We start from the raw sequence: 230,686 nt of genomic DNA on the forward strand, positions 1-230,686 counted from the left end.
TAAGAAGTTTTTCAGATTTATGTGCGCTAAAAATCAATGCTTTATTAAATTGAAAACATCACATCTGTAAGCGAATCTTCGGGTTCAAGCCTGAGCTTTTTCCGTAGTTTATAACGATGGTTTTCAACACCGCGAATCGAAATCCCCAGCAAAGGTGCAATTTCCTTCGACGATAAATTCATTCTTAAATAAGCACAAAGCTGCAGGTCGCTCGACGTAAGGTCCGGGTATTTGTTTTTCATTTTCTGGAAAAACTGTTCGTGCGCCCGCTCAAAATTACTTTCAAAAATCTGGCGGTCGTCGCGGCTCGATATATTTTCGTCTATTTTATTGTTCAGGTAGTTGTAATATTTGTCCGGGTAACGCGATCCGAGTTCCTCTTTTTGTTTTCGGACTATGTTTTTCAGGTCGATCAGAAACTCATTTTTCCGAATGATGGCCATCGTAGAGTTTGCCAGCTCTTTACTTTTAAATCGCACTTCCCCGCGCAGTTTATCGTTTCGCAGGCGAATAAGTTCGCGTTCGCGTTTTTCGTGTTGCAGTTGCTCTTTCTTTTGGGTTTGTTTTACTCCCCATCTTCGGAACAGCAAAAGCGCCCCAATTAGGATAAACATGTACAGAAATATGGCCACTTTGGTAGCAAGCAGCGGTGGTAAAATCTTAAAATCGAAGGTGTAAACCTGACTTTCGTTGCCCCAAATATCGATTGCTTTTACCTGTAATTGATAGTCGCCGCGAGGTAAGCGTTCAAATTGAAATTCCGGGTCGGCAATATTTCCCGACCACTGCTGATTTAACCCGGCAAGAAAATATTTGTACGAGACCGGAAACTCGTTCAGCAAAGGAAATGAGAATCGGAATTTTAAGTTGTTTAGTGTGTTCTTAATTTCTGTTTTACTTGTTGAAAGTGGTAAAAATACCGATCGGCCGTTGTTGGTTTGAAGCTCGATACTTCGTGCAGACGGAGAATACCTGCTCATTAAATTGGTAGTGGAATCGCTTACCGCAGCATCAAGAAATGCCAGGCCGTTTTGTAAACACAATATTCCCGTATATTCGTTTATTGGAAGTATGTTTTCAAATCCGTCAACAAGCAGCGGATCGTTAAACAGCGAAGTAGGAAACTCCTTAACCAGCTTTACTTCGCTTTGTACAATGTAGAATAATCCGATTGACGATGTCCCGATAAACCAGTAATAATTATTAGGTGCCTTAATAATGCGGTTGGCTGCTGCGTATTCCCCTAAATTTGCGTTTAACGTATCATAAGGAATTATAGAATTGGTAAGATCATCGAAGGTGTATAATTTTTCACCGGTAGTGAATACGATTCGTTTTTCGATCTTAAAAACATGAATTGAATGGTCTTTACCAAAAGTATCTTCTCCGTAATACTCGGTGTCTTCTATTTTTTCTGTACGTTCATCATTCACATGAATTTTAAAAATTCCACGGTGCATGTGGCTCGCCCAGATATTTCCGAGGTGATCGAATTCAATATATCGTATCAGGTTACTAAAATCGGCTATGTAATTCCTGAACTGTATGCCTTCGCTAGTTTTGTTGTAAACAAGAATACGATTGTAGGTTGATTGTAAGAGCAATTCGGGATGAAAAGGATCCTGTACAAAATTAAATGCGCCACCTTCGGCCGATATTACTCTTTTCTCCCCGTTCTTTAGTGCAAAACTCCCCGAGTTATGGCCGATTAATAGTTCGTCATCGATTACTTTTAAGTCCCATATTTGATCCTGTGTGCCCGGAACAAGTTTTATTTCGTTATTGTTTAAATCAAGCGACGACTCGAATAATCCCTGGTTAGTTCCCAGGTACAGTTTATTCTCGAAAACGGCGGTGGAGTATATTGCACCCGCACCGGGTAGCTTTTTAACCACAAAACTTTTATTGAGGCGACCGGAAACAAAACCAAGTCCAATGTCGAGTGCCAGCCAGGTATTTTGTCGTTCGTCGGAAGCAATACCCAGTACGGTGTTGTTCGGAAGTCCGTTTCGCGAATTTACTTTGCTTATTAATTGCCCAAAACGGTCGAATATAACAATCCCGTCAACCAGCGACCCGATTATATATTGCCCGTTTTTATTGCGGCATGCCCGGTTAACTTCGTTGTCAATAAAATAGGAGGTATAGTCGTCGTTCCATTGTTTCAGCTCACTGCCATCCCAAATAAAGATTCCTCTGTCGGCAGTGCCAATAAGCAGGTTGTTATAGTCGGCAGGAATAATAAATTTCACTGTTGTTCCAATCAGTACATCATCGAAAATAATTCGTTTTACATCATCGTTTTCAACTTCCCAAATTCCGTTATTTCGTACCGAAACCAAAATCCGGTCGCCGATCTGGTTCATTACCGAAATACCACCATCCAGATGCAAACGATAGATGCTGTCGTTGTGGTAGGTAAGAATATTGCTAAACGATTGAAAATAGACATAATCATCCTTTACCGCGATGTTCCAAAACTCCATATTGGGATCTGCTTCAAGAAAAGCTTCTGCTTTTTGGTTAAGCGATGTGTAAACCAGTTCTCCGGTTGGTGTTGGTTTCCAAAAACCCAGCTCCCGGTATCCACCGGCGTAAACTACCGAGTCGGCAACAGCATTTACCGAACGTACAATGGTATTGTTCGGCATTTTATTCATCGTCCAGTTGGTCCCGTCGAAAGAAAGTAATCCTTTATGATTGGCAAAATAAACGACACCATTTCCGGCAATACTAACACTCCAGTTTTGCCGGGCACCTTTATATATGTTTTGGTCGAATTTTAGCACCCCGGTTTCTTCTTCCAAAGCAAAAGAAGTGATGGCTAAAACGACCAAAAAGATGCTGCCAATTATAGTTTTTGTTACGTTCATACGCATCGGATGTTAATGTTTTAACAGATGATAAATGGATAAAATTCCTCTGTTTTCTACTCTAAACCCCATTTTTTGCGAAATAAATAAAATTAAATGTATAAAAAAATAAAAAGAATTCATAAATAAAAAGTGCTTCATTGAGCTGTAAAACAGATAATTACAATAATTGTCTTTTCTACAGGATGAGGTAATGATGAGGTAATTGAAGTGCTTCACTTTGGCCGAAAGTATCAATAGTGTGTCTATTTGATTGCTTTCCGCCCTACGGTCAACATAACTTTGACCCAAACTAATTCAAATATTAAAGTTATGCGAAAAACATTCTTTATTCTATTTCTCCTTTTTTCGTTTTCAACTCTTTATGCGCAGGATAGAATTTCTATCTCTGGGTCGGTAGTTGATGCAAGCGGAATAACCCTGCCGGGGGTTTCTGTTTTGGAAAAAGGAACAACCAATGGAGTTGTGACGGACATAGACGGCAATTATACATTGTCGGTAAAACAGGGCGCCACGGTAATATTTAGTTACATTGGTTTTCTATCGCAGGAAATTAATCCGCGACAGGGCGGAACAATCAACATTCAATTACAGGAAGATGTTGTGGGGCTGGAAGAAGTGGTTGTGGTTGGTTACGGATCGATGAAAAAGGCCGATCTTACCTCCTCTATTTCCACATTAAAATCGGATGAACTGGTAAAAACACCTGCCGGACAGGCAATGGAGTCGTTACAGGGAAAGGTTGCCGGAGTACAAATTGTAAACTCTGGTTCGCCGGGTAGTTCTCCAACCGTTCGTATTCGTGGTATCGGATCATTTCCAAGCAGTAGTAACTCATCTCCACTTTATGTTGTCGACGGGATGTATTTCGACAACATCGATTTTCTAAATCCGTCGGACATCGAAACACTGTCGATTTTAAAAGATGCTTCGGCATCGGCAATTTATGGGGTTCGGGCGGCAAACGGTGTGGTGCTGATTACCACTAAAAAAGGTTCGTTAAACACCGAAACCAGCATTACTTACGAAGGATATTACGGTATTCAGGTTCCGCAAAATGTAATGCAAATGGCAAACGCTGAACAGTTTGTTGATTACATTTATCAAACCGGGTCGGAGGCTGACATCAGTTTTATTGAAAACGCGATGCAGCGTTATGGTCGCAGCCGCGTGAATCCTAATGTACCGGATGTGAATACCGACTGGTATGCCGAGATTATGAAATCGCATGCCCGTCAGCAAAACCATTCAGTATCAGTTTTGGGTGGTAACGATAAAACTTCCTACTCGATGGGCGTAAGTTATTACGATCAGGAAGGTTTGCTGGAAGCTGAAGACAGGTACAAAAGAATGAATATTAGAACCTCTATCGACCATCAGGCAAACAGCTGGTTAAAAGCAGGGGTGAATTTTAATGTAAGTAACGGAACCCGCGACATTGCAGATGATGGCGCCTGGTTTAGTGCTTATCATGCAGTGCCGATTTTGCCGGTTTACGACCAGGAAAATTATGAAGATCTGCTGGCACAGGGAATTGATAATCCAAGTAACTACTCCAGTGGACAATTACTAGACTACCGTGGTTCTCAAAACCCGTTCCTGAACCTGGCTTATAATCAAAAAAGACAAAACATTCGGAAAGTACTTGCGGGTGTTTATGCCGAAGTTGATTTGTTGCCAAACATGCTGAAATTTAAAACTACTTACAATTCGTCGATGATGTTTTTGAAGCAGCGTAATGTTGGAATACCTTATTACATAACTACTTCAACCCGACGAATTTTGTCTACAGTTGAATCGATAAGAACAACAGATGTTAATCATTTCTTCGATAACACTTTAACGTACACAAACAGTTTTGGCGATCATAACGTTTCTGCAATGGGTGGTATGTCGTACCGCGATGAGTGGTATGATTACCTGCGTGGTTATGCCGAAGATATTCCGCTGAACGAAAGTGCGTGGTACATCAGTCAGTCGCAGTCGGAGTCGTCGAAACAAGTAAGCGACGATGGCGAGCGTTTGCACGGTATTTCGTATTTCGGACGTGTTTCGTACAACTACGATAATAAATACATTGCCTACTTCACCATCCGCCAGGAAGGAACACAAAAGTACCAGGAAAAATGGGGTACTTTCCCTGCCTTTGGTTTAGGTTGGGTAGTAACCGAAGAAGGTTTTATGGAAAATGTTGGTTTTCTTGATTACCTGAAACTAAGAGGTGGTTGGGGAAAACTCGGAAACGATAAAATTGCCCGTCAGGATGGAGCAAATACTACCAATCCGGTTTACCTGGCAATCGACGATATGCAGATTGACGGTACAACAACAACCAGTACCTTTGGTTATTTAGGTTGGGAAACCGTTACCGGAACAAACGTTGGTTTTAATGCCGAATTGTTCGATAACCGTTTAACCATCGATGCCGACTACTTTGTTCGCGATACTGAAGATGCTGCAATTCCGGTAAGTTTGAAATTACAATCGGGAAGCGTTTTGCGTAACGTAGGAACAATCCGCAACTCGGGTCTTGAGTTGGCTGTAAACTGGAGAAACGAAATTACCAGAGACTTTAGCTACACCGTTGGAGCAAACATATCAACTCTTAAAAACGAAGTACGCGACCTTTACGGACAGTCGTACATTAATGGTGGTTCTGCTGAATTCAGACAACGTTCGCAAGTTGGCGAACCGCTGCTTTCGTTCTATGGTTACGAAGTGGCCGGAGTTTACCAAAACCAGGCAGAAATTGATGCCGATCCGGTTGCAGTTGACAACTCGCTGGTTCCCGGCGATTTCAAATATGTTGATCAGAACAACGACGATGTGATCAACGACGACGACAAAGTATTCCTTGGTTCATATATTCCAACTTTCTCATACGGTGGATTTATCGGTTTGAACTATAAAGACTTCGAGTTCTCGATGAACATTATGGGGCAAACCGGAAACAAAATTCTGAACCGTAAACGTGGTGAGATCATCTGGACAAACGATACCAATATCGATGCTGACTTGGCAAACGGGTTATGGAACGGTGAAGGAACATCGAACAAATATCCATCGGCATCGGGACTACGTCGTGGATGGAACCAGAACTTTAGTGATTACCTGGTGGAAGACGGAAACTTCTTCCGTATTCAGAATATTCAGGTGGCATACAACCTTGATGGCGAAAAGCTGTTTGGTGCGGGAATGCCCGATGCGAGAATTTTTGTGACAGCAGAAAAACCGCTTACCGTATTTAAATACAACGGATTTAATCCTGAAGTAAATAACGGTATTGATCGTCAGTTTTACCCGGTTCCTGCCGTTTATACAATTGGTGTAAATCTCAAATTCTAAACACTTAAAGAGATGAAAATGAAACTTTTAATATCATATTTTAAACCCGTGTTTTTAAGCGGGATGCTGTTGGTCGCGATAATCGGATGTACCGACAAATTAGACCAACCTTTTGAGAACGAATCGTTTACCAGCGATGTGGATTACACCATTGCCGAAGATATGGATCTTCCATTGTTGGGAGCTTATTACGGATTTTATACCCGTGCATGGGAAGAACCGCTGACACTTGGACTTCGTGGCGATGATGTAAACGCTGCAGGCGACCAGGTTCCTATGCAGGAACAAGATAATTTTACGTACATGGCAAGTCACTGGAATACCAATTCAGTGTGGCAAAACCATTACAACGACATTGTAAATATTTTCACAGCAATCGACGAGATCAACAAGTACCGTGAGGCAACAGGCAACGACGCACTGGCTGATCAGTACATTGCCGAATGTCGTGTTATGCGTGGCTACCTGTACCTGAATATTGCCCGCACTTTTGGTGGTTGTATCGTAATCGATGCACTCGATAATATTCAGAATACGCCGCTTAGTAAAAAGGCCGAGGTGATGCAATACATCGTTGATGAAATGACCGATGCCATTCCAAATCTTCCGGATATGCATCCGAATAAACGTTCGGATATTCGGGGTGGGATGACAACTTACACGGCATATGCAATTCAGGCTTTAGCTTACCAGGAAATGAAAGATTACCAGGGAGTGGTAAATGCAACTTCGCAAATTATCAACTCGGGCGAATTTCAGTTGGCCGGCGATTACTACCACTTGTTTAAAACAGCGGGTAAACTGGATGATGAAAATATTATGGAATTCCAGTACTCTGATTTTAACCAGGGAGAAGGCGACCGTTTTGCGTTCTTGTGGGCACCGTTTGGAATTGGTGGATGGACACCGGTTGTTACAGGTGCCGGAGCTGGCTGGGGATTTTACGAGCCTACGCTGAAGTACATCGAATTTATGCTCGACAGAGGTGAGGTTGTTCGTTTGGAAACCAGTGTGATTTTCACACCTGATGGAATTACAGAACTTCGTAATGACTACGGCGAACTTCCTGAATGGATTACCAATACCAACCGCGAAGGCGATATTTTTAATAACAATGCGCGTTTAAATTTTGCCAGCGGAAAACACATTCAGCCGTCTACCGAACTGATTCCGGGAAGAACCTCGCTGGGTAGCAACAAAAACTTTATCGTTATCCGTTATTCGGAAATGTTGCTGATGTATGCCGAAGCGATTACCCGCGGAGCATCAAGCAGTATTTCGATGAGTGCCGACGACGCAGTTAACATGGTGCGTTCTCGTGCCGGATTAGGAAGCCTGTCGGGCGTTACTACACAAAATGTACTGGACGAAAAATTTGCCGAGCTGGCAATGGAGTGGGGAACGCGCTATTACGATATGATTCGTACCGAAAATACGAGTGAGCTCTCGCATGAAGGTAAAACTTTCACTATGGACAAAGCCTATCTGCCATTTCCGGCCGATCAGGTAGCTGAATTACCACAATTGGAAGTAGGAATTGACTAAAACGATAAAACATGAAGACTTATAATAAATTATTTATACTTGCATTGATACTGTTTGCGTTCAATGCTTGCGACCAAAACTACATCGACGGAATATCGAAAGTAGATCCGGGAGCAGATGCATCTGCTCCACAGGTTACGATTAACTTTCCGCCCGAAGGTTACGAAATTCAGACCAATGCAGCTATAGCATCTGTTGACATTGATTTTGAAGTACGCGACGATATTGAAATCGGATCAATTTCGGTGAATATCGACGGTGCTGAAATTACCAGCTACTCGGAGTTTATGGATTACCGCGTGGCAATGGAAACATATACTTACGACAATGTTACAACTGGCTCGCACGTATTAAGCGTAACAGCCACCGACCTCGACGGAAAAACAACAACCGTAAGTGTGAATTTTGCCAAATCGCCACCATACGTATCGCAATACGATGGCGAAGTTTTCTATATGCCGTTTAACAACGAATTCCGCGAAATGAATAGCCTGAGTTTGGCAACCGTGGTAGGATCTCCGGCTTTTGCCGATGGTATTCAGGGAGGAACAGCATACAGTGGAGCTGCTGATGCCTACCTGACATTCCCAACAACTATTCTGCAGGGATCTACTGAAGTGAGTGCCAGTTTCTGGTTGAAAGTTGATAACACCATGGATAGAGCCGGAATTTTGGTGGTATCTCCACCGGCTTCTGATAATAACGACCGTACAAAAGGTTTCCGTTTCTTCCGCGAGGATGCCAGTGGCATGCAGCGTTTTAAACTGAACGCAGGTAACGGTAGTGCTGATAGCTGGTTTGATGGTGGTTCCGCTGCCGATGTTGAGCCAAATACCGGCGAGTGGACACACTTTGCATTTAGTATTTCAGAAACAAGTGCCGAAGTTTATATCAATGGTGAATTGGTAAAAGAAGGTGATTTTGGTGGAATCGACTGGACCGATTGTGATGTGATCTCGATAATGTCTGGAGCTCCAAACTGGACCGGATGGAGTCACTTCTCCGATGGAAGTTTAATGGATGAGTTGCGTATTTTCAACACAGCACTTACCCAGGGCGAAATTCAAACGATTATGTTGAAAGAACAGGCTTCTTTCTACATGGATTTTAATGGCGATTATAAAGAAGCAATTAGCAGTACAGAGGCAACTGTTGTTGGCAGTCCGTCGTTGGATTATGGCGGTGGTGTTGATGGAGATGCGTACCAGGGAGCAACTGATGCTTACCTGACTTTCTCAACTGCCGATGTTGATATTCAGGGAGAAGAGTTTAGCGCCAGTTTCTGGGTAAATATAAATGCAACTCCGGATCGTGCAGGTATTTTGGTTATGGGACCTGAAGATACTGCCAATCCTGATGCACAAAACGTTAGAACAAGCGGTTTCCGTTTCTTCCGCGAAAATGCAAGCGGCATGCAGCGTTTTAAATTAAACGCCGGTAACGGAACTGCAGACTCGTGGTTTGATGGAGGTTCGGCTGCCGATGTTGATCCTACAACAGGTAATTGGGTGCACATGGCCTTTGCCATTTCTGGAACCGAAGCACGCGTTTATATCGATGGTGTAGAGGTAAAACAAGGTGACTTCACCGGAATCGATTGGACAGGTTGCGACTTGCTTTCGATTATGTCGGGTTCACCACGTTTTAACGGCTGGAGTCACTTCTCCGACGCAAGTTTAATGGACGAATTGTACTTGTTCAAAAAGGCACTTTCTGCTGAAGAGGTAGCTTTAATGATGCAAGACGGTTTATAGAGTAATACTAGGTAGTTTATCGAATTGGCCCGCCGTTTATTCGGTGGGTCAATTCAAACTTTTTTCTGTATTTTCATCACACTTATCTGCGTATTTTGATGCGAATTTTTCACAAATCATTGTGCTTTTTATTCCTCGCAGGAATGATTGTTTCCTGCGGTAAAGATGATTCTGAGGTGGAAAAACCTACCGAAGATCTGTCGATTACCTATGCTTATATTGGCGAAACTGCACTTACAGCAAGCGGTGAAAATACAAATGTTGCCATCAACGAAACCATCGAAATCCGCTTTAATACAGCTGTGAATACCGTTTCCGCCGAGTCAAGCATTAATTTATTCGACGCAGATAATAATCCCTTAGTTTTAACTTTTTCCTATTTCAATAATAATCAGTTGGTAAAAGTAGATCATCAGGATTTGGATGAAAATGCAAGTTATACCTTGTCTATTTCATCGGATTTGAAAGGTGCCAACGAAGAAACTTTTAAGGGGCAATCGTATACCTTTTCAACGCTCACAACACCATTGATTTTGGAAAGTGTGCAGATTGATGAAGTAGATTATAATCCGCTAACACGAATTTTAGATATCAACCGCAAGCCGGTTATCCGACTGCAATTTAATTCAGCTGTTTCAAAAGACGATATTTCGCTTTATTCATCGTATTCCAGCAATGGAGCTTCGGTTGCTTCAACATTTGCTCAGGTTGATGAGCAAACAATTTCTGTTGAGATTTTGCAGGAACTCGAAGGTTTTAGTAAGACCGTTTTTGCCATTTCATCAGAAATTGAAAATCGTATTGACCGGCCGTTCGAAGGGCTGGAACTCAATTTTTACACACAAGCCGATACAACTCCAAAATTCCCTGAAATTTCAGATGAAGAATTATTGACGCTGGTTCAGCAGCAGACATTTAAGTATTTCTGGGATTTTGCACATCCGGTTAGTGGAATGGCACGCGAACGAAATACTTCTGCAAATACAGTAACTATCGGCGGATCTGGTTTTGGCGTGATGTCGTTACTGGTGGGGATCGAACGCGGATTTATTACCCGTCAGCAAGGAATCGACCGACTGGAAACGATTGTCGACTTTTTAACTGAAGCAGACCGTTTTCACGGCGTATGGCCGCATTGGATGAACGGCGAAACCGGAAAAACTATTCCGTTTAGCACAAACGACGATGGTGGCGATCTGGTTGAAACTGCCTTTATGATGCAGGGATTATTGACAGTGAGACAGTACCTGAATTCTGGTAATTCGCAGGAATCATCTTTGAAAGATAAGATTAACACGCTTTGGGAAACCATTGAATGGGACTGGTACACGCAAGGTGGACAAGATGTGTTGTACTGGCACTGGTCGGCAAATAACGACTGGGCAATGAATATGAAAATAAGAGGTTGGAATGAAGCGCTTATCATTTACGTTCTGGCTGCTTCGTCGCCAACACATACTATTGGCAAAGATGTTTATTCCAAAGGCTGGGCACAGGATGGCGACATGATGAATACGGGTAACAATTCGTATTACGGTTACACTTTGCCGTTGCGCAGCGACATGGGCGGTCCGTTGTTCTTTTCGCATTATTCGTTCCTTGGACTCGACCCGCGAAATCTTTCCGATCAGTATGCGAACTATTGGGAACAGAATGTTACTCACTCAAAAATAAATCAGGCCTACTGCGCTGATAATCCGCAAAATTATGTGGCCTATTCAGATGAATGTTGGGGACTAACGGCCAGCGATGGTTATTCCGGTTATTCGGCGCACTCGCCAAATAACGACCGGGGCGTTCTTACACCTACCGCAGCGCTGTCGTCAATGCCGTACACACCTGAGGAATCGATGGAAGCTTTACGCTATTTCTACTACACACTTGGAGATAAATTGTGGGGAGAGTATGGATTCTACGACGCTTTTGATTTTACCAACGGCTGGGTGGCTGATTCGTACCTGGCAATCGATCAGGGGCCGATTGTAGTGATGATTGAAAATTACCGGACGAACCTGCTTTGGGACCTGTTTATGTCGTGTCCTGAGGTACAAACCGGATTAACAAAACTTGAATTTACATATTAGAAAATGAAGAAAATTATATTTCCAATACTATTAATTGCACTGATTGGCAGCACGATTTTTTCAGGTTGTAAATCCAACAGCAAAAAGTCGGTTGAAGCGGTGCAGAAAGCAGAAACTTCGCTTGAAGATTCTTTGCTGAATTTGATTCAATACCAAACTTTTCAGTATTTCTGGGACGGTGCAGAACCGGTTTCAGGAATGGCACGCGAACGCATTCACATGGATAATGTGTATCCGCAAAATGATCAGGATGTGGTAACACTTGGTGGATCCGGATTTGGCGTGATGGCCATTTTAGTGGGTATTGAACGCGGTTTTATCACACGCGAGCAGGCACTTGAACGTTTTCAGCAAATTGTTGCTTACCTCGGAAAAGCCGATCGTTTTCATGGTGCATGGCCACATTGGCTTGTTGGACCAACCGGTAAAGTAAAACCTTTCAGCAAAAAAGATGATGGCGGTGACTTGGTGGAAACTGCTTTTATGATCCAGGGATTATTGGCTGTTGCCGAATATTATAAAGGCGGAAACGAAGCAGAGCAGCAGTTGGTAGCCGATATTCAACAATTGTGGGAAGAAGTGGAATGGGACTGGTACACGCAAGGCGAAGATGTGTTGTACTGGCACTGGTCGCCCAATTTCGGTTGGGACATGAACTTTCCGGTGGGTGGTTACAATGAATGCCTGATCATGTATGTTCTGGCTGCTTCATCGCCAACGCATCCGATTTCTGCCGCTGCTTACGATAAAGGCTGGGCCCTTAACGGGGACATTGCAAAAGACACCGTATATTACGGACTGAGTACCGTTCTTAATTTCTACGAACACAATGACGATCCGATCGGTCCACTTTTTTGGGCACATTATTCCTATCTTGGATTGAATCCAAAAGGGCTAAAAGATAAATATGCCGACTACTGGAAACTGAATGTAAATCATGCCACAATACATTATCGTTATGCGCTGGATAATCCAAAAAATTATAAAGGTTATGGCGAAAATCAGTGGGGATTTACTTCAAGCTATTCCATGCGTGGTTATGCAGGTCATCGTCCTGGCGACGGCGATTTGGGAGTGATCTCGCCAACAGCCGCACTTTCATCGTTTCCTTATACACCAAAAGAGTCGATGCAATTTCTGAAATACCTTTATTTGGATGCTGATTCGCTGGTAGGAGAATATGGACCTTACGATGCATACAACCAGACTGAAAACTGGTATTTGCCACGTTATCTGGCCATTGATCAGGGACCGATTCCGGTGATGATTGAAAATTACCGAACTGGACTTTTATGGAACTTATTTATGAAAAACAAAGATGTGCAGGCCGGGCTTGCTAAACTTGGATTTGAAACACCGTAACTGATAGAATAAGAAGCAATGCAAACCTTAAGAAAACTTTTAGGAACTACTTTAATCGCCCTGTTTATATTTAACAGTGGCCGGGCGCAGACTATTGTTCCAAAAACCTATTGCAATCCGATAGACATTGATTACACCTACATGGTTTATAATTCAAGCCGGAATATTTCCTATCGTTCCGGGGCTGATCCGGCGGTAATTGAGTTTCGTGGCGAATACTACATGTTCGTTACCCGCTCGTTTGGTTACTGGCATTCAACCGATTTGGTGAACTGGAATTTTATCAAGCCGCAGCAATGGTTTTTCGAGGGATGTAACGCACCAACTGCTTTCAATTACAAGGATTCGTTGGTCTATTTTGCCGGCGATCCGGCAGGTTACGGAAGTATTCTTTATACCGATGATCCGAAAAGTGGGATGTGGACACCAACGCCGTCCATTTCGAATAACATTCAGGACTCGGAACTTTTTATCGACGACGATGGAAAAACCTATTTGTACTGGGGATCATCAAACGTTTATCCGATTCGTGTTAAAGAATTAAATAAAGATGATCGTTTCCTGGAAACTGGTGTAAAACAAGAGTTGATAAATCTGGTAGAAGAAGAGCACGGCTGGGAACGTTTTGGTGAAAACAACTTCCATCCAACTTTAAAAGAAGGTTACATGGAAGGTGCCTCGATGACCAAACACGACGGCAAATATTACCTGCAATATGCAGCGCCGGGAACACAATTTAATGTTTATGCCGATGGCGTTTACATTGGTGAATCTCCGCTGGGGCCTTTCACGTACATGAAAAACAACCCGATGAGTTTTAAACCGGGCGGTTTTACCAATGGTGCCGGCCACGGAATTACGGTGAAACAAACAAACGGGCAATACTGGCATTTTGGAACCATGGCACTGGCGTCGAATGCTCAGTGGGAACGCCGTCTGTGTATGTTTCCAACCTATTTTGACGACGAGGGATTAATGCATTCGAACACAGCCTATGGCGATTATCCGCGTTTTGGCCCCGATCATCCAACAAAAGCAGGCGAGCACTGTGGCTGGATGTTGTTGTCGTACAAAGGAGAAGTAACTGTGTCGTCGTCCTTACAACAGATAATGAAATTTACCTCAAATACCGATGAGGTTGAGGTACACAAATTACCACTTGAAAAAAACGATAAAGGAGAAATTACGGCCAATGTGCTGACGGATGAAAATCCGAAAACATTTTGGGTGGCCGAAGCCAACAACGATAAACAATGGATAACTATTGAGATGCAGAATCCCGGAAATATTTATGCTTTTCAGCTGAATTTCCATGATTATGAATCGGGAATTTATACACGCACCGAAGGATTACGTCATCGTTTTATCATCGAAGTTTCAAAGGATGGAAATAACTGGCAAACCGTGGTTGACCGAAGAAACAGCTACAAAGATTCTCCTAACGCATACATCACATTGAGCCAGCCGGTTGAAGCAAAATTTGTTCGCTATAAAAACATAGAAGTTCCCGGAAACAACTTTGCCATGAGCGAGATTCGGGTATTTGGTTTGGGACTGGGGAAAAAGCCGGCCGAAGTAAAAGATTTTGAGATAAAACGCGAAGATGACCGTCGCGATATTTCCTTCTCGTGGAAACCGGTGAAAGGTGCACAAGGTTACAATATCCGCTGGGGAATTGCACCCGATAAACTCTACCAGTCGTGGCAACTTTACGATACCAACGAGCATTTTATGCGCTGTCTCGACCGCGACACGCCTTATTATTTTTCAATAGAGGCATTTAACGAAAACGGAATTTCAGTACAAACGGAGCCCGTAAAAATTGATTAGTAACTATAAAACACTTTAGATATGTCACGCTTTTTAACTTTTGTTGCAGTACTATTTTTATTTGCCGCTTGTGGAACACCATCGAGCAACTCGGGTGATTCCGAAATGGATGTTTTTGTTTCAGATCTGATGGCAAAAATGACCATCCAGGAAAAAATCGGACAGTTGAACCTGATTACGCCCGGAGGTGGAATTCCCACCGGATCGGTTGTAAGTACAGGTGTTGAAGAGAAAATAAAAACCGGAAAAGTCGGTGGTATTTTTGGTGTTTACGGACCGGAGAAAACACGTCAGGCGCAGCAATTGGCTGTTGAAGAAAGCCGCCTAGGAATTCCGATGATCTTTGGTTCGGATGTAATCCATGGTTACAAAACCACCTTCCCGCTGCCATTGGGATTGGCCAGTACCTGGGACATGGAACTGATTGAAAAAACAGCTCAGATTGCTGCCAAAGAAGCAACTGCTGATGGTATTTTCTGGAACTTTTCGCCAATGGTTGACGTTTCGCGCGATCCGCGTTGGGGACGTATTTCCGAAGGAGCCGGCGAAGATCCGTATTTAGGGTCTGAAATTGCAAAAGCAATGGTAAACGGTTACCAACAGGATGACCTTACAGCGACAACAACTATGATGGCAACCGTAAAACATTTTGCGTTATACGGAGCAGCTGAAGCCGGTCGCGATTATAACTCTGTAGACATGAGTCACCTGAGAATGTTCAACGAATATTTCCCCCCTTACAAAGCAGCTATCGATGCCGGAGTTGGTTGTGTAATGTCGTCGTTTAACGATGTTGACGGCATCCCGGCAACCGGAAACAAGTGGTTGCTTACTACTGTTTTGCGCGACATGTGGGGATTTGATGGTTTTGTAGTATCCGATTACACTTCGGTAAACGAAATGATCGCACACGGTTTGGGCGATTTGCAAGCGGTTTCAGCACTGTCATTAAAAGCCGGATTGGATATGGATATGGTGGGAGAAGGATTTCTGACCACCCTTGAAAAATCGCTGGAAGAAGGCAAAGTGACAGAGGAAGACATTAATATCGCTTGTCGCCGGATTCTGGAAGCCAAATACAAACTGGGTCTTTTTGAGGATCCGTATCGCTATTTCGATAATGCTCGTCCGGAAAATGATATTTTAACCGCAGAACACCGTAAGGTAGCCAGAGAAGCAGCAGCAAGATCGATGGTACTATTGAAAAACGAAAATCAATTATTGCCATTGAAAAAATCCGGAACTGTGGCTTTGGTAGGTCCGCTGGTTGACAGCCGGAGCAATATGCTCGGAACATGGGCACCAACAGGAGACTTTAATTATGCGGTTACCGTTTTGGAAGGATTCGAAAATGTAGTTGGCAACGATGTAAATATCCTTCACGCCAAAGGCGCTAACATTTGCGATGATCCTGAATTTGCAGCAAAGGTAAATGTGTTTGGTCCGAAGATTTTTATCGACGAACGTTCGCCTGAGACAATGATTCGCGAAGCTGTGTCTGTGTCGCGAAAAGCTGATGTGATTGTAGCGGTTGTTGGAGAAGCTACAGAAATGACAGGCGAATCATCCAGCCGCACAGATATAACAATGCCGCCAAGTCAAAAGAAATTATTGCGCGAACTGGCAAAAACCGGAAAACCGCTGGTTGTGGTAAACATGAGTGGTCGTCCAATGGTAATTGGCGAAGAAGTGGAACTTGCTGATGCTTTCGTGCAAATGTGGCACGCCGGTGTTGAAGGCGGAAATGCACTGCCCGACGTACTGTTTGGCGACTACAATCCATCAGGTAAACTAACGGCAACTTTCCCTGTAAATGTTGGTCAGGTACCTATTTATTACAGCGTTCGGAATACAGGTCGCCCGCAGGATGGCGATACCTTTCAAAAATTTAAGTCGAACTATCTGGATGCGCCAAACTCACCGCTTTTTCCGTTCGGTTATGGGTTGAGTTATACCACTTTTGAATACAAAGATTTGGTACTGGATAAGTCAACATTTAGCAGTATGGAAGAAATAAAAGTATCGGTTTCAGTAACAAATACAGGCGATTTTGATGGGGAAGAAGTGGTGCAGTTGTATGTACATGATAAGGTTGCGTCAATCACTCCACCATTGCGATTGCTTAAAGGATTCCGAAAGGTATTTATTCCAAAGGGCGACACGAAAGAGGTCGTATTTACCCTTCAAGCGGCTGATCTTGCATTTTATCATGCCGACCTTTCGTATTATGCTGAAGCCGGAGAATTTGAAGTTTATGTAGGAGGTGATTCAAACGCCTCGATGGCAACAAAATTTACACTGCAATAAAATACCTAAACCAACTAAAATGAAAAGTTTTTTTGTCATTATTCTTTTTGCATCTGCTTTACTTTTGGGAGCATGCTCGCAAAAGGAGAGTACACCTCAGCGTCCGAATATTATTTTTATCATGAGCGACGATCATGCCTACCAGGCAATTAGCGCCTACGACGATAAATTGATTCAGACGCCAAATATCGACCGGATTGCCGACGATGGAATGTTGTTCACCAACGCCTGTGTTTCCAACTCGATCTGTGCTCCGTCGCGGGCAACAATTCTTACCGGAAAACACACGCACATTCACGGAAAGATCGACAATAACTTTCCTTTCGATACAACGAATGTTACGTTTCCGCAGTTGTTGCACAATGCCGGTTATCAAACGGCCATGTTTGGCAAGTTGCATTTCGGGAACAATCCAAAAGGTTTTGATGAGTTTAAAATCCTTCCAGATCAGGGCGATTATTACAATCCCGATTTTATTACCAACACCGGCGATACAACCATTCATGGGTATGTTACCGATGTGATTACCGATCTTACTCTCGACTGGATGGATAACCGCCGGGATGATGACAAGCCTTTTTTACTGATGTATCTGCACAAGGCACCTCACCGTGAGTGGTTTCCGGCCGAACGTCATTATAAGGAGTTTACCCAAAAGACTTTCCCGGAGCCGGAAACTTTGTTTGATGATTACAAAGGCAGAGGATCGGCAGCGAAAGAAGCCGAAATGAACCTGTTAAAACACATGACGGTTTCGGCCGATAACAAAATTTATCCCGATGTGGCAAAAGAGCTGGGTGTTGAGGAAATGTCGGAATGGGGGTTTAACGTTTTTAAAAGTAAATATGCCCGTTTTACCGATGAGCAAAAAGCCAGCTGGGATGCAGTATACGGTCCGATAAACGAGGAGTTTGCGAAGCTATACCCAACAATGAACGACTCGGCCTTTATGCGCTGGAAATACCAGCGTTATATGCAGGATTACCTCGGTTGTATTGCATCTGTCGACGAGAACGTTGGTCGTTTGCTCGATCATTTAAAAGAACAAGGTCTGGATGAGAATACAATTGTGGTTTATACCTCCGATCAGGGTTTTTACCTGGGCGAACACGGCTGGTTTGATAAACGTTTTATTTACAACGAATCATTCAAAACACCGCTTTTGGTAAAGTGGCCGCATAAGATTGCTCCGGGATCAGTTTCGGATGAAATGGTGCAGAACCTTGATTTTGCCCAAACTTTTCTGGAAGCTGCCGGTATTGAAGCTCCGTCGGATATGCAGGGTGAAAGCCTGATACCACTTTTGGTTGGCGATACTGCTTCCTGGACCCGCGATGCGGTTTATTATCATTACTACGAATATCCGGGTTTCCACATGGTGAAACGCCACTATGGAATTGTAACCACCGATTTTAAACTGGCACATTTCTACTACGATATTGACGAGTGGGAATTGTACGATCGCAAAAATGATCCACTGGAGTTGAATAATGTTTATGATGATCCTGCATACGCTGATGTAGTTGCCACATTGAAAAAACAATTACAGGATATACGTGCACAGTATAAAGATTCTGACGAGTTAGATGAGGCTTTTATTCAAAAGTACAAAGATCGGGGATTGATTAAATAGTAGTCCCATGCAATAGCGCATAAAAAATATACAAAACCAATTTTTGGTTGTGAATATTTTTATTGTGCCATCAATCTTCTTTAGCACTGTTAAGTAGCTTTTGATTTTAGAATGTACGTGAGAGGACTGGCTGTATTTCAATTTAACCAAACAGGCTCATAATATTGATTTTGCTGAAACATTTTAGATTATGCTGGAGGAATGAAATACGTCAAAGATATAAGCTGATTCATTTCTATGATAATATAGATGTTTGGGAGATTTACGATTTAGAAATCGCCCTCCAAGAAAAACATGACAGGTATTGTGATCCGGGTCATACTGAAACAATTGCTAAGTTACAAAAGCGATTAAGAGAGCATAAAAAAAGTATGAGGTTACACAAAAGGAGTTTAAAAGAGCTCTAGAGAATGGAGTTGAACAAAACTAGGAAAACTTTAAACGGATGCGAAAAATAGGTGGAGAGCCTTTGTAATAATAAATATATATAATAAAGTGATGAAAAAATTTTTGATCTCAATTTTGGTTTGTTGCTCGTTTGTTTCGATGGCACAACAGCGAACATATTGTAACCCTATTAATATAGATTATGGTTACACACCTATTCCTAATCTATACGCTCATGGAAAACACAGGGCAACAGCAGATCCTGTAATCGTAAATTTTAAAGGTAAGTACTTTTTATTTTCAACGAATCAATGGGGGTATTGGTGGAGTGAGGATATGTATAACTGGAATTTCGTTCCTCGCAAATTTTTAAAGCCAGACGCCAATGTTTATGATGAATTATGTGCTCCGGCAGCCTTTGTAATGAAAGATGAGATGTATCTTATTGGTTCCACACACGGACCTCATTTTTCATTATTTAAAACCAAGGATGGAACTACAGATGATTGGGAAGTGGCAGTAGAGGATTTTAAGGTTGGAGCCTGGGATCCAGGCTTTTTGTATGACGAAGAAAGGGATAAGTTATATCTATATTGGGGGTCAAGTAATGAATTTCCTCTTTTGGGAACAGAAATTAATATTGAAACGATGCAGTCAGAAGGATTTGTCAAACCTATGATATCCTTGCACCCCGAAGACCATGGTTGGGAACGTTTTGGTGAATATAATGATAATACTTTCTTGCAACCTTTTATGGAAGGTGCTTGGATGACTAAATACAATGGGAAGTATTATTTACAGTATGGAGCTCCAGCTACAGAGTTTAGCGGTTATGCCGATGGCGTTTATGTTAGTGAAGATCCGTTGGATTTAATGAAATATCAAAAACATAATCCATTTGCATATAAACCAGGTGGATTTGCTCGTGGTGCAGGTCATGGTGCTACCTACCAAGATCATTTCGGTAATTGGTGGCATGTATCTACAGTCGTTTTGGGCCAAAAGGATAACTTTGAGCGTCGCATCGGTATTTGGCCTTCAGGTTTTGATAAGGATGATGTCATGTATTGTAATACGGCATATGGTGATTATCCAACTTATTTGCCACAGAATGATGCCGATCACCTTAAAGGACTCTTTACGGGGTGGATGTTGTTGAATTATAACAAACCTGTACAAGTATCATCTACATTAGGGGGTTATACCCCGAACAACGTTGTTGATGAGGATTTAAAAACCTATTGGAGTGCCCAAACAGGAAACAAAGGGGAGTGGTTTCAAACCGATTTGGGTGAGGTGTCATCGATTCATGCCATTCAAATTAATTATGCCGATCAAGATGCTGAATTTGAGGGGAAATCTGTAGGTGTCTCTCATCAGTACAAGATTTATAGTTCAAATGATGGCAAAAAATGGTCTGTTTTAATAGATAAAAGTAAAAACAAAACTGATGTGCCTCATGATTATATTGAATTGGACAAAGCTGCAAAAGCACGTTATTTAAAGATCGAAAATATTCATATGCCAACAGGTAAATTTGCTTTAAGTGGATTTAGGGTTTTTGGAAAAGGTTCAAGTGAAAAACCAAATAAAGTAGAAGATTTCATGGTACTTCGTGCTGATCCCAATAAATATGGAGAACGAAGAAGTTCATGGATTCGTTGGAAACAAAATAATTTGGCTGATGGGTATGTTATTTATTTTGGGAAGGATCCAGATAAACTCTATGGCAGTATAATGGTTTATAACCAAAACGATTATTTTTTTACCGGAATGGATCGGACAGACGCTTATTATTTTCAGATTGAAGCATTCAATAATAACGGAATCAGCAGTAGAACTGAAATTATTAAAGTGGATTAGCCATATAGCCTTGTGATCACATAGTTGCAAAAAAAATAGCCCAATATGCAGTAGCTGTTGTAATAATATTGTGTATGGTTTTTGTAAGAGATGTTAAATAAAGTCGGTTGATAATTCATCCGGCTTTTCTATTTCAAGTGAGCAATTACAAAAATGATCCGCTGGAGTTGAATAATATTTATGATGATCCGGCATACGATGATGTTGTTACGACTTTGACTAAACAATTTTAGGATTTACGCAAACAATACAAAGATTCGGATGAATTGGATGGGCTTTTATTCAAAAGTACAAAGATCGTGGCCTTATAAAATAGAAGGTTGAATAATCTCTGAAAAAGATAATAGGACTTGATTTATTATTTGTCCGGCCAAATACAAAAGGAGTTAAATGAAAGTTTAGCTCCTTTTGTATTGGTTAGCTTACCGGGTTTAGTTTTGCTGATTACTTACTTCTGTTTGTTCGTGTATTGACTCCTCCTGGATTTTATTTTTAGATCGATATTGGTAAGTATTTTATTTGTTGAATTTTCTTCTTCTTAGCCATTTAATTGGCAGGTGGATTCTCTTATTAACACTTTGGTTTGAGTATTGAAGCTGGGCTATTCTGTTTTTTTGATTATCATTGCAATTGAATTTTCATTAACAGATGAAATCACTAACTAACGACATACTACAACTTTTGAATAACCATCAAGAAGCTGCTTTTGAAGTGGTTTTTAAATTGTACTATCCTCGGTTGGTGTATTTTGCAAAAGAATTTGTTCCCGATAGTGAATCGAAAAATCTGGTTCAGGATGCTTTTATTTCCATGTGGGACAAAAAGCCTGAATTCATCAACGAATCGCAGCTGCAAAGCTATTTGTACACCAACGTAAAAAACAACTGTCTAATGTTTTTGCGTCACGAAAAGGTGAAGAAAAAGTACAAATCAGAGGCAGCTTTTCAGAAACAAAATAGTATTTACACCGAAGCTTTATCTGGGCTCGATACTTCTACTGTTACTTTTCAGGAAATAGAATCGATTATTGATAAAACGCTTTCGGAGCTGCCGGATCGTTGTCGCGAGATTTTTGTTTTAAGCCGCATGGAAGGCAAGAAAAACAAAGAGGTGGCCGAAGCTTTGAATATTTCAGTAAAAACTGTTGAGGCACAAATCACCAAAGCCCTGAAAACACTTCGGGTTTCGCTCAAAGATTATCTCCCTTTAGTCGCCTGGCTGCTTTTTAATATAAATCAGTAAAAAAATACCTGCGTAATGTTCAGGTAATTAGTTGTTTGTGTTGGTTGTGGTCAGGAGAATTCAAAAAAATCAAATTTTATTATAGGGTATTTACCTTGTTTGTCATTATAAGGATAACAATAGCAAAATGGATTCGGAAAAACTAATACACAAAATCACAGAGAGTAAGTCGTTAAAAGATTCAGAAGAGCTTTTAGATTACATAAATGAATCGGGGGAGAATACCAAAGAGTATATCCGCTACAAATCGCTTTGGGCGATGCTGCAAACCGGAAGTGAAATGGACGAAGAGACCATTAACAAAGGATATAATGCAGTAAAACGTGGGGTTAAAGGTCGAAGAAATTCAATTCTCCTGAATATTGCAAAATATGCGGCAATCATAATTCTTGCTGTTTCAGCAGGTTATTTGGTTCAGTATGCCGATTTCAATAATAAAATTGCCATGAATGAGATTTTTGTTCCAAAAGGAAACCGTACTTCGGTTGTGTTACCCGATGGTACAAAAGTGTGGCTGAGCAATGGCACAAAGCTGGTTTATCCCGAAAGTTTTGTTGGCGATTTTAGAGATGTGCAACTGGAAGGTGAAGGATTTTTTGAAGTAACACACGATAAAGATCACCCCTTTATTGTAAATGTGGGACAACACCGCATTAAAGTTTTAGGGACAAAATTTGCCGTGGTGGCATACCCCGAAGACGAAGAGGTAAAAGCTGAACTGGTTTCAGGAAAAATTCAATTTGATATTCATTCTGGTGCTACCGAAGAGAGTTACAAGTCTTTTATGGTAAAACCTATGCATAGTTTAGTTTATGACAAAACCTCCGGGAAGGTTTACGAATCAATCATCCCGGATGGTTTTCATGATTACTGGCAAAAAGGAACTTATCGTTTCCGGAATGAAACTTTTGATTCGCTGGCAACAAAGATTGCACGTATCTACAACGTGGAAATCATCTTTAATGACGAAGAACTTAAAACGCGAACTTTTACCGGAACCTTAAGTGTTGACGACAATATTTACACGCTGATGGAGGTATTTAAAAGTGCTTCGGGTAAACCCTTTGAATACTATTTTGACAATGGAAAAATATATATAGACAAATAACTAAAACCAAAGCGTATGTAGTGAACCAAATTTATGAACTAAAAACGGGAAATGCCTGGCCGCACTTCCCGTCTGTCAGGAAACACGCCTAATGTTTCCTTCTGAGAATCAATAAATAAGCCAATCGGCTCTATTATCGAACTTTAACACGTTAAATGTATGAAAAAAACTAACATTTGCAATGGGGGAAGTTGTGTCTCTCATTTCAAAAAACTATTAAGAATTATGAAAATCACATGTTTGCTTGTAGTGATTGCATTTGTGCAAGTTTCGGCCTCCACCTATGCACAATCAACTAAGTTAACATTGGACATGAAAAATGCCAGACTAGCTGAACTATTTGAAGAAATCGAAAAAACCAGTGAATTCCGCTTTTTTTATGACAGTGATGAAATTGATCTGTCGAAAAGAGTATCAATCACTCAAACGAATTCCAATATCGTAGATATTCTGTCGGAAGTTTTTGCTGAAACAGAATATACCTACGAATTAATGGACCGACATATAATTGTCAAACATTCAGAATTATATAATCCTGCCTCCGGAATAGCAATTGCATCACAGCAGAATGAAGTTACGGGTACAGTTACTAGCCGAAGTGGTGAGCCATTGCCGGGTGTAACCGTTGTGGTTAAAGGAACTACAAAAGGTACGGTTACACAGATTGATGGCACATACTCGTTGTCGAATGTAAAACCCGGTGCTATTCTTGTTTTTTCTTTCATCGGTATGGAGACTCAGGAAATCGAGTTAGGCAACCAAACTACTGTTGATGTTGCATTGAGCGAATCAACTATTGGTTTGCAGGAAGTAATTGCTATTGGTTACGGTACACAAAAGAAAGAGTCGTTAACAGGTGCAATTTCTGGTGTTTCGGCAAGCGATATCGAGCAGGTTCCTGCAGCAACAGTTGGATCTGCACTGGCCGGTAAAATCGCCGGTGTTTCTTTCCGTATGCCCGACGGACGTCCCGGTGCACATGCTACCATTCAAATCCGTAACATGGGTGATCCGTTATATGTTATCGATGGAATTCAGAAAGATGCAGGGCACTTTAACAACCTTTCGCCAAACGATATTGAAAGTATTAGCGTACTGAAAGATGCATCGGCTGCAATTTATGGTGTACGTGCAGCAAACGGTGTAGTTGTGGTAACTACCAAACGTGGTAAAAAAGGAACAAAAAATACAATTAATGTAAACGCTTATACCGGATGGCAAAATTGGTCGCGTTTCCCCGAAACTGTTGGTGCTTACGAGTGGATGCTTGGAAAAGCATATTCAGAAATGAACCTTGACGGACATACTAACATTACTCGTGAAGAATTAGACAAATGGCAGGCCGGTACAGAAACCGGTTACCAAAGTTTCGACTGGTACGATTTCATCATTCAGCCAAATGCTCCACAATCATCAGTAAATGTTAGTACTTCAGGTGGATCGGATAAGATTAATTACTATTTGTCGTTAACTCGTCTAGATCAATCTTCTGTTTTAGGTCGCGAGTTTACATTCGGACGTACCAATTTCCAATCGAACCTTGATGCTCAAATCACCGATCGTTTTAAAGTTGGTGTTTCAATAAACGGAAATATCGAGACACGCGATAATCCTGGTGTTCCTGGAGGCGATGATTACTGGGCACCACGTTTTGCTTTGTTCCGCAACCGTCCTACCGAAAGACCTTATGCCAACGACAATCCGGAATATATAAACAACATCGGTCACATGGCCGAAAACTGGGGATTGTTAACTAAAGAAAATTCTGGTTACTGGACCGAAGACTGGCGTGCGCTTCAAATGAACTTTGTGGCAGAGTACGACATTCCAATCGACGGATTGACTTTTAAAGGAACATATTCATATTTCATCAAAGACCGCATTATGAACGGTCACGAATACACTTACGAGGCTTATTCGTATTTCCCTGAAACCGATGAGTACAAAGTAACTTTCTCGATGATGAATCCATGGCGCGAGCGTGGTACACACAAACAATTTGAGAATGTACTGATCGGTCAGTTGGATTACGTGAAATCATTTGGCGATCATAACATTGCAGCTACTGTTGCAAACGAGCGTATCGAGCGTCGCGATCTGGATGTTTGGGTACATGCCGTTCCTAAAACCAACGCACTTCCGCTGATCCAGTTTCCTGACATGGATACTTACGATGACAGAGATTATGAAAGTGCACGTATTGGTTACATTGGCCGTTTTAATTACAACTATGCTAATAAATACTATTTCGAATTCGCAAGTAGGTATGATGCCTCATGGAAATTTGTATCAAGCAATCGTTGGGGATTCTTCCCATCGGTTTCGGGAGGTTGGAGAATTACAGAAGAAAATTTTGCTAAAGCGCTATTAGGCGAAAGCTCATTTAACCTGAAAATACGTGGATCGTATGGTGAGTTGGGTGATGATAATGTAGGCATTGGCGATTTCGATTATCTGACCGGTTACAATTATGCATCTCAGGCAGTTGTAATGGATGGCGAAATTATTACCGGAGCCCGCGACCGTGGTGTGCCAATTACATCAATTTCGTGGTATACCAGTAGAATATTGGATATTGGTGCCGACTGGTCGTTATACAACGGAAAGCTGAGTGGTACGGTTGATTATTTCCACCGTAAACGCGATGGTTTGCGTGGTAGAAAATATGATATCCTGGTGCCAAACGAGTTGGGATACAGCCTTCCAGATGAGAACGTAAACAGCGATGCTACAATGGGGGGTGAAATGTCGATCGCTTACGATGGTAATGTTGGCGATTTCCATTACTCAGTAGGAGGTAATGTGTCGTACGCAAGAAATAAATTCCTTGAGTCGTATAAACCCCGTTTTGGTAACTCGTGGGACCACTACCGTAATTCACAGGAAGATCGCTGGACAGGAACTTTCTGGGGTTATGAAGTTATTGGCCAGTTCGAGTCGTTCGAACAAATTAACAGCTGGCCGGTAAACAACGACGGAGTTGGAAATCGCGATATGCTTCCTGGTGATTTGATTTACAAAGACGTTAATGAAGACGGCGTTATCAACGGGCTGGACGAACGTCCAATCGGTTTCCCAAGAGATCGTAACCCGATTGTAAACTTTGGTATTAATCTGGCAGCTCAGTACAAAGGATTTGATATGCGGGCTGATTTTTCAGGTGGTTCGGTTTATTCGTACAACCAAAACTGGGAAATGCGCTGGCCATACCAAAATACCGGTAACTTGTTAAAACAATTTTACGACGACCGCTGGCATCGCGAAGATCCTTACGATCTTAACAGTGCCTGGGTACCCGGACGTTATCCTGCTCTACGTTTTAATACAGGATGGCATAATAACTACAATAAACAATCAACTTTCTGGCTTACTAATGCAAGGTACATAAGACTACGTACGTTTGAAATTGGTTATACATTACCTGAAAAACTGATTGCAAAAGTTGGAATGCAACGTTGCCGACTATATGTGAATACATACAACCTGTTTTCGCTTGACAACGTGAAAAGCTTAGGTGTTGAACCGGAGATTATGGATCAGAACGGATTACAGTATCCGCAAAACAGTATGGTAAATGTGGGTGTAAATCTTTCATTCTAAACTTTAAAACTGAATTGACATGAAAAATAAGATATTATATATACTGATAATTCTACTGGCCTTCAATTGGGGCTGTAATGATGAAAACTTCCTTGACAGGGAGCCAACTGACATTCTTTTGGATGATCAGGTGTGGGGAGATCAAGCACTGATTTTATCGGTAGTAAGTGACCTTTATTTTAGAATTCCGGAGTATCAATCTGCTCAGGGATGGTGGAATTTTGCCGATTTCGACGAAGCTTTTGCTTCAAACTTTGGCGATTACTGGCGTCATAAAAACAACGACTGGGGATATGGCGAATGGAGCCTTTGGAATTACGATTATATCCGCGAGATCAACCTGTTTATTCAAAAGGCCGAATCAGATTTAACTGATGAACTTGATCCTGCAGTAAAAGCACGTTTTATTGCTGAAGGTCGTTTCCTTAGAGCCAATGCTTATTTCGAATTAGTAAAACGTATGGGTGGTGTTCCGCTAATTCTGGAACCAATGGAATACGATTTTAGCGGCGATGCTTCTTATCTGCAACATCCACGTGCAAAAGAGGCTGAAGTTTATGATTTTGTGCTTAGCGAACTGGATGCTATTAAAGGCGATCTTCCAAACGATGTAAATATAAAAAGTCGCGCTACCCAAGGTCTTGCATTGGCAATGAAAGCACGTGTGGCAATTTATGCTGCATCAATTGCAAAATATGGTGCAACTACACCAAACGTTAGTTTGCCTGGTGGAGAAGTGGGTATCGATGCAGGCCTTGCCAATGGTTATTACAATCAGGCTTTAACTGCTGCCAAAGAGTTGATCAATAGCGGAACCTATTCGCTTTACAACAAAAAAGAAGACTTGTCGGAAAACTTCGCCAATATTTTTATTGATAAAGCAAATAATCCGGAAGTAATTTTTGTTCGCGACTATGTACAGAGCGAGCGTAACGATGGTAGAGCAAATAACTGGACACTTTGGAATCAACCATGGTCGGGTGCCGAAGATTTGGAAGGTGGACGTACCAATCCTTCATTAAACCTGGTTCAATCATTCGAAATGTTGGATAATAGTTTTGCTACTTTCCAAACAACTACTGAAGAAGGTGATTATATTTTCTTCGACGATCCGATTGATATGTTTGCAGGCCGCGATGCTCGTTTAGCAGGAACGGTAATTCTTCCCGGATCGAAATTCAAAGGTAAAGACCTTGATATCTGGGCTGGTTATCAATTGGCTGACGGAAGTATTGTTACAGGCGATGAGTTTGGTCAGCGCAAAGTATTGCCGGGTTCTGAAACACCGGTGCAGGTAGTTGGTTTCGACGGACCAATCGACGGACGCGAATTCAGCGCACAAAGTGGTTTTTATGTACGCAAGCACATGGATGTGAATACAGGTTCTGGTCAGCGTGGATTAAAATCCGACAGATGGTGGGTGCGTTACCGTTTGGCTGAAACTTACCTGATTGCTGCCGAGGCTGCATTTGAGTTGGGTAACGCAGGCGACGCTGCCGGTTACATGAACACCGTTCGAAGTCGCGCAGGTTTTACAACTGATTTAACTGCCGACGATATTACTTTCGACCGTATTGTACACGAGCGCAGAGTGGAGCTGGCTTTTGAAGGTCACCAACTTTGGGATATGAAACGCTGGCGTTTGGCACACATCGTTTTCAATGGCGAGCAAGCTGATTTAACTGATCAGCCGTGGAAAGCCGATGAGGTTAGCACACGCGTATTTGGTTTGTGGCCATACAAATACCACGAACCGGGAAGTGCGAACGATGGTAAATGGATTTATAAACAAGTGTTGCCGGGACAGGTAACCGGAGCCGATCGTTTCCGCTTAGGTAACTACTATTCGTTTATTAACGACGATATCAGAAATAACAATCCGCAAATTGTTAAGAACCCTAATCAATAACCTTTAAAGGAGAATACAATGAAGAAGTTAAAATTTATATTCACACTGCTTGTTGCTACTGCGATTTTCGCATCGTGCGACTGGGATAACTACGACGAACCGGAATCATTCCTGAAAGGAACTATTGTATACAACGGCGAGCCGATTAATGTAAGTTACAACGATGTAAACTTCCAGCTTTGGGAGCCGGGATGGGAATTGTCGTATCCTATAAATGTTGTTATTGATCAGGACGGAACTTACTCAGCGCTGTTGTTCAACGGCAGCTACAAACTGGTTTTCCCTGACGGACAAGGCCCGTTTCGTACTGTTGGAGCAGATACGCTTGATGTTAATTTGAACGGAGATCAGAATATGGACATCGAAGTGGAGCCATATTACATGATTCGTAATGCACAGTTTTCGACTTCAGGCGGAAATGTAACAGCTACTTTCCAGGCCGAAAAAATCATTACTGATGCTGATGCCCGAGATATTGAGCGCGTAAATCTATACATAAATAAAAGTCAGTTTGTTGATTTCAGAACAAATATTGCCAGCACCGAAATTGGTGGTGGCGACATTGCCGATGCAAACTCTATCAGCATGTCGGTTGCAGTTCCTGAAATTACACCAACACAAAATTATGTGTATGCCCGTGTGGGATTAAAAGTTGCCGGACGTGAAGATATGATCTTCTCGTCGGTACAAAGAATAGATCTATAACCAACTATTTGTTGAGGTTGTCCCGGTGATTGTGCCGGGATAACTTCATTGACAGCCTTTTTTATTTAAACCAACTATTTTTCATTTTAATCTGAAATCAATGTTTAGAATACAATTTTGCGGTATTGTTTCAATACTAGCCTTACTATTTATTGCCTGTTCGCCAACCGAAAAAGTGAACGAAAAAGTTAACAAAGAATCGTTCAGGGCACCGTCTTATCCCCTAATTACAATCGATCCATACACCAGTGCTTGGTCAAATGCCGATCAGCTTTTCGATGCTCCGGTAACTCACTGGACCGGAAAAACTCACTCATTAATCGGGGCATTAAAAGTAGATGGCGAAGTTTATCGTTTCCTTGGAAAAGAAGTTATTCCACCAAAAGTTGTTTTGCCCATGGCAAATTACGAACAATGGGAAGGCAGTTATACGGAAAAACAACCAGCGGAAGGCTGGGAATTGGCGGGTTTTAACGATTCAACATGGAAAATTGGAAAAGGTGCTTTTGGTACTTCAGGAATGCCGGCTCTGGCAACACAGTGGGAAAGTAAGGACATTTGGGTGCGACGCTCGTTTCAATTGCCTGATGAATTGGGTGTTGAAGATATCTACCTGATTTACTCGCACGATGATATTTTTGAATTGTACCTGAATGGAGAGCAGCTGGTAAAAACCGAATATGAATGGCATAATAATGTGCTTCTAAAATTAGATCGGGCGAAATTAAAGCTCGGAGAAGAAAACGTAATAGCAGCACATTGTCATAACCGCACCGGTGGAGGTTATGTCGATTTTGGAATTATTCAGGAACGGAAAGAAAAAGAAATTTTTGCAACAGCTGCAATTCAAACTAGTGTTGACATTACGGCAACAGCTACAAAATATAATTTCACTTGCGGACCGATCGATCTTCAACTTTCATTCGTATCGCCTTTATTACCCAATGATCTTGATTTGTTATCGCGTCCGGTAAATTACATTAATTACGAAATTGAGGCCAACGACAACAAAAAACACGATGTTCAGATTTATATCGAGACTACTCCCGAATGGGCGGTAAACGATTTAAGCCAGGAAGTAATTTTAACCACTGGAGCTCAGCAAAATATTAGCTGGGTAAAAGCCGGAACTGTAGAGCAGCCGGTTTTAGAAAAGAAGGGTGACAATGTGAGAATCGACTGGGGTTATCATTATCTGGCAACTGCCGATAAACCTGAAACTGCGGTTCGTATTGGCGACTATTTACTTTCGAAAAAACAATTTACAAACAACGAATTACCGGAAGGTGGCGTTGATGAATTTACCACAAAAATGAGCCAGTCGATGCCGGCCCTTATTTATACTGAAAACCTGCAGGAGGTAAGCGACCAGTCAAAAAGTGGTTATGTAATGCTGGCATACGACGATATTGAATCCATCCAGTATTTTGGCGACAACTTAAAAGCCTGGTGGACAAAAAACGGAGCAGTAAGTATTGAGGATGCTTTAAAAGCTGCTGTTGTTGAACGCGACAATGTTCTTTCGCGCTGTGCTAAGCTCGATCAGGAAATCTATTCTGAAGCATTTAAAGCTGGCGGCGAAAATTACGCGAAACTTTGCGAGCTGGCATTCCGTCAATCGATCGCTGCACATAAACTGGTAAAAGATACAAAAGGAAACATCCTTTTCCTTTCTAAAGAAAATTTCAGCAACGGTTCTATCGGAACGGTTGATGTTACCTATCCTTCAGCACCGTTATTCCTGAAATATAATCCTGATTTGCTAAAAGGAATGTTGAATCCGATCTTCTACTATTCTGAAAGCGGCAAGTGGAAAAAGCCTTTTGCCGCTCACGATGTAGGTACTTATCCGTTGGCAAACGGACAAACCTATGGTGGCGATATGCCCGTTGAGGAATGTGGTAACATGATCATTTTAGCCACTGCGATTGCTGATGCAGAAGGAAATGCCGACTATGCGGCCGAATATTGGGATGTTTTAACAGTTTGGGCAAATTACCTGCTCGAAAATGGTCTCGATCCTGAGAATCAATTGTGTACCGACGACTTTGCCGGTCACTTTGCACACAACGTAAACTTGTCGGCAAAAGCAATAATGGGAATTGCCGGATACGGAAAATTGGCAGCCAAGTTAGGGAAAAACGATATTGCAGAGAAATATACTTCTGAAGCAAAAAGTATGGCGCAGGAATGGATAAAAATGGCCGACGATGGCGACCATTATCGTTTGACATTCGACAAGCCCGGAACCTGGAGCCAGAAATATAATTTGGTTTGGGATAAACTGCTGAATTTGGGGATCTTCCCGGAAGAAGTGGCTCAAACAGAAATTGCTTATTACCTTACCAAACAAAACAAATACGGCTTGCCGCTTGATAATCGCAGAACTTATACAAAATCAGACTGGATTATTTGGACAGCTACGTTGGCTGATGACAAGGCAACTTTCGAAAAGTTTATCGATCCGTTGTATGGGTTAGTAACCGAAACACCTGATCGTGTTCCAATGTCCGACTGGTATGAAACACCCGATGCTAAACAGGTTGGTTTTCAGGCACGCTCGGTAGTTGGCGGATATTTTATAAAAATGTTGGAAAAATAGGCGAATGAAGAATACGCTTTTCATATTTATACTCGTGATTTGGGCATTGCAATCCAATGCCCAATCACAGGTTCCGCTTGGCGATCCATTCATTTTATATCACGAAGGTGCTTACTATGCATACGGAACGCATTCGCCTTATGGAATTACAGTTTACGTTTCTGATGATTTGAAAAACTGGAAAATACCTGCAGAGGCAAAAAATGGTCTGGCGTTACATAAAGATGATGTGTACGCCGAACAGCGTTTTTGGGCTCCTGAAGTATATTTTGTAAACGATCAGTTCTACATGTACTTTTCGGCTGATGAACACATTTGTGTGGCAACGGCTGACAGTCCGCTTGGCCCGTTTAAACAGGATGTGAAAAAGTCGATGATTGAAGATGAGAAGTGTATCGATAACTCACTTTTTATCGACGACGACGGAAAAGCATATCTTTCTTTCGTAAGGTTTACTGATGGAAATGCCATCTGGATTGCAGAACTGGAAGAGGATTTAAAGACATTGAAAATGGAAACCATAACGCCATGTTTACATGTTTCGCAGGATTGGGAAAAGGAGATGGCACGTGTTAACGAAGGTTCATTCATTGTAAAGCACAATGGAATTTATTACATGAGTTACTCTGCGAATCATTTCGAGAGTCCAAATTACGGTGTTGGATTTGCCACTGTGAAGAATATTATGGGGCCGTGGGAAAAGTATGATCAAAATCCAATCTTACAAAAACCTGACGGATTGATAGGAGTGGGGCACAGTGCCATGTTCAGAGACAAGGACGGGGAGTTGCGAATTGTTTTTCATTCGCATCACGACGATCATAAAATTCATCCACGCCTGATGCACATCGGCAGCGTCTACTTTGAGAATGTAAATGGAGAAGAAGTAATGAAAATTGGCGATGATATTCTTACACCAACCCTGGAAACAAAATAAAATGAATTTGAAGATTTACATAACACTTTTTTTACTGGTAATTTTTACCGCTTGTGCGAAAAGCGAGAACCCGCCCGCTGAAACGGATTCGGTAGAGACAACCTTCGCCAACCCGGTTTGGGATGGTGCCGATCCGTGGATGGTAAAACAGGGAGACGATTACATTTATTGTTTTTCCATTAACAACGGTATTGCGGTTTCGAGTTCCAAATTCATGACCAAAAGAAATAAGGCGGAATACATTTGGAAAGCACCTGCATCGGGTTGGAACAGCAACTGTGTTTGGGCGCCCGAGATTCATTTTATCGATGGACACTGGTATGTTTATTATGCTGCCGGCGTTTCTGGACCACCTTTTATTCATCAGCGAACAGGGGTTTTGCGCTCGGTAAACGATAATGTTTATAGCGAGTATGAAGATATGGGGATGTTAAATACAGGCGACGATCCGGATGATATTTCGAAAAACATCTGGGCTATTGACATGACAGTGCTTGAACATAAAGGGAAACTGTATGCGATATGGTCGGGTTGGCTGGAGCAAATGGAAACTGATGCTACATCTCAGCACCTTTATATTCAGGAAATGGAAAATCCGTACACCTTGAAAGGTAAACGCGTTTTATTATCATCGCCACAAGAAACTTGGGAAACCGGTGGTCCACTCGATTTAAATGAAGGTCCTCAGGTTTTGAAACATGATGAAAAGGTATTTATCGTTTACAGCTGTCGCGAGTCGTGGCTGAAAGAATATCGACAGGGAATGTTGCAGCTAATAAATCCGGATGCCGATCCGCTCGATCCTGAAAGTTGGATTAAAACAGGTCCCGTTTTCGAAGGAAATAATTCGGTATACGGTGTTGGGCATGTTTCATTTGTAAAATCACCCGACGAAACAGAGGACTGGATTATTTATCACTCGAAAAAAACGACGGAACCCGGTTGGGATCGCGATGTGCGAATGCAACCTTTTAACTGGAATGCCGATGGAACTCCTGATTTTGGAGAAGTGGTAAGAGCCGGCGAAGCGATACAACGTCCATCGGGAGAAGTAGAAATAGAACAAAATCAAATAAACGAATAAAATGAAACGAACAGGAATTTATCTTTTGGCAATAATGCTGGTTTTGGGCGTTGCCTGCCAGTCGAAAAAAGAAACACAGGAAGCTACCGAAGCAAAAACAGCTGAAACGGTTTCGAAAAAATGGACACAGGAACAAGCTGATGCCTGGGCCGAAGAAAATGGTTGGTTACGGGGAAGTAACTTTAATCCGAGTACTTCAATTAACCAGTTGGAAGTTTGGCAGGCTGAAACTTTTGATCCTGAAACCATTGATCGCGAACTGGGGTGGGCCGAAGAAATTGGCTTGAATTGCATGCGCGTTTACTTGCACCACGTAGCCTGGGAAGTTGATAAAGACGGATTTAAAGATCGCATGGATCAGTACCTCGACATTGCGGATAGCCACGGTATAAAAACCATTTTTGTGTTTTTCGACGATTGCTGGAATGCCACTTATCAGGCCGGCAAACAACCCGATCCTAAACCGGGCGTTCATAACTCTGGTTGGGTGCGCGATCCGGGAGATTTGATTTACGAAGATGAGACTCTGGTAAATGTTTTGGAAGCGTACGTAAAAGATGTTCTAACTACGTTTAAAGATGATAAGCGAATTGCCATTTGGGATTTATACAACGAACCCGGAAACTCAGGATACGGAAATCGTTCAATGCCTCTGTTGAAAAACGTATTCAACTGGGCCTGGGAAATTCGTCCGTCGCAACCGGTTTCGGCAGGTGTTTGGAATGCTTCGTTAACTGACTTGAATAAATTTCAGCTGGAAAATTCCGATATCATCACGTATCACAATTACGAAGGTCCGGAGCAACATCAGGCAGCTATCGACACCTTAAAAACCAGAGGCCTGCCAATGGTTTGTACTGAGTATATGGCACGAAGAAACAATAGCTATTTCCAGAATATTATGCCAATTCTACACAAAGAAAATATTGGCGCAATTAACTGGGGATTGGTTGCCGGAAAATCAAATACAAAATATGCATGGGACGAACCAATTCCAGATGGATCGGAGCCGCCACTTTGGTTTCACGAGATTTTCCATCCCGATGGAACTCCTTACAGCCAGGAAGAGGTTGATGTAATAAAAAGTTTAACCGGCGTAAATTAGTTTTACTAATATTTAAACCAGCAGTAATGACCAGACGATTTTATTTGTTCCTCATCGTAATTGTTTCTTTTCTTCAAGGATGTCAGCCTCAAACTTCAGCATTGAAAATTGAGAATCCGCTACCTGTAGAGTTTGGCGATCCATATATTCTGAAGGCATCGGATGGAACGTATTACATGATTGGAACCGGCGGTGTAAAAGACGGCTTTAAAATGTATTCGTCTACCGATTTACAAAACTGGAAAGACGAAGGGCGCATTTACCAGGGGAACACGAACGACTCGTGGAATATTGCCAATTTTTGGGCTCCGGAGTTGTACGAAAAAGATGGTAAGTTTTACCTGCTGTTTAGTGCCGATTGGCGTGAGAATCCAACCAATGAACTCGAAAATTTCCGAATTGGAGTCGCCGTCGCCGATAATCCTACAGGGCCATATACCGATTTAATGGGTCGCCCGATTTTTGACCCGGGATACCCGGTAATCGATGGAAACCTATTGTTTGAAGATGGAAAGACTTACCTGTATTATTCACGTTGTTGCTACAAAAATCCTGTTGAAAGTGAAGTGGCCGATTGGGCTCGCGAACAAGGACTTTTCGACGAAATTGAAGAGAGCTGGGTATATGGCGTAGAAATTGAAAACGATTTTTCGGGAATAATCGGCGAGCCGAAATTATTGCTGCGTCCTCCGGTAAAAATGGATGATCAGCAAGCAGAATGGGAGAGCCGATCGGTAACTTCGGGCGAGGTAAACCGCCGCTGGACGGAAGGTTCGTACATTATTAAAAATGAAGATACCTATTACATGATGTACTCTGCTAACTATTTTGGCGGAAAGAATTACGCTGTTGGTTATGCAACCTCACAATCTCCACTAGGGCCTTTTAAAAAGGCCGATAATAATCCTGTTTTACAGAAAAATGTAGAACAGGGTGGGGTGGTAACCGGTACCGGTCATAATTCAATAACGATGGCTCCTGATGGGAAAACCATGCTTTGTGTTTATCACGGAAGAACTTCAGAAACAGGTGATGAACGTGTAGTTTTTATCGATCCGATGGAAATAACCGCAGATGGGAAGCTTGTAGTTCACGGACCTACTACCAAATACGATTAATCATCTGAATAGAACTAAATCAAAACATACAAAATGAACCAATTAAAACTATTTATAACTGTGCTGCTGTTGGGCTGTTTCTTTATGGCTTGCACTACGAAAAAAAATACAGAACACTTAATATGTGGAGTGTTAAAAGAAGCCGATTTTAAAACAACCATTAACGGAAAAGAAACCGGTTTGTACGAGTTGAAAAACGGAGATCTTACAATGGCCGTAACCAATTATGGAGGCCGCATCGTAAGTCTGTTGATACCCGGAAAAAATGGAGAGACAGCTGATGTTGTGCTGGGGTTTCCATCAATAGATGCTTACTTAAATGCAAACGAAGTGTTCCACGGAGCATTGATCGGTCGTGTCGGGAACCGAATTGCAAAAGGCAGGTTCACCTTAAATAATATTGAATATTCGTTGCCTATTAATAACGATCCTAATCATTTACACGGCGGCCCCGGAGGATTTCATAATGTGGTTTGGGATGTAAAATCGGTAAACGAGACTTCCATTGTTCTTACCTATTTGTCGAAAGACGGAGAAATGGGCTACCCCGGAAATTTAAGTGTGGAAGTTACCTACATGCTTACACCCGAAAATGAAGTGCAGATCGATTACAAAGCAACTACTGATCAGAGTACTCCTGTGAATCTTACTAATCATGCTTTCTTTAACTTAAAAGGAGAAGCTAACGGAACGATAAATGATCACCTGCTAACGATTAATGCCGATAAGTTTACAGCTGTTGATTCAACCTTGATTCCTTTGGGAGAAAATGTATCGGTTGAAGGAACACCATTTGATTTCAGAAAAGCTAAAGCCATTGGAGCAGATCTGCCGTTGCAAAGCGAAAACGAGCAGTTGCAAAATGGTTTGGGTTACGATCATAATTTTGCTCTCAATAAAGAAGAGGTTGGCAAAATGTCGCTGGCTGCAACGGTTGTAGAACCGGCAAGCGGAAGGAAAATGGAGGTCCTCACAAAAGAGCCGGGGATACAGTTTTATGGCGGAAACTTTATGGATGGCGCAGATACCGGTAAATATGGGAAATCGTTTGATTTTCGTGAATCATTTGCATTGGAAACACAACATTTTCCGGATTCGCCAAATCAGTCTGCTTTTCCTTCAATTATTTTAAATCCGGGAGAGACTTATTCAACAACGAGTATTTATAAGTTTAGTGTAATAACGGATTAACTAAAAATTATAGATGCGCAGTTATTTATTGTAAATTGCGTATAAATCATTAACCGATTTTAGCATGCTTAAACCAACTGAAATATGCCGCTTTTTAATGGCTGTATTTTTTATTGCAGTACTTGTAAAAACCGGCGAAGCACAAAACTACCAGGTAAAACCTGTTCCTTTTAATCAGGTAACAATTAACGATAGTTTTTGGGCTCCGCGATTAGGTTCTCATGCAAATACTACCCTCGAAACCTGTATTGCCCAAATGCAGGACTCAACCGAGCGCATTAACAACTTTGCCCGCGCTGCCGGAGTTATGGAAGGACATCATGAGGGGATTTATTTCGACGATTCGGATGTTTACAAAGCGATGGAAGGTATTGCCTATTCGTTGATTAATAATCCAAATCCGGAAAGAGAAGCTTTACTGGATAAGTGGATTAAACTGATTGCCGGTGCGCAGCAAGAAGATGGTTACCTGAATACTTTCTATACCCTGAATCATCCTGATGATCGGTGGACAGATATGGAAAAGCACGAAATGTATTGCGGCGGACACATGATTGAAGCAGCCGTTGCTCATCATAAAGCAACAGGAAAAGAGACATTTTTGAATGTTGCCATAAATTTTGCTGATTATCTGGACGAAAATTTTGGCCCCGGCAAAAAACATTGGGTGGCCGGGCATCAGGAGATCGAACTGGCACTGGTAAAACTGTATCACGAAACAAACGATAAAAAATACCTGGATCTGGCCTACTGGTTATTGGAAGAAAGAGGCCATGGGCACGGGCACGGCGAAATTTGGGATAAGGAACACTGGGGGGCAGCGTACTGCCAGGATGATGTGCCGGTTTCAGAGATTAGCGAAATAAAAGGACACGCCGTTCGCGCTATGTATTTATTTACCGGAATGGCCGATGTTGCTGCAGAAAAAGAACTGCCGGAATATGTTGCTGCATTGGAGCGGATTTGGCACGATGTGGTTGACCGAAATATGTACATTACCGGTGGTATTGGCAGCTCCGGATCTAACGAGGGCTTTTCGAAAGATTATGATCTGCCCAACAAAACGGCCTATTGCGAAACCTGCGCTTCCATAGGAATGGTATTGTGGAATAACCGCATGAACCTGTTCTCGAAAGATGCCGGATACATTGATGTGATGGAACGGTCGATGTATAACGGAGTCCTTTCAGGAGTGTCGCTTGACGGAGATTTGTTTTACTACGTTAATCCGTTGGAATCGGATGGCGATCATCACCGTCAACGTTGGTTTGGATGTGCCTGCTGCCCGAGCAATATTTCGCGTTTTATTCCTTCGGTGGGAAGTTATATCTACCTGACATCTGAAGAAGAGGTATTTGTAAATCTGTATATTGGAAGTCAGGCCCAATTTGAAGTGGGAGGACAGAAGCTTACCCTTGTTCAAGCTACAAATTACCCATGGGAGGGTGAAGTGGAATTTACGGTAAACCCGGAGTCTTCGGCTTCATTCGCTATAAATTTGAGGATTCCCGGATGGTGTAAACAATACGAACTTTGGGTTAACAATAAGCCAATAATTGGTCAACAGGAAAAAAACGGGTATGCGCAACTGGTTCGTACCTGGAATAAAGGCGATAAAATTAAACTGAAAATGGCGATGCCGGTTGAATTGGTAGCTTCCCATCCTAAAGTAGAAGAAAATATTGGGAAAAGAGCCATTCAGCGTGGACCGCTGGTATACTGTTTGGAGCAAACCGATAATAAACAGTTTAACCTCGACGAAGTTTCAATTGCTGAAACTACAGCCTTTTCAATAACTGATGCAGAAGGAAAACTAAAAAGAATGAAGGAAGTAAAAGCAGTAACGAATGGTCAAACATTAACTTTTGTGCCTTATTTCTCGTGGAATAATCGCGAACCGGGGAAAATGAAGGTGTGGATTGATTATAACGAATAAATGTTAAGCCGATGAAGAACACGATACTCGTAATAACAGTAATGTTCCTTTTTACTTTTTGTGCTCAGCCTGAAAAGAAGAAGGAAACAGCTTACTATCAAAATCCTGTTATCGGCGGCGATTTTCCCGATCCATCTGTTATTCGGGTAGGAGACACATATTATGCCGCGGGTACCAGTTGCGATTTTGCACCAAACTACCCCATTTTTGAATCAAAAGATCTGATAAACTGGAAACGAATTGGTTCGGTTTTTAATGAACCACCCGCCTGGACTGCCGACGATTTTTGGGCGCCGGAGTTGTTTTATCACAACGGAACTTTCTTTGTTTATTACACCACAAAACGAAAAGACAACCGGATCGCTTGTATTGGAGTAGCTACCACAAAAGATATCAGCAAGGGATTTACCGATCATGGAATTCTAATTGAGTGGGGTGAAGAAGCCATTGATGCATTTGTTTTTCAGGATGATGATGAAAAGCTTTACATTACCTGGAAAGCTTACGGGCTAACTCCGGGGCGCGATATTGAAATACTTTGTTCGGAGTTAAGCGATGACGGGATGCAGCTTGTGGGCGATCACTTCACGCTCACCGATTTCTCGAAAGGTTGGCAGGGAGCCGGCGATGAAGGACAATGTATTGTAAAACGTAACGGTTGGTATTACATGTTTTATTCGGTAGGAGGCTGTTGTGATAACCGTTGCGATTACCGGGTGCGGGTGGCTCGCTCGAAAAATCTTAAGGATGGATGGGAACAATTTCCTGAGCCAATTTTGCAGGGTGGCGATGAGTGGCGCTGTACCGGCCACGGAACCTTGGTAACCACTCCCGATAACCGGTATTTTTATATGTACCATTCGTACAATGCTACCGATTTTGAATACATTGGTAGGCAAGGCATGCTGGGCGAAGTGCTTTGGAATGATGAAACCGGATGGCCATATTTCAAAAACAGTACCCCGGCACTGAAAGCTGAAGTGCCTTTTGAAAATACCCACCAGGTAATCGATAGTGTTTTTATTGATGATTTTTCCGACGAAAAGAATCTCAAATTATGGTCATGGGAAGTTAATCATAAAAAGCCCGGAATAGAAGTTAAAGATGGACAGCTAAAGCTGACGGCTTCCGAAGCAGGTGTTAGTTTTGTAGGATTACGTCCTAAATCAGGTAACTACCAATTGAGTTCAGAAGTTATTCAAAACGAACAGAAAAGTGGTATTGGAATTTACAGTAATCGCCAAAACATGATTGCGCTGGTTGTGAACCGTGAACAGCTGGAATTATATCAGATTAATAATGGAGAGAAAGAAGTAATGGCAACAACAGATCTTGAAAATTCGGGGTCGGTGTACCTAAAGTATGAAGCTACGAATGCCAGATATTTTCAGTTTTTTTGGTCGTTTGATGGTAAGGAATGGATACCGGTTGAAACAGCATCGGGTCTTCAGGTTGATGGAACGTTTATTGCCCAGTGGGGTTATGCTCCGCGCGCTGGTTTTATATTTGGAGAGAATTCAGGAAGTTCTTTTGCTTACAACGAAATAAGGGTGAAATACAACTAATTTGATATAAAATGAAGTTAATAGGTTTTGCATTTTTCATGTTGGTTATTGGCCTAAGCATTTCTACGGTGGATGCGTTTGCCCAAACAGCTGCGAGGCGGATGTTTTTCTCCCATTTCACCAATGGCACGGTCCATTTTAAAGATGGCACAAAAACAGCAGCCTTGCTCAATTACGATACTTTCGAGGAGCAAATGATCTTTAAAAACGGAAATGAAATTATGGCTCTCGCATCACCTGAATTAATTTCCTCGATTGAAATAAATGATCACACTTTCCAGTGGCTTGAAGGCGATGTTTTCCTTGAAAAAATAGATACTGCAACAGTATTAATCTACAAAAGAAACCGTAATCAGCTAATGTCGAAAGGAAAAGGCACTGCCTTTGGCGGAGTTTCAAACACTTCCTCGGTACAGCCGGTTAATAATTTGCCACGCGGATACGATAAGCAGGGAACAGAATTGAGTGTAAATGAGGATTTCGATCTGATGCCGGATAAGCTGTTTTACACCAAAGAAAAGACAGGCTTCAGAAGTTTAGCTTCTCCAAAGCAATTCTGTAAAACTTTTGGCGGCGACAAAAAGGAATTGACAAAATTTATTCAGACCGAAAAATTGAATATGCAGAACGTGAACGATGTTATAAAAGTTATTGAATATTGTAAGAGTAATCAGTAATTGAAATAGGAATAAATTAAAGAAAACAAAATAGCATGAATACAAGACTAAGATTTTCGCTCGTGTTTTTGGGGCTCACACTTTTATGCCTGACAACATTTGCTCAAAAAAGAACCGGCAACAATCACAATCCCGTTTTTGAAGGCTGGTATGCCGATCCGGAAGGAATTGTGTTTGGTGATGAATACTGGATTTTTCCAACGTATTCGGCGCCTTACGATGAGCAGGTATTTTTAGATGCTTTCTCATCGAAGGATTTGGTGACCTGGGAAAAGCACGAACGCATCATTGATACCGATGAGGTAAAGTGGGCAAAGAGAGCAATGTGGGCACCGGCAATCGTAGAAAATGACGGAAAGTACTTCCTGTTTTTTGCTGCCAACGATATCCAAAGCGATGAGGAAGCTGGCGGAATTGGAGTGGGAATTGCAGATACTCCCGGAGGTCCGTATAAAGATTACCTCGGAAAACCGCTAATTGACAAATTTTACAACGGAGCGCAGCCCATCGACCAGTTTGTATTTCACGATAAAGATGGTCAGTATTACATGTTTTATGGTGGCTGGCGTCATTGTAATATTGCTAAGCTAAAGGACGATTTTACCGGTTTTGTACCTTTTGAAGATGGTGTAACTTTCAAAGAAGTTACGCCTGAAGGTTATGTAGAAGGTCCGTTTATGTTTATCCGCAACGGAAAGTATTATTTTATGTGGAGCGAAGGTGGCTGGACAGGCCCCGATTACAGTGTGGCTTATGCCATTGCCGACTCTCCGTTTGGACCTTTCAAACGTATTGGAAAAATCCTAAAACAGGATCCTAATGTGGCTACTGGTGCAGGTCACCACTCGGTAATTCACGTTCCCGGAACCGACGAATATTACATTGTTTATCATCGCAGGCCGCTGGGGGAAACCGATGGAAACCACCGCGAAACTTGTATCGACCGAATGTATTTTGATGAAAACGGTCTGATAAAACCAGTAAAAATAACTTTCGAAGGCGTGCAAGCCCGGCCTTTAAATTAAACCTAAAACAATCAGAACTTAAACCAATGAGACAAATTGTATTACTATGCCTTGGCATCATTTTAATTTCTTTTTCATCTGTTGGAAAAGACAAAAGAAACAGCCATTATATTACCAATCAGGCACCTCTGGTGAATCAACCTTATGCCGCACTTCCTTTGGGAGCTGTAAAAGCAGAAGGTTTTTTACACGAAATGTTAAAACTTCAGCGTGACGGATTAACAGGTCATCTCGACAGTATTTACGAAGTAGTCTGTGGCGATAACAATGGTTGGCTGGGTGGAACCGGTGATGGCTGGGAGCGCGGGCCGTACTGGATTGATGGACTTGTGCCACTGGCTTATATTTTGGATGACGAAGAACTAAAAGCAAAAGCTCAGAAATGGATTGATTGGAGTATCGATAATCAACGGGAAGATGGTTATTTCGGACCACGACCACTACCCGAAGGCTATGGACATATTCCCGGCACGCAGCAAGATATGCGTAACGATTGGTGGCCAAAGATGGTGATGCTGAAAGTATTGCAGCAATATTATACGGCAACCGGAGATGAGCGTGTAATTACTTTAATGACCAACTACTTTAAGTACCAGTTAAAAATGCTTCCCGAAAATGAGTTGGGGTATGTAACTTATTGGGCCAATCGAAGAGGAGGCGACAATCTTGCGGTGGTTTACTGGCTGTATAATATCACAGGCGATAAATTTCTGCTCGATTTGGCAGAAGTTATTCATGAACAAACTTTTGATTGGACGAATGTGTTTGCCGGTGACGTAATTAGAAAATTGAATCCGTTGCCCGATTTACACTGTGTAAATGTGGCACAGGGATTAAAGGAACCTATCATTTATTATCAGCAGCATCCTGAAAAGAAATATCTTGAGTCTGTTAAAAAGGGATTGGCGTCGTTAAAGGATGTGCATGGTTTTGTAAACGGCATGTATGGTGGCGATGAACGTCTGCATGGAAACGATCCTACACAAGGTTCGGAGCTCTGTTCGGCAGTTGAAATGATGTTTTGTTTCGAAAATATTATTCCAATAACCGGTGATGTATATTATGCCGATTACCTCGAGAAAATTGCATACAACGTGCTGCCAACCCAAAGTACCGATGATTACATGCGCAAACAATATTTCCAGCAGGCGAACCAGATTAAGGTTTCTGATGATGAACGAAATTTTTTTAACGACCGCGAAGGACGAAATGTATTTGGAACCACAACCGGTTACCCGTGTTGTTTAACGAATATGCATCAGGGATGGCCAAAATTTGTGCAAAGTACCTGGTTTGCAACTGCCGATAATGGCTTGGCCGCACTGGTTTATGGCCCAACATCAGTAACAGCAAAGGTTGGTAATGGCGAAGAAGTGACCATTACAGAAGAAACCGGTTATCCGTTTAAAGAGCAAATTCAGTTTACTATCGAGTGCGAAAATGCAGTGCAGTTTCCATTTCATCTGCGAATTCCGGAGTGGTGCAAATCATTCACATTAAAAGTAAACAACACGATTCAGCAGGTTGAAGCACAAAATGGAATCGTAATTCTTGATCGTGAGTGGAACACAGGCGACAAAGTTGAGTTGAACCTGGGAATGGATTTCAGATACAGTTACTGGCACGAAATGTCGATGGGAGTTGAACGCGGCCCACTTGTTTATGCGTTGAAAATCGATGAAGAGTGGCGCGAAGTAACAAACGATAAATACGATGATACTTTTTGGGAAGTGTTGCCAAAATCGCCGTGGAATTATGCTTTGCTTAAAAGTGAGATCGATGCAAATAAGTTAAATGTTGAAGTGAGTGACGAAATAGCTAAAAATCCATGGAATCTTGAAAATGCTCCGATCATCGTGAAAACAAAAGGCAAGCGTATGCCAATCTGGACTGAAGACCGGAACATGGCTGGCAAAACACCTTCGCCATCATGGCCATACAGGATTGTTGAGGAAAATGAAGAAGAAATTACCTTAATTCCTTATGGCTGCACAACATTGAGAATTTCGGAATTCCCTGTGAGTGAGTAAAGCGAAAATTTCCCAATCACTTGAAGTGAGGCATTGATATGAATTTAAACAGGTGGAATCTCGCTAAGAAGTAGTTATGACAATAGATAAATCAAGAATGGTAAATCAAATTCTGTTTTCAGTAATATTTCTGATGACGACGTTCGTCGTTGCAGCCCAGCCTGAAATGTATTACGGAGACACTTCACGTATAGGAAGACCTTTTTCGAAGGATCCCCATGTTATTCGATTTGATGGAAGATACTTAATGTACACGAGTGCTCCACCTGCTGAAACCGGAGACAATGATATGCAAGGGTGGGGAATAGGTGTAGCCGAAAGCACCGATCTTATCAATTGGCAAAAAATTGCCGATGTGCCGCCTGAAGGAGAACTGGAAGCAAAAGGAATATGTGCTCCATGTGCGCTGGTGGTTAACGACACCGTTCATCTCTTCTACCAAACCTACGGTAACTGGAGAAACGATGCAATTTGCCACGCGTGGTCTACTGACGGTATTCATTTTACACGGAACACAACTAATCCAATTTTTCATCCCAATGGAGAATGGACCAGTGGCCGTGCAATCGATGCTGAAGTTTATTTATTCAATAACCAATATTATCTCTATTTCGCTACGCGCGATCCCGATATGCGAACACAGATGATGGGCGTTGCAGTTTCTCCGCTTGATGGGGATTTTAAACGTGAAAGTTGGACGCAGAAGTGCGACAAGCCAATACTTGCCCCGCAATTTCCGTGGGAAGGACTGTGTACCGAAGGAGCTTCAATTATCCAAAAAGATGACTGGCTATATCTGTTTTATGCCGGAGCATACAACAACAAACCTCAGCAGGTTGGAGTTGCCAGAAGCCGTGACGGACTGACGTGGGAAAAATTATCGAATAAACCTTTTCTAACGAATGGCGATCCCGGGACATGGAATTCAAGCGAGTCGGGGCATCCGCATATTTTTGAAGACCAGGATGGAAAGACTTATTTGTTTTTTCAGGGAAATAATGATAACGGAAATACCTGGTATATCTCAAAAGTAGAAATAGGCTGGAATAACAGCGGACCATATTTAAAATAAATTTTTAAACCAACTAATATTTTTAAAATGAAACAAAGTTTTATTGTTCTGATTTTAGCGCTGAGCACATTAACGAGTGTTGCGCAGTGGAAGCCGGCGGGCGAAAAAATTAAAACCGCATGGGCTGAAAAAATTGATGTAAATAATGTATTGCCGGAATATCCGCGCCCGATTATGGAGCGCGCTGACTGGCAAAATTTGAATGGTTTGTGGAATTACGCCATTACCGATGCCGGACAAACACAGCCTGCAGAATTTGATGGTGAAATCCTTGTTCCGTTTGCGATAGAATCTAGTTTGTCGGGTGTTCAGAAAACAGTGGGCGAAACAAAAGAATTGTGGTACCAACGCACGTTTACTGTGCCTTCGTCGTGGAAAGGGAAGAAGGTATTGCTGCATTTTGGTGCCGTTGATTGGAAAGCTGACGTTTGGATTAACGACATCAAAATCGGATCGCACAAAGGTGGCTACGATGCCTTTTCGTTTGATGTAACTCCATTTATAACCAAGTCGGGCGAGCAAAACATGGTGGTAAAAGTTTGGGATCCATCAGACAGAGGATATCAGCCTCGTGGAAAACAGGTGAGTCGCCCTGAAGGAATCTGGTACACTCCGGTTACCGGGATCTGGCAAACGGTTTGGCTCGAGCCGGTTAACGAAAAACATATTACCGATGTTGTTGCTATTCCAAATATCGATAATGCAAGTTTAAAAGTTGATGCCTCGGTTTGCGGTGCAACTTTTGGCGATGTTTACGAAGTAGTTCTGAAAGACGGAAATAGTGTCGTTTCAAGTGGAAAAGCTGTTGCCGGACAATCAGTGGAACTGGCTGTTCCAAATGCAAAATTGTGGAGTACGGAATCACCATTTCTGTATGATCTGGAAGTAAAACTTATCAGCGGAGGAAAAACTGTTGATGCAGTTGACAGCTACACTGCCATGCGTAAAGTTTCAAGCAAACGCGATGAAAACGGAATTGTAAGATTACAACTGAATAACGAAGATTATTTCCAGTTTGGCCCGCTCGACCAGGGCTGGTGGCCCGATGGTTTGTACACTGCACCAACGGATGAAGCTTTAAAATATGACATTCAAAAAACCAAGGATTTTGGTTTTAATATGATCCGTAAACACGTAAAAGTAGAACCTGCACGTTGGTACACACACTGCGATGAGTTGGGGATTTTAGTGTGGCAGGACATGCCAAATGGAGACCGTTCGCCACGCTGGCAAAACCACCAGTATTTCGATGGAACAGAGAACAAACGATCTCCTGAGTCGGAAGCCAATTATCGTACTGAGTGGAAAGAGATCATGAACGAGCATATGTCGTATCCGTCGGTGGTTTGCTGGGTGCCGTTTAACGAGGCCTGGGGGCAATTTAAAACCGAGGAGATTGTGGAGTGGACAAAAGAGCACGATCCAAGTCGTTTGGTTAATCCGGCAAGTGGTGGAAATCATTACCGTGTTGGCGATATGTTAGACCTGCACAATTATCCCGGTCCGGAAATGTATTTGTACGACGGAAGCCGGGCTACTGTTTTGGGTGAATATGGCGGAATCGGTTTAGCGCTTGAAGATCATCTGTGGATGACCGACAGAAACTGGGGCTACGTTCAATTTAAAAATTCAAAAGAAACTACAGACAAATACATTGAATATGCCGAGGAACTTTACAAAATGGCAAAAACCGGTTTCTCTGCTGCAGTTTACACACAAACCACTGATGTGGAGGGTGAAGTAAACGGATTAATGACCTACGACCGAAAGGTGATTAAACTGGATGAAAAACGGATTCATGAGATGAATCAAAAGATTTGTAAAGTATTAAAAGAAAAATAGTTTTTTATAGGTTCAGATTTCGAATTGAATGGAATAGTCGATTCGTTTTTGTTAGAAATCAATTTGATTTGATTAGAATCTTCGGGATTTATTTCCGAAGATTCTTTTGGTATTATTTATCTCTAAAATTACACTTATGAAATGGTATTTTTTGTTTTTGATAATCGGATTATTTGGATGTGCAGGTAACAATACTTCTGACAATTTAGTGCGTGCAGAAAAAAGTCTGACTCAAATCCTTGATCACTACCCGGCAGGACGAAATAATCTATTCAACGAGTATTATCCCTACAAACACGAAGATCAGGCTACTTATCTGGCTGACACCGATAGCGTAAAAGAAAATCGTGTGGCATATTTATGGCCAACCTCAGGTGTGTTATCTGCGGTAAACGCTTTGTTACACGCAACAGAAAAAGAGGAGTGTCTTAGCTTGTTGGAACAGAAAATTCTTCCCGGCCTCAAAAATTATTTTGATACTACCCGTTCACCGGCTTGTTATCAATCGTATATCAGCAGCGATGGTCACAGCGATCGGTTTTACGATGATAATATCTGGCTGGCCATTGATTTTTGCGATTTGTATCGAATGACTGGTGATGAGGATTATTTGAAAAGTTCCGAACAACTCTGGGATTTCGTAATGAGTGGCTGGGATGAGAAGTTGGGTGGTGGCATTTATTGGTGCGAACAAAAAAAACAATCAAAAAATTCTTGCTCCAATGCACCAGCTTCGGTATTGGCGCTAAAACTTTTCGAAGTAACAAATGATAGCAGCTATTTAAAGCAGGGAGTTGAAATGTACGAATGGACGCAAAATAATTTGCAGGACAAAAATGATTTGCTGTATTTCGATAATATTGGGCTCGATGGAAAGGTAGACCATAGGAAATTCACCTACAACAGTGGTCAGATGTTGCAGGCCTCGGCTTTGCTTTATAAGCACACAAATGACAAAAAATATTTAATTGAAGCCCAAAATATTGCAGCTTCGGCAATCAGTTATTTTACAAAGGATTTTACCACAGAAAGTGGCCAAATAATTCGATTGTTTAAAAACACAGATAACTGGTTTAATGCCGTGTTGTTTCGTGGCTACATCGAACTTTATTTACTGGATAAAAATCCGAAATATCTTAACATTTTTCAACAAAATATGAATCAGATCTGGACTGCGGCAAGAGATGAGAACGGATTATTCAGTAAAGACTGGAGTGGTAAAAATGAAGATGAATACAAATGGTTGCTCGATCAGGCCAGCTTAGTAGAAATTTGGGCTAATTTAGCGGCTACATTATAATTTAAATCAACATGAACAATAGAAGAGAATTTATTAAAACAGGAGTTCTTGCAACCGGAGGTTTAGCATTGGTTGGAGGAAAAACTGCCTGGGCGATGTCAGGATCGGCAGCTTATGTAACCAATCGCCCGGCAGCAGGCGAACGTAATTTTGTATCGAAGGCGGTGGAAGAAACGATTGCGGCAGCAAAGACGAAAATCAAAGATCCGAAACTGGCCTGGATGTTCGAAAACTGTTTTCCGAACACTTTGGATACAACTGTTGAACACGGAACGCTGAACGGCAAACCCGATACCTTTGTAATTACCGGCGATATTCATGCCATGTGGTTACGCGATTCTACGGCACAGGTTTGGCCGTACATGCCACTTGCCAATCAGGATGAGAAATTAAAAACTTTGCTTGCGGGAGTTGTGCACCGTCAAACGCAATGTGTATTGCTCGATTCTTATGCCAACGCATTCAACAAAACCAAGGAAGAAGAAGTGCACTGGATGAGCGATTTAACGGATATGAAACCCGGTTTGCACGAACGCAAATGGGAAATTGACTCGTTGTGTTATACCGTTCGTTTGGCCTACAATTACTGGAAAACTACAGGCGATGCATCAGTTTTTGATGCCGACTGGCAGAAAGCGGCAGCTTTAATTGTAAAAACATTTAAAGAACAACAGCGCAAAGACGACCTGGGACCTTATAAATTTCAGCGCGAAACACCTCAGCAATTAGATACAGTTGCCAATCACGGTTATGGTCGCCCATTAAAACCTGTAGGATTAATCAACTCGACATTCCGTCCGTCGGATGATGCCACAACTTATGGCTTTTTAATTCCATCGAATATTTTTGCCGTGGTTTCGTTGTCGCAACTTGCCGAGATAAGCAATGAAGTTACAGGTGATAAGGCGTTTGCAAAAGAATGTTTGGCCTTATCAAAAGAAGTGGATGCGGCAATTAAAGAATATGCAATTGTGGAGCATAAAAAATACGGAAAAGTCTATGCATTTGAGGCTGATGGTTTTGGCAACCATACTTTTATGGACGATGCTAATGTTCCAAGTTTACTGGCTTTGCCCTATCTTGGATTGCTTGACAAGGAAGATAAAATTTACCAAAATACACGCAAGCTGGTTTGGAGCGAAGACAATCCGTATTTCTTTAAAGGAAAAGCTGCTGAAGGAATTGGCGGCCCGCACGTAGGATACGATATGGTTTGGCCAATGAGTATTATTATGCGTGCTATGACCAGTTCGGATGACAAAGAAATTAGCTGGTGTATTAAAACGCTGCGCGATACCGATGCCGACACCGGTTTTATGCACGAAACTTTCCATAAAGATGATCCTGCAAATTTCACCCGATCGTGGTTTGCATGGGCAAATACCTTGTTTGGAGAGTTGGTTTTAAAATTGATTAACGAAGGAAAAGAGAACATGTTAGAAGTTTAATTATCCTAACAAAATAGAGCAGTTAGAGGATGAATATTCTCTAACTGCTGAAATAAAACCATGAATAAAATTATCTGTCTTTTCTTGCTGGCTTTGGCATTATTCTCCGGATGTCAATCTGACGACAAGCCGGGCAAGCCAAATATCGTAATCATAATGGCCGATGATCTGGGCTACTCCGATATTGGTTGTTACGGTGGCGAAATTCAAACACCCAATTTGGATGGTTTGGCCGCAAACGGTGTGCGATTTACGCAGTTTCATAATGCGGCACGTTGTTGTCCAACACGCGCTTCGTTGCTAACCGGAAAATATCCACACCAGGTGGGGCTTAATCTTAACGGGCAAACACTTTCGAGAAATGCGGCAACCATTGCCGAGGTGCTGAAAGAAAATGGCTATCACACCGGAATGGCCGGGAAGTGGCACCTTTCTGAAACCAAAGGATTACCCAATCACGAAGAGCAACTGTTGTGGCTTTCTCACCGCTTAGATAGTAGTGTTTTCGCACCATTGGAATCATATCCGAGCAACCGTGGATTCGAGCAGCACTGGGGTGTAATTTGGGGTGTAGTCGATTATTTCGATCCATTCAGTTTGGTGCACAACGAGGAAGCCATTAATGAAGTGCCGGATGATTTTTATATGACTGACTTTGTTACCGACAAGTCGATCGACATGGTTGATGAATTCAGCAACGACGATAAACCGTTCTTTTTATATGTTGCACACACTGCACCGCACTGGCCATTGCACGCTTTGCCCGAAGACATTGCCAAATACAAAGGAGTTTACGATGAAGGCTGGGATGTTTTGCGCGAAAAACGCTACCAGGGGCTGATCGAAAAAGGCATTGTAGATCCGGCAAATGCTCCATTGGCTAGAAACGAATCGGGAAAATTATGGGCCGATTGCGAGCGAAAAGAATGGGAAGCCAAACACATGGAAGCGCATGCAGCGATGGTGGATCGTTTGGATCAGGGGGTTGGTCGCTTAATTCAGAAACTAAAGGAGACTGGCGAGTACGACAATACCGTTATTCTTTTTCTTGCCGATAATGGTGCATCTCCCGAACGTGGTTATCCACCCGGTTTCGATCGTCCCGGACATAATCGTGAAGGTGAAGAAATTGTCTATGGAGATTTTGAGCGTCCCGGAGCTGAACTAACCTGGGGATATCTGGGAAATGCCTGGGCGGGCGCTATCAACGCACCTTTTCGTTACTGGAAAAAGGAATCGTATGAGGGCGGAAACTGTACGCCATTTATTGTCCACTGGCCGGCTGGTTTAAAAGGTAAAGAAAATACAATTAACCAGGGAGTGGGACATGTAATCGATATTTTACCTACCTGTCTTGAGTTTGCAGAAGCTGATTACCCCTTAATTGTGAATGGTTTGGAAACAACGCCAATTGAAGGTAATTCCATTTTGCCGATGCTATCGGGAGAAATAACAACAACACACGATACCCTTTTCTGGGAACACGAAGGTGGTAAAGCATTGCGGATTGGCGATTGGAAAATTTCGTCGTTGAGTAATGGCGATTGGGAATTATTTAACATGGCGACCGGTCGCACCGAAACCAATAATCTTGCTGGCGAAATGCCCGAAAAAGTTGAAGAAATGGTTGATGTTTGGCAGCAGGAATATAAATGGATATTTCCGTCGGAAGAATAATGTTCACTATGCTTTTTATACATGAATAGTTAAAGGCCTTAAGAAATTGTTCTTAAGTTTGTGATCAACTTAAAATTAACTAATCCATTATGAAATCGTATCGAACTATTCTGTCATTTCTGATTCTTTCGGTTTTATTCACTTCATGTAATTCTAAAGAAGAGAAGTCATCTGTCGATTCTGCACGACCAAATATTGTAATCATTTATCTCGATGATTTGGGTTATGGCGATGTTAGTGCCTACGGAGCAACTGAAATTAATACACCAAATATCGATCGATTAGCAAACGAAGGTGTAATGTTTACCGATGGGCACGCATCGTCGGCAACTTGTACGCCGAGTCGTTATGCACTGTTAACAGGTGTTTATCCGTGGCGAAATAAGGATGCAAAAATTTTACCCGGTACCGCACCACTGATAATTGACACGGCTCAGATAACCATGCCCAAAATGTTGAAAGAACAAGGGTATTACACCGGTGTTGTTGGAAAGTGGCACCTCGGTTTGGGCAGCGGTCATGTTAATTGGAACGAACATGTTTCTCCGGGACCTAATGAAATTGGTTTCGATTATTCGTACATCATGGCAGCCACGCAAGATCGCGTTCCTACAGTTTATCTTGAAAATGGTTTGGTTGAAGGGCTCGATCCAAATGATCCGATTGAGATCGATTACCAAAAGAACTTTGAAGGGGAACCAACAGGTCTTGATAATCCCGAGTTGACGACTATGAAATGGGAGCACGGGCACAATAATTCAATAGTTAATGGTATTCCGCGAATTGGTTTTATGAAAGGTGGCGAAAAAGCAAAATGGAGTGATGTGGATATGGCAGACCACTTTCTTGCAAAAGCGCAGAGTTACGTTAAGCAGCACAAAAAGGAACCATTCTTTTTGTACTACGCTTTGCAACAACCACATGTTCCGCGTACTCCAAATCCCCGGTTTGTTGGAAAAACAGATTTGGGCCCGCGTGGCGATGTAATTGTGGAAGCCGACTGGTGTATTGGTGAATTTATAAAAACACTGGAGGAAGAGGGAATTCTCGAAAATACCATGATTATCCTCTCCAGCGACAATGGCCCGGTTCTGAATGATGGTTATTATGATGCTGCTGTTGAGCGAATTGGGAATCACGATCAGAATGGAGGATTGCGAGGTGGCAAATACAGTTTGTTTGAAGCGGGGACACGCGTTCCTTTCATTTCTTATTGGAAAGGAAAGATCGAACCTAAAAAATCGGATGCGTTGGTTTGTCAGCTGGATATTCTTACATCAGTTGCGAAGCTTACAGGTGCAGCAGCCGGTACTTCGGATAGTGAAGAGCTGTTAGATGTTTTGATGGGAAAATCGGATTCCGGACGTGACGAATTGGTTTTAGAGGCTTCATCGCGCACCGCATACCGAAAAGGAAGCTGGTTGATGATTCCACCTTATCAAGGTCCGGCAATTATTGCTTCGGTAAATATCGAAATTGGAAATGCTTCTGAATATCAGCTTTACAATTTGAATGATGATATCGGTCAACAGAAGAACCTGGCCAGCAGCAATACTGACAAACTTGACGAAATGATCACTGATTATAAGGAAATTATAGGAAGTCAAAGTTCGAAAGTGGAGGCGTTGGAGTTGAAATAGGAGGGTAATTCGAGGTACTGCTGAGTTTTCTGTACAGACACGATGTGCGGTTGTCGGAAGTATTTGAGAAGATATGGTAAATCTATTTGCATAAGCAGATTACCAAAATATAATCCGATTTGTATGCAAACCTTTTGCAAACAAAAAAGAGTTACAAGAAAAATCTTGTAACTCTTTGATTTTTATTTGGGATACCAGGGGCCGAACCTGAGATCCCCTGCTCCCCAATTATAATATTTGTAATTAATTTTTCAATCCTTCTTTTCAATTAATTTGGCTTATTGATATCCAGAGATCATGGCAATGTGAATATTATACAACAAAAGCTAAATCTGATCTTACCCTGAAATGAAATTACTTGAGTTATAGGATTCTCTCATATCAAAAATCTCTTTCATCAAAAGGTCCCCCGGTTCAACATTACCCATTGCAATAATTATGACTAAAGTTAGATGTGCTATAGTGAATATCTGACTTTTATCTGACCAAAGTGGATTGATTTATAGGGTCTTATGTCTGTAATTTTACTCCTGAAATTTTCGATGAAACAAAATTTGCTATGAAACACATCGGTTTTGATTTGCCAGTTGAATATACAATCTCGATTCAAGGCTTGATTGATTCCGGCCTTAAAGAGGTGATTGGAAGAGCCAATATTCTGAGAGTTGAGGAAGATGGTGGAAACAGAACTGAATTACAAATTTTAGTCAAAGACCAGTCGCATTTGAATGGCATTCTGAATACTTTTTTCGATGCCCGATATGTGATTCTAAATATGAAAGTAAAGCAAGAATAGATGAGAAATTATATGAACAGATTAAAAAAAACGGAGAAATGCATGAACGGATATATTGGCTTTTTAAAAGTACAGACTATCCTCATTTGCTTATTATTTATAGGATTCTTATCAACCAGTAATAAGGTAAATGCTCAACAGTTCTATACCGACAGCTATGTTACAATGCCTAAAGGAACCGGAACTTTTATTTTAACGAGTGGTGAGCATAATGCCAATATATATTCTGTTTTTGCCTTGTTCAAGGGGTTTGAATTAAACTTTCAGGCAACACTTTTTTATGAAGATAAACCCACAAATGCGACCAACTATTTTACAACTAACATTTACGCGAAATATACTTTCTGGGTAAGCAATGACCGTAGTGCCGGAGCAGCCGTTTTTCTCGGTATTGGAAAGGCTCCCGGCTACTTTACAAATTCAGGATATTCAGCAATGCATAAGAACTACTGGACTGCTGTTCCGGTTACAATACCACTTTTCGGAAATACTATCTCATGGGATATTATGCCGGGAGGATTAGTCGATTTTGATTATGGTGATAATGATAAAACTGCCTGGGGCTTTACCTACAGTAGCAGGATCGCCATATATAAGGTTATCCCCAAAACTGCAATTGTTGGTGAAATTTTCGGAACTGAGGGACAAGTGCATTCGAAACCTGAATTTAAGGCAGGTTTGCGTTGGGAACCCAATCCATGGATTGTAGTTGCAGGCACTTACGGAGCAATGTTGGATGGAGGCCAGGGATCTGGTTTTGAGTTGGGAGTAATGATATTCACCCCAAAATTTCTGAGTAAGGATTTTATGAGAAACAACGAAATACAATATTAAGCGACTTGATTGCAATGCTGTGAGGTGCTTCAGGAAAACGAATTCGAATAATAGATCTTTTCAAATTAAAAACTTAAAAAAATAAAATTATGTGTTCAAGAAGTTTTACATAACGGAAGCCGGTACTCGCATTACCGGGGGGAGTATGAAGTAATGATCAATCAGATGTTAAAGCTTAGATTATTTATGTTAAATCAATAAAATCAATACAAAATGACGGATTATAACAAAATTGAAAAAGAAGTAGATGCTGTATCGGATATGATATGGGATGTGGCATCGAATGTATGGGAGTATGCAGAACTGGGATACAAAGAATTTGAAAGTTCATCTCACGTTTCGGAGACCCTGGAAAAAAATGGTTTTGCAATTAGTGATCGTGGAATTGGAGGGTTGGATACCTCATGGATTGCAAGCTGGGGCAGTGGTTCACCTGTTCTGGGAATTTTGGTGGAGTTTGACGCATTACCCGGACTTGGAAACGATACAGTTCCGACGCACAAACCGGCAAAAAGCGGGAATACCAATGGCCACGGTTGCGGACATAATCTTATAGGTTCCAGTTCAGTGGGAGCTGCAGTTGCACTTAAAAACCACATGGAAAAGGAGAAAATTGCCGGAACAATAAAGGTAGTAGGTTGCCCTGCCGAAGAGTTGCTGAATGGCAAAAACTACATGGCAGCTAATGGTGCCTTTAAAGGGCTTGATGTTTGTCTGCATAATCACCCCGGTCCGGTGAACACCGTATGGAACTTTCATTCAACAGCTTCGCTTGATTTATGGGTTGAGTGGCAGGGAAGAACAGCTCACGCGGGAGCAGCTCCATGGGAAGGACGCAGTGCTTTACACGCCGCAGAGATTTTCCTGGTGGCAGCTAATATGATGCGGGAACAAATGTTACCAACTGCTCGTCTGCACTACCAGATACTGGAAGGTGGAATGGCTGTGAATGTTGTTCCGGATTATGCTAAGGTTCTGATTCGTTACCGCGGTCCAAGCGCCGAAAATGTTCTGCAGTATAAAGCTTGGTTGGAAGATATGGCTAAAGGTGCGGGACTGGCAACACAAACCACCGCAAAAGTAACTAACCTTGGAGGTATCTATGATTGCCTGCCAAACGATGTACTGGCTAAACGTATGACAGAGCATATGAACCAGTTCTTCCCAATTCCGTGGACGGATGAGGAGCAAGCCTATGCCAAGTCTATTCAAAAGGAAATGGGAAAACCGGAGGATGGTTTGTCAACAAATGTATTACCTGTTCCTACAGGAGTTGAAGTAGGAGGATCTTCGGATGTAGGAGATGTTAGCTGGCAAATACCTACGATGGGGGCAGTCTATGCTTCCTGGCCACAACATATTCCTCCTCATCAATGGGGGTGCACAGCCTGTCATGGTATGAGTATTGGGCAAAAAGCTACAGTTCATGCAGCAAAAGTTCTTGCATCTACCGGCCTCGATCTGGTTACGCAGCCTGAATTCCTGAAAGAAGTAAAGGATGATTTTACGAAACAGCTCAATGGAAGAAAGTACAAAACGTTGAATGATTTTGAAAAAAATCCGTGGGGTAAACTAGGTACCGAAGATGTTAAACATTACGAATGTTGCATTCACTCGGCCATGGAGCACTTTGGAATTAAAGAACATCAATAATCAAATAATTACTATGTGTGGATGGATTTTCTCCCCGGTCTAAATCAGGAACTTCCTGACGGCCGGGGGTAAGATTAAGTTCATCGAGTGAAGCACTTATAAGAGCCTTCTTACTGATTCTCATCAGAAATCCATTACATAATATCAAACTGATAAAATAAAATAACGAAATGAATTCAGCTGATTTATCATATGCTTTGGCTATAGCCGGTACAGTAGCCTTTGCCGTAACCGCTGTTTTGGCTGTGATTCCAAAAGGAATCGATCTTTTTGGGGCCTGTGTAATGGGAATTATTACAGCCATTGGAGGTGGTACAATAAGGGATATTGTACTTGATGTGCCTGTATTTTGGGCAACCGATTTGAATTATATCTGGGTGGCCCTGGCTTCAAGTATTGCAGCGTTTTACGGTAATCGCTTTATGGAACGGAAAAACGTTTATAACCTAATGCTTTATTTAGATGGAGCAGGAGCTTCTATGTTTGCCGTACAAGGGGCTGAAAAGGTAATAGGTTTGGATTTTGCCATGCCTTTAGGCCCAGTAATACTTGGAGTCATTACTGCAATTGGGGGGGGACTCACCCGTGATGTATTGGCAGGCCGTACCACCTTATTGATGAAAAAAGAATTATACGCTCTTCCAATGACAGTTGGTGCATCAGGATATTTGATTTTTATGCATTGGTTTCCCGAAAGTGGATTTCTGATCGGTACTACTTGTGCTCTTGTTGCATTTGCTATAAGGGCAGCAGCTATATATTGGGGATTAACTACACCAAAATGGATGATATTAGGAGACAAAGGGATCGCTTCAAAGAAATAACAGTAAATGCAATAATTAAAAAATAGACGATATGAAGAATTTAAAACATTACAAAATAGCATTTTATGCCCTGGTAGGAATTTTATTCTTGGGTTTTTGCGCATCAGCTCAATCGGAAACTCATCCTGATTCCATTCCTCAGGGACACCAGGGTTCAGTAAATCCACTTAATGAGAATACTGTAGTTCTTAGCGGTGAAGAATTACTGGATCAATCATTCCCGGGATCATGGGCCCTTTTTGGTACAGGTGTTCGAATGACGATAGGGGGTTATGTGAAAGCCGATTATATTCAAGATTTCGATTATGTTGGCGACCGCTACGAATTTGAACTGGGTTCCATCGCAGTTGATGGTACTCCCGAAAGAGCAGTAGGTGGAGGAAGTAGTTTTCACAGTAAAGAATCGAGATTTAATTTAGATTTTCGCTCAAAGGCAAAATGGAAAAACGGTAAAGAATTTCCGATGCGGGTTTTTGTGGAGGTTGATTGGTTTTTTGATTCCCCATCAATGGCCTTAAATACCCGTCTGCGTCAGGCTTATGGTGTTATTGGCAGATTCGTGTTCGGAAGAACCTGGACAACCTCCGGCGATTTAACTGCAATCCCGGGATGTATCGATTTTTCTGGAGGAGATGCACTTTACGGGGGAAGAGTAACCCAGATAAAATGGATGGATAATCTAAGTAAAAATTTCAAATACGCGCTGGCACTTGAAGAACTTTCTCCTCAGGTTGCCAATCCAAACGGATACAGTGGTGCAAGCAGACTGATGTGGCCAAATGTGGCAGGAATGATTAAATACCATGGAGACAAGGGCTCAACTGTACAACTTGGTGTTGATGTTTTTCCGGTTAGCTGGAAAGGCTCAACGGAGGTTAAAAACTCACAGGAAGTGGGTTATGCTTTAACCTTAATGAGCAGGATTGTGTTCCCACAGGCACACTATTACGATGCCATAACATGGGGTGGAGGATACGGTCAGGGACAGGCTAATAAGATTATCGCCTTATCATGGGATGGTAAAGGTTCAGGTGTAGTTGGCCCGGATGGAGTTGATCTTGCTCCTTCTTGGTTCGCCTATATCGGGTATAATCATTATTGGACTAAAACATTGAATTCAACTTTTGCCACGCACTGGGCTGGTACCGATCTGTCACCACTTCAAACCGATAACACAATTAAAGGTGCAGGTTCTGCTCATGTTAACCTGATTTATTTCCCATACGAAAGAATCTCAGTTGGTGTTGAATACATGTGGGGGCAACGTGAAAACTTCGATGGAGTGAAAGGAACAGCATCAAGACTACAATTCATGGCTAAATTTAAGTTCCATTAATCTGAAACAATCGCAATTGAATGAAATTTGGCATTCAAGGGAAATTAGTTCAGCTTAATTTCTTGCTTGTCAAATTTCTTTATTCAGCCATTGGGCAATAAGATTTCGATGAAACTGATTTGGTCGATGTTGTTTGGAGCGTTTTAATCCTTGATGATGAAATGATGTATAGGATTACATAATTTATTGATCCTTGTAAACCATAACGGATGAAAAGTTTTTTGTTCTGCATATTGCTAATCTTCTGTAGTATCTTGATAGTTGCACAAGATGCTCATTTTTGGACCGAACAATATGGAACAGAATCTATGCTTTTAAGTAATTCGGTAATTGGAAGTGTTGATGATTTAGGTGCAGTTTATTACAACCCGGGAAGATTGGGCTTGATCGAAAATCCCGCATTTGTTATTACCGGCAAAATTTACCAGCTGAGTAAAACTTCATTTCAGAAACTTACAGGCGATACTCCAGATGCAACCATAAGGAGATCGCGATTCGGGGGAGCTCCCAGCTTAATGGCAGGAAGCTACAAAATTGATAAATGGAAAAAACATCATTTTGCGTATGCATTCTTAACTCGTAGGAATATCGATCTTTCGGTGAAGAGTTCAGTCGATTCCTTTGGCGATGAAATTGATGAATTGCCCGGCAATGAGTATTTAAGCGGAGGGATCGAATTAAATAAGCGATTAAAAGAAGAATGGTTTGGCGGAACGTGGTCTTATGTTCCAGTTCCTGATATTGGCTTGGGAGTTACCGGTTTTGCTACCGTGCACGACCAGGAAGCTTTTCAGCGTATGCAGCTTCAAACCTATACCGCTGAGGGAAATACAGAAATGTATTACAATTTTAAACGGTATGATTTCTCGCAGCTTGGATTACTCTTGAAATTTGGATTTGCCTGGGAGACGGATAAACTGTCGGTGGGATTAACCTTAACCACGCCAACCATGCATATTTTAGGAAAAGGGGCATTGGAGTATGAAAGATTTGGAACTTATTCTTCGAGTGGCGATCAAATTTATGAAAAGAACCAAAAAGAAAAACTAAAAGTCAGGTATCGTACGCCCCTGGCAATAGGAGGAGGACTTGGATATGATATTTTAGGCGGGAAATTGCATATCTCAGGCGAATATTACCATAAAATTAACCATTATACGATTATGGAAGGTGAGACCTTTTGGGGGCAAAGCAGTAATCGGGAAATTACACCTCTATTAAGCGATCATCTAAAAAGTATTTTTAATTATGGTTTTGGTTATAGTAGGGAGATAAACAAAACAATTAACTTTTATCTTAGCTACTCTTCAGATTACTCATCTGCTATTCAAAAATCCGATAATACTTATGATACAAATAATGGTTTAATGCTTTCTACACACACTTCAAAGGTAAATCATTGGGCCGGAGGAATTGTACTGGAACTTAACCGGTCGGATGTTACCTTTGGAGTAGCACATGCCATGTCGAAATTTCCAATAAGCAGACCTGTTGATTTTCCCGAGAACGTGGACCACGGACTGACGATAAATCCTGATGAGACCGCATTTATAAAATGGGAGCGGTGGCGTTTTATAGTTGGAATTTCAGTCTCTTTACTCGAAGATGTTGCAACAAGGCTGGAGAAGAAAGTTTTATCACCCGGAAAGGACAAATAGTTGAGTCTATTAGTTATTTTGAAAAAAAGATACTGACTTCTTCAGAAGTATTTATTTCCAATTGTTTTAACTCTCGAATAACTCACTTTCTCTATTGAATATTCTTTCAAAATTTCCTATTTTTAGTACTTATGTTTTCTTTTATTAGGCTAAATTATGTTGCGCACTAAACTACATCGTCCAAGCTTTGACTCCGATCTTATAACCAGGGAGGATTTGATTCAACAATTAAATCAAAACCGGCATAAACCACTTTTACCTGATATGTTAAATGAATTATAGGATGCCTTTGAGTTGCAGGAAACTAAAATATCGACTTGATTTATATCTGGATATCATAAGACTTTCTCTTGTGCAGGTCATTTTATTTTGGGGATTATCGGCATCGGTTTATGCACAGGATACCATTCCGTTTTCAGTGGCTCCTTCTGTCACGGCAATAGAACGTTTCACCTTGAATGATGGCCTTGCTTCCAATAACCTAAACGAAACATTCATCGATAGCAAGGGAAGAATGTGGGTAAATCCTGATGTTAATGTTGCAATACGATTCGGGTTACCCTTTTTTCAATTTGACGGCAGACAAAGCATTTTCTATGATCTTAAACCGGAACTGGATTCGGTGGGTAACAAAACCCCGGCCTGGTACATACTGGGTGAGACTAATGATGGATTTCTATTTGGCTCAGATCGTCGAAGCAAGGTCATGTTTTATTGGAATCCTGATACCCGGGAGCAGTACTTTTTTACTCTTGAAGGCAACAATGAAGTACTTCTTAACATGGTATCAGATCCGAATGGTGGTGTGTTGGTCCTAACGAAACAGTTCACAAATGAGCAGGATCTTTCAACGGGAACTTACCACGTTTACCGATTATTTGAAGGTCAAAAAAAACAGCTTGGTTTTATTCAACTCGATTTTAAGGATGACTTCATCCCGGGCAGGCCCTGGCGATTTACATACCCATTTGAGGTAGCTGGCGACCACGCATGGTTTTTTCATCAGCGCAAAGGATTGGTGAAGGTTGACCTAAAAGGTAATTCGTTAGAATACATGCCCTGGAGTGACTTTGAAGGTATTTCTGCCATTAAAAAACATCGCAACGACAAATCTGATATTAGTACTGAATGGAAGATGATTGGTATTGAAAAGGATAAATTATTGCTTTTTCTTGGACACCAAAATGGATTTTACACATTATTTAGCCAAAATAACAGCATTGAACCTAGTCTCAAACTGAACAATTTATTGTTACGTGAAAACGATGCAGAAGATATGTTAAAGGTATTCTTTGCAAAGGATAAGAAAAAGAACCTCTTCATCACATCAGGATATTTAAACCCTGGTGTTTTTCCTTTCACGGTTAAACACTATCAAGCGATTTTGAGGGATTTTGCCGGCAATTGGTATGATTATACAGAACTGATGCTTGAAATGAAAAATGGTGCAGGATTGGATTTTCATGCCATGGGAAGTTACTTCAGTTCCGACTTCCGCTACGAATTGGGATCAACAGTTTTAGATGAAGGCATGGCCATAATGGATTTGCAACCAGATCTGAAAATCGGCACCTTCTATCCTGCTCTGGGTTATGAATTGCGGTCCATTACAATTTTGGATTCTTCGACGCTCCTGGTAAATGAGGAAGGTTTGTTCAGGACGCTCAATCTTATTGATGGATCCTGGAAACGTCTGGAAGGAAGTAATACTAATACAAGGGCTTTGAATGGATTTGTACGGCATGAGGGCAAGGTATGGGCAGCCAAATATGTGTCATCTGATTCTCTCGGGTTACTTTCCATCAATCCCATCAACAATCAAATTGAATTTCTTCCCGTTGATGTGAAGACCAACAGGTTTTTTTTCCTTAATCACGAGGAAATAGCGTTGTTTTTTTATGAAGGTGTAGTAAATGAGGAAACAGCGTATTTTTTTGATGAAGGTCAATTAGTTACCTCCGGACAACTCTATCTATACAATATTGAAACGAAGACGAAAAGATTCTTCATGTACAACAATAAGCCATTCAGTGTTGGAGATAAGGTACGTGATATCTTTTTTGCAAGTGATAGCACCCTATGGTTGGGTGCTGCTAATGGTCTGTGGCAGATTGAAATCTCTGAGGACAAAATCAAGAATGTTAAGCATTTTGAAGAGTTAATCGATGTCAATATTATTTGTATTCATCAGGTAGAGGATGGGAAACTTTGGTTAGGAACCGTTAAATCCGGAGTCATCATTTTTAATCCTGAAACCAAAGACATTAAGCAGATTTCAGAAGCATCCGGGTTAGCAAATAATCGGGTAGTGAGCATTTTGAATGATGATGAAATGAATAGGTGGGTGGCTACCCAAAATGGTATTAGCGTTATTGATTGTGAGGGAAATGTATTGTTTTCTTTGAAAGAGTCTGATGGGCTGGCTAATGATCATTTCCGTCACTCATCTTTTCACAAACTTTCAGATGGCCGGTTAGTCTTTGGGGGAATTTCAGGTATTAGCATTTTAGATCCTAAATTCATACTGAGCAGACTGGAACAAAGTAGAGAATATTCTATATATATCACGGAAATTAAACATTTTAGTTCTGATGAAAATAAGGATGTTGTTTATCCATGTTCCGATGTTCAAAAATGCCCCGTTCCTATTCCGGCGGAAAAACGGTATTTATATTTGGATTTTGCTATTTCAAAATATACCGATCTACAAGATTGCTCCTACAACTACCGTATTTTGCCTTCAGAATACACCAGTAAGCAAGACTCTTTAATTCCCTGGATAAATTTGGGGGCAGAATCTCAGGTAACCATCACTAACCTGCCGGCGGGCGACCATATTGTTCAAATTCGTGGTGGTCATCGACATTTAAGTCAACTGGCAGCTCCTTTGGAAATACCAATTCATGTTCATGAATTTTTCTATCGCACCTGGTGGTTCTACTTGCTGGTAGCTCTTGCTGTTATCTCAATTATGTTGATTTGGATACGGCGAATACAGACAGAAAAATTACGGCTGGAAATTGAAGTGGATCACAGAACAGATCAAATTCAAAAAGATAAAGCGACCATTGAGCAACAGGCCTTGCAATTAAAAGAACTGGATCAGGCCAAGACTCGTTTCTTCACCAACATCTCGCATGAGTTTCGAACACCGCTCACCGTGATTCTCGGATTAATAGAGCAAAATGTTGATCAGGCACGTATGAGAAAACTGATCAAGAGAAATGCCGGACTTTTGATGAATTTGGTCAATCAGATACTTGATCTAAGAAAGTTGGAATCCGGCAGTATGAATACCCGGTTTATCCAGGGTAATGTGACGGGCCATCTTCAGTATATTCTGGAATCATTTCATTCGTTGGCTGAAGATAAAGGGGTATTGCTGAGTTTTGAAGGACCACAACAACAAGTTGTGCTCGACTATGATCCGGAGAAATTGCTACATATCTTCTCCAATTTGCTGGTGAATGCCATAAAATTCACTCCCGAAGGTGGGGCTGTAAGAATGGTATTGGAAGTACATAAGGATTCCAACATCCCATTTTACCAGGTTACTGTCGCTGATACCGGATCTGGAATTCCGGAGGAAAAACTTTCCCACATCTTTGATCGTTTCTACCAGGTGGATGATGAAGTAAGCAGAACGGGAAGTGGAACTGGGATTGGCTTGACTTTGGTGAAGGAGCTTGTAAAACTGTTGAATGGAGAAATTGATGTTGAAAGCCGGCCCGGAAAAGGGACCACCTTTAACGTGAAACTGCCAATCACGAACCAGGCAGATTTTGAAAAGGAAGAACACCAATTCCCTGTAAATGAGGTTCAGCTTCCTGAAACATGGTCTTCCGACTCGTATCATATAAGCAGATCTGAAGATTCAACACTTCCACACTTGCTGGTAGTGGAGGACAATGCTGACGTCGCAGAGTATCTTGCCACATGTCTTAAGGATGCATACCAATTATCATTTGCTGCCGATGGGCAGGCGGGTATTGATATTGCGCTTCAGAACGTACCGGATATTATCATTAGCGATGTTATGATGCCCAAAGTTGATGGTTTTGAATTATGCAATACCCTTAAAACTGATGTTATCACCAGTCACATACCTATTGTGATGTTGACGGCAAAGGCTGACATAGAATCACGGATAACAGGGTTAGAGCACGGGGCAGATGCATACCTGGCTAAACCGTTTGATAAAAGAGAATTGGAGGTACAGCTTAAAAACCTGCTCATTATTCGTCAAAAGATGCGGCAGCGATATGCCAGCCTGCAGGATCTGGAACCAACAGAAGATGCAGCCCTATTAAAGGAAGACGAATTTATCATTCGTGTTCGGCAGAAGATTCTGGCCAATATGACTGAGGAAAGTTTTGGCATACCGGAATTGTGTAAACAGGTGGGTTTGAGTCGCTCGCAATTACACAACAAGATCAAATCACTTACCGGCCGGTCTACCTCCCATTTCATTCGCCTTGTACGGGTAGAAAAAGCATGTCAGCTCTTGCTTGAATCAGAATTAAATGTAAGCCTGATTGCCTATGAAGTAGGCATTGAAAGCGTTTCCTATTTTTCGAGAATTTTTAAGGAAGAAACCGGATCTTCTCCAAGTGAATACCAGGCAAAATATCAATCATAAGAGAGAACGATATACCTCCAAAAGAAATAAAATCCATTAGTCTACTTTTTGCATCCCTCTTAATTCAAATTAAGACAATAGGTACAACATTCGGACAATAGGATAACCCCTATTTGAGCTCTCATTCGGATCTTTGCATTACCGATAAAAGTATGAGATCGGATAGGTTCAATGTAGTTGAGTAAATATATTGAACATATCAAGATAAACCATCTCACAATTCGGTTGCAAAAAATAACATCATTTAAAACAGGACCATGGATTTTCTAAGAGCACGATTGACCAGACCTATTTTAAACTCAAATTTTCTTAAAAGAGAAAGAATTACGTCTGTTCTGAACCGGAACAAATCAAAAGCACTCAGCCTTATCATTGCAGCAGCAGGGTATGGTAAAAGTATTACGGTAAGCCAATGGTTAGACCAACTTGATGAGAAATATTGCTGGATAGATTTGGGTGAAAACTGTAATGAATTCAAAGTATTTGTGGAATATATTATTGAAGCAGTAAAAACAGTGTTTCCTGACTTACTTGTGGAGAGCTTGAAAATGATAAATTCTCAGGAGGTTGATTCTCACAAAATAATAACAGAGAGTGTAATTTCTGAATTACTCGATGTAAAAGAAGATTTTTATATCGTGCTTGATGATTATCATTTAGTTCACAACTCAAACATCCATTATTTAGTTGAGATGATCCTGAAGTATCTCTCACCAAAAATCCATATGGTTATAATCAGCCGAAATGATCCGTCGCTTAAAGTTAGTCACCTTTTTGCTTACGATAATGCCTGCGAAATTCGAGGGAAAGACCTTCGTTTCACTGAAGAAGAGATTGCTGAGTTATCGGAACAGGTTTATAACAATAAATTGAATGCAGAACAGATAAGTTCGGTGTTGTTTACCACCGAAGGGTGGATTATTGCTGTGCGGCTACATTTAAAAATTCTTTCAGAAGGTTTAGATTTATCGGCAAGTCTTGCAGAACTACAGAACAAGCAGGAAAGCTTAATGGAACACATGCTTCATGAGGTGATAACTACCGAGCAAGATGATATTTTTAAAGGTTTATTGCTGGCATCTGTGTCAGAGAGATTTACTGTAGATCTTATTGTTCGCTTAATGGAGAGCGATACGACAAATAATACTTTTGATGCTAATTTGTTCCGAAATAGATTTAAAGAGACATTGAAAAATTCAATGTTTATTTATGCAATTGACCATGAGAAAAAATGGTATCGTTTTCATCGTCTGGTGCACGATTTGATGTGCAAGAAGATAAAACAAAGGTATTGCGGAAGCCAAATTAAAAAGTTTTATATCGAGGCAAGCAGATATTTTGAAGCGATACATTCGTATGAAGAAGGATTGCAGACTGCGTTGTTCGGAGAAGATGTGGACTTTGCTATATCGATTATCATCTCGAATTACAATATTTTATTAGATTCTGAACAGTTTCAGCGACTAGGATCATGGTTAAATATGTTGCCTGTGGGTACGGTAGAAACACACCCCGAGTTGCTTGTGATAAGGGCTGCATTACGAGAGGCTAAATATGATCTTCATGGGCTGGCCAGCGACCTTGAAATCTTAGGAAAGATCATAAACCCACTTGATAAAGATACTGAGGAAGGAAGGCGTATATTAGGCGGCTATTACGCATTTTCTGCCGGTAGTTTCTTTTTTTCAAGAGACTATGAACGAGCTCTTGAAATGGCAGATGAAGCACTCCCTTTATTGAAAGAAAACTATACCTATCTGCTTAGTTATACTATCATTATGAGGTCTATGACACTGCAGATTTTAGGCAGTGGCGATGAAGCGAATAAACTTACTGATAGTTACCTTGAAGCGTTGCCCGAAGGAAACCGTATTGCCATTTTACGAGCACATCTGTGTAATACCTTCGTCAAATCCATGCAAGGCAAAATTGATAAAATATCGGTTTCTGCCAACCTTATCATAGAACTTAGCCGGGAGAATAAGAAATGGGTGACCTATGCCATGGCAAACTATTATCTGGCTGCATCGAATTACTACAGAAACAAGAAGGAAGGAGTGCTTTCAATTTACCAGGATTCGCGAAAGAACGGATTTGCCGGTCGTCCGAATTTTATACTTCAAACCGGTTTTTTTGCTGCACTTCAAATGCATTCTGAAAATGATAGTGACGGCTTTAAACAGATCATAGCTGAGTTGTATAGTTATATCCGAAAGTTTAATAAGAGTGATTTCCGGAATATAATTACTGCCTTTGAGCTGGAACATGAATTGATGCATGGTGATTTGGAGAAGGCACGCGAACTTGCAACACATGTCGATTTTAGCGATTATCCCTCTATATTTTACTTTTATGTACCGTCGCTTACAAAAATAAAGTTAATGCTTGCTGATCCCGACAACTGGGATGTTGAAGAAACCAGGGTTGAACTCGAGGAACTGATTCAGCGAAAAGAAAAACTGCATTTGAATCATTTACTGGTGCAGGCTTATCCTTTATTGGCAATATGGCATAACCGGTATGGAGATAAGGAAGAGGCATTGTTTAACCTTCGAAAAACTATAAGCCTTGCAGAAGAAGGCGGTTTTGTACGAATCTTCCTTGATTTGGGAGAGGAGATGCATAGTCTCTTTGATGCACTCGAATCAAGAGAAAAGAGAACACCTTTTATTGATAAAATACTTAACGGTTTCCACTACAATTATGGACGAGATGTTCAGCCGGCAATTGTTAAACCAAATAAAAAGCAAAAAGAAGTTAGTAAGAACTCAATAGTAACACCGAGGGAGACAGAAATTTTACAACTAATTGTAAAGGGACACTCCAATAAAGAAATTGCAGATTTATTATTTCTGTCTTTAGGAACGATCAAAACATATGCCTACAGTATTTATCAGAAAATAGAAGTGAAGAATAGGGTTGAAGCTATTAATAAAGCTTATGAGATGGGTATTGTCACAAGTATGGTATAAGTTTCATCTTGAATATTAGATAATTAGCCTAGTAAGTCATTTGTTATACAAAGTTTGGAGACTACATGGGGAGGGACAGTTTCCTTTGTTTTATATCCCTGCACCACAATAGATGTGTGCAGGGATTTTTCTTTATTCTGCCACTCAACTCAATCTTTGATTATTACCTGATAGATATGCATTGATTGTTATTTGCTGGTATAAGTTTTCTGTGCCCTTAATTGCGATAATATTTTTGACTAAAGTCAGATGTTTTCAAGTGATTCGTACTTCAAAATCTGACTTTTATCTGACCAAAGTGGATTGATTCATAGGGGATTATGGTTGTACTTTTACTCTTGGTAATTCAATTAGATATTTTGGGATGGACAAGTTCAATTTCGATATTCAGATTATTGATTCAGTTTTTATTCAGGGACTGATTGATGATCATGTGTATTTGCAGATTGTCATATCTATTTTCAGAATCACTAATGAACCTCAAGATTAATATAAAGAGTTGAAAAAGTTAAAGATTAAATCTTGCTAAAAATGTATATGAAACAAAGTGTGTTAAAGCTAAAATCAATCCAATATTTAGTCGTTGGATTATTGCTATTGGTAACAACGATTGCAACAGCACAACAGCCGGCAAATAGTTCTTTACCAGAAACATTAGTAAGCGAAGTTGAGTCGCTGGTTGATAAGGATAAAGACAGACTAATAGAAACCTTCAAAGACATTCATCAAAATCCTGAACTGGGCTTTATGGAAGTACGCACAGCCGGAATCGTTGCAAAAGAACTTCAGAAACTTGGTTATGAAGTGAAAACCGGAATCGCAAAAACCGGGGTGGTAGGCATTTTAAAGAATGGCAACGGTCCTGTTGTTATGTTTCGTGCCGATATGGATGCCATTGCAGCAGAAGAACATACCGGATTGCCTTATGCCAGTACTACAAGAGTAACCAATAATGAAGGAGAAGAAGTGCCGGTTGCTCATTTGTGCGGACATGATGCGCATACCACCTGGATGCTGGGGCTGGCTAAAGTCATGGCAGAACTAAAAGACAAGTGGAGTGGAACATTGGTTGTAGTTGGTCAGCCCGCAGAAGAATTGATAGAAGGTGCTTCCGCGATGGTAAGTGATGGCCTTTATACCACACATGGTGTACCTGAACCGGATTATCTTATTGGAACGCATACCCTTCCTGTTCCAACGGGTTTGGTTGTTTGTTCTGGTGGTGTTTTAATGGCCGGTACAGAGCAGCTCGATGTTACGTTTTACGGACAAAGTTCCCATGGTTCTTCACCACAATTCTCTAAAGACGCAGGGTTAATGGCTGCTTATGCTATCGTACAATACCAGGCTATTATCGCGCGGGTGTTGGATCCAAGAGACCCGGGAGTAATAACCGTGGGTGCTATTCATGCTGGAGTAGAAAATAATACCATACCCGGGTTGGCAGAATTGAAACTCAATTTCAGGTTCTTTAAGGAAGAGGTTCGCGATCAGCTTTTCAGGGGGGTGGATGCCATTAATAAAGGGATTGCACGCACCTACGGGATGCCTGAAGATAAACTGCCAACGATAGTACGAAAAGGGTATTCTGCTCCTTTGGTGAATGACAAAGATTTTGTAGATGAGTTATCAACCAGTTTAAAGGGATCGAGCCTTGTTGAGACTCAAAATGTGATCACTGATTTTCCTGCAGTTACGGGTTCTGAAGACTGTCATATGCTCGTGCATGGAATAGAAGGCGTTAAAGTGGCCTATGTTCCAATAGGTACTGCACCTCCTGATGTTTACGCCAAAGCTAAAGAAGAAGGAAAAGCAATTCCTTTTGCCCAGCATCAGGCAGAATATATGGTGGATTTAAATGCCATCCCATTTGGCACTAAAGTAGCCGCATTGATGGCTCTGACTCCATTGATTAAATAACCATAACAATAAAAATAGTATCATGAAAAATTTAAGAATTAATCGTAGAACATTTGTAAGCATTGTTGCGCTTTTGTTGACTTTGACAATACAAGCGCAGGATTCTGAATTGAACTTATTAAAAGAATCCGGAGCCGGTAAATTATATGAAACGAACGGCTTTCTGGTGCCGGTATTAACCGGTTCCTCAAAAGAAATGGGCGAGCAATATGGCACCCTGATGGGTGACTATCTGCAAAAAGCATGGGATATTGTTGTTCAACCAGGTGTTAAGGCTGGCGCCATAACGGATGAAGTAATGGAACAAGTGACTCAAAGGGCTTACTCTACAGCATCGACTCGGAACAAGCTGTTTTATGAGGGGGTGGCTGAAGGCAGCGGATGGTCCCTCAATAAAGTTTGTATGCTGGATCAGGTGATGGAATTTGGAATTTACCAATCAAAGATTCATTCATTCGCCGGATGCACTTCCATTATGTCATGGGGTGGGCATTCAACTGATGGTGGTATGTACACAGGCCGTAATATGGATTGGAGTGAAGAGTTTTGTAAATTCCCAACAGTGCTGACTGTTCGCTGCCCTAACGACGGGTCCTACAAATTTGCCACTACCGGTTGGCCCGGAATGTACTGTGCTTTTACCGCTATAAACGAGCATGGCGTATATCTTGATGTGCATGACGGAACTAGCATGGGAGGTTCACTGGTTTATTTCAATAGACCGTCCATACTGAACAGCCTTACTGATCTGATGAGCGAATCTGCTTCATTTTCTGCCCTTGTATCCAAATTGAACGGTATGCAAAACAGTACTTCAATGATTCTTTCAGTAGCTGATGAAAACGGGGCTGGTTCAATGGAATGCTCTTCTTTGGGAGGGAATCGTCTTCGTTCTCCTGAAGGAGAATCAATGGCAGTTGTAAATACTTTCCTGGGAGATAATTGGGGTTTGGGAAAACGCGAGACCGTAAGTAACTCATTGCGACGTTATGCAAACATGACAGATCGCCTGGCTGAAAACAAAGGCAAAGTGGATGCACAAGTTGTTCGTGACATAATGGACCTTCGAATATTTAATCCCGATGGATCTTTTGCAGAAAATGGTGGTGCAACAAAACCTGCTAAACAGGATGCTGATTTAACCAATTACCAAATGGTTTGTGATGTGAAAAATCGTCAGGTTTGGCTAAAAATACCGGTACCAGATTATTTCGCTGATTGGACTAAGATTGATTTGAATAAGCTTTGGGGAGATAATGAATAAAAAATCCATTCAAAGGAGTGGCAACATTAACAATAATTAAATTTTAAAAAAATGGAAAAAATTGATAAGAATCTTATCGTAAAAGATGTAAAACATGTAAAAGATTCAAATGGTGGCAGCTTATACAAAATTGGGCCACTTGATCTTATAGTATTGAATGGGACCTATAAAGAAATGGGCCGTCAGTATGGCGAACTGGCAAAAGAAAAAATGGTTGCAACACGCGACTACTGGAAAAAGGTATTCATGGATTCCGGTAAACTTACTTTTGAGAGTATAATGGAGGTGATTGGAACCCCCTTTTATACATCTGCACCAAAAACTCTGAAAGATCTCTATTCCGGCGTCGCCGAAACATCCGGGCTCAGCCTTAATGAAGTGGTAATTATGGACAATTGGATTATGCTGATTCTTCTCGGCAGACGAGCAGGCTGTTCTTCACTCGTTGCTTGGGGTAGTAAAACTGTTGATGGTACTGCTTATATGGGACGTAATCTCGACTTCCCGAATTTTGCACGGGAATTAATTGTTAAAACAGGTATTATTACTGTGCTTAATCCTGTGGGTGGTGATTTTGGTGTTGCCGGAATGGGCATCGCCGGAACACTCGCTGGATACAATGATCAGATGAACAGTGAAGGATTGTACACTGAATTCAATAACGGAATTGGATCAATTGAACCAGTAACTTATTCCAACCGTTTTGATCTGCCTATTTACGTAAACCAAACTCTTCAGAAGTTTAGTAAAATTGAAGAATTGAAGGTGGTATTCAATACCGTAAAAGCTAATTACCCCTGTATTTTAGGTGTATGTCAGCCTGACCAGGGTGCGCACTTTGAATTATCACCGGAAACTTATGCAGTACATGTTTCTGATGAGTATTCTTTACGCGCTAATCAATTTATGTCTCCATCATGGGGCATCCCTAATCTTCCAGGTGCCACGGGATGGTATACGAAACCACGTATAGAAGCATGGCACGAGGCATTTAAGGCAACTGGGAAGTCAAAATTTGATGAAACCGTATTTATGGAAGTGATGAACGCTCCCATGTGGAACGATGATGGTTCATTGACAGGAACTGGATTTTCCGTGTTTGAAGCTGGACAAGAACGTTCAGCAGGAGGTGGCGAAAGTGGTGATGTAACGATGTATCAGATTATCACACATTCTGCTGAGCTGAAATGGTGGGTTAGAATTCCAACATTTACAGGTTGGCTGGAGATAGACTTTAAAAAGTATTTCAAATAGTGATAATCATGACACAATTTAAATCATTTGTATTTGACGGAAAAAATTCGGCTCGTAAAGCGCTGGATAAATTAGAAGAAACTGACAATTCTTTTCTTTGGTTGGAAGAAGGAGATGTGGCAGAAATCTCAGTAAATAAAAAAGGCAATTACCGTGTGCACAGCACCTGGGCTCAGGATAGTACAAATGTCCCGGGAGGGATCGGTTTTGGTGCGCTTCTGGGAGGCATGCTGGGAGTCCTTTTTGGACCGGTAGGATTAATTGCCGGAGCTGCATATGGAGGCACAATTGGTGGATTGATCGGAGCAGCAGATAACATCGATTTCGATGATCCGGTGTTGGATGATTTTGCTGCCTCTTTACTACCCGATACATCAGCACTGATTATTTTGGGTGAAGATGTAACTATCGCCGAATTTACAGGAGAACTGGAGGAATATGAAGCAAAAGTATTCGAAACGGAACTCGACAAGGAAGTAATAGCGGCATTAAAAAATGAGCTTAAAAAAGCCAATAAATAAGTATCAGAAAGTGTTGCTTATCAGGCATCATTTCGGATATCAAAATCATCTTAAAAATAAGGAAATGAGTACAAAAAAACAGATTGAAAAGTCGGAATGGCAAGAACGACTGGATGCATTCTCATCTGGTAATAAAGAGCGTTTATGTACGATTGAGGCAAGTGGTTCAACATTAGGAGAAAGCATACCTATTGAAAGCGTTAATTATGATCCAGTCGGTAAAGGTGATGATCTGATTATTACTCTCCAAGGTTCAACACACACCGTATTTTCTCCGTCAAAACTTTTTATTACAAAACAAGAAAACGGAGTGGTGTCTGAGTTAGAAATTGTGGATAAGCATCGGAAATCGACGATTGTTAGGTTCGTATAAGTTTAACTAAACAAAATAAAATATCATGGAAAAATTGAAGACATACAGATGGTTGATCTTGTTAAAAGGGATAATATTCATTTTACTTTCATTTTTCATATTTCGTTACCCGGTTGAGAGCCTGGTTGGCCTGGCGTTTTATATCGGAATCAGCCTATTGGTTACAGGGGTATTCCTGATAATTGCCGCTCTCGCAATTCGTAAAGTAGACGATAGCTGGGGATGGAAGCTGGCAGAAGGTATTATTGATTTATTACTGGCACTGATGTTTCTGTCAAATCCGGCTGTTACGGCTGCAGTACTGCCATTTGTTTTAGGTTTCTGGATGATGGTTTATGGTGTAATTATTTTCATAGGAGCTTTTAAAATAAAGAAGAGTGGTGATTCGTATTGGTGGGTATCGTTACTGTCAGGAATGCTCACGGTCGTTATAGGATATTTTATCACAGCTAACTTGTTGGTTGGAGCAATTGCAATTACAGTTTGGATTGGCTTAGGCATATTGTTATGTGGAATTTTTAATGTTACCCTCTTTTTTATATCCCGCAAATAGCGACCAATCGAATTTTCAATAATTGATTAAACTATAAAACTATGAAAGTAAAAATTATGACTTTAAAAAGCGCCTGTATCCTATTTGCTGCGTTAATATTTGTTGGACTTGGGGCATGTAAAACAAAAACATCAAATGATAAAGAGCAACTGTCAGTTGAAGAAGATATTTGGGTAGTTGAGGAGTACGAAATAAGTGATCTCCCATTAACAAGTGAGTCACCTATTGCAATGAACACTTCTTTTGAAGGTAATGTGGATCCGGTTGATGAAGAGGATGCACTGTTAGAGGAAGAAGAAATTGATGAGGCAATTGCAGAAGAAGCGGTTGAACTGGAAGAAGAAGCAGAACTTGAAGAAATGTATGAAATCGCAACCCTTGAGTACTTGATAGATATGATTGAAGAACAAGAGTATGAGGCTGAAGAAATAGTAGATGTAAGTGAACTGGTTGTGCCATTGGAAGAAACTCAAACAGTGGTAGGCTTTAATAAAAAAGGGGAAGAAAAAAATGCTTTTCAGGTTATAAGTGACCAAGAGACCGGGGAAATTGAGCAAGTCATTTTTACTGATAAAAAACATCACGACGAATATGATGTAAGTGTTGGGATGACAGTAAAGGAAGTCAAAAAGCTGAGAAGAGAACTAAAGCATATGGTGCATAAGGATAAAGCCTTTTTGTATGATGAAAATTCAAATGTCATGTACCTTCTCGATTCACAAAACCTGGAAGGTGATGAAATAACTGAAGCGGATATAGAGAATATGGAAGTTTCTGCCTTAATCTGGAAGGATAAAAAGCATCATAAAAGATAAAAGTAGAATTATCTCGAGAGTATCAAAACTCATAGGCAACTCAAAAATATAGATAGATCCCAGCTGAATCTTTAATAAACTTTTGGGAGAGTCGCTAGCAATTTGAACTTGGATAGTACGATAGAACTTGACTGGAAAGAATTCAAATGAGAAGTTATAAAACTCTATTTTTCATGGCATTGTTGATTACCTCACAGCTTCATTCCATGGCTCAGAATAGCACAGACAAATGGGATAATGAGCTGTGGACTGGTGCCCGGCTGGTTATGGGACAATCAAAATGGATTTATTCTGTTGAATATCAGACCCGGTTTTCCCAGGATATGAGACAGTTGGACAGATGGTATCTTGAAGGTGCCGCAAGATACCTGGCCGGGAACCACTTTGAAATAGTCCCGGATTTTAGGTATTCGATTCGTACATCTGCAAATGAGTGCCGATTCGGAACAGGAGTAATCTATAAAACAATGTTCAAAAGGTTACGATTCATCAATCAGTTTAAAGCACAAATTGACATACCGGTTGGGAAATCTACATCTTATGGAATAAGAAATATTATATACTTCAATTATCTTCTCAATGAAAAATGGACCCCCTACATTGGGGGAGGGCCTTTATACAGGATCGGAGAAAGATACACCGGTTTTGAAGTAATTAGGTTCGGAGGCGGATTTCACTACAAGATAGATCCCAAGCATCTTGTGAGTTTGAATTATTATGTCGGTTCGAGGGATACAGGAGAAGAAATCTTATGGAATGGAGTTCTATTTATTCAATTTACATTCACCTTAAATAAAGAATTTAGATATGTGCCTGCCAAAACAATAGATTTCTGATCATTAAATAATAGCCTTCTTAAGTAATAATCTCTTATCATGAAAAAACAGAACAAATACTAACTTAATATATCTGCTAAAATGATAAATCAAATCTTAATCGGTTCTGTTATAATAGTCATCGTTAGCTTAATACATCTTTGGGCGACAAAAATCTCAATTCATATAATTAGAAGATCAAAATCAGGTCCGGCCATAATAGGAAGAATCCGAAACTTTATTTGGCTCGATAGTATTGTACTTCTGCTGATTCTTACCTCATTACTTGAGTCAATAATTTGGGCCGTATGCTACGTGAAGTTAGCGGCTTTTGAGCATTTTGAAGAAGCGGTCTATTTTTCTATAGTTACATTCACAACTCTTGGATATGGCGACATCACTTTAGATGTTAATTGGAGAATACTGGCTTCATTAGAGGCAGCGTCAGGAATTATAGTATTTGGTTGGTCAACTGCAATTGTAATGGGAGCTATCCAAAATATTATTTTGAATAAGAAGAATTAGTTGGATAATAGTTAGAACTTAAAACAACAATTTATGACAACTTTAACTGAGAATGTACAAGATATAAAACACGATACCGAGTCGTTGATTGGCGATTATCTGAAGTTGTTTTCGATAAAACAGTCAGAAAAAGTAGCTTTACTTTTAGGTGTTTTCGTTTCGATTTTTGTTATAGCCATTCTGTTTTTTATGGTTATTATATTTTGTTCGCTAGCCTTGGCAACTATTTTTAATAATTTATTGGTAGGCGAAGTTGCAGGCTATTGGATTATTGGAGGATCTTTTTTTGTAACTATTTTGATTATAGGGATCAGAATCATAGCTTTCAAAAAACCAATTTTCGCCAACTTGTTTCTTAAGTTTATTGTAGCTGTTTTTGATATCGACCTTCAACACAAAACACTAAAAGGAGCAAAAGCAGAAATATTGAATGTGCATGGAATAATTGAAATGAAAAAGGATAAGTTGAAAGTGGATTCACAAATGTTTCGGTATATTTTAATGGAGTCTTTTTTCAGAGAGTTTTTTGGATTATTCAAATCGAAGAAGAAAAATGAAAGCATTGATGATAATCTTTGAAATGGTTTTGAAAACAAAAGACCAGCAAACAGAAAAATAAGATTGTTACTCTTGTGTCGTCGATCAGGCTAAGACTCGATTTCTTATGAATAATTGATAATAATTGACCTGATTCTTGTGCAAAATTTGTGCAAACAAAAAAGAGTCACAAGAAATAAATCTTGTAACTCTTTGATTTTTAAGTCGGGATACCAGGATTCGAACCTGGGACCCCCTGCTCCCAAAGCAGGTATTTTTTAATTTGTATTTATTCATTACTATTAGTATTTGTCGTATATTTGTCCCTAAATATAGGGGTTTTGTGTGAATTAATAAAACTCGTATTTATATCGTTATTGATAGAATGCTGCGACAAAACTGCGACAAAATATGAAGCCATTACATGGGAAGTACAAATTTAAGATGCGATCAAGTTCTCCGAACTCTGAAGATGAATACGCAGTAATGCTCGAAATTTCCAAGTCAGGGAAACGGGGATATATTAGTTTAAGGATCTGGGGAAAAAAAGATGACTGGGATGATGAACAAGAAAGGTTCATTATCAAAAAGAGGTTGCGAACAGCAGAAGAAAAAAAAGCGAATGAGGATAGGAAACTAAAAAATGATTTTATCGAGAAGAAAAATTTAAGGGTAAAAGAAATTTTAAGTCAGTTTGAGAGAGAAAGAAAGGATTGGACAATTAACCAGTTCAAGACTGAGTTCGTTGGTAAAAAAGAACATCGTAATGTTGCAGAGTACTTTAAGAAACATATTGATATCTTAAATCAGACAGGTAACGCAGGCAATTCCAGAACATATTCTGAAACGATGCATATGATCGATCTATTCGATAAAAAATTCTCTAATCGCGTATTTTCTGAAATAGACCTTAGCTACGTAAAGTCCTTTGACATTTTTCTACAGAAACGTAACCTAAAAGGAAATTCAAGAAGTCATTATCTAAGGACTTTACGAGCACTTTTAAACAAAGCAATTCAAGATAAGGAATCAAGCCGTGATACATATCCGTTTGGAAGAGGAGCATTCCAGATTGGAGCGATTGAAACTCGTACAGCAAAAAGATATTTGCCTACTGAACAATTAAATATATTGAAAAATAGTCAATCAATTATCCCCAATAGGGAATATGCCCGGTTGGTTTTTTTGTTCTCTTACCACTGTTACGGAATTAATGTTGTTGATATGGCACGGCTTAAAATGGAGAATATAGTGAAATTGGAAAAAGGTGATTATATCATATATAAACGGGAAAAAACGAAAACTAAAAAAAGTTCAAAATTATTGTCCATTTACATTAAACCAGAGATACAGGATTTAATTAATCAACTTCGGGCATTTAAGAAGCCGCTTGGAGATTATTTACTTCCAATTGTAACCGTTTTACATGACAATGATAATCTACTTTATAATCACATCGTAAACAGGCGTAAAAGAATCGTTAAAGACCTTCGGGAACTGGGAAAAGATTTAGGATTTGAATTGAATCTGACTTCCTATGTGTCGCGACACACAATGTCAATGCAACTCAGGAATAATGGTATCACAGTTGACAAAATAAGCCAAATTCTCGGTCATCAGGATGTCCAAACGACGCAAATCTATTTAGATGATTTGGATATGTCAGTCATTGATGAAGCAGGACAAGTGTTGTAAAAATGGTATGATTGTAGATTTCGGAACAGGTTATTTAAATATTTCGCATGAATAGAACGACTTCGGTGACTTTACACGGTATTGGAAAAACACGCTACGGGTATTATATATTAATTGCTCTTGATAGATATCCAGATCTTTATCAAAAATTTAAGGATAAAATGAGAGGTTTGGGGAACTTTACGAACCCATTACCGATGGTCAAGTATTTGATTCGTAATGACTATGTGATTGACAAAGAGCGAAATCTGACACTCCCAGCTTTAACAGGAGGATCTGATAAATACGAAATCGTAAAGAATATTAAGTTCTCTGGGCAATTTAGTTATGATAGCCATCATGGTGGTTTTGTACCAATGTATACGGAAGTTGAGATGACGAAATGGTTAAAATCTATTCATGAAAAATATGAGAAGAAATTAATAACTAATGCTTGGGAAAAAGCAAAAACTTACTTGACCTTGTCGGATGGTTCTGATCCTGTTTTAAAATATGATATCAACTAAATATGCCGAGCTGTTGTATACTCCTTAAAGAAACGAAGTAATTAAGGTAGTCATTGAGTTTTTACAACTTTTTTATAATTAGAATATCATTTGTTCACTTTGTTGAGAAATGTGCGATAAAATACTGCAAAGGAGTATTATTCGTTTTCAATTATTGTTTCTCATAATAGTGCTTTTTAGTCTAAATTTCTTTTATTTAACTTTGAAACGACTAACAGCTATTTTCAAAGTTAATGAGACTGATCGTAAAAGTACTTGCCCTTTTTATTTTTACTCTGATAAGCAATTATTCTGTTGCCTCAAAATATTCGTTTATACGACTAACAGTTGAGAAAGGATTATCGAATAATGAGGTAAATGCAATATATAAAGACTCACATGGGTTTATATGGTTTGGTACACTGCGCGGATTAGACCGTTTCGATGGAGCAGAGATCAAACCGTATACCGATAAATTCTCGGAACCGGTGGAAAATATTCTTTCTATTGAGGAAGAAAGGTATTCGTCATTACTTGTCAGCAAACTACTCGCCAAGCCTTTGTACGAGTTTTATACCAGGCTTGCTTTAATGGAATAAAACTCACACAAAGCCCTTCGGGTGCATACAGCAGCTTGTCATGTTTTTTGCGCTCCTCAATCTTCCTCATGGCAGCTTCCTCTGTATTTTAAGCACTTATAGTCGTTCCTTTATACAAGAGCTTAAAATCCAACCGCTGCCCGTGTTGGGCTCGCCTGCGGATCGCTCAGGCTTCAACCGGGATTTTTATTAAGTGATAGCCTGGCGGTTTCGTCTATTCCATTCCTGCGTCACTACACAGATATCACACAAACCGGTTTCATACTTCAACCTGCTTTTTGTGAGACCCTCGTTCAACTCGCAGACGGCTCGCGATGCTTGAACAATAACTGCAACCCACTACGCTCATTGCATTTATTATTCAGCCGTTTGGCTCATCGTTTTCTACAGTCGTTAACTGTGGATAGATGATTTTAAAACAGGATGTCGATTTGAAAGCAATATAGATGCATCACTCTTACAGGAGTATTCAGTAGAAGATAACTCAGAATTTCAATCTCAACATTTCACTATTCCATGAAACTTTAGTTTTAAAAATGAAATGACACAGACGCTATAGGACCAGCAAGGTGAGTTTTAATAAGCAAGTCTTCTTTACGAAAAATATCTCGATAATTTATATACCAACTGTTCCAGCCTATTTTTAATGACACGAGGTTGCTTGCCCGGTAATAGGCATGTAAATTAAACTGATATGAGAATTTATCATTTATCCAGAAACTTCCTATATCTCCTTGTAATATAAACTTCCAGTTCTTATAGAGTATTTCGTTGCGGCCACCCAGAATAGGTTCGATCCATAGTGGAGATATTGCCAAATACTCCTGGATATCACTATTCCCTGCTTTTATATAAAAGTTATGTAAACGTGTTCCGGCTATTCCATACAACTGGTATTTCCCTTTGTTTGATTGTATTGTTCGCTCATACAAATTATATCCAAGTCTGATATGGACCAAATCTGCATGAACACTTGCTCGAACAAGTTTATAGTTAATCGTCCTGAAAATAATCGAAGATCCAAGAGTGCCGGTGAATGCATCCATTTCACCGTATAAACGCTCGTCATCATATGAAACTCCTAATACCAGGAAGTAGTTCAGGTCGAAACGTGTTCGGAAGAGCCTTTTGAAAACATCTCCAAATCCTGGATTATCAATTGGGTGATCAGGAATTGGGGTGGTTCCATCTTCTCCTTCTATACCTGCCTCGCCATATGCAAACTCGCCTCGAAAACCTGGTATCCAGATAGGCAATTCAACACTCCACTTTCGTTCTTCTTCCAAAAAGCCAACCTTTGTTTTGGATTTTTCTGTTTCGTTTGACCCCTGCGCATACAGTTGCCCATTTAGTAAGGTTAATATGATTATGAATATGGCAATTTTCATTTCAATAAACTTCTCGGTCTCAGCAAAAAATGAATTGAAAATACTACAAAAATATAATGTTAGATTATCGAAAAAAATATTTATCACATGCTCTTTATCAAAACTGAGACTCTCAGGATTTCTGTCAAAACGTGATTTTAGTAAATATCCTGAGCTCTTTTGATTTGTTGTATTTTAATGTAGGGCCGTTATATAAATAGTAATGACGCAAACCAAGTGCAAGATGTTCAGTAATCGAATATGCAAATTCGGTTTCAAGTTCATATCCTACATCATCAATATCATAGAAAAGAATACTGGTCCAGTTTTTTAAGTTTACTTTTTTAGAGAGCTGGTAATCATTGTCAAGATAAATGGAGGGAGCCCTGGTATGTGCTTCCATGTTTCCTTTAAAAACAAATAGCTGAATATAATTGTACAGAATTGAAATGCGACTGTTTCCTGTATCTTCAAATTCGAGATTGTAGCCCGGGCCAATCCCCGCCAGCCAAATCAGATAATCGTATTGGGTATTTTCGATTGTTCGTTGATTGCGTTCAACTCGACCCTGCCCGGCCAGGTGCCATTTTTTGTGAAGGGTATGGTACCAATTTACCCTCAAATCCTGTTCATTATCCTTCTGTTTCCCGTTTTTTATACCAAAATCTGATTCTAGTTTGACATCTATCTCATCCTTTTTTCCGATAAAGTTTGCTCCAAACTGGAGATCAAATTCAAACTCTCTGTCATCGTCCTCATTTGTCCATTCCAGAGAACCACTAACGTAAGAATCGCTGGTAGTCCATTTTCGGATAGAGTCGCTGGTAGTTGTATCGACTTCAATTTTTGTCGTGTCAGAAATGAATTGTGAATTTTTGCCCGGATCGAAGGCAAAGAGCGCAAAAGTCTTAACGCAAAAAAGAAAAACCAAGATTGATATTTTGATCTTCATCATCGGCTCAGTGATATTCGTTTATGACATGAATTTGACTTAATTATTTCAAAGATAAATGAAGAAATTTTATCGAACTTCTTTTATGTAACTTTTTTCGGGGTTAGCAATTAATGGTTAGTTATGAATCTATGGGGACAAGATGCAGTAACTGATTTTTGCCTAAAACATAAAAAAGGCAATCAAAACGACTGCCTTTTCATAAAATTACCGGGATTAAATGAATGAAAGGGGGCATCACAAGTGAGTTATTAAAAACTGATTATTGTTTAAAATTCAGACAAACCAGAAATATGGTTTGTGATCCCTCTTCTCATCTGCCAATATATTCTCCCTATTGACAGGCACTTTCCCGTCTTCCGGATTTTGTTCGATTAATGAATCGTGATCTGTGATTTCGGCCCAATGCAAGGAGATAATCGGCGTTTCTTTGTTCTGGATGGGCTCCCGGTTTGCACTATCCGTACGATCAACAACCGTAGCATCGAAAATGAATCGTGGATCACTTTTCGTTTCGCTCACAAAACCGGCATTTTCAGCATCAAGATCGTACGTTGTGTAAAAATCCGTGTCATCCTTTTGTGTTGAAATACAGTGTACGAAATTCACGCCTTCAATTGAACGGTTTAGGTTTGAGAAGGCTGCCATCAGTGACGATTTTCTTTTGTTAGAAAGACGGTTCATTACTGGATTCCCATTTGATTTAAATGGCATAAAAATGTTTTGATTACTTCTTTTCATTATGTGTTGTTTTAAATGTTATTACTACTGCAAATGTATGTCTGGAAACGATGTTGTTACTGCCGAATCGGCTCGTCCACTGCTCCTATTAGGTCATTTCAAATAGCTTTGTGAATGTCGTGTAATTGACGATTTAAACAAAAAAAGGGGCCGACCCAATGTGCCGACCCCTTGTCTGTGAATTTGCATCAAAAACAAACTTCTCATTATTTATTACCGAATTGACTGAATATAGATCATGAGTGTCCGTCAATAAGCAAATCCTTTTTTTGTCGATTAACTCTTAAATTTTCCATGTTTGTTCGTCTATCATCCAATCTTCCAGTTGCAACACCTCTTCCTCTTCAGCAGAATGAAATGTTTCCGCCTTACTACTTGTAAGGGTCGTAACCAATATTAATGCAAACAACGATACGGTTACAATTATTCCAATTTTCTTCTTTTTCATGATTCTCTATTTTATTTGTTAATATTTTTATACCACAAATGTAACGTCCAGTCTTTCTGTCTTTTACTCTTTTAGGTTCGCCAATTATCCCTAAAGGCTCAAATTAAAATGCTACTTTTTTTCAATCAAAAAGGGGCAGACCCAATTGCCTGCCCCCACTTTTGAACTTACAGTAATAACAAACGACACTATTTGTTATTTCATAGTTTTTAGAATTTCCTTTTATGTTTGCTTGTCTATTACTGTACTATATCTCATTGCAAACAGCTTATGATTCTATCTCCTCATTTGGGCCGGAGCCGGACCAGGTGCCGGACGTGCTGCCGGTTGCATTGGTCGCGTACTTGGCTGCGACGGTCGCATTATCGGCTGACTGGGCCTTGCTGCCGGAGGTGTTGGTCGCACACTCGGCTGACTGGGCCTTGCACTTGGTTGCGTTGGTCGCACATTCGGCTGGCTTGGTCGTGTTGTTGGTCGATCGGGCCTTGCTACCGGTTGCTCAGGTCGTGTTGCCGGACGTCCTGGACGCTCGATTGGATGTTCGGGCTTTGGCCTGTGGTGTGGCGGACGATAATAAGGTGGTCGGTATCCGTGCCAGTGCCAATTCCAGCCCCATCCCCAGCTCATGTGCCAGTTCCAGTAAAACGACGAACGAAACCACGGTGAATAAACAGGCACCCATCCGTAAAATGGGTCGTAGAAAAATCCATAACCATAAGTCATTGGGTGATGGTAGTAAAAACGACCATGCCACCCGTGGTAATGAAATCCGGTACCGAATACTACCGTAGGACCATGAACATACGATCCGGTGTAACCCGAAGTATAGCCGGAATAAACCACATTGTCGGTATTCTTATAAATGTAAACATACTTTATATTGTACAGTGGATTGTCGGCAGGAATATCTTCAACACCATCCGGGCGTTGCGTGGCTATTTGCCAGGGACCATAAGGATTTGAAGAATGATACCAAACTGCATCCTCAACCAGATAATATCTGCTTCTCCACAAAAGCACCGGGCTCGACGTATTCACTGCATACGATAATCCCGTTCCGTGGATTTTTGCAAACTCAGGATCTCCGTTATACGCCACTTTGGTATTAAGCGCTTTAGAAATGTCATTTTTTGTAATGTTAGGAACCTGCGCATCTCTTACCGCATTTTTAGCCGCTTTTGTGCCGGGCACACTTACCAGTACATTCGCTTTTTCGTGATCTTCCGGAATTTGGGCAAAATCGGCCGGTAAGTCTCCCGGAGCTACATGTTGCCAACTTCCTTCCAAACGTTCGGCTACAAACCATCGTCCTGAAAACAGGGAATAATACTTATGTGTATTTACATCTCTGAATAGTTCAGCATCCGAATTTTCCACGTATGCCAATTTTGTTTTCTGAATAAGCACATATTTCGGACTGCCATCAGTCGAAATAAGCTCTGCCGGCTCGGTTGATACAATAATATCCGGTACTATCCGTATCTGAAACTGCTGCTCCTGCTTATTATCGTATAAATCGCGTGCATGTTTTTTCATTACACGGTTGATGCGGTTGGGCGCCTTGTCGTTATACTCCCATCCCTGCAAAGCATTACCAGAAGAAAACCAAAGACCACCACCGTACATATAATGCATGTCTTTTTTATTGTCTTTAACAATGAAAGCCCCTGTATTCGCAACCTTCGAGTAACGCTTATCCAGCTCTTCGTAGTAAGGCTCTCCGTCGATAACGATCAATGCCGAAGGTTGATTAGAGTAGAGAACCGACGGTACCTCTGTATTAAATCCCTCTTCATCGTATATGTTTGTAGAGGTGTGTAGCCCTAAAATAGCGCTCTTTGGTATTTCACTAAAACGTGCTGTCAGCTCACTATAAAAAGCAGTTTCTATTTGTGCTTTTTCTTCTTCCGGGAGATCTTCAGCCAACCGAATATCGTTTACTTTCCAGTTCTTTATTTCGTACATGCCCGAAGTACTTCCTTCATTTATCTCAAATTCGGCCCATACAGAGCCAAAGTATTCTTCCGACGAGCTATTCTGTTTCGCCAAAAAGGCGCTGCTCATCTCAAAGGTTCCTTTTTCGCCTGCGTTAAACTCAGGAGAAACACTCAGTAACTCAACTGAGAAATTGTTTTCCGGGCTTTTTATGTCCTTATCCCCGAAAATTATGGGTGATGCAAATCCACCAAGAGAAAGCACCACAACCAGGACTGTTCCTAATATTGCTTTCATAACTTAACTGTTTTAATTGTTATTACTTCTGCAAATATGCTGGAATGCCGGCCTTCTTTTTAGTCAGAAAAGTTCAAGGATTGTCCCAAAAGGATCAAGGATGTATTTTATGAGTCCAAAAGAATTTCGATGCCAATTCCAACTAAATAACCATATTAAAACGAATGAAAAAGCCCGGCATAAAATACCGGGCTTTTCATCAATCAATTGTTCAATCTAAATGCGTTAACTCCTCTTTAGTAGTTGTAAGCTTCTGGACCAGGTTTGGTCGGATAATCTGTTCCTGGATTCATAGGATTTTCCGCTGAGGGCGGAAGCGGTTGTACCGGCTCATCGTAATAATAGTCTTCCGAACATGATGTCATTGCTACTCCAATACCTGCTAATAATACAAATGCTACTGCTAATCTTTTTAATTTTTTCATCGTTTTAAATTTTAATTGTTATTACTGTTTGTTTTAATGTTCGATACAAAGATGCGGGCTTTTGGTCCGGTATTTTACTCCATGCCGGCCAGTTGAAAGCCCAAAAAGATCAACAGGAGAGTGGTGATTTGTCAGTTTTTAAATGCCGTTATTACTCGTGAGTATTTTTATACTTGAATGTGAAATGAGAAACAAAAAACCCGGAACCGAAAACACTGTTTTCAAAGTACCGGGCTTTTGCAAATCAATTGTTCAATCTAAATGCGTTAACTCCTCTTTAGTAGTTGTAAGCTTCTGGACCAGGTTTGGTCGGATAATCTGTTCCTGGATTCATAGGATTTTCCGCTGAGGGCGGAAGCGGTTGTACCGGCTCATCGTAATAATAGTCTTCCGAACATGATGTCATTGCTACTCCAATACCTGCTAATAATACAAATGCTACTGCTAATCTTTTTAATTTTTTCATCGTTTTAAATTTTAATTGTTATTACTGTTTGTTTTAATGTTCGATACAAAGATGCGGGCTTTTGGTCCGGTATTTTACTCCATGTCGGTCAGGTGAAATCCCAAAAGGGCCAATACGTAAAAAAGTCTCTGTGCGTTGCTAACCAACCTATCACGAGGAAGCACCGAAACTTCGGGGGCGCGATTGCAGAGATATTGATATACTAAATTGTAAATGCAAAAGGCCCGACCAAAGGCCGGGCTCACTACGATCTGTTTTGTGATTTCTTACTTCTGCAGAATGTCAAGCGCTATTAAAGCTGCTGTTTTTGTTCCAAAGGTTATTCCCTCCATCGACACGTGGTAATAAGGTTCGTGTACAAAAAACGGAAATTCCTTTCCCTCTTTTTGAGCCTGTGCAAACTCTTCAGCGGTAACGCCTCCTAAAAACAGGTAAGCACCTTTAACATCATCCAATCCGTTTATCAGGGCGAAGGCATCTTCAGAACCAGAGGATACAAAGTCATCAATCCGGTTGTTTACAAAATCAACTTTTTCGGTTACGCTTCTGATCCGGCTGATAAAATCCTTATCGTTATACACTGCCGGGCCAAATCCGCTTTGCGTAATGGTAGGCATCATTTCTTCCGACACATCGTTCGCCAGTGCGATGCTATTAACAATGTCGTGAATGCCTTTAATCATTTTATTCATTGTCTCCTCGTTCGAGAAATGCAGTTTTAGTTTCAGGTGTGCCTCGGTTGGAATTACATTGTAGTCTTTTCCTGCCTGAACGCTACCGATGGTTAACACCGCCACCTCGTTCGGGTCGGTATAACGCGACACTACGGTTTGCAACTGTACGATTGCCATTCCGGCCATAACCACCGGGTCTTTTGCATGATGTGGCGAAGAACCGTGCCCACCAATTCCGTGAAAAGTTACATCCATGTGTGTGGTTCCGGTCATAATACGACCTGCCGATGCTGTCATCGATCCAACAGGAAGTGGGCCGGTGTGTTGTGCAAGAAAATAATCGGGCTTAGGTACATTGTGTTTGGTGTACAATCCGTTGTCGATCATAGCCTGTGCACCCTGCACAAGTTCTTCGGCAGGCTGTGCTACCAAAACCAAGGTACCCGACCAGTCGTTTTTCATTTCTGCCATGGTATGGGCCAAACCGATTAAAAAGGTGGTGTTGGCATCGTGTCCGCACATGTGCGACACTGGTACTTCTTCTCCTTCGCGGTTGGTTACTACCTGCTTGCTGGCGTAAGGCAATCCGGTTTCTTCTTTAATCGAAAGGGCATCCATATCGCCGCGGTACATTAAAACAGGTCCGTCGCCGTTCCGGAGGATTCCTACAACGCCGGTAATTCCGATTTCGGTGTATACCTCAAATCCCAGGCTTTTCAGCTCTCGTTCAACCACACCGGCTGTACGAAACTCCATAAACGGCAACTCTGCAAACTCGTGGATGTCTTTGTAAATATCCTGAACATATTCTGCATTTGCGTCAACTACCTTTTCCATTTTATCTATTACCGATTTCGGTAATGTGCTTTCTTGTGCCATACCTGTAAAGGCGGAAAAAATCATCAAAATGATCATCATTCCTATGAGCCAATTTCTTTTAATCGTTGTTTTCATCGTTTTAAATTTTTATTGTTATTACTGTTTGTTCGATACAAAGATGTCGGCTTTTGGTCCCGTATTTTACCCGGAAAGGTTCAGGCAGAATCCCAAAAAGGCCAACAACATTACGTTGTGGCCTTCTTTTATATACAAATATCAATTATTGTTTTTACTGATCAAATAAACCTGATGTCACCAAAGGACGAAGATATTTCTGAAGCTGCTGGGTTGGTTCAAGAGAGAAATAGGCAATGACAAGATCACGATCTGGTGATACATAAATACCTTGTGTATTCAGTCCGCTCTTGAAGAAATCGCCATCTTCCCACACGGCATCCCATTGCCGTCCGGCAGAGCGAACATCAAAGTCGCCAAGTCTTTCCATGAATTTCTCTCCCGATGGGCCTGCCCGATAAAATTCGCGAGTGCGGTAAGGAACTCTGGCTCTTTCCAATATATCAGGATTAACAATCGGCTCCACGGCAATCTTGTACCAGCTTGGCGTATAAAGCATACCGAAACGAGCCAAATCGCGTAAACGAAGAGACAATACACCATGCCCCAGCGCGTATCCGTCGGGAGATAGGTGAACCATAAGAGGTCCATCGACACCCATTTTCGACCAGATGCGTTGATCAAATGCATCGGCCCAGGTCTGTTTGGTTACGGCCTCAGTTAAAACCACCAGTGCCTGTGTGGCTGTGGACGAGTAGGTGAAATGTTCACCCGGCTTGCTTATCGTTTTTGCGTGTTTCATAACATCAAGCATCGATTCTACATTTCCTTTATATGTTTCGCCAAGTTCGGCCATTACCATGCGGGTAATTACAGCATCAGGGTTCACAAAATGCTCCGGCCCGTCTATCGGATCCAACCCGGTTGTCATATCCATAACATCGATGACCTTTATCGGCTCCCAGACAGATTCTTTGAACTCCGGCACGTAGTCGCCAAGTGTTTTTTGTTCGTCAATCAATCCTTCCTCAATAAGACATTCAATCAAAAGACCTACGAAAACCTTCGCTGTAGATGCAGTCAGATGTGAATTTTCCTTACGCATGCCAGGGTATTGTTCAAAAACAATTTTACCCTTGTGCATAACCACAAATCCCTGGGCGAAACTCTCGGGGTTGTTCAGGAACGCATTGAGATCCATCTCACCTAGCGAAGTTGTTGCTATTACCTTGCCAATCGCCGGTATAATCTCCGATTGCAGATTCATGGTTGGTTGACGACGAGGCACAACGGCTGTAGGCAGTGCACGCGATGTAAAGTCATGAAACCAGGCAGCTGTTGGATTGGCACTCAGCGAAGAAGCAACGCCAAATTCTTCTTTGAAACGGCGATTGTCTTCAGCTGAAGTGTCATTAAAAACAGGATTAATAAATTTAGTCATCTCTGATTTTTTTTGGCTGGATTGTACATCCACTACTTGCTCTGTACCTGTTTCTGCAGGCTGATGCGTGCAGGCAAATGCAAAAAACATTGCTGCTAATAAAATACTTAATGTCCGTTTCATGATATTCCTTTTTATTGTTATTACTGTTTATTTATTTGTTCGGCACAAAGATGTGAGCATTCGGTGCGTGATTTTACCCCCAAAAGCTCATGCAAAATCCCGATCCGGTCAATTGGCTAAGTCACTTGTCTGCTTATTATTTTAGCCCTCAACAGATTTATCTCTCCTGAGCTGTTTGGGACTTGATATGGACCAAATTGAGCACAAACAAGGAATTGACTACGATACTTTTGCAGAGGTTATTCAAGTAAATCATTAACTATAAATTTTATAATTATGAAAGTATTAAGCAAAGTATTGTGGGCGATTGATTTTAACAGTGATCATGAAATTTCAATCGAAAAATTAAACAGAGTCAGAAATCAGTTTGGAAACGACCTGGTAATTCTGCATGTGCTTCCTTCACACATAAAAGGGGCTGCTTCGCAAAAAAAGATCACCAAATCGGTAGAGTATGAAATCCGGAATAAAATTTCAGCACGTTTGAACCCGGAGAACGACCAAACCATATCAGTGCGTGTTGAAGTTGGTGATATAGCTAACCAGATTAACAAGGTTGCCAAAGAGGAAAAAGTTAATCTTATCGTTCTGAATAAAGGAAGAACAACCAAGCTGGGAGCTAATGGTTTTAAGATTCTGAGAAAACTGCAAAAACCGGTCGCAGTTTTGCCTCAATCACCATCAGGCAATAAAAAACATATTGTTTGTGCGGTCGATAATTCGAGGGCTTCGACCCTGGCATTAAAATCGGCGATTCTTCATACCCGAAAAATTGACGCCAAATTATCAATCATTACTGTTTACAGGCCTTTTAATCTTGCATCACCACGATTATTGCGTGCAGGAATTAGTGAAGAGAATGAGCGAAAACGCGATTACAAAATCTTTAAGAAGGAGTTTAGAGCATTTTTAAAAGGTTTTGATTTTTCCCATGTCGATGGAGAAGCATTCATCCTTGAAGGAAATCCTGAAACGGAAGTTGTAAAGTTTTCACAAGAGGCAACAATTCTTTATGTTGGAAGCACTGGAAAAAGTGCATTGCAGAGAGCTATTTTGGGATCGGTAAGTGAAAAGGTGATTCGGGAAGTTGGGTGTATTGTAGTTAATGTTAAAACAGAGGACCTTTTTAAATTGCGCTTTTTAATCGGTTCGGAAAATGTGGAGACTCATTACAACAGGGGAAATGAATTAGTAAAACTTGGGTTCCTGAAGGAAGCGATCGTCCAATATAAGCATGCACTAACGATTAAAAATTTTCATTTGCCTAGTATAGAGGCATTGGTTAAAGTTTATTTTCAACTTGGTAAAAAAGAAGAAGCACGATTTTACGAGAATTTAAAAGAAACGATTGCTACCAATATCATGAATAGAAAGATTGAACATGAAATACGCAAGATTTACATTACCGCTACCTAAGTTCTTTGTTTAACACAACAGTAATTTAAAACGAGTATTTACAAAAACCGGGGATATAATTCCCGGTTTTTTTTCTTGTTCGTATCAAGCTTTCAGCCTTTTGGAATTTGAGTTTCTAATACCAGGAATAAAAGTGCTTTATAATTTCACAATAATGATCATTTCATTTATTTTTAGTACATAAATTTTTGAAATGGATCAATCAGAAAAAATAACATTGTGGGTAAAAGAAGGCGCTTCAATTAACTATTTCAAATCGCTAAAGGAAGTATTTGGAGGTGAGTATACCGAGAATAGATACGAGTTGAAGCGGGGAAGAACGGACATTCTTTTTTATAACTTCCCTATTTGTCCGGGCTTTGATATTATGGTTAATTCTGCAATTCACTATCAGGCAGTTGAAATGATCAGGGAAGCGGATAATGACCCGGATTATTTTCATTTCAATCTTATTAGAGAAGGAAGGGCCGAGCAAAATATCAGTAATGAGGAGAAATTAGCTGAAGCGGGAACTTCAACCGGTGTCTTCATCAACAACGGTCTGTTTCCCATGAGATCAAATTTTCCTGCAAATGTATTGTTAAAATCTGTGGCAATTAAAATCACTCGTGAAGCTCTCCAAAAACTAATGCCCGAAGCCCAAAAGACCTTGGAAACCTTATTTGAAAATAATGATCCTATATTCTACCATACCCATTTGCCCGCCGAACTGGCCTCTTTAATGGACGATATGTTTCATTTCAAAAAGAGTGAATTTGGAAGAATCCCTCTGATAATGGCAAGAGGACTTGAACTGTTTACCTTGTTAATGCGATCGGTAAGTAAACTGGTTGATAAGGATGAATTACACGGCTTGCATATTGATGATTATAATCGTTTGTTAAAGTTAAAAGACCAACTATTATCATGTTTTGACCAGCGAATAAGTTTGGAAGAACTGGCAAGTGAATTCGGAATCAGTGTTTCAAAGTTAAAACGTGATTTTAAAACACTTTTCAATACATCGGTGTACAACTTTTATACGCATGCAAAAATGGATGAAGCATACCGCCGACTCAAAACCGGAAACTTTTCAGTAATGGAAGTAGGTTACGATCTGGGCTACCAAAACCTATCGAAATTCTCGTCAATGTTTAAAAAGATAAAAGGGATAAACCCAAAGGAAGTTCTGCCTTTGTAAATTTTAGTATTGTGATTTACAAGTTATCTTATTAGGGATTTAATAGATATTGTTTGTTTCTAAAAATATTTGTGTTACACGAACGAGCGGGTACCCCATACACTCATAAATCACATCTCCGAGGGGAAAGAATCTGCGGATGTTTTCTTTAAATATAATACAACTTCAGTTGCACTTAAATTCCGGGAGAAATTTCAGACCGGTTTTCGGTGGTTTTTTGCACAAAACAACGCTAATTTGACGTAATCTGAATCAAAATAGCCATTTTGTTACACAGGTATAATCACTAAAATTATATCTCAGCATCAACAGTTACTTCCGGATTGATGGATTGCATTATAAACTCTTCTACCTTATCCGGGGATATTTTGTATGGTTTTAGTATTTTATTGATCTTTTTAATGTCCTTTTCCAATTTATCCTGAGCCCATGATAATTCTGCTTTTAGTTTATTAAAAGTAATCTCTTCAACTGTGTAACGATCTGCTAAGCGGAGTATGTCTGTAACGTCATAGTTAACGGGTAAGTTGATGCTTCTCAATATCTTATCGTTTTTGAAGAAACAGGTTTCTACCATCGTGGTTATATCATTTACAATCATGTATTCATTGCCTACCTCAACCTTTGTTATTTTCAACGGGCGGTCATTTACCAGGTGTTTGAAATATTTGTAGGAGATGTTTATCCGAGCCGGACCTTTTGCTTCACACTCGATACATTCTTTAATTCCGGCAACAACAAACTCAACTTTCTTCGTCTTTATGGTTATTTCACAGTAGGGATATTGGTTCTTTCGTTTTGCATCAAAGGCATTATTCAGGATTCTGAAAACTCGTCTTAAATCTTTTGTTGGTGCTTTAAACCTTGCTTTTACAGGCCCTTGTTTTGTGAAATCTGACATCGAATGCAGTTTTATGGGTTAGTGATGTTTAAAGTTATGAGTTTGCTGAAAAATTGAATGGCGGTTATAACAAAAGTTATTAAGAAAAAATTTGTGTCAGGCGAACGTACATATACCCTATGCAAATAATCGTTTGCTCTCCATGGGAAACCTACCCCCCGGTCTTTAGCTCCCTATAATACAACTTCGGTTTTCTTTTTTTCTATAACGAGAACATCGTAAACCGTTAAAACTCCCAACCATAAATAATTTATCATGAATACTTATAAAAAGAATTACATCGGAAAAGGAACACAGGTTCCGAACATGTCCATCGTTAAAGCAACGGTAAAAATGACTGAACTGCTGAAATATGTACATGAGTACGAAGGAGAACAATATTGCACCTTTGAAGTGGCTAGGTTGCAGGAACCGGATAAGTTCGGCAGGGACCACACCGTGTATTGTACTACCATGGAGGATGTCCCGGAGGAGGGTACTAAGAAGACTACAAAGTAAGCTACGAAGAAGTAGGAAGAGTTAAATTTCACAGAAGACGATCTCTGCTGTACGGGGATCGTTTTTTGCATTTTCTGTAGGCACACACATGCTGATTAATCATCGGCAAATGTATTGATCGCCATTTGGAACACACAAGGCTTTCACAAGCTCCTTAAAGGCTTTCTGAGGGGATTTCGGCCTTGTGTTTATCCAATGGCTCAATGGGGCGGTGCCTACGATTAATAAGCACGCCAATGCTATAATCAGTCCCTTGGCAAGGGCAAAAACAATGACATTATTTCAACAAAACATTGCTGAGGTTACTATAACCTATTCACATCGCGTCATGCCCTCTAAACAGATGCGCGTTACCGGCTCGAAGTCTGTTTATGATTACGTTTACCCTGTTTGGCCCGATCTGGATTATCGCGAGAGGTTCGCTGTTCTGCTGCTTTCTCGCAGCTTGAAGATACTGGGACTCTCCTGGATCTCGACCGGTGGAGTTTCCGGGACCGTGGTTGACGCTAAGTTGATATTTCAGTTAGCATTAAAAGCCAACGCCTCCTCAATCATCTTGCTCCACAACCATCCTTCCGGAGAACTTCGTACCAGTGAAGCGGACCTAAGGATCACAAAGAAGATAAAGGAAGGTGGACATTTCTTAGACATTGATGTACCGGACCATATCATACTTACATCTGAGTCATATTATTCTATGGCGGATGAAGGAATGATATAGTTCCGGTTCATCCGGTATTCCTAAACCGTTAAAACAGCCTGAAATATTAAATCTATCATTATGAAATCTTACAGGAATAACCACAGCAAAGAGGACTGGCAGCTTACTAACATCTGGGATGCGTTTGTTGATCATGTTGACTCAATTTACTTTGCAGGAGCTTCTGAATTGCTGGATAAGCGGACTTTGGCTTTTGAGTTAGATTCTTTTACAACGTACTACAGGAAAGACGACTAATCTTTCCTGTTGACTTTTAAATGTAGATTTGCTACTTTTCCAAGATTTCGACAAATCTTTCGCCTTTCACCATCTTGTGTTCAACCTTAGTGAATAGTTCATCAAAATGATGGTGTTGCGCTTTCTTGTTGATTCCAAGGCGAGCATATACTTCTTGAAGCCTTTCTTTAGCAACCTTTCTTGTATAACTTCCGGTTTCAAAGGAATTGTAGATTATTTCCTTCATCTGTTTATCACCATAGTCAATCTTCTTAATCATAGATTTGGCGTGAGAAATATCTTTCCAGACCTTTCCATGGATTTTATATGATCTTTCAATAATGGAAATCCAAGCGGTTTTATAAGAATATATCCCCCAATCTATTAATCCATTTTGGTGGTTTGCCCTGAAATAGTCAACCAAATCTTTATAAGTTGCTACTTCAATAACATTAGGTTCTATTGTTTCAGCACAATTAAACTGAGCTTTTATATCAAATCCCTTGCGGTACCGTTTTCTTGTTTCAAGGATGAAATATCTATCTGCTAAAAATGCTTGTTCATTTATAACATACCTACCATCTTTAAACAAGGTATAGGCTTCAAAGTCAGGATATGTTTCAAATCCATCTTGTAGACCTTTTTCTACTGCGTGGTCATATAACTGAATTGATTTGGTGATTTTTGACCTTATGTGATCTATTTCCGCAATAAGTTCCTCTTCCGTTTTTTTGAATAACGTTTGATTAAAAATATAAATGAACGTTCCATAGTTCGGATTGTCTTTATTCCTCTGTCTTGAAATTGCCTGTTGAAGATCTGTTAGCATATCGATCATTTGCCAGTGCCTCGATGTATTGCTTACTACTAATGTCATCGCTTCACTGTCATAAATATCAATGCCACCAAAGCCAGCTGATGTAATGAAAAGGAATTTAGGCATTTCTCCATCAATATATCTCTTAATCCCGGCTATTTTGAGATCATTTGTCAAGCTGTCACCACAAATGATTCCGCAATCTTCTTTATTCAGACCTGTTTTTTTTATAGTATCCGTTATCCTATTTATGGAGTTAACGAAGATTATCAATTTCCTAAAATTCCGGCCCTTTAAGGTCATTGTTCCATATTGACTAAGTGGAGCAATAAACTCTTCTTGAAGGCTTTTATAAGGGTACTGTCGTTCGGCGATAATGGGTATTGCCTTTGAAGTATTGGTCCACTGAATTGTAACCTGGTCTAATGTGGATACCCAATCGGGCAAGTATTCCAGTGGAGTGGGGGTTGCGGAAATAAAACTCACTCGGTCTTTATGTTCTTCTGCTATTTTAAATACCTCGTCAACTACTTCCGGTTTTAATTTTGTATTTGACAAAAGTGTATGTGCTTCATCAACAATCAACTTACATTTAAAACCGTTCAGTATATTCTTAACCTTTGGAAGTGAATCATAAGTCACTATTATTTTGAAAGGTTTGTTGAAACAATGATACAAATCGATATCTATTTCATCCGTCTCTCCCCAGACAGCTAACACTTCCCCAGAAAATCTTTTATTAGGGTATTGTCGGGCTTTGTTTAATGCCAGGTAGATTGTCGGAACTGTAATAACCATTGGTTCGTCATTTTCAAGTGCAACTGAAGTCAAGCCACACCCACATACTGTTTTATCCACATTTCCTAACGGAACCACACTCATCACGTCACTGGCGTATTCAGCAGAGTATTGCTTTATAATATTCATTTCTACAGTTATTTTACGGAAAAGAGGGAGCAGTTTTTCCTCCGTTTATATAGACTATTTCAGATTTTCTGCTCCCTCTCATAATTTCTACACTTCTTTTGCAGGAAAGGGATCAAATTCTATTTGCTCAACATGCCTACGTTTCTCATTTTGCCTCAAGCTGTGGTTCTTGATGATCGGTGTAAAACCAAAAATAAATCTTTCTTGATCCTTGACATTCGGTGGGGAAGAAGTAGAGGATTGTTTTTGTAAATCTATCTAGGCAGCTTTCGGTAAATTTGTCACCTTTAATTACAATCAAGAAATCAGTAAGGTCACTAAAAAAAATCCCACGAACACCCCAACAACTATATAATAATTTATTGATTGTAAGATGTGTCCATTCAGCGCATTGATCTATATTCTTTTTACATACTTGAATTATCGCATCTTCCTCTCTTTCAGTATAATAAAATTGACTTCTATTTCCCATTAGTTAAGCCCTCCTTTGTAATAGTTAATTAATTCCGTTTCTTTTCTCTCGCAAAATTCTTCCGAAGTCTCCGGTTTGTTACCTCGTAACCAGTTTTCTATTTCCGATCGGTAGAACACAAGTTTCCTCCCTCCATGTAAAGGTCTGTGAGTAGGAATAATTCCTTTGTTCGCATACTGGTAAATTGTGTTCTTGGTGTACCCGGTTAACCGGACCACATCTTCAACGCTGATTACTTCGGCCTGGTCGTTGGGAGAATTGATTAATACTTCGATGAGTTTTTGCAAGACTTCTACATCTTGTCTTAGTAATGCTACCTCTTGAGGTAGGCTTTCAAATAACTTAAACATTTTATATTTATTAATGCATCAGGTTTTTTCCTGGATACATTACAAAATTAGTATATGAACTATTGGGAATTATGGGGGGGATTTTAGGTATTTTTTTACACTAAGGAGTAGTCGATTAGAAGTCAATTGATAGTATACATTTTCAACTGGTCATAGACTTGTAAATATGCAAATTAGTATGCTCTTTAAAAACACTAAGAACCCTGACAACATTAAAAAACTCGTTGTTTGAGCGTAATTTATTCATACCACAATCAGAATAAATCTCTTTTAAGCTATGTGCAATCTTTCCTTTAACTCCACCTTGTATTTCAATGACCTGAGAAGGAATTACTGGTTTCTTATTTTCAAAAAAGTCATTGAGCAAGGTGCAAAAAGCGATAAAACCCTTTTCGCTCTTAAAACCATGATTTTCACTTTTATCCGTTGTTACTGTTATTAGTTTATCAATAATGGTTTTAATGTATTTCCCATTGGGAGGCGATGGTGGAGTGAAACCAGTTCCAGTTCTAATTTTACTAATGTTAGTATATAGGTAATCCAAGTGTCTGAAAAATACAACGAGTTCAACATACATTTTAATTTTTGGAACTGTCAAAAGGTCGCGCATTAGTATCATGATGCTGAGATCAATTGAATCTCTTGGATGGTCTGAAAGTGAAATTTCAATTTCCTGCGCTTTATCAATGTATGGTCGTAGTTCATTTAATTCACTATTGGTGAATTCATGATTACAAACAAAATCAATGAGCATCTCTTCCAAGGAAGCATCATTATTACTTAATTTACCCAAATCTATAAGTTTGTTTAATAATACGTTGTTTCTACTTTTTAATAAGGAAATGATTTTATTCGTTCTTCTGATCAAAATAGAAATTAGTTCCTTTTCATCTCTTTGCAAGCTGATTTCATATTTGATTTGGTTCCACAATATAGGAGGTGTGCTTGTATCGAGAGCATATAAAGCTCTGATAAAACTTCTGGATATTTTTGGCATGCTTTTATACTTTATATTGTGTTTTTTGCGACAAAATTGCGACAGTGTAAAACAAAAAAGGAGCTAAACTTTCGTTTAACTCCTTGATTTTCAGTGGTCGGGATACCAGGATTCGAACCTGGGACCCCCTGCTCCCAAAGCAGGTGCGCTAACCGGACTGCGCTACATCCCGAATTTATTTGTGCGGAGAGAGGGGGATTCGAACCCCCGGTACAGTGTTACCCGTACGCCGGTTTAGCAAACCGGTGGTTTCAGCCACTCACCCATCTCTCCAAAAGATGATTAAAGTTGCTAAATCTCCCTCGCTTCTCAGCGTTGGTATTTAAAACTTAATCAGTTTTTAAAAAGAACGTCGTTGCTTTGTTAAAGCGTGTGCAAAAGTAGAAATTGTTTTTACACTGGCAAAGAAAAATGAAAAAAAATGGCAAAAAAAATGCATTTCTTTTTTTTCGGCGTAAACGTACGTGAATAGGGGCTTGGGGCCGTTTAAACATAAAATGATTTTGTTTTAAATCAGAGCTATTTTAACTCCTTTTTATGTGATTAAAAACCAGAAGGTTTCGTTTTTCGATTCATTCGGATTGAAATCTAAATCATAAATATCGAATCAAATTGTTTAATAAATTGTTTTTAAAAATTAAACAAAATAGTTTTTGGTCTGTTATTTAACTCATAGAATTTAGAAACAGAAATTAGAGAAGTTATGAGTTACAGGGAGGAAATAATATTTACCAACGCTGATAAGCTAAACGGTAAAACCAATGGGAAAGAGAAGTATGATATTATAGGCGATAATCATATTGCAACATCAATCGATACACCAATGCGTGCTGATGCTTTTGAGTTGAGCGACGAACGAAAAATGGAAATCATTGAAGACAAGTTTCGCGATATCATGGAAACAATGGGGCTCGATTTGAATGATGATAGTTTAAGTGGAACGCCGCATCGTGTTGCTAAAATGTTTGTTCAGGAAATATTCAGTGGATTAAATCCTGCCAATAAACCAAAAGTCTCTGTCTTCGAAAATAAATTCAAATACGGCGAAATGCTGGTAGAAAAGAACATCAACATGAATTCTACTTGCGAACATCATTTTCTGCCGATTGTAGGAAAAGCACACGTTGCTTACATTTCGTCAGGCGAAGTGATTGGTTTGAGCAAAATAAACCGAATTGTCGACTATTTTGCGCGCCGTCCGCAAGTGCAGGAACGTTTAACGGTGCAAATTGCCAACGAGCTTAAAACAATACTTAAAACCGATGATGTGGCCGTTGTAATCGATGCCAAACACATGTGTGTATCATCGCGTGGAATTCAGGACGAAAGCAGCAGTACTGTTACTGCCGAGTATTCCGGTAAATTCAAAGACAGAAGTGTTCGCGAAGAGTTTCTGAAATATGTAGAACTTTAACCCTTTGCTTTTATGTCGAATGCCATCAACACCTGACCGTGTCGTTGGTATAAAACTCCGTCTTTAATAACAGGGTGGGAGAAATGCTCTTTTGCTCCTTTTGTGATTTTAAAATCGCTGACTTGATTCATTTTTCCGGCTGCATCAAAAGCGACCAATGATAAGGTACCATTTTGACCATAGTAATAAAGCATGTCGTCGGCTGCAATAACAGCGCCCCAACCTAATTTTAGTGAATCGCTTAATTCGCCGCTTGTAGCATCAATACTTCTGAAGAACTTTTTTGAGGTGGCACTGCCGTATAAATGATCTTCAATTTTTACAATACCACCCATGTAGCTGTCGAAACCTTTATTACGCCAAACTTCCTTAATCTCAGTTCCATCTTCCGAAAGCTGAAGTTTTACACCACAGTTGCCGTCGCCGGCAGCGTAGTAAATGTATCCTGAGTCGTAGATAACACAGTTGCTGTGTGTATCGCCCATTCCCGGTTGACGTTTGTCGAGCGGAACATTATCCTGTGCATGTGTCCATAATAATTCGCCTGTTTCTGTATCAAAGCCCATCATATTATAAGCCGAATAGGTAACAAAAATGTGTCGTGTTGGAAGTTCTATCAACGTGCCGGGATTGTAACCCGATCGTTCGCTGTGTCCTGCATTGCTCCACAATAAATCGCCGGTAAAACGATTTAAGCCAACCACATTGTATTCTTTTCCGCCGGGTGCCCAAAATACTTTGTCGCCATCAATAACAGGTGCTTCCGAATGACCGAAACGTGGGTAAATACCATCAAAATCTTCTACGAATCGTTTTTCCCAAACCAGTTCTCCATTCGAGCGATTCAGACAAAACAGATTTCCCATTCCCGAACCAATATAAATTAAATCGTCGACAATAGTTGGTTGCGAGCGCGAACCCGGATAGCTGGTTACCCATTCCTTTCCAAAGGGTACTTCCCACTTTTTCTGCCCGTCTAAATCGAAACAAAATAAAGTGGCAGTGCTGTCGATAGCTCCGCTTATAAAAATCTCATTGTCGGTTACTGTTGGCGATCCAAATCCATCTCCAATACCTTCAACAGACCAAAGTTCGGCTGGTCCGTCTTTTGGCCATTCTTTTAGAAGGTTTTCTTCGATAAAAATCCCTTTGCGGTCTTCGCCGCGCCACTGGTAAATTTTGGTCTTGTTTGAACTACACGAAAAGGCAATAAGGCAGATGAAAAGCAGGTACAAATTCTTCATAACAATTGATTCGGTTTTTTGAAATAAAAGTAAAAGTAACTGCCAAATAATTACAGTTTTGTGCCGAAATTTTAGGCTTTGCCGGCAAAATACTTTTCCTGCATAGCAACAACTGACTCATGAAAATCAGGAAACCGTGTCCAAAGATCTTTATCACAGTCTTTTAGTTGTTTGCACTGAATGCACGAGTCGAACTCTTTAGTAATGGCGCAAGCACGGACCGTACAATTGGTAAGAACGACCCCGGCCGGCTTTTCCGAATTTTTGCATCCGAAACAAAAGATGTTTTCGGCCACGAATGGAATTCCGTAATGCTCTTCTATTTGCCATTCCTGGTAAGCTTTTTTCTTTAGCTCCACATCATTTTTTTCTGAAGCTTCCAAAAATTTACAATCTGACGGGCAGGTATAGCCACAATAATTCAGTTTTTTCGGGTCGGGAAGTTCATCCAGAGGAAAGGTGAATGCAGAAAGTTTTCCTGAAAGAAGGATTGCGCAGCCCGTTACAGAGCTGTTTCGGATAAACTGTCGACGGTTTGATTGAATGGTCATAACTTTTGAATTTTGGTTTAATAATAGAATGACAATTCAAAAGTATAACACCCTTAATCAAGCGATTGTAAAATGCTGAAATTGTTAGGATTGGAAGTCGCGGTAGTTATTCAAAATAAGAATAAACCTCGTCGTAACCTTTCATTTCCATAACATCGGCACGCATTTTTGCAGCGCCCGGAAATGAGTTGAGGTAGATTTTGTAGAAACGTTTCAGAATATTAAAATTTTTGTCGGGACTCCAGGTTTGTTCAAAAAGACGGGTATGATCCAGTAATTTGGCAATGCGGTCTTCCATCGAAATTTCTTCTTTTTCGGGATCGAAAAACCAGGGATTATGGAAAATCCCACGACCGATCATTACACCGTTTACGCCTGTTTGTTTTACTCGTTCCAGTCCTTGTTCAAACGACATTACATCGCCGTTGCCATGAACTGGAATATGTGGTTTTAATCTGTTTTTCAATTGAACGGCTTTTGCAATTTCCTCCCAGCTTGCATCGCCATCCGATTGCATCCGTTGCGTGCGGCCGTGTAAAATAATAGCTGCAGGATCAACTTCCAGTAGGTTGGCAATCCAGTTCTCTGTAATGTGCTCCTTTATTCCGGTGCGGGTTTTTACACTTACGGGTAGGTGCGTACCTTCTTTTGTGGCCAGGATTATTTCTTTCGCACGTTCCGGTTCTCCAATCAAAGCGCTGCAGGCTCCAATTTTAAATACCTTTTTTACCGGGCAGCCCATGTTGATGTCGATTCCATCGAAATCGTAATTTTCGGTTATATATTTGGCAATGTTCTTGTAAATCTCCGGGTTGCGTCCCCAGATTTGTGCTATTATTTTGATGTTGAGTTTTTTAAGCAAAGCTCGTTCCGATTCATTTACGATCAATCGTTCCGAAACACGTTCACGGCCAACCGGATGATTCATTCCTTCAACAGACGTGAACTCGGTAAAAACCATGTGCAATTTTCCCGGTGCTGTCATTCCCATTACGATTTCGCGAAAAACCGTATCGGTAACATCCTCCATGGGGGCCAGCGAAAAAGCCGGACCATCAAACTCTTGCCAAAAATTGTTCATGCCGCAAAAATAGGAAATGTATATAAATGCCTCAACGTCATTCCGAATTTAGTTCGGAATCTGACTTCCGTTGTATGAAGATCCTGAAACAAGTTCAGGATGACGTTTAAGATGCTTTTTATTGCACGTTTAATTTGTTTTCTTCTACTCGCATTAAAGAAAGGCTTTTTCTGAATTTGCGGCTGTTGCCAAAACCGATACGTAAATCGGATGGACGACCAATTCCCTGCATTTTTTCGTCGGAACATTCGGGTGTGCAGCAACCATGGTATTTCTCGGCACACTCGGGGCACTGAATAAACAAAATATGACAGCCTTGATTATCGCAATTGGTATGTGAATCGCAAGCTTTGCCACATTGATGACATTTTGAAATGATTTCGCCATTTACACTTTCGCCTAAACGTTCGTCGAATACAAAGTTTTTACCAATAAATTTTGAATCGAGCTTGGCCGTTTTAATCTGGCGAGCATATTCGAGAATCCCTCCGTGTAACTGGTTTACATCCCTAAATCCCTGGTGTTTCAGGTATGCACTTGCTTTCTCGCAGCGAATTCCGCCGGTACAGTACAGCAGCACTTTTTTATCTTTTTTATCTTCAAGCAGGTCGGTAACAATTTCCAGTTCTTCACGAAAAGTATCCGCTTCCGGGCAAATTGCACCTTCAAAATGACCGATCTCGCTTTCGTAATAGTTACGCATGTCGACAACAACGGTATCTTCCTGTCCAATGTATTTGTGGAACTCAACACCCGACAAGTGTTTCCCAACGTTGGTTACGTCGTAGACATCGTCGTCTAAACCATCGGCAACCAGTTTTGGACGCACTTTTATGGTTAGTTTGTAGAACGATTTTCCATCGTCTTCGATGGCATATTTAATCGGAATGTTTTGCAGAATCTCATGTTTTTTTAAAGTCTCCACAAAAGCATCCCAGTGGTGTTCGGGCACACTCATTTGTGCGTTAATTCCTTCGCGGGCTACATAAATACGGCCAAAACATTCCAACGGAAACCAATCGCGGAAAAGTTCATCCCTAAATTCGTTTGGATTTTCCAGAATGTAATATTTGTAAAACGAAATCGTTTTGCGCTGAAAAGTTTCTTCATCCAGCCTTTTTTTTAGTTCTTCCTTATTTACCCGGTTGTATAAAAACATGTTACCTACGTTTAAAATGCGCGGCAAAAATACACAAATTGACAAAAAGAGCAAAAAAGATGATTTATTCTTTAATGCGTAGCATTTTCGGAATACTGTTTTTCTTATAACTTTATACGACTTCTTAGTACGATATCAATAATCTAAATAAAACCAAAATGAAAAACCTGTACTATCTGCTAATCCTTGTATTACTCTCGGGAGTTTCCTGCACAAAAGAAGATCCAAAAATAAAAGCGGCAGAAGACTACATCGAACAATTACGTGTTGAAAGTGAATCGGTAGGTTGGACAGCAACTGTTTCGATTGATAATAATATTGTTTTTTCGAAAGGTTTTGGTTTGGGTAACTACGAGCAACAGGTAGCGGTATATCCGGAAAAAACAAAGTTCAGAATAGGAAGTATTTCAAAAGCACTGACTGCCGCAGGATTGGGCATTTTAATTGACGAAGGAAAGATTGATCTTGATGCTCCGGTTCAGAAATATGTACCCGATTTCCCGGAAAAGAAATACCAAATAACTACGCGTCAGGTGGCCGGACATTTGGCTGGAATAAGACATTATAATGGGGACGAATTCCTCTCATCAAAGTTTTATCCTACGGTGAAAGAAGGTTTGGAGATTTTTATGAATGACACCTTGTTGTTTGAGCCTGGAACACAATACAGTTATTCCAGTTACGGATTTAACCTTTTAAGCGCAGTAATGGAAGGGGCGTCGGGCGAGGAGTTTCTGCAATTTATGCAAACGCGTGTTTTTAATCCTATTGGAATGACCGAGACAACAGCCGAACGTATGGATTCGCTTATTTTGTTTCGTTCAGGTTATTATGATATGGATAAGGGTAAAATTATAAATGCTCCTTACGTTGACAATAGCTATAAATGGGCCGGCGGTGGTTTTATTTCTACCTCGGTAGATTTGGTGAAATTTGGGAATGCAATGCTGAATAATACACTTTTTCCGGAAGAGGTAAAACAACAATTGATTACACCACAAACCTTGAAAAATGGAGAAAAAACAACTTATGGAATGGGATTCTCTTCAGGAACAGATGAATTTGGACGCGAATATTTCGGTCATGGTGGAGGTTCGGTTGGAGGCTGTTCGAATCTTATTATTTACCCAAAAGAGAAAATGGTGGTAGCTGTAATTACCAACGATACCCGGGCTAAAGTGGGGAATGAACTGCATAAAATTGTAGAAATTCTGTTGGGCGAGGAGCAATAAAAAACCCGGAGTATTCGTCCGGGCTTCAATATCTTTTCTGTTCTAATTAGCGATGAATGATCGGATCGGCATTTCCGTCGGGATCGCCATTGACAGTTCCATCTGTATTGGTTGATCCCATTAATAGTACACCTGCTGCGTGTGGCGCAGCCATTGATGTTCCGCTAATGGTATTGTATCCTCCGTCTTTCCAGGTTGACTTAATACTCACACCCGGGGCACAATAATCAACCGGAGGATTACCAAAATTCGAGAAGCTTGCCCAATTATCACCCTGACTCATTGCCGAAATAGTAAAAATGTTAGTCCCGTTGGCACTTGCCGGAGATTTTGAGCTTGCCCAGGTACTTTCGTTTCCGGCAGCCAAAACAAACTTTACCTTACTAGAAGCAGCAACTACCGCATCGTTTAACGATTGAGAAAATCCTCCACCAAGACTCATATTTGCCACATCTCCTAACGCTCCTTTTTCAGCCACGTAATTTACTCCTGCTATTACGCCAGAGTAACTTCCGCTTCCACGGCGATCGAGAACACGAACTGCAACAACCGTTGCTCCGGCAGCAACACCAACAACACCTTCGGAATTATCTACTGCTGCAATTGTTCCGGCAACATGCGTTCCATGTCCGTTTTCATCTTCTGCTCCTTTACGAGAATTTGTGAAATCAGTACTCAGATCAGGATCAACATTTAAATCGGGGTGATCCAGATCAATTCCCGAATCAATAATCCAGGCCACTTTGCCGACCCCGTTGCCAGCTCCGCCAACACGGGTAATTCCCCATGGAGTTTCCTGTGTTGAAGTTCCGCCGCCAGTGTCGCCACCGTCGCCTTTGTTCGGGCCTTTTCCGGGAGGAGGAGCCAATGCAATAACTTTATCGGCCTCTATGTAGGCCACCGAAACATCGTTTTCGAGTTTCTTCAACTGTCCGGGAGCAATTTTTACCGAGAATCCTTTTAAGGCCGTGCCGTAAACGTGGCCAATTTCACCATCCGTAATTCCGGCTCGTTCTAATATTTTTGCCGATTTGGCTTTTACAGCATTTTGTTTCTTTTCGTAACCTTTTAACTGTGCTAATTCTGCTGTTAAGTCGGCATCGTTCAGTACAACTATGTAGCTGTTTTTTGCCGATGTTGCAGATTTAAGTTCAATGGAATCTTCACCAGCGTCGACGGTGATAAGTGAATCGCTACACGAATAAATTAGTGCTCCGGCACAAAACAGAGCAAGAATTTTTAACTGCAATTTTTTCATAAAGGTATGTTTTTAGTGAGTAAATTAATTTTCAGCGTTTTGTGTTCAATTCCAAGCATAAAAAAAGCTGCTTGTAAAATACAAACAGCTCTTTTATTGATTTTGTTTAAAACCTATTTTATCAGTTCATTCACTTTCTTTATAATCTTATTAAATTCTTCTTCTTCAAAACCAATAGAAGCGACTGCAATTTTTCCGTCTTTATCGATTATGAAGTTACGTGGAATGTTTTGTTTGGCGTATTTCGAAAAAATAGCACGATCCGGATCGGGATAGAAGGGCAGCGAATAATTGTTGTCGGCTTTAAATTTGTTTACCGTTTCCCAATCGTGTTCGCGACCAATAACCAAAACTTCAAAATTTGTGTTCTTCTTCAGCTTTTCATACACCTCTTTTTCAAGGTGCGGTAATTCTTTTCTGCATGGTGGACACCACGTGGCAAAAAAGTTAACCCAAACAACTTTCCCTTTCAGGTCAGAAAGTTTTTTTACCGAACCGTCTTCCATGGTTATCGTGAAGTCGGGTGCAGTGTCACCTTCTTTAACCAGGGTAAATTCGTCCTGGGCAAAAGTACTCATGGCAAAAATTGCCAATAAGGTCAGCATCATCAGTTTTTTCATGTTACAGTTTTTGTTTTTTTACAATTTGGCACTAATGAAATCATATGTCCTGAAAACAAAAACACCCGCTTAAATTTAAGCAGGTGTCTTTATTTTCTTTTAAAACCTTGTTGCCGAAATTCGGTTTTTGCAATTAATTTAGTTTCTAACGTCTTGAATGTCGAATGATGATTAACGAATTCTGATTGCAGATGTATAATGTATTACAATGTAGCAACTCTCTTAACGATCATAAATCTAAAATCGTTAATCGAAATTCATCATTCATTCTATACTATCAATATTTGTTCTATGTTCAGAAACCGTGAGTTTTACTGCTTTAAGGTTCTATCTTTGTCTTTTTAAGCTTGCTTCAAAAAATCATTAACGGCAGTTTCAATGCGGTCTTCAATTTTCGAAGTGTCCGATTTTACAAATTTATCGCCGGTGATATTTTCGTACAATTCAATGTATCTTTCTGAAACCTCGTTAACAAACGATTCAGGAATGTCAGGAAGTACATCGCCATCGCGGCCCTGGAAATTGTTTTCCATCAACCACTCGCGAACAAATTCTTTCGAAAGCTGCTTTTGGTTTTCGCCTTTGTCAAAACGCTCCTGGTAACCATCAGCGTAGAAATAACGCGATGAATCAGGTGTATGAATTTCGTCGATCAGGTAAATCTGACCATCTTTTTTACCGAACTCGTATTTGGTGTCTACCAGAATCAAGCCCATTTCATTGGCAATTTCGCTACCACGTTTAAACAGTGCCAGCGAGATACGCTCCAGTTCTTTGTAATCTTCTTCCGAAACCAATCCTTGTTTGATGATCTCTTCGCGCGAAATATTTTCGTCGTGAGCGCCTTGCTCAGCTTTTGTAGTTGGCGTTAATAGTGGCTCAGGAAAAGCCTGGTGTTCTTTCAAACCTTCAGGAAGTGGAACGCCGCAAATGTCGCGACCACCATTTTTGTACAATCTCCACGAACTTCCGGTTAAATAACCACGCACGATCATTTCTACCGGGAAAGTTTCGCAAAAATGACCCACTGTTACGTTTGGATCGGGTGTTGCTATTTTCCAGTTTGGAACAATGTCAGCAGTGGCATCCAAAAATTTCTCTGCAATCTGGTTGAGTACCTGGCCTTTAAAAGGAATTCCTTTTGGCAGTACCACGTCGAATGCTGAAATACGGTCGGAAACAACCATCACCAAAAAGTCGTCGTTGATGTTGTAAACGTCGCGAACTTTACCTTTGTAGTGGCTTTTTTGTCCCGGAAAATTGAAACTTGTTTTTGTAAGTGCGTTACCCATTTTGTTGAATATTTATTGTTGTATTTATACTTCTTGTCTGTGTTAAAAATCTTTGTCGTCTGTATTACAAATTTAGCTGGTTTTTGTTTAAATCAGAAAATTGTAAAACTGATAAATTGTGAAATTGCATCTTCTTTCAACGGTTAACAAAGTCAGGCCAGTTCTACTGGTCTCTACTTTCTTTCGGATCAGTTTTTATCTCGAGTTTCTCTTCAGCGTGTTTATCATACGCTTCAACAATGTCGCGAACCAGCTTATGGCGAACAATGTCTTTTTTATCAAAATATATAGTTGAAATATTTTTGATGCCTTTTAAAATCCGTAAAGCCTGAATCAGTCCCGAATTACTTTTCCGTGGAAGGTCGATCTGCGTAACGTCGCCGGTAATAATAAATTTGGCGTTCAGTCCCATTCGCGTCAAGAACATTTTTAGCTGATTAACCGTGGTGTTTTGTGCTTCGTCGAGAATTACATAGGCATTACTTAATGTTCGTCCACGCATAAAAGCCAGCGGCGCAATTTGTATGGTGCCGTCTTTCATAAATTCTTCCAGCTTTTTCGGCGGAATCATATCCTGCAGCGCATCGTAAAGCGGTTGCAAATACGGATCGATTTTATCCTTTAAATCGCCGGGAAGAAAACCTAAATTTTCACCTGCTTCCACTGCCGGTCGACTCAGAATGATCTTTCGAATCTCTTTGTTTTTTAATGCGCGAACCGCCAGTGCAATTGCGGTGTAAGTTTTACCGGTTCCGGCCGGGCCAATGGCAAAAATCAAATCGTTTTTACCGTTGCTTTCTACCAGCCGGCGTTGGTTTGGTGTTCGCGCCCGAACAGGTTTTCCACTGTTCCCAAATACAATAATATCCGGCTCGTTGTTGCCGTTTTCTTCAAACGATGAAATTCCTGAGTTCAATAACTCGTGAATGATTTCTTCGGTAAGCGAGTTGTATTGATAGTAATGGTCGAGGATGAGGGCGAACTTCTTCTCAAACGCTTTTATCTCTTTAGGTTCTCCCTGCACGAACAACGCATGACCACGTGCAGTGATCTTAATTTTTGGGAAAAGCCTTTTAATCAGTTCAATTTTTGAATTGTTTACTCCGAAAAACTCAAGGAGATCAATTCCTTCCAGTAAAATTTGTTTATCCAATGTTTGTACTTAAATAATTGAGCAGGGCAAATTTACGAAAATAAATCGCCACTTTCGAATGATAAGGTACATCGATTGTCAAATTCTGACAGAGATCACAAGAATTAGTTCGTGTGGTGAATTCTAATTTCTAATTCACCTATTTCGAGAACATTTTTACGATCCATAGAATCAGGTATAATCCCAGTCCTACGCCAAAAAATAAAACGCCAATCACAAATGCAATTCTTATTGTTTTTACGCTCCAGCCGAGTTTTCCGCTGAGCCATTCCGATACGCCTAAAATCATAATGTGTTTTCTTTAGTATTTTGATATGCAATATATTAAATTCTTGTTGAGATGCGGGCATAAAATGATGTGAGAATTTTAAAAATGAACTTTTAATTAAATGCGTGTATTAACACCAAAAAATATGCGCACAAAGTCGGTTGTACAAATTACAGGTCTGTTGGTTTTTCTAATTTCTTTAACTCTTTATGTCTTATCGCTGGAACCCACAACCAGTTTCTGGGATTGTAGCGAGTTTATACTTTCGGCATCCAAATTGGAGGTGAATCACCCGGCAGGGGCACCGCTTTTTATGTTGATGGGGCGTTTGTTTTCATTATTGTCATTTGGAAATCCTCAAAAAATAGCCTGGACCATCAATTTAATGTCGGGCTTATTCAGTGCATTAACCATCTTTTTACTTTATCACGTTATTGTAAAGTTGGTCTCCAAAATGTCGGAATCACAGCTTGTGATTATCGGAAGTGCGGTTATTGGCGCTCTAAGTTTTGCTGTTAGCGATTCGTTTTGGTTTTCGGCTGTAGAAGGCGAGGCGTATGCGCTTTCCATGTTTTTTCTCATCCTGTCGTTTTGGGCTGCATTAAAATGGGACGAACATTTCGGACAACCGGGAAACGAAAAATGGATTCTGTTCTTAGCCCTGATCACCGGTCTCGGAATTGGAGTGCATTTATTGAATTTGCTGGTACTGCCATCGGTGGTAATGATAATGGGAATTCGAAAATACGGGTACTCAGTAAAGAATCTGATTGTGTTCTTCGGGCTCGGGCTGATTGTTTTGTTGGGAGTATTATATGTTTTAACGCCGCTGGTTTTATTTCTGCTTTCACGTTTCGATTTGTTCTTTGTTAACCGGCTAAGTTTACCACTTCATTCGGGAACACTCTTCGGAATCTTGTTTATTCTTGCTTTACTGGCTGCACTGATATTTTATTTTAAAAAGAAACAGAAATCGTTTTATGAACTGTCTACATTGTCATTGTTGTTTGTATTGCTTGGGTTCTCCGTTTATGCTGTAAATATTATTCGCTCATCGGCAAATCCACCTGTAAACTTTGGTGAGCCAAATAACATTTTTTCGTTGATCAACTACCTGAACAGGGAACAATATCCGAAACGGCCGTTGCTTTACGGACAAAACTACAATTCGCCTTTATTAGATGTGAATGAACGTACTTCGTATGATTTTATTAATGGTAAATACCAACCGATAGATCTTGCTCCTGATTACGAATATGACGAACGGACTTGCACCTGGTTTCCGCGCATGTCGAGCAGCGATGAAAACCATATAAAAGCCTACAATAGTTGGATAAATATTTCGGGGAAGCGCGTTGTGGCGAAACAACGAAATGGGGAACAAAAATCTATTATTGTTCCACGCTTTTCTGACCAGCTAAAGTTTTTTGCCCGCTATCAGTTTGGATTTATGTTTGGGCGCTATTTTATGTGGAATTTTGTGGGCCGCCAAAACGACCGGCAAGGAAAGGGGAGCATTTTAAATGGCAACTGGCTTTCAGGAATCGATTTTGTCGATAATGTTCGGCTTGGGTCACAGGATAAGGTACCAGGCTGGCTAAAAAGCAATAAGGGGCGAAATACCTACTTTTTTCTTCCGCTGTTGATGGGATTGTTTGGGGCTTTCTATCAATACAAAACCAATCGCGAAGCCTTTTTTATTGTGCTGGCACTGTTTGTTATGGGCGGACTTGGGCTTACGGTTTATATCAACGAAATTCCCATCACACCACGCGAGCGCGATTATGTTTTTGTCGGAGCATTTATGGCCTTTTCTATTTGGGGAGGTTTAAGTTTGGTGGCAGCAGTGAATCTGATTCAGCAGAAAATAAAAAATACAAAAGTTGCCGTGCCCGTTTTGTTGGTGTTGCTCTTGGTGGGGCCGGTATTAATGGCTTCTCAGAATTTTGATGATCACAATCGTTCGGGCAGGTACGTTGCCCGCGACCTGGCTGAGAATATCTTAAAATCATGTCCTCCAAATGCCATTCTTTTTACCAGTGGCGATAACGATACTTATCCGCTGCTGTATTGCCAGGAAGTGGAAGAACTGCGCACCGATGTGCGAATTGTAATCATGCCATTTTTAGCAGCCAACTGGTTTATCAATGGTTTGCGAAATCCGAAATATAACGATGCCGGTTTAAAAATGATACTGGCTCAGGATAAATACGATCATGGTGAACTGGCTTATGTTCCTGTGCTAAAACGATCGAACCGAGATACTTCGTGGCAAGAGGCGCTCAATTTTTTGAGCCTTGAAAGCAACAATGCAAAAGTAACATTGAACTCCGGTGAGCGTGTAAACTTTCTTCCTATAACCAAACTAAATATGCAGGTGGAAGCCGATGGGATGAGTGGTAAGATCCCGGTGTCAATCGAAGGAAAGAATGTGCTGTACAAACACGAGCTGGCATTTTGGGATATTATTAGTTCGAACGCTGCTGAACGTCCAATATGTTTTGTGTCGAAAAATGAGGCGGTGAACCATGGTTTGGGGGCCTATTTACAGTGCGAAGGTTTTGTTTATCGCCTCATTCCTGAAAAGGGCAATTCAAGCAGTGCTTACTCCATCGGGAAATGTGATCCGGAAGTTATTGCAGATAAATTGATCAATAATTTTAAATGGGGAAATATTTCTGATCCTTCGGTGTATGCCGACTGGAATACAAACGTAAACCTGAATGTTTTTCAGGCCCGTAATACTTTTAATGAAGTAGCGGCAATGCTTCTTCAAAAAGGGGAGAAGGAAAAAGCTTTTCAGATGCTTCAGAAGTGTGCCGAGGAAATACAACTATCAAAAATTCCACATGATATTTTTACTATTAAACAGGTCGAATTAATGTTCGCAACGGGACATGCAAACGAATCGCAAGACTTATTTGAAACATTAGAGAAGGATGTAACCGAAACACTCGAATTTTATGAAAGTCTGAATGATGAGCAACAACTTAGGCTAAAAGAGGAGATTCAGCGGGAATTGTATTACCTGAATCAATTGATCGTTGTTTCCTCAAAATTTCAAGATCAGACAATACGAAATGAGCTGGAGCAGAAAATGGAACATTTTTATCAGCGATTAATGAAAGTTGCATCGTAACAAAACCTGGGTGAATAGAAATTTCTTCTTCCGAATGTTTAGTCTCTTTATTACCGTTGCTTTTAATCAGTTTGGAAATCGAGCAGGTATCCGCAAAAAATGGTGATGTTTGTGATGAATCGATATGATAAGGCATTGTATTCAAAGTAGTATCCTGCATTTGCTGAAGGATCGGTGTTTCTACATTTTTAATGTTAACCAATGAAAAAAGTAATACAACCGAAACCATTGCTGCTTTTAACGGAAGGTTCGACCATGAAAAAAGCCAGGCAAACAATCCAAGGAAGGAATTTTGGGTGGTTTTATAGCGGCTGCTTTTTATCATAAAGGCATATTCCAGACGTTCACGAATCGCTTCGTCAGGGAAATGGTTGGCAGCATCCTGGTTGAAGATGGAGCTTAATTCTTTGTCGCTTATCATATCGTTTTTCATACCATTCTTTTTAAAGTAACGACTTGTTTGCCAGTTTTTTTGTTAATTCAATACGCGCATAATACAACCTCGATTTAATGGTGCCGACCGGCAATTCCAGTACTTCCGAGATCTCCTTTAAACTAAAATTCTCCTTGTATTTGAGCAGTAATATGGCCTTCTGGTCTTCTGCCAGGTATTCAATTTCTGCAAATAATTGCGTAATGAGGTGCTCTTTTTTTAGTGTCTCCTCAAACGAATTTTCATCGGCCAGAAATTGGTCGGGATTTTCATCGTTATTGACAATCTTACGCACTTCGCGGTTGCGGTATTCGTTTTTACACATATTGTGCGCCACCGTAAAAATCCAGCTCGAAAATTTGTATCCGGGTTTGAACAATTCCGGTTTGTTAATGATCTTCAGAAAAAGGTCTTGCAGAAAGTCGTTGGCCACTTCTTTGTCGTTGCCCAGCATTCGAAAAAAGTAGTAGTACAGCCGCTGATTAAACCGTTCGTACAATTCCGAAAAAGCTGATTGATCGCCGTTTTTTATGGCTGCCATCAACTCTTCGTCAGTTAACCGGGCGATATTTTTCTTCCTAAAAATCACTTGCGTTTAAAAATAAGAAAAATCATTGATCCGTAGGCTGCGAGAATTAGAATTGGTGCGAGCGTTAGTCGCCTGAAACTAAACATAGCCACATTAAACTCGCCATCTACAGCTTCCGGCCCGGCCATTAATCCGAAGCCAAATATTAATAAGCTGATTAATAATCCGAGCAGAATATATTTTTTACGGTCAAAAATTTTCATCTTTATTCTTAATTATACCTTTACCAATCTGAACCTGATACATTCATGAATTTTCGTTATGAGAATGAAAAATATACAGAGAAAAGGTAAGCACAGGATTTTCAGGGCGTAAGAATAGTGTACTATTTTCAGGTCTGAAAAACCGAGCACTTTCTTTTATCACAATAGTTTTCATTCGGAATAGAATAATTTATGAATATATTAGGTTTATACACCCGAAAAATAAAAGGTTCAAAGTTTATGCAAAAAAAAGTTGAAGAGTTTAAACGCTTGCTGGATATAATGGACGAATTGCGCGAGAAATGTCCATGGGATAAAAAACAAACACTGGAGTCGTTGCGCAAGTTAACCATTGAGGAAACCTACGAATTAGGCGATGCCATTTTGAAAAACGATTTGCAGGAGATAAAAAAGGAGCTGGGCGACATTTTGTTGCACATTGTTTTTTATGCCAAAATTGGTGATGAAAAAGGGGCGTTCGATATTGGCGATGTGCTGGAAGGAATAAACGAAAAACTGGTTTACCGTCATCCGCATATTTTTGGCGATGTTGATGTTGATGGTTCGGCCGATAAAGTGGCTGAAAACTGGGAAGCTCTAAAATTGAAAGAGAAAGGTGGTAATAAACGCGTTTTGGAGGGTGTTCCGGCTGCCATGCCGGCGCTGGTAAAAGCCAACCGTATTCAGGAAAAAGTGCGGGGTGTTGGTTTCGATTGGGAATACAAAGAACAGGTTTGGGATAAAGTGAAAGAAGAAGTTGAGGAGTTGAGCGTTGAGATCAACAAAGCTGACAAGGATAAAATGGAAGCCGAATTTGGCGATTTGTTGTTTGCCGTTGTAAATGCTGCCCGTTTGTACGATATTGATCCGGAAGCAGCGCTGGAGCGCACCAATATTAAATTTATTAAACGCTTTAATTACCTCGAAAGTAAAACGCTGATGCAGGGAAAAAGTCTGCACGATATGAGTCTTGCTGAGATGGACGAGATTTGGGAAGAAGCTAAGAAGGAAGAATAAGTTTCAAGGCAAAAGTGAAAAGGAAAAGGGCAAAAAGCGAAAAAGGATTTTAGATTAATGAATTGGCAATAGGCAGGTGTTGCAGTAGGCAAATTATCAAATTTCTAACTCATCAATCAGCTTGAAGCTTCTTCATCAACCAGCTCATATTTTCCGCGAGTTTCCAGATGGTATTCATGCCCTCTTCATCCTGCAAAACATCGCCCTGGTTTTTACCAAAAGCAAAGTTCCAGTAGGTGGAGCCGGGCACGATCATCTGGTTGATCAGGAAAAAACGGTTTATGGTATCGAAAGTGGGCAAGGCACCACCACGACGAACCGAAATCACTCCCGCACCAACTTTTCGTTTTAGGAGGTGACCATTTCCTCGCGTAACATAACCGGCCACATCCATTAATGCTTTTATTTCGGTGGTTACATCGGCAAAATATACCGGGGTACCTAAAATAATACCGTCGGCTTCAATCATTTTTTCGATGCAAAGATTTAGCAGGTCGTTTTTAATGTGGCATTTACGGTCTTGAATTTCGCGGCATTTACCACAAGCAGTGCAGCCATGAACCGGTTTATTTCCAATCTGCACAACTTCGGTTTCTATTCCTTCCGCTTGAAAGATTTTAAACATTTCATCAATCAAAATCGATGTATTTCCGTTGCGTCTCGGGCTTCCGTTAAAGGCTACTACTTTCATGAATAAAAATGAGAAATTGTTAAACTGCCAAACTGTTAAATTGTGGAATTGTTAAATTGATTATTGTCCGAAAACGTAGGCGATAATGTTGGCGCCCATTTTTAGTGCTTTCTGGCGTAGGTCTTCCGGATCGTTGTGTACGTCGATATCTTCCCAGCCGTCGCCTAAATCGGTTTCGTAGGTGTAAAAGCAAACCAAGCGGTCGTCGACAAATAATCCAAATGCCTGCGGTTGTTTATTGTCGTGCTCGTGTATCTTCGGAATACCTTCGTTAAAATCAAATTTCTGATGAAAAATCTCGTGCGAAGAAGGTAACTCAACAAACTCCTGATCGGGGAAAACCTTTTTCATTTCGCGGCGGATATATTCATCGAGTCCGTAATTATCGTCGATATGCAAAAATCCACCGCCTTCGAGGTAAACACGCAAATTCATCGCATCGTTTTCTGATAAAATGATGTTGCCGTGCCCGGTTAAATGCACAAAGGGGAAATTAAACAGCTCGGGGCTGCCAATTTCAATGGTCGAAGGTTCGGGATTTATATTGGTATGCAGGTTTTCGTTGCAAAACTCGATGAGGTTCGGCAGGGCAGTGGGATCGGAATACCAGTCGCCGCCGCCATTGTATTTCAGCAAAGCGATTTTTACACTACTGCCCTGAGCGGCAGAGCCAAGTGTAAAAAGCAGTAATATGAATAGAAATGAAATTCGCATCAATTAAATTTTCCGAAAAATACGATTCCTCGTCGAGATGTAAAAATGTAACTAAATCAATTCAAAAGAAAAGTCAATATTAACTTTCCATTGTACCTTGCATGAGCAGGTTCAGCGCTTCATCAAAAGAGCCGGCTGCCGTAATTTCGCCCGAGTTCACAAAAAAGATTTCGTCCGCACTTTCGATCGTATTCAAACGATGAGCGATAATCACTTTTGTGGTAGAAGCAGGCAGGTTGCTGATAATGGCCTCAAGTTGTTTTTCGGTAACGGTATCGATATTGGCCGTTGCTTCATCAAGGATTAACAGCTCAGGTTTACGTAAAATAGCCCGCATAAAAGCGATCAACTGCTTTTGCCCCAAGCTGATTCCATCTCCGGTCATTTGGATCGGTGTTTCCAGGCCTCGGTCAAAACGTTGCAGCAAACTTCCCAATCCGGCTTCTTCAAGTGATTTTTCCAGTTCTTCATTACTCATCTCCTGCAAGGTTTCGTTTCCGTACAAAATATTTTCCCTGACATCGCCCGAGAAAAGAATCGGTTCCTGAAGAATTACGCCAATTTTAGCTGCTCTTTCGTGTGCTTCGTACGATTTTATATTGTGTCCATCGAGTAGTAATGTTCCTTTTGTTGCATCGTATAAACGGGCAATCAAGGAGGCAGTTGTTGTTTTTCCTCCTCCGGTTGGGCCGATAAAAGCATAAGTTTTTCCGCGCTCGAGCTTAAAGTTCACTTTGTGCAAGACTTCTTTTCCGTTCGGGTAGCTAAACGATACATCTTTAAAAGATACAAGCGATGGGCATGTTTGTGCCTCTTTTTCTTTCTTTACTTTAAGGTTGCTTTCAAGCGATAGTAAATATGAGATTCGATCCCACGCTGCCAGCGCCTGTTGAAAGTTGGCCCAAAGGATTGCCAGCTGACGTAAAGGATTGTAAAAGTTCGCCACGTAAGCAATAAAACTGATCAACAAACCTACGCTGAAATTTCCCTGGATAATAAGCCAGATACCCAATGCAAGCACGATCAATTGCCCAACGTTGGCCGCAAAAGTATAAACCGGGTTGAGCACATTATTTGCAATTCCGGCATACACCGAACGTTTGTAATTCTCCTCATTTACCTTCATAAACCGTTGTCGGAAAAAGTCGCGGCGATTAAAAGCAACTACCACTTTAAAATTGGCAAGGCTTTCCTGTATTTCTGCCGAAAGTTTTCCGAGACTCTCAAGACTGGCTTCGTTTTTACGGCGAATCCACGGAGAAATTATTCTTGTAAAAATTAACAAAACAAGGGCAGGGGAAAGTGCTGCCAAACCCAAAGGCAGGTTAATGGTCAGAAGCAGAATTCCTGCGCCGGTCATGGTGATAATACCGCCAATAAAACGCATCAACGATTGCGAAAAGAATTCGTTTACTTTTTGTGTATCGTTATTGATGCGCGAAATCAGATCGCCTGATTTATTTTGGTTGAAAAAGTCGAGCGGCAATTCCTGCAATTTATTAAATACTGAGTTGCGAAGACTGTACAACATGCGTTGTCCGATGCCGCCCATCATTATCATTTGTGCGTAGTTCACGAAAAAAGCGACCACGTACATAAGAAGCAAAATACCTGCAAAAAGCAGTACTCCGTGGTAATCTTTGTTTTGTACGTAGTTGTCGATGGTGTATCCGATAACGTAGGTGCCGGCCAGCGTTAAGGCTGCATTCAGCGAAATTGCACCAAAGGCAACAATAAGGTTGCGTCGCTCACCACTAATAATGGCAACCAGTTTTTTTAGCGATGCCAGGAATGGAAGTTTCTTTTCCGTTTGTTGCGATTTTTTATCCAGATTATAATTCATAGTGGTTGGTGCTTTTTTGTGAATTGTAAATCTGAATGTATTCCGGCGAATGGTCTTTCAGGTAGTCATGTTTTCCTGAGGCAACAATTTCACCTTCCATTAGCAGAATAATCTGATCAAAATTTTTAACCGGCGCAATTTTTTGTGTCACCGAAACCAGAGTCAGGTCTGGGTAATTTTTATGAATATTGGCAAGAATTTTATCCTCGGTTTTCCGGTCAACACGCGAAGTGAAATCGTCGAGCAGCAATACTTTTGGATTTAGTGCCAGTGCACGCGCCAGCATAATACGCTGTTTCTGACCTCCCGACAAGCTGGTTCCCCGCTCAGAAGCAATGGTCTCAAGTTTATCAGGCAGTGAATTGGTAAACTCCAGCAGCTCGGCCGTTTCAATCGCCTTTTGCATATCTTCTTCCGAAACTTTGTCGTTAAAAGCCACGTTTTCCTTCAGGCTCAAATTAAAAATTACATTATCCTGAAAAACAAAAGCTACCTGCCGGTTTAGTACCTCGCTGGCATAATCTTTTGCCTCTACATTGTCGATTGTAATTTTGCCCGATTCAGGCGGAATTAGATTGGTTAGCAGGTACAGTAACTGACTTTTTCCGGCTGCTGTTGGACCGATAATCGCCGTTTTACTTCCTGCTTTTATTTCTAACGAAATATCCTTTAGCACCGGTTTTTTATCGTAACTGAGTTTTATATTTTCGAGCTTAATATTTCCTTCAATTGCCGAAGTAATGGTTCCACGGTCTTTAGGTGGATCAGCATCCAAAACCTGCATTATTCTGTTGTGTGAAGCGGTTGCCGAAGCGATAATGTTGCTCATAAAACCAATCATCATAACCGGGAAAATCAACATCACAACATAACTGTTAAACGCCGCAAAATTACCCAGCGAAAGCGATCCGATAACAACATAATGGCCTCCGAGTGCCAGAATGATTACAATTGCGAGGCTGGCAACAAAGGTGACGATTGGAATAAGCGCTGAAAAAAGGCGCACAATCGCAAGCCCCAAATCACGCGACTCAACATTTTTTTCTGCAAACTTGAGAATTTCTGCTTGTTGCGAATTTAAAACCCGTATAAGTGCAGAGCCTAAAATACTTTCGTTAATCACCCGGTTGAGGGCGTCGATAACTTCCCGGCTTCTTTTAAACAGCACTTTTACTTTTTTGAATACAATATAAAACGCCACGGACAGAATAGGCACGATGGTGAGTACTGCCAGCGCCAGTTCCCAATTAATGGAAATGAGCAGAACCGCAACACCCACAATTACAAATAACGACGAAATGATGGATACAAATGCCTGCGAGACAAACATTTTTACCGAATCCATATCTGATGTCATGTTGGTAAGAAGTTTCGAAGGATTAGCTTTTAACACAAACGAATAGCTCTGTTGCGAAATTTTATCGGCCAGTTTGTTACGCAAATCCTTGGCAACTTTTTCGGCAGCCAAAGTTTGAATTACACCCTGCAAAAAGGTAAACAGAAATATTCCGAATGCAGCGATCATAAATTCGGTAATCACCGTTGTCGCATCAAATTCGTTAGCAGTAAATGAGTCGATACCACGGGCAATGATCCGCGGAATAAACAGGTTGATTCCACTTCCGGCCAAAGCCATTAAGGTTAAGCTTGTCACCAATAATTTGTAGGGGCCAAGCACACGGAATAAACCTCCCCGTGGTTTAGCGTTTGTTTTATTATCTGGTGTTTTGCGCATGGTTTAAAAATGTGGTGCAAATCTACCCAATAATAACCTTTTATGGCCAAAATAGATTAACGGATACCAATTAATTTCGAAAAGTTTATGTGTAGTTGTTGTAATGTGCAAGCAATCAAAAAGTTTCGGTAATAGTGAATGTGAGTTATACTTAAAACAAAATACAATTCCAGTGATAAAACTTAATCCCGGTATCTTTTTTAGCTTTTATCGTTGCACGGGTAAATTACATTTTTGTATCGGTGCGTTGGCTTGGGATATCCCGGTTTGAGGAATTTCCAGGCTTTGGTTTTTACGTCAATATTATCGCCAGCGGTACGTTTTAAAACCTTTTTAATTAACTCATCCAAGATTTCCGGAGTGATTTCGGCGCGGGCATTAATGGTGAGTTGAGCAAAGTCTGAATTGCCAACTTCTCCCCGAATGGAAAGTGTTTCAGAAGATCCGGTAATGTTGCCTGTGATGTATTCCTGTTCGATTTCGAGAAGGACTTTAATGTGTCCTACTCCAAGTTGCATTTTATCAATTTGTGTAGCTAAGTCATTTAAAAAGTCTGTAACAAATTTATTCCAGTTTGTTTTGACTCCTTTTAGTGTAACCGTCCCGTTTAACCAGCCCAAAACAGCTTCTCCTTCGGCATAAGTATCGTAATCAATTTCAAGTATCCGTTGCCCGATGGAAGTGCTCGTTTCAAGCAGTTTTAACCATTCTTTTATTCCTTCTCCTGTTTTTGAACTAACTGCAAGAACGGTTGCAAAAGGATAAGTAGCTTCAACTTTCTCTTTTAGCGCATCCAGTTCTTTCTTGTCTAAAAGATCGGCTTTTGAAATTAGTATGAAATCGCTTTCTTCCAGCTGCTTTTTGAAAATGTAGACCGCACTTGGATGTAACCCCGCCGTTCCGCCATCTAAAATATCAGCCAGACGAAGCGGATCGGCAAGTACACTCAGCGGCGAAATCACCAGATCTTTATTAAAGTTTTCCTTCAGTGGTTGCATCAGGGTGGCCGATAAATCAGTGCAACTACCAACCGGCTCGGCAATAATTATATCGGCTCGTGCTTCTTGTTTAACTTGTAAAACGGAATCAGTGAATCCTTTGAAATTGCAGCAAAAACAGCTTCCGCTAACTTCGGCAACATTAACCTGTGTGCGCAGTAAAAATGAGGTGTCAACCAATTCAGAAGCCTGATCGTTGGTTACCAAACCCACTCGTTTTCCATCTTCCATTAAAAGCTGGGTGGCTTTAAAAAGCAAGGTGGTTTTGCCTGCTCCCAAAAATCCTCCCGCTAAAATTAAACGTGTTGTATCTTTCATTTCACTGGCTTTGTTTCACCTGTAAGTTTAACAAATTTGAAATGAAAAGTTCTTAGCTGAGATAAATAAGAGGTTTAAACCGATGAATAGTCTTGCCTTTTTGTTCGAATGATATAACTTGATTGAGTTGTTGCACTAAAATGAAAATGTGGATTCAACAGCAATTGCCGATGAATCCACATTTTTATATTTACTGAGATTTATTCGTAACGTAAAGCTTCCACCGGATTGCGTGTCGCAGCCTTGTAACTCTGAATAGAAACGGTTAGTACCGCAATGGCTATTGAAAGAATACCTGCCAGTGCAAAAATCCACCAATGAAGTTCAGTTTGATAGGCAAAATTTTGCAGCCAGCTATTCATTACATACCAGGCCAGTGGCGAGGCAATTATAAACGAGATGAGTACCCATTTTATAAAATCTTTGTTTAGCATGGCCAGAATTTGAGAAACTTTTGAACCGTTTACTTTGCGAATGCCAATTTCTTTTCTTTTACGTTCGATGGCAAATACCGACAGCCCGAACAATCCAATACATGCTATAAATATGGCAATAAACGAGAAATAGCGGAACAGCCCTGAAATCCTCTCTTCAGAGTTGTACATTTGTTGTAACCGTTGATCAAAAAAGCCAAGCTCGATATTCGAATCAGGGATTATGGTTTTCCAACTCTCCTTTATTTCAGCAATTGTCTGACTAAAATTTTCCGGTCGAATCCTGAAGATCAGTACATCCGGATTGTCTCGAAGTGGTGTTATTACCATTGGTTCGATGCCAGACCGTAACGATTCAAAATGAAAATCTTTCGCCACCCCAACTATCCTTGCTCTGTCGCTACCGTTTCTTCCAAAATACTTTTCAATAGGCTCGGTCATTTTCATACGGCGTATTGCTTCCTGATTCAGGATCACTTCTGTTGCATAATTTCTGTCTTCATCCTCCACCAAATCAGTGGCAGGCGAAAAACTTTGTCCTTCAGCCAGTGTAATTCCAAGCGTTTCAAAATATTCGCGGTCAACATGCATCTCACAAATTAAGACTTTGTTTTCCGGATCTTTCCCTTGCCAGTCGTAACCCCACGATGAATTTCCGCCCCAAAATGGAAGTTTGTCGGCTTTGGTTATGTTGGCCACACCACTTATGTTCCTGAATGTAGAAGTCAGAGCTTCGTGTTTGGTTTTTGTGGCCTGGTCAAGGTTGATATAAACCAGGTTGTCGCGGTTGTATCCGAGGTCGTAATTGTTAATGAATTTTAGCTGCGAATTCACTGCAATGGTGCAGATTATAAGAATTATAGAAAGCGTAAACTGAACAACCACCAACAGGCTTCTGAAACTGACTCGATTGGAGCTTTTTCGTGCAGCTTTTTTTAATACTCGTGCCGGTGCAAACGATGATATGTACAACGAAGGATAGGCCACCGATAAGATGAGTGTTGTTAATATCATGGCAGCCAGCATTATAATCAGGTATTTGTTACCCAATAACAACAGGCTGATTTGTTTGTCGGATACCTGACCAAAAAGTGGTGTAAAAGCCAGTACCAAAGCTGCTCCAAGTACAATACTAATGATAATCATTAAACCTTTTTCGTGGAAAAACTGTGAGGTGAGATTTGCTTTTGTAGCACCCAGTACTTTGCGGATTCCAACCTCGGGCCGACGTGTTTCTGAGCTGGCAGTAGAAGAATTTACAAAGTTGATGGAAGCAATAAGTACGATAATAATTGCAATGGCCAAAAACTGGTAAATGTATTGTATGCGGTTGTTTTCTCCAGAGAAAGTATACAAATGTCGTTTGGCATAAGGGAACAGATAAATGGAGGTATTTTCCTGTCCTTTTTCTTTCAGAAAACCGGTAAGTTTACTTTCCAATTCATTTGCGTCGGTGCCTTTGGTAAGCAGCAGGCAGGTAAATGGCCAGTTGTTTCCCCAGCGGGTGAGATCGGCTCCCAGTTGTTCGGCCAGTTTTACCGATGCCAAAATATCAAATTGTGTTGATGAGTGTTCTTTTGGATAGTCGATAATTGCTCCAACGGTTAAGGTATAATTGCCGTAAATGGTCAATGGTTTGCCAATTGCCGATTCATTGGGAAAGAATAACTGGGCAATTTTAGGCGTAATCAATATTTTGTCGGGAGCCTCAATTGCATTTAGTTCTCCTTCAATTAAATCGAAAGAAAATATATTCATAAACTCTTTGTCGGCCAGCGTGAGGCTAATGTCTTTATACTCGGTGGTTTCGTATTTTACAGGCAATCCGCCAAGATTGGTAAATGTGGTTGCATTTTCAATTTCGGGGTAAGTCTGTTTTAATTCGTTCGACAGCGGGAAAGGTGTACATCCGGTGTGCAGGTCCTGTCCGTCGGAATAAACCTGGTGCTCGTAAACCTGGTACATTTGAGCAAGGTTGTCGTTAAATTTGTCGTAACTCAATTCGTCAACCACCCAAAAAAGTATGAGTGTAGTAACGGCAATTCCAATGGCTACACCGCCAATATTTAAAAATGAAAAGAATTTATTTTTCAGGATGTTTCTCCATCCCAATTTAAGGTTGCGTTTAAATTCTGACATGGTTTTTTGATTTTAAGATTTAGCGCTCAACGTACTTGAAATAGGGTTGAGTCGTGTTTGTTTTTAGGCTAAGGGCTTAAAGCAAAATTTCTCCCAGTTCTTTTTTAACTTCCTGGGTAATTACCATACCATCGAATAGATTTATTACGCGATGAGCATATTCCGAATCGCGAAGCGAGTGTGTTACCATAACAATGGTTGTTCCTTCCTGATTGAGTTCGGTGAGCAATTGCATGACTTCCAAACCATTTTTTGAATCGAGGTTTCCGGTTGGCTCATCGGCCAGAATAAGTTTTGGATTGGCTACCACCGCACGGGCAATTGCAACACGTTGTTGCTGACCACCTGAAAGTTGCTGCGGGAAATGTTTTTTTCGGTGACCGATTTTCATACGTTCCAACACTTCCTCAACACGCTCTTTGCGTTCTTTAGCTTTCATTTTTAAATAAATAAGCGGAAGTTCAACGTTTTCGAAAACAGTTAATTCGTCAATTAGGTTAAAACTCTGAAATACAAATCCGATGTTTCCTTTCCGAAGCATTGTTCGGTTACGTTCTTTCAGTTGTCCCACCTCCTCATTATCAAAAAAATAGTTTCCTGATGTTGGATTGTCGAGAAGACCAATAATATTCAGCAGCGTTGATTTGCCACAGCCTGATGGCCCCATAATGGCTACAAATTCGCCTGTTTTAACATGTACGTTTACATTGTTTAAGGCGCTGGTTTCAATCTCGTCGGTTCTGAAAACTTTGGATAGGTCGTTTGTCTTAATCATTGTTTCTGGCTTTTGTTCGTTATAAAAATTGTTTTGATTTTTTATAAGACGACATAAAAAGCCAATCGTTACAGTTGACCTGTAAAAAGCAGTTCAAGCCACACGCATTTTTGCTAAAATGGATTGGGCTGAGACTGAGCGAATTCCCTATTCCTGAGGAGTAAGTGGTCTTGTGGGATCGTTACGTTCGGCCAGGTTAAAATACTGAAAAGCCTGAAATGTAAACGGAACAATAAGTACAATGGTGGTAATTACCGATGAGATGCCATTTAATACCCAATACCAGTTTGGATAATCGGCAGGATTGGTTATTTCATTAGAGAAAAGTGAAGGCGAAACACCCATAATCATGGCCGGAATGGACAGCACCAAACCAACCACGTAAAAAATAATAACGCCAACAATATTTAGCAGTAGCGTATTCCACCAGTTTGTATTTACCAATCGCCACGAACGGCTTAGCGCATCGCTAATTCCTTTCTTTTCGAAAATGAGAATAAAGACTGCCAGCGAAAATGTATTGGCAAAATACAATCCGGGAATAAGACACATCATGGCACCAAAAAATACGATAATCGCAAAAATGAAACTGGCTCCGAGGGCCAGCAAACTATTGGCAAAAAACTTCGGGCTAATATCTGTAAGCTGAAAATTCCCTTTTCCGTGTTTGATATAGGCTTCAAGGTAGCTATAGAAAGTGCCAACCAATAGCGACTGAACAAAAAGCCCAAAAAACATAAACATAAACAGGTTCAGGTAAAACGGCCCGATGTCGGCCATAAGACTTTCCGGATTGGTAAGGTCGAACTTGCTTAACACATTACGCTGAAAATAAACCTGTGCACCGGCATATAAAATTACAAATGGCAGTACGTAGATGCCTATCATACGAAGCAGTGGTTTTGCTTCTTGTTTTAAAAAATCGAATGAATCGGAAATAATAACACCAACATCACGCTGTTTGCGAAAACGGATTTCTGTCTGCTCCATGAAATAATAAGGCTTTATTCAAATGTCTTAATATCGATTTGATATTTGTTGCGCTCGCTCGAACTTCTTGAAACCAGTTCGCCAAGGAATCCTGCCAGGAAAAACTGAGCTCCGATAATCATCGATGTTAAAGCAATATAAAAATACGGACTGTCGGTAATTAAATGCCCTGATATTCCCTGGTTCAGTTGAATAATTTTCTGAACACCAAGGTAACCTGCCGATGCAAAACCAATTAGAAATATAAGTGCGCCCAAAATGCCAAAAAAGTGCATTGGGCGTTTTACAAATCGCGATATAAATGTTACCGAGAGTAAATCGAGCGGGCCACGAACAAATCGCTCTAATCCAAATTTGGTTACCCCGTATTTGCGTTCGGCATGAACCACCACTTTTTCACCTATTTTTTTGTAACCGGCCCATTTGGCTAAAACAGGTATATAGCGGTGCATTTCGCCGTAAACCTCAACACTTTTTATTACATTTTTTCGGTAAGCTTTTAACCCGCAGTTCATGTCGTGCAGTTTTATACCTGTCATTCGTCTAACCGTCCAGTTGTATAATTTACTGGGCAGGTTTTTGGTGAGAACCGGGTCGAAACGTTTTTTCTTCCAGCCCGAAACAAGGTCGAAACCATCCTCTTTAATCATCCGGTATAATTCCGGAATTTCATCGGGACTGTCCTGCAGGTCGGCATCCATGGTAATTACCACATCGCCCTGAACAGCCTCGAAACCGCAATACAGCGCAGCCGACTTTCCATAGTTACGTCTGAACTTAATTCCTTTTACACACGGATTTTCTTTTTGAAGTTGTTCAACCAATTCCCATGAATTGTCGCGGCTACCATCATCTATCATCATAATTTCATAAGAGAAATTATTTTCCTCCATTACCTTCTTAATCCACGCCGCCAACTCAGGGAGCGACTCTTCTTCATTAAACAGGGGAATAACTACGGAAATATCCATTAAAACCTCTTTTGTAAATTATTAATATGAATCTTCAACTTTCTTTTTTGCAATAGCAGCAACAATCAACGAAATAATTGCTCCGCCAATCAAACCAGATAATACGGTTTGACGAATTGTTTTTGCAATTGTAGGAACATCTTCAAAACGTTCGAGTGTTTGTTCTATAGCTGCATCCGGAACGCCACGGCTTTCCATGTATTCCAATGTTTTTTGCTGAAGTGTTGCATACAGATTCTCGATATAATCCGGCGCAATAAACGAGTGAAAGATAAAATTATATACTACCAGAATAATAGTCGACACAACGCTTACCAATAACGCGAATTTAAATGCTTCGCTAAAACTGATGTAACCTTCAAATTCTTTGTTGCGGTAATTTTTGGTGAAAACCAGCATCACAACAAACGAAATTACCAGCGAAATAACACCGATAATTGCAGAACCAAAGATTCCCATTGATTCCATAAGACCACCGGCCCAAATAACAACACTTATAAAAATGGAAATTAAAGCGGCGTAAATACCATAGGTTAACGACGATTTTAATAAAGGAGAAGATTTTTGTTCCATGATGTTTGTTTTTATTATAGGTTCGACAAATATAAATGATTTTTTGTAGCATCTGCGTAAAACTATGTATAGTTGCACATCGGTTTTATGGCTTGCTTTATTCACATAATTTCTGAAAATGTTTGGCATGCCCCTTACGACGTAAAAAAATGCTCAAAAAAATTCATTCTGTTGTATTTCATTTTCAATCTGATAAGTATTTAATCGACGTTTAAAATTACGTGATAGAATGATTTTGTTTGGCGGAAGAACAAAATTTTCTACTTTTGTCGCCGGGTAAGTCCTGTGCGACCAGCTCCTGCTGAATCCCCCCAGGGTCGGAAGGCAGCAAGGGTAGGCGGTTGAGCGGTGCGACACAGGTAGCTTACCCACTTTTTTCGAAAAGAAAAAGCGTTCAAAAAAGTGGTGAAAAGTTTAAAAAAGGTATTGCAGAATTAAAAATTAATTCTTTCCTTTGCACCCGCTGATTTGAAACAGCAACGTTCTAACAAAAGATTGAAATAATAAGCCGAATTAGCTCAGTTGGCCAGAGCACGTGATTTGTAATCTCGGGGTCCCCAGTTCGAATCTGGGATTCGGCTCATTTTAAAATACTTTGGGAAGATACCGAAGCGGTCAAACGGGGCAGACTGTAAATCTGTTGGCTCAGCCTTCGTAGGTTCGAATCCTGCTCTTCCCACTAAGGGAATAACTAACTAGTTGTTCCCTTTTTTTATGGTTTTCTATCTTTTGCAGACGCTGGTTTAAAACAGCAACGTTCTAAAAAAATAATGAAATATATTAAGCCGAATTAGCTCAGTTGGCCAGAGCACGTGATTTGTAATCTCGGGGTCCCCAGTTCGAATCTGGGATTCGGCTCATTTTAAAATACTTTGGGAAGATACCGAAGCGGTCAAACGGGGCAGACTGTAAATCTGTTGGCTCAGCCTTCGTAGGTTCGAATCCTGCTCTTCCCACCAAGAAAAAGCTCGTCATTTTATGACGGGTTTTTTTCGTTTTATAACTTACCGTATCCGATAAACTTCTTTGTAGATTTCTTTGGCCCTCTGCTTATACTGTGTATCAAGACTTCTATTTCCACGCTCACGATATTCTGCGTCCAACTTTAAAATTTGCTCCATAAAACTACGATCTTGCCTCGATAAGGGGAATTCAAACTTAGAACTGGGAGCGGAAGGAGTTGTAACAGTTACGTTTTCATTTATCCGTTTTAATGCTACAATTTCGTTCTCTTTAGTGTTTAATGTTGCCTGAATTCTTTCGTTTTCCTGTTTAAGGCTAACTATTTGTTGCTGCATTTGGCTGACATTAACGTTGCCGCTTTCATTTATAACGGTTTGTAACTGTGTAACCTGGTTTTCAAGGTGGTTTCGTTCGTTTAAGATTATTTCTTTGCTTTGTTCAACTTCTTGAATTTGAGATCGTAACTCCGCAACAAGCTGCTCATTTTCTTCCTGCATAATCTGATATTCTCGTTGTAGCTCATTCGGTTCCGTGCTGGTTGCTCCGTCTGCAACAAAACTGTTCCCGAAACTATTTGTATTGTATACATAGGTTGCCGTTAATCCAACCACACCAACAATTGTAAGAACGGCACTTATCCTTCGGAATTCTTTTGAAAGCACCATTAAAATCAGGACAAAAACAGCTACTGATCCTGTGGCAAATATTGCCATGTTTTCACTCTTGAATTTTAAGGTGGTATTATCTGTTGCTTTATCGAACAACACCCAGGTAATTACGAGCGCAATTGACACCAGTATTACCAATACGATAGCTGAACGGATGGATTTGGGAAGTTTTTCCCAGGCACTTTTACGGGGCATGACTTTTCGATTTAATGGTTCTGTAACGTCACTTAATGCTATTCAAGTTACTCCAAAATCGCTAGAAATACAAGATGTGCCGGTCTATTTCAAATCTACTCTAATGTATTAGACCTTTATAATTAACCTGTTGGTTACAAGAAATATCGAGGTTTTAGTCAGTTCATTTGATCAAGTATCATAGGTCAGAATCTGCTTGTTTCATTGTTTGGAATAGCTGAAAAGTTGTTCCCTATTAATTCATAAATCCGATGGCGATTCCCGACATTTATATTTCAACTTTAAACCTTTTTTTGTTTTAACGATCCAACTGCCTAAACCGTAATTCTTTAGAACATAAGTTTATCTGAGATAAAATCTTTCTGTTTATCTATAAAATAGTCTGATTTATCTATTCCGTTTATCTGTCCGTGATGTTTGTATTAACTTTCTTAACAGGATACTAGTAGTGCAACTAAACAAATATTATACTAAAATTACCAAAAATGAGACGACTAAAATTCTGTGAACGGATAAGTCTTCTGCTTATCTTGCTTTTGAGTCTGAACTGTGTTGTAACAGCACAAAATCCTCCGCAATTAACAAAAACGAATATCAAAAAGGTGGTTTCGGCCATGACATTGGAAGAAAAGGCCAGTGTTGTTGTTGGTGCCGGAATGAATTTCGGACCGCCACCTTCGAGCCAGAATAATAATCAGGGAGCACCTGGCGGAACACCTCCTCCGGGAGGGAATGCAGATGCTCCGGGTGCTCCTGCAGGACCAGGTGGACCGGTAGTGGGTGATACCAAAACTTTGGTAAGTGGGGCTGCCGGTACCACACATGGTGTTGAGCGACTTGGTATTAACCCGACTGTTGTCTCTGACGGACCTGCCGGAATTCGTATCAATCCAACACGTCCGAACGATGACAACACATATTACTGTACCGCTTTCCCGGTGGGAACGCTTTTGGCTTCTACCTGGAATACTGAACTGGTGAGTCAGGTTGGAATGGCAATGGGTGACGAGTTATTGGAATACGGCATTGATATTCTTCTTGGGCCGGGAATGAACATTCAACGAAATCCGTTGTGTGGTAGAAACTTCGAATATTACTCGGAAGATCCTTATGTAACCGGAAAAATTGCTGCTGCCATGGTAAACGGAATCCAGTCGAAAGGAGTGGGGGCCTGCATTAAACATTATGTAGTAAACAATGCCGAAACTAACCGTAATACATTAAATGTTATTGCCGGTCAGCGTGCTTTACGGGAAATTTATCTGGAGGGCTGGCGTATTGCAGTTACCGAGTCTCAACCCTGGACGGTGATGTCTTCTTATAACTTATTGAACGGAACTTATACTTCCGAAGAATACGATCTTCTTACTTCGGTTTTGCGAAACGATTTTGGATTTGAAGGTTATGTAATGACCGACTGGATGGGAGGAAAAGATCCGGTCGCACAAATGAAAGCCGGAAACGACCTGCTGATGCCCGGAAACCAAGGGCAACAGGATGCAATTATTAAAGCAGTTAAAGAAGGTGCATTGGATGAGAAAGTTCTTGATCAAAACGTAGAACGTATCCTGAACATCGTTGTGAAAGGGCCTCGTTTTAATGGTTATGACTATTCGAATAAACCCGATCTGAAAGCCAATGCAAAGGTAACCCGCCAAAGTGCTACCGAAGGAATGGTGTTGCTAAAAAATGACAATTCAACCTTACCTTTTGCAAAAGAAGTCAAAAACCTGGCTGTTTTTGGAAATACTTCATACGATATTATTAGTGGAGGAACTGGAAGTGGAGATGTAAACGAAGCTTACAGTGTTTCGCTAGTTGAAGGATTGCAGAATGTAGGTTACTCCGTTAACGGCAATCTGCAAACGATGTACGATGCCTATACAAAGGCAGTAAAAGACGGTCAGCCTAAACGTAGAATGTTTATGTTTGGTGGTCAGGAGCCAACTCCCGAGATTCTTGTTAATCCGAAATTGGCGAAGAGTCTAGCCGAAGTTGCTGATGCAGCTATCATTACAATTGGAAGAAATTCAGGTGAAGGTAGCGACAGAAAAGCGGAGGCCGGTGATTTTAATTTAACCGGTGAAGAGTTGGAAATGATTAACAATGTGAGTGCAGCTTTTAAGGCAAAAGATAAAAAGGTAGTAGTTATCTTAAACGTTGGTGGTGCAGTTGAGACAGCAAGTTGGAAAGCGATTCCGGATGCCATTTTGCTGGCGTGGCAGGGTGGACAGGAAACCGGAAATTCAATTGCTGATATTTTGAGTGGTGCTGCCAATCCATCAGGAAAACTGGCGGTTACTTTCCCAAAAAGTTATGCTGATGTTCCTACTTCAGAAACCTTCCCCGGTAAAGAATTACCTTCGGATGAACCGGAAGACGGAAGAAGAGGATTTATGCGTGGACGACCTGCTGAAGATACTTATACCGACGGTATTTATGTGGGCTACCGTTACTATGAAACCTTTGATGTTGAGCCTTCATACGAATTTGGCTACGGACTTTCGTACACCAATTTTGAGTACAGCGGACTGAAGCTTAGTTCAACCAAATTCAGTAAGAATATTACTGTAACAGTGGATGTGAAAAATGCAGGAGACATTGCAGGAAAAGAGGTCGTTCAATTGTACCTGAGTGCACCGAACGGTAAAATGGACAAGCCGGCTGAAGAACTAAAAGGTTTTGCCAAAACAGCTTTGTTACAACCCGGAGAATCTGAAACACTTTCGTTTGTAATCGATGCGCAAAACCTGGCTTCGTTTGATGTATCCCGGTCGGCGTGGGTAGCTGAAGCTGGAGATTATAAAGTTAAAATTGGTGCTTCTTCACGTGATATTAAAGTAACTGCAGATTTTAGCCTTGCTAAAGAAAAAGTAGTTAATAAAGAGTCGAACGTATTGGCTCCCCCTGTGAAGATTGATGAGTTATCGCAGAAATAATATTTTCAATATTATATTCATAACAGGATTTATACTTAAACACTTACACTTAATTGTGTAAGTGTTTTTTTTTGTTTACAAACTCATACTAATCAGGAATGTAGCAGCAAATGCGATAATTGCATACAATTCCGGGAATACAGCCAGTACCATGGTTTTTCCAAAAATATCGTGCCCCGATCCTATTCCGGCGATACCGTTTGATGTAACACCTCCCTGGTTTAGTGCAGAGAAAAATCCAACAAATCCCAGTGTTAAACCCGCGGCCATAATTGCAACACCTTGCAACATCGTCATTTCGGGAGTAATTATTCCCTGACTGTTAATGACAAAAAATCCGGCAAAACCATATAATCCCTGCGTTCCGGGCAAGGCACTCAGTAGAAGGTAGCTACCAAACTTGTCGGGTTTCTTCTTCAGAGCGCCAACTGTGGCATTACCTCCTTTTGAGACACCAACAGCACTTCCAATTCCTGAAAAAATGAGCATTATAGCTAAACCTATGTAGGCTAAAATAACTGCAGTTGTCATAATCGTAGTTGTTTAAAGTTTATTATTTTATTTCTTTCTAATTCATCGTTCATCTTTAATCATTCATCCATATTTCTCTGTCCTTCCAAACGGTTTGTATTCTTCGCCGCCGCCTTTAAAACCTGCATTTTTATAGAACTCCACAAACGTTAAGCGCATGGGGTGTACAAACGAGCCAAGCGACGAAATAAGAATGTTTAATGTATGGCCCAATAAAAGGAAGATGACAAAAAATACGGGGCCTAAAATCTTCGACGATCCAAGAATTTGTAGGCCAATATCGTTGATTACGAAACCCAAAATAGCACTCGATAACCCGAGTGCAAACAAGCGGATGTACGAAAGCAGGTCGCCAAAAATGCCGGTAACTGTTGAGTATACATCCCAAATTCCTTTGCCGATTCGTGCAAAAACATTTACACCCGGATCGCTGAAAAAGAGAATAAAAAATCCTCCCAGCGCTAGTGTTGCGTATAAGATTGTTTTGTTTTTCGGAATAATTTCAGCTCCCGAAAGAAACGTGTATGTCAGGCTGCCGATAATTATAATCAGCCAACCATAAGTTGCAAGGGCGTAGCTAAAACCGTATTGTTTGGTTTGATTGGCAGCTTTTATAAATAGTCCGAAAATGATTTGAATACCGCCCAGTATAAGCGAGAGACTGAACATTTTATCCGGATTAAGGAACAGGTGCCGCACCTGTTCTGTTAATGCAAATTCTGTTTCGATGAGGTTGATGCCGAAGAATGTCCCGGATATGGCTCCGAACAAAATGGTAGCCACACCTAAGATCTGAATCAGGTTTATGTATGGTTTAATTTCAGCTTTGGCCCTTAGTTTATACAGACCGCCGCCAACTAAAAAAAGTAAACCATAACCGGCATCGCCTAAACAGAAACCAAAGAACAGCATAAAAAACGGTGCGAAAAATACGGTTAAGTCGAGCTCTGCATAATCGGGTAGTGAGAACATGGAGCCAATAGGTTCGAAAAGTTTGCTGTAACGATTGTTTCGTAGCAGCACCGGAATTTTATCATCGGGTTTAGCTTTTCGCGAGAAATATAGGGCATCGCTGTCGTTCAAAAACTTGTTTACTGTAAGTGTTTTTGAATGCGGGACCCAGCCTTCAAGAAGCATTAATTTATTTTCTGCCTTTCTATAGGTGCTTTGCAGAACATGGTCGAATTGTAAAGTGCGAATCAGCTTTGTTTTTTCTTCTTTTAACAGGATAATGGAGTTGTTGGCATAACTGTCGAAAGTTTTGAAAATCGCTTTTATTCGTTCATCCGTTTTTTCGATCTCTTCTTGAATCTCGGAGTAGGGACGTGGTGGAAGTTCTACCTGTTCAGCCTCAATGTCAATAGTTTGCTCTTGCTGTTGAATGTAAACGAAAAGTACCTGGTTACCAGATTCAGAAATGCCTAAAACAGGCAGGTTCTTTTGTTCAAATTCGTTGAATTTCTTTCTGCTTGTATTAAAAAAATGAAGTTGAACTCGCCCGGTTTTAAGTTGTTCGATTAATTCCGGAGAATATTCTCCCCAAGGCAGGGCTTTTTGAGCTGCTTTATTTAATGCTTCCAACTTGCCTTCCAGTTTTTCCAGCTCTTTTTGTTTATCCGTAATATCATCAAGTATTTCCCGGGCAGTAAAATCAATTCTTTTTTCTGGGGCGTCGCTCTCCCTTTGCTGAAGAAAATTAATCACACGTTCGTATTCACACAGCTCTGCATATTTTTGTTTGGTTTCGTTGGAGTCATCAACATTCCGTTCGGCAATATGTACTACACCCAATCTGCTTAGTTCGATCAGAAAATCCTGATATTCCCGGTGAAATACCAGAAATGTGTATTTTAACATTGGAACAATCATACTGCCACTGCTTTTTGTTTTTGTTGCCGCTTTTTTACAATTTTTTGAGCCGATTTTGAAAGGTTCTCTTCGTCTTCCAGAAATCGTTTAATCTTTCGGATAGCATCTTCGTAACCCGGTATTTGTACTTTTTCGTAGAGATTTACCTTCTGTGTCGTTTTTTTTCTGGCCTGATCGAGCAGGGCCATTTTGCGCACATAAAACTCACGTTCGGTAACAATATTGGCCAGCTCTTTTACAAATGAAATCCCTTCCGGAAACCAGTCAGGCTTTGAAAAAAGACTAAATTCTTTTTCGTCAAAGACGATTTCTTTCATCACAGGAATGGACACTCCTGCAATCTTTCGGCTTGAAATACAAATGTTCCCGATCTTTATCAGTTCGGGTAAAAATTCATTCCACAAACCGGCAGAGAGTTCCTGTCCGCTGATCTTAATATTTAATTGCTCTTCAAGATCAAGGCTTTGGTCCTTGGCTTTTTTCACTTCCAAACGTAAGGCAGCCTCCTTGTTTTTTAAGGTGGGAAGTGCCTTTTGCCTGATCTTCAGTTGTTTGTTCAGGTTGTGAAGGGCTGTTTTATTATATTGAAATTTGATAGCCACTTGCTCGTTTAAATTTTTACACCGGGAAAATCAGAATTGGAACATTTGTAACACTCACCAGTGTTAAAACCAGGTCGGAGTGGAACAATTTGTATAATCCTGAACGTTTAATTTTCGAGAGCGAAATAATGTCGATATCTTTTTCGGTAACAAATTCCTGTATCCCATGCACAATCTCTTTGCTTTCAAAAAGCTCGCACCTGATACGGTGTTCGCAATATTCTTTTTCGAGCATGGCATTTAATTCTTTAACTTTTTCTTCGTGTTGCGGATCATCATTCAGGTCCACATGAACACAAAAGATTTTCTTTTTAAAGGGCTGTAAAATCTTAAGTAACTTGTCGAGCGATGAATTATCGGCATCGTAAAAATTGGTTGAATACAATACATTTATTTGCTCTTTTCCTTTAAAAACAGCAGACAGCGGAACTGCCAAAACCGGATTTTGTGTTTGTTCAATTACCTTTATCAGGGTTGTTCCATGAAACTCGCCATCCGTTTTTTTCTCCGGTTTGGTGCCCATCAAAATTAAGTCAGGAACATAACGTTTGCAGGCTGCCGTAATAACGTTAACCGGTGCGCCTTTTAGCATTCGGTAGTGTAACTTAACGGCTTTGAAAATTTCAGGAGGAACCTGTTTTTTTAGCTCCTTGCTAAAGTTTACCAGTTTAAGCTGCGCCTTTTCGTGGGCTTCCTTTAGTTCCATTTTAACATGTTTTTGCCACGATGCGGTATGGCGATTGGGTTCATTAAAATTAGGGTCAGGGTAAACGTATAATACCTTGATCTCCGCATTTTCCCGTAAGGCTAAGCCAATCGCATATTTGCACAAGTCGATGCAGTCTTCGCTAAGTTTAACCGGAAGCAGAATTTTTTTCAGGCTGGTAAAACTTACATCGTCTTTAACTTTGTCAAGATCGTATTCTTTGTGTAGCTGCAAAAGTCTGACAATGGCTTTTTCCGATTGTTTGGCTTTTACTTTTAGTAGCACTTCATCAGGATTATAGCGTTCACCGGGAGTGGTTCCCTCGTTGGTGAAAAATACCTCAATCCCTTGTTCCTCAAGCTTGTCCTTTACAAAAGTCCCCAGCTCAGGTGTCGAAATCCTCAGGATTGTAACTAATTGATTCTCCATAACAACTCCATTTAATGTTCTTTATTTTTAATTCCATATTTCTCAACCAACTGGGCTTTTATACCCGTTTCGGCATGCGAGAAATATTTATCGAATAGTCGCCAGGCAGTATCAATCATTGTATCTATTTCAATGTTGATATCGATAGCAAGCAATTCGTTGGCATAGTCTTTAGCAAAACTCATGGTACGTTTGTCGTAATCGGTCAGATCAAAACCGTTCTCGATTTTGGTTTTGGCGTTGGCGGCATCGGCGTATAATCGGATGGCGGCATTCATCACCTGCGGATGATCTTCGCGTGTTTTTTTGCCAATAACCAGTTGTTTTAAGCGCGATAAACTTCTGAACGGATCAATGATCACTTTTCCGATATCCGTTTCTTTACGGAGGAAAAGCTGGCCTTCGGTGATGTATCCCGTGTTATCAGGAATTGCGTGTGTTATGTCGCCACCCGAAAGTGTGGTAACAGCAATAATTGTAATTGAACCTCCATCGGGAAACTGTACCGCTTTTTCGTACAATTTGGCCAGATCGCTGTACAACGATCCCGGCATGCTGTCTTTCGAAGGAATCTGGTCCATCCGGTTCGAAACGATACTCAATGCATCGGCATACAAGGTCATATCGGTTAATAGTACCAGCACGTTTTGATTTTTTTCTACGGCAAAATACTCGGCAGCCGACAGCGCCATGTCGGGAACCAGCAAACGTTCAACTGGTGGGTCTTCGGTAGTGTTTACAAAACTTATGATTCGGTCGATGGCACCGGCATTTTCAAAAAGGTTTTTAAAGAACAGATAATCGTCGTTGGTTATGCCCATTCCGCCCAGTATAATTTTGTCGGCCTTGGCACGTAGTGCAACCATTGCCATTACCTGGTTATAAGGTTGATCGGGATCGGCAAAAAACGGTATTTTCTGACCGGTTACCAGGGTATTGTTCAGGTCGATACCGGCAATTCCCGTTGCAATCAACTCCGAAGGTTGTTTCCTGCGAACAGGATTTACCGACGGGCCGCCTATCTCAATTAGTTTCCCGTCTACTTCTGGGCCTCCGTCAATTGGATGACCGTAAGCATTAAAAAAACGGCCGGCCAGTTCGTCTCCAACAGCGAGTTGCGGAGCATGGCCAAGAAAAACAACTTCGGCGTTGGTAGGTATTCCTTCCGTGCCCGAAAAAACCTGTAGTGTTACCAGGTTGCCTTCGATTTTAACCACCTGCGCCAATCGGTCGTTCACCAATGCCATTTCTTCGTTGCCAACGCCCGAAGCTTTTAACGAGCAGGTCGCTTTTGTAATCTGATCGATTTTGGTATGTATTTTCTGAAAAGCTGTAGTTTCCATTCTTCTCGCATTTATAGTTGTTCGGCTTCAACAACTGCTTTTTCGTTTATAATTTCCTGCAATTCTGTCTCAAACTTTTTAAACTGATCTGATTCGTACTCAGAATAGTTCATCTGTTTGAGCACATTTATAATCTTTTTGAAATAAGGATTCACCTCCTCAAAATGGTTAAAGCTGAAGTTTGTTTTGTTGATCTTAAGTACTTTCTCAAGCATGTATTGCTGGCGTACAATCGGGGTGGAGGCATCTACCTTGTCGAACGCATCCTGCTGAAGGATGACAAAGTCAATAACTTCCGACTTCCAAAATGTTTCGTGGTAACTGATTGGTACTCCGTCGTCTCCTAATATGTTGATCTGTTCATATGCATTTTTTCCGCAGATAAGGATGTTTCGTGCATACAGGATATTGTCTACCCACTTTGGAGAAATGACTTTCGAAACATATTCGATATACTCGGGATACTCCAAATATTTTGAATAGCTGTCAACAGCATCGATTGCGGGGTAGCGTTTGCTGTCGGCCCGAGTTTGCGACAAAGCATAAAAACACCGGGCTGCTTTTTTTGTGGCTTCGGTAACCGGTTCTTTTAAGTTACCACCCGCCGGCGAAACTGTTCCTATAAAAGTTACCGATCCGGTTTTCCCATTTACAAGGTGAACAAAACCAGCACGCGAATAGAAATTGGATATAATTGCCGGTAAATCCATCGGGAAGGCATCCGGACCGGGTAATTCTTCCATACGGTTCGACATTTCGCGCAAGGCTTGTGCCCAGCGCGATGTGGAATCGGCCAGCAGTAATATTTTCAGTCCCATCGAACGATAATATTCAGCAATCGTCATCGCGGTGTAAACTGACGCTTCACGGGCTGCAACCGGCATATTTGAAGTGTTGGCAATTATTGTTGTACGTTCCATCAACTTTCTTCCCGTTCTTGGGTCGTCCAATTCCGGAAATTCAGCAAAGATTTCCACCACTTCATTAGCGCGTTCACCACAGGCGGCAACCACAATCATGTCGGCATCGGCTTGTTTCGAGAGGGCATGTTGTAATACGGTTTTACCGGTTCCAAACGGTCCGGGAATAAACCCTGTTCCACCTTCAACAATAGGAGTCATACTGTCGATTACGCGAATACCTGTTTCAAGGAATTTGGACGGGCGCGGTTTGTTTTTGTACGTTTTTATCGGAATTTTAACCGGCCATTTTTGTACCATCGTTACAGTGTGCTCGTTGCCCTCATCGTCGGTTAAAACAGCTATTTTATCTTCTATTTTGTAGTCTCCTGAAGGAACGATTTCCTTTACTTTATAATCACCTTTAAACTTAAAAGGAACCATTGTTTTATGAGCGATCCAGTTCTCTTTTACTTCGCCTAACCATGATCCGGCAACTACTTCGTCTCCAACTTTTACCAGCGGTTTAAACGACCAGTCTTTGTCTACTTCCAGCGGGTGCGTATAATCGCCTTTTTGCAGAAAAATACCTTCCATTTTGTCCAGGTCGTGTTGCAGTCCATCGAAGTTCTTTGACAGGATTCCGGGGCCAAGTGTGGCTTCCAACATGTGTCCGGTGAACTCGATCGGAGTTCCGGTTTTTAATCCGCGTGTGCTTTCAAATACCTGGATGTAGGCATATTCGGCACCAATACGAATGACTTCGGCCATTAGTTTTATTCCGCCATGGTTAATGTAGCAGATTTCGTTTTGCGAAACCGGCCCGTCTACTTTTACCATCACAAGGTTCGATATTATTCCGGCAACTTTTCCTTTTGTAGCCATAGTGTTTTATTTTGTCAAACTGAACTCCGCGGGGAATTCGTAACTCGTTTTTAATTCGTCAATCAGTTTATTCAGCAACTGTTTTCCTGTTTGGGTATCAAGTTTCATCCATCGTTCAATAAGCAGTAGTTTTATGGTGAAAGCCAGTATTTTTTCAATGGTGAAAAAGTGAAAGAAGGTGTTCTCATCGAGGTATTCCCACTTAATTTTGTCAATGGCCTTTTCCCTTTCAATCAGCTCAAGGTTTGATTCGGCAATTTTGAATAGCTCTTCATGGTAGGGGAGTAAGTCCTCAAAATAATCGGCCTTTAATTTTTTGTCGATTAAAAGGGAATAAACCAGGTCTTCGCCTTCTACCTGCAGCAGATGGATTTCAACGTCATGATTGTATTGTTTGCAGTTAAAAGCAGTAAAGAGGTTTTTCAGGTTCAACTCAAAACGAAACCACTGCTGAAGAAATGAATTAGAACAATCGAGGGCATATTCATAAAATAAGGTGGTTAAAATGTTTTCTGCCCCCACGTCAACGTCTTTTGATTCTTTTCCTTTCATCCAGCTTAAGAAGGTTGTCATGTAAACAGGTAGCTTCATTTCTTCGTTCTCCGGCGAAAGCTGAAATTCCATTTCTTGTTTTGTAAAAGTGCCTTGATGAAAAAAGGGCTTGTCCAACTCAAAATAAATGTTGAGCAGGTTTTGGTTGTCGAAAGGTAAAAAGAGGTATTCAACCAACTTATAATCGGAGGGATTAAGCTGGTGTTGCAGTTCTTCCCTAAAGGTGCTGCTGTGTACAGTGGTTTTGTTCTCGTTGAAGAACAGATCAGGAAGCCCTGCAATTAAACAATGATATTCTCTTTTTATCAGCATAACCGAATTTTAAAGGATTTCAGCAATCATTTAAAGCCCGGTGTACTTAAAACTCGTTTCTGGTTTTATCACATTTATGGTTCGACCGCCAGGTCCTCACTCTGTTTCAATGGCATCAAACAGTAGCTTTTTTGTTCCGTCTTTAAAGTATTGTTTGAAATAATTTGCAAAGTCCTGAGCGGTGAAACTAATAAGGTAACTGCCATCCTTTGGGCCAATTCTGAAACCGGATTTGAGTTTTGAATCCACTGAAATTTCCAGACCTTTGTTCATGGCTTCGGTGGCTTTCGCTTGTAAGAAAGCAGTTAGTTCTTTTCGATCTTCAGATGGAAGAAGAAGCTGAAGATCCATGTTTTCTCCAGCGGTTGAATCCCACTTTTCAACCAGCAAAAGTATGATCCGTTTAATAAATTCATTGTCGTTAAAGGCATCATTAACCGCTGTGTCAACCTGGGCAGTACTGATTAATGTTGTAATTTGTTGTTTTAGCTGGCTTATAAACTGTCGAGCTGTTAACTGCAATTCAGCCTCAAAGCGTTTTTTTTCTTCCTCTGCCTTTTGTTGTGCATCGTGTATAATTTCTTCATGCTTTAGTTTTGCTGCTTGAATTATGGAATCAGCCTTTTCTTTAGCCTGGGCAAGCAACTGTTCGGCATCGTTTTTAGCTTTTGTGATGCCTTCGTTGTAGATTTTTTGCGTTATTTCTTCAATACGGTCAGTCATAGTTTTTAGGTTAGTGGGTTTTAAATGGAATCCATATCATATTTCTGAGTAACGCCGCCAACGGTAAAAACAGGTTTGGTGCAGCCGTGTACGATCTCCGAAACAAAGGTTCCGATCTTTTTTCCGGTAAATCTTGATTCCTGATGTGTTCGAATAATTACCATTCCGGCATTCACTTCTTCAATATATTCCAGCACCGCTGTATGGCTTTCCTGGTTGTGAACTTTCAATATTTTAACTTCGCATTTTACACCTCGTTCTTCCAGCATTTTTTTGATCTTCTCCGCATTTTTAAAAGCCAGACTTTTACGCTCTTCTATATTGATGTTCAGTGCCGAAACGATATGAATTTTAGCCTGTAGTCTTTTTGCAAAAAATGTGGCCCAGTACAGGCGTTTTTTTGCGTGCTGCGAGATGTCGATTGGCACCACGATACTTTTAATTTCCGTCACCGGGTACTCTTTGTTTACCGAAAGTACCGGGCAGTATGATTTGCTTACGTAGCGGCTAACTGCAGCGCTTGAAAGATGCTCGTTATTGGCATGTTCGCTTTTGTCGATCATTACAAAATCGTAACCACCACGTTCTGATTCTACAATCAGCGTATTGACGATTTTTCCCCAACCGATCCGTAAAATTATGTTATTCGGGATGTCGGTGCCCAGGCATTTTTTTACAAATTCAGTAAACCTGTTCAGGGCTCCCTGATGACGAATTTGGTTACGTTTCGACTTTGGATTGTGGAGAAGTGTCGGGCCGCTTTTTATTACATCGAGAAGAAAGATGCGCATGTTTAATGCATTCGTAAAAAACAGCGCTTGTTTTAAAATACTTTCTCCATCGCGGTTTTGAGGGATGTGTGCAAGAATACTATTCGACCTATAGTTCATAGTTTAGCTTGTTAAATGTTGTATCCCAATGAATAAGAAAAAGGTCGTTGCAGTTGTCTTTTGTTTAATCATATACGAAAATGGGGGAATTAGTTACACATTTCAGTAGCAGAACATATAAAATAATGATGTTAAAGTAAGGGCTTGAAATACAGGAATGGAGTTAGTGCGACTTATTTTTACGGGCTACCAGAACGGCACCGAGAAATACCAGAATAGCACCTAAAATTGTAATCACCGAAAAACGCTCGTGTTCCACCCACGAAACATTTAGCTCGGTTAAAATTCCCATGGTAATAAAAGTGATCATCGGGTTTAAAATGATGATAATACTTACTTTATTGGCTTCGATATATTTTAGCGCTTTCCCGATGCAGGTATACGCAATAAAAGTGTTGGCGCCCAAAAATAGCAACAACAACCACCAGTTCCAGCTAAGTTCCAGCGACGGACGAAACTCAATAAAAGGGAGGTACAAAAGCGACGGAAGTCCGAACAATACAAGGTTCAGGCTGTCGACGGAATAAGTACGAACAAGTTTCTTTTGCAAAATGGCATAAACCGACCAGGCGACAGCACCTGAAATGGTTAGCAGAATTCCAAGTTGGTAAGTACCGGCACTTTCGAAAAAGGCCTGTAACTGATCGCGGTAGAAAAATGAGAATCCGAATATGGCAATCGAAAATCCAATGATCTGGTTTCGAAGTAGTTTCTCTTTAAAAATAAGAAAGCCGGCCACAGCTAATATAAGCGGTCCGGTTTGAATAAAAAGTTGCGCATTACTGGGTGTTGTGTGGTGGATGCCCAGCATGTAGCCCATGTAATTCCACGAAAGCGCCAATGCTGCAAGAATCAATAAGAGGGGAGGTTTAATAATAATTTTAAATGATTGCGGCGACTTAAAAGCCTGCCAGACAGCAAGAATAATAAAGGCCACTACGAAACGAATCCAAACCACAGTAACCGGATCGACTTTACGCACGGCAACTTTTAGGGCGATGGCTAAAAAGCCCCAAAAGAATGCAGTAATTGCTGCGTAAATAACTCCTTTTGTGTGGTTTTGCATCCTACAAAGTTCCTTTAAACAAACATCCCGGAGATAAATCCGGGATGCAAGTTAAATTATATGTGATGATTTTTAGCGTAATTCTGCTCCAAAATCCCGTTGAAAAGCCATAATCAGCTTTTGCATGGTTTTGTCGATCTGTTTGTCCTTTAACGTTTTGCTGTCATCGCGCAGGATGAAACTTACCGCGTACGACTTTTTACCATCAGGTACACCTTTGCCTTCGTAAACATCAAACAAATCAACTTCGCGCAACAATTGGCGCTCCATTTTAAAGGCTGTTTCTTTTAGCTGGCTAAACTTAACCGATTTGTCAAGAAGCAAAGCCAAATCGCGACGAACGGTCGGGAATTTAGGCAACTCGTTAAACAGCACTTTATGTTGTTTGTGTGCTTTAAATACACTGTCCCAATTAAAATCGGCGTAATAAACCGGATTTTCGATCTCGAATTTCTTCAGCCATTTTCCGGCAACAATACCCAATTTCAGAACAACTTTGTTGTTGAAAGTGTAAGCCAGTGCTTCACCGAACAATTCGTCTTCACAATCGTCAATCTGCATTTTGTCGGCAGTCAAACCAAGACGTTTCAGAATGTTTTCAGCGTATGTTTTTAATCCGTAGAACGAAGCAGCCTCCTCTTTGGTCGTCCAGCTTTCGGCTTCTTTGTTACCTGTTACAAATAATCCAAGGTGATTTTCTTCCCAGTAATTATTAGCAGGCTGGTCTTTAAGCTGTGTTCCTTTATAAAAATAGGTGTTGCCGAATTCGTAAATCTTCAGGTTCTTATTCTGACGGTTAGCGTTGTATGAGATACATTCAAGTGCACCGAATAATAAAGTCTGACGCATTCCATTTAAGTCGGCACTTAGCGGATTCAGCATTTTTACAGACTGCTCATCTTTGTACTGTTCCAAACCTTCGTAATAGCTCGATTTTGTTAACGAGTTCGACCATATTTCGTTAAAACCTTGCGAAGTCAGCATTTCTGCAACCAGGTTTTTAACGCTGTCGGGATTAGCTTTGTCGGCAGTTTGCAACGACGATTTTACCTGAGTTGGAATTTCAATGTTGTTGTAACCGTAAATTCGAAGAATCTCTTCAATTACATCGGCTTCGCGTTTTACATCAACACGGTAAGCCGGAACAAGTAATTCCAAACCGGTTTCGTTCTCGCTTTCAATTTTAATTTCCAGCGATTCTAGAATGCTTTTTACAGCATCGGCACCCAAATCTTTACCGATTAAACGTGTGATGTTTGCAAACGAAACACTCACTTTAAAATCTTCAATCGGATTCGGGTAAATATCAATAATGTCGGAAGAAATAGTTCCTCCGGCAATTTCTTTTATCATTAAAGCAGCACGCTTAAGTGCATAGATTTGTCCGTTTGGATCAACGCCGCGTTCGAAACGGAACGATGCGTCGGTGTTCAAACCATGACGACGTGCAGTTTTACGAATATAAACCGGATCGAAATAAGCACTTTCCAGGAATACTTTTTTTGTTGATTCTTTCATGCCCGATTTGATTCCTCCGAAAACACCACCAATACACATGGCTTCTTCTGTATTGCAGATCATCAAATCGTTTTCGTCCAGTTCGCGCTCAACTTCATCAAGCGTTGTAAACTTTGTTTTTGCAGGCAAAGTTTTCACGATCACTTTTCCGCCTGTAATTTCGTCAGCATCAAAAGCGTGCAACGGCTGAGCAGTTTCGAATAGCACGTAATTGGTAATGTCAACTACGTTGTTAATTGGTGCCAGACCAATCATTTTTAATCGGTTCTGCAACCACTCCGGCGACTCTTTAACTTCAACTCCTGAAATTGTAACTCCGGCATAACGCGGACAAGCTTCCGTATTTTCAACTTCCACCGGAATAACCAAATCGTTGTTGTCAACTTTAAAGTCGTCAACCGATGGTTTTGTGTATTCAATTTCCTGTGTTTTTTTCAGGAACGCGGCCAAATCGCGGGCTGCTCCAATAAGTGAAGCTCCGTCGATACGGTTTGGTGTAAGGTCGATTTCAATTACCCAGTCCGACTCTACATTAAAATAATCTTTGGCTGGTGTTCCCACTTTTGCGTGAGGATCCAAAACCATAATTCCGTCGTGATCGGTACCAATACCAATTTCATCTTCGGCGCAAATCATACCCATTGATACTTCACCGCGTATTTTCGATTTTTTAATTTGGAATTCCTGGTCGCCATCGTAAAGTGTAGTTCCTACGGTTGCTACAACCACTTTTTGTCCGGCGGCAACATTTGGTGCACCACAAACAATCGGCAGTGCTTCTTCGGTACCAACATTAACTGTTGTTTTGCTAAGATGATCTGAATTTGGGTGCGGCTCGCAGGTAATTACTTCGCCAATCACCAATCCGGCCAACCCGCCTTTTATGGTTTCAACTTCTTCTAAACCGCCAACTTCCAAACCGGTTTGCGTTAGAATGTCGCAAATCTCTTCGGGCGATTGTTCCAGTTTTATGTAATCTTTTAACCAGGAATATGAAATTTTCATTGTGTACTGATTTTTCTGTCAATTTTTTTTTGAATCGCACAAAAGTACTGATTTTTATTACATATACATAAGCAGGTTTCTGCTAATCACAAAGAATTAAAGAAGGAAGGCGTGTTCGGACATAAATTCTTTTAAAAGCCAATGTGATAGAGTAAAAAACTTGAATTCTGTCATTTATGAATGGGGTGAAAAGTATTATCTTGCGCAGCTATTACGAAAAATTACTAATATTTAGAAAATGAAGAAACTGCTAGTTTTAGTTTTTGCGCTGGGGTTTGGGATTATATCGTGCCAAACACAGACAAAAGAAAGTACAAGTAACATGGAAAATCCGTTTTTTATGGAATGGGACACTCCGTTTGGTGTACCTCCGTTTGACAAAATTGAAAACGAACATTTTCGCCCTGCTTTTGCAGAGGGAATGCGTTTGCACAAAGAAGAAATTGAAACAATTGTAAACAATCCGGAAGAGCCAACTTTTGAAAATACAATGGTTGCCCTGGACAAAGCCGGATCGTTCTTGAATCGAGTAAGCAATGTGTTTAGCAACTTAAGCAGTGCTAACACCAACGATAGTATTCAGGCAATTGAAAAGGATATTGAGCCGCAATTATCGGCACACTACGACGATATCAACCTGAATGAAGGATTATTCAAAAAAGTGAAAGCGGTTTACGAGCAACGTGAAAACCTTGATTTGACAACCGAAGAAGCACGTTTCCTCGAGAAAAAATACAAATCGTTTGTACGTGGTGGTGCAGAATTACCTGCTGATAAAAAAGCACGTATGCGTGAGATCAACGGTGAATTGGCAACACTTTCTGTTCAATTTGGCGAGCATGTTTTGAAAGATAACAACGCTTTCCAACTGGTTATTGAGGATGAGGCTCAACTGGAAGGTCTGCCGGCATCTTCTGTTTCGGCTGCGGCTGCTACTGCAAAAGAAGAAGGTCAAGAGGGAAAATGGATTTTCACCATTAGCCGCCCAAGTTTGTATCCGTTCCTTACTTATTCGCCAAACCGCGAATTGCGTGAGAAACTTTACAAAGGTTACATCATGAAAGGCGACAATGGCGACGAGTACGACAACAATAAAATTGTAGCCCGTATGGCAGCATTGCGCAGCGAACGTGCAAAACTGTTTGGTTACAATAACCATGCTGAATACATTCTGGCCGAAAACATGGCTAAAAATCCTGAAAACGTTTACGATATTTTAATTCAGGTTTGGGATAAAGCACTTCCTGTTGCAAAACAAGAGGTGGTTGACATGCAGAAAATTGCCGACAAAGAAGGCGCCAACATTAAAATTGAAGGCTGGGATTGGTGGTACTATGCTGAGAAAGTTCGTCAGGATAAATATGCATTGAGCGAAGAAGATGTAAAACCATATTTCCAGGTTGACAACGTACAGAAAGGTATTTTTACTTTAGCCAATAAACTTTGGGGAATCACTTTCACCGAAAGAACCGATTTGCCTAAATACCATAAAGACGGAAAAGTTTTTGAAGTTAAAGAAGCAGATGGTAGTCCGATTGGAATTTTTTACACTGACTATTTTGCCCGCTCAAGCAAAAAGGGTGGTGCGTGGATGAGCTCTTTCCGCAAACAGGAAATGTTGGATGGCGAAAACGTTCTTCCGGTAATTACAAACGTTTGTAACTTCCCGGCTCCAACAGATGATATGCCATCGTTGTTGAGCCTTGACCAGGTAACTACTATGTTCCACGAGTTTGGTCACGGCCTGCACGGATTACTTTCTGATTGCGAAACACACACATTGTCGGGAACTTCGGTTTCACGCGACTTTGTTGAGCTTCCATCTCAAATTATGGAAAACTGGGCATTCGAACCTGAAATGCTTGCATTGTATGCAAAACACTATAAAACCGGTGAAGTAATTCCTGATGAGTTGGTAAAGAAAATCAACAATGCATCGCATTTTAACCAGGGGTTTACAACAATTGAATTTTTAGCTGCCGGATTGTTGGATATGGATTTCCATACCTTAAATGAAGCTGATCCAAACATGGATGTTAAAGCTTTTGAAAAAGCGTCGATGGATAAATACGGATTGATTCCACAAATTGCGCCACGTTACCGCAGTACTTATTTCTCTCACATTTTCAACGGAGGTTATTCTTCGGGTTACTATGCTTATTTGTGGGCAGAAGTATTGGATAAAGATGCATTCCAGGCGTTTAAAGAAAATGGTTTGTTCGATCAGACAACAGCTGCTTCGTTCCGCGCGAATGTATTGTCGAAAGGTGGATCAGACGACCCAATGAAATTGTACCTGCAATTCCGTGGTAAAGAGCCGGGAATTGAGCCACTGCTGAAAGGTAGAGGTTTGATGTAAGAATTGAAAAGTTCAAATAAGATATCAAGAAAGGTCGCCAATGGCGGCCTTTTTTGTTTTATAAATATTTTGATAAAAAAAATTACCAGGTGATGTAATGCTTTTATAATGGCTGCGTCTTAACTTTGAAAACAAGCAAAAAACGAAAACAAAAACAAAGGAGCACATGGTTGCCAAAGATTTTAAAACAAGTGTACTACCGGTCAGTAATAAGCTGCTTCGTTTTGCAACGCACTTTTTACACGACGAAGATCAGGCACGGGATGTAGTGCAGGATGTGTTCCTGAAATTATGGCAACGAAAGGAAACGCTCGACGAAGTGGAAAACATTGAGGCCTTTGCGATGCGGATGACACGAAACCGCTGCCTCGATGTAATAAGAGCGAATAAAACCGTGCCGATAGATGAAGACACAGACCGAAGATTAAAGGCGAAAACGATAGACGTTCATTCAAAAGTTGAGTTAGGTGAGTCGGCAAAGCAAATAAAAATGCTGATAGGGCAACTGCCCGAATTGCAGCAAAATATAATGCATATGCGAGACATCGAACAACTCTCGTACGACGAGATTGAAGAGGCCACCGGATTACAACGAAATGCGATAAGGGTAAACCTTTCGAGGGCACGAAAAAAAGTGCGTGATGAATATTTAAAGATCAATAGAAATGATGGAAACACAAGAAATACTACGATTACTGCAAAGCTACTTTGATGGCAACACTACAGAGGCTGAAGAGCAACAATTGAATGCTTATTTTCAGTCGGGAGAGGTAGCCGAAGAGTTAACAGAGTACACCGAATTTTTCGGCGGTATTTCTGAGTTGGCGGGAGCAGCAGACGATCCGACCATTGAAGACGATGTGATGGATTATATTCTGGAAAACGAACACCGCGATAAAACAAAATACCGCACCATGTGGAAAGCAGTTACCGGAATTGCCGCATCAGTAATTATTGTGCTCGGTGGATTTCTTTTCTACCAGGAACAGCAGAAGCCTTTTGACGATACGTTCAAGAATCCGGAGGAAGCTTACGCTTATGCAGCCAAAACGCTGCAGTTTGTTGGTAATAAATACAACGAGGGCTTGGCGCACTTATCAGAATTTGAGAAACTGAGAAAAGGAAACGAACCTGTGAAAAAGGCCACGCAGCCGGTAGTAGATTTTTACGAAGGAATTGAAAGAATGGAAGCAACAGAAGCAAGTAAGCCCTTACAGGATGTTGACAGCTTGTAATCAGAAACTGCTTCGAACTAAATATTGAAAAAAGCATTCAGAAACAAAGCAGTTGGCGCGCATCTGCAAGGTCTGAGTGAAAGAAGAGAAGTAACAATAATTAAAAAACGAATATCATGAAAAAGTTATTATTGATTTTAGCAGTTGTATTGCCCATGGCAGTGCTTGCACAAAAAAGTCCGGTTGACAAGTTATTCGAAAAATACGCCAACCAAAAAGGATTCACCACTGTGAATATTTCAGGCAAATTGTTGGGATTTGCCGCACAGATTGAAACGGGAGACAAAGAAACCCAGGACCTGTTATCAGGGTTAAACGGAATCCGCATTTTATCGGTTGAAGATGATGCGTTGAATGCTGAACTTGATTTTTACGAAGAACTGAACAAAGACGGTTTCTTTAAAAACAACGATTTTGAAGTGTTGATGGAAGTAACCGAAGAAGATGAAGTTGTACGTTTTCTTGCTAAAGATGCCGGAAACGGGAAAATATCAGACCTTCTGTTGGTTGTTGGTGGAGATGATAATGCATTGATCAGTATCAGTGGAATAATTGATCCGCAAAGTATTGGAAAGATCACTAAAGGTTTAAATCTTGATGTAGCTGATTTTGAATAAACAGGTTTACTTTTGAATCAAACAATATCGAAAAATCCGGGTTTTGCCCGGATTTTTTTATGCTTTATTTGATCGTCACACTGAGCGAAGTCGAAGTGTGATATCATTTCGAAATTTAAAAAGTCATAAAATTCGCCTCGTTCTCAATAAAATGAATAGGGACACCTTTAACAAAACCTTTTAACCACTGTGCACAATAATCCATGCCGGCCTCTTCCGATTTTATATGCCCCAAAAAGATTACGGCTTTATTTTTTCCTAATGTTGTTGCATCATTGGCGTAAAGGTAGGTTTCCCATTCGCTGGCTTCACCGGCTACCATAACTTCCACTTCGGGCAAATTAAGCATTTGAATCTGGCGGGTGCCACCGGGAGCTCCAACAGCCAGACCAACTTTTGTGAATTTCATATCCGGGTTGCCAATTACGCGAACAGTTTGTAAACCCAATTGGTCTTTTAACTCGCTGGCAAAGTCAGCCAGATTCATCTCAGGCATTTTATATAGTCTGCCTTCATCGTTAACGGCATAATTTTTCCATCCAAGCTTGTCAATCATTCCCGCATAAATTCCATCAGGTTGAGTCATATGAATATGATCATGAAAACGGAATACAACCAATTTGTGGTCTTCGATGAATTTGCGCTTTTCAGTATAAACCGGATCGTTTGCATACGCATCGGTATTGTCGAGGTGGTTATAAAAAATAGGTTCGTGCGTAATAATAAAGTTGCAATTCATCTCTACCGCTTTTTGCAGGGTACGCATATCGGCGAACATACAAACTGCAATACCTTTTATTTCGGCTTCGGGATCGCCAACTTTAAACACATCAACAGTTGTTTCGGCCCAGTCGCAGGTAACGTTTTCTTTCATCAGGTTTACCACCGACTGAGGAGTAAGTTTGTTTTGCCCAAACGACGCAAAAGGGATTAAGAATAGTAGTAGCAAAAAGTTTTTCATTGGTTTAAATTGTTTTAGATTGTATCATTGTTATAGTTCATTTCAAAAATAACTAAATTTTATTTGTGCTCTCCTTTGTTGCTCACGGAGCTGGTGTAAAGGACAAATGCTGTTCAAAACACACGTTCAGAAAGCAACTATTGTTGCACACATTTTATGTTGTATAAAATAGTTTTGTCAGCAGAGTAGTAACTCAAAATTATTTACTGTGATAATATTCGAATCTGAAAGAAAAAATCCGTTAAAATTTAAGAACTCAAACCACTGTTTGTAAAAGTCTAATAAGCTGATTTTTATGGGTTTTTTACGTCCTTCAGATTATTAATTTTGTTAGAAAATCATTAGAAATATGGCAAAAGTAAAAGGAGCAGTTGTTGTTGATAAGGAAGGTTGCAAAGGATGTAGCCTGTGTGTGGAAGCATGTCCACACGATGTTTTGGCATTGCACAGAGAGGTAAATAGCAAGGGGTATCATTATTCGTATATGAAAGATCCTGATGCTTGTATCGGATGTGCCAATTGTGGTGTTGTTTGTCCGGATACCTGCATAACGATATATCGTGCAAAAGCCAGCTAATAAAGGATTAATTGAAAGTATTAAGGATTAATCGATCAATCGACAATTAAAAAATTAGATATGGGAGAATTAAGATTAATGAAAGGAAATGAGGTGTTGGCCGAGGCTGCCATCCGCTGCGGATGCGACGGTTATTTTGGGTATCCCATAACACCACAGTCGGAAGTGATGGAAACACTTATGGCTCGCCAGCCCTGGAACGAAACGGGAATGGTTGTACTGCAAGCTGAGAGTGAAGTTGCTTCGATAAATATGGTTTACGGTGCGGCTGCAACCGGTAAAAAGGTTATGACTTCTTCATCGAGCCCTGGTATTAGCCTAATGGCGGAAGGGATATCGTACATCGCCGGCGCTGAATTACCTTGTTTAATTGTAAACGTGCAACGTGGAGGCCCCGGTTTGGGAACCATTCAACCATCGCAAGCCGATTATTTTCAGAGTGTAAAAGGTGGTGGCCACGGCGACTATAAGATGATTGTACTTGCACCGGCATCGGTTCAGGAAATGAACGATTTTGTTGATCTTGGTTTCGAATTGGCTTTTAAATACCGAAATCCGGCAATGATTTTGGCGGATGGAGCTATTGGTCAGATGATGGAAAAAGTAGAATTGGCCGACCAAAAGCCGAGATGGACAAAAGAAGAAGTTGAAAAAATGAGTGGTGACTGGGCTACCATAGGAAAACCTAAAACCCGCAAAAAGAATATTGTTACTTCGCTGGAAATGGATTCGGATAAAATGGAAGAAAATAACCGCCGTTTCCAGGAGAAATATCAAAAAATGGAAGAGGATGAAGTGCGTTACGAAGCCATTCAGTGCGACGATGCCGAATTTGTGATTGTTGCATTTGGAACTTCGGCACGAGTTTGCCAAAAGGCGGTAGAAATTGCCCGTGCCAAAGGATTAAAAGTTGGTTTACTTCGTCCGATTACCTTGTTTCCGTTCCCTAAAAAAGCCATAAAAGAACTGGCGCGTAAAGCCAAAGGTTTCCTTTCGGTAGAAATGAGCGCAGGACAAATGGTGGAAGATATAAAACTGTCGGTTTACGAGGCAGGAAGCAACGCCCGTGTGAATCATTTTGGTCGCATGGGAGGAATTATACCTACACCTACTGAGGTGGTTGATGCATTAGAAGAAAAATTTTCATGGGAGTTAAGTTATGGAGTTAAACGTAGTTACTAAACCGGAGGAGATTATGGATATAAAAGAAATAATTAAACCGGAAAACCTGGTTTATCAGAAGTCGGAAGTACTGAATGACGATATCATGCACTACTGTCCTGGTTGTTCCCATGGAGTAGTTCATAAAATACTTGCAGAATTAATTGAGGAAATGGGCCTGCAGGAAAAAACTGTTGGTATTGCACCTGTTGGCTGTGCCGTTTTTGCCTACAATTATATTGATATTGACTGGCAGGAAGCAGCGCATGGTCGTGCACCTGCAGTGGCAACAGGTGTTGCCCGTCTGAATCCTGATAATTTTGTTTTCACTTATCAGGGTGATGGCGACCTTGCATCAATTGGTTCGGCCGAAATTATGCATGCCTGTAACCGTGGAGAGAATATATTGGTTGTTTTTATCAATAACGGTATTTACGGAATGACAGGCGGACAGATGGCACCAACAACACTGGAAGGAATGGTTACTGCTACTACTCCTTACGGACGTAATGTTGATTTGAACGGTTATCCGATGAAGATTACCAATTTGATCGCTCAGCTGCCCGGAACATCTTATGTAACGCGCCAGGCAGTGCACACTGCAGCAAATGCCCGTAAATGCAAACGATCGCTGAAAAAAGCTATTCAGAATGTATTGGATAAAAAGGGAACTTCATTTGTTGAGGTGGTTTCAACCTGTAACTCGGGTTGGAAAATGAGTCCCGTTGAAGCAAATAACTGGATGGAAGAAAATATGATTCCGTATTATCCGTTGGGCGATCTGAAAGACAGTGTAAAAGGTGAACATTCGGAAAATTAAAAAATTGAAGCTATGACAGAAGAAATGATAATTGCCGGATTTGGAGGACAAGGAGTTCTTTCAATGGGTAAAATTCTGGCTTACTCGGGTATTATGGAAGACAAGGAAGTAACCTGGTTCCCATCGTACGGACCAGAAATGCGTGGAGGAACTGCCAACGTTACTGTAATTGTTAGCGATACCCGCATTAGTTCGCCTATTTTACAGGAGTTTGATACTGCTATTATTCTGAATCAGCAGAGTATGGATAAATTTGAAAAGGCGGTAAAACCGGGCGGTACTTTGTTGTACGATCCGAATGGGGTGATCCATCCGCCAACACGCTCGGATATTAACATCTTTAAAGTTGAAGCCACAAAAACGGCTGTTGAGATGGGAAATCCAAAGGTGTTTAATATGATCGTTTTTGGAAGTTACCTGAAAGTACGACCTATCCTTTCGTTGGATAATGTAGAAAAGGGATTGGAGAAATCACTTCCGGAACGTTACCATAAATTGATTCCACTAAACCTCGAGGCCATTAAAAAGGGTCAGGAGATTGTGGATGATGTACAATTGGTTTAAAAGACTTAGACAAATAAATGCAAGCCTCTTATCGTTTTGATGAGAGGCTTTTTTTATGCCTTATAAAAGCCCTTTTCCCTGAAGCGATTTTTCAATGCGTTTGTGGTAAGCATCGAATTTATTCTCGATTTCGTGGAATACTTTTTTGTACTGAGGATGCTCGCGCAGATTGTCTGTTAGCGGTTCAATTGGCGTGAAAAGAATCGTCCAGTAGGTGAAATTATCTTCCAGAGAAAAGGCCTCTAAATATTCAATTGCTTTGTCCGTATCGCCTTGGTATGAATAGTAAAATGCCAACGAAATATTACTGTAAATGGAAGGATCGTTTTCAGCATACAATCGATACTGATCAAAATATTTTTCCGACAGTTCTTTCTGGCCTGTTATATCAAAGGTTACCGCAATTTTCCCATTTTCTGATTGGTTAATATTAAGATTATATTGTTCTCTTACATCAACGAAAGCTTTGTAGTAAATAGCTGCTGTTTCAAAATCACGCAGGTAGTAGTATGATTTTGCTACCTCCTGCAATACATCGAGGCGCGTTTTGTCTTTTTCAAAAATTGCCAGCAAGGCTTTATTCAGCTCATTCATATCCTGATTTTTTGCGTACTGAATAAATGCTTTTACATATTGTGAGTATAAATTTTCCGGCTGATATGACAACGAGATATTAATGTATTTTTCTGCTTCATTTATAAAGCCTGATTGGATAAATGCGTTGCTTAAATGCAAATAACTAATCGATTTTGCTGCTGAGTCATAAGCTGCAACATTCTTAATCTCAAGACCTTTTAATGCATATTCCAGGTACTTCTCGGTATTGGGTAAATAGTTAACATATATTTCAACCAGGAATATTAAAACCACATCGGAATTGGGACTAATCTCCAATGCTTTTTCAAGATAGGGAAGTGCAAGCTCGTATTCGTTGTGTTCAATGTAAAAAAGGGCTTTGGCCGTTAAGCTTTGTGGTAGTTTTGCATCGAAAAATAAGGCCTGATCCGCATAATAATTGATTGAATCGGCATATTGTTTAACTGTTCTGCCACGGTCTAAAAAATAGAACGAAATGGCAACACCGGCGTAAGCCCGAGCAAATTCATTGTCCTGCTGAATTGCTTTTTTGAAATAACTGATGGATTCCAGCAGGTTTTCGTCAGTTGGATTCCGGTGCAAATCAAGTCCTTTCAAAAACAGATCATAAGCTGCAAGATTGCTTGTAGGTTTCTTTTCAATTCGTTGTGTCTCTTCAGGAGTAACAATCGCTTCAATCTGTTCGGCAATATTTTTTGCAACATCGGCCTGAAGTGTGAAAATGTCTTTTGTCTCGCGCCGGTATTGCTGACTCCATAAGTGTTTATCCGTTTCGGCTTCTATCAATTGTATGTTGAGAAGAATCTGATCGCCAATTTTCTGACCGCTCCCTTCAATCAGATAGGTGGCATTCAATTCTCGTGCAATTTCGGGCGACGATTTTGGATTGTTGCGGTACTGCTCAACCGAAGTACGACTGATTACTCGCAAATCTTGAATTTGTTGGAGGTTGTTTAATGTTGCCTCCATCAATCCGTTAATAATATAAACGTTGCTGGTGTCGTTGCTGTCGTTTAAAAATGGCAGCACGGCAATTGATTTTACTTTGTTACTGTTTTGAGTATCGGGACGTAAAACGAAGAATAATACAACAGCACAAATGGTTATGAAAAAAATGGAGATCAATAAAACCGGAAACTTCTTTTTCTGCATGGGGGCTTTTAAGTCCTGTTCAGTTTCTATTTCCTGTTCTTGCTCTTCCTCCGGCTCTTCTTGATTACCGATTTCGCCGGGTGGGTAACCATACAACTCGCGGAAACATTTGATAAAATACGAGGGGCTGCCAAAACCAACCTTATACGAAACTTCGGAAACGGTGTCCGAGCCTTCCTGAAGTAATTCGACGGCATACTTTAAACGCACATTGCGAATAAACTGGCTTGCAGATAAATCGGTGATTTTTTTAATTTTTCGAAGCAAGTTCGAGCGACTCATTCCAACAGCATCTGCCAACTCCGAAACACCGAACTGCTCGTTGGAGATGTTCTCTTCAACAAGTTGCGTTATTTGATTGAGAAAATTTTTTTCTGCGGTGTTAAGATTTGGCATCGTTGTTAGCTTCGGATAAATGCGATCATAAAAATACAAATTATGTTCGTTAGTCCCTTATGCTTCTCATTCTTTCGGTCACATTTAATTTTTAGAGGTGTATTTTTCGATGTTTTTACGCGTTTCTCAGAAGACTTATTTAGCAAGCTTTTCGGGGCTTTGCAGCATATTTTGCATCATAATTTATATGCTTGCGTCATAAGTATTAAGCCTTCAGCAAACTTCATACACTTGGCTGCATAGTTCATTAGACCTGCGTCACGCTTCACCCGACCTTTACACTATCGAAAACAACGGACATCGCGCTAACGATTGCCACAAAAAATTAAATCATGAAAACACGAATTTATTTTCTCGACCATTTAAGAACATTAATGATCTTTCTTGTTGTGGTTTTACACTCAGGATTGGTTTACGAACATGTTTTGGAAAACTCCTGGATCGTTGTTGATCCTGTAAAAGCAAATTCAATCGGATTGATCCGTTTGTATCTCGATCTTTTTATAATGTTTACAATCTTCTTTATCTCCGGGTATCTTGTCCCAATGTCGCTGAAGTCAAAAACATCAATTGAATTTATTAAATCGAAAGTGAAACGCATTTTGATTCCCTGGGTAATCGCGGTATTTACTTTGATTCCTGCCTACAAATTTATCTTTCTTTATTCAAGAGGTTTGCCACAGGAAGAATGGTTCTCGTATTTCCACTTATTTGAAAGAGCCGGCAGCGACCTGAGCTTTTATGCCAACAACCCGGCACAAAACTGGTTGTGGTTTTTGCCTGTACTTTTTATGTTCCAGGTGATATATTTGGTGTTGGCAAAAACAAAAGTGCTGTCGTTAAAGATAAACCTGAAAACGGCTGTAATTGTAATGTTTGTATTTGGAGTAGTTTCCAGCGTTACCATGGCACAACTGGGATTTAATGGCTGGTATGATTCTGCTATCCTGCATTTTCAACGCGAGCGTTTGCTGGTTTACTTTATGTCATTTTTGCTGGGATCACTTTGCTACAAACTAAAAGTGTTCGAATCAACTAAAAAGAACAAACGCCTTTATATTATTGCAAACGTGGTGTTGACTTTCACGCTGGGTATTTTTACCGCAGTTGCCTTAAATACCTTTTTCAATATCATCGATCCGCAACGTAATTACTATTTCATTTCGCAATTAGCCGACCGTATTGCTTATTATACTTTTGGCCTGGCATCGCAACTTACTTTGCTGTACATCTTCCTTTACGGTTTCCGTCACAGTTTTAATAAAAGATATGCGTTAATGGACGAACTGAACCGTAATTCTTACTCGGTTTACATCATTCACACCATTGTATTGGGTGTAGTTGCACTGTCGATTATGGCTTTACCTATTCCTCCGATGGTAAAATTCCTTATCGTAACCTTGTTAACTTTTGGTCTTTCAAATCTGCTTATTTATTCATGGCGAACAATCCGTCAGCGTCAGATAAACACAAAAACGATTGCAACTGCAATAATGTCGGTGGTGATTATATTGGCTGCTTTTACTGCTTATCCCGGAACAACAAACAATGAAGAACAGAAAACAGAAACAACAGAAACAAAAACAGCGCCTCAAAGCGGAAACAGTATTCATGCAGCAGTAATTTCAGGCGATTTGGAAGCCGTAAAAGCCATAATTGCATCGGGAGCCGATATCAATGAAAAAGAACCTGCAGGCGGTTCGAGTCCTTTAATGACCGCTTGCGTTTTCGGAAAAACAGAAATTGCCAAACTTTTGATAGAAGCCGGAGCCGACCTGAACGTAACCAATAACGATGGTTCTACCGCACTGCACACCGCTGCTTTTTTCTGCCGCACGGAAATAGTCCGGGCTTTACTAAACAAAGGCATCGATACTTCCGTAGTAAATAATTCAGGCGCCACTGCTGTTCAGTCGGTTATGGCTCCTTTTGAAGCAGTAAAAGGCATCTATGAGTATTTTGCGAAAGTATACGAACCACTCGGACTTCAACTCGATTTGAACAGGATTGAAAAAACTCGTCCTGTAGTTGCTGAAATGATATCAACTAACTCGTAAGCTAAAAACCATGAAACTACTGATCGGAAGAATGTTACTCATACTAGTTATACTGCAGGCAGTATTGGGAGCCAGCTCGTGTAACAATAAAAAAACGGAGGAGGTTGTTTTAACTCCTCCGGCAGAAATGAACGATGGAATAAATGTGGGTACGCCCGCGGATGCCAGTATTGATGAGCGCTATATTCAGGATGCCATCCGAAAAATCTACGCCGGTAAATTTGGCGAGATCCACTCCATGCTGATCTACAAAAACGATAAACTGGTTATTGAAGAGTACTTTCCGGGACATCTTTATGCATGGGACAAGCCGTATTATTTTGGCGACTATGTGGAATACGGTCCTGAAACAAAACACAGTGTAATGTCGGTAACAAAAAGTGTTGTGTCGGCATGTATTGGAATTGCGATCGATAAAGGTTTTATACAAAGTGTAGATCAATCCATTTTTGATTATCTGCCCGATCATCAATTTCTTAAAACCAATAACCGCGAGTACATAACGATCGAACACTTGTTGACTATGACCTCAGGTTTGGCCTGGGACGAATGGAGCGCCGCTCACGGAACGGAATCAGCCAACGACATGGACCGGTTGTATTTCGCTTGCGACGACCCGATAACTTGTATACTTGAGCGCGAATGGTGGGCCGAACCCGGAACACTTTTTACTTACAACGGCGGAGGAATAGTTATTCTCGGTGAGATTTTAAGAAATGCCACAGGACTTGATCTTGACGAATTCTCGAAAAAGTATTTGTTCGAACCGCTGGGAATTAAAGAAGGTACGTGGATGAAATATCGAAATGGAATAGTGGTAGAAGCGGCCAGTTCGCTAAGTGTTACTCCACGCGATATGCTGAAGCTGGGAGTTACCTACCTCGATAACGGAATGTGGAACGGAGAGCGTATCCTGTCTGCCGATTGGGTGGCAAAGAGTTCCACTGTGTATAAAAACAACGTTGGAATAAACCTGCCCATCGAAGATTCGGGTAAAAACGGTTATGGTTACACCTGGTGGCAAAGCGAGTTGTATCACGGTGGCAAAAACATAAAAATGTACCGTGCCAATGGATGGGGCGGACAGGTAATAATGGTTTTTCCCGATCTGGATATGACCGTGGTTTTTACCAGTGGAAACTGGGCCGGAAGATCGAAGTTGTTTAAATTAGTGCGTCAGTATATTCTGCCTTCGGTTGAAATGTAAGTTAAATAACCCAGAAAATGAAAAACACCTGTTCAGTAAAAAAAGAAGCCCGCAGCCTACTGTTTAAAGTAGGGTGCACCGGGGCAATATATTCGGTGGTAAATAAAAATTTCGGACAGCGCGACAGTGAAGTTGAGAAGGCTACCGGACCGTTATGTGGCGGAATTTTGCAAGAGGGGCACCAATGCGGAATGCTTTGGGGAGCAACTCTTGCAGCCGGTGCCGAGGCCAATCGAAGAATGAAAGACCCAAATGCGGCCACTTCGCTGGCTATTTTGGCTGCCCGCAATTTTGTAGATTCCTTTACCCAAAGAAAATCAAGTGTTAATTGCCGCGATATTACCAACTGTAACTGGAAATCGAAGCTGGGGATGATAAAATATTTTATTACAGGTAAACCGTTGAACTGTGCCCGCTTGATTGGCCGCTGGGCACCCGAGGCAATTACTATTGCAGAGAAAAGCCTGGCTTTGGCGCCTGAGGTTTCTACTACTCCCGTTATAAGTTGTGCCAGTATTGTAGCCAAAAAAATGGGAGCCGACAAAGAAAAAGCAATGATGCTTGCCGGTTTTGCCGGCGGGATCGGACTGAGTGGTCATACCTGTGGGGCACTTGGAGCTGCTGTTTATCTTGGAGCTGAAAAATGGTATCGCGAGAATCCGGGAGAAGTGCGGTTTATCGTTCCCGGGGCGGAAGAAAAGATGCGCGATTTTCTGTTTGCAAATAAAGGCGAAGTACACTGCAGTAAAATTTGCGGACAGACATTTGCTACTGCAGAAGAGCACTCGGAATACATTCGAAATGGCGGATGTGAGAAATTGATTGATCTGCTGGCAAAGAGCAATTAAATAGTTATTTGTTTTTCGATAAAAAAGGAGTTGCCCGATTATCCGGACAACTCCTTTTTTAATTTATTTTTGCTGGCCTTTTGCTGACCGGTCTTCCAGCGGTGGAGCCGGCGTCATCAAATGTTTATTTTCTTTCACCAGTTTTAGCACTTCTTCCACAACTTTTTCCATTTGCGGATCGCGTCCCTGCATCAGGATATTAGGATCGTCCCAAACTTTAAAGTCTGGGCGAACACCTTCACCTTCCCAGAACCAGTGGCCGTCGTTATCGTACAGACGTGCTCCGGGAACGGTTATTGAGCCTCCGTCAATTAAACGATGACCGGTTGCGGGACCAACCAGAATACCTAAAGTGCGTTCACCAACAATTGGGCCGGCTTCCAGTTCCTGAAATGCCCACGGCAATCCGTCACCACCTGATCCTGCCCAGCCGTTAATAAGCATACCCACAGGACCGGTATTTGTTTTTGTTGGGTTGGTATGGTCTTTCCCGTGGCGCCAGTGCAGGTTGTAAGTAACCGGACGCTGGATAAGCTCCAGAAAACGATCGGCTAGCTGTCCGCCGCCGTTAAAACGCTCATCGAGAATAAAACCTTTTTTATCCAGTTGGCCGTAAAACATTTTTACAAGCTCCAGTTGTCCCTGTCCGGCAGTGTTCGACATGTAGATATATCCCAGTTGCCCGTCTGATAACTTGTCAACCATCTTGCGCATATTCTCGAGATGATTTAAATAACGCAGGTTATTTTCTTCCCCGGCACTTAACAATTCAACAACAACTTCTTTAGCATCGGCTGTTTTTCCGGTAGGTGAAACCTGCAATGCAACCGTTTTTCCGGAAAGCCCTTCGAATGCAGCATAGGGATCTTTGTCGGTATTGATCTTGATTCCGTTAACAGATAAAATATAATCACCTTCTTTCACTTCAACACCCGGTTTGTTGAACGGCGAACGTGTTTCAGTATCCCATTCCGCCGGTTTCAGTATTTCAGCGATTTTATAACCATTGTTGTCAGCCGCCCAGTTGATACCGAGGAAACCTCCGCCCAGCGACGGAGCACGTTCCACATCGCCGCCCTGTGCGTAGGTGTGTCCTGCACTTAATTCAGCAACAAGGTTCAACTGAATATTGGTGATATCCCAGCGAGTACGTGCATCATTTACCAGTTTGGCATAACGATCGCGCATGGCTTCCCAGTCAACACCCTGCATATTCGGATCGTAAAAGAAGTCGCGATGACGGCGCCAGGTATCCATAAAAATTTGCTTCCATTCTTCTTTCGGAACAAGGTCCATTACCAAACCATCGGTAGGAATCGGATCTTCTATCTTCTGACCCGGAGCGGCTTTGATAATGCCATATTTTCCTTGCGAACTAACCAGCATTTGTTTTCCATCGGCAGTTGCAACCACACGGCTAACATTGCCCATTACCTCTTTGTCTTCACGTTCTTTCAGGTCGTACACATTTAGTGTCGATGAACGATCTCCCGATCCTGTATTCGGGCGGCGCAGGTACACCACCTTTCCTTCAAAAGGAATCAGGGCCGAAATATTTCCAGCTTTCGGAGGAAGTAAAACAAGCCGGCTTTCAATGTGGTCGAAGTCGATTTCAACCTTCACGCCATCATCTTCCTTGTCTTTTTTCTCATCACCATCTTTATCTTTCTTTTCCTCTTTCTCAGCTTCCTTATCCTCTTTTTCTTCTTTGATTTCTACTTTGTCATTTTTAGGAGCAAGCAACGAAGGCGTATCAGCTTTTAATCCGATCGAAGCAATTTGTGTTGCATTCGGATAGATCCAAGTTCCATCGCTTAGCGACGAATACGCGGCATTAAACGTGCGGTTGGTTAAATAGAACAGGTATTTCCCGTCGGTGCTGAAAACCGGAAAAGCATCTTCGTAAAAGCCGCTGGTAATCGGGGTGAGTTTATTCTCCTCGAGACTGTAAACAACGATTGCACTGTTGGCATTGTCGTAACCCTGGCTAAAAGCAATCCACTTTGAGTCGGGCGACCACGAAATCGGGAAGCCGGAGCGGCCACCGTGACCAACATTCCACCGGTAGTTTCCGGCGACTGTGGTTGCTCCACTTTCCACATCAATTACCGAAATGTTATTGGTTTCGTCGATAAATGCGATTTTCTTATTGTCGGGCGACCAGAAAAGTGTGTAGCCAAAACCTTTTCCGCGTTTCGTCAATTGTTTCGCTTCTTTTTTGTTTTCACTGTCCTGCAACCAAATTTCGTATTCTCCCGAGCGGTCACTCCAGTAGGCAATTGTTTTTCCATCGGGCGACCATGCCGGGCTTTGATCGAATGCTCCGCTCGACTGGGTAAGGTTCAACGTATAGCCTTCTTTAACAGGAACATTAAACAGTTCGCCACGGGCTTCAAATACGATTCGTTTTCCTTCGGGAGAAGCTGTCATATTCGAAATGCGATCTTTTACGTCTTTTTTTGCAGGCATTTCAACTGATAAATCGCTGATCACGTTCACCTCAATTTTACGTGATTTTTCGGTGGCAAGGTCAAGCAAAAACAGGTCGCCACCCATTTCGTAAACCAGCTCATTTGGTCCGGCCGATAAAAACGAAATATCGAAATCTTTATAAGCGGTAACCTGGCTCAGCGCCTCGGTTTGTGTATTGTATTCCCAAATATTTAAACGCATATTTTCGCCACGGTCCGATAAGAAATACACCTTATCGCCTGCCCAGGTAGGTTTACCGTCGTTCGCCTCGTCGGTGGTAATACGCGTGGTTTTTTCGGTGTTAAAATCATAAATGATGATGTCGGAAGTTAATCCGCCACGGTAACGTTTAAACGGGTAGTTCTCGGTAATTTTTGTAATGTAGGCCAGTTGTTTTCCGTCGGGCGAAAAAGAGGCCAGTTCGCCATAAGGAATTTTAAGTTTTTCGGGTAATCCACCGTCTTTGTCAACCAAAAAGAATTGGTTTACGCTACTAACTCCATTTTCACGTATCGAGGCAAACAACAGTTTTTTGCCATCCGGATGCCAGTCGACCAAACGATCAGAAAACGAATTATAGGTCACTCGCGTTGGGATGCCTCCGGTAACCGGAATAACATAAACATCAGAATTGCCGTTGTAACGGGCTGTGTACGCAATCTCCGACCCGTCGGGTGAAAACTTTGGCCACGACTCCTCTCCGGGAGAGTTGGTCAATTGAAATGCTGTTCCACCTTCTTTGGCAACCAGCCAGATGTCGCCACCGTAGACAAAGACAATTTGCCGGTCGGAAACATCGGTGTAGCGCATTAGTTTAGCGCTAATCTGTGCTTCGGCACTAACCATAAAAAGCAGTGCGGTACATACTAATAGCAGTTTTTTCATGAATATAAATTTTAAAGTTTGAATTTGTTGTGGGATGGATTGGACATGTGTCGCTGTTTTCTTTTTTGTTTAGTACCAGTAATTTAAGATATATTACACTGAAATGAAAATTTGCAGAATAACATTTTCGGCCGTTCAGCGTTATACATAGAGTTAAACACAAAATATCATGAAAAGATTAATACCAGTATTTTTTATAACCGCTGTTTTTTTTGTGGCTTGCAGCGATGTTGATACTGACCATTCCGGTACCGGTACATTGAAAGTAGATTTAACTGACGCCCCGGCCGAATACGAGGCTGTGCTTGTTGATGTGCAGGGACTGCGAATTAACGTGAATGATGCCGATACTTCAGAAGGTGACTGGATGGATTTGGAACTGGATACAGTTGGCCAGATCGACCTGTTGATGTTTACCGACGGTAACAGTGTTCAATTATCGGAAGATGAAATTCCGGCGGGTTACCTGTCGCAAATACGTTTGATTTTGGGCGACAACAACCAGATTGTAGTGGGTGGCGATACGCTGGATATGGATACGCCGTCGGCACAACAATCGGGACTAAAGGTAAATGTGCACGACTCAATTGCCGATGGTGAAACGTTCAGTCTGATGCTTGATTTCGACGCCGAAAAATCGGTAGTTGAAAAAGGAAACGGATTATACTCGTTAAAACCGGTCCTTACAGTTATAAAGGAATAAATTCCACAACCAAATAAGATTACGAGAGGTCGCTTTTTAAGCGGCCTTTTTTTATGAAAGTTTGTTTGAACGTTCGAAGAATATAATTTGATGTAATTACTCAAAATTAAGGTCTGTGTTGAAAATAAATTCGTTTACCCCGACCCTGAAGGGAGCGAATTGATTTTCACTGCTCCCTTTAGGGCTGGGGTTACAGTGATAATCAATTTACAACCGGCAGCTGGCGGATTGCGGTAAACGAATTGATACTTGTTAATCAACTAAAAACTAACATAAACCACTTTTATCACGTATAGAAAGCTATAACCAAAAAATCTTACACAATGAGAATAGTTGCCCGCTTACTGGTTATGGCTTTTTTTACTTTTCTTTCGGTTGACCTTTTTGCACAAACCATTGGTGTAAAAGCCGGATATACCTTGTCGGATATGATGATTGATGAAGGAGGTTCAATAATGACCGAACAGTTGAATATGCGATCAGGTTTTCATTTTGGGCCAACGTTCGAATGGGGAATTAACGAAGGCGCAGGCATTGAAACGGCTTTAATTATTACCACCAAAGGCATAAAAATAAACGAGTCGGAAAGTGTGAATGATCATTGGTACAGTATTCCCTCGAAAGTTAATCTGTGGTACATCGATATTCCGGTATTTGGGAAATTGTATACGAATATCAACGCTTTAAAAATTTACGGTATGCTTGGCCCCTATGTTGGAGTTGGGCTTAGCGGGAAAATAAAGTTGGAAAACGACAGGAAAATTGTGTGGGGCCCCGATGAGGACGATGATCTGCATCGTTTTGGATTGGGATTGGGTGTAGGTGGAGGACTTGAGCTAAACTCGTTTTTGTTTGAATTCACCGGCCATTTTGCTTTGAACAACATTTCGACCAAAGCCAATACCGATGTAACGATGCGCAACCGTTCGTTTATGTTTTCACTGGGGTATAAGTTTCATAAATAAAATTCTACTGCCCCTCGATGCAAACGAGGGAAAGGATCGAGTCTTTGTTGCTTATTTTAGATGACGGAAATTTGCTAAGTTTGCGCAAAATTACAACGATGAACATTTCAGGTTGCTGGACATACAACGAAGATTTTGAATACGGAAACTCGGTAGGAGAGGTGGAGCTGACTCAAAACGGAGATGAGGTTAACGGCGTGTTCTGGTTTACCGAAGCGGTGGAAAACAACTACAGTATTCAAGTTGCCGAAAAGGTAAAAGGTACCATTACGGATGGGAAACTGCTGCTGGAAAGCGTTGAGGTAAAAGCCATACAAAATGGCCGCGAGATTAGTTACCTGCCCAATACTTTTGAAGTGCACCGTATTACCGAAACCCAAATCATTGGCTCAACTTTCGACAGTGAAGACGTGTGTGGCGTTTTTGTGTTGAGGCGAAAAGCTTAATCTTCTGTCGAATTCTATCCCCTCTTGCGAAGGAGAATAAAAGGGGGTGAATTTTACGTAAACTAATCCAATCATCCGCCCCGATGCTGCGATCGGGACACCTCCTTTTAAAAAAGGAGGACGCGAACCAAACAACTTTTTGCCCCGAACTATATTATCGCAAATTTTATGTTATCTTTATAAACATAATTCAAAATACCCGCTGCATTGAAAACATCTCTTCGATACAAAACATTAGAAACCAGCATCTAATTCAATAACCAAAAGATAAATGAAAGTATTTGCAGAAACGGAGCGACTAATTTTAAGAGAAATACTTCCGACAGATGTTGATGGTATGTTCGAACTGGATTCAGATAGTGAGGTACATAGATACCTGGGGAATAAACCGGTAAGTACCAAAGATCAATCGATGGAGATGATAAACTTTATTCGCCAACAATATATTGATAATGGAATCGGTCGCTGGGCAATAATTGATAAAAATACAAATGCGTTTATAGGTTGGTCGGGACTGAAATTTGTTACAGACTTGACAAACAATCATAAAAACTATTACGACCTTGGTTACCGATTAATAAAAAGGTATTGGCGCCAAGGAATTGCAACTGAAGCAGCAGTGGCGTCCTTGGGCTATGCATTCGACGAACTAAATGCAGGCGAGGTTTATGCAATGGCCGACTGTGATAATGAAGGTTCGAACAAAATTTTGACAAATATCGGGTTAAAGTTTATCGAAAAATTTTACGATGATGGAGTAGAAATTAATTGGTACAAAATTGAAAAGGAAGAATTCAAAAAACTTAAGTCGGCAATCTCCTACAAAATCATACACTAACTGTCACCAAACATTCTGAAACAACTCATAAATTAAAAACTATGAATACTAAACAAACCGAAAATCAGGTCACCACAGTAATTGGTATTATTTACGCTATTGCAGCATTAATGGTTCTTACAGGAGCATTTTTCAGACTTCAACATTATCCAAACGGAATTTCAATACTATTATTTGGATTCATGCTTGGTGCTATAATTAGTTCTGTTGATACGGTTCGTTTAAAGAAAAAAATTAAACGGTTGGAAGCACAACTCAACCAAAATAAAGAATCATAACAAGAGGTAATAAATTGTATGACAGGAGAAAAAAACCTGAAAGAGTTGTTAAAGAAAATGACACCGGTACTGAATCCGGGCGAATATGTATTTTTAACGGTTAGCAACGCCGATGAAGTAGACAGGAAAAACACCCTGTTTGAGTTTAAAGAAAAAGAAGGAGTTACCGTTGTCGTTGAAAGAGAGATTGCCGATAAATTAAACTTCACCTACGATTACGTTGCTTCGTGGATTACGTTAATGGTGCACTCGTCGCTAAACGCGGTGGGATTTACAGCCGCAATTTCAACAACACTTGCCGAAAATAATATCAGTTGTAACGTTGTTGCAGGGTATTACCACGATCATATTTTTGTTGCGGTAGACGATGCGCAGAAAGCAATCAACCTGTTGAAAAACTTAGCCGAAAAAAATTAAATGAATGGACTATAACGCTGTTGCCGTAAAGATAATCGCATTAAAAAATGCCGACCTCGAACTTCGGAATAAACTTATCGAACGCGGGCAACTTGGCGACGGGTATAACAAGGAGATGCAGCAACTGCACAACAACAATGCAAGAGCTTTAAACGAAATTATCGATGCCATTGGTTTGCCCACAATTGCGAAAGTGGGCGACGAAGCCAACGAAGCCGCCTGGTTGATCATCCAACATGCCATTGCTTTGCCTGCTTTTATGAAAAAATGTGCAAAACTATTGGAAGTTGCAGTTCGCGAAAAGAACGCCGATCCGGTAAGTTTAGCTTATCTGAGCGACCGAATAGCCGTTTTTGAAGGAAAACCACAATTGTACGGTACTCAATTCGACTGGGATAACAACGGAGAGCTGAGTCCAAACACTTTCGATGATCGTAACAAGGTAAACGAACGACGAAAATTGTTGGGACTAAACACGCTCGAAGAACAAACTGAACGAATCAGAAATCAAGCTAAAAAGGATCATCAATTGCCGCCATCAGATTTCGAAAAACGAAAACAGGAAATGGAAAACTGGAAAAAAGAAGTTGGCTGGATTTAAAAGTTCATACACAAAAAACGGTTTATGTGTACTGTCAGATTTTATTCGCTATTTCTTCGTGTTACCGCGGTCTCTCTGGCTCCGAAAAGTGTTGTTATACTTTTGTCCACAGCTGTCCCGGGCATTTTGTAGTGGTATTTTGAACATACAGTCAAGTATTCTGAACAGCATTATATGGCCTTTTGGAAAGATGTTGGCTAATTTTGATCCGGAAGATGACGCAAAAGTCGAACCTCATTTAAAAACTAAAAATAAGAAATATGAAAATGTTAAAGCCGATAGTTGGAATAATACTTGGTCTTTGTGCCTGGAGCACAAGTACCGTATTTGCACAAAGCGGTGATCAGATTTTGGATGGAATTGGAGAAACGGGATTAATTGCCCGTTACACGTTTGAAGAAAATGCCAAAGACTGGTCGAGAAATAATTTACATGGAACAATTGAAGGCTCGGAATATAATTTTGTCGACGATAAAGTTTTCGATAAAGTACTGTCGTTACCCGGCGACGGAAAAGCTTTTATTACCATCCCCGGTGAAATGCTGGCAGGAGAGGAGTCGCTAAGTATTTCGGGTTGGGTTTATTTGCGTTCGTCAGAAGGTGGTGCGCCACTTTTCGACTTTGGAAAAAACGGCAAATCGAGTTTCATTGCTACACCAGCCGCTACAGATGGTTTTGTAGCACAGGTATGTACTGAAAACAATACCTACACAGCAAGTGCCGAGGCCATAGCTTTAAATGAATGGAACCATGTTGTAGTGGTTATTAATGTTCCTACAAAAAGCTTTTCAACCTACGTAAATGGTACGCTGGTTAGAGAAGTGAAGGATGTCGATGTAGAATTAAAACAACTTTTTGATAGCCGTAAAGGGGCCGCTGAACAGTTTGTTATTGGTAAATCACTAACATCAGATGCTGCCTCATTGGATGCAAAATTGCACGATTTCCGAATTTATCGTATTCCACTAAATATCCGTCAAATCGGATGGATTCATTTTAGTGCCCGACACCCCGAGGAAGCAGAGGAATTGTTGAGAAACCGACAGGATCCTGATCTCCCGGAGTTTTCGGAATCAACGCCACAGTTATATAACGAGTATTTAACCAGCGTTCCAACAGTTGAAGTGGAAACAGAAGTTGGCTTTTTGCCACGTTTGCCACGTTTTGTAAAAGGCGTTTATAGCAACAATTTTCAGGGACCTGATGTTCGTGTACTTTGGCCTGCACCCGAAGATAACAAAGAAGTGCTAAGTGCCGGAAAATATGCGGTAACCGGACGTGTTGCCGGAACCGATATTCAACCAAAAGCAATTGTAACCGTAGTAGAGCACGATCATGACCATACTGCTCCGCACCGCACGTTGGAGGCTTTTGATTTAAATGAGGTAGAGTTAACCGAAGATGTACACGATCACGAAACAAAATTTGTAGAGAACCGCGATAAATTTGTTGATGGTTTGTTGGAAACCAACCCTGATGCTTTTCTGTATATGTTCAGAAATGCTTTTGGTCAGGAGCAACCTGCAGGAGCTGAGCCTCTTGGTGTTTGGGACAGTCAGGAAACAAAATTGCGTGGTCACGCAACCGGTCACTACCTGAGTGCGTTGGCACAGGCCTATTCAAGTGCTGCTTACGATCCTGCTATCCAGGCTAAGCTTGCCGGAAAAATGGAATACATGGTGAACACGTTGTATGAACTGTCGCAACTATCAGGAACACCAAAAACTACAGGCGAAGAGTCTGTTGCTGATCCGTTGGCTGTGCCTCCCGGACCTGGAAAAGCCGGTTTTGATTCGGATTTGACAGAAACCGGTATTCGCACCGATTACTGGAACTGGGGTAAAGGATTTATCAGCGCTTATCCACCGGATCAGTTTATCATGCTGGAACACGGCGCAAAATACGGAACCGATAACGATAAAGTTTGGGCACCTTACTATACTTTACACAAGATTCTGGCAGGTTTAATGGATATTTACGAAGTAAGCGGCAATGAAAAGGCGCTTGACATTGTAGAAGGAATGGGCGATTGGGTACATGCACGTTTAAGTGTGCTTCCAACCGAAACGCTTATTAGTATCTGGAACACATACATTGCAGGTGAATTTGGTGGAATGAACGAAGCGCTTGCAAGATTAAGCCGCCTTACCGATGATAAAAATTACCTTGAAACGGCTAAGTTATTCGATAACATCCGCGTATTTTTTGGCGATGCCGATCATTCGCACGGACTGGCGAAAAACGTAGATATGTTCCGAGGGTTACATGCCAACCAGCATATTCCGCAGATTATGGGTGCATTGGAAATCTATCGCGATTCGCAGGAACCGGAATATTTCGATATTGCCGATAACTTCTGGAATAAAGCAACCGGAGATTACATGTATAGTATTGGTGGTGTTGCGGGAGCTCGTAATCCTGCCAATGCCGAATGTTTTACTGCGGAGCCGGCAACGCTTTACGAAAACGGTTTCGCAGTTGGCGGTCAAAACGAAACCTGTGCAACTTATAACATGCTTAAATTAAGCCGTAACCTGTTTTTGTACAATCAGCAAGCTGAGTTAATGGATTATTACGAGCGCGGACTATACAATCACATTCTGGCATCAGTTGCCGAAGACAGTCCTGCAAATACCTATCACGTGCCTTTACGTGCCGGTTCGGTGAAACAATTCAGTAATGCTCACATGGATGGTTTTACCTGTTGCAACGGAACGGCTCTCGAGAGTAATACAAAACTTCAAAACTCAATCTACTTTAAAAGTGCAGATAACGATGCTTTGTATGTAAATCTTTATGTGCCATCAACATTAAAATGGACCGATAAAAATGTAACGGTTACACAAACAACTGCCTATCCGAAAGAAGACAATACAACTTTAACGATTAATGGTAGTGGCAAATTCGATCTGAATGTACGTGTACCACATTGGGCTACTGATGGATTTTATGTGACCGTAAACGGTAAGAAAGAAGAAGTTAAAGCTGAGCCGGGAACTTACCTCGCTATCAGCCGTAAGTGGAAAGACGGCGATAAAGTAGAATTACGCATGCCATTCCGTTTTTACCTGGAGCCGGTTATGGATCAGCAAAACGTTGCCAGTTTATTCTATGGACCGGTATTATTGGCAGCTCAGGAAGAAGGGCCACGCAAAGAATGGCGTAAAGTAACATTGGATGCAGAAGACATCAGTAAGTCAATTTCAGGTGATCCTGAAAAACTGGAGTTTGAAATTGATGGCGTTGTGTATAAACCGTTCTACGAAACCTACGGACGTCATTCTGTTTACCTGGATGTAATATTGAAATAGTTCTGAAGCAATGAAAAATGAACGTATCATTTCATTGCGTAAAACGATACTGTCTTTATAAAAACAATTTATTAGTTTAGAAAATACCTGACTCTGTGTGAGGTTTTAAAAGCCGCTTCATTTGAAGCGGCTTTTTTTATGGCATTCGCCATTAATGCGCAAAGCCCTGCGGACTATGCTAGAGGACTTCGCACCCTTGGCGCAAATAATTTGCTTCAAGCGTGGAGTTTACATGATTAGTAAGCTCCAAAGGAGCGTAGTCATATAGCCATGCCCGAAGGGCATGGTATGAAATATGATTCAAAAATAAGCGCCAAGGGTGCGAAGTGAATTCTACACATTTTGTATTTTAGAGAATAAATAGAATGTTATGCCGCAATCATTAGTCAAAAACTATATTCATTTAACCTTTAGTACGAAAAACCGAGAACCATTGATTACCGATTCCATAAAGAAGGAATTGTTCAATTATTTGGGAGGTATTTGTAAAGAGCTTGAATCGCAGCCAATAATCGTTGGAGGAGTAAATGATCATGTTCATTTGTTGTTTAATCTATCACGTAAAATAGCCCTTATGAGTCTTGTGGAGAAATTGAAAACACATTCTTCCAAGTGGATTAAAGGAAAGGGGACGGAGTTCGCTGATTTTTATTGGCAACATGGCTATGGTGCTTTTTCCGTGAATCCTAAGCAGCTTGAAATTGTGAAGGATTATATTCAGAACCAGGAAATGCATCATAAGACAAGGGCATTTAAAGAGGAATACCTGCAGTTCTTGAAAGAGTATGCGGTGGTTTATGATGAGCGATTTGTTTGGGATTGATTTAGTCTACTACGCACCCTTGGTGCTTTATGGCATTCGCCATTAATTGCATAGCCCTTCGGACTATGTTAATAGACTTTGCACCTTTGGCGCAAATCAACGAATAAAAAAAGCCGCTTCAAAACGAAGCGGCTTTTCTATATAGCTTGAATAATTTCTATTCTTCTCCTTCTTCAGGTGTTGAGTAGTCCATTGCTGCCATACGTTGGTATGATGCGTAACGCCATTTTGCGTTAACTTCTGCAGCAGCGAATAATTCATCAGCCTCAGCAGGGAACGATTTCTTCAATGAAGTATAACGTACCTCGCCGTTCAGGAAGTCCTGGAATTGGTTCCATTCCGGTGTTTTAGAATCCAATTGGAATGGGTTTTTACCCTCGTCTTCCAATAGCGGATTGTAGCGGAACAAGTGCCAGTATCCTGAAGCAACTGCTTTTTTCTCCTCTTCCTGAGTACGTCCCATGCTGGCACGCAATCCGTGGTTGATACATGGAGAATAAGCGATAATGATAGAAGGACCTGGGTAAGCTTCAGCTTCTTTCAGTGCTTTAAAATACTGCGACTGGTTAGCTCCCATTGCAACCTGAGCAACATATACGTAACCGTAGCTCATCATCATTGCGCCAAGGTCTTTTTTACGTACTTTTTTACCCGAAGCAGCAAATTTAGCTACAGCACCTACAGGAGTCGCTTTACTCGACTGACCACCGGTGTTAGAGTAAACCTCGGTATCCATTACCAATACGTTTACATCTTCGCCACTAGCCATTACGTGATCTAAACCACCGTAACCAATGTCGTATGCCCATCCGTCACCACCGAATACCCAAATCGATTTTTTAACCAGGTATTGTTTCAATGACATGATTTCTTTAGCATATTGGCTGTCGCTTTCTTTGATAACGTCAAGAACTTTGTTGGTAGCAACAACTGAACCTTCGGCATTATCTTTTTTCTCCAACCATTCGCCAAATACTTCTTTCTCGGCGTCAGAAGCACCGTTTGAAAGGGCAGTGGTCATAATGTCGGCAATACGGCTACGTTGTGCACTAACACCTTCTGCGAAACCAAAACCGTACTCGGCATTGTCTTCGAACAGTGAGTTAGCCCAGGCCGGACCGTGACCAGACTCTTTGTGTTTACAGTAAGGAGTTGACGGAGCAGAACCACCATAGATTGACGAACAACCTGTAGCATTGGCAACCATCATACGCTCACCGTAAAGCTGAGTGATAAGTTTAATGTATGGAGTTTCACCACAACCTGCACAAGCTCCCGAGAACTCGAACAATGGCTGAGCGAACTGTGAGTTTTTAACCGATTTTGTTTTGTCAACAACAGTTTCTTTAACTGTAACTTTTTTGTCCATGTAGTCCCAACGACCAACTTCAGCCTGCTGCGAAGCAAGTGGCTTCATAATCAGCGATTTTTCTTTAGATGGACAAACATCGGCACAGTTACCACAACCAGTACAGTCAAGTGGCGATACCTGTATACGGAAATTCAATCCACCAAATACTTTCGATGGAGTTGCTGTTTTTGTTTCAGTACCTTCCGGTGCAGCACCAACTTCTTCTTCTGTCATCAGGAACGGACGAATTGCCGCGTGAGGACAAACGTAAGCACACTGGTTACACTGGATACAGTTACCCGACTGCCATTCAGGAACGTTAACTGCAATACCACGTTTTTCGAAAGCTGCTGTTCCAAGTGGGAATTGACCATCTTCTGAGCCTGCAAAAGTAGAAACAGGAAGATCGTCACCTTTTTGAGCGTTGATTACGTCAACCACTTTTGTAATGTATTCCGGACGGTCAGCATCGGCAGCTGCTTCGTCAGCAACAACGATGTCTTTCCATTCAGTAGGAACTTCAACTTTTACTACGTTTTTACCACCGGCGTCAACCGCTGCGTAGTTCATGTTTACAATGTGCTCACCTTTTTTACCGTACGATTTTACAATGGCAGCTTTCATTTGCTCAACAGCCATTTCGTAAGGAATTACTTCAGTAATTTTAAAGAAAGCCGATTGCATGATTGTATTGGTACGAGTTCCCAAACCAATCTCTTCACCCAGTTTTGTACCGTTAATGATGTAGAAATTGATTTCGTTCTCGGCCAAATATTTCTTCATTGCATCAGGCAACTGCTTTTTGGTTTCTTCTGCGTCGTTAATAGAGTTCAGCAAGAAAGAACCACCTTTTTTCAGGCCTTTCAGCACATCGTACATATTTACATATGCCGGAACGTGACAAGCAACAAAGTCAGGAGTGGTAACAAGGTAAGTTGATCGGATTGGTTTATCCCCGAAGCGTAAGTGTGAACAAGTGAAACCTCCCGACTTTTTCGAGTCGTACTGGAAGTATCCCTGACATGATTTATCTGTTGCGTCACCAATAATTTTAATCGAGTTTTTGTTTGCACCAACGGTACCGTCAGAACCCAAACCGTAGAATTTAGCCTGGTAAGTTCCTTCCGGAGTCATGTTGATTTCTTCTTTCAATGGAAGTGATTTGAAAGTCACATCATCAACGATACCGATTGTGAAATTGCCTTTAGGCTCTTTCATTTCAAGGTTTTCGTAAACTGAAAGAATTTGTGATGGAGTAGTATCTTTTGATCCTAAACCGTAACGACCGCCAACAATAACAGGAGCATTTTCTTTTCCGTAGAATTGCGACTGAACGTCAAGGAATAATGGCTCGCCAGTTGATCCCGGCTCAGCAGCACGGTCTAATACAGCAATACGTTTTACTGAATCTGGTAATGCTTCAACAAAGTGTTTTGCTGAGAACGGACGGAACAGGTGAACATTCATTAAACCTACTTTTTTGCCTTGAGCAGTTAAGTAGTCGATGGTTTCTTTAATGGTTTCAGTAACCGAACCCATTGCGATAATGATGTTTTCTGCATCAGGTGCACCGTAATAAGTGAAAGGACGGTATTTTCTACCTGTAATTTTGCTGATTTCATCCATATAATCGGCAACGATATCAGGAACTGCATCGTAGAATTTGTTTGCTGATTCTTTTGCCTGGAAGAAAATATCAGGGTTTTGAGCAGTACCGCGGGTAACAGGATTTTCAGGATTTAACGCACGATTGCGGAATTCCTGAATAGCTTCCTGGTCAACCAATGGAACGATGTCTTCCATTTCGATAGCTTCAATTTTCTGAATTTCGTGTGAAGTACGGAATCCGTCGAAGAAAGCAAGGAAAGGAACTCTTGCTTTAAGCGTAGCTAAGTGAGCAACACCTGCAAGATCCATTTCTTCTTGTACCGAACCTGAAGCCAACATTGCAAAACCTGTTTGACGGGCAGCGTAAACGTCGCTGTGGTCGCCAAAAATCGATAATGCGTGACCGGCTAAGGCACGTGCACTTACGTGAAATACTGTTGGTAATAACTCACCTGCAATTTTGTACATGTTAGGGATCATTAATAATAAACCCTGAGATGCAGTGTAAGTAGAAGTTAAGGCACCCGATTGCAGTGCTCCGTGAACAGCACCGGCAGCACCGGCTTCACTTTGCATTTCTGCCAAACGTACTGGGCGACCAAACATATTTTTCTTTCCAAAAGCAGCCCATTCATCAACGTACTCTGCCATTGTTGACGACGGAGTGATCGGATAAATACAGGCGACTTCGCTGAACATGTAACTCATATACGCTGCTGCGTAGTTACCGTCACATGTAACCATCTTTTTTTGTTTTGCCATCTTTATTCGTCTTTAATTTATTTAGTTTAAAATTGATATTCTAATCTTGATCCTTTTTCTAGTAAAGGAATCCAAAGAGCCACAAAGGAATTTTGTTTCCTTCGCCAACCTCAATTACGTCTGAAGCAGCGTAAATTCCTTTTTCGGGTTTCAGTTTTCGTCCGCCAACATTAAATTTATATTTTCCGTTGACGCAAAAATCGGCAACCGGCGATTTGGCCAGCTGGCACACATAACCTACCTGGTTATAAAAGAACGTTTGTCGAACCGTGGCTTTATCATTGTTATTCGGAGCAATAGCGTTTAGCAGGTTGGTATTGTGCATGTACACTTTGTCCGGTTTCTTCATCTGGTCGTCGTCGCTGCCACCATTCTCATAAAGTAGGTTGATGAGGCGGGCATTCTTCAAATACTTCAGATAATTCATAATTGTTGCACGCGACGTTTCAACCGAAGTGGCTAATTTACTAACATTTGGAGTAAAAGGCGTTTCTGAAGCGATGATGTGCAACAGCTTTCTGAGTTTTGGGAGGTATTTAAATTCAATCTGGTTGATGTACGGAACATCGATCTCCAATGCCAGGTTGATATTCTTCAACAACTTATCGATATAAAAATTCGGATCGTGAATGTAGTAGGGGAAATAACCATTACGTAAATAATCGTCGAAATATGCCAGCGGACGTATTTCGTCAACCACGGTTTGTGCAATTTCAATGTGGTTTTTCAGTATTTCCTCCAGCGTGTATGTCTTAAAATTACTTCCTGTTTCGTGATTCAAATACTCACGAAACGATAAACCTTCGAGGTGATAGATTTTTGCTATTCCTTCCAAATCAGGATTTTCTTCTGTAATTCGAAGTACCGGCGACGAGGTGAAAATAATTTTCAGTTCAGGAATTTCATCCAGGCATTTCCGTAAATCGGCTGACCAGTCAGGATATTTCTGAATCTGATCGAGTAATAATACTTTGCCGCCACGTTTGGCAAACTCATCGGCAAAAGAACTGATCTTACGTTTGGTGAAATAAAAATTATTCAGGTTAAGGTAAAGTACCTCGTTGCTTTCCGGGTGATACTTTTTTATATAGTCGAGCAAGAATGTTGTTTTTCCAACGCTCCTGAATCCTTTGATACAGATAAGCCGTTCGCTCCAATCGATGCTGTTCATCAGCTCTCTCTGGATGGTATCTTTCGACCCCTGAAGTAATGACTTATGTACTTGTTGAAAAAATTCCAATGTATTCGATTTTTAGATTAAATTGAGTTTGTAGATTTTGTAATCTCTACATAGCAAATTTAATAAATTTGTGTAAGGCGTGCATGTTTATTTTGTCTGTATGACAAAAATCATAAATGGTTAATATTGGGTTAATCTTAAACTAATTACACCAAACCAGAGAATCCCATAAACGCCATTGCAAGAATACCGGCTGCAATTAATGCAATAGGTGTTCCTTTTAATCCTTTTGGTACATCCTGTAAATCGAGGTGCTCGCGAATACCGGCAAAAATTATTAGTGCCAGACCAAAACCAATGGCATGCGAAGTTGAAAATATTACACCTTCCAGCAGGTTAAACTCGTTTTGCACGGTAAGAATTGCCACACCTAAAATTGCACAGTTGGTTGTAATAAGCGGAAGGAAAATTCCCAGCGCCTGGTAGAGTGGAGGACTTACTTTTTTCAAAATAATCTCCACCATTTGCACCAACGATGCGATTACTAAAATAAAGGCTATGGTTTGCAAAAATCCTAATCCGAATTTCTCCAACACATAGTTTTGTATCAGGTAAGTTACAATTGTTGCCAAAATCATTACAAAGGCAACGGCGCCGGTCATACCAATACCGGTCGACACTTTTTTGGAAACACCCAAAAACGGGCAGATTCCCAAAAACTGCATTAAAACAATGTTGTTTACAAGTATGGCGCCTATTACAATTACTAAGTAATTCATTTTCTATCCTCCTAATTTTTTTTCATTCGGTTGATCAATGCAATCAGGTAACCAAGAACAATAAATGCTCCTGGAGCCAGCACAAATACAAGGGTTACATAATTCTCGGGGTAAATGGTAATGTTGAATAATTTACCGCTTCCCAGAATTTCTCTGATACTTCCCAATAAAACCAAAGCGAATGTAAATCCCAGTCCAATTCCAAGCCCGTCAACTGCTGAAGAGCCCACATTATTTTTCGATGCGAAAGCTTCAGCACGACCCAGTACAATACAGTTTACCACGATTAACGGAATGAACAGCCCGAGACTCTTGTACAACGCAGGAACAAAAGCCTGCATCAGCAATTGTACAACCGTAACAAACGCGGCAATAATTACAATAAAACTCGGAATTCTGACCTTCTCAGGAATGGCATTTTTTACCAGCGACACTACAATGTTCGACATCAGCAAAACAAAAGTAGTGGCCAGTCCCATACCAAGTCCATTAATTGCCGACGAGGTTACACCCAATGTTGGGCACATTCCCAGCAGCAGTACAAATACCGGATTTTCTTTTAAGAAACCTTTTGAAAAGTTTTTCCACTGATTCATAACACGAAATTATTGTCCGGAATCTCCGGTGGTTTTATTGTTTTTATAAGTACTGTATGCTCTGTTCAGTGCATCAAGAAATGCACGGGAGCTAATTGTAGAAGCAGTAATCGCGTCGATATCTCCACCGTCTTTAGAAACGGTAAAATTGGTCGTTTCCGGATTTTTACCGATTACATACTGATTTGGCTTTTCAGGATTGCTGAACCAAACACCCATTTTAGATCCTAAACCTGGTGTTTCAGCATGTTCCAAAACTGAGTAACCCGAAAAGTTTCCGTCTTTGTCAATGCCGGCCATAATAGAAATGAATCCGCTAAAACCGCTTTTTGTATACGTTTTTATAGCAGTTCCTATCAGTTCGCCATTTTTATAAGCCGGGAAAAACTCAAGAGAGTCTTGTCCTTCACCGGGACTTAATACCATTGTTTCTCCCAACTCGTCAAATTCGGGCAATACCGTTTTAATTGCCTCGGTTTGTGCTTTCAATTTTGCCACCTCGATCGGGCCTTTTGTAAAATCGTAAACAAAACCCAGAACTGCTGCTGCAATACCTGTTACCAAAACAAGTGTTGCCACCATATTTATAAAACTTGATTCTCGTTTTGCCATTTTACTGTCCTCCAAATCGTTTAGGTTTAACATACATGTTGATCAATGGCACAAACGCATTCATAATCAGAATCGCGAACGAAATACCTTCAGGATAAGCGCCAAACATACGAATGGAGATCGTGATCAAACCAATTCCAACACCGTAGATCAATTGTCCTTTTCCGGTCATTGGAGAAGTTACCATGTCGGTTGCCATAAAAATGGCTCCCAGCATTAAACCTCCTGTAAAAATGTGGTAAACCGGATTCACATAAATTTCAGGATTTACCATCCAGAAAATTCCGGAAACCACCAAAACAGTTAGTATAATCGAAACCGGCGTTTGCCAGGTTATCACTTTTTTCCAAAGCATGTACAGTCCGCCAAGAATCAATAGAATTGCCGAAATCTCACCAAGCGATCCATGGTTAAAACCAATGGCCATATCGCTTAAATCAGGTAAGCCCTTTAATTGCGAAACCGGAATACCATTTTTAATTCCTTCTTTAATTACTGCCAGTGGTGTAGCTGCCGAAACTGCGTCAACATCCATCATACGAGTTGATGGCCACGATGTCATTTGCACCGGGAAAGAGATCAGCAGGAAAACCCTACCTACCAAAGCCGGGTTGAACACGTTCGATCCTAAACCTCCAAACGAAAGTTTACCAACTCCCATGGCTGCAATAGCACCGATAATAATAATCCACCACGGGATGCTTGCCGGTACGTTAAACGCCAAAAGAATACCTGTAATTAAAGCCGATCCGTCGGTTAGACTCGGTTTAACCTTCATTACATATTTTTGAATGAGGTACTCAACGGCCAGACACGATATAATCGAAATTAATCCGACCCGAACGGCATCGAGGCCAAACATAAAAATACCCCAGGCCATGGCCGGAATCATCGCATATACCACCCGAAGCATAATCTTCTGGGTTGAGTCGCTCGAATGAACGTGCGGTGATGGTGAAACTGTTAATAATTTACTCATTATTCAGCTGTTTGTTTTATTCTTTCTTTTGACGTCATTCCGAACTTGTTTCGGAATCTGTGGTTTTAGATCCTGAAACAAGTTCAGGATGACGTTCAGTTGATTGTTTTATTTTTTACGTGAACGAATCATCGCTCCAACTTTTCCTTTTCCAAAACGGATATAATCGAGTAACGGACGGCTTGAAGGACAAGTGTAGCTACATGAGCCACATTCAATACAATCCATTATGCGTTCGTTTTCTGCACGGTCAAAAATTTGTTTTTCTCCCAAAGTCATCAATAGGTACGGTTCCAGTCCCATTGGGCAAACCGAAGTACAACGCGAGCAGCGAATACAGGCTTGTATTTCTTCGCGTTTACTTTCTTCTTCCTGCATCAGAAGAAGTCCTGAAGTACCTTTAGTTACCGGAACATCAAGCGATGCAATGGCGCGTCCCATCATCGGGCCACCACTGATAATTTTCCCGGTATTTTCAGGTAGACCACCGGCTGCTTCAATCAATTCTGATGTCGCAGTTCCTACGCGAACCAAAAAGTTCGATGGTTTTTTGAGGCCTTTTCCGGTAACGGTTACCACGCGCTCCAATAATGGTTTATTTTTCTGGATGGCTTCGTAAACAGCGAAGGCAGTACCTACGTTGCTTACCACAGCACCAACAGCAATCGGTAAAGCGCCCGATGGAACTTCTTTTCCGGTAACTGCATTGATCAGCTGTTTTTCGCCTCCTTGTGGATATTGAACTTTAAGTGACTGAACACTCACTCCTTTATATGAAGCACATTTTTGATTCAGCAATTTAATAGCATCGGGTTTGTTGTTTTCGATACCGATAACGGCTTTGTCAACACCCATTGCTTTCATCAGCAACTGGATTCCCACCATAATTTCGTCGGCTTTTTCCAGCATTAAACGGTGATCCGAAGTCAGGTAAGGTTCGCATTCCACACCGTTAATCAACAGCACTTCTGCTTTCATACCTTTTGGCGGCACCAGTTTTACGTGGGTAGGGAAGGTTGCACCACCCAAACCAACGATTCCGGCTTCCTGAATCTTTTTAACGATTTCAGGTCCGTCAATTGAAATTTCTTTTACCAAATCTTCCGAGCGGTCAATTCCTTCAACCCACTCATCACCATCTACAGCAATAAAAATACCTTGTTTCGGATACCCCGAACTGTCGGCTGAAAAATCAACCTTGGTAACTTTTCCTGATACTGATGAGTGAATGTTTGTAGAAACAAAACTGCTGCTTTGCGCAATTACATGTCCTACTTTTACTTCGTCGCCTTTTTTTACCACCGGAGTTGATGGCGCACCAATGTGCTGGGCAACCGGTATAAACACTGTTTTTGGAAGTGGCAGGACTTCAATCTTTTTATCTTTCGATAATTTATTTTCGGGAGGATGTACCCCGCCAATTTTGAACGTCTTCAACATCCTGTATTAATTTACTGGTTCAGTTTCTTTTTTTACTTCTGGCTTGGCTTTCCTCGGAGGAAAGTTCTCTTCGATGATGGCACTGGTTGGGCAAACAGCCACACATTTGCGGCAAAGTTTACACTTGTCCGAATCAATGTATGCCAGGTTGTTTTCCATTGTAATGGCATCAAACGGGCATTCTTTGAAACACTTGCTACAACCGATACAAGCCACGCTACATGCTTTGCGAGCCACGCCACCTTTGTCCTGGTTACGGCACGATACCACAACCTTGCGGTTTTTAGGCATCTTTTTACGTAACTCGATAAGGCTTTTCGGGCAGGCATCAACACAGGCACCGCAGGCCACACATTTGTCGTCGATAATTTCAGGAATACCTGTTTCCGGATGCATTACAATAGCATCGAAATCGCAGGCATCGAAACAATCGCCGAAACCAAGGCACCCATACTGGCAGTTGGTCTCGCCACTGTAAACCGATGATGCGATGGCGCAGGTTGTTGCTCCGTTAAAACTGCTGGTTTTGGGACGATTGTCGCAGGTCCCGTTACAACGAATGTACGCAACACGGGGATCTTTTTTTACCGCCTCAAGACCGAGGATTGAAGCCACGTTGTTCATGGTTTCGTTGCCACCAACCGGACAGTTTAAATCTCCAAGACTACTGGCCTTTACACAGGCTTCGGCAAAAGCACGACAACCGGCATAACCACAACCTCCGCAGTTGGCCCCAGGAAGTGCTTCATCCACATCGTCGATGCGTGGATCTTCAAAAACTTTGAATTTCTGTGCCACAAAGTACAGGATAACCGCAGCCGCAGCTCCTATAACTGCTAATGTGACAATTGTATATACAACAGTGATACTCATTTTATTAAGAGATTTCTTCGAGTTCGAATTTCAATACTTTTTTTAACAAATGCCTAAAAAAATATAATGTTATATAGTATGGTATTAATATAATCAGCGAAAGAAGGCCCGATTTTAGCTCGTCGCCGGTAATTTCGAGTGCAATAATTAAAGTGCCCAGAACAACAAAAAACGGAATTACATAACCCCAGATAAGTGCCGTAAAACCTTTTGATTGTTTAAACAGGATGGTAACCTCGTCGCCAACTTTGTAGTTGCCTTTGTATTCGGTAACCTCAATTTCCTTGTCCTGGAAATCGGAAACCGAACAAGCTCCCTGTGCGTGACAGGTGGAGCAGGCTGATTGACTGACAATATTTACAATCAGCGAGGTGTCTTTTACACCAATAACAAATCCTTTATGTCGAATCGTTGAGTCCGTAACTTTAAATTTTGCTATTTGCAGATGGCAAAACTATATAATAAATTAAATCTGCATGTGTCAAAATATCAGTTTTTCTGAAAATGGGCCAATTTAGAAATGGTCTAATTTAGTATAGCGAACGTATCAAAAATTAGTTCGAAAAAGGAAGGGAGGGTGTTCTGAATTTAAGTTCATATTTAAATTTAAGAGTTGGTCTAATTACTTGGGGCACATAAATTAATGTGCCACTTTTTGGTTTATTGTAAAGTTTGATTTACAATAATCAGGTAGTAATACTACTTTTCTTTTTTAGCTTCATTTTTTAACGAATCCACATCCCAGGCACAATCGGTTTCGTGAATGGAATAATTCTTTTCGGCTTGTAGCGTTTCTTTTACCTGTTCCTCAAAACGGCGGGTTTCCTGAATAAATTTGTTTTGGTCTTCAAGCCAGTGTTGGTAAAGTTCGTCGGTAACCTGGTCTTCGTGGTGTTTAAAAGTTCGGGTGGCACGATAAGCTTCGTATTTCGAAAAACCCAATTCAACCAAGGCTCTATTTCCAAGTTCGGAAGCGGAATGAAAGTTTTCGCGTTCAACATCGCTGATGTTTAAGTTCAGGTACTCAAAAACGTGAAAGATGTCTTTAGCACGCGCTAATATTTTTACGTGTGAGTATTTCTTACGTACGATTTCTGCAACTTTTAAGGCGTTTTCGTGTTCGGCCATACTTAGAATCAGTAAGCGGGCATTTTCAATACCGGCTTTTTCGAGCATTGTCGGGCGGGTGATGTCGCCAAAATACAGTTTGAAACCATATTTGCGCAGTGTTTCCACATTCGATGGGTTGTTGTCGAGAATGGTAACTTTAAATCCATTTGCGAGTAATATTCTTCCAACCGTTAATCCAAAACGTCCGAAACCGGCAAGGATCACGGGATTTTCTTCCGGCTCAATTTCATCATATTCCAGTTTGTTTTGCCAACGTGCCAGAATCGGGCTCACTGCTTTATCATTAAAAATGAGCAACAATGGCGAAATGGCCATCGACAGGGTAACAACTAATAATAACATCCCCGAAGTTTGCTCGTCGAACAGTTTATTTTGTTTCGAGAAGGAGATAAGTACAAATGCAAATTCGCTGGCTTGTGCCAACAGAAATGCAAAGAGAAACTCAAAACCTTTTTTTAGCCGGAACATACGGCCCAAAATCAGCAGAACCACAAACTTTATAAAAATGAGTAGGAACACGAAGAGGATGATCACCCAGGGATCTTCAATAAGCAGATTGAAATTGATACTGGCACCTACCGAAATAAAAAACAGTCCGAGTAGTAATCCTTTAAACGGATCGATGGTGGTTTCCAGTTCGTGGCGGTATTCGCTGTCGGCCAGAACAACACCGGCAATAAAAGTTCCCAGTGCGGGTGAAAGCCCGATCGCGTCCATTCCTAACGCAATTCCAATAACCATAAGAAGTGCCAGTGCAACAAATACCTCACGTAAACCGGTTTCAGCAACCAAACGGAAAATATGACGTGCCGCAAAACGGCCGATAATTACTAGAACCGTAATAGCGCCAATAATAATCAATAATTGAAGCCAACCCGGCATTTGTGCTACCTGACCGATATTGTTTAGCGAGGTATCTGAAAGATCGGCAGGTGCACCCAAAGTGGCAATTATTGGCAGAAGTGCAAGTATTGGAATTACGGCCATATCCTGAAATAACAATACGGAGAAGGCTGACCGCCCAGCTATATTTCGCATTAATCCTTTTTCACTCAAGGTTTGTAATACAATTGCAGTTGACGAAAGCGCCAGAATTAATCCGATGGCCACGGCACGGTTTAGCTGGAAATTGAGCAAGAGCGAAACTCCCGTTATTATTCCGGCGGTAATAAGAACTTGCAATCCGCCCAACCCAAAAATCGATCGTCGCATTTTCCACAACAGTTTGGGTTCGAGTTCCAATCCAATAATAAAGAGCATAAGCACAACTCCAAATTCGGCAAAGTGCATAACTTCTCCGGCTTCGGTACCAACCAGTTTTAGAACAAAGGGACCAATTATAATTCCGGCAAGAAGGTAGCCCAATACTGAGCCAAGCCCCAGTTTTTTTGCAATTGGAACAGAAACAACGGCAGCACCGAGGTAGATTAAGGCGTTTAGAAAGAATTCCTGATTATGCATTTTGCTCAATTATTTCGTTGATGTATTCAATAGAATTAAAAAGATCGGGGTTGATCTTACTGTCGCGCAACAATTCAATAACCGCACGATAATCTTCTGCATGTTTTTTTAGTTCTGCGGCACCAAGTAAATGCGAACCGTGTACAACAAAAGGAGGCAAATAGTTCATACGGCAAAGTGTAGCCGATTGGTTAAACGGCGCGAGGAACTCGTTCACTGTATAATGATTTTTGCCTTCGGCAGAATAAACAGCTTTGCTACCTCCGGATGAAATACACTGCATTGCCCATTTGCCTTCGAGCGCGCGTCCGTGTGTACCATAGGCATAACCATGTTGAAGTACCAAATCCATCCATTCTTTTATAAGCGCCGGAGCACTATACCAATAGAACGGATGATGCCAGACGATGACGTCGTGCTGGCTTAGCAATTTTTGTTCAGCCGGCACATCAATAAAAAAATCAGGATATTTTTCGTAAAGGTTATTGATAGTCACACCTTCCAGATTTTTTATTGCTTCTAACAATGTTTTGTTGATGCGGGATTTCTGAAAGGCCGGATGTGCAAAAAGTATCAGTATTTTTTTCATTAGGTATAGCTGTTTAGTGCCTTATTTTGAGATTAAATTTATGAAACATAATTCAATTCCCGATTGCTCGTAGTGACTATTCTTTTATGAAACTGTCCTATTTAGAATGATAAAACGTAGAAAACGGAAAATGTTCAGTATGAATAAGAATATTGCTGTTTTTGACTACGATAGGAGTGTTGTTTATGTTATTTCCCGCAAAGGATATCAAAAAGTCATGAAACCGTTTCAGAAAACTTTGTAATTTTGCCGCTGATTTAAAGGACAGATATGACAGATATTAAGCTAAACACGATTCCTGAAGCCATTGCTGCCATTCAGAGAGGTGAAATGGTAATTGTTGTTGATGATGAAGATCGTGAGAATGAAGGTGATTTAATCGTTGCCTCAGAATTGATCACCACAGAAATCGTAAACTTTATGGCTTCGCAGGCTCGGGGTCTTATTTGTATTGCGTTAACAGAAGATCGTTGCAAGGAATTGGACCTTGAACTGATGGTGGGTAAAAACACCTCGGCCAACGAAACTGCTTTTACTGTTTCGGTTGATGCGATACACCCGGATGTAACTACGGGTATTTCGGCTGCCGATCGTGCTATTACTATTAAAATGTTGGTGGACAAAAAAACCCGTCCGGAACAATTAGGACGCCCGGGACATATTTTTCCTTTAAAAGCAATGGAGCGTGGTGTGTTGCGTAGAACAGGCCACACCGAAGCTGCTGTCGATCTGGCCCGTTTAGCCGGGTTAAAACCATCGGGAGTTCTGGTTGAGATTATGAACGAAGATGGAACAATGGCCCGTTTACCACAATTGTATGAGTTCTCTCAAAAACATAATTTGAAACTGGTTACCATAAAAGATCTGATTTCGTTCCTGTTTCAGAGTGAAAGTTTGATTGAGCGAGGCGAGGAAGTTGCATTGCCAACCGATTACGGCGATTTCAGGATCGTTCCTTTCCGTCAGAAATCGAATGGAGCTGAGCATGTTGCCTTGATAAAAGGCGAGTGGGAAGCAAACGAGCCGATTATGGTTCGCGTGCATTCGTCGTGTATGACCGGCGATATTTTTGGTTCGATGCGTTGCGAATGTGGCGATCAGTTGCACAGTTCAATGGAAATGATAGAAAAAGCCGGAAAAGGTGTTATTGTTTACATGATGCAGGAAGGCCGCGGTATTGGGCTACTGAATAAGATCGCAGCATATAAACTTCAGGATCAGGGAATGGATACGGTTGAAGCCAATATTCACCTTGGTTTTAAAGCCGATGAACGTGATTACGGTGTTGGTGCACAGATTTTATGTAATCTGGGAGTTACCAAAATGCGTTTGCTAACCAATAATCCTGTGAAACGTGTAGGGCTTGAAGGTTATGGTTTGGAGGTAACGGAAATTGTTTCGATCGAGGTTGCTCCGAACGAACACAATCAGCGTTACATGAAAACAAAACGCGACAGGATGGGGCATCACCTGAGAAAATTCAACTACGATAAATAATACTTTATAAAAATTTTACAAAGTACATTTGGTTCATAGAATTTCATGATTAGATTTGCAGCATAAATCTAATGTATGAAATATCTATCTCTTTTTGTTTTTCTGTTTTTCGCTACGGCATTTTTTGCCAGCGGCCAGGAAAAACAACCACATATTATTTTTATAATAACTGATCAGCAACGTGCCGATGCGCTGGGGTGTATGGGAAATACTGCTGTTGTGTCGCCAAACATCGATAAACTCGCCGATGCCGGAGCTACTTTTGTAAATGCTTATTCGTCGGTGCCGAGTTGTACACCTGCACGGGCGGGGTTGCTTACCGGTTTGTCGCCATGGCACCATGGAATGTTGGGTTATGGCAAGGTAGCACGGAAATATAAATACGAAATGCCCCGCATGCTTCGCGAAGCCGGTTACTACACTTTTGGTATTGGTAAAATGCACTGGTTTCCGCAAAAAGCTTTACACGGATTTCATGGAACACTGGTTGATGAAAGTGGCCGGGTGGAACAGGACGGATTTGTGAGCGATTACCGCGATTGGTTTAAATTGCAGGCGCCTGGCGAAGATCCGGATAAAACAGGCATTGGCTGGAACGAGCACCGTTCGGGTGTTTATCAACTCGACGAAAAATTACATCCGACCTACTGGACCGGCCAGACTGCCATCGAATTAATTGAGAATTACGATCAGGAGAAACCGTTGTTCTTAAAAGTGTCTTTTGCACGTCCGCATAGCCCTTACGATCCGCCACAACGTTTTCTCGATATGTACAAAGATGTTCAGATTCCGGAACCTTATTTGGGAGAATGGGACGGAAAATACGAAGGTTTGGATGGTGGTAAAGACGCTGCTTTTGGTGATTTTGGAATCGAACACGCCGTTGAAAGCCGCCGACATTATTACGCCAGCATTACTTTTATCGATGAGATGGTTGGAAAACTCATTCAGACTTTGAAAGAAAAAGGTATGTACGATAATGCACTTATTTGTTTTACATCCGACCATGGCGACATGATGGGCGACCACTACCACTGGCGAAAAACCTATGCGTACGAAGGTTCTTCTAATGTTCCTTTTGTCGTAAAATGGCCTGAATCCATTGAAAGCAAAATTGAAGCAGGTTCGAAATTGGAAGCGGTTACTGAATTACGCGATTTTCTACCAACATTTTTAGATGCTGCCGGTGAGAAAATTCCTGAAGAAATGGACGGATTATCAGTTTTGAATTTGATTAAAAATCCGCAATCTGCCTGGAGAGAGTATATCGATCTTGAACACGCTACAACATACAGCGAAGATAATTACTGGTGCGCCTTAACCGATGGTACATGGAAATACATTTGGTTTTTCAGAACCGGAGAAGAGCAACTTTTTAACCTGAAAGCAGATCCCGGAGAGCAACATGATTTGTCATCAGAGAATACAGGCGAAGTAGAAAGCTGGCGCCAAAAAATGGTGAATCATCTTAGTGAAAGAGGCGATGGATTTGTAAAAGACGGAAAGCTGGTTCAGCGTTCAGAAAATTTGGTGTATAGTCCAAATTATCCTGCTGACGATCGTTCGTCAAATGAGCTCAAAAAAGACTGGTTACAGATTTACATGGGCGTTGATTAGTTTAGTAAACACAATTGTGTAATACACAATGAATGCTCAATCCATAACTATGAAGATGAAAAAACTACAATACCTTCTAATTTTACTTGTTCTTTTCTCTGCATGTAGTCAGGAGAAAACAGAACAGGAACAGCGCCCCAATATATTATTTATTCTGAGTGACGACCATACTTCACAAGCCTGGGGAATTTATGGCGGAATTTTAAAAGATGTGGTACACACGCCAAACATCAGTCGCTTGGCCGACGAGGGTGTTGTGCTCGATAATTGTTTTTGCACCAATTCTATATGTACACCGAGCCGTGCAGCTATTTTAACGGGCCGTTACAGTCAGCACAATGGCGTTTATACACTGGCCGATGCTTTGTCGCCCGATAGTATGAATATTGCCAAAGTGCTTCAGAAAAACGGTTATCAAACTGCAATTATTGGCAAGTGGCACTTGAAAACGCAACCGGCAGGTTTCGATTATTTTAATGTGCTTCCGGGGCAGGGACGTTATTGGGATCCGATTCTGAAAACAAAAGAAAACTGGGAAGACGGACACGGTGGAGGAAAGGAATACAAAGGTTTTTCGAGCGATGTGATTTCGGCCCTTGGAATCGATTGGATAAAAAACAGCGATAAAACAAAACCGTTTTTGCTGATGTGTAATTTTAAGGCAACACACGAGCCTTTCGATTTTCCTGATCGCTTTAAACATTTACTGGACAGTGTGGAAATTCCGGAACCCGAATCGTTGTACGATGCAGGACCAGAAACCACCGGTCGGACTTTCACCGGGCAAACGCTTGAATCCTTACGCGACCGTTATTTGGCGAATACACAAAATGCCGATTATTGGGCACAGTATCCCGAGCTTCCTTTTTCGGTTGATGGTTTAAATGAGAAAGAGCAGCGACAAAAAACCTATCAAAAACTGGTTAAGGATTTTATTCGCAGTGGTGCTGCCTTGGACGATAACATCGGAAAACTTCTTAATTACCTGGATGAGTCCGGACTTGCTGAAAATACGGTGGTAATTTATACTGCCGATCAGGGGTATTTTCTGGGAGAGCACGGATTCTTTGATAAACGGTTGATCTACGAAGAATCGCTTCGTATGCCGTTTGTAATTCGCTATCCAAAAGAATTAAATGGAGGTAACAGAATAGACGATATCATTTTAAATATTGATTTTGCTGCATTATTGGCTGATTATGCCGGCCTTAAAACGCCGGAGTTTGTTGAAGGCGAAAGTTTCAGAGAAAACCTGAAAGGAAATACTCCTGACGACTGGAGAACATCGATGTATTACCGCTACTGGTTGCATTTGGTAAAACGCCCGGGGCACTTTGGCATCAGAAATGGGCGTTATAAACTGGCTTTCTTTTATGGTCAGGGTTTGGGAATGAACGGTGCTGAAAAAGAAACTACTGAACCTGCATGGGAATTTTACGACCTGCAGAAAGATCCAAAAGAATTGTTTAATGCCTACGCTGATGCGGAATACGCAGAGGTAATTAAACAAATGAAAGAGGATCTTATAAAATTACGTCAGCAATATGATGATACAGATGTAAACTACCCGGAAATGAAAGAGATTCTGGAGAAGTACTGGTTGGATTAGGTGAGGGGTAACAGATATTTTGTTTTTGAGAACGGAAAGAAATTCTTACATTTAGTTAAACTTTAAAACTCAAATAAGATGGATGGAAAAACAAAAGCAATTGTAGCTCACATTACCTGGGTAGGCTGGGTTATCGCATTGGTTTTAAACTCAAGCGAAAAAGATGAACTGGCAAGTTATTATATCAGGCAAACATTAGGTATCTGGTTATTTTCGGTGGTAATAACTTTTATCCCGGTGGTAAACATCATTGGATGGGCAATTACATTGGTTTTTTGGATAATAAGTTTGCTTGGTGCAATTAATGGAGAACAAAAAGAAGTTCCCTGGGTAGGAAAATACTTCCAGGATTGGTTTAAAGCATTATAAAGAATAAAATAGATGTAAATAAAAAAGACAGGTTTTTAGCCTGTCTTTTTTTGTATCTGATTACGATTCGTTGTCGTTTCGGTTTCTGTCCCTGAACTTCCGGAACATATGAATTCTGAATTCATTCTCGGCGTTGTAAAGTTTAATTACTTTAACCGGTGGAAGAATTTTCAGATACTCTTCATTATATTTTTCAGCCAAATTCGCTTCATCTATTCCTAACTGAACGTGTTCGCGAGTAAGCTTTATCATTTCTTTATTTGAAAGATTTCCTTCTGCGTCGCGTACCTGCGCTTCCAGGTCGTGCTTTTTACGTTGCGTTTCAGATCTTTCTTTTTCCATCTGATTGTACACCGGCCAAAATTTTTGTGCTTCTTCGGGTGTCAAATCGAGTTTTGTGGTAAGAAAAGAAACCTTTTCCGTACGGTAACGTTCCCAACGATCCTGTTCGTTGTTATTATTCTGTGCGTTGGCTGATGATTGTGAAAGAATTAACAATCCTACTATTAATATTGCAAATATCTGTTTCATAATGATCTACTTATCAGTGTATTCAAAAATTTCGTATGCACTAAAATTTGAACTTACATAGGCGACCAAATCATCGTCGCTAAAATTTTCTTCAGTATCGTTACTCTCTAATAATGAAAAGAACGAATTTTCATCAAGTTCTTCCAAAATGGTATGAAACTGGTCGTTGTAATCGTTCGACACTGTTGTTTGAATGATTTGTTCTTGTGGAATGAATGTTTTTATCGGAATATAAACCAGCATGAAAATAATAGCAAAACTGGCCGCAAGACCAAGTGCAGGTTTTAAAAGATTGATAATCTTAAATTCCTGTTTGTCCGCAACATTTTTTTCTGCTTCAAGCTTCATTTGCATGCGTGCAGGAAAATCATCGAAATATCCTCTGGGAGTGCCAAAAGCATTCTCCTTTTTTAATTTCGATAGCTCTGGTGCTATGTTTTTTAATTCTTCCATTACGGCATTTTTATCTATTGACTATTTCTTATTTAAAAGGTTTAAAAACAAACTATTAATCTGTATTTTTTAAGTAGTCTTCAATCTTTTTGGCTGCATGATGATACGAGGCTTTTAACGCACCAACCGATGTGTCAAGGATTTCCGACATTTCATCGTATTTCAGATCATCAAAATACTTCATGTTAAAAACAATGCGTTGTTTCTCCGGTAAACGTAGAATTGCCTGCTGAAGTTTTAATTGGATTTCATTTCCTTCGAAATACGGATCGGAGGTAAGATTGTCCATTAAAAACTCGCTGACATCGTTCATTTGCATAAAATTCTTTTTCTTTTTTGAATTTATGAACGTTATCGATTCGTTGGTAGCAATTCGGTACAACCAGGTAAACAAACTCGATTCTTCACGAAAATTATCGATGCTCCGCCACACCTTTAAAAAGGTATTCTGCAAAACATCGTCAGCGTCCTCGTGGTTCATCACAATTTTTCGGATGTGCCAATACAATCTTTCCTGGTAAGTACTTACCAGTTGATGAAAAGCAAGATCGCGCTTGTTCTTATCCTTTAAATCGGAAATGATATTTTTATCGGGCCCTTGCATTAAGTTACCAATCAGACATAAACCGGCCGCAAAGGTTTAAAAAATTATCAGATTCTGAAATTTAATCCTTCTTCTTTTAAGCGGTTGTAAACATCCACATCAAAAGAATACAATTTGGCAGCGCGGTGAGCAACATTGGTTTGTTTTTCTCCGGTGTCGACCAACAAGCCCATATTCTGAATTTTTTTCCTGAAGTTACGCGTGTCGAGCGTTGTATCCAGAATAACTTCGTACAGGGTTTGTAATTCTGTTAATGTAAATTTATCGGGTAGCATCTGGAAACCAACCGGGTGATATTTTACCTGGTCGCGCAGTTTCCTTAATGCTTCTTCTATAATTAATTTATGGTCGAAAAGAAGTTTCGGAAGTTTATCAATCTCGAACCAGTTTAACACTTTTGCCATTTCCGACTGGCGCATGTCGTGGTATTCCGGGTTGATAATGGCATAATAGGCAGTGGTTAAAACGCGGGTAAAAGGCACACGGTCTACTTTTCCAAATGTTTTTACCTGGGTGAGGTAAACGTTTTCGAGACCTGTACTTTTTGATAAAATAAATTTTGCGTAATCGTCAATGTCCTCCTCCTGTGGAAGGTGCGTACCGATTAAACCCCAATAGTTTTGTTCGGTGTGCATAGGATTTTCTGTGTAGAGTTCTTCAACGTCTTCATAATTGTCTTTTTCGGTAAAAAACCGTTTGGCAACATCCGAATCCGATTGCCAAAGCAAAACGCACAATTTATTGTCCTTAAAGCCAAAGATTACACAGTCAATAGATAGGTGCTTCAGTATCATAAGTTAAATGTTTATACAAAGGTAATATCAGTAATTTAAAAAACTAATCTTTATGCTGTAAAATATACAATAAGTCTGTTGTTATTGAGTAAGCTGTACTGCCACATAAATAGTAAAAAAAAATTACCTTTGCACCGCAATTTTTTAAATAAGTATAATGGCTTTAAAATGTGGTATTGTTGGTTTGCCCAACGTTGGAAAATCAACTTTGTTCAACTGTCTGTCGAGTGCAAAAGCACAATCGGCCAATTTCCCATTCTGTACAATCGAACCGAACCTGGGTGTAATTACTGTACCCGATGAGCGATTGAGCAAGTTGGAAGAACTGGTTAATCCACAACGTGTGGTACCTACAACAGTTGAAATTGTTGATATTGCGGGTCTTGTTAGAGGTGCCAGCAAAGGAGAAGGATTGGGAAACAAATTCCTTGGAAATATTCGTGAAACAGATGCAATTATTCACGTATTGCGTTGTTTCGAGAATGAGAATATTACGCACGTTGATGAAACAATCAATCCGGTGCGCGACAAGGAAACAATTGATATAGAGCTGCAGTTGAAAGACCTTGAAACTGTAGAAAGCCGTATTGCAAAAGTTGAAAAACAGGCACGTACAGGAAACGATCCTGAAGCGAAACGTATGTTTCGTATTCTTTCAAAATACAAGGAAGTTTTATTGGAAGGAAAATCGGCACGAACTGTAGAAGTTGATCCATCGGATGAAGCAGCAGTAAAAGGGCTGCAATTGCTTACCAATAAACCAATTCTTTATGTATGTAACGTTGACGAGCCAGCAGTTATAAAAGGCAACAAACACGTTGAAGCAGTAAAAGAAGCCATTAAAGACGAGAATGCAGAAATGTTGATGATTGCTGCTGCCACGGAAGCTGATATTGCCGAACTGGAAGATTACGAAGAAAGACAAATGTTTTTGGATGACCTTGGTTTGGCAGAACCGGGTGTAAGCAAACTGATTAAAACAGCATACAAACTGTTACAGCTTGAAACCTACTTTACTGCAGGTGTAAAAGAAGTAAGAGCGTGGACTTACCACAAAGGAAGCAAAGCACCTCAGGCAGCCGGCGTAATTCACTCTGATTTTGAAAAAGGATTTATCCGTGCCGAGGTAATAAAATATAACGACTTTGTAACCCTTGGATCGGAACTGGCTTGTAAAGAAGCCGGTAAAATGTCGATTGAAGGAAAAGAATACGTTGTAACTGACGGAGATATTATGCACTTCAGATTTAATGTGTAAGAAAGTTTGAAGTCGGGAGACCGAAGTCGGAAGAAAAGGCGTGAAAGAGTTATCTTTCACGCCTTTTTTGTTTGCGCAAGGAGGGGTAATTGGATATGTAACGATAAAATCAGATAATAAAAAAGGGTAGCAATTTTAAAATTGCTACCCTTTTTCTTTAAACGATAAGTTCTTATTTCTGCGGCTGAACGTCGCTCATATCTTTAACAATACCGTTTTTATCAACTTTGATTACCACATCGTTTGCAATTTCAAGATGGATAACAGTTTCTTCGATTTTTGCAATTTTGCCGTAAATACCACCGGTGGTAACTACTTTATCGCCTTTCTTTAAGCTTTCGCGGAATTTACGCGTTTCTTTCTGGCGTTTTACCTGTGGGCGGATCATAAAGAAATAGAAAACTACGATGATCAACAACAGTGGCAAAAAGCTCATTAATGGATTAGCTTCTGCTCCTTCTTGTGGTTGCATCATTAATAAAATGTTCGTCAACATGATTATAATTTTTAATATTTAATATCTATAATTTCGTTCTTAACCTGAGCAAAAATAGCAATATGTTTTAATTCTTTGCTATTTCCAAGGATCTCAATTGTTTTGTATTCCCGTCCAACCAGTCCTGCAGTGTTAAATTCCACCTCAATTAAGCCGGTTTCGCCCGGTTTTATATGCTTTTTATTGTACTGTGCATTTACACATCCACAATCGGTTTCAAGACTCTGGATTACAAAATCGCTATCGCCGGTGTTGCTTAAAACAAAGGTGTGCACTACAATTTCTCCGGCTTCTAAATGTCCGAAATTATGTACGGCTTCATCGATTGAAATTTCTGTTGGCGACAATTCACTTGTAGTTTGTTCATTTTCATTGCCGGTATTCTTTTTGGTTCCGCACGAAAACAAAAAGGCAAGCAGAAATATGAAAACAAGTTTGTGCATTATTCGCCAATCAATCCTCTTCCTTCTTTGCTGATTTTTTCAGTACGTTTTAAATCTTTCAGCGTTTTGTCCAGAATTCCGTTAATAAAATTGCGGCTCTTTTCGGTGCTGTAAAATTTCGACAATTCGATGTATTCGTTTAACGTTACTTTTGTCGGGATAGTCGGGAAATACAAGAACTCGGTTATTGCCAGTTGCATGATAAGAATATCCATAAAAGCAATACGTTCCACATCCCAGTTACGCGAGTGTTCTTTAATCAGTTCACGTAATTCGTCGTGGTTGATAATGGCTTTGCGCAACAAATCTTTTGTGAAATCGCGATCCTCCTGGTCTTTATACATCGGCATTAGCGACTGGTCAGAATCTGAAAGTTCGTTAAACCTTTTCAGCGTTTTCGAAATCATTGAAATAACAAACTCTACATCGTCGTTCCAGTAAATGCTTTGTTCCTCAAGAACCATGTACAAATCTTCCGAAACAAGAATAATCTTATTGAATAGTTTCTCGATAAACTTGCGGTCGTTCAGGTACGAGCGACTTGCGTCGGCCATGTATTCAGCGTAAATATCCGACTCGATCATCATCAGGTACAATTCCTTAATAAGCTCAGGGTGATCTTTCCAGCTCAGCTTTTTCTGATCGAGATAAGTGTTCAGCTTGTTATTATTGCGTAACTGATGAATAACCTGGTTGGTTATAAACTTGGTATTCGGGTTAAGATCTTCGTGGGTTGGTTGATGTTTGTTTCGTCTGATTTCGATACGTCCTTCTGCGTAATCCGCAATTTCGGTTACCAGTGAAAACAGGTAGTGATAAAGGTCGTAAGCTTTGTGGATACAAAAGAACAGTTCTTTCTCTGTGTTGTTGATCGATTTCTCGTCGGTGGAGTAGTAGGCGTACAATACTTGTAGAACCTTTGTGCGGATAATCCTTCTGCTAATCATTTTTAATGAACTTCGTATAATTTCGGTGCAAAATTACACCTTTTTTTTAATCTCTGCTCAGAAAATAATTCAATTGCTGAAAGTTATTTTAATGTGAAGCTGGCTTTTATAAGTGGCAGATAACGATATTGTTAAATGCAGGAATAATTTGTGCTACTTGAATTATGCAAAGCATTTATTAAAAGGCTGAAACCTATTTTATTTTGGGAGTATCGTCGGTACTGTCTGCAATAGAAGTGGTTGTTGATTCGGTAAAAACTATTTCTCCGGTATCATTGGTAAAATCGTCTTCCTCTTCGTCATCGTCGGGTTCGTCTTCCCAATCAAATTTTTCACGACGAACAATGTATTTTCGGTAGTAAAATGCCAGTGCCACTCCAAATATAGCTCCTGATAAATGGCCTTCCCACGAAATTTCAGGACGGATGGGTAACAGTCCCCAAACCAATCCTCCGTACAGAAAAACTACAATTGCTGAAAGCGTGAGTAAACGCACATCGGAACGAATAATTCCACTTACAAAATGAAAAGCTGCCAACGCATAAACTACTCCGCTTGCACCAATGTGCCAGGCTTCGCGTCCCATAAACCAGGTACTGATGCCCGATAGAATATACAGCAGAAAAAAGATGCGGTACGAAATGCGCCGATAGAAATAAATAAGCATAAAACCCAGTATGAAAAACGGCAACGAATTGGAAATAAGGTGGCTAAAATCGGAGTGAATAAAAGGGGAGAAGAGAACGCCTTGTAAGCCATTTAAATGCCGCGGAAAAATCCCGAGTTTCACAAAACTCAATCCTGCAGTTAGCTCTATAATCTTCACAATCCATAACAACAAAACAAAAATGGCCGGAAACAGAAGACTGTGGAAAAAGATCTTTTTCTCCATCTCCGGATCCAGGTTTTTAGGATTGCTGGGATAATATCGAAATAGTGGCATTTATCTGTTTACGTTAATATTTAATGCAATTCACCCTTCGACTACGCTCAGGATGACAGTCAGGCTGAGCGTAGTCGAAGCCTGATTCTCACAACTAGATTACATTAATTCAGTAATGTTTTAATCAGTGCAACAAACTCAACAATTTCATCCTCCGTTGTATCGAACGATGTCATCCAGCGCACTTCTGATAACATTTCGTCCCACATGTAAAAAAAGAAACGTTCGCGCAGTGGTTCGATAATTTCTTCAGGAACGATAGCAAATACTCCGTTTGCCGACACCGGTTGCGTGATTTTTATTTCCGGGATTTTTGCAACTTCTGCTTCTAACAATTTTGCCATTTTATTGGCATGTGTAGCGGTTTCTTTCCAAAGATCGTTCTTGAAATAGGCAAGGAACTGCGCACTAACAAAACGCATTTTTGAATAAAGTTGCATACTTTGTTTGCGCAGGTATTTCGTTTGTGCTGTCAACTCAGGATTAAAAAACAGAACTGCTTCGCCCAACATCATCCCGTTTTTTGTGCCGCCAAACGATAGAATATCCACACCACAAGCTACCGTGAATTCACGAAAATCCATATCGAGAGCAACCGCAGCATTGGCAATCCGCGCCCCGTCCATGTGTAAATACATATTGTGTTTATGAGCCAGCTCGGCCAGCGTTTTAATTTCTTCTGGCGAATAAACAGTTCCCATCTCGGTTACCTGCGAAATCGAAATAACTTTTGGCTGCGAGTGGTGTTCAAAATCAAAACCTTTTAAATGCGGCAGAACGGCTTCGGGAGTTACCTTTCCGTTTACCGGTTCAACCGGAATAAGTTTGCAGCCCGTAAACTTTTCGGGTGCACCACATTCGTCTTCCTGGATATGTGCGGTTTCGGCACAAATTATAGAGTTGAAACTTTGTGTTACGGTTGATAAGCCCAGCACATTGGCCCCGGTGCCATTAAAAACAAAAAATACTTCGGTGTTTTTGCCAAACTTTTCTTTAAACTTTTCGATGGCTTCGGTGGTGTAGCTATCTCCTCCATAACCAACAACATGGCCTGTGTTGGCAGCTTCCATTGCTTTTAATATCGTTGGATGAACACCTGAATTATTGTCGCTTGCAAATCCTTTATTCATAATTCTATTTGTAACTTTATCCAAAATTTTCTTACGAATTAAGCAAGAAAAAAATTAAAATCGAATGGATCAGGCAATTCCTTTATCTCAAAAAATATATTTACTCGGTATTCATCCTGAAAAGGGCGGAATTCGGTCGGCATCAATCACTGCAATGAATTATGTGGTAATCGGATCGATTCTTATGGAGCTGTATTTAGATAAGAAGATAAAATTTGATGAGAAGAGAATTATCGTACTTTCTACTAAATCGGATTCGCCTTTACATCGTTTTATCCTCGCTAAATTGAATGAGGCAAAATCACCCCGAAAAATTATCAGGTGGATTCAAAAACTGAATTTATCGCATAAATACATCATCGGGGAGGTACAAAAGGGTATGTTTGAGAAACGGCTGATAAGACTGGAATCGAAAAAATTCCTGTTCTTTAAATGGAAAAAACCGGTTATTACCAACAAGCAGGTGATGTATCGGTTGGTTGCCGAAACTGATACCAATATTTTTAAGGGAACCACCGTGGAAGAAGATTTGATTTTTCTCTCCCTATTAGAGCCAGGAAGGTTATTGAACCGAATTTACATCGATCGGAAAAAACGAAAAGAAGCAAAAGCGCGCTTAAAACAAATGATGGTTAAAAACAGGGTGTCGGCAGCTGTTGCCGATGCAATTTCAGCCGCTCAGGCGGTTGCAGCTTCTGTTGCAGTGACTACCGCAGCCACATCATAAGGTTTGATTATGGAGAAGATAAAGAAAATAGTTTTGTATATCTCCGGGCCGGGAGTATTGTTTTTTGAGCTGGTTGCTTTGTTTATCCACCTGTTTACACCTGTAAATACCCGTCCGTGGCTCATCGGCGGACTTGTCGTGTTTTTTGTTGTTTTTTTACCGCTTTATTCGGTAGAGTATTTCAGACAGGAATTTAAAAAGAACGATAAAAAAGCAATAAGTTTTGGCAAGAATAAGGGGCGCACTGAATGGCGTGGCGGCAATATTCACGGAAAAGTTCCTACAAAAACTGAAGGGCCGGGAAAACTGTTTAAGCAATAAATTATTCTTCCAGCCACTCTTTGATTTTATTGCTTAGCGGACTGATTGCAGGTCCAACAAAATCAACAACGCTACCGGTTTCATCAATCATAAACTTTTGAAAATTCCACTTCACTTTTGCATCGAGCGTACCGTTTTCTTTGCTGTCGGTTAGCCAGCGGTAAACAGGTGGCACATCGTCGCCTTTAATTGTTATTTTTTGCATCAGTGTAAAACTGATTGGATATTGCTGGCAGAATTCCTTAATTGATGCGTTGTCGCCCGGTTCCTGTTTCCCAAAATCGTTACACGGAAAAGCAATAATCTCAAAATCATCGCCGCCATATTCTTCGTATAATTCCTGCAGTTTTTCGTATTGTGGCGTAAACATACATTCCGACGCGGTATTTACAACCAGTATTTTCTTCCCTGCAAGGCTCGAAAAATGTAATGTGTCGCCATCAATTGTAAGAGCCGAAAAATCATAAATGGTTTTATTTTGACCCATTGCAGAGGAAGCACAAAACAGTAGCAGATATAAGATATAAATTCTCATGGTTTCTAATCTTTTCACAATCAAAGGTTTCTAAAAGTAACACAAATGATGTTAATAAAAAAGGCGTGCCCAAAAGCCATATTTAATTATCTTTGGTCAACTTCTTAGGGAGATTATGGAGAATTTTATTGTATCAGCACGAAAATACAGACCCGACTCGTTTGAGACCGTGGTTGCACAAGCATCGATTACGAACACGCTTAAGAATGCCATTAAAAGCAATCAGTTGGCGCATGCCTATTTGTTTTGTGGCCCGCGTGGAGTAGGGAAGACCACCTGTGCACGTATTTTTGCAAAGACGATAAACTGTACAAATCTCACCGACGAAACTGAGGCTTGTAACGAATGCGAATCGTGTACTTCGTTTAACAGCAGCCGTTCGTTTAATATTCACGAATTGGATGCTGCTTCGAATAACTCGGTTGACGATATCCGGAATTTGACCGACCAGGTGCGGGTTCCTCCACAAATGGGAAAGTACAGCGTGTATATCATCGATGAGGTTCACATGTTGTCGTCGCAGGCTTTTAACGCTTTCCTGAAAACTTTGGAAGAACCGCCAAAGCATGCCATTTTTATTTTGGCTACTACCGAAAAGCACAAGATCATTCCAACGATTCTTTCGCGTTGTCAGATTTTCGATTTTAACCGTATCGGTGTAAGTGATATTTCTGACCATCTGGAATATGTTGCCAAAAGCGAAAGTGTTGAAGTTGAAAATGCAGGATTGAATATTATCGCTCAAAAAGCCGACGGGGCAATGCGCGATGCGCTTTCAATTTTCGACCAGATTGTAAGTTTCTCAGGTAAAAAGATCACGTATCAGGATGTAATAACCAACCTGAATGTGTTGGATTACGATTATTATTTCCGCCTGGTCGACGAGTTCATGAAGAACAACGTAACCGAGGTGCTGGTGATCTTTAACGATATTCTGAATCACGGTTTCGACGGGCATCATTTTATAACCGGTTTAAGCAGCCATTTCCGCGACTTACTGGTTTGTAAAGATGCGGTTACCATTCAACTGCTCGAAGTTAGCGGCCATATAAAAGAACGGTACAGGGCGCAGGCTACAGCTACCGAAAGTGACTTTTTACTCGATGCCATGCAAATTGCAAATACTTGCGATATTCAATATAAAACAAGTCAGAATAAACGACTGCTTATTGAATTGGCATTGATACGGATAGCACAGCTAACCTTAAAAAAAAAATAGCTGAAGATCAGGATGACATCCTGGAACCTATCTTTTCGGGCAAAAATCTGTCCGAACAAACCACAACAGTTACAAAAACTCCGCAGGCAGTAAAAGCAGCAAGAGGTACGGTACAAGCTGAGCAACCCGTTCAGTCAACGCCGGCAACTCCAACAAAAAGACTGGTAAAACGTTCAGGTCGCGGACTTGGAACAACATCGATAAAACGTGCGCTAAAAGGTGATTTCGACGACGACAAAAAGCAATTGTCAGCAAAAGAACAGTTTAAGCTTTATTCAAAGGCGGATGAAACTGAACCTTTTACGGCCGAGCAATTGGAAGAAAAGTGGAAAGCATTCCTTCCACAGCTGGATGACCGTCCGAGTATAAAAGCAACGTTGTCGATTATGCCGACCATTCAGGAAGACTGGACGTTATTACTGGAAGTTGATAACCGAATACAGGACGAATTATTGGTGAACGTAAAACCAGAGTTGATTTCGTACCTGAGAAAGGAGTTACGCAACTCAAAGATCAATTTAAAAACGGTTGTTACTGATATTAAACGCGAAAAGGTTATTTATTCTGATATTGAAAAATACCAGGAAATGGCCAAAAAGAATCCGAATCTGGCTTTGTTAAAACGTTCGCTAAATCTCGATTTCTAAGAGTAATTCAGGGAGCCAAACGTTTAATTTTCCATTCATTTTCGATAAGCTCATAAACAATCCGATCGTGCAAGCGGCTTTCACGTCCTTGCCAGAATTCGATTTTTACAGGACGTACCAGGTAGCCTCCCCAATTCTCCGGACATTCGGGTTGTTGGCCATTTAACGTTTCCTGAAGTGCTTTAAACTGCTCATCTAATTCGCTTCTTGACTCTAATGTTGCACTCTGATCCGACGCACAAGCTGCAAGCTGGCTTTCCATCGGACGTGAATTAAAATAATCCACGGATGTCTGCCTCGTTGTTTTTTCAGCAATTCCGTCTATCCGAACTTGTCGTTCCAGTTCCGGCCAGAAAAAATGAAGCCCGACTTTATTGTTTTTGCCAATGGCTTTTCCTTTTTGGCTGTCGTAGTTCGTAAAGAATGTAAAGCCTTCAATCGAAATATCTTTCAAAAGTACAATTCGTGATTGCGGAAAACCGTCCTTTTCTGCGGTGATCAGACTCATGGCCGAAAAATCGTTTACGTTGGCATCTTGTGCATCACTTAACCAGCTTTTAAATTGATCGATGGGTGAAACGGCCACACTTTGTTTGTTAAGTGCTGCGTATTTGTATTCTCTTCTAACTGAATCTAACTTCATTTTAACGCTTAAATAAGAGCTGTGAAATATCTGTGAGCATAACCATCAATACAATATTTTGTTTACACTTTTCACTTCTACTGAACCATTTTTTCTTGTGCGTGTTTTAAAAATAAAAGACATGTATGTCTTTTAAATTGTATAATAATCTGCCCATCAACCGGCAGAACTACAAAACCGTTTTAATTTAAAGAATAACCGTATGAAAAAGTTAGCTATTATTTTAGTAATTCTACTGGGTGTGAACCTTGCTTATGCAGGAGATGGAAAGCAGTTGGCGATTGGTGACAAGGCTGTTCATACCGACGTGAAAATGAAGGATGTTTCGGGTGCCGAATTGTCGTTGAGCGATGCCAAATTGGAAAATGGGCTTTTGGTGATGTTCTCATGCAATACCTGTCCGTTTGTTGTGGCCTGGGAAGATCGTTTTAACGAGGTAAAAGAATGGGCAGACGAAAACGAGGTGGGAATGATTGTGTTGAACTCGAATTACCAGAAACGAGATGGCGCCGACAGCTTTGAAGAGATGCAGAAAAAAGCTGAAGCAGAAGACTACAAATTTAATTATGTAGTGGATAAGGAAAGTAAAATTGCCAACGCTTTTGGAGGACAGACAACACCACATGTGTTTTTGTTTGATGGCGACATGAAACTGGCGTACAAAGGCGCCATTGATGACAATTACAAAGATGCCGAAGGCGTTACACAAGCTTATTTAAAAGAAGCGCTGATAAGCCTGGGAAATGATGACCAAATAGCGATTACCGAAACAAAACCTGTTGGTTGCGGTATTAAGCGAAAAGTTGATTAATATTATATTTGATTATTCATTGAGCAACTCTCATCTGTAATGGATGAGAGTTTTTTATTTCTCGAAAAAACTAAAATTTACTTTTCCGTATGTACGCAGCTCTTTAAAACAGCTGTGCGACGAGAAATCGAACTCTTTAGGATGTTCCAGAATAAAAAGTCCATCTTCTGCTAAAATATTAGTATTGAGAACTGCGTCGGGAACTTCCTTAAATTTTGGATGATCAAATGGTGGATCGGCAAAAATGATATTAAAACGATCGGTTGTTTTTTGCACAAACTTAAAGGCATCGGCTTTGAAAACCCTTGCATTTTCAATTTTAAGAGCTTCAATAACTTCTAGAATGAATTTGTAATGCGGGAAGAAGGTTTCAACAAGGGTGGCGCTGTTACAACCTCTGCTTAAAAATTCGTAGCCCATACTTCCTGTGCCTGAAAAAAGATCAAGAACATTCTTGTTCGAAAACTCATAACGGTTTTCAAGAATATTAAATAATCCCTCCTTGGCAATGTCGGTTGTTGGTCGTGCCTTAAATTTTTTTCCCGGATGAAAAATACGTCCTTTAAATGTTCCGCCTATTATTCTCATATGAGTTACAAAAATAAACTAATGTTTTTTGTTATGAGTAATTTATCGAGAAAAGGTGGAGTTGCAATGTTGGCTTGAATTTCGGCTGAATTGGGAAAATGTTTTTTCAGTAAATCTTCCAATCCGTTGTGAGCATCCATATCGCCGGCATAAAAAGTCTGAATATTTCCTGGTGCCAGTTTGAATTGCCTTAGAATGGTTAGTATAAAATAAACCACATCATTCGGATGTTTAAAACTGAAATGGTTCACCATTTCTAACTTGTTATCATTGCTTAAGGCCACCGAAAAATGATTGGTGCCAAATAACAGCATCAAATTCTGACCAGCACCTGAATCTTCGTTTTTAGCTATTAAAGGCTTTAACGGATGCGTGATCTGTGCTGTAGGGAAGTATTTGTTTATTGTTTGTTGAAACGCTTCAGGTATTGTAAATAATAGGTGTGCGTTAATCTGACCTACAGAATTATTTACCCAGCTTAAATTTTCATTGTTATCAAAAAGTAAAGTGGGGAGTTCATTTTTTGAGTCGGAATCGAATAAATGGTCAGGAACAAGTGTTAGGTTTCCTGAATGATAAAACAGCACTACTTTTTTGAAGTTGTTTTGTAGTACTGCTTCTTCAGCGAACCACGACTCAAAATGCCGCGACATTAAATTTTCGGTACTGATTTTTAGTTCTGTGCTTTTAAAATAGAGGAGTTTGTTTTGATCGGGGCAAATTATAGAAAAAGAAAATCCATTCAGGCTAGCCTGAATGGATAATATTTTTTCACCGGACGAATCCAGTTGAAAGGTCTCGTCTACAAATTCATGCATGTTTACTCCCAGTTACCAGCATTATTGTTTGTTTCAACCAGAGATCCAACTCTTAAACCAGGGTATTTTTCGTTTGTTCTGCGCTGATCGTTAAGATTAATGATCAATTGCTCGTCCAATCCTCTTAAAACCACATTGTTGTGAGCTTTAGCTTCAAAAACTGGAACCTTAATACCAGAACCGGTTGTGATGATTGTGGCACCAAGGTGGAATTCAGTAGGTTCACCTGGTACAGGAACGTAGCGTAAACTGTTGGCATCGTAGTTACCGCCGAAAAGTGCGTCAATAACTCCAACTTTTACAGTATCACGAATAATAAGCCCCATTTCGATTGCTTTTTTCTCAGTGATTTTAGCTTCAATCATACTATCAGTTAATTCACCAATTGCTTTTACGTTTCTTACCGAGTCGGTAGCAACAAAGTGAATCAGAGTATCCCAACTTCCGGTAAATTCTCCAAAAACATCTTTATAAGCTAATTCCGCTTTACGAATGTCTTTTAATTTTGCAACTGTTGCTTCATAGCGTACATCTTTCGCTTTGTCGAAAGTAATTGGACGCTGAATACTTTGATAAATAAAATATGTAAGCACAACGGCTACAAGGAATAATACAATCTGAATTACGGTTCTCATTTTTATTTTTTTATAAGTTCATTTTTCGTTTGCCTGCAAATTTAAAAAAAAAAATAAATTAGCTTCCTTTACCGAATGTTATTTTAGCCGGTATGATTAAAAATCACTTAAAAGCCATATTAACTGAAAAACTGGGCTTCCCGCCTACAAATTGTCAAGCTCACTTAATCGACACTTTGGCCTCTTTTATTACAGGTGCGGAGCCCGATAACATAATGCTTATTAAAGGTTATGCTGGTACCGGAAAAACAACAATGATATACTCGCTAACGCAATGTTTGCTTTCCCTCAAAATTCGTTCCGTTTTAATGGCGCCAACCGGTCGTGCTGCAAAAGTAATGAGTGCCTACTCCGGTATGCCGGCGTTTACCATTCATAAAAAAATATACCGACAAAAATCTTCAGCGGATGGATTTGGTGGTTTTGTTCTGAACAAGAACCTATATAAAAACACCTATTTTATTGTTGATGAAGCATCGATGATATCAAACGAGATGAGTGAGAACTCTGTTTTTGGTACCGGACGTTTACTCGATGATCTGCTCGAATACGTTTATTCGGGCGAAAATTGTCGTTTGGTTTTGGTTGGCGATACGGCACAGCTTCCTCCCGTGGGATTAAATATCAGTCCGGCGCTGGAGGCTTTTAGCCTTGAACAGTATGGTTTTTCAGTAACCGAAGTAGAGTTAAAAGACGTGGTTCGTCAGGCAGAAGGATCAGGTATTCTTGGAAATGCCACCGAAATGCGCGAATTAATAGGAGAGCAGGTTTATGAAGGATTTTTCCCGATTGATACACAAAACTATCCTGATGTTGAACGTATTTCGGGAGGAGAGTTGATTGAAACGATTTCATCGTGTTACGACAAATATGGCTTTTTTGATACTACCGTAGTTACGCGCTCGAATAAACGTGCCAACCTGTTTAATAAAGGAATCAGAGGTTCTATTTTATACAAGGAAAATGAGATTGAACGTGGCGACCTGTTGATGGTGGTTAAAAACAATTATTTCTGGCCCGGCGAGGATGATAAGCTGGATTTTATTGCCAACGGAGATATTGCTGAGATTATTTCGATTTATGGTTACGAGGAGTTGTATGGTTTCCGTTTTGCTGATGTGTGTTTACGTTTTATCGATTATGAAGATGTAGAGTTGGATTGTAAAATATTTTTGGAAACGCTCAGTATCGAGTCTGCTTCTTTTCCATACGAACGCAACCGCGAGTTATTTGATGCTGTTTCGGAAGATTATCTGGACATCCGGAATAAAAAGGAACGCTGGAAAAAGATTAAGGAGAATCCATATTTTAATGCCTTACAAGTAAAATATGCTTATGCTTTAACCTGCCACAAAGCGCAAGGGGGCCAGTGGAAAGCTGTATTTATCGATCATGGTTATTTAACCGAAGATATGCTGGATACTGAATATTACCGTTGGTTGTACACCGCTTTTACACGACCAACCGAAAAGTTATACCTGGTAAATTTTGATAAAGGATTTTTTGAGGGTGAAGAAGAACTTTAAATCGTGAATTTTTTACCCTCGAGTGCCAGTTCTGTATTCTCAAATACCTGTTTTGCTTCGCTTTTAAACGCTTCAATCTTTTTAAACCGGCTGGAGAAGTGCCCGATAATTAATTTTGAAGCATTACAAAGTTTTGCCATTTCTGCTGCTTGTTTTGCGGTTGAGTGGAGTGTTTTTTCTGCCAACTCCCTTAATTCTTCCAGAAAGGTAGCTTCGTGATACAACAAATCAACATCCTTTATAGTTTCTGCTATTGACGGATGAAAAGCTGTGTCGGTGCAAAATGCGTATGATTTTGGTTTTGGTGGGGGAGTTGTAAGCTTTGCGTTCGGGATTATTTCTCCGCTCTCTGTTTTAAAGTCGGCACCTGCTTTAATGTGTTTTATTTCGGCCAGTGGGATATTGTAGTACTTTATCATTTCCTTTTTAATGTTGGCTTGCTTTTGTTTTTCACGAAACAAAAAACCCAATGTCGGTATGCTGTGTTTTACCGGGAATGAAAGGATCTCAAGTGTTTTGTTTTCAAATATCGTAGCCGGTTTCTTCAGGTTTAAGGGGTGAAAAATGGGCTTTATACTCATTTCTCCACGAACGAAGTCGAGCTGAGGCTGAATAAGAGTTTTTAATTCGGAGGGGGCATAAATATGTACGTCACATGTTACGCCCAATAAATTCATGGTCGATAACAATCCAATCAGACCGTAATAATGGTCGCCGTGCAAATGCGAGATAAAAATATGCTGGATTTTGCTGAAACTGATCTTGTTTCTTCGCAGTTGTATTTGGGTTCCTTCGCCACAGTCGATTAAAAAACAACGCCCAGGTACATCAAGTACCTGGGCGGTTGGATATCTATTTGAAGTCGGTAATGCTGAATTACTACCCAGTATGGTTAGTTCGAAAGACATTCTGTTGTTACAGCGTTTCTTTCTTCTCTAACAATTCCTCTGCTTCAGTGGCCGTTTCAGTAATTAACAGAACGGTATGAAGCATCGAAATCTTTACCAGGTTTTCTACATCTGGTTGCAAGCCGCACAGGATAAAAGTTCCTATTGCGTCTTCGCACAAGCGATTGGCTACTAAAACTGATCTTAAACCTGATGAGTCGCAGTAACTTACACTGCTCAGATCCAGAATAATGTTTTTTTCACCATCGTTGCTTATAACAACCAGCTCCGATTTCAGATCGGGCGCATTATTGGTGTCTAATCTGTCGGTGTTTACCTTTACTAAGGTAAACTTTTCGTTTTTTCGAATTTCGAATGCCATGGCTTCAATTTACGAAAATCAAATTAAATACACCAAGTGCTTATTTGTCTTTTTTCTCTTCTTTCTCCATTTGCGATTTCAGAGCAGCTAATTCGCTGATGTCGCCAAGAGTAGTTTTTTCGATGTTATCGCTAACAGTTTTCATAGCACGCTTGTTAGAGCTTTTCTGAGCTTTACGCTGTTCGCCATCTGCTGCACGTTTAACATCTTCGTAAATACGAGAATGAGAAACAATGATTCGTTTTGCTGATTTGTTGAACTCGATAACTTTGAAATCAAGTTTTTCGTCTTGTTTAACAGAAGAACCATCTTCTTTAACCAGGTGACGAGGAGTTGCAAAACCTTCAACACCGTAAGGAAGTGCGATAACAGCACCTTTGTCCATTAACTCAATAACGGTTCCTTCGTGAATTGAATCAGCAGTGAAAATTGTTTCGAATACATCCCATGGATTTTCTTCCAGTTGTTTGTGTCCTAAACTTAAACGACGGTTTTCTTTGTCGATGTCAAGTACTACAACTTCAATCTCTGCACCAATTGCAGTGAATTCTGACGGGTGCTTGATTTTTTTCGTCCAGCTCAGGTCTGAAATGTGAATCAAACCGTCAACACCTTCAGTAATTTCTACGAATACACCAAAGTTTGTGAAGTTACGAACTTTTGCAGCGTGCTTGCTACCAACAGCGTATTCAGTATCAATTTTCGACCAAGGATCGTCTTTCAGTTGTTTAATACCCAACGACATTTTGCGTTCGTCGCGGTCTAATGTAAGGATAGCTGCCTCAACTTCGTCGCCAACGCTTAAGAAGTCTTGTGCACTGCGCAGGTGCTGGCTCCAGCTCATTTCTGAAACGTGGATCAAACCTTCAACTCCAGGAGCAATCTCAACGAATGCACCGTAGTCGGCAATAACAACAACTTTACCTTTTACTTTGTCGCCAACTTTCAACTCTGAATCCAGGTTATCCCATGGGTGAGGAGTTAATTGTTTCAGACCAAGAGCGATACGTTTTTTGTCATCATCGAAATCAAGGATAACAACGTTCAGTTTCTGGTCTAATTCAACGATCTCGCTTGGGTGAGAAATACGTCCCCAAGACAAGTCAGTGATGTGGATCAATCCGTCAACACCACCAAGGTCCATAAATACACCGTATGAAGTAACGTTTTTAACGGTTCCTTCAAGTACCTGACCTTTTTCAAGTTTAGCGATAATTTCTTTCTTCTGTTGCTCAAGCTCAGCCTCGATAAGTGCTTTGTGAGAAACAACAACGTTACGATATTCGTGGTTGATTTTAACCACTTTGAATTCCATTGTTTTACCAACGTATACATCGTAGTCGCGGATAGGTTTAACATCAATTTGCGAACCTGGTAAGAATGCTTCAATACCAAATACGTCAACGATCATACCACCTTTAGTACGACATTTGATGTATCCCTTGATGATTTCATCGTTTTCAAGCGATTCGTTAACACGCTCCCAAGAACGAGTTGCACGCGCTTTTTTGTGCGAAAGGATCATCTGTCCTTTTTTATCTTCAAGACTTTCGATGTAAACATCTACTTTGTCGCCTACTTTCAACTCAGGATTGTAGCGGAATTCGTTTAAGCTAACAATACCGTCCGACTTGTAACCTATGTCAACAACAACTTCGCGTTTGTTTAACGAAATTACGCTTCCTTCCAGTACTTCTTTTTCAGTAACGGTGTTAAGCGTGTTGTTGTAAAGGTCTTCTAAGCTACCTCTTTCTTTTTCAGAGTACGCATCGGTACCGGTTTCAAGGCTCGCCCAATCAAAATCAGCATCTGCTTCAGCTGTGGTTTCAACGGCCTTTTCTTTTTTTGCTTTAGCTTTAGGAGCCTCCGCTTTTTCTTCAGCTGCAGTTTCTTCAACCGGAGCTTCTGTAGTTTCTGCAACTACTTCTTGTTTTTCGTCTTGAACAGGAGTTTCTGGCACTTCTTGCTCAAGATCTTTTTTCTTCTCTTCTGTCATGTAATTTTAATTAAATTAATGAGTTAGACTTTATATTTGTTAAAAATTTGCGCGCGCAAAATTAATACTAAATTCAATTTAAACAAAGGATTCGCGTTATTTTATTGAAAACGAGGGAAATTAAGGCAATTTCGTAACAAACCGACTTATTTTAATGGACAAAAGCCAAAGCTGAGCATTTCAATTGCAATCTGAGTTTCTTTTCTTTACTTTTGAACCCTGTTATTTTAAATACAATAAACTATATAACATGAAGGGAATAGTTTTAGCCGGCGGTTCAGGAACCCGTCTCTATCCAATTACACGATCGATTTCAAAACAAATAATACCGGTATACGATAAACCAATGATTTATTATCCGTTATCGGTATTGATGTTGGCAGGTATTCGTGAGATATTAATTATATCCACACCGCAGGATATCGGTTTGTACGAAAAGTTGTTTGGCGACGGATCGCAACTGGGATTAAAACTATCGTATAAAATACAGCCTTCACCTGATGGCTTGGCACAGGCATTTGTTTTAGGTGAGGAATTTATTGGCGACGACAATGTTTGTATGATTCTCGGCGACAATATATTCTATGGTTATAAATTCCGCAGGATTTTGGAGCAGGCGGCAACACTGGATGATGGAGCCATTGTATTTGGTTACTATGTGAATGATCCGGAACGCTACGGTGTGGTGGAGTTCGACGAAACCGGAAAAGTAATCAGTATCGAAGAAAAACCTGAAGAACCAAAATCGAATTATGCTGTAACCGGGCTTTATTTTTATTCCAACGATGTGGTTGAAAAGGCTAAAGGGTTAAAGCCTTCAAAACGAGGTGAGTATGAAATAACAGATTTGAATCGTATCTATCTTGAAGAAAAACGATTAAATGTGGAATTACTCAGTCGAGGTTTTGCCTGGTTAGATACCGGAACGCACGACAGTTTGTTGCAGGCTTCCAATTTTATTTCGACTATTGAGCAACGTCAAGGTCTCAAAGTTTCGTGTATCGAAGAAATTGCCTGGAAAAAAGGTTATATCAGTACCGAACAACTTATAGAATTGGCAAAACCACTAAGTAAAAATCAATACGGCGAATACTTGTTAAAAATCGCCAACAAAACATCTTTTACATTTTAATTAAGAATGAATATTGTACAGACGGGAATCCCCGGGCTAGTTGTAATTGAACCGCGGGTATTTAAAGACGATAGAGGATATTTTTTTGAAACCTTTCACAAAGAAAGATATAGGGAAGCCGGTATTATAAAACCATTTATTCAGGATAATGAATCGCGCTCAACAAAAGGAGTGGTGCGAGGTTTGCACTATCAATTGGGTGATGCAGCACAGGCAAAATTAGTGCGTGTTGTACAAGGTGCTGTTTATGATGTTGCTGTGGATTTACGAAAAGGATCACCAACTTTTGGAAAGTGGTTTGGTGTTCAACTCGATGAGAATAATAAAAAACAGTTATATGTGCCGCGTGGTTTTGCCCACGGTTTTTCAGTTTTAAGCGATACCGCTATTTTTACCTACAAATGCGACAATTTATATAATCCGGCAACTGAACGTTCGATCAATCCTTTTGATAAAACAATTGGAATTAATTGGCTTTTAGGTGAGAGTGAAAAGATTGTCTCGGAAAAAGATTTGGCAGCACCTGTATTTGCAGATGCAGAAATGAATTTTGTGTACGAACAGTAATGAAGATATTAATAACAGGCGCCTACGGACAGTTGGGCAGCGAATTGAAAGTACTCAGTAAAAATTACCCCGGCTGGGAGTTTGTTTTTACAGATGTTGATTCGCTGGATATTACCGATGAAGATCAGGTAAAAAGCTACTTTGCCAACAATAATTTTGAGCTGGTGATAAATTGTGCAGCTTACACGGCAGTTGACAAGGCGGAATCGGATTTTGAGACGGCTCAAAAAGTAAATGCTCTGGCTCCAAAGCTGCTTGCTAAATATTCAAAAGAAGTTGGCGCAAAGTATATTCATGTTTCAACCGATTATGTTTTTGCCGGCGATGCACATCTTCCTTATGAAGAGATCGATGCGGTTGCTCCAAACGGAGCTTATGGGAAAACAAAGCTGGAAGGCGAGCAAAATTGTCAGGCAGAGAATCCGGAAACTGTGATTATCAGAACGGCCTGGTTATATTCTGCCTTTGGAAATAACTTTGTAAAAACGATGCTTCGCCTTGGAAAAGAGAGGGATGAACTTGGTGTTGTTTTCGATCAGGTAGGATCGCCAACGTACGCCGCCGATTTAGCTTCCGCAATATTACAAGTGGCCGAAAGCGAAAAATTTGTACCGGGCATTTATCATTACTCCAACGAAGGGGTGGCCAGCTGGTTCGATTTTGCAAAGGCAATCTTCGAGTTGTCGGGGGTAAAATGTAAAGTAAAACCGGTTTTATCGGAGAACTTTCCAACACCAGCAAAAAGGCCAGCATACAGCGTGTTGAATAAGTCGAAAATAAGAGATACTTTTGATTTGAAGATCCCTTATTGGCGCGATAGTCTAAAGATTTGTATCAAACAATTAGAAAAAGAATAACCATGGAAAATCAAGAATTAATGGAAGTAAGAGCGAAAGCACAGGAATGGCTTTCGGATACTTATGATGAAGAAACAAGAGCTCAGGTTCAGGCACTATTGGATGCTGAAGACCCGACAGAACTTGTAGATTCTTTTTACCGCAGCCTGGAGTTTGGAACCGGAGGTCTTCGTGGTATTATGGGAGTTGGAACCAACCGCATGAATATTTACACTGTTGGTGCTGCAACGCAAGGCTTAAGTAATTATTTGAAGAGGAATTTCGCTGATCTTGATGAGATAAAAGTGGCGATTGGTCACGATTGCAGAAACAACAGCCGCTTGTTTTCCGAAACCAGTGCAAAGATTTTTGCAGCCAATGGAATTAAAGCATATTTATTCGATGATTTACGTCCAACACCGGAGCTTTCATTCGCCATTCGTGAGTTAGGTTGTCAGAGTGGTATTATTCTTACTGCATCGCACAATCCAAAAGAATACAATGGCTACAAAGCTTATTGGGAAGATGGTTCGCAGATTGTTGGTCCACACGATGTAAACATTGTAAATGAAGTGGCCAAAATAAAACCTGAGGACATTAAGTTCGACGGTCCGGATGAGTTGATCGAAATTCTGGGAGAGGAAATGGATAATAAATTCCTTGCACAGGTGAAAAAAGTTTCCATTTCTCCCGATGTGGTTGATCGTCACAAAGACATTAAAATCATTTATACGCCAATTCACGGAACAGGAGTGAAGTTAATTCCTGCCGCTTTACGCGAATTCGGTTTCACAAACATTATAAATATTCCTGAGCAGGATGTGGTAAGCGGCGATTTCCCAACAGTGGTTTCACCAAACCCGGAAGAGCCCGCAGCAATGGAAATGGCCATGAAAAAGGCCGCCGAAATTGATGCTGATGTTGTAATGGCTTCCGATCCCGACTCAGACCGGATTGGTGTTGTGGTGAAAGACGATAAAGGCGAATACATCATTGTAAACGGTAACCAAACAGCGTTGCTTTTCTTCTACTACATCATTGTAAAAATGAAGGAAGCCGGCAAACTGAAAGGAAACGAGTTTGTGGTGAAAACGATCGTTTCAACCGAGATGATTGCTGAAGTTGCACGCCGAAATAATATTGAATATTTTGATGTATACACCGGATTTAAATTTATTGCCGAAGTAATTCGCGATAACGAAGGTGTGAAAAAATACATCGGTGGTGGCGAGGAAAGTTTTGGTTTTATGCCTTCTGATTTTGTTCGCGATAAAGACGCTGTTTCTGCATGTGCTTTAATGGCAGAGATCACTGCTTGGGCCATCGATCAGGGAAAAACATTGTACGAATTGTTGCAGGATATTTACCTGGAGTATGGTTTCTCGCGCGAAAAAATGAAATATGTAGTTCGTAAAGGGAAGTCGGGTGCCGAAGAAATTCAGCAGATTATGACTAAATTTCGCAACGATCCGCCAAAAGAATTAGGTGGTTCGCCAATGGAATGGGTAAAAGATTATTCTACATTGGTTGCGAAAAACCTGATTACCGGCGAAGAGAAAAAGATCGATCAGAAAATTACTTCAAACGTATTGCAGTTTTTTACGCAGGACGGAACAAAGATTTCGGTTCGCCCATCGGGAACAGAGCCTAAAATTAAGTTCTATTTCGAAGTGGCCGGAAAACTGAATTCGCGCGAAGATTTTGATGCAGAAGAGCAAAAAGCTGATGCGAAGATCGACGCCATTATGGAAGAACTTGGATTGTAATAAATATTAAGCGCTAAGCGGTTCCAAATCGCTTAGCGCATTTGTAATCAAAAAATAAATACCTAAATCAACAAAAATGAAATTCAAAATCTTTACAGTAGCATTGCTTTTTGTTGCAGTGTGTGCAGTCGCTCAGGAAGAGCGACCAGAAATGGTTCCTGAAATGACAGAAATCTGGGATCCGGAAGTTCCTGTAATTACTCCCGGAGAAACTCCGGCTGATGCACCTTCGGATGCGATAGTTTTATTCGATGGCGTGGATATCGACCGCGAGTGGACAAACCAGGAAGGCGGCCCAGTAGGCTGGAAAGTAGCCGATGGTTGTGTAACCGTTGAAAGAGGAACCGGAATCATTCAGACAAAACGTGTTTTCGAAGACTTTCAGTTACATATCGAGTGGCGGTCTCCTGCCGAAGTGATTGGCGAAAGTCAGGGACGTGGAAACAGTGGTGTTTTTCTTCAGAAACGTTACGAAGTTCAGGTGTTGGATAATTACAACAACCGTACTTACCGCAATGGTCAGGCCGGAAGTTTGTACAAACAACATGCACCGCTGGTAAATGCCTGTAAAGGACCGGGCGAGTGGCAGGTTTACGATATCATTTACACTGCCCCACGATTTAACGAAGATGGTACTTTCTTTACTCCGCCAACAGTAACTGTTTTGCACAATGGAGTTTTGGTTCAAAACAATTCAAAATTGCGCGGACCAACAGAATATATTGGTATTCCTGAGTACAGCGTTGAAAAACACGGTGCTGATGTCATTCAACTGCAGGATCATGGAAATCCGGTGAGCTACCGTAATATTTGGATTCGCGAACTGTAAATAAATTACACAATAGATAAAAAAAACCGGGAGTTTACACTTCCGGTTTTTTTATGAAATAAAATGCGATTAAATCATTCAAAATTTTCCTCGAAAACAAGCTGATCGTTACGGTCAAACAATTTTGTATAATCAATAGCTCCGCTTCCTGCAAATGCATAGTAAACCCCTTTAATAGCTCCGTTACTGCCATTGTACGAAGTTGAGAAGATTTTCTCACCGTTCAGAAAAACGTTTACCAACTTATTGTCAATTTTCAATTTAACTGTATTCCAATCGTCCAGATCGGTACCAAATGCCGACAGATCGTTGTTATTCCCCATGGTGTACTCCGGCCCGAATTTCTGCAAAATGCTACCAATACAGCCCGGGTTCGCCAATTGAATCACATGTCTGCCATATTCTCCAAAAATCGAAATTTCGCAAAGCTGGCAAGCGAGTCCTCCCTCTTCAATGTTGTTTTTTACACGTGTTTCAAATGAAAAATTATCACTGTCGCCGCTAAAATTGTCTTTTACATAGTAAAAACTGGTTGAATGATTATTCTTCGAAAGATCGATATGATGGGCTTTTACCGTTTCGGGAGACATGTAAATTTGATTGTTATTAATACAGTTTTCATTTACGTAAATGGGGATCAAACTATTTTCCGGATTTTGGATAAGTGAGAGCCAGCCTTCGGTAGTAATGTACACCGGGATTTCTTTCACAAGCTGATCGTTGATCATGATTTTTGCCCGGTGATATCCCGGGTAATAATATACTGATGTAGAATATTTCTCATTCTTTTTTATTTCTGCACGCCTGCGGGCATCCCACGATTGTTGTATAAAAGCACTGTCGAAATCATACATAGAAATGTCGTAGTCGAAAATAACCGTATTGGGAACTCCGCTGCTAACATTTGTTCTGCTGGTAAAACTAACTTCGGAATAACTCTGCGCGGGTTTGCTGTTTAATAGAATGATGGCGAAAAGCACGATAACTATTAATGCAACCGGTACATACAGTAGTTGTTTGGGAAGTTTGAGTTTTAACTTTCTCTTTGGAGTTTTTACTGACGGCGTATCAGCGTGGTTATTTTTAAAATCATACCAGTCTTTGTAGTCGAGAAACTGGGCAAGGGCGTTAAGTGTGTTTTTCTGCGGGATACGCTGAAACTGGTTTTTCGAAATTCTTTTCAGGGTAGAAACACTCAGGTTGACACCGGTTTTCTCTTCAATTTTAAGGTTCAGGTTTTCGTAATCGCGTTGCTGCAAATGTTCCGGATCAGTGATAAGCAGTTTATCCGCGATTTTCTGAACAATGATTTTTACGAACTTTTTTTCCTGTTCTGCTTCGTTATGCATGGTTTCTAATTTCTGGTTCCTAAAAATAGTAAGAACGATCGGTTTTTTAGCTGTGAATGCGTTTTGATTATGTTTTGACCGTGGTTTGACTATTGATATTCAGGTAGGTTGATGAAATTTGTTTCACGAAATTCATAAAAACCAAAACAATGAAAACATTTGTAACATTACTTTTAATACTATTCAGTCTCACTGTTTTTGCTCAGGATAAAATCAAACTTGGCGGAATTGATTGGAGCTTGAACGGAGAAGTTGTCAGCGAAAATTACAAAGGAAAAGACTGTTTAAAAACCGATGAGGGAGTTGCCACTGCAAGCGATGTTACATTAAAAAACGGTATTGTAGAATTTAAAATGTGCATCCAGCCGGGAAGGGGATTTGCCGGTATTCGTTTTCGGGGCGATGGAATGGGCGACACCGAAGAGTTTTACATTCGCAAACATCAGAGTGGAAATCCCGATGCCATGCAATACACGCCGGTTTACAATGGAAATGCGGGTTGGCAACTGTATTACGGCGACGATTACGGCGCGGTAAAAAAGCATGTTTTTGATGAATGGTTCCAGGTAAAACTGGCGGTTTCGGGAAGTAGAGGCGAGGTTTATATTTCGGATATGGAAAAACCGGTGCTGGTTATTCATGAGTTAAAAATGGGCGAACGCGAAGGGAAAATCGCATTTTACGGACCTGCCCGATATGCCGACATTAAAATTAGTCCAATGGATTCGCCAGAGTTAAAAGGAGCGTATAAAGAAATAGTTGAAGCAGGCGATGAAGTATTAACGAATTACCAGGTTTCAGACGCTTTTGATGCCGAAAAGCTGATCAATGAAAACCTGTTACCTGCGAATTTTACGAAACGACTTCAGTTTACAAACTGGGATACAGAAGCGGATGGCTTGCTAAATATCTCGAAAACTGCAGCTTTAGCTGATAAAAAGAATGCTGTCCTTTTAAAAATCACGATCGACTCCGAAACCGACTTGATTAAGATGATGAACTTTGGATTTAGTGACGTGGCCAAAATATTTGTAAACGGTAAAGCTGTTTGGCTGGGTGTTGATATTTACCGAAGTCGCGATTATCGTTTTCTGGGAACGATGGGCTATTTCGATTCTGTTTACCTCGATCTGAAATCAGGGAAAAATGAAATTCTGGTTATGGTTGCCGAGAATTTTGGTGGCTGGGGATTTAAAGCCCGTTTCGAAAATTTGAACGGTATTAAGATTCTAAACTAATATCAAAACAAATAAAACTGTCACAATGATCAACCCGACTTTAAAGCGAATAGTTCTACTTGTTGCTATTTTGATTCCGCTTCAATTATTGGCACAAATACCTTATGGAAACAACACGAAAACCGGGAAATATATACAGACCAAAGACGCCAAAATCTATTATGAAATATACGGAAGCGGCGAACCACTTTTGTTGATTCATGGCAGTTTGTATGGCTATATCAACGAATTCGAAAATATATTTCCCTTGTTAACTAAAAACCACAAAGTTATTGCAGTTGCACTCCGCGGGCATGGAAAATCAGAAATTGGAGACCGCGATTACAGCTATGATTTATTTGCGCAAGATATGATTGAGGTTTTGAGTGCCGAAAACATCGATCGTATAGACGTCATGGGATTTAGTTCGGGTGCTATTACTGCCGTAAAACTGGCAGCCGATTATCCTGAACGGGTCGTAAAAGTTGTAAGTATTGCAGGAGCACTAAATGCAACTGATAAAACACCGGAACGAAAACAACAACAAAAAGAAATGACTGCTGATGAGTTCATCGCCAACAATAAGAACTTTGTTGAGAACCGGAAGAAGTTGATGCCCGAGCCGAATCGTTATAATGATTTTTACAATAAGCTGATGAAAGTTGATAGTGACCCAATTTGGATAAGCGAAGAAGCTGCCTCTGAAATTAAAGCGCCCGTATTGGTTGTTGGCGGCGACCGCGACGGATATTTTCCGGTAGAAGCATTTTTAAAAATGTATGCGGTTATTCCCGATTCTAAACTATTGATACTGCCCGGCGACGGGCATGTTGGTGCGTCTCAGAATAAGGCCATGTACGTAGATTTTGCTATTCCGTTTTTAGACGCGAATTAAAAAATATAAAACCATTGAAATAACCTTTAAAATTTTAAACAATGAACAGAAGACACAGTTTAATGGCCGGTGCCGCATTGGTAACCGGACTAACATTAATTCCGGTTGTAAAATCGGCCGGAGAAAACTTAGCCAGCCAGACTGAAGACTCCTTTTGGGAGGTGATTAAAAAACGTCGCTCAGTGCGTGCTTATAAATCAGATCCGGTACCGATGGCAGATTTAGAAAAAATAGTGGATGCCGCGCGAATGGCTCCAACGGCAGGAAATCAGCAGCCATGGAAATTTCTGGTTATTACTGACAAAAAGAAAATTGAGGCATTAAAAGCTGCAAAATTAAGCGAAGCAGAAACCTATCTGAAAGAAGAGAAAAAGCTGGATGGCGAAGAACTAAAGGCGCAATTACAAGACTATGACAATCAGTTAACAAACGGGTATTTGTCGGCGCCGGCTTACATTGTAGTCTTGACGGATAATAGCAGTCGTTACCCGGAGTACAATCATTGGGATGGTCCACTGGCTGCTGCAAATTTAATGCTTGCGGCGCGTGCGCTTGGTTACGGAACCGTTCATATCACCGATTCATTTTCCGAGGAACTAACGCGAAAAGTATTCAATATTCCTGAAAATTATACGCGTGTTTGTTTTACTCCGGTTGGTGTGCCGCTTGAATGGCCTGTAAAAGAGAAGCTGGCATTGGGTGAATTCGTTGTATCAAATAGTTTTTAACGCTTAAATAAAATAAAAATGAAAACCCGAATTTTTATCGTAATTCTCGTGCTGGTAGGATTCGCATTAAGTGGACTGGCAACTGAACCTGTTGTGAAAAGCGAACCTCAGATGGAAGAAATTCCGGCTTCTGAAAAGCTCGTGGTGCTATGGACGAGTGGCGACAAGGAAGTGGCCGAAAAAATGGTGCTGATGTACACCTTTAATTCCAAACGTTTTGATTGGTGGAAAGATATAACGCTGGTGGTTTGGGGACCATCGCAAAAGGTACTGGTTGAAAATAAAGATATACAGGACTATGTGAAAAAGATAATGGATCAGGGGACAGCAGTAAAAGCCTGCAAAGGCTGCTCCGATATGTATGGAATATCAGACAAGCTGGAAGAACTGGGTGTTGAAGTAAAATACATGGGGGAGATTACTGACTATATGAAAGAAGGACGGCATGTAATGGTGTTGTAAAAACGGGAAAGGGATTTTCTCTTTTTAATGGAGTGAGAATAAAAAAGCCTGTTCCGGATAAGCGGAGCAGGCTTTTATTAAGTACGTTTTTATCGAATTAAAATTCCAATACAAATTCTTCTTTTGGGTTACGCACCTTTTTCATCGACGCTAACCAGTCGTTATCATTATCGCGATATCCCAGAGGAAGCATTGTTACACTTTTTAAACCTTTCGATTTTAAATCAAGCAATTCGTCTAACTCCTCGGTAGTAAAACCTTCCATTGGAGTACAATCTACTTTTTGCTCGGCGGCTTGTGCAATCGACAATCCAAAGCCAATATATGCCTGGCGTGCGGTATGAATAAAGTTTTCTTCAGCCGATTGTGGAAGATAAGCTGCCTTTAATTTGTCGGTGTACGAACCAAATCGACCGCGAGGTAAACCGCGTTCATCAGTGGTGCGATTATAAATCTCATCAATACGTTCTTCGGTATAACGATCCCAGGCTGCAAAAACCAACAGGTGCGAACACTCGGCAACAATTTCCTGTCCCCAAGCAATAGGAACGATTTTATCCTTTAATTCTTGGTCGGCGATTACTATTACACGAAACTGCTGCAATCCCGATGATGTTGGTGCAAGACGGGCTGCCTCAACAATTTTATCTACATCTTCCTGTGCTACTTTTTTCGTGGGGTCGTACTTTTTGGTGGCATATCTCCACTGTAAATTTTCTAATAATGACATTGTAAATTATTTATGACTTTAGTAATGAAGCCCTATTTGGCTCTGTTTAATATCTTTATCACTAATTCCTTGAGCTGTTTCAAATCTTCAGGTGTAATACCCATGGCTTCTACAACTTTTTGCGGAACCACAGCTGCTTTGGTCTGAAGTAGTTTTCCTTGCTCGGTCAGCGAAATTTCAACTACGCGCTCATCGTTGCTACTACGTTTGCGCGAAATCAAACCTTTTGCGGCCATTCGCTTTAATAAAGGGGTGATAGTTCCATTATCGAGATTTAATTTATCACCAATTTCATTCACCTGTTGCGGTTCATTTTCCCACAAAACCATCATAACCAGGTATTGTGGGTAGGTAATATCAATCTCATCAAGAATCGGGCGATACACGTTTACAATTTCACGCGATAAGGCGTAAACCGGAAAACATACCTGACTCTTTAATTTTAACTCATCATCCATTTATTAAAACTTTTGTCGCACAAATATAGTGTGAAATAAAATCGTGCACGATATAATAGTGTAAAATGAGATTGATTTCAGAAAAGATTAATATTCGAGAAATATTGCTAACTGAATATTTAGGGGAGTAGTTTTATAATGGCAAATGGAATTAGTTGATGACAGTACCTTTTGCGCCCCACCAATAAAAGGCTTCCATCTTCAAACGGCCTTTTTTAACAGCAGGATCTTCACCTTCGAGCTTTAGTGCTTCATCAACCGTTTCAACATCAAAAATGAGTAATCCACGATGATTGCCACCTTCTTCAAACGGACCGGCCACAACCAACTTTCCTTGTTCAGCCAGCATATTCAAATGGGCCATGTGTTGTGCCTGAATTTGTGCAGCCTCGGTAGAATCCTGGCTACGGTTTTCGCCCGAATTCAAGAGCATAAAAACATAACGTTTCATGGTGTAGGTGGTATCGCCTTCGGTGTACGAAAATTCGCGTTGATCTTGCGCGGAAACTACAACGTTAAATACAAAAGTGAAAAGGCAAAGGGCAAAAATTATTCTTTTCATAGCTGATAATTTGGTGAAACGCTGTTTATTTTTTCAACTGATCTTTAAATATCTTCCTGAATTTATCCAGTTTCGGAGCTACCACAAACTGGCAATATCCCTGCGTTTTATTTCGGGCAAAATAGTTAATGTGGTAATCCTCCGCAATGTAGAACTTTTCAAATTCAGTAACTTCGGTAACAATTGGCCGGCTGTAAACTTCTTCTTTTTCAAACAGGTCGATAACACGTTCTGCCACTTCTTTTTGTTCTTCGTTGTGGTAAAAAACAGCCGAACGGTATTGTGGGCCAACATCGTTGCCTTGTCTGTTTAACGTTGTTGGATCGTGTGTCATAAAAAACACTTCCAGAATTTCGGAGAAGCTAACTACTTCAGGATCGAAAGTAATTTGCACCACTTCGGCATGGCCCGTTGTTCCATCGCAAACCTGCTTGTAGGTCGGATTTTTTACATGTCCTCCGCTGTAACCCGGTTTTACATCAACAACTCCTTTTAACTCCAGGTAAACGGCTTCGGTACACCAAAAACATCCTCCGCCAAGTGTGGCTTTTTGCAAATCTTTACTCATACAATTGCTAGAATAAATTAATAACGTGAATATAAGTGCTAACGTTTTCATTTCTTATTGGGGATAAATCGGGAAAAGGTTTTCTTCTCAAATTCCCAGGCAAACCTGAATTGTCCAAGAACTGATGCAATTAGTAAAAACAGCACCTGGTAAGCCGGAACCACAGTTACAATATACAGCGGAACTTTTATCCAAAGGCTGGTTGTTTCGGTTATACCCACAAGGTCGAAAACTCCTTTGCGCACGTACAGCGCAGCACTTCCGGTTATGGAAAATACAAATAGAATTATTAAAACCTGGAAATTACTGGTCAGGTTCCATTTCTTTTTTAGTCGTTCAAACATTATCTAACTTTTGCTACTATTAACAAAAGAGTAGAATGTATGTTTTGTAATACACTAAATAATGTGTGTTTGAAAAATGATGTAGCCATAAACAGCAAATCGTAAGAAGCGGAAAAGGGCGTACTTTAAATAACGTTTTGACGGGTATCCGGCCGAGCCAACCAGTAAACTTACGGCCGCCCAGGGAATAGGAGTGAGGGCCGCCACAATTATAAGAAACAGACCGTATTTTTTCAGTAAGGGCCACTGTTCTTTCAGCAAAGTATTTCTGAAACGTTTAAACCCATCGCGGTTATAGAAAAAACGGCCAATCAGAAATGTCAGGTAGCCCATAAAATAGGAGACCGTCGCAAAAAACGCCAGGTTCATAAAATAGTGTGCCAGCGTATCCTTGTTAATTGCCCAAATCATAAAAAGTTCGGGTGGAATAATACCAAAGAAAAATTCGGAGAAACAGTAGGTGGCATAAACCAACATAGGTTTGGCATAAACTTTTTCAACCCATTCGTCGGGAGCACGCGATATTACAAATTCTTTGAAAAGCAGGTAGGCGCCCAGGATAACAAGCAGCCAAACAAAACCCTTCAATCCATTTCTTAGAAGAAATTGTATACGCGGACTTAACTTCATAGTTGATTTAGTTTATGCGGCAATGTACAATAAATTGCAGACATATGTGCGACACACAAGGGCAATGTTTTGTCTACGGAAAGATTTCTTTTTAAGCTAATTCTACCACTGTAATTTCCGGAGGCATACCAATTCTACCCGGAAAACCAATGTATCCAAATCCACGGTTTACATATAGAAATTGTTTTTTCTCGCGGTATAAACCTCCCCATCGCGGGTATTTATATTGCACCGGACTCCATTTAATTCCGGCACGTTCAATACCAAATTGCATACCATGTGTATGTCCCGAAAAAGTTAAATCGATGTCGGTGGTCTTAAGCACTTTTTCGTCCCAGTGCGACGGATCGTGGCTCATTAATATTTTAAAGGATTGATCTTGTGCTTTTTCGGCAGCTTTTTGCAAATCGCCATGCTGCGGGAAGGGTGGTTTGCCCCAGTTTTCAACACCGATAAGTGCAATTTCTTCGCCGTTAATGTTTAAAGTCTCGGTTTCATTCAGTAACAAGCGGAAACCAATTTTCTGATGGAACTTTTTAATGGCAGCCAGGTTTTTCTCTTTGGCCGCCGGAGATTCCCACTCCGAATAATCGCCATAATCGTGATTTCCAAGCACTGAATATTTTCCGATTTTGGCTTTCAGTTGCGATAAAACTGATTCCCAACCTTCTGTTTCTTCAGCAAAATTATTTACCAGATCGCCGGTAAACAAAAGGATATCCGGCTCCTGTTCGTTGATCAGTTCTACTGCTTTTGCAACCTGGTCGAATTTCTTGTTAAAACTGCCCAGGTGCATGTCCGAAATCTGAACAATTTTTAATCCACGAAATGATTTTGGCAACTTCTCGAAATGCAAATTTTCGCGCATTACGCGGTAGTTAAATTTACCTTTGGTTACTCCATAAAGAATCGATGCAAACGGAACAGCTGCCAAAACCAGTCCCATTTGATATAAAAACTCTGCTCTCTCCATTTTCCTCCCCGAATTATTTGGTGCTAATTCTTTTTTTCTTTTTCCTTTTATCCAGCTGAAAATCTTCTGAAAAATCAGTTGAATATCTTTAAGTAATACAAATACAATAAATACAAACTTCGGAAAATAGAACAACGCAAATGTTACTACCAGGTAGCCGACATAAATATATGCGTCGGACTGTTTCACATGTTCTATCCCGAACATAAAAAGGCAAAATCCGGCAAAAACAAAAACGGAGATTGCCCAGAACACGATGTTTAAGGATTGTTTTAGATATTTATTTCTGAGTTTTGCGAGTAGCGGTTTTATGCCACGGAAGGTGTAAACATCAACCAATAGCATAAAAATAAAAAGTGGTATTAATAAAAAAATACTCGCTCTCATACAATTACCTCATCGTTTTAACTCGTTGCAAATAAACACTTTTAATCTTGAAATGTTTTTGTTTGGGTGACCAAATTAATCACAAAAAAACTTAAATTTTACAAGCAGATAATTGGCAGAATAGGATGGGAACCTTGTTTAATCTTCTGAAGCTTCTTCTGTTTTTATGGAATTGGCAACCAATAGGTTAATTTCGTTCAATTCATCAGAGGTAAAAAGGCGGTATTCTCCACGTTTTAAATTTCCGAGTTTGATATTCATGATACGAACACGTTTCAGACGGGTAACTTCGTAACCCAGGTGCGTGCACATTCTTCTGATTTGACGGTTCAATCCTTGGGTCAGTATTATTTTAAAAGTAAAATCGTTGATTCGATCCACCCGGCATTTTTTTGTAACGGTATCTAAAATTGGAACTCCATTACTCATTTGACGGATAAAAGCCTGGGTGATTTTACGGTTTACGTTAACGATGTATTCTTTTTCGTGATTGTTCCCGGCACGAAGAATTTTATTGACAATATCGCCGTCGTTGGTCATAAAAATCAGCCCTTCGCTGGGTTTGTCGAGGCGGCCGATTGGAAATATCCGCTCGGGGAAATTGATAAAATCAACGATGTTGTCTTTTTTGCTGGTGTCGGTGGTGCAGGTAATTCCGACGGGTTTATGAAAAGCGAGGTAAATATTCGAAACCTCTTTGGTGATTTGTTGACCGTCAACTTCAATACGGTCGGCTGTGGTCACCTGAACACCAAGTCCGGCTACTTCGCCATTTACTTTAACCTTACCGCTTTCAATTAGTCGGTCGGCTTCGCGGCGCGAACAAAAGCCGGTTTCCGAAATAGCTTTATTTAATCGTTTGCTTTCCATCCGGATGCAAAAGTAGAAAATCTACAGCCACCATTCGGCTTTTACACCCAAATAATGTCCCCATTTTTGTTTGCCTACAAATTGTAAATAGGGCGAATACAGGTTCTCACTGGCTGCATCGTTATAATGTGCCAACGAGAAAATAAACCTGAAATGTGGTCTAACTCCTGTATTTTTTTCACCTGTAGGAGCAAAGGTTGGCGCCAGACTGAATTTTTGGTAACTGTACTTCGGATCCTCTCCATCTTTGCGTTGCGAAAAGTGAAACTCGGTTAACAGATGAAACTTATCAGTAATGTAGTGAACATCCCGAAAACCAAAAGTAATGTCTTGTTTGTAATTATATACCTCGCGGCCCCAATAGGTTTTTGCCATTCCTTTAGTGTTGGCTGCTCCTTTACTTTGTGTAAAAATGAGGTAGGCATTTAAATTATTTTTCTTACTGATGTCAAGCTTTATTTCATCAACAAGCGATAACGAATAGGCACCGGAATAATCGAGTCTGTCAAGATCGGGGGCGCCAAAAGTAGCCCAGGTTTTTGAATGACCTCCGTCGCCACCATTTGCTATATCTGTTCCGTAACGAACCGCCAGGGTATTGTATGCGTTGTTGCCAAGCGAAGGCAAATCTGTTAGTAATTTAAGGCCGTACACAAAACCATGGTCGGCCGAGTAGTTCAGGTTAACGTCTAAACTGTCGGTGTAGATCGTTGGAATTGGGTCGCTATTTGTTCCTCCCATCCGATGAAATTCAAATAAAGCGGTAAGCTTATTTTGCTCTGTTAGCTGAAAATCGTGTTCCAGCACAAGGACATTTCGCTGACGCAATGCGATGTTAGCCACGCCGTTGCCAATATTCAAATAAAAATAGGGTGGAACATCGGATGTGGTATCCGTAGAGGAGACAAAAATTGAGGCAAAACGTGTGTTTTTATACTCAATACCAAATCCTTGACCCGAATGGTCATCAAAGAAAAAATGGTCGGCAATGTGCACTTCGCCTTTACGGTACAAACGGGCTCCAATCCAAATACTCAGGTCTTTTCCGTTAATATTGCTGGCCTCTGCATAAATTTCGGGCATGGCAATCGTTAAGCCGCCCAAACTGCTTGTTGATGAATTTCCGAAAAGCGACAAACTTTTGGAATAAACGGCAAAACGTGTCTGTACTTTTATTTTGGTTTGATCGTTCTCGTTAAACGGTTTAAAATGAAACGTAGGAACCAGCTCCAGATAATCCTGTTCTTCAAGACGCCCACCAATACTTCCCATGTTGTTCAGATTGAGTCGCCGGCCAATCGATCCGCCATTATCGTAATTCCAGTCAACTCCAACTCGTCCGTAAGTATCTATACTAAATCCGGTTTTGTCTCCTTGTTCGATATAGTTAAGCTGTGCCTGAGAAATGAAAGGTAGCACAAAAAGGATGCAGAAAATAAAAATTAATCGACGTATCATAAGCAGGCAGTGTTTACTATAAAAAGATAGCATAGTTTTGTATTAAAAGTTACAACACTTATCAGTATAAATCAATACTCACTATTTTAACGTGCGAAAGATTGGCTATTCGCTATCCGGTAAATTAATTTCGCCCTTTTTAAGTTGTCGTAATTCTTTTTTCGAGAACTCTTTTAAAATTATTTCTTCGTTTACCAGACCTGTGTACGATTCACCATTTTCGAGCGATTGCATCCCTGATTCTGTTAGAAAATGAGGTTCTACGTAGGAGTAGTATTGAAATTTATCATTCAGTTTATCTTGTCTGTTCTTCGACACCGGTATTTCATCCAGGTAAAAGATTTTAAAACGTAATTGTGCAGTTTCTTTATCATATTGTGCTAAAACGCCCAAAGGGCTGTGGGGATAAACAGTTTCTCCTTCTTTTACCCATATCTCATTTCCTTTAAATCCTGAATATTCGGCAAGTGTTCCATCCGGATGTTCGATGGTAATCTTGTTAATGGTACTCTGATATAATACTGTAAAATCGGTTTTGTATTCGTTATCATCCTCGATTTTTACGACAGTACCTTTTCTGGCGGAATAAACGGTATCGCCCGGATTGGCTACAAACTGATAGGCATGCCAGTTTTTTGGACTTTCTGCCCCAAAATACTTACTGTTGAGGTAGCTCATAAATCTTACTTTAACCGGTTTTCCGCAGCTAAGCGGGAGCAAGTAACTGAAAGCAGGATCAAATTTGGGATCCAGTTCTCCACGTATATACCAGGTCCGGTAGGTGCAGTTAATAGGACGATTGTTATTAATTGGTTTTACCTGAAGAAAATCTCTGTTAGCTACATCGATGTTTCCCTTATACCCGCTGGAATAGGCATTTTCAAGATCCGTAAACCAAAGTTCCAAGTAGTAGGTGCCAAATTCATTTTTTGCACAACTAAAGCTCATACTCTTATCTTCATTTCGTTCGGAAGTAACCTGAATAACTCTTTCTTGTGACCAAATTGCAGTTTGGGAAAAAATGCATGCGATTAATAGTGCTAGTTGTACTTTAGTGTTCATTTTGAATGGGTATTTTGCACTAAAGATAATAAAAGTACTGTAAGATACTAAAGCGCATCAAGCCAGTCTTCCATCTTAGCTATCGCATAAAGAATTTTACTACAATATTTTTTTAGGAATTCTTCTGTTAAAGGCAAATTTTTGTACTCATTCATCGCTGCTTTTAAAACTGTTTCGCCCTCAAAATCAACATAGGCAATTCGTGCAGTCAGTTCTTCGGGTTGGCGGCCAAATTCCATTCCCGGAAGAAAAGCAACACCGGTATCGCGTAGAATCGCCTCGCACAGTTCAAATGATGTTAAAATACCTTTTGCAGCTAATTTTTCGCGGTAAACACTAAAATTCGGGAAAAGGTAAAAACCTCCTTTTGGAGTGGGAACAGTAATGCGCTTTGCCCGTAATCGATTGGCAAAATAGTTACCCAACGATTTTAAAATACGGCGCGAATGATGCAGGTATTCATTAATTTCCGGATGATCTTCGAAAGCCGTAACTGCCGCATATTGTATAGGTGCACTGGTAGAAGTAAAGGTTTCACTTGCAACGGTTGCCATGGCCTTCTGCAGCCACTTTAAATTCGATGGAAATGTAAATGTTCCAAGACGCCAGCCACCGGCCCCTGCCCATTTACTTAAACCGCTGCTAACAATGGTGCCTTCGGGGTAATATCTTGCAATTGAAACATGGTCTCCGTTATGGTCTAATAAGCTGTATATCTCATCCGAAATAAGTATGATATTGTACTTGCGTGCTACTTTGGCTAATTTTTTCAACCAGGCTTCAGAATAAGTTGCCCCGGTAGGATTTGATGGGTAATTAAGAATAACAACTCGCGGGCGATCCGGATCAGAACGACAAATCAGGTCCAGTTTTTCCGGGCTGAGTTTCCACTCGCTTTCTTCGGAGGTCGGAACCCAATTTACGTGGCGGCCGGCAATTCTGGCTTGTGGCGAATAAGACACCCAGCTTGGTGTGGGAATGATCAGTTCTCCATAGTAAACGAGTTGAAGAATAAAGATAAGCTCTTTAGAACCGGGGCCGATCATTATATCGTCAGCCGTGCATTCCAATCCTTGATGACGGTAATTAAACTCAGCGATAGCTTCGCGCAGTTTTAGCAATCCCATTACCGGCAGATAATCTTTCTGATGAGCATTATGGCGCAATGCTTCCTGTACTATTTCCGGCACAGGAAACGGAGACTGACCAAGCCCAAGCTTATAAACAGTTTCTCCCTTTTGGATAAGGTCGTTGCTTCTTTCGTTAATCAGCAGTGTTGCCGACTGGCTTAACCCTCTAACGTTTAAGTTCAGATTTACAAAATGTCTGCTTTTAAGTCTTTTTTCCATCTTGCTGTTATTTTTAATTGATGATCAATTTCAATATGATAGCAAATATATTGCATGGGTTTCAAAAAGACATTGGAAGGAGTGTTTATGTGGAAATATGATTGATATTTTAATATTCTGTTGATATTTGATATGGCTTTGTGTGATTTGTTAGAAATGTGTTGATATAAACTGGAATACGATGCAAACAAAGAGACTATGTTTTGGTTATCATAAAATTGATGTTTAGTTCACCTTTTATTAACGTGTTTCATTAGATCAGAGTGGTTATTAATTTAGAATTTGTACAGAATTTAAAACAGAATAATAATATGAAATTAAATCTACCTTTTCTTGGGGTCTTGTTTGCCCTTCTATTATCCATTAACACTGGATACGCACAAAGTATTTTTATTAATGAAATCCATTATGACAACGCTAGTACTGATTCCGGTGAAGCCATTGAAATTGCCGGACCAGCTGGAACGGATTTAACAGGCTGGAGTATTGTTTTGTATAATGGTAGTAATGGTGCCAGTTATACCACTACTGCTTTATCTGGTACAATTCCTGATGAAGGAAACGGATATGGGACAGTTTCAGTGTCGTATCCTTCCAATGGTATTCAGAATGGAGCTCCAGATGGAATTGTATTATACGATGGAACAACGGTTGTTCAGTTCTTAAGTTATGAAGGAACATTTGATGCAACTGATGGTCCTGCATTAGGATTGACGAGCATGGATATTGGAGTTGTTGAAAGTTCTTCCACTCCAGTAGGTAACTCATTACAGTTAACTGGCGATGGAACTGAATACGATGATTTTACCTGGCAGGCGGAAGTTGCGAGTACATTTGGACTTGTAAATACAGGACAAACTTTTTCAGGTACGCCTACTCCACCTGTAGTTTTTATCAACGAAATACATTACGATAATGCCAGTACTGATGAAGGCGAAGCCATTGAATTAGCCGGAGAAGCAGGAACCGATCTTGTTGATTGGTCAATTGTACTTTATAACGGAAGCAATGGTACCGCCTACAGTACATATACTTTTCCCAGTACAATAATTCCCGATGAAGGAGCAGGATACGGAGCTGTTTCTGTCGATATCAGTGGAATTCAAAATGGTGCTCCTGATGGAATTGCTCTTGTGGATAACAATGGCAATGTAATCCAGTTTTTAAGTTATGAAGGGTCATTCGAAGCAACTGATGGTCCTGCCTTAGGACTAACAAGCGAGGATATAGGAGTTGTTGAAGGTAGTTCGACACCTGTTGGAAATTCGATGCAGTTAACAGGTGTGGGAACACAATATTCTGATTTTACATGGGTTGCTGAGATAACAAGTAGTTTTGGTAATATTAATGCCGACCAGACATTTGGCGATCCTGTTCCTGAAATAGGTGTAGTATTTATCAACGAAATACATTACGATAATGCCAGCACTGATACAGGAGAAGCTATTGAATTAGCAGGAGAAGAAGGAACTGATTTAACAGGTTGGAGTCTGGTTTTATATAATGGTAATGGAGGTGCTGCTTATAACACTGTTTCATTAAGTGGAATAATTCCTGATCAGGATGGCGGATACGGTACTCTAAGTTTTGCTATCTCCGGTATTCAAAATGGAGCTCCTGATGGTATTGCTTTGGTGGATGTTCTTGGAAATGTGGTTCAGTTTTTAAGTTACGAAGGCTCGTTTACTGCTGTTGGTGGAGCTGCCGACGGAATGACAAGTGAAGATATTGGCGTTGAAGAAGGAAGTGCTACTCCTGCAGGTTATTCTTTGCAATTAACCGGAGAGGGAACAAGCTATACTGACTTTACCTGGCAGGAAGCAACTACCAGCAGTTTCGGTAGCGTTAACACCGATCAGTTTTTCAGTACGCCAATTCCTGATGTGTTTGTTAACGAAATTCATTACGATAATGACGGCACCGATTCCGATGAAGGTATTGAAGTTGCCGGACCGGCAGGAACTGATTTAACTGGCTGGAGCCTGGTTTTATATAACGGTAATGGAGGCGGATCATACGGAACAACAGCTTTAAGCGGAATCATTCCTGATCAGGATAATGGTTATGGAACTGTTTCCTTTTCTATTTCTGGCATTCAAAATGGTGCTCCCGATGGAATTGCCCTGATAGAACCAGCAGGAAGTGTAGTTCAGTTTTTAAGTTATGAGGGTACATTTACCGCAAATGACGGTGCAGCTTCAGGTGTTGAAAGTGAAGATATTGGAGTTTCGGAATCAGGTTCAACAGCAGTTGGTCAGTCGTTACAACTTACAGGTACAGGAACAACTTACAGTGATTTTTCATGGGCCACCCCTATGACGAATACATTTGGAGCTGTCAATACTAATCAATCTTTCGGAGAGGTAACTCCACCGGTTGATGAAGT

194 protein-coding genes, 6 tRNA genes and 1 other RNA gene (1 of these 201 only partly in view) are annotated in these 230,686 nt (G+C 40.7%); 109 read left to right on the forward strand and 92 right to left on the reverse strand.

All coding sequences use genetic code 11. The features are described 5' to 3' along the window. Nucleotides 1-44: 44 nt before the first annotated feature. A complete protein-coding gene (locus SLH46_RS07375) occupies nucleotides 45-2,873 on the reverse strand; it encodes a helix-turn-helix and ligand-binding sensor domain-containing protein (RefSeq protein WP_320280528.1) in 2,829 nt (942 codons plus the stop codon). Between the two features lie 312 nt (nucleotides 2,874-3,185). On the opposite strand from SLH46_RS07375, the gene SLH46_RS07380 reads away from it, so the two are divergent. From SLH46_RS07380 to SLH46_RS07635, 53 genes are all read left to right on the forward strand, one after another. Beyond that, nucleotides 3,186-6,218, forward strand: a complete 3,033-nt coding sequence (locus SLH46_RS07380; RefSeq protein WP_320280529.1) for a SusC/RagA family TonB-linked outer membrane protein — start codon at nucleotides 3,186-3,188, stop codon at nucleotides 6,216-6,218. A gap of 18 nt (nucleotides 6,219-6,236) precedes the next feature. Further along, entirely contained in the window at nucleotides 6,237-7,763 is a 1,527-nt protein-coding gene (locus SLH46_RS07385) for a RagB/SusD family nutrient uptake outer membrane protein (protein ID WP_320280530.1), read from the forward strand. Nucleotides 7,764-7,774: 11 nt separating this feature from the next. Next, nucleotides 7,775-9,517: a LamG domain-containing protein gene (locus SLH46_RS07390; RefSeq protein WP_320280531.1), complete on the forward strand. Its 1,743-nt coding sequence runs from the start codon at nucleotides 7,775-7,777 to the stop codon at nucleotides 9,515-9,517. A 143-nt stretch (nucleotides 9,518-9,660) separates the two neighbouring features. After that, nucleotides 9,661-11,601, forward strand: coding sequence for a glucoamylase family protein (locus SLH46_RS07395; RefSeq protein ID WP_320280532.1), 1,941 nt, complete (start codon nucleotides 9,661-9,663; stop codon nucleotides 11,599-11,601). Between the two features lie 3 nt (nucleotides 11,602-11,604). Further along, nucleotides 11,605-12,963 carry a glucoamylase family protein gene (locus SLH46_RS07400; protein ID WP_320280533.1) on the forward strand — a complete coding sequence of 453 codons (1,359 nt, stop codon included), beginning with the start codon at nucleotides 11,605-11,607 and terminating at the stop codon, nucleotides 12,961-12,963. A gap of 18 nt (nucleotides 12,964-12,981) precedes the next feature. Then, a complete protein-coding gene (locus SLH46_RS07405; RefSeq protein WP_320280534.1) occupies nucleotides 12,982-14,793 on the forward strand; it encodes a family 43 glycosylhydrolase in 1,812 nt (603 codons plus the stop codon). A 21-nt stretch (nucleotides 14,794-14,814) separates the two neighbouring features. Next, a complete protein-coding gene (gene bglX / locus SLH46_RS07410; protein ID WP_320280535.1) occupies nucleotides 14,815-17,100 on the forward strand; it encodes a beta-glucosidase BglX in 2,286 nt (761 codons plus the stop codon). Nucleotides 17,101-17,119: 19 nt separating this feature from the next. Further along, nucleotides 17,120-18,733 (forward strand): sulfatase family protein, encoded by a 1,614-nt coding sequence (locus tag SLH46_RS07415; protein WP_320280536.1) that lies wholly within the window; start codon nucleotides 17,120-17,122, stop codon nucleotides 18,731-18,733. A gap of 170 nt (nucleotides 18,734-18,903) precedes the next feature. Beyond that, nucleotides 18,904-19,140 (forward strand): sulfatase/phosphatase domain-containing protein, encoded by a 237-nt coding sequence (locus SLH46_RS21670; RefSeq protein WP_442873555.1) that lies wholly within the window; start codon nucleotides 18,904-18,906, stop codon nucleotides 19,138-19,140. Nucleotides 19,141-19,231: 91 nt separating this feature from the next. Continuing rightward, a complete protein-coding gene (locus tag SLH46_RS07420) occupies nucleotides 19,232-20,983 on the forward strand; it encodes a discoidin domain-containing protein (protein WP_320280537.1) in 1,752 nt (583 codons plus the stop codon). Between the two features lie 648 nt (nucleotides 20,984-21,631). Then, nucleotides 21,632-22,225, forward strand: a complete 594-nt coding sequence (locus SLH46_RS07425; protein WP_320280538.1) for an RNA polymerase sigma-70 factor — start codon at nucleotides 21,632-21,634, stop codon at nucleotides 22,223-22,225. A gap of 127 nt (nucleotides 22,226-22,352) precedes the next feature. Next, nucleotides 22,353-23,333, forward strand: a complete 981-nt coding sequence (locus SLH46_RS07430) for a FecR family protein (RefSeq protein ID WP_320280539.1) — start codon at nucleotides 22,353-22,355, stop codon at nucleotides 23,331-23,333. 225 nt (nucleotides 23,334-23,558) lie between these two features. After that, on the forward strand, nucleotides 23,559-26,933 hold the full coding sequence (locus tag SLH46_RS07435) for a TonB-dependent receptor (RefSeq protein WP_320280540.1): 3,375 nt from the start codon (nucleotides 23,559-23,561) through the stop codon (nucleotides 26,931-26,933). A 19-nt stretch (nucleotides 26,934-26,952) separates the two neighbouring features. Then, complete coding sequence (locus tag SLH46_RS07440; RefSeq protein WP_320280541.1) at nucleotides 26,953-28,842, forward strand: RagB/SusD family nutrient uptake outer membrane protein; 1,890 nt, start codon at nucleotides 26,953-26,955, stop codon at nucleotides 28,840-28,842. An 18-nt stretch (nucleotides 28,843-28,860) separates the two neighbouring features. Next, on the forward strand, nucleotides 28,861-29,547 hold the full coding sequence (locus tag SLH46_RS07445; protein WP_320280542.1) for a DUF3823 domain-containing protein: 687 nt from the start codon (nucleotides 28,861-28,863) through the stop codon (nucleotides 29,545-29,547). Nucleotides 29,548-29,647: 100 nt separating this feature from the next. Further along, entirely contained in the window at nucleotides 29,648-32,149 is a 2,502-nt protein-coding gene (locus tag SLH46_RS07450) for a glutaminase family protein (protein WP_320280543.1), read from the forward strand. Between the two features lie 4 nt (nucleotides 32,150-32,153). Beyond that, on the forward strand, nucleotides 32,154-33,086 hold the full coding sequence (locus tag SLH46_RS07455; protein ID WP_320280544.1) for a glycoside hydrolase family 43 protein: 933 nt from the start codon (nucleotides 32,154-32,156) through the stop codon (nucleotides 33,084-33,086). 1 nt (nucleotide 33,087) lies between these two features. After that, a complete protein-coding gene (locus SLH46_RS07460) occupies nucleotides 33,088-34,170 on the forward strand; it encodes a glycoside hydrolase family 43 protein (RefSeq protein ID WP_320280545.1) in 1,083 nt (360 codons plus the stop codon). Between the two features lies 1 nt (nucleotide 34,171). Continuing rightward, nucleotides 34,172-35,275: a cellulase family glycosylhydrolase gene (locus SLH46_RS07465; protein ID WP_320280546.1), complete on the forward strand. Its 1,104-nt coding sequence runs from the start codon at nucleotides 34,172-34,174 to the stop codon at nucleotides 35,273-35,275. A gap of 26 nt (nucleotides 35,276-35,301) precedes the next feature. Continuing rightward, nucleotides 35,302-36,393: a glycoside hydrolase family 43 protein gene (locus SLH46_RS07470; RefSeq protein ID WP_320280547.1), complete on the forward strand. Its 1,092-nt coding sequence runs from the start codon at nucleotides 35,302-35,304 to the stop codon at nucleotides 36,391-36,393. A gap of 33 nt (nucleotides 36,394-36,426) precedes the next feature. Then, a complete protein-coding gene (locus tag SLH46_RS07475) occupies nucleotides 36,427-37,584 on the forward strand; it encodes an aldose epimerase family protein (protein WP_320280548.1) in 1,158 nt (385 codons plus the stop codon). Between the two features lie 64 nt (nucleotides 37,585-37,648). Next, entirely contained in the window at nucleotides 37,649-39,520 is a 1,872-nt protein-coding gene (locus SLH46_RS07480; RefSeq protein ID WP_320280549.1) for a glycoside hydrolase family 127 protein, read from the forward strand. A gap of 11 nt (nucleotides 39,521-39,531) precedes the next feature. Further along, nucleotides 39,532-41,085, forward strand: coding sequence for a family 43 glycosylhydrolase (locus SLH46_RS07485; RefSeq protein WP_320280550.1), 1,554 nt, complete (start codon nucleotides 39,532-39,534; stop codon nucleotides 41,083-41,085). An 11-nt stretch (nucleotides 41,086-41,096) separates the two neighbouring features. Beyond that, nucleotides 41,097-41,762, forward strand: coding sequence for a hypothetical protein (locus tag SLH46_RS07490; protein WP_320280551.1), 666 nt, complete (start codon nucleotides 41,097-41,099; stop codon nucleotides 41,760-41,762). A 35-nt stretch (nucleotides 41,763-41,797) separates the two neighbouring features. Then, nucleotides 41,798-42,787: a glycoside hydrolase family 43 protein gene (locus SLH46_RS07495; protein WP_320280552.1), complete on the forward strand. Its 990-nt coding sequence runs from the start codon at nucleotides 41,798-41,800 to the stop codon at nucleotides 42,785-42,787. Between the two features lie 26 nt (nucleotides 42,788-42,813). Further along, on the forward strand, nucleotides 42,814-44,817 hold the full coding sequence (locus SLH46_RS07500) for a beta-L-arabinofuranosidase domain-containing protein (protein ID WP_320280553.1): 2,004 nt from the start codon (nucleotides 42,814-42,816) through the stop codon (nucleotides 44,815-44,817). A 133-nt stretch (nucleotides 44,818-44,950) separates the two neighbouring features. After that, nucleotides 44,951-45,889: a glycoside hydrolase family 43 protein gene (locus SLH46_RS07505; protein WP_320280554.1), complete on the forward strand. Its 939-nt coding sequence runs from the start codon at nucleotides 44,951-44,953 to the stop codon at nucleotides 45,887-45,889. Between the two features lie 27 nt (nucleotides 45,890-45,916). Then, the gene (locus tag SLH46_RS07510; RefSeq protein ID WP_320280555.1) at nucleotides 45,917-47,731 is read left to right on the forward strand and encodes a glycoside hydrolase family 2 protein; all 1,815 of its coding nucleotides are present in this window, start codon (nucleotides 45,917-45,919) and stop codon (nucleotides 47,729-47,731) included. Between the two features lie 136 nt (nucleotides 47,732-47,867). Beyond that, nucleotides 47,868-49,031 carry a glycoside hydrolase family 76 protein gene (locus tag SLH46_RS07515; protein ID WP_320280556.1) on the forward strand — a complete coding sequence of 388 codons (1,164 nt, stop codon included), beginning with the start codon at nucleotides 47,868-47,870 and terminating at the stop codon, nucleotides 49,029-49,031. A gap of 11 nt (nucleotides 49,032-49,042) precedes the next feature. Next, nucleotides 49,043-50,479 carry a glycoside hydrolase family 125 protein gene (locus SLH46_RS07520; RefSeq protein WP_320280557.1) on the forward strand — a complete coding sequence of 479 codons (1,437 nt, stop codon included), beginning with the start codon at nucleotides 49,043-49,045 and terminating at the stop codon, nucleotides 50,477-50,479. Between the two features lie 60 nt (nucleotides 50,480-50,539). Then, nucleotides 50,540-52,156 (forward strand): arylsulfatase, encoded by a 1,617-nt coding sequence (locus tag SLH46_RS07525; protein ID WP_320280558.1) that lies wholly within the window; start codon nucleotides 50,540-50,542, stop codon nucleotides 52,154-52,156. Between the two features lie 89 nt (nucleotides 52,157-52,245). After that, nucleotides 52,246-53,796: a sulfatase family protein gene (locus SLH46_RS07530; protein ID WP_320280559.1), complete on the forward strand. Its 1,551-nt coding sequence runs from the start codon at nucleotides 52,246-52,248 to the stop codon at nucleotides 53,794-53,796. A 559-nt stretch (nucleotides 53,797-54,355) separates the two neighbouring features. Further along, nucleotides 54,356-54,592 (forward strand): hypothetical protein, encoded by a 237-nt coding sequence (locus SLH46_RS07535; RefSeq protein ID WP_320280560.1) that lies wholly within the window; start codon nucleotides 54,356-54,358, stop codon nucleotides 54,590-54,592. A gap of 42 nt (nucleotides 54,593-54,634) precedes the next feature. Then, a complete protein-coding gene (locus SLH46_RS07540) occupies nucleotides 54,635-55,426 on the forward strand; it encodes a hypothetical protein (protein WP_320280561.1) in 792 nt (263 codons plus the stop codon). Nucleotides 55,427-55,639: 213 nt separating this feature from the next. Then, nucleotides 55,640-57,079, forward strand: coding sequence for an amidohydrolase (locus SLH46_RS07545; protein ID WP_320280562.1), 1,440 nt, complete (start codon nucleotides 55,640-55,642; stop codon nucleotides 57,077-57,079). A gap of 170 nt (nucleotides 57,080-57,249) precedes the next feature. Next, complete coding sequence (locus tag SLH46_RS07550) at nucleotides 57,250-57,903, forward strand: trimeric intracellular cation channel family protein (RefSeq protein ID WP_320280563.1); 654 nt, start codon at nucleotides 57,250-57,252, stop codon at nucleotides 57,901-57,903. Nucleotides 57,904-57,934: 31 nt separating this feature from the next. Continuing rightward, nucleotides 57,935-59,239, forward strand: coding sequence for a DcaP family trimeric outer membrane transporter (locus tag SLH46_RS07555; protein WP_320280564.1), 1,305 nt, complete (start codon nucleotides 57,935-57,937; stop codon nucleotides 59,237-59,239). Between the two features lie 308 nt (nucleotides 59,240-59,547). Then, nucleotides 59,548-60,897, forward strand: a complete 1,350-nt coding sequence (locus SLH46_RS07560; RefSeq protein ID WP_320280565.1) for a hypothetical protein — start codon at nucleotides 59,548-59,550, stop codon at nucleotides 60,895-60,897. Nucleotides 60,898-61,180: 283 nt separating this feature from the next. Further along, nucleotides 61,181-65,536: a hybrid sensor histidine kinase/response regulator transcription factor gene (locus SLH46_RS07565; RefSeq protein ID WP_320280566.1), complete on the forward strand. Its 4,356-nt coding sequence runs from the start codon at nucleotides 61,181-61,183 to the stop codon at nucleotides 65,534-65,536. A 257-nt stretch (nucleotides 65,537-65,793) separates the two neighbouring features. After that, nucleotides 65,794-68,508, forward strand: coding sequence for a LuxR C-terminal-related transcriptional regulator (locus tag SLH46_RS07570; RefSeq protein WP_320280567.1), 2,715 nt, complete (start codon nucleotides 65,794-65,796; stop codon nucleotides 68,506-68,508). Nucleotides 68,509-69,039: 531 nt separating this feature from the next. Beyond that, entirely contained in the window at nucleotides 69,040-70,428 is a 1,389-nt protein-coding gene (locus tag SLH46_RS07575; protein ID WP_320280568.1) for an amidohydrolase, read from the forward strand. Nucleotides 70,429-70,450: 22 nt separating this feature from the next. Beyond that, nucleotides 70,451-71,692, forward strand: coding sequence for a C45 family peptidase (locus tag SLH46_RS07580; RefSeq protein WP_320280569.1), 1,242 nt, complete (start codon nucleotides 70,451-70,453; stop codon nucleotides 71,690-71,692). Nucleotides 71,693-71,743: 51 nt separating this feature from the next. Beyond that, nucleotides 71,744-72,946 carry a C45 family autoproteolytic acyltransferase/hydolase gene (locus SLH46_RS07585; RefSeq protein WP_320280570.1) on the forward strand — a complete coding sequence of 401 codons (1,203 nt, stop codon included), beginning with the start codon at nucleotides 71,744-71,746 and terminating at the stop codon, nucleotides 72,944-72,946. A gap of 8 nt (nucleotides 72,947-72,954) precedes the next feature. Beyond that, nucleotides 72,955-73,467: a DUF1269 domain-containing protein gene (locus SLH46_RS07590; protein ID WP_320280571.1), complete on the forward strand. Its 513-nt coding sequence runs from the start codon at nucleotides 72,955-72,957 to the stop codon at nucleotides 73,465-73,467. A gap of 64 nt (nucleotides 73,468-73,531) precedes the next feature. Then, the gene (locus SLH46_RS07595; protein WP_320280572.1) at nucleotides 73,532-73,840 is read left to right on the forward strand and encodes a DUF5335 family protein; all 309 of its coding nucleotides are present in this window, start codon (nucleotides 73,532-73,534) and stop codon (nucleotides 73,838-73,840) included. 25 nt (nucleotides 73,841-73,865) lie between these two features. Further along, entirely contained in the window at nucleotides 73,866-74,393 is a 528-nt protein-coding gene (locus SLH46_RS07600; RefSeq protein WP_320280573.1) for an HdeD family acid-resistance protein, read from the forward strand. Nucleotides 74,394-74,434: 41 nt separating this feature from the next. Further along, nucleotides 74,435-75,208: a hypothetical protein gene (locus tag SLH46_RS07605; protein ID WP_320280574.1), complete on the forward strand. Its 774-nt coding sequence runs from the start codon at nucleotides 74,435-74,437 to the stop codon at nucleotides 75,206-75,208. 146 nt (nucleotides 75,209-75,354) lie between these two features. Next, the gene (locus SLH46_RS07610; protein ID WP_320280575.1) at nucleotides 75,355-76,044 is read left to right on the forward strand and encodes a DUF2490 domain-containing protein; all 690 of its coding nucleotides are present in this window, start codon (nucleotides 75,355-75,357) and stop codon (nucleotides 76,042-76,044) included. An 81-nt stretch (nucleotides 76,045-76,125) separates the two neighbouring features. Then, nucleotides 76,126-76,548 carry a potassium channel family protein gene (locus SLH46_RS07615; RefSeq protein WP_320280576.1) on the forward strand — a complete coding sequence of 141 codons (423 nt, stop codon included), beginning with the start codon at nucleotides 76,126-76,128 and terminating at the stop codon, nucleotides 76,546-76,548. A gap of 33 nt (nucleotides 76,549-76,581) precedes the next feature. After that, nucleotides 76,582-77,127 carry a hypothetical protein gene (locus SLH46_RS07620; RefSeq protein ID WP_320280577.1) on the forward strand — a complete coding sequence of 182 codons (546 nt, stop codon included), beginning with the start codon at nucleotides 76,582-76,584 and terminating at the stop codon, nucleotides 77,125-77,127. A 369-nt stretch (nucleotides 77,128-77,496) separates the two neighbouring features. After that, nucleotides 77,497-78,780, forward strand: a complete 1,284-nt coding sequence (locus SLH46_RS07625) for a site-specific integrase (protein ID WP_320280578.1) — start codon at nucleotides 77,497-77,499, stop codon at nucleotides 78,778-78,780. Between the two features lie 47 nt (nucleotides 78,781-78,827). Then, nucleotides 78,828-79,286 carry a hypothetical protein gene (locus SLH46_RS07630; RefSeq protein ID WP_320280579.1) on the forward strand — a complete coding sequence of 153 codons (459 nt, stop codon included), beginning with the start codon at nucleotides 78,828-78,830 and terminating at the stop codon, nucleotides 79,284-79,286. A 233-nt stretch (nucleotides 79,287-79,519) separates the two neighbouring features. After that, nucleotides 79,520-79,864: a two-component regulator propeller domain-containing protein gene (locus SLH46_RS07635; protein WP_320280580.1), complete on the forward strand. Its 345-nt coding sequence runs from the start codon at nucleotides 79,520-79,522 to the stop codon at nucleotides 79,862-79,864. 530 nt (nucleotides 79,865-80,394) lie between these two features. Here the strand turns inward: SLH46_RS07635 and SLH46_RS07640 are convergent. The 9 genes from SLH46_RS07640 to SLH46_RS07680 all read right to left on the reverse strand — a co-directional run bounded on the left by SLH46_RS07640 (nucleotide 80,395) and on the right by SLH46_RS07680 (nucleotide 89,627). Then, nucleotides 80,395-81,252, reverse strand: coding sequence for a hypothetical protein (locus tag SLH46_RS07640; protein WP_320280581.1), 858 nt, complete (start codon nucleotides 81,250-81,252; stop codon nucleotides 80,395-80,397). A 124-nt stretch (nucleotides 81,253-81,376) separates the two neighbouring features. Beyond that, nucleotides 81,377-82,186 carry a DUF481 domain-containing protein gene (locus SLH46_RS07645; protein WP_320280582.1) on the reverse strand — a complete coding sequence of 270 codons (810 nt, stop codon included), beginning with the start codon at nucleotides 82,184-82,186 and terminating at the stop codon, nucleotides 81,377-81,379. 273 nt (nucleotides 82,187-82,459) lie between these two features. Then, a complete protein-coding gene (locus SLH46_RS07650) occupies nucleotides 82,460-82,924 on the reverse strand; it encodes a hypothetical protein (RefSeq protein ID WP_320280583.1) in 465 nt (154 codons plus the stop codon). 283 nt (nucleotides 82,925-83,207) lie between these two features. After that, nucleotides 83,208-83,372, reverse strand: coding sequence for a hypothetical protein (locus tag SLH46_RS07655; protein ID WP_320280584.1), 165 nt, complete (start codon nucleotides 83,370-83,372; stop codon nucleotides 83,208-83,210). Nucleotides 83,373-83,648: 276 nt separating this feature from the next. Continuing rightward, entirely contained in the window at nucleotides 83,649-85,604 is a 1,956-nt protein-coding gene (locus tag SLH46_RS07660; RefSeq protein WP_320280585.1) for a hypothetical protein, read from the reverse strand. A 236-nt stretch (nucleotides 85,605-85,840) separates the two neighbouring features. Continuing rightward, nucleotides 85,841-86,029 (reverse strand): hypothetical protein, encoded by a 189-nt coding sequence (locus SLH46_RS07665; protein WP_320280586.1) that lies wholly within the window; start codon nucleotides 86,027-86,029, stop codon nucleotides 85,841-85,843. A 277-nt stretch (nucleotides 86,030-86,306) separates the two neighbouring features. Beyond that, nucleotides 86,307-86,495: a hypothetical protein gene (locus SLH46_RS07670; protein ID WP_320280586.1), complete on the reverse strand. Its 189-nt coding sequence runs from the start codon at nucleotides 86,493-86,495 to the stop codon at nucleotides 86,307-86,309. A 266-nt stretch (nucleotides 86,496-86,761) separates the two neighbouring features. Further along, the gene (locus SLH46_RS07675; protein ID WP_320280587.1) at nucleotides 86,762-88,123 is read right to left on the reverse strand and encodes an amidohydrolase; all 1,362 of its coding nucleotides are present in this window, start codon (nucleotides 88,121-88,123) and stop codon (nucleotides 86,762-86,764) included. Nucleotides 88,124-88,277: 154 nt separating this feature from the next. Continuing rightward, on the reverse strand, nucleotides 88,278-89,627 hold the full coding sequence (locus SLH46_RS07680; RefSeq protein WP_320280588.1) for a serine hydrolase domain-containing protein: 1,350 nt from the start codon (nucleotides 89,625-89,627) through the stop codon (nucleotides 88,278-88,280). A gap of 276 nt (nucleotides 89,628-89,903) precedes the next feature. Here SLH46_RS07680 and SLH46_RS07685 point away from each other — a divergent pair, with 276 nt between their 5' ends. Beyond that, entirely contained in the window at nucleotides 89,904-91,043 is a 1,140-nt protein-coding gene (locus SLH46_RS07685) for a universal stress protein (protein WP_320280589.1), read from the forward strand. Nucleotides 91,044-91,236: 193 nt separating this feature from the next. Next, complete coding sequence (locus SLH46_RS07690) at nucleotides 91,237-92,223, forward strand: helix-turn-helix domain-containing protein (protein WP_320280590.1); 987 nt, start codon at nucleotides 91,237-91,239, stop codon at nucleotides 92,221-92,223. Nucleotides 92,224-92,515: 292 nt separating this feature from the next. Here the strand turns inward: SLH46_RS07690 and SLH46_RS07695 are convergent, their stop codons facing one another. Then, entirely contained in the window at nucleotides 92,516-93,124 is a 609-nt protein-coding gene (locus SLH46_RS07695) for a hypothetical protein (RefSeq protein ID WP_320280591.1), read from the reverse strand. A 255-nt stretch (nucleotides 93,125-93,379) separates the two neighbouring features. Between SLH46_RS07695 and SLH46_RS07700 the strand changes: the two genes are divergently transcribed. From SLH46_RS07700 to SLH46_RS07710, 3 genes are all read left to right on the forward strand, one after another. Continuing rightward, nucleotides 93,380-93,622 (forward strand): hypothetical protein, encoded by a 243-nt coding sequence (locus SLH46_RS07700; RefSeq protein ID WP_320280592.1) that lies wholly within the window; start codon nucleotides 93,380-93,382, stop codon nucleotides 93,620-93,622. 271 nt (nucleotides 93,623-93,893) lie between these two features. Next, nucleotides 93,894-94,343, forward strand: a complete 450-nt coding sequence (locus SLH46_RS07705; RefSeq protein WP_320280593.1) for a JAB domain-containing protein — start codon at nucleotides 93,894-93,896, stop codon at nucleotides 94,341-94,343. A gap of 60 nt (nucleotides 94,344-94,403) precedes the next feature. Then, a complete protein-coding gene (locus SLH46_RS07710; RefSeq protein ID WP_320280594.1) occupies nucleotides 94,404-94,580 on the forward strand; it encodes a hypothetical protein in 177 nt (58 codons plus the stop codon). 31 nt (nucleotides 94,581-94,611) lie between these two features. Here the strand turns inward: SLH46_RS07710 and SLH46_RS07715 are convergent, their stop codons facing one another. From SLH46_RS07715 to SLH46_RS07735, 5 genes are all read right to left on the reverse strand, one after another. Next, nucleotides 94,612-96,303, reverse strand: a complete 1,692-nt coding sequence (locus SLH46_RS07715) for a DEAD/DEAH box helicase family protein (protein WP_320280595.1) — start codon at nucleotides 96,301-96,303, stop codon at nucleotides 94,612-94,614. A gap of 471 nt (nucleotides 96,304-96,774) precedes the next feature. After that, on the reverse strand, nucleotides 96,775-97,125 hold the full coding sequence (locus SLH46_RS07720) for a helix-turn-helix transcriptional regulator (protein ID WP_320280596.1): 351 nt from the start codon (nucleotides 97,123-97,125) through the stop codon (nucleotides 96,775-96,777). Nucleotides 97,126-97,267: 142 nt separating this feature from the next. Continuing rightward, nucleotides 97,268-98,122, reverse strand: coding sequence for a hypothetical protein (locus SLH46_RS07725; protein WP_320280597.1), 855 nt, complete (start codon nucleotides 98,120-98,122; stop codon nucleotides 97,268-97,270). 94 nt (nucleotides 98,123-98,216) lie between these two features. Continuing rightward, nucleotides 98,217-98,294 (reverse strand) — tRNA-Pro (locus SLH46_RS07730). Nucleotides 98,295-98,306: 12 nt separating this feature from the next. After that, nucleotides 98,307-98,395, reverse strand: a tRNA-Ser gene (locus SLH46_RS07735). Between the two features lie 430 nt (nucleotides 98,396-98,825). Here SLH46_RS07735 and folE point away from each other — a divergent pair. Then, the gene (folE, locus tag SLH46_RS07740; protein WP_320280598.1) at nucleotides 98,826-99,536 is read left to right on the forward strand and encodes a GTP cyclohydrolase I FolE; all 711 of its coding nucleotides are present in this window, start codon (nucleotides 98,826-98,828) and stop codon (nucleotides 99,534-99,536) included. Here folE and SLH46_RS07745 read toward each other — a convergent pair. From SLH46_RS07745 to trhO, 4 genes are all read right to left on the reverse strand, one after another. Beyond that, on the reverse strand, nucleotides 99,533-100,780 hold the full coding sequence (locus tag SLH46_RS07745; protein WP_320280599.1) for a PQQ-binding-like beta-propeller repeat protein: 1,248 nt from the start codon (nucleotides 100,778-100,780) through the stop codon (nucleotides 99,533-99,535). The genes folE and SLH46_RS07745 overlap by 4 nt on opposite strands. Before the next feature lie 71 nt (nucleotides 100,781-100,851). Further along, complete coding sequence (locus SLH46_RS07750; protein ID WP_320280600.1) at nucleotides 100,852-101,331, reverse strand: DUF3795 domain-containing protein; 480 nt, start codon at nucleotides 101,329-101,331, stop codon at nucleotides 100,852-100,854. A 106-nt stretch (nucleotides 101,332-101,437) separates the two neighbouring features. Continuing rightward, on the reverse strand, nucleotides 101,438-102,412 hold the full coding sequence (locus tag SLH46_RS07755) for a tRNA dihydrouridine synthase (RefSeq protein WP_320280601.1): 975 nt from the start codon (nucleotides 102,410-102,412) through the stop codon (nucleotides 101,438-101,440). A 118-nt stretch (nucleotides 102,413-102,530) separates the two neighbouring features. Next, nucleotides 102,531-103,571, reverse strand: coding sequence for an oxygen-dependent tRNA uridine(34) hydroxylase TrhO (gene trhO, locus SLH46_RS07760; RefSeq protein ID WP_320280602.1), 1,041 nt, complete (start codon nucleotides 103,569-103,571; stop codon nucleotides 102,531-102,533). Nucleotides 103,572-103,729: 158 nt separating this feature from the next. Here trhO and SLH46_RS07765 point away from each other — a divergent pair, with 158 nt between their 5' ends. Further along, complete coding sequence (locus SLH46_RS07765; RefSeq protein ID WP_320280603.1) at nucleotides 103,730-104,803, forward strand: serine hydrolase domain-containing protein; 1,074 nt, start codon at nucleotides 103,730-103,732, stop codon at nucleotides 104,801-104,803. 46 nt (nucleotides 104,804-104,849) lie between these two features. Here the strand turns inward: SLH46_RS07765 and SLH46_RS07770 are convergent, their stop codons facing one another. The 5 genes from SLH46_RS07770 to SLH46_RS07790 form a co-directional block, all read right to left on the reverse strand. Beyond that, nucleotides 104,850-106,061 (reverse strand): S8 family serine peptidase, encoded by a 1,212-nt coding sequence (locus SLH46_RS07770; RefSeq protein WP_320280604.1) that lies wholly within the window; start codon nucleotides 106,059-106,061, stop codon nucleotides 104,850-104,852. 113 nt (nucleotides 106,062-106,174) lie between these two features. Further along, nucleotides 106,175-106,681 carry a TlpA family protein disulfide reductase gene (locus SLH46_RS07775; RefSeq protein ID WP_320280605.1) on the reverse strand — a complete coding sequence of 169 codons (507 nt, stop codon included), beginning with the start codon at nucleotides 106,679-106,681 and terminating at the stop codon, nucleotides 106,175-106,177. A gap of 341 nt (nucleotides 106,682-107,022) precedes the next feature. Further along, nucleotides 107,023-107,973 (reverse strand): phosphoribosylaminoimidazolesuccinocarboxamide synthase, encoded by a 951-nt coding sequence (locus tag SLH46_RS07780; RefSeq protein WP_320280606.1) that lies wholly within the window; start codon nucleotides 107,971-107,973, stop codon nucleotides 107,023-107,025. A 163-nt stretch (nucleotides 107,974-108,136) separates the two neighbouring features. After that, nucleotides 108,137-109,126 (reverse strand): PhoH family protein, encoded by a 990-nt coding sequence (locus SLH46_RS07785; protein WP_320280607.1) that lies wholly within the window; start codon nucleotides 109,124-109,126, stop codon nucleotides 108,137-108,139. Between the two features lie 139 nt (nucleotides 109,127-109,265). Next, nucleotides 109,266-109,415: a PspC domain-containing protein gene (locus tag SLH46_RS07790; RefSeq protein ID WP_320280608.1), complete on the reverse strand. Its 150-nt coding sequence runs from the start codon at nucleotides 109,413-109,415 to the stop codon at nucleotides 109,266-109,268. Between the two features lie 124 nt (nucleotides 109,416-109,539). On the opposite strand from SLH46_RS07790, the gene SLH46_RS07795 reads away from it, so the two are divergent. Beyond that, the gene (locus SLH46_RS07795) at nucleotides 109,540-112,533 is read left to right on the forward strand and encodes a DUF2723 domain-containing protein (protein WP_320280609.1); all 2,994 of its coding nucleotides are present in this window, start codon (nucleotides 109,540-109,542) and stop codon (nucleotides 112,531-112,533) included. 443 nt (nucleotides 112,534-112,976) lie between these two features. On the opposite strand, the gene SLH46_RS07800 is transcribed toward SLH46_RS07795, so the two are convergent. Together SLH46_RS07800 and SLH46_RS07805 are read right to left on the reverse strand one after the other, a co-directional pair. Next, on the reverse strand, nucleotides 112,977-113,555 hold the full coding sequence (locus tag SLH46_RS07800; RefSeq protein ID WP_320280610.1) for an RNA polymerase sigma factor: 579 nt from the start codon (nucleotides 113,553-113,555) through the stop codon (nucleotides 112,977-112,979). Next, nucleotides 113,552-113,758, reverse strand: coding sequence for a DUF3098 domain-containing protein (locus tag SLH46_RS07805; RefSeq protein ID WP_320280611.1), 207 nt, complete (start codon nucleotides 113,756-113,758; stop codon nucleotides 113,552-113,554). The genes SLH46_RS07800 and SLH46_RS07805 overlap by 4 nt, the downstream gene beginning before the upstream one ends. Nucleotides 113,759-113,998: 240 nt before the next feature. On the opposite strand from SLH46_RS07805, the gene mazG reads away from it, so the two are divergent. Then, entirely contained in the window at nucleotides 113,999-114,775 is a 777-nt protein-coding gene (gene mazG / locus SLH46_RS07810; protein ID WP_320280612.1) for a nucleoside triphosphate pyrophosphohydrolase, read from the forward strand. 112 nt (nucleotides 114,776-114,887) lie between these two features. Here mazG and SLH46_RS07815 read toward each other — a convergent pair whose 3' ends face one another. The 10 genes from SLH46_RS07815 to SLH46_RS07860 all read right to left on the reverse strand — a co-directional run bounded on the left by SLH46_RS07815 (nucleotide 114,888) and on the right by SLH46_RS07860 (nucleotide 126,956). Then, nucleotides 114,888-115,466, reverse strand: a complete 579-nt coding sequence (locus SLH46_RS07815) for a flavodoxin family protein (RefSeq protein ID WP_320280613.1) — start codon at nucleotides 115,464-115,466, stop codon at nucleotides 114,888-114,890. A gap of 60 nt (nucleotides 115,467-115,526) precedes the next feature. After that, nucleotides 115,527-116,180: a DUF4159 domain-containing protein gene (locus SLH46_RS07820; protein ID WP_320280614.1), complete on the reverse strand. Its 654-nt coding sequence runs from the start codon at nucleotides 116,178-116,180 to the stop codon at nucleotides 115,527-115,529. Nucleotides 116,181-116,259: 79 nt separating this feature from the next. Then, nucleotides 116,260-118,023, reverse strand: coding sequence for an ABC transporter ATP-binding protein (locus SLH46_RS07825; RefSeq protein WP_320280615.1), 1,764 nt, complete (start codon nucleotides 118,021-118,023; stop codon nucleotides 116,260-116,262). Beyond that, nucleotides 118,013-119,758, reverse strand: a complete 1,746-nt coding sequence (locus SLH46_RS07830) for an ABC transporter ATP-binding protein (RefSeq protein WP_320280616.1) — start codon at nucleotides 119,756-119,758, stop codon at nucleotides 118,013-118,015. The genes SLH46_RS07825 and SLH46_RS07830 overlap by 11 nt, the downstream gene beginning before the upstream one ends. A 200-nt stretch (nucleotides 119,759-119,958) precedes the next feature. Further along, complete coding sequence (locus SLH46_RS07835) at nucleotides 119,959-121,074, reverse strand: GTP-binding protein (RefSeq protein WP_320280617.1); 1,116 nt, start codon at nucleotides 121,072-121,074, stop codon at nucleotides 119,959-119,961. Between the two features lie 200 nt (nucleotides 121,075-121,274). Then, nucleotides 121,275-123,647 carry an ABC transporter permease gene (locus SLH46_RS07840; protein WP_320280618.1) on the reverse strand — a complete coding sequence of 791 codons (2,373 nt, stop codon included), beginning with the start codon at nucleotides 123,645-123,647 and terminating at the stop codon, nucleotides 121,275-121,277. Between the two features lie 76 nt (nucleotides 123,648-123,723). After that, entirely contained in the window at nucleotides 123,724-124,422 is a 699-nt protein-coding gene (locus tag SLH46_RS07845; protein ID WP_320280619.1) for an ABC transporter ATP-binding protein, read from the reverse strand. 147 nt (nucleotides 124,423-124,569) lie between these two features. Beyond that, nucleotides 124,570-125,412, reverse strand: a complete 843-nt coding sequence (locus tag SLH46_RS07850; protein WP_320280620.1) for a hypothetical protein — start codon at nucleotides 125,410-125,412, stop codon at nucleotides 124,570-124,572. A 14-nt stretch (nucleotides 125,413-125,426) separates the two neighbouring features. Then, nucleotides 125,427-126,383, reverse strand: a complete 957-nt coding sequence (locus SLH46_RS07855; protein ID WP_320280621.1) for a glycosyltransferase family 2 protein — start codon at nucleotides 126,381-126,383, stop codon at nucleotides 125,427-125,429. Between the two features lie 21 nt (nucleotides 126,384-126,404). Continuing rightward, complete coding sequence (locus SLH46_RS07860) at nucleotides 126,405-126,956, reverse strand: DUF4199 domain-containing protein (RefSeq protein WP_320280622.1); 552 nt, start codon at nucleotides 126,954-126,956, stop codon at nucleotides 126,405-126,407. A 274-nt stretch (nucleotides 126,957-127,230) separates the two neighbouring features. Between SLH46_RS07860 and ffs the strand changes: the two genes are divergently transcribed. From ffs to SLH46_RS07885, 5 genes are all read left to right on the forward strand, one after another. After that, an RNA gene (gene ffs / locus SLH46_RS07865) (signal recognition particle sRNA small type) lies at nucleotides 127,231-127,329 on the forward strand. Nucleotides 127,330-127,463: 134 nt separating this feature from the next. Beyond that, nucleotides 127,464-127,537: transfer RNA gene (locus tag SLH46_RS07870), tRNA-Thr, on the forward strand. 16 nt (nucleotides 127,538-127,553) lie between these two features. Beyond that, nucleotides 127,554-127,635: transfer RNA gene (locus tag SLH46_RS07875), tRNA-Tyr, on the forward strand. A gap of 105 nt (nucleotides 127,636-127,740) precedes the next feature. Further along, a tRNA-Thr gene (locus SLH46_RS07880) sits at nucleotides 127,741-127,814 on the forward strand. A 16-nt stretch (nucleotides 127,815-127,830) separates the two neighbouring features. After that, nucleotides 127,831-127,915, forward strand: a tRNA-Tyr gene (locus tag SLH46_RS07885). 45 nt (nucleotides 127,916-127,960) lie between these two features. On the opposite strand, the gene SLH46_RS07890 is transcribed toward SLH46_RS07885, so the two are convergent. Next, on the reverse strand, nucleotides 127,961-128,782 hold the full coding sequence (locus SLH46_RS07890) for a hypothetical protein (RefSeq protein WP_320280623.1): 822 nt from the start codon (nucleotides 128,780-128,782) through the stop codon (nucleotides 127,961-127,963). A gap of 485 nt (nucleotides 128,783-129,267) precedes the next feature. Here SLH46_RS07890 and SLH46_RS07895 point away from each other — a divergent pair, with 485 nt between their 5' ends. Continuing rightward, a complete protein-coding gene (locus SLH46_RS07895) occupies nucleotides 129,268-131,721 on the forward strand; it encodes a beta-glucosidase (protein WP_320280624.1) in 2,454 nt (817 codons plus the stop codon). 75 nt (nucleotides 131,722-131,796) lie between these two features. Here SLH46_RS07895 and SLH46_RS07900 read toward each other — a convergent pair whose 3' ends face one another. From SLH46_RS07900 to pheT, 11 genes are all read right to left on the reverse strand, one after another. After that, on the reverse strand, nucleotides 131,797-132,252 hold the full coding sequence (locus SLH46_RS07900; protein WP_320280625.1) for a V-type ATP synthase subunit K: 456 nt from the start codon (nucleotides 132,250-132,252) through the stop codon (nucleotides 131,797-131,799). A 63-nt stretch (nucleotides 132,253-132,315) separates the two neighbouring features. Beyond that, nucleotides 132,316-134,121 (reverse strand): V-type ATP synthase subunit I, encoded by a 1,806-nt coding sequence (locus SLH46_RS07905; protein ID WP_320280626.1) that lies wholly within the window; start codon nucleotides 134,119-134,121, stop codon nucleotides 132,316-132,318. Next, nucleotides 134,118-134,723, reverse strand: coding sequence for a V-type ATP synthase subunit D (locus tag SLH46_RS07910; protein ID WP_320280627.1), 606 nt, complete (start codon nucleotides 134,721-134,723; stop codon nucleotides 134,118-134,120). The genes SLH46_RS07905 and SLH46_RS07910 overlap by 4 nt, the downstream gene beginning before the upstream one ends. Nucleotides 134,724-134,739: 16 nt before the next feature. Then, nucleotides 134,740-135,858 carry a universal stress protein gene (locus SLH46_RS07915; protein ID WP_320280628.1) on the reverse strand — a complete coding sequence of 373 codons (1,119 nt, stop codon included), beginning with the start codon at nucleotides 135,856-135,858 and terminating at the stop codon, nucleotides 134,740-134,742. Nucleotides 135,859-135,869: 11 nt separating this feature from the next. After that, nucleotides 135,870-137,201, reverse strand: coding sequence for a V-type ATP synthase subunit B (locus SLH46_RS07920; RefSeq protein ID WP_320280629.1), 1,332 nt, complete (start codon nucleotides 137,199-137,201; stop codon nucleotides 135,870-135,872). 11 nt (nucleotides 137,202-137,212) lie between these two features. Next, the gene (locus SLH46_RS07925) at nucleotides 137,213-138,985 is read right to left on the reverse strand and encodes a V-type ATP synthase subunit A (RefSeq protein WP_320280630.1); all 1,773 of its coding nucleotides are present in this window, start codon (nucleotides 138,983-138,985) and stop codon (nucleotides 137,213-137,215) included. A 6-nt stretch (nucleotides 138,986-138,991) separates the two neighbouring features. After that, a complete protein-coding gene (locus SLH46_RS07930) occupies nucleotides 138,992-139,849 on the reverse strand; it encodes a DUF2764 family protein (protein WP_320280631.1) in 858 nt (285 codons plus the stop codon). A gap of 96 nt (nucleotides 139,850-139,945) precedes the next feature. Continuing rightward, a complete protein-coding gene (locus SLH46_RS07935) occupies nucleotides 139,946-140,572 on the reverse strand; it encodes a V-type ATP synthase subunit E (protein ID WP_320280632.1) in 627 nt (208 codons plus the stop codon). Nucleotides 140,573-140,592: 20 nt separating this feature from the next. Continuing rightward, nucleotides 140,593-141,462, reverse strand: coding sequence for a universal stress protein (locus tag SLH46_RS07940; RefSeq protein WP_320280633.1), 870 nt, complete (start codon nucleotides 141,460-141,462; stop codon nucleotides 140,593-140,595). A gap of 163 nt (nucleotides 141,463-141,625) precedes the next feature. Next, nucleotides 141,626-142,528 (reverse strand): DMT family transporter, encoded by a 903-nt coding sequence (locus tag SLH46_RS07945; protein WP_320280634.1) that lies wholly within the window; start codon nucleotides 142,526-142,528, stop codon nucleotides 141,626-141,628. A 72-nt stretch (nucleotides 142,529-142,600) separates the two neighbouring features. Beyond that, entirely contained in the window at nucleotides 142,601-145,051 is a 2,451-nt protein-coding gene (gene pheT, locus SLH46_RS07950) for a phenylalanine--tRNA ligase subunit beta (RefSeq protein WP_320280635.1), read from the reverse strand. A gap of 238 nt (nucleotides 145,052-145,289) precedes the next feature. Between pheT and SLH46_RS07955 the strand changes: the two genes are divergently transcribed. From SLH46_RS07955 to SLH46_RS07970, 4 genes are all read left to right on the forward strand, one after another. Next, entirely contained in the window at nucleotides 145,290-147,410 is a 2,121-nt protein-coding gene (locus tag SLH46_RS07955; RefSeq protein ID WP_320280636.1) for a M3 family metallopeptidase, read from the forward strand. A gap of 166 nt (nucleotides 147,411-147,576) precedes the next feature. Continuing rightward, nucleotides 147,577-148,122: an RNA polymerase sigma factor gene (locus tag SLH46_RS07960; RefSeq protein ID WP_320280637.1), complete on the forward strand. Its 546-nt coding sequence runs from the start codon at nucleotides 147,577-147,579 to the stop codon at nucleotides 148,120-148,122. Next, complete coding sequence (locus tag SLH46_RS07965) at nucleotides 148,076-148,645, forward strand: hypothetical protein (RefSeq protein ID WP_320280638.1); 570 nt, start codon at nucleotides 148,076-148,078, stop codon at nucleotides 148,643-148,645. The genes SLH46_RS07960 and SLH46_RS07965 overlap by 47 nt, the downstream gene beginning before the upstream one ends. Nucleotides 148,646-148,761: 116 nt before the next feature. Further along, nucleotides 148,762-149,262: a DUF4252 domain-containing protein gene (locus SLH46_RS07970; protein WP_320280639.1), complete on the forward strand. Its 501-nt coding sequence runs from the start codon at nucleotides 148,762-148,764 to the stop codon at nucleotides 149,260-149,262. A 115-nt stretch (nucleotides 149,263-149,377) separates the two neighbouring features. Here SLH46_RS07970 and SLH46_RS07975 read toward each other — a convergent pair whose 3' ends face one another. After that, on the reverse strand, nucleotides 149,378-150,223 hold the full coding sequence (locus SLH46_RS07975) for a Nif3-like dinuclear metal center hexameric protein (RefSeq protein WP_320280640.1): 846 nt from the start codon (nucleotides 150,221-150,223) through the stop codon (nucleotides 149,378-149,380). 349 nt (nucleotides 150,224-150,572) lie between these two features. On the opposite strand from SLH46_RS07975, the gene SLH46_RS07980 reads away from it, so the two are divergent. Genes SLH46_RS07980 through SLH46_RS07995 form a run of 4 tightly spaced genes read left to right on the forward strand, consistent with a single transcriptional unit; the run spans nucleotide 150,573 to nucleotide 153,345 of the window. After that, nucleotides 150,573-150,800, forward strand: coding sequence for a 4Fe-4S dicluster domain-containing protein (locus SLH46_RS07980; protein WP_320280641.1), 228 nt, complete (start codon nucleotides 150,573-150,575; stop codon nucleotides 150,798-150,800). A 60-nt stretch (nucleotides 150,801-150,860) separates the two neighbouring features. Further along, on the forward strand, nucleotides 150,861-151,982 hold the full coding sequence (locus SLH46_RS07985; protein WP_320280642.1) for a 3-methyl-2-oxobutanoate dehydrogenase subunit VorB: 1,122 nt from the start codon (nucleotides 150,861-150,863) through the stop codon (nucleotides 151,980-151,982). A 13-nt stretch (nucleotides 151,983-151,995) separates the two neighbouring features. Next, nucleotides 151,996-152,781 (forward strand): thiamine pyrophosphate-dependent enzyme, encoded by a 786-nt coding sequence (locus tag SLH46_RS07990; RefSeq protein ID WP_320280643.1) that lies wholly within the window; start codon nucleotides 151,996-151,998, stop codon nucleotides 152,779-152,781. A gap of 12 nt (nucleotides 152,782-152,793) precedes the next feature. Next, a complete protein-coding gene (locus tag SLH46_RS07995) occupies nucleotides 152,794-153,345 on the forward strand; it encodes a 2-oxoacid:acceptor oxidoreductase family protein (protein WP_320280644.1) in 552 nt (183 codons plus the stop codon). A 60-nt stretch (nucleotides 153,346-153,405) separates the two neighbouring features. Here SLH46_RS07995 and SLH46_RS08000 read toward each other — a convergent pair whose 3' ends face one another. Beyond that, entirely contained in the window at nucleotides 153,406-155,490 is a 2,085-nt protein-coding gene (locus SLH46_RS08000; protein WP_320280645.1) for a helix-turn-helix domain-containing protein, read from the reverse strand. A gap of 332 nt (nucleotides 155,491-155,822) precedes the next feature. Between SLH46_RS08000 and SLH46_RS08005 the strand changes: the two genes are divergently transcribed. From SLH46_RS08005 to SLH46_RS08015, 3 genes are read left to right on the forward strand one after another with little or no spacing between them, the layout of a single operon-like run. After that, entirely contained in the window at nucleotides 155,823-157,547 is a 1,725-nt protein-coding gene (locus SLH46_RS08005; RefSeq protein WP_320280646.1) for an acyltransferase family protein, read from the forward strand. 10 nt (nucleotides 157,548-157,557) lie between these two features. Next, a complete protein-coding gene (locus tag SLH46_RS08010; RefSeq protein ID WP_320280647.1) occupies nucleotides 157,558-158,754 on the forward strand; it encodes a serine hydrolase domain-containing protein in 1,197 nt (398 codons plus the stop codon). 17 nt (nucleotides 158,755-158,771) lie between these two features. Continuing rightward, nucleotides 158,772-159,602 (forward strand): C-GCAxxG-C-C family protein, encoded by an 831-nt coding sequence (locus SLH46_RS08015; RefSeq protein WP_320280648.1) that lies wholly within the window; start codon nucleotides 158,772-158,774, stop codon nucleotides 159,600-159,602. 63 nt (nucleotides 159,603-159,665) lie between these two features. On the opposite strand, the gene SLH46_RS08020 is transcribed toward SLH46_RS08015, so the two are convergent. Then, nucleotides 159,666-162,959 (reverse strand): S41 family peptidase, encoded by a 3,294-nt coding sequence (locus SLH46_RS08020; protein WP_320280649.1) that lies wholly within the window; start codon nucleotides 162,957-162,959, stop codon nucleotides 159,666-159,668. 169 nt (nucleotides 162,960-163,128) lie between these two features. Here SLH46_RS08020 and SLH46_RS08025 point away from each other — a divergent pair, with 169 nt between their 5' ends. The 9 genes from SLH46_RS08025 (at nucleotide 163,129) to tnpA (ending at nucleotide 171,341) form a co-directional block, all read left to right on the forward strand. Beyond that, nucleotides 163,129-163,662: a DUF4382 domain-containing protein gene (locus SLH46_RS08025; RefSeq protein ID WP_320280650.1), complete on the forward strand. Its 534-nt coding sequence runs from the start codon at nucleotides 163,129-163,131 to the stop codon at nucleotides 163,660-163,662. 323 nt (nucleotides 163,663-163,985) lie between these two features. Beyond that, a complete protein-coding gene (locus SLH46_RS08030; RefSeq protein ID WP_320280651.1) occupies nucleotides 163,986-164,627 on the forward strand; it encodes a porin family protein in 642 nt (213 codons plus the stop codon). Between the two features lie 17 nt (nucleotides 164,628-164,644). Beyond that, the gene (locus SLH46_RS08035) at nucleotides 164,645-165,073 is read left to right on the forward strand and encodes a hypothetical protein (protein ID WP_320280652.1); all 429 of its coding nucleotides are present in this window, start codon (nucleotides 164,645-164,647) and stop codon (nucleotides 165,071-165,073) included. Nucleotides 165,074-165,344: 271 nt separating this feature from the next. After that, nucleotides 165,345-165,911: a GNAT family N-acetyltransferase gene (locus SLH46_RS08040; RefSeq protein ID WP_320280653.1), complete on the forward strand. Its 567-nt coding sequence runs from the start codon at nucleotides 165,345-165,347 to the stop codon at nucleotides 165,909-165,911. A 41-nt stretch (nucleotides 165,912-165,952) separates the two neighbouring features. Continuing rightward, a complete protein-coding gene (locus SLH46_RS08045) occupies nucleotides 165,953-166,189 on the forward strand; it encodes a hypothetical protein (RefSeq protein ID WP_320280654.1) in 237 nt (78 codons plus the stop codon). 18 nt (nucleotides 166,190-166,207) lie between these two features. Beyond that, nucleotides 166,208-166,606, forward strand: coding sequence for an ACT domain-containing protein (locus SLH46_RS08050; RefSeq protein WP_320280655.1), 399 nt, complete (start codon nucleotides 166,208-166,210; stop codon nucleotides 166,604-166,606). Nucleotides 166,607-166,610: 4 nt separating this feature from the next. Next, a complete protein-coding gene (locus tag SLH46_RS08055) occupies nucleotides 166,611-167,207 on the forward strand; it encodes a DUF6624 domain-containing protein (protein WP_320280656.1) in 597 nt (198 codons plus the stop codon). A gap of 260 nt (nucleotides 167,208-167,467) precedes the next feature. Continuing rightward, the gene (locus SLH46_RS08060) at nucleotides 167,468-170,518 is read left to right on the forward strand and encodes a beta-L-arabinofuranosidase domain-containing protein (RefSeq protein WP_320280657.1); all 3,051 of its coding nucleotides are present in this window, start codon (nucleotides 167,468-167,470) and stop codon (nucleotides 170,516-170,518) included. Nucleotides 170,519-170,888: 370 nt separating this feature from the next. Continuing rightward, the gene (gene tnpA / locus SLH46_RS08065) at nucleotides 170,889-171,341 is read left to right on the forward strand and encodes an IS200/IS605 family transposase (RefSeq protein WP_320280658.1); all 453 of its coding nucleotides are present in this window, start codon (nucleotides 170,889-170,891) and stop codon (nucleotides 171,339-171,341) included. A 157-nt stretch (nucleotides 171,342-171,498) separates the two neighbouring features. Here the strand turns inward: tnpA and nifJ are convergent, their stop codons facing one another. From nifJ to kefF, 11 genes are all read right to left on the reverse strand, one after another. Further along, the gene (nifJ, locus tag SLH46_RS08070; protein WP_320280659.1) at nucleotides 171,499-175,062 is read right to left on the reverse strand and encodes a pyruvate:ferredoxin (flavodoxin) oxidoreductase; all 3,564 of its coding nucleotides are present in this window, start codon (nucleotides 175,060-175,062) and stop codon (nucleotides 171,499-171,501) included. A 58-nt stretch (nucleotides 175,063-175,120) separates the two neighbouring features. Further along, a complete protein-coding gene (locus SLH46_RS08075; protein WP_320280660.1) occupies nucleotides 175,121-176,302 on the reverse strand; it encodes an ATP-binding protein in 1,182 nt (393 codons plus the stop codon). 146 nt (nucleotides 176,303-176,448) lie between these two features. Beyond that, on the reverse strand, nucleotides 176,449-177,021 hold the full coding sequence (rsxA, locus tag SLH46_RS08080) for an electron transport complex subunit RsxA (protein WP_163345682.1): 573 nt from the start codon (nucleotides 177,019-177,021) through the stop codon (nucleotides 176,449-176,451). An 11-nt stretch (nucleotides 177,022-177,032) separates the two neighbouring features. Beyond that, entirely contained in the window at nucleotides 177,033-177,617 is a 585-nt protein-coding gene (gene rsxE / locus SLH46_RS08085; RefSeq protein WP_297100200.1) for an electron transport complex subunit RsxE, read from the reverse strand. A 9-nt stretch (nucleotides 177,618-177,626) separates the two neighbouring features. Further along, nucleotides 177,627-178,244: an RnfABCDGE type electron transport complex subunit G gene (locus tag SLH46_RS08090; RefSeq protein ID WP_320280661.1), complete on the reverse strand. Its 618-nt coding sequence runs from the start codon at nucleotides 178,242-178,244 to the stop codon at nucleotides 177,627-177,629. After that, nucleotides 178,231-179,208: an RnfABCDGE type electron transport complex subunit D gene (locus SLH46_RS08095; protein ID WP_320280662.1), complete on the reverse strand. Its 978-nt coding sequence runs from the start codon at nucleotides 179,206-179,208 to the stop codon at nucleotides 178,231-178,233. The genes SLH46_RS08090 and SLH46_RS08095 overlap by 14 nt, the downstream gene beginning before the upstream one ends. Before the next feature lie 108 nt (nucleotides 179,209-179,316). Next, nucleotides 179,317-180,648 carry an electron transport complex subunit RsxC gene (gene rsxC, locus SLH46_RS08100; protein WP_320280663.1) on the reverse strand — a complete coding sequence of 444 codons (1,332 nt, stop codon included), beginning with the start codon at nucleotides 180,646-180,648 and terminating at the stop codon, nucleotides 179,317-179,319. Nucleotides 180,649-180,654: 6 nt separating this feature from the next. Next, a complete protein-coding gene (locus SLH46_RS08105) occupies nucleotides 180,655-181,521 on the reverse strand; it encodes a Fe-S cluster domain-containing protein (protein WP_320280664.1) in 867 nt (288 codons plus the stop codon). 4 nt (nucleotides 181,522-181,525) lie between these two features. Beyond that, nucleotides 181,526-181,966 carry a SoxR reducing system RseC family protein gene (locus SLH46_RS21675; protein ID WP_442873556.1) on the reverse strand — a complete coding sequence of 147 codons (441 nt, stop codon included), beginning with the start codon at nucleotides 181,964-181,966 and terminating at the stop codon, nucleotides 181,526-181,528. Between the two features lie 254 nt (nucleotides 181,967-182,220). Beyond that, nucleotides 182,221-184,113 carry a monovalent cation:proton antiporter-2 (CPA2) family protein gene (locus SLH46_RS08110; RefSeq protein WP_320280665.1) on the reverse strand — a complete coding sequence of 631 codons (1,893 nt, stop codon included), beginning with the start codon at nucleotides 184,111-184,113 and terminating at the stop codon, nucleotides 182,221-182,223. Then, nucleotides 184,106-184,702: a glutathione-regulated potassium-efflux system oxidoreductase KefF gene (gene kefF, locus SLH46_RS08115; protein ID WP_320280666.1), complete on the reverse strand. Its 597-nt coding sequence runs from the start codon at nucleotides 184,700-184,702 to the stop codon at nucleotides 184,106-184,108. The genes SLH46_RS08110 and kefF overlap by 8 nt, the downstream gene beginning before the upstream one ends. A 270-nt stretch (nucleotides 184,703-184,972) precedes the next feature. Here kefF and SLH46_RS08120 point away from each other — a divergent pair, with 270 nt between their 5' ends. From SLH46_RS08120 to SLH46_RS08135, 4 genes are all read left to right on the forward strand, one after another. Then, a complete protein-coding gene (locus SLH46_RS08120) occupies nucleotides 184,973-186,199 on the forward strand; it encodes a bifunctional 3,4-dihydroxy-2-butanone-4-phosphate synthase/GTP cyclohydrolase II (protein WP_320280667.1) in 1,227 nt (408 codons plus the stop codon). 75 nt (nucleotides 186,200-186,274) lie between these two features. Further along, a complete protein-coding gene (locus tag SLH46_RS08125) occupies nucleotides 186,275-187,816 on the forward strand; it encodes an arylsulfatase (protein ID WP_320280668.1) in 1,542 nt (513 codons plus the stop codon). Nucleotides 187,817-187,871: 55 nt separating this feature from the next. Further along, the gene (locus tag SLH46_RS08130) at nucleotides 187,872-189,425 is read left to right on the forward strand and encodes a sulfatase family protein (protein WP_320280669.1); all 1,554 of its coding nucleotides are present in this window, start codon (nucleotides 187,872-187,874) and stop codon (nucleotides 189,423-189,425) included. 78 nt (nucleotides 189,426-189,503) lie between these two features. Further along, on the forward strand, nucleotides 189,504-189,794 hold the full coding sequence (locus SLH46_RS08135; protein ID WP_320280670.1) for a hypothetical protein: 291 nt from the start codon (nucleotides 189,504-189,506) through the stop codon (nucleotides 189,792-189,794). A gap of 60 nt (nucleotides 189,795-189,854) precedes the next feature. Here SLH46_RS08135 and SLH46_RS08140 read toward each other — a convergent pair whose 3' ends face one another. From SLH46_RS08140 to SLH46_RS08155, 4 genes are read right to left on the reverse strand one after another with little or no spacing between them, the layout of a single operon-like run. Next, nucleotides 189,855-190,325 carry a hypothetical protein gene (locus SLH46_RS08140; protein WP_320280671.1) on the reverse strand — a complete coding sequence of 157 codons (471 nt, stop codon included), beginning with the start codon at nucleotides 190,323-190,325 and terminating at the stop codon, nucleotides 189,855-189,857. A gap of 6 nt (nucleotides 190,326-190,331) precedes the next feature. Then, nucleotides 190,332-190,778 carry a hypothetical protein gene (locus SLH46_RS08145; RefSeq protein ID WP_320280672.1) on the reverse strand — a complete coding sequence of 149 codons (447 nt, stop codon included), beginning with the start codon at nucleotides 190,776-190,778 and terminating at the stop codon, nucleotides 190,332-190,334. 55 nt (nucleotides 190,779-190,833) lie between these two features. Further along, nucleotides 190,834-191,382, reverse strand: coding sequence for an RNA polymerase sigma factor (locus SLH46_RS08150; RefSeq protein ID WP_320280673.1), 549 nt, complete (start codon nucleotides 191,380-191,382; stop codon nucleotides 190,834-190,836). Nucleotides 191,383-191,429: 47 nt separating this feature from the next. Then, the gene (locus tag SLH46_RS08155; RefSeq protein ID WP_320280674.1) at nucleotides 191,430-192,176 is read right to left on the reverse strand and encodes an NUDIX hydrolase; all 747 of its coding nucleotides are present in this window, start codon (nucleotides 192,174-192,176) and stop codon (nucleotides 191,430-191,432) included. Nucleotides 192,177-192,333: 157 nt separating this feature from the next. On the opposite strand from SLH46_RS08155, the gene ychF reads away from it, so the two are divergent. After that, nucleotides 192,334-193,434 carry a redox-regulated ATPase YchF gene (gene ychF / locus SLH46_RS08160; protein WP_320280675.1) on the forward strand — a complete coding sequence of 367 codons (1,101 nt, stop codon included), beginning with the start codon at nucleotides 192,334-192,336 and terminating at the stop codon, nucleotides 193,432-193,434. Nucleotides 193,435-193,606: 172 nt separating this feature from the next. On the opposite strand, the gene yajC is transcribed toward ychF, so the two are convergent. The 5 genes from yajC to SLH46_RS08185 form a co-directional block, all read right to left on the reverse strand. Continuing rightward, nucleotides 193,607-193,930, reverse strand: coding sequence for a preprotein translocase subunit YajC (yajC, locus tag SLH46_RS08165; protein WP_320280676.1), 324 nt, complete (start codon nucleotides 193,928-193,930; stop codon nucleotides 193,607-193,609). 11 nt (nucleotides 193,931-193,941) lie between these two features. Then, complete coding sequence (locus tag SLH46_RS08170; RefSeq protein ID WP_320280677.1) at nucleotides 193,942-194,373, reverse strand: DUF1573 domain-containing protein; 432 nt, start codon at nucleotides 194,371-194,373, stop codon at nucleotides 193,942-193,944. Continuing rightward, nucleotides 194,373-195,320: a transcription antitermination factor NusB gene (gene nusB, locus SLH46_RS08175; protein ID WP_320280678.1), complete on the reverse strand. Its 948-nt coding sequence runs from the start codon at nucleotides 195,318-195,320 to the stop codon at nucleotides 194,373-194,375. The genes SLH46_RS08170 and nusB overlap by 1 nt, the downstream gene beginning before the upstream one ends. Nucleotides 195,321-195,513: 193 nt before the next feature. Beyond that, nucleotides 195,514-196,263, reverse strand: coding sequence for a rhomboid family intramembrane serine protease (locus tag SLH46_RS08180; RefSeq protein WP_320280679.1), 750 nt, complete (start codon nucleotides 196,261-196,263; stop codon nucleotides 195,514-195,516). A gap of 104 nt (nucleotides 196,264-196,367) precedes the next feature. Further along, a complete protein-coding gene (locus SLH46_RS08185) occupies nucleotides 196,368-197,393 on the reverse strand; it encodes a threonine aldolase family protein (protein ID WP_320280680.1) in 1,026 nt (341 codons plus the stop codon). A gap of 64 nt (nucleotides 197,394-197,457) precedes the next feature. Here SLH46_RS08185 and SLH46_RS08190 point away from each other — a divergent pair, with 64 nt between their 5' ends. Continuing rightward, nucleotides 197,458-198,120: a GOLPH3/VPS74 family protein gene (locus SLH46_RS08190; protein ID WP_320280681.1), complete on the forward strand. Its 663-nt coding sequence runs from the start codon at nucleotides 197,458-197,460 to the stop codon at nucleotides 198,118-198,120. Nucleotides 198,121-198,129: 9 nt separating this feature from the next. Continuing rightward, nucleotides 198,130-198,441, forward strand: a complete 312-nt coding sequence (locus SLH46_RS08195) for a hypothetical protein (RefSeq protein ID WP_320280682.1) — start codon at nucleotides 198,130-198,132, stop codon at nucleotides 198,439-198,441. A 1-nt stretch (nucleotide 198,442) separates the two neighbouring features. Here SLH46_RS08195 and SLH46_RS08200 read toward each other — a convergent pair whose 3' ends face one another. Beyond that, nucleotides 198,443-198,976, reverse strand: coding sequence for a glutathione peroxidase (locus SLH46_RS08200; RefSeq protein ID WP_320280683.1), 534 nt, complete (start codon nucleotides 198,974-198,976; stop codon nucleotides 198,443-198,445). Between the two features lie 115 nt (nucleotides 198,977-199,091). Here SLH46_RS08200 and SLH46_RS08205 point away from each other — a divergent pair, with 115 nt between their 5' ends. Both SLH46_RS08205 and SLH46_RS08210 read left to right on the forward strand, forming a co-directional pair. Then, on the forward strand, nucleotides 199,092-200,195 hold the full coding sequence (locus SLH46_RS08205; protein ID WP_320280684.1) for a DNA polymerase III subunit gamma/tau: 1,104 nt from the start codon (nucleotides 199,092-199,094) through the stop codon (nucleotides 200,193-200,195). Nucleotides 200,196-200,440: 245 nt separating this feature from the next. Then, nucleotides 200,441-200,842, forward strand: coding sequence for a hypothetical protein (locus SLH46_RS08210; RefSeq protein WP_320280685.1), 402 nt, complete (start codon nucleotides 200,441-200,443; stop codon nucleotides 200,840-200,842). 7 nt (nucleotides 200,843-200,849) lie between these two features. On the opposite strand, the gene pdxH is transcribed toward SLH46_RS08210, so the two are convergent. Next, nucleotides 200,850-201,485 carry a pyridoxamine 5'-phosphate oxidase gene (gene pdxH, locus SLH46_RS08215; RefSeq protein WP_320280686.1) on the reverse strand — a complete coding sequence of 212 codons (636 nt, stop codon included), beginning with the start codon at nucleotides 201,483-201,485 and terminating at the stop codon, nucleotides 200,850-200,852. A gap of 202 nt (nucleotides 201,486-201,687) precedes the next feature. On the opposite strand from pdxH, the gene SLH46_RS08220 reads away from it, so the two are divergent. After that, the gene (locus tag SLH46_RS08220) at nucleotides 201,688-202,296 is read left to right on the forward strand and encodes a redoxin domain-containing protein (protein ID WP_320280687.1); all 609 of its coding nucleotides are present in this window, start codon (nucleotides 201,688-201,690) and stop codon (nucleotides 202,294-202,296) included. 54 nt (nucleotides 202,297-202,350) lie between these two features. Here the strand turns inward: SLH46_RS08220 and rsmD are convergent, their stop codons facing one another. The 3 genes from rsmD to SLH46_RS08235 are packed head-to-tail and all read right to left on the reverse strand — an operon-like array spanning nucleotide 202,351 to nucleotide 204,337. Continuing rightward, on the reverse strand, nucleotides 202,351-202,884 hold the full coding sequence (gene rsmD / locus SLH46_RS08225; RefSeq protein WP_320280688.1) for a 16S rRNA (guanine(966)-N(2))-methyltransferase RsmD: 534 nt from the start codon (nucleotides 202,882-202,884) through the stop codon (nucleotides 202,351-202,353). A gap of 5 nt (nucleotides 202,885-202,889) precedes the next feature. Next, nucleotides 202,890-203,702: a DUF3822 family protein gene (locus SLH46_RS08230; RefSeq protein WP_320280689.1), complete on the reverse strand. Its 813-nt coding sequence runs from the start codon at nucleotides 203,700-203,702 to the stop codon at nucleotides 202,890-202,892. Nucleotides 203,703-203,704: 2 nt separating this feature from the next. Continuing rightward, the gene (locus SLH46_RS08235; protein ID WP_320280690.1) at nucleotides 203,705-204,337 is read right to left on the reverse strand and encodes a hypothetical protein; all 633 of its coding nucleotides are present in this window, start codon (nucleotides 204,335-204,337) and stop codon (nucleotides 203,705-203,707) included. Between the two features lie 92 nt (nucleotides 204,338-204,429). Here SLH46_RS08235 and SLH46_RS08240 point away from each other — a divergent pair, with 92 nt between their 5' ends. Next, entirely contained in the window at nucleotides 204,430-205,863 is a 1,434-nt protein-coding gene (locus tag SLH46_RS08240) for an ATP-dependent DNA helicase (RefSeq protein WP_320280691.1), read from the forward strand. Here the strand turns inward: SLH46_RS08240 and SLH46_RS08245 are convergent. Genes SLH46_RS08245 through rpsA form a run of 3 tightly spaced genes read right to left on the reverse strand, consistent with a single transcriptional unit; the run spans nucleotide 205,860 to nucleotide 209,128 of the window. Continuing rightward, entirely contained in the window at nucleotides 205,860-206,771 is a 912-nt protein-coding gene (locus SLH46_RS08245; RefSeq protein ID WP_320280692.1) for a ribonuclease Z, read from the reverse strand. The two genes, SLH46_RS08240 and SLH46_RS08245, sit on opposite strands and share 4 nt — an antisense overlap. A 7-nt stretch (nucleotides 206,772-206,778) precedes the next feature. Next, the gene (locus SLH46_RS08250; protein ID WP_320280693.1) at nucleotides 206,779-207,132 is read right to left on the reverse strand and encodes an STAS domain-containing protein; all 354 of its coding nucleotides are present in this window, start codon (nucleotides 207,130-207,132) and stop codon (nucleotides 206,779-206,781) included. Nucleotides 207,133-207,172: 40 nt separating this feature from the next. Then, nucleotides 207,173-209,128 carry a 30S ribosomal protein S1 gene (gene rpsA, locus SLH46_RS08255; protein WP_320280694.1) on the reverse strand — a complete coding sequence of 652 codons (1,956 nt, stop codon included), beginning with the start codon at nucleotides 209,126-209,128 and terminating at the stop codon, nucleotides 207,173-207,175. A gap of 250 nt (nucleotides 209,129-209,378) precedes the next feature. Here rpsA and rfbA point away from each other — a divergent pair, with 250 nt between their 5' ends. The 5 genes from rfbA to SLH46_RS08280 all read left to right on the forward strand — a co-directional run bounded on the left by rfbA (nucleotide 209,379) and on the right by SLH46_RS08280 (nucleotide 214,258). After that, complete coding sequence (rfbA, locus tag SLH46_RS08260; RefSeq protein ID WP_320280695.1) at nucleotides 209,379-210,260, forward strand: glucose-1-phosphate thymidylyltransferase RfbA; 882 nt, start codon at nucleotides 209,379-209,381, stop codon at nucleotides 210,258-210,260. 6 nt (nucleotides 210,261-210,266) lie between these two features. Continuing rightward, nucleotides 210,267-210,827, forward strand: a complete 561-nt coding sequence (rfbC, locus tag SLH46_RS08265; RefSeq protein WP_320280696.1) for a dTDP-4-dehydrorhamnose 3,5-epimerase — start codon at nucleotides 210,267-210,269, stop codon at nucleotides 210,825-210,827. Further along, nucleotides 210,827-211,684 carry a dTDP-4-dehydrorhamnose reductase gene (rfbD, locus tag SLH46_RS08270; RefSeq protein WP_320280697.1) on the forward strand — a complete coding sequence of 286 codons (858 nt, stop codon included), beginning with the start codon at nucleotides 210,827-210,829 and terminating at the stop codon, nucleotides 211,682-211,684. Before rfbC ends, rfbD begins: the two co-directional genes overlap by 1 nt. Before the next feature lie 2 nt (nucleotides 211,685-211,686). Beyond that, nucleotides 211,687-213,429 (forward strand): phospho-sugar mutase, encoded by a 1,743-nt coding sequence (locus tag SLH46_RS08275; RefSeq protein WP_320280698.1) that lies wholly within the window; start codon nucleotides 211,687-211,689, stop codon nucleotides 213,427-213,429. 76 nt (nucleotides 213,430-213,505) lie between these two features. Then, nucleotides 213,506-214,258: a 3-keto-disaccharide hydrolase gene (locus tag SLH46_RS08280; protein ID WP_320280699.1), complete on the forward strand. Its 753-nt coding sequence runs from the start codon at nucleotides 213,506-213,508 to the stop codon at nucleotides 214,256-214,258. 74 nt (nucleotides 214,259-214,332) lie between these two features. Here the strand turns inward: SLH46_RS08280 and SLH46_RS08285 are convergent, their stop codons facing one another. Further along, nucleotides 214,333-215,607, reverse strand: a complete 1,275-nt coding sequence (locus tag SLH46_RS08285) for a hypothetical protein (protein WP_320280700.1) — start codon at nucleotides 215,605-215,607, stop codon at nucleotides 214,333-214,335. Nucleotides 215,608-215,756: 149 nt separating this feature from the next. On the opposite strand from SLH46_RS08285, the gene SLH46_RS08290 reads away from it, so the two are divergent. The 4 genes from SLH46_RS08290 to SLH46_RS08305 are packed head-to-tail and all read left to right on the forward strand — an operon-like array spanning nucleotide 215,757 to nucleotide 218,909. Further along, nucleotides 215,757-216,845, forward strand: coding sequence for a hypothetical protein (locus SLH46_RS08290; RefSeq protein ID WP_320280701.1), 1,089 nt, complete (start codon nucleotides 215,757-215,759; stop codon nucleotides 216,843-216,845). A 25-nt stretch (nucleotides 216,846-216,870) separates the two neighbouring features. Next, nucleotides 216,871-217,719, forward strand: a complete 849-nt coding sequence (locus SLH46_RS08295) for an alpha/beta fold hydrolase (RefSeq protein ID WP_320280702.1) — start codon at nucleotides 216,871-216,873, stop codon at nucleotides 217,717-217,719. Between the two features lie 41 nt (nucleotides 217,720-217,760). Continuing rightward, complete coding sequence (locus SLH46_RS08300; protein WP_320280703.1) at nucleotides 217,761-218,447, forward strand: nitroreductase family protein; 687 nt, start codon at nucleotides 217,761-217,763, stop codon at nucleotides 218,445-218,447. Nucleotides 218,448-218,465: 18 nt separating this feature from the next. Then, entirely contained in the window at nucleotides 218,466-218,909 is a 444-nt protein-coding gene (locus SLH46_RS08305; RefSeq protein WP_320280704.1) for a DsrE family protein, read from the forward strand. Between the two features lie 97 nt (nucleotides 218,910-219,006). On the opposite strand, the gene SLH46_RS08310 is transcribed toward SLH46_RS08305, so the two are convergent. The 11 genes from SLH46_RS08310 to SLH46_RS08360 all read right to left on the reverse strand — a co-directional run bounded on the left by SLH46_RS08310 (nucleotide 219,007) and on the right by SLH46_RS08360 (nucleotide 228,300). Continuing rightward, the gene (locus SLH46_RS08310; RefSeq protein ID WP_320280705.1) at nucleotides 219,007-219,639 is read right to left on the reverse strand and encodes an NAD(P)H-dependent oxidoreductase; all 633 of its coding nucleotides are present in this window, start codon (nucleotides 219,637-219,639) and stop codon (nucleotides 219,007-219,009) included. 32 nt (nucleotides 219,640-219,671) lie between these two features. After that, on the reverse strand, nucleotides 219,672-220,097 hold the full coding sequence (locus SLH46_RS08315) for a MarR family winged helix-turn-helix transcriptional regulator (RefSeq protein ID WP_320280706.1): 426 nt from the start codon (nucleotides 220,095-220,097) through the stop codon (nucleotides 219,672-219,674). A gap of 151 nt (nucleotides 220,098-220,248) precedes the next feature. After that, entirely contained in the window at nucleotides 220,249-220,659 is a 411-nt protein-coding gene (locus SLH46_RS08320) for a YciI family protein (protein ID WP_320280707.1), read from the reverse strand. 25 nt (nucleotides 220,660-220,684) lie between these two features. Further along, nucleotides 220,685-221,227: a peptide-methionine (S)-S-oxide reductase MsrA gene (gene msrA, locus SLH46_RS08325; protein ID WP_320280708.1), complete on the reverse strand. Its 543-nt coding sequence runs from the start codon at nucleotides 221,225-221,227 to the stop codon at nucleotides 220,685-220,687. Nucleotides 221,228-221,274: 47 nt separating this feature from the next. Further along, on the reverse strand, nucleotides 221,275-221,571 hold the full coding sequence (locus tag SLH46_RS08330) for a DUF6787 family protein (protein ID WP_320280709.1): 297 nt from the start codon (nucleotides 221,569-221,571) through the stop codon (nucleotides 221,275-221,277). Nucleotides 221,572-221,625: 54 nt separating this feature from the next. Beyond that, nucleotides 221,626-222,201, reverse strand: coding sequence for a hypothetical protein (locus tag SLH46_RS08335; RefSeq protein WP_320280710.1), 576 nt, complete (start codon nucleotides 222,199-222,201; stop codon nucleotides 221,626-221,628). A 91-nt stretch (nucleotides 222,202-222,292) separates the two neighbouring features. Beyond that, on the reverse strand, nucleotides 222,293-223,561 hold the full coding sequence (locus SLH46_RS08340; protein ID WP_320280711.1) for a metallophosphoesterase: 1,269 nt from the start codon (nucleotides 223,559-223,561) through the stop codon (nucleotides 222,293-222,295). Between the two features lie 138 nt (nucleotides 223,562-223,699). Next, complete coding sequence (gene rluF, locus SLH46_RS08345; RefSeq protein ID WP_320280712.1) at nucleotides 223,700-224,431, reverse strand: 23S rRNA pseudouridine(2604) synthase RluF; 732 nt, start codon at nucleotides 224,429-224,431, stop codon at nucleotides 223,700-223,702. A gap of 21 nt (nucleotides 224,432-224,452) precedes the next feature. Beyond that, on the reverse strand, nucleotides 224,453-225,889 hold the full coding sequence (locus SLH46_RS08350) for a carbohydrate porin (protein ID WP_320280713.1): 1,437 nt from the start codon (nucleotides 225,887-225,889) through the stop codon (nucleotides 224,453-224,455). Between the two features lie 105 nt (nucleotides 225,890-225,994). Next, the gene (locus SLH46_RS08355) at nucleotides 225,995-226,951 is read right to left on the reverse strand and encodes a M23 family metallopeptidase (protein ID WP_320280714.1); all 957 of its coding nucleotides are present in this window, start codon (nucleotides 226,949-226,951) and stop codon (nucleotides 225,995-225,997) included. 47 nt (nucleotides 226,952-226,998) lie between these two features. Then, a complete protein-coding gene (locus tag SLH46_RS08360) occupies nucleotides 226,999-228,300 on the reverse strand; it encodes a pyridoxal phosphate-dependent aminotransferase (RefSeq protein ID WP_320280715.1) in 1,302 nt (433 codons plus the stop codon). A 311-nt stretch (nucleotides 228,301-228,611) separates the two neighbouring features. Between SLH46_RS08360 and SLH46_RS08365 the strand changes: the two genes are divergently transcribed. Further along, nucleotides 228,612-230,686 carry the 5' portion of an endonuclease/exonuclease/phosphatase family protein gene (locus tag SLH46_RS08365; protein WP_320280716.1) on the forward strand. 2,119 nt of this gene lie beyond the right edge of the window, so only the first 2,075 of its 4,194 coding nucleotides appear in the window; it begins with the start codon at nucleotides 228,612-228,614; the stop codon falls past the right edge of the window.

The organism is Draconibacterium sp. IB214405 (assembly GCF_033963885.1).
Taxonomy (GTDB): domain Bacteria; phylum Bacteroidota; class Bacteroidia; order Bacteroidales; family Prolixibacteraceae; genus Draconibacterium.

What these genes read in the sequence shown, in the direction of transcription:
- SLH46_RS07375 (WP_320280528.1), bottom strand. Translation starts at nt 2,873, where the DNA reads ATGAACGTAACAAAAACTATAATTGGCAGCATCTTTTTGGTCGTTTTA.
- SLH46_RS07380 (WP_320280529.1), top strand. Translation starts at nt 3,186, where the DNA reads ATGCGAAAAACATTCTTTATTCTATTTCTCCTTTTTTCGTTTTCAACT.
- SLH46_RS07385 (WP_320280530.1), top strand. Translation starts at nt 6,237, where the DNA reads ATGAAACTTTTAATATCATATTTTAAACCCGTGTTTTTAAGCGGGATG.
- SLH46_RS07390 (WP_320280531.1), top strand. Translation starts at nt 7,775, where the DNA reads ATGAAGACTTATAATAAATTATTTATACTTGCATTGATACTGTTTGCG.
- SLH46_RS07395 (WP_320280532.1), top strand. Translation starts at nt 9,661, where the DNA reads ATGATTGTTTCCTGCGGTAAAGATGATTCTGAGGTGGAAAAACCTACC.
- SLH46_RS07400 (WP_320280533.1), top strand. Translation starts at nt 11,605, where the DNA reads ATGAAGAAAATTATATTTCCAATACTATTAATTGCACTGATTGGCAGC.
- SLH46_RS07405 (WP_320280534.1), top strand. Translation starts at nt 12,982, where the DNA reads ATGCAAACCTTAAGAAAACTTTTAGGAACTACTTTAATCGCCCTGTTT.
- bglX (WP_320280535.1), top strand. Translation starts at nt 14,815, where the DNA reads ATGTCACGCTTTTTAACTTTTGTTGCAGTACTATTTTTATTTGCCGCT.
- SLH46_RS07415 (WP_320280536.1), top strand. Translation starts at nt 17,120, where the DNA reads ATGAAAAGTTTTTTTGTCATTATTCTTTTTGCATCTGCTTTACTTTTG.
- SLH46_RS07420 (WP_320280537.1), top strand. Translation starts at nt 19,232, where the DNA reads ATGAAAAAATTTTTGATCTCAATTTTGGTTTGTTGCTCGTTTGTTTCG.
- SLH46_RS07425 (WP_320280538.1), top strand. Translation starts at nt 21,632, where the DNA reads ATGAAATCACTAACTAACGACATACTACAACTTTTGAATAACCATCAA.
- SLH46_RS07430 (WP_320280539.1), top strand. Translation starts at nt 22,353, where the DNA reads ATGGATTCGGAAAAACTAATACACAAAATCACAGAGAGTAAGTCGTTA.
- SLH46_RS07435 (WP_320280540.1), top strand. Translation starts at nt 23,559, where the DNA reads ATGAAAATCACATGTTTGCTTGTAGTGATTGCATTTGTGCAAGTTTCG.
- SLH46_RS07440 (WP_320280541.1), top strand. Translation starts at nt 26,953, where the DNA reads ATGAAAAATAAGATATTATATATACTGATAATTCTACTGGCCTTCAAT.
- SLH46_RS07445 (WP_320280542.1), top strand. Translation starts at nt 28,861, where the DNA reads ATGAAGAAGTTAAAATTTATATTCACACTGCTTGTTGCTACTGCGATT.
- SLH46_RS07450 (WP_320280543.1), top strand. Translation starts at nt 29,648, where the DNA reads ATGTTTAGAATACAATTTTGCGGTATTGTTTCAATACTAGCCTTACTA.
- SLH46_RS07455 (WP_320280544.1), top strand. Translation starts at nt 32,154, where the DNA reads ATGAAGAATACGCTTTTCATATTTATACTCGTGATTTGGGCATTGCAA.
- SLH46_RS07460 (WP_320280545.1), top strand. Translation starts at nt 33,088, where the DNA reads ATGAATTTGAAGATTTACATAACACTTTTTTTACTGGTAATTTTTACC.
- SLH46_RS07465 (WP_320280546.1), top strand. Translation starts at nt 34,172, where the DNA reads ATGAAACGAACAGGAATTTATCTTTTGGCAATAATGCTGGTTTTGGGC.
- SLH46_RS07470 (WP_320280547.1), top strand. Translation starts at nt 35,302, where the DNA reads ATGACCAGACGATTTTATTTGTTCCTCATCGTAATTGTTTCTTTTCTT.
- SLH46_RS07475 (WP_320280548.1), top strand. Translation starts at nt 36,427, where the DNA reads ATGAACCAATTAAAACTATTTATAACTGTGCTGCTGTTGGGCTGTTTC.
- SLH46_RS07480 (WP_320280549.1), top strand. Translation starts at nt 37,649, where the DNA reads ATGCTTAAACCAACTGAAATATGCCGCTTTTTAATGGCTGTATTTTTT.
- SLH46_RS07485 (WP_320280550.1), top strand. Translation starts at nt 39,532, where the DNA reads ATGAAGAACACGATACTCGTAATAACAGTAATGTTCCTTTTTACTTTT.
- SLH46_RS07490 (WP_320280551.1), top strand. Translation starts at nt 41,097, where the DNA reads ATGAAGTTAATAGGTTTTGCATTTTTCATGTTGGTTATTGGCCTAAGC.
- SLH46_RS07495 (WP_320280552.1), top strand. Translation starts at nt 41,798, where the DNA reads ATGAATACAAGACTAAGATTTTCGCTCGTGTTTTTGGGGCTCACACTT.
- SLH46_RS07500 (WP_320280553.1), top strand. Translation starts at nt 42,814, where the DNA reads ATGAGACAAATTGTATTACTATGCCTTGGCATCATTTTAATTTCTTTT.
- SLH46_RS07505 (WP_320280554.1), top strand. Translation starts at nt 44,951, where the DNA reads ATGACGACGTTCGTCGTTGCAGCCCAGCCTGAAATGTATTACGGAGAC.
- SLH46_RS07510 (WP_320280555.1), top strand. Translation starts at nt 45,917, where the DNA reads ATGAAACAAAGTTTTATTGTTCTGATTTTAGCGCTGAGCACATTAACG.
- SLH46_RS07515 (WP_320280556.1), top strand. Translation starts at nt 47,868, where the DNA reads ATGAAATGGTATTTTTTGTTTTTGATAATCGGATTATTTGGATGTGCA.
- SLH46_RS07520 (WP_320280557.1), top strand. Translation starts at nt 49,043, where the DNA reads ATGAACAATAGAAGAGAATTTATTAAAACAGGAGTTCTTGCAACCGGA.
- SLH46_RS07525 (WP_320280558.1), top strand. Translation starts at nt 50,540, where the DNA reads ATGAATAAAATTATCTGTCTTTTCTTGCTGGCTTTGGCATTATTCTCC.
- SLH46_RS07530 (WP_320280559.1), top strand. Translation starts at nt 52,246, where the DNA reads ATGAAATCGTATCGAACTATTCTGTCATTTCTGATTCTTTCGGTTTTA.
- SLH46_RS07535 (WP_320280560.1), top strand. Translation starts at nt 54,356, where the DNA reads ATGAAACACATCGGTTTTGATTTGCCAGTTGAATATACAATCTCGATT.
- SLH46_RS07540 (WP_320280561.1), top strand. Translation starts at nt 54,635, where the DNA reads ATGAACGGATATATTGGCTTTTTAAAAGTACAGACTATCCTCATTTGC.
- SLH46_RS07545 (WP_320280562.1), top strand. Translation starts at nt 55,640, where the DNA reads ATGACGGATTATAACAAAATTGAAAAAGAAGTAGATGCTGTATCGGAT.
- SLH46_RS07550 (WP_320280563.1), top strand. Translation starts at nt 57,250, where the DNA reads ATGAATTCAGCTGATTTATCATATGCTTTGGCTATAGCCGGTACAGTA.
- SLH46_RS07555 (WP_320280564.1), top strand. Translation starts at nt 57,935, where the DNA reads ATGAAGAATTTAAAACATTACAAAATAGCATTTTATGCCCTGGTAGGA.
- SLH46_RS07560 (WP_320280565.1), top strand. Translation starts at nt 59,548, where the DNA reads ATGCTTTTAAGTAATTCGGTAATTGGAAGTGTTGATGATTTAGGTGCA.
- SLH46_RS07565 (WP_320280566.1), top strand. Translation starts at nt 61,181, where the DNA reads ATGCCTTTGAGTTGCAGGAAACTAAAATATCGACTTGATTTATATCTG.
- SLH46_RS07570 (WP_320280567.1), top strand. Translation starts at nt 65,794, where the DNA reads ATGGATTTTCTAAGAGCACGATTGACCAGACCTATTTTAAACTCAAAT.
- SLH46_RS07575 (WP_320280568.1), top strand. Translation starts at nt 69,040, where the DNA reads ATGTATATGAAACAAAGTGTGTTAAAGCTAAAATCAATCCAATATTTA.
- SLH46_RS07580 (WP_320280569.1), top strand. Translation starts at nt 70,451, where the DNA reads ATGAAAAATTTAAGAATTAATCGTAGAACATTTGTAAGCATTGTTGCG.
- SLH46_RS07585 (WP_320280570.1), top strand. Translation starts at nt 71,744, where the DNA reads ATGGAAAAAATTGATAAGAATCTTATCGTAAAAGATGTAAAACATGTA.
- SLH46_RS07590 (WP_320280571.1), top strand. Translation starts at nt 72,955, where the DNA reads ATGACACAATTTAAATCATTTGTATTTGACGGAAAAAATTCGGCTCGT.
- SLH46_RS07595 (WP_320280572.1), top strand. Translation starts at nt 73,532, where the DNA reads ATGAGTACAAAAAAACAGATTGAAAAGTCGGAATGGCAAGAACGACTG.
- SLH46_RS07600 (WP_320280573.1), top strand. Translation starts at nt 73,866, where the DNA reads ATGGAAAAATTGAAGACATACAGATGGTTGATCTTGTTAAAAGGGATA.
- SLH46_RS07605 (WP_320280574.1), top strand. Translation starts at nt 74,435, where the DNA reads ATGAAAGTAAAAATTATGACTTTAAAAAGCGCCTGTATCCTATTTGCT.
- SLH46_RS07610 (WP_320280575.1), top strand. Translation starts at nt 75,355, where the DNA reads ATGAGAAGTTATAAAACTCTATTTTTCATGGCATTGTTGATTACCTCA.
- SLH46_RS07615 (WP_320280576.1), top strand. Translation starts at nt 76,126, where the DNA reads ATGATAAATCAAATCTTAATCGGTTCTGTTATAATAGTCATCGTTAGC.
- SLH46_RS07620 (WP_320280577.1), top strand. Translation starts at nt 76,582, where the DNA reads ATGACAACTTTAACTGAGAATGTACAAGATATAAAACACGATACCGAG.
- SLH46_RS07625 (WP_320280578.1), top strand. Translation starts at nt 77,497, where the DNA reads ATGAAGCCATTACATGGGAAGTACAAATTTAAGATGCGATCAAGTTCT.
- SLH46_RS07630 (WP_320280579.1), top strand. Translation starts at nt 78,828, where the DNA reads ATGAATAGAACGACTTCGGTGACTTTACACGGTATTGGAAAAACACGC.
- SLH46_RS07635 (WP_320280580.1), top strand. Translation starts at nt 79,520, where the DNA reads ATGAGACTGATCGTAAAAGTACTTGCCCTTTTTATTTTTACTCTGATA.
- SLH46_RS07640 (WP_320280581.1), bottom strand. Translation starts at nt 81,252, where the DNA reads ATGAAAATTGCCATATTCATAATCATATTAACCTTACTAAATGGGCAA.
- SLH46_RS07645 (WP_320280582.1), bottom strand. Translation starts at nt 82,186, where the DNA reads ATGATGAAGATCAAAATATCAATCTTGGTTTTTCTTTTTTGCGTTAAG.
- SLH46_RS07650 (WP_320280583.1), bottom strand. Translation starts at nt 82,924, where the DNA reads ATGAAAAGAAGTAATCAAAACATTTTTATGCCATTTAAATCAAATGGG.
- SLH46_RS07655 (WP_320280584.1), bottom strand. Translation starts at nt 83,372, where the DNA reads ATGAAAAAGAAGAAAATTGGAATAATTGTAACCGTATCGTTGTTTGCA.
- SLH46_RS07660 (WP_320280585.1), bottom strand. Translation starts at nt 85,604, where the DNA reads ATGAAAGCAATATTAGGAACAGTCCTGGTTGTGGTGCTTTCTCTTGGT.
- SLH46_RS07665 (WP_320280586.1), bottom strand. Translation starts at nt 86,029, where the DNA reads ATGAAAAAATTAAAAAGATTAGCAGTAGCATTTGTATTATTAGCAGGT.
- SLH46_RS07670 (WP_320280586.1), bottom strand. Translation starts at nt 86,495, where the DNA reads ATGAAAAAATTAAAAAGATTAGCAGTAGCATTTGTATTATTAGCAGGT.
- SLH46_RS07675 (WP_320280587.1), bottom strand. Translation starts at nt 88,123, where the DNA reads ATGAAAACAACGATTAAAAGAAATTGGCTCATAGGAATGATGATCATT.
- SLH46_RS07680 (WP_320280588.1), bottom strand. Translation starts at nt 89,627, where the DNA reads ATGAAACGGACATTAAGTATTTTATTAGCAGCAATGTTTTTTGCATTT.
- SLH46_RS07685 (WP_320280589.1), top strand. Translation starts at nt 89,904, where the DNA reads ATGAAAGTATTAAGCAAAGTATTGTGGGCGATTGATTTTAACAGTGAT.
- SLH46_RS07690 (WP_320280590.1), top strand. Translation starts at nt 91,237, where the DNA reads ATGGATCAATCAGAAAAAATAACATTGTGGGTAAAAGAAGGCGCTTCA.
- SLH46_RS07695 (WP_320280591.1), bottom strand. Translation starts at nt 93,124, where the DNA reads ATGTCAGATTTCACAAAACAAGGGCCTGTAAAAGCAAGGTTTAAAGCA.
- SLH46_RS07700 (WP_320280592.1), top strand. Translation starts at nt 93,380, where the DNA reads ATGAATACTTATAAAAAGAATTACATCGGAAAAGGAACACAGGTTCCG.
- SLH46_RS07705 (WP_320280593.1), top strand. Translation starts at nt 93,894, where the DNA reads ATGACATTATTTCAACAAAACATTGCTGAGGTTACTATAACCTATTCA.
- SLH46_RS07710 (WP_320280594.1), top strand. Translation starts at nt 94,404, where the DNA reads ATGAAATCTTACAGGAATAACCACAGCAAAGAGGACTGGCAGCTTACT.
- SLH46_RS07715 (WP_320280595.1), bottom strand. Translation starts at nt 96,303, where the DNA reads ATGAATATTATAAAGCAATACTCTGCTGAATACGCCAGTGACGTGATG.
- SLH46_RS07720 (WP_320280596.1), bottom strand. Translation starts at nt 97,125, where the DNA reads ATGTTTAAGTTATTTGAAAGCCTACCTCAAGAGGTAGCATTACTAAGA.
- SLH46_RS07725 (WP_320280597.1), bottom strand. Translation starts at nt 98,122, where the DNA reads ATGCCAAAAATATCCAGAAGTTTTATCAGAGCTTTATATGCTCTCGAT.
- folE (WP_320280598.1), top strand. Translation starts at nt 98,826, where the DNA reads ATGAGTTACAGGGAGGAAATAATATTTACCAACGCTGATAAGCTAAAC.
- SLH46_RS07745 (WP_320280599.1), bottom strand. Translation starts at nt 100,780, where the DNA reads ATGAAGAATTTGTACCTGCTTTTCATCTGCCTTATTGCCTTTTCGTGT.
- SLH46_RS07750 (WP_320280600.1), bottom strand. Translation starts at nt 101,331, where the DNA reads ATGACCATTCAATCAAACCGTCGACAGTTTATCCGAAACAGCTCTGTA.
- SLH46_RS07755 (WP_320280601.1), bottom strand. Translation starts at nt 102,412, where the DNA reads ATGAACAATTTTTGGCAAGAGTTTGATGGTCCGGCTTTTTCGCTGGCC.
- trhO (WP_320280602.1), bottom strand. Translation starts at nt 103,571, where the DNA reads ATGTTTTTATACAACCGGGTAAATAAGGAAGAACTAAAAAAAAGGCTG.
- SLH46_RS07765 (WP_320280603.1), top strand. Translation starts at nt 103,730, where the DNA reads ATGAAAAACCTGTACTATCTGCTAATCCTTGTATTACTCTCGGGAGTT.
- SLH46_RS07770 (WP_320280604.1), bottom strand. Translation starts at nt 106,061, where the DNA reads ATGAAAAAATTGCAGTTAAAAATTCTTGCTCTGTTTTGTGCCGGAGCA.
- SLH46_RS07775 (WP_320280605.1), bottom strand. Translation starts at nt 106,681, where the DNA reads ATGAAAAAACTGATGATGCTGACCTTATTGGCAATTTTTGCCATGAGT.
- SLH46_RS07780 (WP_320280606.1), bottom strand. Translation starts at nt 107,973, where the DNA reads ATGGGTAACGCACTTACAAAAACAAGTTTCAATTTTCCGGGACAAAAA.
- SLH46_RS07790 (WP_320280608.1), bottom strand. Translation starts at nt 109,415, where the DNA reads ATGATTTTAGGCGTATCGGAATGGCTCAGCGGAAAACTCGGCTGGAGC.
- SLH46_RS07795 (WP_320280609.1), top strand. Translation starts at nt 109,540, where the DNA reads ATGCGCACAAAGTCGGTTGTACAAATTACAGGTCTGTTGGTTTTTCTA.
- SLH46_RS07805 (WP_320280611.1), bottom strand. Translation starts at nt 113,758, where the DNA reads ATGAAAATTTTTGACCGTAAAAAATATATTCTGCTCGGATTATTAATC.
- mazG (WP_320280612.1), top strand. Translation starts at nt 113,999, where the DNA reads ATGCAAAAAAAAGTTGAAGAGTTTAAACGCTTGCTGGATATAATGGAC.
- SLH46_RS07815 (WP_320280613.1), bottom strand. Translation starts at nt 115,466, where the DNA reads ATGAAAGTAGTAGCCTTTAACGGAAGCCCGAGACGCAACGGAAATACA.
- SLH46_RS07820 (WP_320280614.1), bottom strand. Translation starts at nt 116,180, where the DNA reads ATGCGAATTTCATTTCTATTCATATTACTGCTTTTTACACTTGGCTCT.
- SLH46_RS07825 (WP_320280615.1), bottom strand. Translation starts at nt 118,023, where the DNA reads ATGAATTATAATCTGGATAAAAAATCGCAACAAACGGAAAAGAAACTT.
- SLH46_RS07830 (WP_320280616.1), bottom strand. Translation starts at nt 119,758, where the DNA reads ATGCGCAAAACACCAGATAATAAAACAAACGCTAAACCACGGGGAGGT.
- SLH46_RS07835 (WP_320280617.1), bottom strand. Translation starts at nt 121,074, where the DNA reads ATGAAAGATACAACACGTTTAATTTTAGCGGGAGGATTTTTGGGAGCA.
- SLH46_RS07840 (WP_320280618.1), bottom strand. Translation starts at nt 123,647, where the DNA reads ATGTCAGAATTTAAACGCAACCTTAAATTGGGATGGAGAAACATCCTG.
- SLH46_RS07845 (WP_320280619.1), bottom strand. Translation starts at nt 124,422, where the DNA reads ATGATTAAGACAAACGACCTATCCAAAGTTTTCAGAACCGACGAGATT.
- SLH46_RS07850 (WP_320280620.1), bottom strand. Translation starts at nt 125,412, where the DNA reads ATGGAGCAGACAGAAATCCGTTTTCGCAAACAGCGTGATGTTGGTGTT.
- SLH46_RS07855 (WP_320280621.1), bottom strand. Translation starts at nt 126,383, where the DNA reads ATGGATATTTCCGTAGTTATTCCCCTGTTTAATGAAGAAGAGTCGCTC.
- SLH46_RS07860 (WP_320280622.1), bottom strand. Translation starts at nt 126,956, where the DNA reads ATGGAACAAAAATCTTCTCCTTTATTAAAATCGTCGTTAACCTATGGT.
- SLH46_RS07890 (WP_320280623.1), bottom strand. Translation starts at nt 128,782, where the DNA reads ATGCCCCGTAAAAGTGCCTGGGAAAAACTTCCCAAATCCATCCGTTCA.
- SLH46_RS07895 (WP_320280624.1), top strand. Translation starts at nt 129,268, where the DNA reads ATGAGACGACTAAAATTCTGTGAACGGATAAGTCTTCTGCTTATCTTG.
- SLH46_RS07900 (WP_320280625.1), bottom strand. Translation starts at nt 132,252, where the DNA reads ATGACAACTGCAGTTATTTTAGCCTACATAGGTTTAGCTATAATGCTC.
- SLH46_RS07905 (WP_320280626.1), bottom strand. Translation starts at nt 134,121, where the DNA reads ATGATTGTTCCAATGTTAAAATACACATTTCTGGTATTTCACCGGGAA.
- SLH46_RS07915 (WP_320280628.1), bottom strand. Translation starts at nt 135,858, where the DNA reads ATGGAGAATCAATTAGTTACAATCCTGAGGATTTCGACACCTGAGCTG.
- SLH46_RS07920 (WP_320280629.1), bottom strand. Translation starts at nt 137,201, where the DNA reads ATGGAAACTACAGCTTTTCAGAAAATACATACCAAAATCGATCAGATT.
- SLH46_RS07925 (WP_320280630.1), bottom strand. Translation starts at nt 138,985, where the DNA reads ATGGCTACAAAAGGAAAAGTTGCCGGAATAATATCGAACCTTGTGATG.
- SLH46_RS07930 (WP_320280631.1), bottom strand. Translation starts at nt 139,849, where the DNA reads ATGCTGATAAAAAGAGAATATCATTGTTTAATTGCAGGGCTTCCTGAT.
- SLH46_RS07935 (WP_320280632.1), bottom strand. Translation starts at nt 140,572, where the DNA reads ATGACTGACCGTATTGAAGAAATAACGCAAAAAATCTACAACGAAGGC.
- SLH46_RS07940 (WP_320280633.1), bottom strand. Translation starts at nt 141,462, where the DNA reads ATGAACTATAGGTCGAATAGTATTCTTGCACACATCCCTCAAAACCGC.
- SLH46_RS07945 (WP_320280634.1), bottom strand. Translation starts at nt 142,528, where the DNA reads ATGCAAAACCACACAAAAGGAGTTATTTACGCAGCAATTACTGCATTC.
- pheT (WP_320280635.1), bottom strand. Translation starts at nt 145,051, where the DNA reads ATGAAAATTTCATATTCCTGGTTAAAAGATTACATAAAACTGGAACAA.
- SLH46_RS07955 (WP_320280636.1), top strand. Translation starts at nt 145,290, where the DNA reads ATGAAGAAACTGCTAGTTTTAGTTTTTGCGCTGGGGTTTGGGATTATA.
- SLH46_RS07960 (WP_320280637.1), top strand. Translation starts at nt 147,577, where the DNA reads ATGGTTGCCAAAGATTTTAAAACAAGTGTACTACCGGTCAGTAATAAG.
- SLH46_RS07965 (WP_320280638.1), top strand. Translation starts at nt 148,076, where the DNA reads ATGATGGAAACACAAGAAATACTACGATTACTGCAAAGCTACTTTGAT.
- SLH46_RS07970 (WP_320280639.1), top strand. Translation starts at nt 148,762, where the DNA reads ATGAAAAAGTTATTATTGATTTTAGCAGTTGTATTGCCCATGGCAGTG.
- SLH46_RS07975 (WP_320280640.1), bottom strand. Translation starts at nt 150,223, where the DNA reads ATGAAAAACTTTTTGCTACTACTATTCTTAATCCCTTTTGCGTCGTTT.
- SLH46_RS07980 (WP_320280641.1), top strand. Translation starts at nt 150,573, where the DNA reads ATGGCAAAAGTAAAAGGAGCAGTTGTTGTTGATAAGGAAGGTTGCAAA.
- SLH46_RS07985 (WP_320280642.1), top strand. Translation starts at nt 150,861, where the DNA reads ATGGGAGAATTAAGATTAATGAAAGGAAATGAGGTGTTGGCCGAGGCT.
- SLH46_RS07990 (WP_320280643.1), top strand. Translation starts at nt 151,996, where the DNA reads ATGGATATAAAAGAAATAATTAAACCGGAAAACCTGGTTTATCAGAAG.
- SLH46_RS07995 (WP_320280644.1), top strand. Translation starts at nt 152,794, where the DNA reads ATGACAGAAGAAATGATAATTGCCGGATTTGGAGGACAAGGAGTTCTT.
- SLH46_RS08000 (WP_320280645.1), bottom strand. Translation starts at nt 155,490, where the DNA reads ATGCCAAATCTTAACACCGCAGAAAAAAATTTTCTCAATCAAATAACG.
- SLH46_RS08005 (WP_320280646.1), top strand. Translation starts at nt 155,823, where the DNA reads ATGAAAACACGAATTTATTTTCTCGACCATTTAAGAACATTAATGATC.
- SLH46_RS08010 (WP_320280647.1), top strand. Translation starts at nt 157,558, where the DNA reads ATGAAACTACTGATCGGAAGAATGTTACTCATACTAGTTATACTGCAG.
- SLH46_RS08015 (WP_320280648.1), top strand. Translation starts at nt 158,772, where the DNA reads ATGAAAAACACCTGTTCAGTAAAAAAAGAAGCCCGCAGCCTACTGTTT.
- SLH46_RS08020 (WP_320280649.1), bottom strand. Translation starts at nt 162,959, where the DNA reads ATGAAAAAACTGCTATTAGTATGTACCGCACTGCTTTTTATGGTTAGT.
- SLH46_RS08025 (WP_320280650.1), top strand. Translation starts at nt 163,129, where the DNA reads ATGAAAAGATTAATACCAGTATTTTTTATAACCGCTGTTTTTTTTGTG.
- SLH46_RS08030 (WP_320280651.1), top strand. Translation starts at nt 163,986, where the DNA reads ATGAGAATAGTTGCCCGCTTACTGGTTATGGCTTTTTTTACTTTTCTT.
- SLH46_RS08035 (WP_320280652.1), top strand. Translation starts at nt 164,645, where the DNA reads ATGCAAACGAGGGAAAGGATCGAGTCTTTGTTGCTTATTTTAGATGAC.
- SLH46_RS08040 (WP_320280653.1), top strand. Translation starts at nt 165,345, where the DNA reads ATGAAAGTATTTGCAGAAACGGAGCGACTAATTTTAAGAGAAATACTT.
- SLH46_RS08045 (WP_320280654.1), top strand. Translation starts at nt 165,953, where the DNA reads ATGAATACTAAACAAACCGAAAATCAGGTCACCACAGTAATTGGTATT.
- SLH46_RS08050 (WP_320280655.1), top strand. Translation starts at nt 166,208, where the DNA reads ATGACAGGAGAAAAAAACCTGAAAGAGTTGTTAAAGAAAATGACACCG.
- SLH46_RS08055 (WP_320280656.1), top strand. Translation starts at nt 166,611, where the DNA reads ATGGACTATAACGCTGTTGCCGTAAAGATAATCGCATTAAAAAATGCC.
- SLH46_RS08060 (WP_320280657.1), top strand. Translation starts at nt 167,468, where the DNA reads ATGAAAATGTTAAAGCCGATAGTTGGAATAATACTTGGTCTTTGTGCC.
- tnpA (WP_320280658.1), top strand. Translation starts at nt 170,889, where the DNA reads ATGCCGCAATCATTAGTCAAAAACTATATTCATTTAACCTTTAGTACG.
- nifJ (WP_320280659.1), bottom strand. Translation starts at nt 175,062, where the DNA reads ATGGCAAAACAAAAAAAGATGGTTACATGTGACGGTAACTACGCAGCA.
- rsxA (WP_163345682.1), bottom strand. Translation starts at nt 177,021, where the DNA reads ATGAATTACTTAGTAATTGTAATAGGCGCCATACTTGTAAACAACATT.
- rsxE (WP_297100200.1), bottom strand. Translation starts at nt 177,617, where the DNA reads ATGAATCAGTGGAAAAACTTTTCAAAAGGTTTCTTAAAAGAAAATCCG.
- SLH46_RS08095 (WP_320280662.1), bottom strand. Translation starts at nt 179,208, where the DNA reads ATGAGTAAATTATTAACAGTTTCACCATCACCGCACGTTCATTCGAGC.
- rsxC (WP_320280663.1), bottom strand. Translation starts at nt 180,648, where the DNA reads ATGTTGAAGACGTTCAAAATTGGCGGGGTACATCCTCCCGAAAATAAA.
- SLH46_RS08105 (WP_320280664.1), bottom strand. Translation starts at nt 181,521, where the DNA reads ATGAGTATCACTGTTGTATATACAATTGTCACATTAGCAGTTATAGGA.
- SLH46_RS08110 (WP_320280665.1), bottom strand. Translation starts at nt 184,113, where the DNA reads ATGCATAATCAGGAATTCTTTCTAAACGCCTTAATCTACCTCGGTGCT.
- kefF (WP_320280666.1), bottom strand. Translation starts at nt 184,702, where the DNA reads ATGAAAAAAATACTGATACTTTTTGCACATCCGGCCTTTCAGAAATCC.
- SLH46_RS08120 (WP_320280667.1), top strand. Translation starts at nt 184,973, where the DNA reads ATGACAGATATTAAGCTAAACACGATTCCTGAAGCCATTGCTGCCATT.
- SLH46_RS08125 (WP_320280668.1), top strand. Translation starts at nt 186,275, where the DNA reads ATGAAATATCTATCTCTTTTTGTTTTTCTGTTTTTCGCTACGGCATTT.
- SLH46_RS08130 (WP_320280669.1), top strand. Translation starts at nt 187,872, where the DNA reads ATGAAAAAACTACAATACCTTCTAATTTTACTTGTTCTTTTCTCTGCA.
- SLH46_RS08135 (WP_320280670.1), top strand. Translation starts at nt 189,504, where the DNA reads ATGGATGGAAAAACAAAAGCAATTGTAGCTCACATTACCTGGGTAGGC.
- SLH46_RS08140 (WP_320280671.1), bottom strand. Translation starts at nt 190,325, where the DNA reads ATGAAACAGATATTTGCAATATTAATAGTAGGATTGTTAATTCTTTCA.
- SLH46_RS08145 (WP_320280672.1), bottom strand. Translation starts at nt 190,778, where the DNA reads ATGGAAGAATTAAAAAACATAGCACCAGAGCTATCGAAATTAAAAAAG.
- SLH46_RS08150 (WP_320280673.1), bottom strand. Translation starts at nt 191,382, where the DNA reads ATGCAAGGGCCCGATAAAAATATCATTTCCGATTTAAAGGATAAGAAC.
- SLH46_RS08155 (WP_320280674.1), bottom strand. Translation starts at nt 192,176, where the DNA reads ATGATACTGAAGCACCTATCTATTGACTGTGTAATCTTTGGCTTTAAG.
- ychF (WP_320280675.1), top strand. Translation starts at nt 192,334, where the DNA reads ATGGCTTTAAAATGTGGTATTGTTGGTTTGCCCAACGTTGGAAAATCA.
- yajC (WP_320280676.1), bottom strand. Translation starts at nt 193,930, where the DNA reads ATGTTGACGAACATTTTATTAATGATGCAACCACAAGAAGGAGCAGAA.
- SLH46_RS08170 (WP_320280677.1), bottom strand. Translation starts at nt 194,373, where the DNA reads ATGCACAAACTTGTTTTCATATTTCTGCTTGCCTTTTTGTTTTCGTGC.
- nusB (WP_320280678.1), bottom strand. Translation starts at nt 195,320, where the DNA reads ATGATTAGCAGAAGGATTATCCGCACAAAGGTTCTACAAGTATTGTAC.
- SLH46_RS08180 (WP_320280679.1), bottom strand. Translation starts at nt 196,263, where the DNA reads ATGCCACTATTTCGATATTATCCCAGCAATCCTAAAAACCTGGATCCG.
- SLH46_RS08185 (WP_320280680.1), bottom strand. Translation starts at nt 197,393, where the DNA reads ATGAATAAAGGATTTGCAAGCGACAATAATTCAGGTGTTCATCCAACG.
- SLH46_RS08190 (WP_320280681.1), top strand. Translation starts at nt 197,458, where the DNA reads ATGGATCAGGCAATTCCTTTATCTCAAAAAATATATTTACTCGGTATT.
- SLH46_RS08195 (WP_320280682.1), top strand. Translation starts at nt 198,130, where the DNA reads ATGGAGAAGATAAAGAAAATAGTTTTGTATATCTCCGGGCCGGGAGTA.
- SLH46_RS08200 (WP_320280683.1), bottom strand. Translation starts at nt 198,976, where the DNA reads ATGAGAATTTATATCTTATATCTGCTACTGTTTTGTGCTTCCTCTGCA.
- SLH46_RS08205 (WP_320280684.1), top strand. Translation starts at nt 199,092, where the DNA reads ATGGAGAATTTTATTGTATCAGCACGAAAATACAGACCCGACTCGTTT.
- pdxH (WP_320280686.1), bottom strand. Translation starts at nt 201,485, where the DNA reads ATGAAGTTAGATTCAGTTAGAAGAGAATACAAATACGCAGCACTTAAC.
- SLH46_RS08220 (WP_320280687.1), top strand. Translation starts at nt 201,688, where the DNA reads ATGAAAAAGTTAGCTATTATTTTAGTAATTCTACTGGGTGTGAACCTT.
- rsmD (WP_320280688.1), bottom strand. Translation starts at nt 202,884, where the DNA reads ATGAGAATAATAGGCGGAACATTTAAAGGACGTATTTTTCATCCGGGA.
- SLH46_RS08230 (WP_320280689.1), bottom strand. Translation starts at nt 203,702, where the DNA reads ATGCATGAATTTGTAGACGAGACCTTTCAACTGGATTCGTCCGGTGAA.
- SLH46_RS08235 (WP_320280690.1), bottom strand. Translation starts at nt 204,337, where the DNA reads ATGAGAACCGTAATTCAGATTGTATTATTCCTTGTAGCCGTTGTGCTT.
- SLH46_RS08240 (WP_320280691.1), top strand. Translation starts at nt 204,430, where the DNA reads ATGATTAAAAATCACTTAAAAGCCATATTAACTGAAAAACTGGGCTTC.
- SLH46_RS08245 (WP_320280692.1), bottom strand. Translation starts at nt 206,771, where the DNA reads ATGTCTTTCGAACTAACCATACTGGGTAGTAATTCAGCATTACCGACT.
- SLH46_RS08250 (WP_320280693.1), bottom strand. Translation starts at nt 207,132, where the DNA reads ATGGCATTCGAAATTCGAAAAAACGAAAAGTTTACCTTAGTAAAGGTA.
- rpsA (WP_320280694.1), bottom strand. Translation starts at nt 209,128, where the DNA reads ATGACAGAAGAGAAGAAAAAAGATCTTGAGCAAGAAGTGCCAGAAACT.
- rfbA (WP_320280695.1), top strand. Translation starts at nt 209,379, where the DNA reads ATGAAGGGAATAGTTTTAGCCGGCGGTTCAGGAACCCGTCTCTATCCA.
- rfbC (WP_320280696.1), top strand. Translation starts at nt 210,267, where the DNA reads ATGAATATTGTACAGACGGGAATCCCCGGGCTAGTTGTAATTGAACCG.
- rfbD (WP_320280697.1), top strand. Translation starts at nt 210,827, where the DNA reads ATGAAGATATTAATAACAGGCGCCTACGGACAGTTGGGCAGCGAATTG.
- SLH46_RS08275 (WP_320280698.1), top strand. Translation starts at nt 211,687, where the DNA reads ATGGAAAATCAAGAATTAATGGAAGTAAGAGCGAAAGCACAGGAATGG.
- SLH46_RS08280 (WP_320280699.1), top strand. Translation starts at nt 213,506, where the DNA reads ATGAAATTCAAAATCTTTACAGTAGCATTGCTTTTTGTTGCAGTGTGT.
- SLH46_RS08285 (WP_320280700.1), bottom strand. Translation starts at nt 215,607, where the DNA reads ATGCATAACGAAGCAGAACAGGAAAAAAAGTTCGTAAAAATCATTGTT.
- SLH46_RS08290 (WP_320280701.1), top strand. Translation starts at nt 215,757, where the DNA reads ATGAAAACATTTGTAACATTACTTTTAATACTATTCAGTCTCACTGTT.
- SLH46_RS08295 (WP_320280702.1), top strand. Translation starts at nt 216,871, where the DNA reads ATGATCAACCCGACTTTAAAGCGAATAGTTCTACTTGTTGCTATTTTG.
- SLH46_RS08300 (WP_320280703.1), top strand. Translation starts at nt 217,761, where the DNA reads ATGAACAGAAGACACAGTTTAATGGCCGGTGCCGCATTGGTAACCGGA.
- SLH46_RS08305 (WP_320280704.1), top strand. Translation starts at nt 218,466, where the DNA reads ATGAAAACCCGAATTTTTATCGTAATTCTCGTGCTGGTAGGATTCGCA.
- SLH46_RS08310 (WP_320280705.1), bottom strand. Translation starts at nt 219,639, where the DNA reads ATGTCATTATTAGAAAATTTACAGTGGAGATATGCCACCAAAAAGTAC.
- SLH46_RS08315 (WP_320280706.1), bottom strand. Translation starts at nt 220,097, where the DNA reads ATGGATGATGAGTTAAAATTAAAGAGTCAGGTATGTTTTCCGGTTTAC.
- SLH46_RS08320 (WP_320280707.1), bottom strand. Translation starts at nt 220,659, where the DNA reads ATGAAAAGAATAATTTTTGCCCTTTGCCTTTTCACTTTTGTATTTAAC.
- msrA (WP_320280708.1), bottom strand. Translation starts at nt 221,227, where the DNA reads ATGAGTAAAGATTTGCAAAAAGCCACACTTGGCGGAGGATGTTTTTGG.
- SLH46_RS08330 (WP_320280709.1), bottom strand. Translation starts at nt 221,571, where the DNA reads ATGTTTGAACGACTAAAAAAGAAATGGAACCTGACCAGTAATTTCCAG.
- SLH46_RS08335 (WP_320280710.1), bottom strand. Translation starts at nt 222,201, where the DNA reads ATGAAGTTAAGTCCGCGTATACAATTTCTTCTAAGAAATGGATTGAAG.
- SLH46_RS08340 (WP_320280711.1), bottom strand. Translation starts at nt 223,561, where the DNA reads ATGAGAGCGAGTATTTTTTTATTAATACCACTTTTTATTTTTATGCTA.
- rluF (WP_320280712.1), bottom strand. Translation starts at nt 224,431, where the DNA reads ATGGAAAGCAAACGATTAAATAAAGCTATTTCGGAAACCGGCTTTTGT.
- SLH46_RS08350 (WP_320280713.1), bottom strand. Translation starts at nt 225,889, where the DNA reads ATGATACGTCGATTAATTTTTATTTTCTGCATCCTTTTTGTGCTACCT.
- SLH46_RS08355 (WP_320280714.1), bottom strand. Translation starts at nt 226,951, where the DNA reads ATGAACACTAAAGTACAACTAGCACTATTAATCGCATGCATTTTTTCC.
- SLH46_RS08360 (WP_320280715.1), bottom strand. Translation starts at nt 228,300, where the DNA reads ATGGAAAAAAGACTTAAAAGCAGACATTTTGTAAATCTGAACTTAAAC.